The organism is Mycobacterium sp. RTGN6, from assembly GCF_033804605.1.
In the GTDB taxonomy this organism is placed as follows: Bacteria; Actinomycetota; Actinomycetes; order Mycobacteriales; family Mycobacteriaceae; genus Mycobacterium.
On record NZ_JAPZKZ010000012.1, the window covers coordinates 1 to 225,345 of the forward strand.

General features: G+C 65.1%; 239 protein-coding genes, 4 tRNA genes and 1 pseudogene (1 of these 244 only partly in view). 102 read left to right on the plus strand and 142 right to left on the minus strand.

The features are described 5' to 3' along the window. A partial coding sequence (locus SLQ33_RS26290; RefSeq protein ID WP_319456846.1) for a hypothetical protein occupies positions 1 to 209 on the plus strand: 209 nt, incomplete at its 5' end. 89 nt (positions 210 to 298) lie between these two features. Then, entirely contained in the window at positions 299 to 571 is a 273-nt protein-coding gene (locus tag SLQ33_RS26295) for a hypothetical protein (RefSeq protein ID WP_319456847.1), read from the plus strand. A 189-nt stretch (positions 572 to 760) separates the two neighbouring features. Here SLQ33_RS26295 and SLQ33_RS26300 read toward each other — a convergent pair whose 3' ends face one another. From SLQ33_RS26300 to SLQ33_RS26685, 78 genes are all read right to left on the minus strand, one after another. Beyond that, positions 761 to 1,321, minus strand: a complete 561-nt coding sequence (locus SLQ33_RS26300) for a hypothetical protein (protein WP_319456848.1) — start codon at positions 1,319 to 1,321, stop codon at positions 761 to 763. Positions 1,322 to 1,327: 6 nt separating this feature from the next. Then, on the minus strand, positions 1,328 to 1,975 hold the full coding sequence (locus SLQ33_RS26305; RefSeq protein WP_319456849.1) for a hypothetical protein: 648 nt from the start codon (positions 1,973 to 1,975) through the stop codon (positions 1,328 to 1,330). Beyond that, the gene (locus SLQ33_RS26310; protein ID WP_319456850.1) at positions 1,972 to 2,265 is read right to left on the minus strand and encodes a hypothetical protein; all 294 of its coding nucleotides are present in this window, start codon (positions 2,263 to 2,265) and stop codon (positions 1,972 to 1,974) included. The genes SLQ33_RS26305 and SLQ33_RS26310 overlap by 4 nt, the downstream gene beginning before the upstream one ends. A 1-nt stretch (position 2,266) precedes the next feature. After that, on the minus strand, positions 2,267 to 2,470 hold the full coding sequence (locus SLQ33_RS26315; protein ID WP_319456851.1) for a hypothetical protein: 204 nt from the start codon (positions 2,468 to 2,470) through the stop codon (positions 2,267 to 2,269). A 29-nt stretch (positions 2,471 to 2,499) separates the two neighbouring features. Further along, on the minus strand, positions 2,500 to 3,645 hold the full coding sequence (locus SLQ33_RS26320) for a cutinase (protein ID WP_319456852.1): 1,146 nt from the start codon (positions 3,643 to 3,645) through the stop codon (positions 2,500 to 2,502). Continuing rightward, complete coding sequence (locus tag SLQ33_RS26325; protein ID WP_319457095.1) at positions 3,642 to 4,469, minus strand: N-acetylmuramoyl-L-alanine amidase; 828 nt, start codon at positions 4,467 to 4,469, stop codon at positions 3,642 to 3,644. The genes SLQ33_RS26320 and SLQ33_RS26325 overlap by 4 nt, the downstream gene beginning before the upstream one ends. 646 nt (positions 4,470 to 5,115) lie before the next feature. Continuing rightward, on the minus strand, positions 5,116 to 5,475 hold the full coding sequence (locus tag SLQ33_RS26330; RefSeq protein WP_319456853.1) for a hypothetical protein: 360 nt from the start codon (positions 5,473 to 5,475) through the stop codon (positions 5,116 to 5,118). A gap of 2 nt (positions 5,476 to 5,477) precedes the next feature. Next, entirely contained in the window at positions 5,478 to 5,828 is a 351-nt protein-coding gene (locus SLQ33_RS26335; RefSeq protein ID WP_319456854.1) for a hypothetical protein, read from the minus strand. A gap of 59 nt (positions 5,829 to 5,887) precedes the next feature. Beyond that, the gene (locus SLQ33_RS26340) at positions 5,888 to 8,944 is read right to left on the minus strand and encodes a GH39 family glycosyl hydrolase (protein ID WP_319456855.1); all 3,057 of its coding nucleotides are present in this window, start codon (positions 8,942 to 8,944) and stop codon (positions 5,888 to 5,890) included. Beyond that, positions 8,941 to 10,080, minus strand: a complete 1,140-nt coding sequence (locus tag SLQ33_RS26345) for a hypothetical protein (protein ID WP_319456856.1) — start codon at positions 10,078 to 10,080, stop codon at positions 8,941 to 8,943. The genes SLQ33_RS26340 and SLQ33_RS26345 overlap by 4 nt, the downstream gene beginning before the upstream one ends. Positions 10,081 to 10,087: 7 nt before the next feature. Next, positions 10,088 to 11,224, minus strand: coding sequence for a hypothetical protein (locus tag SLQ33_RS26350; RefSeq protein ID WP_319456857.1), 1,137 nt, complete (start codon positions 11,222 to 11,224; stop codon positions 10,088 to 10,090). Further along, positions 11,221 to 11,787 (minus strand): hypothetical protein, encoded by a 567-nt coding sequence (locus SLQ33_RS26355; RefSeq protein ID WP_319456858.1) that lies wholly within the window; start codon positions 11,785 to 11,787, stop codon positions 11,221 to 11,223. Before SLQ33_RS26355 ends, SLQ33_RS26350 begins: the two co-directional genes overlap by 4 nt. Then, a complete protein-coding gene (locus SLQ33_RS26360; RefSeq protein WP_319456859.1) occupies positions 11,784 to 12,089 on the minus strand; it encodes a hypothetical protein in 306 nt (101 codons plus the stop codon). Before SLQ33_RS26360 ends, SLQ33_RS26355 begins: the two co-directional genes overlap by 4 nt. After that, positions 12,086 to 12,514 (minus strand): hypothetical protein, encoded by a 429-nt coding sequence (locus SLQ33_RS26365; RefSeq protein WP_319456860.1) that lies wholly within the window; start codon positions 12,512 to 12,514, stop codon positions 12,086 to 12,088. The genes SLQ33_RS26360 and SLQ33_RS26365 overlap by 4 nt, the downstream gene beginning before the upstream one ends. Further along, positions 12,514 to 14,256 (minus strand): hypothetical protein, encoded by a 1,743-nt coding sequence (locus SLQ33_RS26370; RefSeq protein WP_319456861.1) that lies wholly within the window; start codon positions 14,254 to 14,256, stop codon positions 12,514 to 12,516. Before SLQ33_RS26370 ends, SLQ33_RS26365 begins: the two co-directional genes overlap by 1 nt. Further along, a complete protein-coding gene (locus tag SLQ33_RS26375; RefSeq protein WP_319456862.1) occupies positions 14,253 to 15,359 on the minus strand; it encodes a hypothetical protein in 1,107 nt (368 codons plus the stop codon). The genes SLQ33_RS26370 and SLQ33_RS26375 overlap by 4 nt, the downstream gene beginning before the upstream one ends. After that, positions 15,356 to 19,357: a phage tail tape measure protein gene (locus tag SLQ33_RS26380; protein WP_319456863.1), complete on the minus strand. Its 4,002-nt coding sequence runs from the start codon at positions 19,355 to 19,357 to the stop codon at positions 15,356 to 15,358. The genes SLQ33_RS26375 and SLQ33_RS26380 overlap by 4 nt, the downstream gene beginning before the upstream one ends. 4 nt (positions 19,358 to 19,361) lie before the next feature. Beyond that, a complete protein-coding gene (locus tag SLQ33_RS26385) occupies positions 19,362 to 19,604 on the minus strand; it encodes a hypothetical protein (RefSeq protein WP_319456864.1) in 243 nt (80 codons plus the stop codon). Next, positions 19,592 to 19,927, minus strand: coding sequence for a hypothetical protein (locus SLQ33_RS26390; protein WP_319456865.1), 336 nt, complete (start codon positions 19,925 to 19,927; stop codon positions 19,592 to 19,594). The genes SLQ33_RS26385 and SLQ33_RS26390 overlap by 13 nt, the downstream gene beginning before the upstream one ends. After that, on the minus strand, positions 19,920 to 20,654 hold the full coding sequence (locus SLQ33_RS26395; protein WP_319456866.1) for a hypothetical protein: 735 nt from the start codon (positions 20,652 to 20,654) through the stop codon (positions 19,920 to 19,922). The genes SLQ33_RS26390 and SLQ33_RS26395 overlap by 8 nt, the downstream gene beginning before the upstream one ends. A gap of 5 nt (positions 20,655 to 20,659) precedes the next feature. Further along, positions 20,660 to 21,112 (minus strand): hypothetical protein, encoded by a 453-nt coding sequence (locus SLQ33_RS26400; RefSeq protein ID WP_319456867.1) that lies wholly within the window; start codon positions 21,110 to 21,112, stop codon positions 20,660 to 20,662. Positions 21,113 to 21,168: 56 nt separating this feature from the next. Beyond that, the gene (locus SLQ33_RS26405; protein ID WP_319456868.1) at positions 21,169 to 21,711 is read right to left on the minus strand and encodes a hypothetical protein; all 543 of its coding nucleotides are present in this window, start codon (positions 21,709 to 21,711) and stop codon (positions 21,169 to 21,171) included. A 16-nt stretch (positions 21,712 to 21,727) separates the two neighbouring features. Next, entirely contained in the window at positions 21,728 to 22,162 is a 435-nt protein-coding gene (locus SLQ33_RS26410) for a hypothetical protein (protein ID WP_319456869.1), read from the minus strand. After that, positions 22,147 to 22,395 (minus strand): hypothetical protein, encoded by a 249-nt coding sequence (locus SLQ33_RS26415; RefSeq protein WP_319456870.1) that lies wholly within the window; start codon positions 22,393 to 22,395, stop codon positions 22,147 to 22,149. Before SLQ33_RS26415 ends, SLQ33_RS26410 begins: the two co-directional genes overlap by 16 nt. Continuing rightward, complete coding sequence (locus tag SLQ33_RS26420) at positions 22,395 to 23,078, minus strand: hypothetical protein (protein WP_319456871.1); 684 nt, start codon at positions 23,076 to 23,078, stop codon at positions 22,395 to 22,397. The genes SLQ33_RS26415 and SLQ33_RS26420 overlap by 1 nt, the downstream gene beginning before the upstream one ends. A gap of 11 nt (positions 23,079 to 23,089) precedes the next feature. Next, the gene (locus tag SLQ33_RS26425) at positions 23,090 to 23,545 is read right to left on the minus strand and encodes a hypothetical protein (RefSeq protein ID WP_319456872.1); all 456 of its coding nucleotides are present in this window, start codon (positions 23,543 to 23,545) and stop codon (positions 23,090 to 23,092) included. A 31-nt stretch (positions 23,546 to 23,576) separates the two neighbouring features. Next, positions 23,577 to 24,149 (minus strand): hypothetical protein, encoded by a 573-nt coding sequence (locus SLQ33_RS26430; RefSeq protein ID WP_319456873.1) that lies wholly within the window; start codon positions 24,147 to 24,149, stop codon positions 23,577 to 23,579. Beyond that, positions 24,146 to 25,069: a hypothetical protein gene (locus tag SLQ33_RS26435; RefSeq protein WP_319456874.1), complete on the minus strand. Its 924-nt coding sequence runs from the start codon at positions 25,067 to 25,069 to the stop codon at positions 24,146 to 24,148. The genes SLQ33_RS26430 and SLQ33_RS26435 overlap by 4 nt, the downstream gene beginning before the upstream one ends. 49 nt (positions 25,070 to 25,118) lie before the next feature. Continuing rightward, a complete protein-coding gene (locus SLQ33_RS26440; RefSeq protein ID WP_319456875.1) occupies positions 25,119 to 25,574 on the minus strand; it encodes a hypothetical protein in 456 nt (151 codons plus the stop codon). Positions 25,575 to 25,612: 38 nt separating this feature from the next. Next, the gene (locus tag SLQ33_RS26445) at positions 25,613 to 26,851 is read right to left on the minus strand and encodes a head maturation protease, ClpP-related (protein ID WP_319456876.1); all 1,239 of its coding nucleotides are present in this window, start codon (positions 26,849 to 26,851) and stop codon (positions 25,613 to 25,615) included. After that, on the minus strand, positions 26,844 to 28,289 hold the full coding sequence (locus SLQ33_RS26450; RefSeq protein WP_319456877.1) for a hypothetical protein: 1,446 nt from the start codon (positions 28,287 to 28,289) through the stop codon (positions 26,844 to 26,846). The genes SLQ33_RS26445 and SLQ33_RS26450 overlap by 8 nt, the downstream gene beginning before the upstream one ends. A 6-nt stretch (positions 28,290 to 28,295) precedes the next feature. Beyond that, entirely contained in the window at positions 28,296 to 30,050 is a 1,755-nt protein-coding gene (locus tag SLQ33_RS26455) for a hypothetical protein (RefSeq protein WP_319456878.1), read from the minus strand. Further along, positions 30,047 to 30,217, minus strand: a complete 171-nt coding sequence (locus tag SLQ33_RS26460) for a hypothetical protein (protein ID WP_319456879.1) — start codon at positions 30,215 to 30,217, stop codon at positions 30,047 to 30,049. The genes SLQ33_RS26455 and SLQ33_RS26460 overlap by 4 nt, the downstream gene beginning before the upstream one ends. Then, positions 30,186 to 30,716: a hypothetical protein gene (locus tag SLQ33_RS26465; protein WP_319456880.1), complete on the minus strand. Its 531-nt coding sequence runs from the start codon at positions 30,714 to 30,716 to the stop codon at positions 30,186 to 30,188. The genes SLQ33_RS26460 and SLQ33_RS26465 overlap by 32 nt, the downstream gene beginning before the upstream one ends. 192 nt (positions 30,717 to 30,908) lie before the next feature. Beyond that, on the minus strand, positions 30,909 to 31,319 hold the full coding sequence (locus tag SLQ33_RS26470) for an HNH endonuclease signature motif containing protein (RefSeq protein WP_319456881.1): 411 nt from the start codon (positions 31,317 to 31,319) through the stop codon (positions 30,909 to 30,911). Beyond that, the gene (locus SLQ33_RS26475) at positions 31,304 to 31,585 is read right to left on the minus strand and encodes a hypothetical protein (protein ID WP_319456882.1); all 282 of its coding nucleotides are present in this window, start codon (positions 31,583 to 31,585) and stop codon (positions 31,304 to 31,306) included. The genes SLQ33_RS26470 and SLQ33_RS26475 overlap by 16 nt, the downstream gene beginning before the upstream one ends. Next, on the minus strand, positions 31,582 to 32,055 hold the full coding sequence (locus SLQ33_RS26480; protein ID WP_319456883.1) for an ASCH domain-containing protein: 474 nt from the start codon (positions 32,053 to 32,055) through the stop codon (positions 31,582 to 31,584). The genes SLQ33_RS26475 and SLQ33_RS26480 overlap by 4 nt, the downstream gene beginning before the upstream one ends. Then, entirely contained in the window at positions 32,052 to 32,486 is a 435-nt protein-coding gene (locus SLQ33_RS26485; RefSeq protein WP_319456884.1) for a hypothetical protein, read from the minus strand. The genes SLQ33_RS26480 and SLQ33_RS26485 overlap by 4 nt, the downstream gene beginning before the upstream one ends. Next, positions 32,483 to 32,761, minus strand: a complete 279-nt coding sequence (locus tag SLQ33_RS26490; RefSeq protein WP_319456885.1) for a hypothetical protein — start codon at positions 32,759 to 32,761, stop codon at positions 32,483 to 32,485. Before SLQ33_RS26490 ends, SLQ33_RS26485 begins: the two co-directional genes overlap by 4 nt. After that, positions 32,758 to 33,111, minus strand: a complete 354-nt coding sequence (locus SLQ33_RS26495; protein ID WP_319456886.1) for a hypothetical protein — start codon at positions 33,109 to 33,111, stop codon at positions 32,758 to 32,760. Before SLQ33_RS26495 ends, SLQ33_RS26490 begins: the two co-directional genes overlap by 4 nt. Further along, positions 33,108 to 33,368 carry a hypothetical protein gene (locus tag SLQ33_RS26500; protein ID WP_319456887.1) on the minus strand — a complete coding sequence of 87 codons (261 nt, stop codon included), beginning with the start codon at positions 33,366 to 33,368 and terminating at the stop codon, positions 33,108 to 33,110. The genes SLQ33_RS26495 and SLQ33_RS26500 overlap by 4 nt, the downstream gene beginning before the upstream one ends. Then, a complete protein-coding gene (locus SLQ33_RS26505) occupies positions 33,368 to 33,565 on the minus strand; it encodes a hypothetical protein (RefSeq protein ID WP_319456888.1) in 198 nt (65 codons plus the stop codon). The genes SLQ33_RS26500 and SLQ33_RS26505 overlap by 1 nt, the downstream gene beginning before the upstream one ends. After that, the gene (locus SLQ33_RS26510; protein WP_319456889.1) at positions 33,552 to 33,908 is read right to left on the minus strand and encodes a hypothetical protein; all 357 of its coding nucleotides are present in this window, start codon (positions 33,906 to 33,908) and stop codon (positions 33,552 to 33,554) included. The genes SLQ33_RS26505 and SLQ33_RS26510 overlap by 14 nt, the downstream gene beginning before the upstream one ends. Further along, on the minus strand, positions 33,905 to 34,072 hold the full coding sequence (locus SLQ33_RS26515; protein WP_319456890.1) for a hypothetical protein: 168 nt from the start codon (positions 34,070 to 34,072) through the stop codon (positions 33,905 to 33,907). Before SLQ33_RS26515 ends, SLQ33_RS26510 begins: the two co-directional genes overlap by 4 nt. A 183-nt stretch (positions 34,073 to 34,255) precedes the next feature. Then, complete coding sequence (locus SLQ33_RS26520; RefSeq protein ID WP_319456891.1) at positions 34,256 to 34,633, minus strand: hypothetical protein; 378 nt, start codon at positions 34,631 to 34,633, stop codon at positions 34,256 to 34,258. A gap of 187 nt (positions 34,634 to 34,820) precedes the next feature. Then, entirely contained in the window at positions 34,821 to 35,105 is a 285-nt protein-coding gene (locus SLQ33_RS26525; RefSeq protein ID WP_319456892.1) for a hypothetical protein, read from the minus strand. 39 nt (positions 35,106 to 35,144) lie between these two features. Next, a complete protein-coding gene (locus tag SLQ33_RS26530; protein WP_319456893.1) occupies positions 35,145 to 35,696 on the minus strand; it encodes a hypothetical protein in 552 nt (183 codons plus the stop codon). Next, positions 35,693 to 36,391: a molecular chaperone DnaJ gene (locus SLQ33_RS26535; RefSeq protein WP_319456894.1), complete on the minus strand. Its 699-nt coding sequence runs from the start codon at positions 36,389 to 36,391 to the stop codon at positions 35,693 to 35,695. The genes SLQ33_RS26530 and SLQ33_RS26535 overlap by 4 nt, the downstream gene beginning before the upstream one ends. Positions 36,392 to 36,394: 3 nt before the next feature. Then, complete coding sequence (locus SLQ33_RS26540) at positions 36,395 to 36,559, minus strand: hypothetical protein (RefSeq protein WP_319456895.1); 165 nt, start codon at positions 36,557 to 36,559, stop codon at positions 36,395 to 36,397. Beyond that, complete coding sequence (locus SLQ33_RS26545; RefSeq protein ID WP_319456896.1) at positions 36,559 to 37,695, minus strand: hypothetical protein; 1,137 nt, start codon at positions 37,693 to 37,695, stop codon at positions 36,559 to 36,561. The genes SLQ33_RS26540 and SLQ33_RS26545 overlap by 1 nt, the downstream gene beginning before the upstream one ends. Before the next feature lie 383 nt (positions 37,696 to 38,078). Next, positions 38,079 to 38,906, minus strand: coding sequence for a DNA polymerase beta superfamily protein (locus tag SLQ33_RS26550; protein ID WP_319456897.1), 828 nt, complete (start codon positions 38,904 to 38,906; stop codon positions 38,079 to 38,081). Further along, positions 38,903 to 39,457, minus strand: coding sequence for a hypothetical protein (locus SLQ33_RS26555; RefSeq protein WP_319456898.1), 555 nt, complete (start codon positions 39,455 to 39,457; stop codon positions 38,903 to 38,905). The genes SLQ33_RS26550 and SLQ33_RS26555 overlap by 4 nt, the downstream gene beginning before the upstream one ends. After that, a complete protein-coding gene (locus tag SLQ33_RS26560) occupies positions 39,454 to 39,756 on the minus strand; it encodes a hypothetical protein (RefSeq protein ID WP_319456899.1) in 303 nt (100 codons plus the stop codon). The genes SLQ33_RS26555 and SLQ33_RS26560 overlap by 4 nt, the downstream gene beginning before the upstream one ends. Further along, positions 39,749 to 40,147: a hypothetical protein gene (locus SLQ33_RS26565; protein WP_319456900.1), complete on the minus strand. Its 399-nt coding sequence runs from the start codon at positions 40,145 to 40,147 to the stop codon at positions 39,749 to 39,751. Before SLQ33_RS26565 ends, SLQ33_RS26560 begins: the two co-directional genes overlap by 8 nt. Positions 40,148 to 40,171: 24 nt before the next feature. Next, the gene (locus SLQ33_RS26570; protein ID WP_319456901.1) at positions 40,172 to 40,501 is read right to left on the minus strand and encodes a WhiB family transcriptional regulator; all 330 of its coding nucleotides are present in this window, start codon (positions 40,499 to 40,501) and stop codon (positions 40,172 to 40,174) included. Positions 40,502 to 40,566: 65 nt separating this feature from the next. Continuing rightward, positions 40,567 to 41,343: a hypothetical protein gene (locus SLQ33_RS26575; RefSeq protein WP_319456902.1), complete on the minus strand. Its 777-nt coding sequence runs from the start codon at positions 41,341 to 41,343 to the stop codon at positions 40,567 to 40,569. A gap of 53 nt (positions 41,344 to 41,396) precedes the next feature. Next, a complete protein-coding gene (locus tag SLQ33_RS26580; RefSeq protein WP_319456903.1) occupies positions 41,397 to 42,233 on the minus strand; it encodes a hypothetical protein in 837 nt (278 codons plus the stop codon). Next, positions 42,230 to 42,526, minus strand: a complete 297-nt coding sequence (locus tag SLQ33_RS26585) for a hypothetical protein (RefSeq protein WP_319456904.1) — start codon at positions 42,524 to 42,526, stop codon at positions 42,230 to 42,232. The genes SLQ33_RS26580 and SLQ33_RS26585 overlap by 4 nt, the downstream gene beginning before the upstream one ends. Then, positions 42,526 to 43,110 (minus strand): hypothetical protein, encoded by a 585-nt coding sequence (locus tag SLQ33_RS26590; RefSeq protein ID WP_319456905.1) that lies wholly within the window; start codon positions 43,108 to 43,110, stop codon positions 42,526 to 42,528. The genes SLQ33_RS26585 and SLQ33_RS26590 overlap by 1 nt, the downstream gene beginning before the upstream one ends. Continuing rightward, the gene (locus tag SLQ33_RS26595; RefSeq protein ID WP_319456906.1) at positions 43,107 to 43,328 is read right to left on the minus strand and encodes a hypothetical protein; all 222 of its coding nucleotides are present in this window, start codon (positions 43,326 to 43,328) and stop codon (positions 43,107 to 43,109) included. Before SLQ33_RS26595 ends, SLQ33_RS26590 begins: the two co-directional genes overlap by 4 nt. Before the next feature lie 469 nt (positions 43,329 to 43,797). Then, a complete protein-coding gene (locus SLQ33_RS26600; protein ID WP_319456907.1) occupies positions 43,798 to 44,154 on the minus strand; it encodes a hypothetical protein in 357 nt (118 codons plus the stop codon). Further along, on the minus strand, positions 44,151 to 44,414 hold the full coding sequence (locus SLQ33_RS26605) for a hypothetical protein (protein WP_319456908.1): 264 nt from the start codon (positions 44,412 to 44,414) through the stop codon (positions 44,151 to 44,153). Before SLQ33_RS26605 ends, SLQ33_RS26600 begins: the two co-directional genes overlap by 4 nt. After that, the gene (locus SLQ33_RS26610; protein ID WP_319456909.1) at positions 44,396 to 44,602 is read right to left on the minus strand and encodes a hypothetical protein; all 207 of its coding nucleotides are present in this window, start codon (positions 44,600 to 44,602) and stop codon (positions 44,396 to 44,398) included. The genes SLQ33_RS26605 and SLQ33_RS26610 overlap by 19 nt, the downstream gene beginning before the upstream one ends. A gap of 1 nt (position 44,603) precedes the next feature. Further along, the gene (locus SLQ33_RS26615) at positions 44,604 to 44,927 is read right to left on the minus strand and encodes a hypothetical protein (protein ID WP_319456910.1); all 324 of its coding nucleotides are present in this window, start codon (positions 44,925 to 44,927) and stop codon (positions 44,604 to 44,606) included. Continuing rightward, positions 44,924 to 45,187 (minus strand): hypothetical protein, encoded by a 264-nt coding sequence (locus tag SLQ33_RS26620; protein ID WP_319456911.1) that lies wholly within the window; start codon positions 45,185 to 45,187, stop codon positions 44,924 to 44,926. The genes SLQ33_RS26615 and SLQ33_RS26620 overlap by 4 nt, the downstream gene beginning before the upstream one ends. Then, the gene (locus tag SLQ33_RS26625) at positions 45,184 to 45,315 is read right to left on the minus strand and encodes a hypothetical protein (protein WP_319456912.1); all 132 of its coding nucleotides are present in this window, start codon (positions 45,313 to 45,315) and stop codon (positions 45,184 to 45,186) included. Before SLQ33_RS26625 ends, SLQ33_RS26620 begins: the two co-directional genes overlap by 4 nt. Continuing rightward, positions 45,312 to 46,070, minus strand: a complete 759-nt coding sequence (locus SLQ33_RS26630) for a hypothetical protein (protein WP_319456913.1) — start codon at positions 46,068 to 46,070, stop codon at positions 45,312 to 45,314. Before SLQ33_RS26630 ends, SLQ33_RS26625 begins: the two co-directional genes overlap by 4 nt. Positions 46,071 to 46,114: 44 nt before the next feature. Next, entirely contained in the window at positions 46,115 to 46,468 is a 354-nt protein-coding gene (locus SLQ33_RS26635) for a hypothetical protein (RefSeq protein WP_319456914.1), read from the minus strand. A 12-nt stretch (positions 46,469 to 46,480) separates the two neighbouring features. Further along, positions 46,481 to 46,666 carry a hypothetical protein gene (locus SLQ33_RS26640; RefSeq protein ID WP_319456915.1) on the minus strand — a complete coding sequence of 62 codons (186 nt, stop codon included), beginning with the start codon at positions 46,664 to 46,666 and terminating at the stop codon, positions 46,481 to 46,483. Continuing rightward, the gene (locus tag SLQ33_RS26645) at positions 46,659 to 47,768 is read right to left on the minus strand and encodes a recombinase RecT (protein WP_319456916.1); all 1,110 of its coding nucleotides are present in this window, start codon (positions 47,766 to 47,768) and stop codon (positions 46,659 to 46,661) included. The genes SLQ33_RS26640 and SLQ33_RS26645 overlap by 8 nt, the downstream gene beginning before the upstream one ends. Before the next feature lie 11 nt (positions 47,769 to 47,779). Beyond that, positions 47,780 to 48,748 (minus strand): YqaJ viral recombinase family protein, encoded by a 969-nt coding sequence (locus tag SLQ33_RS26650; protein WP_319456917.1) that lies wholly within the window; start codon positions 48,746 to 48,748, stop codon positions 47,780 to 47,782. Next, on the minus strand, positions 48,745 to 49,068 hold the full coding sequence (locus tag SLQ33_RS26655) for a hypothetical protein (protein ID WP_319456918.1): 324 nt from the start codon (positions 49,066 to 49,068) through the stop codon (positions 48,745 to 48,747). Before SLQ33_RS26655 ends, SLQ33_RS26650 begins: the two co-directional genes overlap by 4 nt. Continuing rightward, entirely contained in the window at positions 49,065 to 50,000 is a 936-nt protein-coding gene (locus SLQ33_RS26660; protein ID WP_319456919.1) for a hypothetical protein, read from the minus strand. Before SLQ33_RS26660 ends, SLQ33_RS26655 begins: the two co-directional genes overlap by 4 nt. Next, the gene (locus SLQ33_RS26665; protein WP_319456920.1) at positions 49,997 to 50,674 is read right to left on the minus strand and encodes a hypothetical protein; all 678 of its coding nucleotides are present in this window, start codon (positions 50,672 to 50,674) and stop codon (positions 49,997 to 49,999) included. The genes SLQ33_RS26660 and SLQ33_RS26665 overlap by 4 nt, the downstream gene beginning before the upstream one ends. Then, on the minus strand, positions 50,674 to 50,835 hold the full coding sequence (locus SLQ33_RS26670; RefSeq protein ID WP_319456921.1) for a hypothetical protein: 162 nt from the start codon (positions 50,833 to 50,835) through the stop codon (positions 50,674 to 50,676). The genes SLQ33_RS26665 and SLQ33_RS26670 overlap by 1 nt, the downstream gene beginning before the upstream one ends. A gap of 48 nt (positions 50,836 to 50,883) precedes the next feature. Further along, positions 50,884 to 51,162 (minus strand): hypothetical protein, encoded by a 279-nt coding sequence (locus SLQ33_RS26675; RefSeq protein ID WP_319456922.1) that lies wholly within the window; start codon positions 51,160 to 51,162, stop codon positions 50,884 to 50,886. 121 nt (positions 51,163 to 51,283) lie between these two features. Beyond that, positions 51,284 to 51,466: a helix-turn-helix domain-containing protein gene (locus SLQ33_RS26680; protein WP_319456923.1), complete on the minus strand. Its 183-nt coding sequence runs from the start codon at positions 51,464 to 51,466 to the stop codon at positions 51,284 to 51,286. Positions 51,467 to 51,839: 373 nt separating this feature from the next. Next, positions 51,840 to 51,912: transfer RNA gene (locus SLQ33_RS26685), tRNA-Lys, on the minus strand. Positions 51,913 to 52,103: 191 nt separating this feature from the next. Here SLQ33_RS26685 and SLQ33_RS26690 point away from each other — a divergent pair. From SLQ33_RS26690 to SLQ33_RS26715, 6 genes are all read left to right on the plus strand, one after another. Continuing rightward, a tRNA-Glu gene (locus tag SLQ33_RS26690) sits at positions 52,104 to 52,176 on the plus strand. A 33-nt stretch (positions 52,177 to 52,209) separates the two neighbouring features. After that, a tRNA-Asp gene (locus tag SLQ33_RS26695) sits at positions 52,210 to 52,286 on the plus strand. A gap of 29 nt (positions 52,287 to 52,315) precedes the next feature. Next, positions 52,316 to 52,389, plus strand: a tRNA-Phe gene (locus SLQ33_RS26700). Positions 52,390 to 52,495: 106 nt separating this feature from the next. Further along, a complete protein-coding gene (locus tag SLQ33_RS26705; protein ID WP_319456924.1) occupies positions 52,496 to 53,326 on the plus strand; it encodes a PaaX family transcriptional regulator C-terminal domain-containing protein in 831 nt (276 codons plus the stop codon). Between the two features lie 75 nt (positions 53,327 to 53,401). Next, the gene (locus tag SLQ33_RS26710; RefSeq protein ID WP_319456925.1) at positions 53,402 to 54,445 is read left to right on the plus strand and encodes a cupin domain-containing protein; all 1,044 of its coding nucleotides are present in this window, start codon (positions 53,402 to 53,404) and stop codon (positions 54,443 to 54,445) included. Between the two features lie 63 nt (positions 54,446 to 54,508). After that, the gene (locus SLQ33_RS26715; RefSeq protein WP_319456926.1) at positions 54,509 to 55,351 is read left to right on the plus strand and encodes a fumarylacetoacetate hydrolase family protein; all 843 of its coding nucleotides are present in this window, start codon (positions 54,509 to 54,511) and stop codon (positions 55,349 to 55,351) included. Positions 55,352 to 55,364: 13 nt separating this feature from the next. Here the strand turns inward: SLQ33_RS26715 and SLQ33_RS26720 are convergent, their stop codons facing one another. The 3 genes from SLQ33_RS26720 to SLQ33_RS26730 form a co-directional block, all read right to left on the minus strand. After that, a complete protein-coding gene (locus SLQ33_RS26720) occupies positions 55,365 to 57,005 on the minus strand; it encodes a (2,3-dihydroxybenzoyl)adenylate synthase (RefSeq protein WP_319456927.1) in 1,641 nt (546 codons plus the stop codon). A gap of 21 nt (positions 57,006 to 57,026) precedes the next feature. Next, positions 57,027 to 58,202 carry an FAD-dependent monooxygenase gene (locus SLQ33_RS26725; RefSeq protein ID WP_319456928.1) on the minus strand — a complete coding sequence of 392 codons (1,176 nt, stop codon included), beginning with the start codon at positions 58,200 to 58,202 and terminating at the stop codon, positions 57,027 to 57,029. Positions 58,203 to 58,362: 160 nt separating this feature from the next. Beyond that, the gene (locus SLQ33_RS26730) at positions 58,363 to 58,830 is read right to left on the minus strand and encodes a MarR family winged helix-turn-helix transcriptional regulator (RefSeq protein WP_319456929.1); all 468 of its coding nucleotides are present in this window, start codon (positions 58,828 to 58,830) and stop codon (positions 58,363 to 58,365) included. Between the two features lie 103 nt (positions 58,831 to 58,933). On the opposite strand from SLQ33_RS26730, the gene SLQ33_RS26735 reads away from it, so the two are divergent. Then, positions 58,934 to 59,911: a PDR/VanB family oxidoreductase gene (locus SLQ33_RS26735; protein WP_319456930.1), complete on the plus strand. Its 978-nt coding sequence runs from the start codon at positions 58,934 to 58,936 to the stop codon at positions 59,909 to 59,911. Between the two features lie 7 nt (positions 59,912 to 59,918). Here SLQ33_RS26735 and SLQ33_RS26740 read toward each other — a convergent pair whose 3' ends face one another. From SLQ33_RS26740 to SLQ33_RS26765, 6 genes are all read right to left on the minus strand, one after another. Beyond that, positions 59,919 to 60,824, minus strand: coding sequence for an ABC transporter substrate-binding protein (locus SLQ33_RS26740; RefSeq protein ID WP_319456931.1), 906 nt, complete (start codon positions 60,822 to 60,824; stop codon positions 59,919 to 59,921). An 80-nt stretch (positions 60,825 to 60,904) separates the two neighbouring features. Next, positions 60,905 to 61,951 (minus strand): aromatic ring-hydroxylating dioxygenase subunit alpha, encoded by a 1,047-nt coding sequence (locus SLQ33_RS26745; RefSeq protein WP_319456932.1) that lies wholly within the window; start codon positions 61,949 to 61,951, stop codon positions 60,905 to 60,907. After that, on the minus strand, positions 61,951 to 62,685 hold the full coding sequence (locus SLQ33_RS26750; RefSeq protein WP_319456933.1) for a DUF6081 family protein: 735 nt from the start codon (positions 62,683 to 62,685) through the stop codon (positions 61,951 to 61,953). The genes SLQ33_RS26745 and SLQ33_RS26750 overlap by 1 nt, the downstream gene beginning before the upstream one ends. Further along, positions 62,682 to 63,710, minus strand: coding sequence for a homogentisate 1,2-dioxygenase (locus SLQ33_RS26755; protein WP_319456934.1), 1,029 nt, complete (start codon positions 63,708 to 63,710; stop codon positions 62,682 to 62,684). The genes SLQ33_RS26750 and SLQ33_RS26755 overlap by 4 nt, the downstream gene beginning before the upstream one ends. A gap of 5 nt (positions 63,711 to 63,715) precedes the next feature. Beyond that, positions 63,716 to 64,732, minus strand: coding sequence for a 3-keto-5-aminohexanoate cleavage protein (locus SLQ33_RS26760; RefSeq protein WP_319456935.1), 1,017 nt, complete (start codon positions 64,730 to 64,732; stop codon positions 63,716 to 63,718). Positions 64,733 to 64,755: 23 nt separating this feature from the next. Continuing rightward, positions 64,756 to 65,688 (minus strand): LLM class flavin-dependent oxidoreductase, encoded by a 933-nt coding sequence (locus SLQ33_RS26765; protein WP_319456936.1) that lies wholly within the window; start codon positions 65,686 to 65,688, stop codon positions 64,756 to 64,758. A 111-nt stretch (positions 65,689 to 65,799) separates the two neighbouring features. Between SLQ33_RS26765 and SLQ33_RS26770 the strand changes: the two genes are divergently transcribed. The 13 genes from SLQ33_RS26770 to SLQ33_RS26830 all read left to right on the plus strand — a co-directional run bounded on the left by SLQ33_RS26770 (position 65,800) and on the right by SLQ33_RS26830 (position 79,959). Next, the gene (locus SLQ33_RS26770; RefSeq protein WP_319456937.1) at positions 65,800 to 66,534 is read left to right on the plus strand and encodes a FadR/GntR family transcriptional regulator; all 735 of its coding nucleotides are present in this window, start codon (positions 65,800 to 65,802) and stop codon (positions 66,532 to 66,534) included. A gap of 34 nt (positions 66,535 to 66,568) precedes the next feature. After that, positions 66,569 to 68,521, plus strand: coding sequence for an AMP-binding protein (locus tag SLQ33_RS26775; RefSeq protein ID WP_319456938.1), 1,953 nt, complete (start codon positions 66,569 to 66,571; stop codon positions 68,519 to 68,521). A gap of 421 nt (positions 68,522 to 68,942) precedes the next feature. Next, positions 68,943 to 69,653, plus strand: a complete 711-nt coding sequence (locus SLQ33_RS26780; protein WP_319457096.1) for an ABC transporter permease — start codon at positions 68,943 to 68,945, stop codon at positions 69,651 to 69,653. Positions 69,654 to 69,688: 35 nt separating this feature from the next. Further along, positions 69,689 to 70,504, plus strand: a complete 816-nt coding sequence (locus tag SLQ33_RS26785) for an ABC transporter permease (protein WP_319457097.1) — start codon at positions 69,689 to 69,691, stop codon at positions 70,502 to 70,504. A gap of 5 nt (positions 70,505 to 70,509) precedes the next feature. After that, positions 70,510 to 71,847, plus strand: coding sequence for an MCE family protein (locus SLQ33_RS26790; RefSeq protein WP_319456939.1), 1,338 nt, complete (start codon positions 70,510 to 70,512; stop codon positions 71,845 to 71,847). Positions 71,848 to 71,875: 28 nt separating this feature from the next. Further along, positions 71,876 to 72,904, plus strand: a complete 1,029-nt coding sequence (locus SLQ33_RS26795; protein WP_319456940.1) for an MCE family protein — start codon at positions 71,876 to 71,878, stop codon at positions 72,902 to 72,904. After that, positions 72,901 to 74,253, plus strand: coding sequence for an MCE family protein (locus tag SLQ33_RS26800; protein ID WP_319456941.1), 1,353 nt, complete (start codon positions 72,901 to 72,903; stop codon positions 74,251 to 74,253). Before SLQ33_RS26795 ends, SLQ33_RS26800 begins: the two co-directional genes overlap by 4 nt. Beyond that, a complete protein-coding gene (locus SLQ33_RS26805) occupies positions 74,250 to 75,590 on the plus strand; it encodes a virulence factor Mce family protein (RefSeq protein WP_319456942.1) in 1,341 nt (446 codons plus the stop codon). The genes SLQ33_RS26800 and SLQ33_RS26805 overlap by 4 nt, the downstream gene beginning before the upstream one ends. Continuing rightward, positions 75,587 to 76,729: an MCE family protein gene (locus tag SLQ33_RS26810; RefSeq protein WP_319456943.1), complete on the plus strand. Its 1,143-nt coding sequence runs from the start codon at positions 75,587 to 75,589 to the stop codon at positions 76,727 to 76,729. The genes SLQ33_RS26805 and SLQ33_RS26810 overlap by 4 nt, the downstream gene beginning before the upstream one ends. 1 nt (position 76,730) lies before the next feature. Continuing rightward, positions 76,731 to 78,173 carry an MlaD family protein gene (locus tag SLQ33_RS26815; RefSeq protein WP_319456944.1) on the plus strand — a complete coding sequence of 481 codons (1,443 nt, stop codon included), beginning with the start codon at positions 76,731 to 76,733 and terminating at the stop codon, positions 78,171 to 78,173. Further along, a complete protein-coding gene (locus SLQ33_RS26820; RefSeq protein ID WP_319456945.1) occupies positions 78,140 to 78,733 on the plus strand; it encodes a hypothetical protein in 594 nt (197 codons plus the stop codon). Before SLQ33_RS26815 ends, SLQ33_RS26820 begins: the two co-directional genes overlap by 34 nt. 111 nt (positions 78,734 to 78,844) lie before the next feature. Then, a complete protein-coding gene (locus SLQ33_RS26825; protein ID WP_413467743.1) occupies positions 78,845 to 79,426 on the plus strand; it encodes a hypothetical protein in 582 nt (193 codons plus the stop codon). Between the two features lie 74 nt (positions 79,427 to 79,500). Then, positions 79,501 to 79,959 carry a CAP domain-containing protein gene (locus SLQ33_RS26830; protein WP_413467741.1) on the plus strand — a complete coding sequence of 153 codons (459 nt, stop codon included), beginning with the start codon at positions 79,501 to 79,503 and terminating at the stop codon, positions 79,957 to 79,959. Between the two features lie 66 nt (positions 79,960 to 80,025). Here SLQ33_RS26830 and SLQ33_RS26835 read toward each other — a convergent pair whose 3' ends face one another. Beyond that, the gene (locus SLQ33_RS26835; RefSeq protein WP_319456947.1) at positions 80,026 to 81,258 is read right to left on the minus strand and encodes an acyl-CoA dehydrogenase family protein; all 1,233 of its coding nucleotides are present in this window, start codon (positions 81,256 to 81,258) and stop codon (positions 80,026 to 80,028) included. Between the two features lie 388 nt (positions 81,259 to 81,646). After that, the gene (locus tag SLQ33_RS26840; RefSeq protein WP_319456948.1) at positions 81,647 to 82,270 is read right to left on the minus strand and encodes a TetR/AcrR family transcriptional regulator; all 624 of its coding nucleotides are present in this window, start codon (positions 82,268 to 82,270) and stop codon (positions 81,647 to 81,649) included. A 251-nt stretch (positions 82,271 to 82,521) separates the two neighbouring features. Between SLQ33_RS26840 and SLQ33_RS26845 the strand changes: the two genes are divergently transcribed. From SLQ33_RS26845 to SLQ33_RS26895, 11 genes and pseudogenes are all read left to right on the plus strand, one after another. Next, the gene (locus SLQ33_RS26845) at positions 82,522 to 83,139 is read left to right on the plus strand and encodes a VOC family protein (RefSeq protein WP_319456949.1); all 618 of its coding nucleotides are present in this window, start codon (positions 82,522 to 82,524) and stop codon (positions 83,137 to 83,139) included. 33 nt (positions 83,140 to 83,172) lie between these two features. Next, positions 83,173 to 84,033: a fumarylacetoacetate hydrolase family protein gene (locus SLQ33_RS26850; RefSeq protein ID WP_319456950.1), complete on the plus strand. Its 861-nt coding sequence runs from the start codon at positions 83,173 to 83,175 to the stop codon at positions 84,031 to 84,033. Next, positions 84,030 to 86,000, plus strand: a complete 1,971-nt coding sequence (locus SLQ33_RS26855) for an acetoacetate--CoA ligase (protein WP_319456951.1) — start codon at positions 84,030 to 84,032, stop codon at positions 85,998 to 86,000. The genes SLQ33_RS26850 and SLQ33_RS26855 overlap by 4 nt, the downstream gene beginning before the upstream one ends. A 28-nt stretch (positions 86,001 to 86,028) precedes the next feature. Beyond that, positions 86,029 to 87,792: an FAD-dependent monooxygenase gene (locus tag SLQ33_RS26860; protein WP_319456952.1), complete on the plus strand. Its 1,764-nt coding sequence runs from the start codon at positions 86,029 to 86,031 to the stop codon at positions 87,790 to 87,792. 39 nt (positions 87,793 to 87,831) lie between these two features. Then, a complete protein-coding gene (locus tag SLQ33_RS26865) occupies positions 87,832 to 88,380 on the plus strand; it encodes a YybH family protein (RefSeq protein ID WP_319456953.1) in 549 nt (182 codons plus the stop codon). A 733-nt stretch (positions 88,381 to 89,113) separates the two neighbouring features. Then, positions 89,114 to 89,947, plus strand: coding sequence for a mycofactocin-coupled SDR family oxidoreductase (locus SLQ33_RS26870; RefSeq protein WP_319456954.1), 834 nt, complete (start codon positions 89,114 to 89,116; stop codon positions 89,945 to 89,947). Then, positions 89,944 to 90,381 carry an SRPBCC family protein gene (locus SLQ33_RS26875; RefSeq protein ID WP_319456955.1) on the plus strand — a complete coding sequence of 146 codons (438 nt, stop codon included), beginning with the start codon at positions 89,944 to 89,946 and terminating at the stop codon, positions 90,379 to 90,381. Before SLQ33_RS26870 ends, SLQ33_RS26875 begins: the two co-directional genes overlap by 4 nt. A 111-nt stretch (positions 90,382 to 90,492) precedes the next feature. Then, positions 90,493 to 90,792: an SDR family NAD(P)-dependent oxidoreductase gene (locus SLQ33_RS26880; RefSeq protein WP_319456956.1), complete on the plus strand. Its 300-nt coding sequence runs from the start codon at positions 90,493 to 90,495 to the stop codon at positions 90,790 to 90,792. Positions 90,793 to 90,898: 106 nt separating this feature from the next. Beyond that, positions 90,899 to 91,687, plus strand: coding sequence for an NAD(P)-dependent oxidoreductase (locus tag SLQ33_RS26885; RefSeq protein ID WP_319456957.1), 789 nt, complete (start codon positions 90,899 to 90,901; stop codon positions 91,685 to 91,687). Positions 91,688 to 91,793: 106 nt separating this feature from the next. Next, complete coding sequence (locus SLQ33_RS26890) at positions 91,794 to 92,684, plus strand: TetR/AcrR family transcriptional regulator (protein WP_319456958.1); 891 nt, start codon at positions 91,794 to 91,796, stop codon at positions 92,682 to 92,684. Between the two features lie 190 nt (positions 92,685 to 92,874). Continuing rightward, positions 92,875 to 92,982: pseudogene (locus SLQ33_RS26895) on the plus strand (CAP domain-containing protein); the annotation flags it as partial. 134 nt (positions 92,983 to 93,116) lie between these two features. Here SLQ33_RS26895 and SLQ33_RS26900 read toward each other — a convergent pair. Both SLQ33_RS26900 and SLQ33_RS26905 read right to left on the minus strand, forming a co-directional pair. Next, entirely contained in the window at positions 93,117 to 93,494 is a 378-nt protein-coding gene (locus SLQ33_RS26900) for a nuclear transport factor 2 family protein (RefSeq protein WP_319456959.1), read from the minus strand. Positions 93,495 to 93,534: 40 nt separating this feature from the next. Beyond that, entirely contained in the window at positions 93,535 to 94,284 is a 750-nt protein-coding gene (locus tag SLQ33_RS26905; protein WP_319456960.1) for an SDR family oxidoreductase, read from the minus strand. 125 nt (positions 94,285 to 94,409) lie between these two features. Here SLQ33_RS26905 and SLQ33_RS26910 point away from each other — a divergent pair, with 125 nt between their 5' ends. Together SLQ33_RS26910 and SLQ33_RS26915 are read left to right on the plus strand one after the other, a co-directional pair. Then, the gene (locus tag SLQ33_RS26910) at positions 94,410 to 94,988 is read left to right on the plus strand and encodes a TetR/AcrR family transcriptional regulator (RefSeq protein ID WP_319456961.1); all 579 of its coding nucleotides are present in this window, start codon (positions 94,410 to 94,412) and stop codon (positions 94,986 to 94,988) included. Positions 94,989 to 95,359: 371 nt separating this feature from the next. Next, positions 95,360 to 96,154 carry a TetR/AcrR family transcriptional regulator gene (locus SLQ33_RS26915; RefSeq protein WP_319456962.1) on the plus strand — a complete coding sequence of 265 codons (795 nt, stop codon included), beginning with the start codon at positions 95,360 to 95,362 and terminating at the stop codon, positions 96,152 to 96,154. Positions 96,155 to 96,215: 61 nt separating this feature from the next. Here the strand turns inward: SLQ33_RS26915 and mftG are convergent, their stop codons facing one another. From mftG to SLQ33_RS26985, 14 genes are all read right to left on the minus strand, one after another. Further along, on the minus strand, positions 96,216 to 97,817 hold the full coding sequence (gene mftG / locus SLQ33_RS26920) for a mycofactocin system GMC family oxidoreductase MftG (RefSeq protein ID WP_319456963.1): 1,602 nt from the start codon (positions 97,815 to 97,817) through the stop codon (positions 96,216 to 96,218). A 49-nt stretch (positions 97,818 to 97,866) separates the two neighbouring features. Further along, positions 97,867 to 98,331, minus strand: coding sequence for an ester cyclase (locus SLQ33_RS26925; RefSeq protein WP_319456964.1), 465 nt, complete (start codon positions 98,329 to 98,331; stop codon positions 97,867 to 97,869). 475 nt (positions 98,332 to 98,806) lie between these two features. Then, complete coding sequence (locus SLQ33_RS26930) at positions 98,807 to 99,964, minus strand: 12-oxophytodienoate reductase (RefSeq protein WP_319456965.1); 1,158 nt, start codon at positions 99,962 to 99,964, stop codon at positions 98,807 to 98,809. 127 nt (positions 99,965 to 100,091) lie between these two features. Then, entirely contained in the window at positions 100,092 to 100,343 is a 252-nt protein-coding gene (locus tag SLQ33_RS26935) for a hypothetical protein (protein ID WP_319456966.1), read from the minus strand. Positions 100,344 to 100,455: 112 nt separating this feature from the next. After that, positions 100,456 to 101,187 (minus strand): DUF3298 domain-containing protein, encoded by a 732-nt coding sequence (locus SLQ33_RS26940; RefSeq protein ID WP_319456967.1) that lies wholly within the window; start codon positions 101,185 to 101,187, stop codon positions 100,456 to 100,458. A 70-nt stretch (positions 101,188 to 101,257) separates the two neighbouring features. Continuing rightward, complete coding sequence (locus SLQ33_RS26945) at positions 101,258 to 101,998, minus strand: DUF3329 domain-containing protein (protein WP_319457098.1); 741 nt, start codon at positions 101,996 to 101,998, stop codon at positions 101,258 to 101,260. 17 nt (positions 101,999 to 102,015) lie between these two features. Continuing rightward, the gene (locus tag SLQ33_RS26950; protein ID WP_319456968.1) at positions 102,016 to 103,248 is read right to left on the minus strand and encodes an MlaD family protein; all 1,233 of its coding nucleotides are present in this window, start codon (positions 103,246 to 103,248) and stop codon (positions 102,016 to 102,018) included. Between the two features lie 44 nt (positions 103,249 to 103,292). Next, complete coding sequence (locus SLQ33_RS26955) at positions 103,293 to 104,420, minus strand: MCE family protein (protein WP_319456969.1); 1,128 nt, start codon at positions 104,418 to 104,420, stop codon at positions 103,293 to 103,295. Next, positions 104,420 to 105,541: an MCE family protein gene (locus tag SLQ33_RS26960; protein WP_319456970.1), complete on the minus strand. Its 1,122-nt coding sequence runs from the start codon at positions 105,539 to 105,541 to the stop codon at positions 104,420 to 104,422. Before SLQ33_RS26960 ends, SLQ33_RS26955 begins: the two co-directional genes overlap by 1 nt. Then, on the minus strand, positions 105,538 to 106,617 hold the full coding sequence (locus SLQ33_RS26965) for an MCE family protein (RefSeq protein ID WP_319456971.1): 1,080 nt from the start codon (positions 106,615 to 106,617) through the stop codon (positions 105,538 to 105,540). The genes SLQ33_RS26960 and SLQ33_RS26965 overlap by 4 nt, the downstream gene beginning before the upstream one ends. A gap of 4 nt (positions 106,618 to 106,621) precedes the next feature. Then, entirely contained in the window at positions 106,622 to 107,662 is a 1,041-nt protein-coding gene (locus SLQ33_RS26970; protein ID WP_319456972.1) for an MCE family protein, read from the minus strand. Beyond that, complete coding sequence (locus tag SLQ33_RS26975; RefSeq protein WP_319456973.1) at positions 107,659 to 109,176, minus strand: MlaD family protein; 1,518 nt, start codon at positions 109,174 to 109,176, stop codon at positions 107,659 to 107,661. Before SLQ33_RS26975 ends, SLQ33_RS26970 begins: the two co-directional genes overlap by 4 nt. Positions 109,177 to 109,179: 3 nt before the next feature. Next, complete coding sequence (locus SLQ33_RS26980; RefSeq protein ID WP_319456974.1) at positions 109,180 to 110,037, minus strand: ABC transporter permease; 858 nt, start codon at positions 110,035 to 110,037, stop codon at positions 109,180 to 109,182. A gap of 2 nt (positions 110,038 to 110,039) precedes the next feature. After that, positions 110,040 to 110,876: an ABC transporter permease gene (locus tag SLQ33_RS26985; RefSeq protein ID WP_319457099.1), complete on the minus strand. Its 837-nt coding sequence runs from the start codon at positions 110,874 to 110,876 to the stop codon at positions 110,040 to 110,042. A gap of 723 nt (positions 110,877 to 111,599) precedes the next feature. Between SLQ33_RS26985 and SLQ33_RS26990 the strand changes: the two genes are divergently transcribed. Then, positions 111,600 to 112,232: a TetR/AcrR family transcriptional regulator gene (locus tag SLQ33_RS26990; RefSeq protein ID WP_319456975.1), complete on the plus strand. Its 633-nt coding sequence runs from the start codon at positions 111,600 to 111,602 to the stop codon at positions 112,230 to 112,232. An 18-nt stretch (positions 112,233 to 112,250) separates the two neighbouring features. Here the strand turns inward: SLQ33_RS26990 and SLQ33_RS26995 are convergent, their stop codons facing one another. The 6 genes from SLQ33_RS26995 to SLQ33_RS27020 form a co-directional block, all read right to left on the minus strand. Next, on the minus strand, positions 112,251 to 113,180 hold the full coding sequence (locus SLQ33_RS26995; RefSeq protein WP_319456976.1) for a fumarylacetoacetate hydrolase family protein: 930 nt from the start codon (positions 113,178 to 113,180) through the stop codon (positions 112,251 to 112,253). A 20-nt stretch (positions 113,181 to 113,200) separates the two neighbouring features. After that, entirely contained in the window at positions 113,201 to 113,764 is a 564-nt protein-coding gene (locus SLQ33_RS27000) for a chromate resistance protein ChrB domain-containing protein (RefSeq protein ID WP_319457100.1), read from the minus strand. Positions 113,765 to 113,766: 2 nt separating this feature from the next. After that, entirely contained in the window at positions 113,767 to 114,978 is a 1,212-nt protein-coding gene (locus tag SLQ33_RS27005) for an acyl-CoA dehydrogenase family protein (protein ID WP_319456977.1), read from the minus strand. Positions 114,979 to 115,087: 109 nt separating this feature from the next. Further along, positions 115,088 to 116,299, minus strand: a complete 1,212-nt coding sequence (locus SLQ33_RS27010) for a cytochrome P450 (RefSeq protein WP_319456978.1) — start codon at positions 116,297 to 116,299, stop codon at positions 115,088 to 115,090. A gap of 25 nt (positions 116,300 to 116,324) precedes the next feature. Then, a complete protein-coding gene (locus SLQ33_RS27015) occupies positions 116,325 to 118,148 on the minus strand; it encodes an FAD-dependent monooxygenase (protein ID WP_319456979.1) in 1,824 nt (607 codons plus the stop codon). Next, entirely contained in the window at positions 118,145 to 118,948 is an 804-nt protein-coding gene (locus SLQ33_RS27020) for an alpha/beta hydrolase (protein ID WP_319456980.1), read from the minus strand. Before SLQ33_RS27020 ends, SLQ33_RS27015 begins: the two co-directional genes overlap by 4 nt. Before the next feature lie 226 nt (positions 118,949 to 119,174). On the opposite strand from SLQ33_RS27020, the gene SLQ33_RS27025 reads away from it, so the two are divergent. The 10 genes from SLQ33_RS27025 (at position 119,175) to SLQ33_RS27070 (ending at position 129,608) form a co-directional block, all read left to right on the plus strand. Then, positions 119,175 to 120,350 (plus strand): LLM class flavin-dependent oxidoreductase, encoded by a 1,176-nt coding sequence (locus SLQ33_RS27025; RefSeq protein ID WP_319456981.1) that lies wholly within the window; start codon positions 119,175 to 119,177, stop codon positions 120,348 to 120,350. 40 nt (positions 120,351 to 120,390) lie between these two features. Then, entirely contained in the window at positions 120,391 to 121,500 is a 1,110-nt protein-coding gene (locus SLQ33_RS27030; RefSeq protein WP_319456982.1) for an LLM class flavin-dependent oxidoreductase, read from the plus strand. A gap of 32 nt (positions 121,501 to 121,532) precedes the next feature. Beyond that, positions 121,533 to 122,738, plus strand: a complete 1,206-nt coding sequence (locus SLQ33_RS27035; RefSeq protein ID WP_319456983.1) for an acetyl-CoA C-acetyltransferase — start codon at positions 121,533 to 121,535, stop codon at positions 122,736 to 122,738. 39 nt (positions 122,739 to 122,777) lie between these two features. Continuing rightward, a complete protein-coding gene (locus tag SLQ33_RS27040; RefSeq protein WP_319456984.1) occupies positions 122,778 to 125,066 on the plus strand; it encodes a CoA transferase in 2,289 nt (762 codons plus the stop codon). 43 nt (positions 125,067 to 125,109) lie between these two features. Then, positions 125,110 to 126,192, plus strand: coding sequence for an amidohydrolase family protein (locus SLQ33_RS27045; protein ID WP_319456985.1), 1,083 nt, complete (start codon positions 125,110 to 125,112; stop codon positions 126,190 to 126,192). Beyond that, positions 126,189 to 126,635, plus strand: a complete 447-nt coding sequence (locus tag SLQ33_RS27050; RefSeq protein ID WP_319456986.1) for a metal-sulfur cluster assembly factor — start codon at positions 126,189 to 126,191, stop codon at positions 126,633 to 126,635. Before SLQ33_RS27045 ends, SLQ33_RS27050 begins: the two co-directional genes overlap by 4 nt. Before the next feature lie 105 nt (positions 126,636 to 126,740). After that, the gene (locus tag SLQ33_RS27055; RefSeq protein ID WP_319456987.1) at positions 126,741 to 127,457 is read left to right on the plus strand and encodes a Crp/Fnr family transcriptional regulator; all 717 of its coding nucleotides are present in this window, start codon (positions 126,741 to 126,743) and stop codon (positions 127,455 to 127,457) included. A gap of 133 nt (positions 127,458 to 127,590) precedes the next feature. Further along, positions 127,591 to 128,262, plus strand: coding sequence for a 3-oxoacid CoA-transferase subunit A (locus SLQ33_RS27060; protein ID WP_319456988.1), 672 nt, complete (start codon positions 127,591 to 127,593; stop codon positions 128,260 to 128,262). After that, positions 128,259 to 128,951 (plus strand): 3-oxoacid CoA-transferase subunit B, encoded by a 693-nt coding sequence (locus SLQ33_RS27065; RefSeq protein ID WP_319456989.1) that lies wholly within the window; start codon positions 128,259 to 128,261, stop codon positions 128,949 to 128,951. Before SLQ33_RS27060 ends, SLQ33_RS27065 begins: the two co-directional genes overlap by 4 nt. Positions 128,952 to 129,017: 66 nt before the next feature. Then, positions 129,018 to 129,608: a VOC family protein gene (locus SLQ33_RS27070; protein WP_319456990.1), complete on the plus strand. Its 591-nt coding sequence runs from the start codon at positions 129,018 to 129,020 to the stop codon at positions 129,606 to 129,608. 19 nt (positions 129,609 to 129,627) lie between these two features. On the opposite strand, the gene SLQ33_RS27075 is transcribed toward SLQ33_RS27070, so the two are convergent. Continuing rightward, entirely contained in the window at positions 129,628 to 130,101 is a 474-nt protein-coding gene (locus SLQ33_RS27075; protein ID WP_319456991.1) for an Lrp/AsnC family transcriptional regulator, read from the minus strand. A 185-nt stretch (positions 130,102 to 130,286) separates the two neighbouring features. On the opposite strand from SLQ33_RS27075, the gene SLQ33_RS27080 reads away from it, so the two are divergent. Together SLQ33_RS27080 and SLQ33_RS27085 are read left to right on the plus strand one after the other, a co-directional pair. After that, positions 130,287 to 132,650 carry a transketolase-like TK C-terminal-containing protein gene (locus SLQ33_RS27080; protein WP_319456992.1) on the plus strand — a complete coding sequence of 788 codons (2,364 nt, stop codon included), beginning with the start codon at positions 130,287 to 130,289 and terminating at the stop codon, positions 132,648 to 132,650. A gap of 3 nt (positions 132,651 to 132,653) precedes the next feature. Next, positions 132,654 to 133,808, plus strand: a complete 1,155-nt coding sequence (locus tag SLQ33_RS27085; RefSeq protein WP_319456993.1) for a 2-oxo acid dehydrogenase subunit E2 — start codon at positions 132,654 to 132,656, stop codon at positions 133,806 to 133,808. Here the strand turns inward: SLQ33_RS27085 and SLQ33_RS27090 are convergent. The 4 genes from SLQ33_RS27090 to SLQ33_RS27105 all read right to left on the minus strand — a co-directional run bounded on the left by SLQ33_RS27090 (position 133,789) and on the right by SLQ33_RS27105 (position 136,387). Continuing rightward, the gene (locus tag SLQ33_RS27090) at positions 133,789 to 134,265 is read right to left on the minus strand and encodes a nuclear transport factor 2 family protein (RefSeq protein WP_319456994.1); all 477 of its coding nucleotides are present in this window, start codon (positions 134,263 to 134,265) and stop codon (positions 133,789 to 133,791) included. The two genes, SLQ33_RS27085 and SLQ33_RS27090, sit on opposite strands and share 20 nt — an antisense overlap. Positions 134,266 to 134,377: 112 nt before the next feature. Continuing rightward, positions 134,378 to 134,770, minus strand: coding sequence for a nuclear transport factor 2 family protein (locus tag SLQ33_RS27095; protein WP_319456995.1), 393 nt, complete (start codon positions 134,768 to 134,770; stop codon positions 134,378 to 134,380). A 28-nt stretch (positions 134,771 to 134,798) separates the two neighbouring features. Beyond that, positions 134,799 to 135,965, minus strand: a complete 1,167-nt coding sequence (locus tag SLQ33_RS27100) for an acyl-CoA dehydrogenase family protein (RefSeq protein WP_319456996.1) — start codon at positions 135,963 to 135,965, stop codon at positions 134,799 to 134,801. A 65-nt stretch (positions 135,966 to 136,030) separates the two neighbouring features. Then, on the minus strand, positions 136,031 to 136,387 hold the full coding sequence (locus SLQ33_RS27105) for a DoxX family protein (protein ID WP_319456997.1): 357 nt from the start codon (positions 136,385 to 136,387) through the stop codon (positions 136,031 to 136,033). Between the two features lie 104 nt (positions 136,388 to 136,491). Here SLQ33_RS27105 and SLQ33_RS27110 point away from each other — a divergent pair, with 104 nt between their 5' ends. The 6 genes from SLQ33_RS27110 (at position 136,492) to SLQ33_RS27135 (ending at position 142,374) form a co-directional block, all read left to right on the plus strand. Further along, positions 136,492 to 137,019 (plus strand): chromate resistance protein ChrB domain-containing protein, encoded by a 528-nt coding sequence (locus SLQ33_RS27110; RefSeq protein WP_319456998.1) that lies wholly within the window; start codon positions 136,492 to 136,494, stop codon positions 137,017 to 137,019. A gap of 5 nt (positions 137,020 to 137,024) precedes the next feature. Next, positions 137,025 to 137,630 (plus strand): nuclear transport factor 2 family protein, encoded by a 606-nt coding sequence (locus SLQ33_RS27115; protein WP_319456999.1) that lies wholly within the window; start codon positions 137,025 to 137,027, stop codon positions 137,628 to 137,630. 150 nt (positions 137,631 to 137,780) lie between these two features. Beyond that, positions 137,781 to 138,638: an NAD(P)-dependent oxidoreductase gene (locus SLQ33_RS27120; protein ID WP_319457000.1), complete on the plus strand. Its 858-nt coding sequence runs from the start codon at positions 137,781 to 137,783 to the stop codon at positions 138,636 to 138,638. A gap of 130 nt (positions 138,639 to 138,768) precedes the next feature. Further along, a complete protein-coding gene (locus SLQ33_RS27125) occupies positions 138,769 to 139,041 on the plus strand; it encodes a hypothetical protein (RefSeq protein WP_319457001.1) in 273 nt (90 codons plus the stop codon). Between the two features lie 88 nt (positions 139,042 to 139,129). Then, positions 139,130 to 139,996, plus strand: coding sequence for a TetR/AcrR family transcriptional regulator (locus tag SLQ33_RS27130; protein WP_319457002.1), 867 nt, complete (start codon positions 139,130 to 139,132; stop codon positions 139,994 to 139,996). A 47-nt stretch (positions 139,997 to 140,043) separates the two neighbouring features. Then, complete coding sequence (locus SLQ33_RS27135; RefSeq protein ID WP_319457003.1) at positions 140,044 to 142,374, plus strand: helix-turn-helix transcriptional regulator; 2,331 nt, start codon at positions 140,044 to 140,046, stop codon at positions 142,372 to 142,374. A 13-nt stretch (positions 142,375 to 142,387) separates the two neighbouring features. Here the strand turns inward: SLQ33_RS27135 and SLQ33_RS27140 are convergent, their stop codons facing one another. Together SLQ33_RS27140 and SLQ33_RS27145 are read right to left on the minus strand one after the other, a co-directional pair. Beyond that, positions 142,388 to 142,951 carry an SRPBCC family protein gene (locus SLQ33_RS27140; protein WP_319457004.1) on the minus strand — a complete coding sequence of 188 codons (564 nt, stop codon included), beginning with the start codon at positions 142,949 to 142,951 and terminating at the stop codon, positions 142,388 to 142,390. Beyond that, the gene (locus tag SLQ33_RS27145; RefSeq protein ID WP_319457005.1) at positions 142,948 to 144,594 is read right to left on the minus strand and encodes an FAD-dependent oxidoreductase; all 1,647 of its coding nucleotides are present in this window, start codon (positions 144,592 to 144,594) and stop codon (positions 142,948 to 142,950) included. Before SLQ33_RS27145 ends, SLQ33_RS27140 begins: the two co-directional genes overlap by 4 nt. A gap of 299 nt (positions 144,595 to 144,893) precedes the next feature. Between SLQ33_RS27145 and SLQ33_RS27150 the strand changes: the two genes are divergently transcribed. The 3 genes from SLQ33_RS27150 (at position 144,894) to SLQ33_RS27160 (ending at position 147,692) form a co-directional block, all read left to right on the plus strand. Then, positions 144,894 to 145,757: an SDR family oxidoreductase gene (locus tag SLQ33_RS27150; RefSeq protein WP_319457006.1), complete on the plus strand. Its 864-nt coding sequence runs from the start codon at positions 144,894 to 144,896 to the stop codon at positions 145,755 to 145,757. A gap of 63 nt (positions 145,758 to 145,820) precedes the next feature. Continuing rightward, positions 145,821 to 146,735, plus strand: a complete 915-nt coding sequence (locus SLQ33_RS27155; protein WP_319457007.1) for an oxidoreductase — start codon at positions 145,821 to 145,823, stop codon at positions 146,733 to 146,735. A 69-nt stretch (positions 146,736 to 146,804) separates the two neighbouring features. After that, on the plus strand, positions 146,805 to 147,692 hold the full coding sequence (locus SLQ33_RS27160) for an SDR family oxidoreductase (RefSeq protein WP_319457008.1): 888 nt from the start codon (positions 146,805 to 146,807) through the stop codon (positions 147,690 to 147,692). Between the two features lie 27 nt (positions 147,693 to 147,719). Here SLQ33_RS27160 and SLQ33_RS27165 read toward each other — a convergent pair whose 3' ends face one another. Genes SLQ33_RS27165 through SLQ33_RS27180 form a run of 4 tightly spaced genes read right to left on the minus strand, consistent with a single transcriptional unit; the run spans position 147,720 to position 151,003 of the window. After that, the gene (locus SLQ33_RS27165; RefSeq protein WP_319457009.1) at positions 147,720 to 148,634 is read right to left on the minus strand and encodes a TIGR03564 family F420-dependent LLM class oxidoreductase; all 915 of its coding nucleotides are present in this window, start codon (positions 148,632 to 148,634) and stop codon (positions 147,720 to 147,722) included. Positions 148,635 to 148,665: 31 nt separating this feature from the next. Then, entirely contained in the window at positions 148,666 to 149,499 is an 834-nt protein-coding gene (locus SLQ33_RS27170) for a TauD/TfdA family dioxygenase (protein WP_319457010.1), read from the minus strand. Continuing rightward, entirely contained in the window at positions 149,496 to 149,717 is a 222-nt protein-coding gene (locus tag SLQ33_RS27175; RefSeq protein ID WP_319457011.1) for a ferredoxin, read from the minus strand. Before SLQ33_RS27175 ends, SLQ33_RS27170 begins: the two co-directional genes overlap by 4 nt. A gap of 11 nt (positions 149,718 to 149,728) precedes the next feature. Continuing rightward, positions 149,729 to 151,003 (minus strand): cytochrome P450, encoded by a 1,275-nt coding sequence (locus tag SLQ33_RS27180; protein WP_319457012.1) that lies wholly within the window; start codon positions 151,001 to 151,003, stop codon positions 149,729 to 149,731. Positions 151,004 to 151,181: 178 nt separating this feature from the next. On the opposite strand from SLQ33_RS27180, the gene SLQ33_RS27185 reads away from it, so the two are divergent. From SLQ33_RS27185 to SLQ33_RS27210, 6 genes are all read left to right on the plus strand, one after another. Next, entirely contained in the window at positions 151,182 to 151,796 is a 615-nt protein-coding gene (locus tag SLQ33_RS27185) for a TetR/AcrR family transcriptional regulator (RefSeq protein ID WP_319457013.1), read from the plus strand. Positions 151,797 to 151,886: 90 nt separating this feature from the next. Beyond that, positions 151,887 to 152,441 carry a nuclear transport factor 2 family protein gene (locus SLQ33_RS27190; RefSeq protein WP_319457014.1) on the plus strand — a complete coding sequence of 185 codons (555 nt, stop codon included), beginning with the start codon at positions 151,887 to 151,889 and terminating at the stop codon, positions 152,439 to 152,441. 84 nt (positions 152,442 to 152,525) lie between these two features. After that, positions 152,526 to 152,888, plus strand: a complete 363-nt coding sequence (locus SLQ33_RS27195; RefSeq protein ID WP_319457015.1) for an alpha/beta hydrolase — start codon at positions 152,526 to 152,528, stop codon at positions 152,886 to 152,888. A 176-nt stretch (positions 152,889 to 153,064) separates the two neighbouring features. After that, on the plus strand, positions 153,065 to 154,648 hold the full coding sequence (locus SLQ33_RS27200; protein WP_319457016.1) for an NAD(P)/FAD-dependent oxidoreductase: 1,584 nt from the start codon (positions 153,065 to 153,067) through the stop codon (positions 154,646 to 154,648). Between the two features lie 44 nt (positions 154,649 to 154,692). Then, a complete protein-coding gene (locus SLQ33_RS27205) occupies positions 154,693 to 155,088 on the plus strand; it encodes a nuclear transport factor 2 family protein (protein WP_319457017.1) in 396 nt (131 codons plus the stop codon). Between the two features lie 46 nt (positions 155,089 to 155,134). After that, the gene (locus SLQ33_RS27210) at positions 155,135 to 155,551 is read left to right on the plus strand and encodes an ester cyclase (RefSeq protein ID WP_319457018.1); all 417 of its coding nucleotides are present in this window, start codon (positions 155,135 to 155,137) and stop codon (positions 155,549 to 155,551) included. Between the two features lie 20 nt (positions 155,552 to 155,571). Here the strand turns inward: SLQ33_RS27210 and SLQ33_RS27215 are convergent, their stop codons facing one another. Genes SLQ33_RS27215 through SLQ33_RS27225 form a run of 3 tightly spaced genes read right to left on the minus strand, consistent with a single transcriptional unit; the run spans position 155,572 to position 159,423 of the window. After that, a complete protein-coding gene (locus SLQ33_RS27215) occupies positions 155,572 to 156,960 on the minus strand; it encodes an amidohydrolase family protein (protein ID WP_319457019.1) in 1,389 nt (462 codons plus the stop codon). Between the two features lie 31 nt (positions 156,961 to 156,991). Beyond that, on the minus strand, positions 156,992 to 158,281 hold the full coding sequence (locus SLQ33_RS27220; protein ID WP_319457020.1) for an alpha/beta hydrolase: 1,290 nt from the start codon (positions 158,279 to 158,281) through the stop codon (positions 156,992 to 156,994). Further along, positions 158,266 to 159,423, minus strand: coding sequence for a homogentisate 1,2-dioxygenase (locus SLQ33_RS27225; RefSeq protein ID WP_319457021.1), 1,158 nt, complete (start codon positions 159,421 to 159,423; stop codon positions 158,266 to 158,268). Before SLQ33_RS27225 ends, SLQ33_RS27220 begins: the two co-directional genes overlap by 16 nt. Positions 159,424 to 159,535: 112 nt before the next feature. Between SLQ33_RS27225 and SLQ33_RS27230 the strand changes: the two genes are divergently transcribed. The 10 genes from SLQ33_RS27230 (at position 159,536) to SLQ33_RS27275 (ending at position 170,852) form a co-directional block, all read left to right on the plus strand. Then, positions 159,536 to 160,318: an IclR family transcriptional regulator gene (locus tag SLQ33_RS27230; protein WP_319457022.1), complete on the plus strand. Its 783-nt coding sequence runs from the start codon at positions 159,536 to 159,538 to the stop codon at positions 160,316 to 160,318. A 131-nt stretch (positions 160,319 to 160,449) separates the two neighbouring features. Continuing rightward, positions 160,450 to 161,490, plus strand: coding sequence for an LLM class flavin-dependent oxidoreductase (locus SLQ33_RS27235; protein ID WP_319457023.1), 1,041 nt, complete (start codon positions 160,450 to 160,452; stop codon positions 161,488 to 161,490). Between the two features lie 21 nt (positions 161,491 to 161,511). Then, positions 161,512 to 162,465 (plus strand): SMP-30/gluconolactonase/LRE family protein, encoded by a 954-nt coding sequence (locus SLQ33_RS27240; protein WP_319457024.1) that lies wholly within the window; start codon positions 161,512 to 161,514, stop codon positions 162,463 to 162,465. Positions 162,466 to 162,510: 45 nt separating this feature from the next. Then, positions 162,511 to 163,488 carry an LLM class flavin-dependent oxidoreductase gene (locus SLQ33_RS27245; RefSeq protein WP_319457025.1) on the plus strand — a complete coding sequence of 326 codons (978 nt, stop codon included), beginning with the start codon at positions 162,511 to 162,513 and terminating at the stop codon, positions 163,486 to 163,488. 13 nt (positions 163,489 to 163,501) lie between these two features. Continuing rightward, a complete protein-coding gene (locus SLQ33_RS27250) occupies positions 163,502 to 165,139 on the plus strand; it encodes a fatty acid--CoA ligase (RefSeq protein WP_319457026.1) in 1,638 nt (545 codons plus the stop codon). Next, on the plus strand, positions 165,139 to 166,188 hold the full coding sequence (locus SLQ33_RS27255; protein WP_319457027.1) for a phosphotransferase family protein: 1,050 nt from the start codon (positions 165,139 to 165,141) through the stop codon (positions 166,186 to 166,188). The genes SLQ33_RS27250 and SLQ33_RS27255 overlap by 1 nt, the downstream gene beginning before the upstream one ends. Then, on the plus strand, positions 166,185 to 166,952 hold the full coding sequence (locus SLQ33_RS27260; protein ID WP_319457028.1) for an SDR family NAD(P)-dependent oxidoreductase: 768 nt from the start codon (positions 166,185 to 166,187) through the stop codon (positions 166,950 to 166,952). The genes SLQ33_RS27255 and SLQ33_RS27260 overlap by 4 nt, the downstream gene beginning before the upstream one ends. Before the next feature lie 30 nt (positions 166,953 to 166,982). Continuing rightward, positions 166,983 to 168,296, plus strand: a complete 1,314-nt coding sequence (locus SLQ33_RS27265) for an acyl-CoA dehydrogenase family protein (RefSeq protein ID WP_319457029.1) — start codon at positions 166,983 to 166,985, stop codon at positions 168,294 to 168,296. Between the two features lie 159 nt (positions 168,297 to 168,455). Next, positions 168,456 to 169,628: a cytochrome P450 gene (locus SLQ33_RS27270; protein WP_319457030.1), complete on the plus strand. Its 1,173-nt coding sequence runs from the start codon at positions 168,456 to 168,458 to the stop codon at positions 169,626 to 169,628. 45 nt (positions 169,629 to 169,673) lie between these two features. Then, positions 169,674 to 170,852: an acyl-CoA dehydrogenase family protein gene (locus tag SLQ33_RS27275; protein ID WP_319457031.1), complete on the plus strand. Its 1,179-nt coding sequence runs from the start codon at positions 169,674 to 169,676 to the stop codon at positions 170,850 to 170,852. Positions 170,853 to 170,979: 127 nt separating this feature from the next. Here SLQ33_RS27275 and SLQ33_RS27280 read toward each other — a convergent pair whose 3' ends face one another. Genes SLQ33_RS27280 through SLQ33_RS27290 form a run of 3 tightly spaced genes read right to left on the minus strand, consistent with a single transcriptional unit; the run spans position 170,980 to position 174,120 of the window. Continuing rightward, positions 170,980 to 172,215 carry an acyl-CoA dehydrogenase family protein gene (locus SLQ33_RS27280; RefSeq protein WP_319457032.1) on the minus strand — a complete coding sequence of 412 codons (1,236 nt, stop codon included), beginning with the start codon at positions 172,213 to 172,215 and terminating at the stop codon, positions 170,980 to 170,982. Between the two features lie 38 nt (positions 172,216 to 172,253). Further along, positions 172,254 to 172,811 (minus strand): aromatic-ring-hydroxylating dioxygenase subunit beta, encoded by a 558-nt coding sequence (locus tag SLQ33_RS27285; RefSeq protein ID WP_319457033.1) that lies wholly within the window; start codon positions 172,809 to 172,811, stop codon positions 172,254 to 172,256. Position 172,812: 1 nt separating this feature from the next. Continuing rightward, positions 172,813 to 174,120, minus strand: coding sequence for an aromatic ring-hydroxylating oxygenase subunit alpha (locus SLQ33_RS27290; protein WP_319457034.1), 1,308 nt, complete (start codon positions 174,118 to 174,120; stop codon positions 172,813 to 172,815). A gap of 623 nt (positions 174,121 to 174,743) precedes the next feature. On the opposite strand from SLQ33_RS27290, the gene SLQ33_RS27295 reads away from it, so the two are divergent. Next, a complete protein-coding gene (locus SLQ33_RS27295) occupies positions 174,744 to 175,901 on the plus strand; it encodes a hypothetical protein (protein ID WP_319457035.1) in 1,158 nt (385 codons plus the stop codon). A 264-nt stretch (positions 175,902 to 176,165) separates the two neighbouring features. On the opposite strand, the gene SLQ33_RS27300 is transcribed toward SLQ33_RS27295, so the two are convergent. Continuing rightward, positions 176,166 to 176,576, minus strand: a complete 411-nt coding sequence (locus tag SLQ33_RS27300; RefSeq protein WP_319457036.1) for an SRPBCC family protein — start codon at positions 176,574 to 176,576, stop codon at positions 176,166 to 176,168. Between the two features lie 436 nt (positions 176,577 to 177,012). Here SLQ33_RS27300 and SLQ33_RS27305 point away from each other — a divergent pair, with 436 nt between their 5' ends. Further along, positions 177,013 to 177,564 carry an aromatic-ring-hydroxylating dioxygenase subunit beta gene (locus SLQ33_RS27305; RefSeq protein ID WP_319457037.1) on the plus strand — a complete coding sequence of 184 codons (552 nt, stop codon included), beginning with the start codon at positions 177,013 to 177,015 and terminating at the stop codon, positions 177,562 to 177,564. 59 nt (positions 177,565 to 177,623) lie between these two features. After that, positions 177,624 to 178,892 (plus strand): aromatic ring-hydroxylating dioxygenase subunit alpha, encoded by a 1,269-nt coding sequence (locus tag SLQ33_RS27310; protein ID WP_319457038.1) that lies wholly within the window; start codon positions 177,624 to 177,626, stop codon positions 178,890 to 178,892. A 12-nt stretch (positions 178,893 to 178,904) separates the two neighbouring features. Here the strand turns inward: SLQ33_RS27310 and SLQ33_RS27315 are convergent, their stop codons facing one another. The 3 genes from SLQ33_RS27315 to SLQ33_RS27325 form a co-directional block, all read right to left on the minus strand. Next, positions 178,905 to 179,114 (minus strand): ferredoxin, encoded by a 210-nt coding sequence (locus SLQ33_RS27315; protein ID WP_319457039.1) that lies wholly within the window; start codon positions 179,112 to 179,114, stop codon positions 178,905 to 178,907. A 128-nt stretch (positions 179,115 to 179,242) separates the two neighbouring features. Next, the gene (locus SLQ33_RS27320) at positions 179,243 to 179,866 is read right to left on the minus strand and encodes an MBL fold metallo-hydrolase (RefSeq protein ID WP_319457040.1); all 624 of its coding nucleotides are present in this window, start codon (positions 179,864 to 179,866) and stop codon (positions 179,243 to 179,245) included. Beyond that, positions 179,866 to 180,951: an S-(hydroxymethyl)mycothiol dehydrogenase gene (locus SLQ33_RS27325; RefSeq protein ID WP_319457041.1), complete on the minus strand. Its 1,086-nt coding sequence runs from the start codon at positions 180,949 to 180,951 to the stop codon at positions 179,866 to 179,868. Before SLQ33_RS27325 ends, SLQ33_RS27320 begins: the two co-directional genes overlap by 1 nt. A 299-nt stretch (positions 180,952 to 181,250) precedes the next feature. Here SLQ33_RS27325 and SLQ33_RS27330 point away from each other — a divergent pair, with 299 nt between their 5' ends. The 11 genes from SLQ33_RS27330 (at position 181,251) to SLQ33_RS27380 (ending at position 192,648) form a co-directional block, all read left to right on the plus strand. Next, the gene (locus SLQ33_RS27330; RefSeq protein WP_319457042.1) at positions 181,251 to 181,712 is read left to right on the plus strand and encodes an acyl-CoA thioesterase; all 462 of its coding nucleotides are present in this window, start codon (positions 181,251 to 181,253) and stop codon (positions 181,710 to 181,712) included. A 101-nt stretch (positions 181,713 to 181,813) separates the two neighbouring features. Then, positions 181,814 to 183,028, plus strand: a complete 1,215-nt coding sequence (locus tag SLQ33_RS27335; protein ID WP_319457043.1) for an alpha/beta hydrolase — start codon at positions 181,814 to 181,816, stop codon at positions 183,026 to 183,028. Further along, positions 183,025 to 184,731, plus strand: coding sequence for a (2,3-dihydroxybenzoyl)adenylate synthase (locus tag SLQ33_RS27340; RefSeq protein ID WP_319457044.1), 1,707 nt, complete (start codon positions 183,025 to 183,027; stop codon positions 184,729 to 184,731). Before SLQ33_RS27335 ends, SLQ33_RS27340 begins: the two co-directional genes overlap by 4 nt. A 97-nt stretch (positions 184,732 to 184,828) precedes the next feature. Next, a complete protein-coding gene (locus SLQ33_RS27345; protein WP_319457045.1) occupies positions 184,829 to 185,806 on the plus strand; it encodes a VOC family protein in 978 nt (325 codons plus the stop codon). A 65-nt stretch (positions 185,807 to 185,871) separates the two neighbouring features. Further along, positions 185,872 to 186,861 (plus strand): fumarylacetoacetate hydrolase family protein, encoded by a 990-nt coding sequence (locus SLQ33_RS27350; RefSeq protein WP_319457046.1) that lies wholly within the window; start codon positions 185,872 to 185,874, stop codon positions 186,859 to 186,861. 89 nt (positions 186,862 to 186,950) lie between these two features. Then, positions 186,951 to 188,498: an FAD-dependent monooxygenase gene (locus SLQ33_RS27355; RefSeq protein ID WP_319457047.1), complete on the plus strand. Its 1,548-nt coding sequence runs from the start codon at positions 186,951 to 186,953 to the stop codon at positions 188,496 to 188,498. Positions 188,499 to 188,527: 29 nt separating this feature from the next. Beyond that, entirely contained in the window at positions 188,528 to 188,947 is a 420-nt protein-coding gene (locus tag SLQ33_RS27360) for a heme-binding protein (protein WP_319457048.1), read from the plus strand. Positions 188,948 to 189,053: 106 nt separating this feature from the next. Further along, positions 189,054 to 189,683 (plus strand): VOC family protein, encoded by a 630-nt coding sequence (locus tag SLQ33_RS27365; RefSeq protein ID WP_319457049.1) that lies wholly within the window; start codon positions 189,054 to 189,056, stop codon positions 189,681 to 189,683. After that, a complete protein-coding gene (locus SLQ33_RS27370; RefSeq protein WP_319457050.1) occupies positions 189,680 to 189,922 on the plus strand; it encodes a glyoxalase in 243 nt (80 codons plus the stop codon). Before SLQ33_RS27365 ends, SLQ33_RS27370 begins: the two co-directional genes overlap by 4 nt. A gap of 50 nt (positions 189,923 to 189,972) precedes the next feature. Beyond that, a complete protein-coding gene (locus SLQ33_RS27375) occupies positions 189,973 to 191,388 on the plus strand; it encodes an FAD-binding oxidoreductase (RefSeq protein ID WP_319457051.1) in 1,416 nt (471 codons plus the stop codon). A gap of 45 nt (positions 191,389 to 191,433) precedes the next feature. Then, the gene (locus SLQ33_RS27380; RefSeq protein WP_319457052.1) at positions 191,434 to 192,648 is read left to right on the plus strand and encodes a bifunctional 3,4-dihydroxy-2-butanone-4-phosphate synthase/GTP cyclohydrolase II; all 1,215 of its coding nucleotides are present in this window, start codon (positions 191,434 to 191,436) and stop codon (positions 192,646 to 192,648) included. Between the two features lie 17 nt (positions 192,649 to 192,665). Here SLQ33_RS27380 and SLQ33_RS27385 read toward each other — a convergent pair whose 3' ends face one another. After that, positions 192,666 to 194,054: an FAD-binding oxidoreductase gene (locus SLQ33_RS27385; protein ID WP_319457053.1), complete on the minus strand. Its 1,389-nt coding sequence runs from the start codon at positions 194,052 to 194,054 to the stop codon at positions 192,666 to 192,668. Positions 194,055 to 194,557: 503 nt separating this feature from the next. On the opposite strand from SLQ33_RS27385, the gene SLQ33_RS27390 reads away from it, so the two are divergent. From SLQ33_RS27390 to SLQ33_RS27400, 3 genes are all read left to right on the plus strand, one after another. After that, a complete protein-coding gene (locus tag SLQ33_RS27390) occupies positions 194,558 to 195,754 on the plus strand; it encodes an acyl-CoA dehydrogenase family protein (protein WP_319457054.1) in 1,197 nt (398 codons plus the stop codon). 117 nt (positions 195,755 to 195,871) lie between these two features. Next, positions 195,872 to 197,344, plus strand: a complete 1,473-nt coding sequence (locus tag SLQ33_RS27395; RefSeq protein ID WP_319457055.1) for an MmgE/PrpD family protein — start codon at positions 195,872 to 195,874, stop codon at positions 197,342 to 197,344. Positions 197,345 to 197,388: 44 nt separating this feature from the next. Next, positions 197,389 to 198,234: a sugar phosphate isomerase/epimerase family protein gene (locus SLQ33_RS27400; protein ID WP_319457056.1), complete on the plus strand. Its 846-nt coding sequence runs from the start codon at positions 197,389 to 197,391 to the stop codon at positions 198,232 to 198,234. Positions 198,235 to 198,242: 8 nt separating this feature from the next. Here SLQ33_RS27400 and car read toward each other — a convergent pair whose 3' ends face one another. Continuing rightward, positions 198,243 to 201,773 (minus strand): carboxylic acid reductase, encoded by a 3,531-nt coding sequence (car, locus tag SLQ33_RS27405; protein WP_319457101.1) that lies wholly within the window; start codon positions 201,771 to 201,773, stop codon positions 198,243 to 198,245. A gap of 109 nt (positions 201,774 to 201,882) precedes the next feature. Between car and SLQ33_RS27410 the strand changes: the two genes are divergently transcribed. After that, positions 201,883 to 202,509: a TetR/AcrR family transcriptional regulator gene (locus SLQ33_RS27410; RefSeq protein ID WP_319457057.1), complete on the plus strand. Its 627-nt coding sequence runs from the start codon at positions 201,883 to 201,885 to the stop codon at positions 202,507 to 202,509. 19 nt (positions 202,510 to 202,528) lie between these two features. Here SLQ33_RS27410 and SLQ33_RS27415 read toward each other — a convergent pair whose 3' ends face one another. After that, positions 202,529 to 204,079: an FAD-dependent monooxygenase gene (locus tag SLQ33_RS27415; RefSeq protein ID WP_319457058.1), complete on the minus strand. Its 1,551-nt coding sequence runs from the start codon at positions 204,077 to 204,079 to the stop codon at positions 202,529 to 202,531. 145 nt (positions 204,080 to 204,224) lie between these two features. Further along, positions 204,225 to 205,196 (minus strand): VOC family protein, encoded by a 972-nt coding sequence (locus SLQ33_RS27420; protein WP_319457059.1) that lies wholly within the window; start codon positions 205,194 to 205,196, stop codon positions 204,225 to 204,227. A 445-nt stretch (positions 205,197 to 205,641) separates the two neighbouring features. Here SLQ33_RS27420 and SLQ33_RS27425 point away from each other — a divergent pair, with 445 nt between their 5' ends. Genes SLQ33_RS27425 through SLQ33_RS27440 form a run of 4 tightly spaced genes read left to right on the plus strand, consistent with a single transcriptional unit; the run spans position 205,642 to position 209,803 of the window. Then, complete coding sequence (locus SLQ33_RS27425) at positions 205,642 to 206,934, plus strand: alpha/beta hydrolase (RefSeq protein ID WP_319457060.1); 1,293 nt, start codon at positions 205,642 to 205,644, stop codon at positions 206,932 to 206,934. 47 nt (positions 206,935 to 206,981) lie between these two features. Next, positions 206,982 to 208,622 (plus strand): AMP-binding protein, encoded by a 1,641-nt coding sequence (locus SLQ33_RS27430; protein ID WP_319457061.1) that lies wholly within the window; start codon positions 206,982 to 206,984, stop codon positions 208,620 to 208,622. Then, positions 208,619 to 209,173, plus strand: coding sequence for a VOC family protein (locus tag SLQ33_RS27435; RefSeq protein WP_319457062.1), 555 nt, complete (start codon positions 208,619 to 208,621; stop codon positions 209,171 to 209,173). The genes SLQ33_RS27430 and SLQ33_RS27435 overlap by 4 nt, the downstream gene beginning before the upstream one ends. Before the next feature lie 3 nt (positions 209,174 to 209,176). Then, positions 209,177 to 209,803 carry a CoA pyrophosphatase gene (locus tag SLQ33_RS27440; protein ID WP_319457063.1) on the plus strand — a complete coding sequence of 209 codons (627 nt, stop codon included), beginning with the start codon at positions 209,177 to 209,179 and terminating at the stop codon, positions 209,801 to 209,803. Between the two features lie 35 nt (positions 209,804 to 209,838). On the opposite strand, the gene SLQ33_RS27445 is transcribed toward SLQ33_RS27440, so the two are convergent. The 4 genes from SLQ33_RS27445 to SLQ33_RS27460 all read right to left on the minus strand — a co-directional run bounded on the left by SLQ33_RS27445 (position 209,839) and on the right by SLQ33_RS27460 (position 214,305). Continuing rightward, entirely contained in the window at positions 209,839 to 210,957 is a 1,119-nt protein-coding gene (locus SLQ33_RS27445; RefSeq protein WP_319457064.1) for an LLM class flavin-dependent oxidoreductase, read from the minus strand. A gap of 304 nt (positions 210,958 to 211,261) precedes the next feature. Continuing rightward, on the minus strand, positions 211,262 to 212,203 hold the full coding sequence (locus tag SLQ33_RS27450) for an SDR family oxidoreductase (RefSeq protein ID WP_319457065.1): 942 nt from the start codon (positions 212,201 to 212,203) through the stop codon (positions 211,262 to 211,264). Between the two features lie 170 nt (positions 212,204 to 212,373). Next, positions 212,374 to 213,075, minus strand: a complete 702-nt coding sequence (locus SLQ33_RS27455) for an alpha/beta hydrolase (protein ID WP_319457066.1) — start codon at positions 213,073 to 213,075, stop codon at positions 212,374 to 212,376. 114 nt (positions 213,076 to 213,189) lie between these two features. After that, entirely contained in the window at positions 213,190 to 214,305 is a 1,116-nt protein-coding gene (locus tag SLQ33_RS27460; RefSeq protein ID WP_319457067.1) for an LLM class flavin-dependent oxidoreductase, read from the minus strand. Between the two features lie 393 nt (positions 214,306 to 214,698). Between SLQ33_RS27460 and SLQ33_RS27465 the strand changes: the two genes are divergently transcribed. Further along, positions 214,699 to 214,992: a putative quinol monooxygenase gene (locus tag SLQ33_RS27465; RefSeq protein WP_319457068.1), complete on the plus strand. Its 294-nt coding sequence runs from the start codon at positions 214,699 to 214,701 to the stop codon at positions 214,990 to 214,992. A 34-nt stretch (positions 214,993 to 215,026) separates the two neighbouring features. Here SLQ33_RS27465 and SLQ33_RS27470 read toward each other — a convergent pair whose 3' ends face one another. Both SLQ33_RS27470 and SLQ33_RS27475 read right to left on the minus strand, forming a co-directional pair. Continuing rightward, on the minus strand, positions 215,027 to 215,956 hold the full coding sequence (locus SLQ33_RS27470; protein ID WP_319457069.1) for a hydroxymethylglutaryl-CoA lyase: 930 nt from the start codon (positions 215,954 to 215,956) through the stop codon (positions 215,027 to 215,029). 3 nt (positions 215,957 to 215,959) lie between these two features. After that, the gene (locus tag SLQ33_RS27475) at positions 215,960 to 217,171 is read right to left on the minus strand and encodes a CaiB/BaiF CoA-transferase family protein (RefSeq protein ID WP_319457070.1); all 1,212 of its coding nucleotides are present in this window, start codon (positions 217,169 to 217,171) and stop codon (positions 215,960 to 215,962) included. Positions 217,172 to 217,530: 359 nt separating this feature from the next. Here SLQ33_RS27475 and SLQ33_RS27480 point away from each other — a divergent pair, with 359 nt between their 5' ends. From SLQ33_RS27480 to SLQ33_RS27505, 6 genes are all read left to right on the plus strand, one after another. Further along, on the plus strand, positions 217,531 to 218,031 hold the full coding sequence (locus SLQ33_RS27480) for a flavin reductase family protein (RefSeq protein ID WP_319457071.1): 501 nt from the start codon (positions 217,531 to 217,533) through the stop codon (positions 218,029 to 218,031). A 358-nt stretch (positions 218,032 to 218,389) separates the two neighbouring features. After that, on the plus strand, positions 218,390 to 220,495 hold the full coding sequence (locus tag SLQ33_RS27485) for a hydantoinase/oxoprolinase family protein (protein ID WP_319457102.1): 2,106 nt from the start codon (positions 218,390 to 218,392) through the stop codon (positions 220,493 to 220,495). A gap of 14 nt (positions 220,496 to 220,509) precedes the next feature. Then, on the plus strand, positions 220,510 to 222,786 hold the full coding sequence (locus SLQ33_RS27490) for a hydantoinase B/oxoprolinase family protein (protein ID WP_319457072.1): 2,277 nt from the start codon (positions 220,510 to 220,512) through the stop codon (positions 222,784 to 222,786). A gap of 121 nt (positions 222,787 to 222,907) precedes the next feature. After that, on the plus strand, positions 222,908 to 223,666 hold the full coding sequence (locus tag SLQ33_RS27495; protein ID WP_319457073.1) for an SDR family oxidoreductase: 759 nt from the start codon (positions 222,908 to 222,910) through the stop codon (positions 223,664 to 223,666). A 179-nt stretch (positions 223,667 to 223,845) separates the two neighbouring features. After that, the gene (locus SLQ33_RS27500; protein ID WP_319457074.1) at positions 223,846 to 225,057 is read left to right on the plus strand and encodes an iron-containing alcohol dehydrogenase; all 1,212 of its coding nucleotides are present in this window, start codon (positions 223,846 to 223,848) and stop codon (positions 225,055 to 225,057) included. A 91-nt stretch (positions 225,058 to 225,148) separates the two neighbouring features. Continuing rightward, positions 225,149 to 225,345, plus strand: partial view of a thiolase family protein gene (locus tag SLQ33_RS27505; protein ID WP_319457075.1) — the start only. It continues 988 nt past the right edge of the window; only the first 197 of its 1,185 coding nucleotides appear in the window; it begins with the start codon at positions 225,149 to 225,151; its stop codon lies off the right edge, out of view.

A 225,345-nucleotide genomic window follows, 5' to 3' on the forward strand; every position in this document is an offset into this window, starting at 1 on the left:
CGGGCGAGTGGGTGCCGGGGCGTTGGTGGCGGGTCACCTATTCCGATGGTCGCCGCTACACCGATGGGCCCAACGCGGGCGAGCTGCAGGTGTGGTGTGAGACGTCCGACGAGGCCGAGGCGTTGGATGCGCTCGCGTCGTGCCCCGGCGGCGGGTCGCTGATGCGGCAGTACGAACGCCGTGAGGTGACCTGGCAGGCCGTGGGCTGATCGTTTGCCGGCTACGCGCGAGCGCCCGACCCTCGAAAGGGTGGGCGCTCGTTGTGATTTCAAGGGGTGCCGGGCCATACGCTCACGCCATGACCCGCCGTCTCGCCGCCGCGACGATCGTGGTGGCCGTTGCCCTAGCCGGTGCGGCGGCCGGCGAGGCGATGGCCGATCCCCCTCACCAGAACAGCTATTGCCGCGATCAGGCCTACCGCGAAGCGCACCCGGCGCTGTGCCCGCCCGAGAACTCCTCGCCCCCGCCGCCGCGGCCGGGCCAGGGGCCGGGCGGCGGCGGGGGTAGCGGCGGTGTGCTCGGTGATCTGTTGGACCGGCTCGGCTTGGGCGGCTTGGGCAGGTTGTTGTAGCCGCCGCTGAGCTCGCCTGTGGGCGATCGGGGCCTGGTTGGTGTCAGTGCGCCGCAGCGTCGGATACGGGCCTCTCTGGGCCAGCCACACGCACAACAGGATGATGGCGAGCACGCCGGCGGTCGACAGTGCCACGGTGCCGAGGACGAGGGTGGTGAGCTCGGCGCTCGACCACACCTCGCACACTGGTCACGCCGCCGGTACGAACCTGGAAACGGTGGTGAGGTCGACCTCGGGCGGTACCCAATCGGGGTCTTCGGGGTCGTAGTCGGCGACGACGGGCCCGAGGAAGTAGAACGGCGAGAACCGGTGGGATACGCCGAGGATCGTCATCGGCCCGAACTCGGCGCGCCACGCGATTCGGGTGGTGCCCAGTTCGAGGGTGTCGGCGACGTTGTTGGCGATCAGCGGCACACCTTCGGCGGTCTGCTGTTCCTCGATCTCGGTCGGTGTCGGTGGGGTGGTCTCGCCGGCCGGGGCGTTGAGGCGCGGCAACCGCAGCACGCCGGTCTCGATGCGCGCGATTGTCGGTAGCCAGAGCACTGTCACCGGCGGGTCGAGGTCGGTGAGTCGGAGCTCGGGGTCGCCGGCGATTACTTTGTTGTCGACGTTGACACGCCACGGGGTGAGCACCACTTCGGCCCATGGCCGGTATTGGTCGGGTCGTATGCCGACGTCGAGGGTGTCGGGGACGATGCCGCGGTAGTTGCCCTTGCACAGGAACCACGGGAGCTCGGCTAGGTCAGCCACGACGTCTCACTTTCCACATGTCGGGTCGGGGTACGGGTTGGCCGTACGGATCGCGTCGCGCTGGCGGGTCAGGTCGTCGCGCTGGCGGGTTACGTCGTCGCGCTGCTTGCGGACGTCCTCGATCGCGCCGAGGTACTGGCGGGTGATGGCGACGGCGAACCCCTCCCGCGCGGGATCACCGTCGGACAGGTCGGCGATTACGGGCGGCGGGTTCAGCAACGTGAACAGCCACTCACGGCTCGCGTCGCGATCACGCGCATCGAGAGCGCGCTCACGCGCATCGAGAGATGCGAGTGGGCCGTCGAATTTCGTCGCCTCGCTGCGGGCCTTGAGTGCGGCGTTGAACTGGCGCGAGCACTCGGCGGTGTCGCGGGTCAACGTCTGCACGTCGCGGATCACCTGGTCGGTGCGGTTGGCGGTGCGTTGCGTCTGCACCATCACCAGGGCCAGGACGAACGCCACGATCGCGCCGGCGACCCATACGCGGCTCAGGCTCCCGCTGCGGTGCCGGCGTCCCCCCGGCAGGGGCTCGATCAGGTCGAGCCGGTGAGCCCGCCAGTGCACCCACGCCCGCTGCGCGAGGAGCCCGGCAATGAAGCCGACCGCGGTCTGCCAGGAGAACAGGTTGACCACCAGGTCAGCGAGGGTGTTCACCGCTGTTCCTCCCGTTCGTCGTCGGGCTTGACGACCTTGGCCAGCTTGTCGGCCTTGGCCTCCGCTCGCGTCGCGGTCTGCTCGACCTCCTCGTCACGTTTGGCCTTGTCGCCGGCGACCGCGCCGAACCATATGCCGGCGCTGACGCCGAGCAGCTGGCTCAGCGACGGCGGCGCTTCGCCGACGATCTCCCACACCAACCAGGTGACGAAGATGGTCGCCAGGGCGAACGTCGCCTGATTGGTGTTGCTCGCCCATGACCGGTGTCGAGGCCCCCGCCATGGGGCCACGTCAGTCCAGCGTGCCGCTGCGGCGCTGCTGGGTCACTGCGACGCCAGCAGTGCCCGTGGCTCCGAGGCCGAGGATGGCGGCGGCCAACTGGAGCCACGCCCCGACCTGCTCGGGAGTGATCAGGCTGAGCAGTAGAAGTACGGGAATTGTGGCGACGACGATGCCGTAGATGTACTGGCGCACCTGCGCGTTGGGCAAATTCACGGAGTGTCCCTTTCGTTGGTTTCGTCGCGCTACTGCAACCGCAGCGCGACGTCGAACTGAAACCCTTGGTTCCACTGCGCCCACGAGCCGGGGAACAGCAGCAGCGTCGCCCCGTTCGGGCACTTCTCGCGGATCGTCTTCACCGCGTGGTCGACGGCGGTCATGCCGTCCCAGTTGGCCTCGGCGGGGTCCATGTACTTGCCGTGTGCCTGGGACATCGCGAACTTCAGCGCGTCGACGAGCAGGTCGATCAGGTCGGGCAGCATGGCCAGGATCGCGAACGGGTTGAGCAGCACCCCGATGACGTTGGTGGGGCCGTCGGTCATCACGCCGGCCAGCCCGGACAGGATGCCGGCGAGCGGATCGCTGGAATCGGCGACGCCGGCGAGTTTCTTGAATGGCAGCGTCGGCCACTGCGTGAATAGCCACGTCGCGAATTCGAGTGTGAGCTCGGCGCGGGAGATGATCTCGAACAGGTAGAACAACAGGTCGGCCGTGGCGCGGGGATACCAGTCACCCTCGATCGAGTAGCTGTAGAACCGATCGCGTATGTAGTCGGGGTGCGGCTGGCGCGAGATGCCCTGGCCGGGATCATCGCCTAGGAGGCTGCCATCGGCGGGCATCGACGGGTCGCCGAACTGGATCGACAGCTTCACCGAGTCGCGGAGCTCGGCGGGCAGCGCGACCTCGTAGTCGCGGGCACTCTTCGCACCCATCGAGTAGCCGATATCGATGACGGGGCCGCCGCCGAGCTCGCGCGTCAACCGCACACCCTCACGGGCGAACCCGGCGGTCGCCTTGTTGAAACACGGCGCGTCCGGGGGCATCAGGTACGCGTCGGAGCGGACCCCGCCGACGCCCTGAATCTTGTATCTCGAGCCCAGCCTCGGCGGAATGTAGGCCTTGATCCGCACGCGGGTGGCGTAGTCGGCGACGCCGTACCGCTCGCCGACCCCGAGCTTGGCGGCCTTCGGCTCGGTGCGGTTGAGGTAGTCCTGGATGTTGCGCACGGCCTGCTCAGTCGCCAGGTCGTAATTGCCCGACTCGGTCACGCCCAACTGGCGCGCCTTCGAGTTCTCCGGGTAGGCCCAGATCACGCGGCGTTGCACCTTCACCACGTCAGGGCCAGAGTCGCCGAGCCCGTAGCCGATGAACTTACCGGCGGCCCCGTTCACCGTGCACCGGCCATGAACTTCGCACCGGCCGCGAGCGTGCGGTTGATCTCGTCGACCGTGCCGCCGAGCTCGGCGAGGTAGTCGACGACCGTCTTGCCGTCGAGCTGATCCCAGCCCTTGAGCAGCGGGCCGCGCTGCTGGCGCAGAATCTCCTCCCACAGCTGGCGGTCGGTGAAACCGGCCAGCGGCGGCGCGGGCAGGATCGGCGGCGACGCCGGGGTGTCGACGACGACGGGCACGGTGACGACCCGATCGAACTCGCCGCGCATGTCTTTGGCGACCTCGGCGCGGAACCAATTCATGTCGAGGTTGGGGTCCCACTTGCCCTGCGCTGCGCCGGCGTATTCCTTGTGCCCGATGTTGTGGGAGGCGTCGACGCCGAGCTTGAGCGACAGGGCCGCGGCGACGTCGCGCATCGACACGATTTGCGCGTCGGGCCACGGTTGCGCCCGGTCGAACGAGCCGTCAGCCTTGATGTTCGGCCAAGCGCATTCGACGCCGATCATGTGCGAGTTCGCGTTGTTCGTCGGCAGCCACGGATAGGAGCCGACGCCGGCGTGCCAACAGACACCGACGGCGACGATCGTCACGACACCGTTCGGTGCGATGTGCAGATTCGCCAGCGGCCCGGCGAGGTCGGGGCGACCACGCGCGATGCTCTCCGCGGACTCACGGGAGTTACCGGTGTGATGCCACATGACGCCGCGGACGTCGCCGAAGTCACCATGACCGCGGTCGCGCCACCCGTCGAGGGTGCGCAGCCGGTCGCCGAGCGCCGGCTTGAGGACGTCTTCGAGGAACGTCGGGTCGCCTGTCCATGCCACGGGGGAGCCTCCTGCTTGGGCCGGTGCACCGGCGATCACTCGGTCGAGAACTTCACGCACATACGGCGCGTGACGCTGATAGCGGTCGGGGAACGCGGACCGCTGGACTAGCTGGGCGAGGTCGCCGTCGGTGCGGGGATCGCCGGGCCCGCGGTAGGCCACGCGGGTACCGGTGAGCTCGGCCAGGAACGAGCGGGTCGCCTCGGTCAGGTTCATCCGCCGGCGGGCCCCGTCGAGGTTGCCGAACTCGCCGCCGGTCTGCGGCCACCAGGAGCCCTTTCCGGGCGGGGATTGCTGCTGGTAGTAGCCCGAGGAATGCCCGTCGTTGCTTTGGCTGTCGTGGGCGAACTGCTCGGTCTGGGGGTCGGCGGCGTTGAACGGGCACCACCACTTGAGGTTGTTGGCCGGATCGCCCGAGTTGCTGCCGACCTCCTGGGCGATGGTGATCCCGCAGACCAAGGCGGCGCGCTGGCCGAGGCCGAGTTCGACGCAGACCGCCCACACTTCGGCCATGACCTGCTCGCGTGTGCGTAGCGGGCCCTCGGGGCGGGTGGATACGAAACTCATCGCGCTATCCCTGTGGGGCGTGTGGTGCTGATGGGGCTCACGTTAGGACCGGGGTCGCCGAGTTGCACGACGCGCCCGCTCATGTGACTTGGGCGGTCATCACTTCACCGTCGTAGAGGATCGGGGCGACGTGCTTGGGGCCGCCGCGGTGCTCGATCGGGTGATCGAATCCCGCCCGCATGACCGCCGGCCCGTCTGGGGACTGGAAGTAATGCAGGAACGGATAGACCCCCGGCGGGGTGAGTGGGTTGGCGTAGCCCACGACGTGGCCGGGCCGGTCGCGTTCTTCGGCCCAGGTGATCAGGCCGCGGTGCTCGGGTGCCACGATGGCCCCGTTGATCTGCGCGAACCCGCAGTACGCCGGGTAGGTGAACACCGACAACGTGCCCGTGCCGCTGCCGGTGTTCACCTCACCGGCGGTGTCTCCGATGCCTTCCACGCTTAGGTCTGCGTGTAGGTGGCGGTCACGGTGAGCGTCGCCTGACCGACGAACGTCGTCGACGCCAGCGCAAACTTGTCCTTCATCGAGTTGCCGGTGACGCCGCCGGCGAAGAATCCCCACGCGTAGGTGCCGGCGGGGACGTCGAAGATGCACGCGGTGAAGTTCTCCACACCGCCCGATCCGGCCGACGGGGTGGTGGCCTTGCGGGCGTAGGCGGGGGTGCCGCCGGCGACCTCGCTGGCCGGGGTGCTCGACGTGCCGGGGTCGGCTGTCGAGAGGCCCTCGTGGGTGATGTCCGAGCCGTATGCGTCGGCAAGTGCCTGGCGCTTGGCTGCTACTGCGATTGCCACTTTGTTTGCTCCGTTCCCTTTTCGGTTCTCGCCGGCGCGGGATTGCGCTGGCCAGAGGTCTAGTTGTCCCCGCCGTACCACGTGCTCTTGATGCCCGACGGGGTGTAGGTGATGCCGCCCGAAGTGATGCCCTGCAACGCGAACCCGCAGTAGTTGCCGGGTGTGTGCGCGGCCCCGCTGTCGGTCCACGAAATGCCCGTCGTGGTGCCGTTTTTGAACACGGTGTAGGTGTAGACACCGCCGGATTCGGTGACGACGATCCGCATCTTGTCGTTGGTCGTCCACGTCGTCGTGCCGCTCGCCCGCGAGGTGAGCGTGCCGCCGGCGAGGGTGAATATCTGCGTCGCGGTGGAGCCCGCCCACGAGCGGCCGGTGGCGAGCACGCACGCCGATCCGGCGGCGTTGCTGGCGACGGCGACACCGTTGCCGCGGTCGGTTGAGGAGCCGTCGCCCTGCCACTGCACCTCGGAGTAGTGCGTCGGGCCGATCATCGGGGTCTTGTAGATGCCGCCGGTGAAGAACACGCCGGCACCCGTCGACGGCCCGGCGCTGATGTTGGCGACGCCGCTGCTCACGCTGTAGTCGCCGCCGAACGACGAGGACGCGAACGTGGTGAACAGCGTCGTCGGCTTGGTCGATCCGGTGAACACGTAGGTCGCGGCGATCTTGAGCGCGGTCGCCACCGACCCGGCACCGGAGGCGGCTGCGGTCACGCCGGCCGCGACGGCGGCGGCCACCGACCCGGCGGCGGCTACTGCTGCGGTCACTCCAGCGGCGACCGTGGCCGCGGCGGTTCCGACGGCTGCTGCCGCGGCGGCGAGGCCCGCGCCGATGATCGCTGCGACCGCACCGGCACCAGCCGCCGCGGGTGTAGTGCGGGCTCCGACCGCGGCCGTGACCGCGCCCGCACCTGACGAGGCGGCGTCGCGGTCCGCCGAGTCCTCGCCGAGGTCGCCGAGCGCTGTGCCATCACCCGACGGTGAGCCGACGGTACTGCCGCCGATCTGCGCGGTCACCGAGCCCGAGCCGGTGGCACCGCCCGAGGTCGAAGTGCCTGGGATCACCGTCGCCGTCGCGGTGCCCGAGCCGGCGGCCGCTGCCGCCTTGTTGGTGCCGACGAGCGCCAGGACCGCGCCGACACCGCCCAGCACGGCGAACAGCTGCGGCATCGACACCGTTGGCCGCAGGTCCGATCCACGCCAGAACGAGATGGCCGGTGCGACGTAGTTGTTGCCGTAGGCCCGAATGTGCTGCCACCCGAACCCGGTGTAGAGGTTGTCCTCGCCGGGGAATTCGCCGGTGTCGTCGGTCCACGTGCACACGTCGGTCAGGACGCCGGTGTTGACCTTGAATATCGAGGCGGTGTACACGTTGCCGTCGGCCCGGATGCGGAGCTTGTCGTTGTCGCCGATCATCGTCGCGGTGGCCGAGGCCCGGATCGTCACCACACCGCCGATGAGGGTGATGATCTGGATCGAGTTCGCCCCGCCCCAGTGCGAGGCCACCGACACCCACTGTGTGCCGTCGGCATTGGATCGGATGACGGGCAGGATCGAGCGGTCGCCGCTGACCTGTTGGCCCGCGCCGACGCCGGCGGTGACCTCGGCGTAGTGGTTGGCCGACAGCTGCGGGGAGACGTAGATGCCGCCCGAGTAGTAATAGCCGTTCACCGAGGGCGTCGGATTGACGAGCAGCCCGAACGGCTGGTCGTAGCCCAGGCCGAAGGGGGTGAACAGGCTGGTCGGCTCGACCCCGGAGTGCGCCGTCGGGTCGTAGGTGTACGTCTTCTGCTGCGAGGCGACGGCGGTGGTGGTGCCCGAGCCGGTCGCAGCGCCCGCTCGTTCGACGATGGTCGAGGCGATCGCCGTCGCGGTACCCGAGCCAGTCGCGGCCGCGGCGCGGGCGGCTCCCGCGACCACGGTGGCCGTCGCGGTGCCGGTGCCCTCAGCGGAGCCGATGGGCCGGCCGAGCAGCTCGCCAGTGGCTTCGCCGCTGCCAGTGGCGGCGGCGACCAGGGCGACACCTGGGCGCACCGTGGCGGTCGCCGAACCCGATCCCGTCGTCTTGGCGGCCAGCCCGATCGCGCCTCGGGCGGTACCGGTGCCGGTGGCGGCTCCCACGCTGGCGTCCGGGCGCAGCGCGGCAACGTAGTCGTAAGTGGGCTGCTTGGGTGCCCACCCGTAGGTGACGATGCCGAACTGAAACGACTCGTTGCTTGTGTCAGCCCCGGAGTCGCGGAAGTTGTAGATGTAGAACCGCTCGACGTGCGGCTTGGCGTTGAACAGGGTGACCGTGCGGGCCAGCCAGTCGGCGCGCTGCGTCTCGGTCATCTTCAGCGGCGCGGCGAAGCCTATCTCGGTCCACTGGATGAACTTGTCGCCGTCACCTTGGGCGACCATCTCAACGCGCAATGCGTCGTCGACCTTCTGAAACGTCTGCGTCGCCGAAGGCATCTCCTCGCGGAACCCGTAGTCGATCGCGTACGGGTGGTTGCCGACCGCGGTGAAAAAGTCCTTACCGCCGGCCCGGTAGATGCCTTGCAGGAACGGCAGCGGGTCGAGTGCGACCTTGCCGAGAGTGCCAATCGGCATGAAGCCGCCGATGATGATCCCCGCGTCGGGGTGCACCTGGCGGATGCCGGTTGCCGAGGTCTTGAGGTACTCGGTGTAGGCCGTGGGGTCGACGTCGCCGGCCCCCCAGAATTGGCCCTGATTCTCCTCGTTCCATATCTCGAACTCGTCGACCAGGCCCATGCCTGCGGGGCCGTAGCGTTGCGCGACCGCGCGGGCCATGTTGCCGAAGTCGGTCGCGTTGACCCACCCTGGCGTTTGGAAGATGCCGAACAGCGACGACGCGCCGGGCCGGTGCACGCCGAGGATCAGCAGCGGCTTGAGCCCGTACTCGTGGGCCAGGATCAGCGCGCGGTCGAGGTCGGTCCAGTTGTAGATGCCCTTGGACGTTTCGAGGTAGGACCAGATCGCCTCGATACGGATGCGCCGGCAGCCGAGGTCGCGGATGCCCTGGTAGATGCGCCGCGTCGTCGTGGCCTTGGAGTAGTCGGTGACGCCGGGGTCCGACAGCATCATCTCGATTTGGTTGATCCCGTAATCGATCACGCTGCCTCCCCAGTGGAGACGTCGGCGAACGTGAAGTCGGTGATCCCGAATCCTGGTGCCCAGAACAGGTTGTCGGCGTTGGAGACGACGCCGACCTTCCGCTTCGTCGGTCCGTGGGTGACGATGTTGTCCTCGTCCTCCCACGACAAGCCGGGCACCAGCACCCCGTTGCGCTTGACGTGAAAGGCGTTGTCGGGCGGGTCGTAGAACGTCGAGAACGTCTCCTCGTTGCGCAGCCCCCATTGCAGGTAGTCGACCTGTTTGCGGGCGACGACGAGGTTCGGGCCGTACCCGGTCACCAGCCGCGCGTAGTCGGCCCCGTATCCGCTCGATCGCACCTCGACCGCCGCGTAGTTGGTCATCGCGGCGTCGGAGCAGATCACCGCGCGGCACGCGCCGGCGAGCTTGTTCGTCAGCCGGAACGTCGCCATGTGCCGGTCGGTGGCAGGGCCGCGCGGCTCGGCGACGGTGCCGATGATGCCGGCGGCGACGTTGAACGTGCGTACGAACGCGCGGTCGACGATGGCGAGCTCGCCGAGGACGTTGGTCCAGCCGGTGATGGTTTCGCGGTTGAAGTTGTCGGACTGCAACGGCTGCCCGGTCTGCGTTTGCACGGCGTCGACGCGGCCCTCGACGATGGCCAGGCGGCTGCCGAGTTGATCGTTGAGTTGCGCCAGGGTGATGCCGATGTTTTGCAGGTAGGTCATCGGGTTCAGCAGCGCCAACGCGATGGCGACGGCGTCGTTGCCGACGCTCAGGCCGCCGTTGAGGCCGGACACGACCGCGTCGACGACCGGCTGCACGGCCCCGACGATCGCCCCCAGTACCGCGCCAGGTGCGCTCAAGTCGAGGCCGGTGAGCGCATCTTGCAGGGTCGTCAGGAACGCGTCGATCGGGCCCACACCGATCACGCCCGACAGGCCGGCGAGCAGCGCCCCGAATGAGGACAGGTCAATGCCAGTCGCGCCAAAGATGAAATTGACGACGTCCTCGATCTTGCTGAGGATGCCCTCGCCGGCCTGGCCAGCAGTGTCGGCGAGCGCGCTCTGATAGTCCTGCTGCGAACGCGTCGGACTGTAGAGCGACGTTGATCCGGCCCCGCGCTGCTCGGGGTGTAAGTCGATCGCTCTGGGCATCGGCGGCCTAGCTCACCGGGTAGAGCTTGCACGACAGGTGCGAACCCGGCGTCGCGTACACCACCGAGCCGAAGCCGCCGATCCGCACCAGCAGCACGTAGTAGACCATCGGCTGACCGGCTGCGATGCGGCCGACTGCGCTCTCCGGGTTCACCGCGCGGGTCGGGTCGCTGGTGTCCGACCAGTTCTCGTGAACGTGGGCGATCGTCTCGGCGTCCAGCGTCGACGGGTCGTAGAGCGCCTTGGCGCACAACGTGCCGGTCTCGGGGGCGTCGGTGGAGCCCTGCGGCAAAGCCCGCACCTGGACCTCCACCTGCGCGCTGTTGAACAGCCCCGAGCGCTTCCAACGAAGGTGGCCGTCGAAACTCGGGTAGTAGGCCTGGTCCTGGCCGGGGATGATGATCGTCCCGATCAGGTTGTTCGTCGAGCCGAACGTCCCCGCCGGCCCGAACGAGCCCTCGGGGATCGAGAACATCTTCGCCGCCCACGGCGAGTTGTCCGACGGCCGAAAGCCGGGGTTGCCGATGCCGCCGGCGGTCGCCGAGAACGCGACTCCCTGGCCCTCCTGGAATGGGCCGTAGACGTCGGGGGCCCCGAGCATCGACGTCGAAGGCCCCTGCGGCCCCTCGATGAGCGGCACGTCGACGGTGAACACCGGGGCGAGCGTCGTACCGCTTGGCGCTACGTTCAGGGTCAGCGGATAGGTGATCGGCAACACCGGCTCGACACCGCGGAACACGAACGACACGTCGGGCGTGGGCCCAGGCGGGCCGGGGATCGCGCCGAGCAGCGTGCGGTAGCCGGTGCCGGTCCAGATGTGCCAGTAGCCGTCGATGTACCAGGCGCGGCCGGCGTCGGCCGGGGTGAGGTGACCGGGCCCCGTGCTCGGGGGGAGGTCGCCGACCTCGGTGATCGTCGAGTTCCACTCGGGCCGCCAGAACGGGGCCGGGTCGCCCTTGTCGCCCTTGTCGCCCTTGATGGCGTCGAGCACGATGTTGTCCTCGCCGGGCATCAGCGTGAACGTGCCGACGATGGTCTGCGGATCACCAGGGTTGCGCGGCGCGACGTAGAACAGCACGCGGATGAACCGCTCGCCGACGAACAGCGGCTCGGTGGGGATGATGCTCAAGGTTGGGGCCGTCACTCTGGGCTCCTCTCTCGGTCGAGCTTCTCGGCCCACGGTTCGGGGTCGACGGCTGGCTTGTTCTCTCCCTCGGCCCATTCGGTGCCAGCGACGAACATCTCGGCCATAGCGTCGCGCACCTCGGGGTCGACTCCGCGCATAGCGTTTTCCTGCATCGCCTTCACCCGCGCCCGCGCCTCGGTCTGGGCGTCACGCTCGCGGTCGCCGGGCTTGTCGTGCTTGGTGAGCTTCCACTTGATCGAGTCGTTGTAGAGCCCATCGGGATTGCGCTCCGGGCGGATGAACGCGCCCTGTCCGGTCGCCTCGTCGAACGCCGGATATCTCGGATCGGCGTCCACGCCGGCGAGCGCCTGATGCAAGGTGAGCTGCTGCAAGTGGTCCTCGGTGATGCCGATGCCCCAGCCCTGCGGGCCGACTGCATCGCGGACCGTTTCCTTGAGCCGATCCCACCGCGCGAACAGCGCGTCGAGCTCGGCCTGAGTGAACTCGCGCTCGTATGGGAAGCCCGGAAAGACGAGCTTTCCCTTGGCCTTTTTGCGCCGTAGCCGCGCCGCTTTGCTCATGCTGGCACCCACCGACCGTCGCGGATGAAGCCGTGCAGACCGCAGTCGTCGCAGCCACACGACGGCGATACGTCGAGCGGATCGAGCGAGTGCACGGTGTGTCCGTCGGGCTCGCCGAGCACCAGGCGCGGCGCGACGATGATCGTCTGGCCGTCGCGCGGCCGGGTGCACGTGTGGCGCAAGCCGATCGAGCCGTCGGGGTAGAACGCGGCGGCAATGCTGCTGTCGTCGAACAGGCCGCCCTCGGTGAGGGCAACGAGGCTGTTGTAGCCGGTGGCTAGGTCGGCGAGTATCTCGCTCACGGGTTGACCTCCCCGCGGAACGACGTGCGTCGGTCGAGCTCGGTGCCGACCTCGCGGACGAGGTACGGATCGTTGCCAGGGCCGTGGCTCGGCGCATAGGGCCGCTCACCGCCGATCTGGAAGAACTCCATGACCTCGTGGGTCTCGACGTCGACGAACCGATCGAACAACCAGCGCTGCCACGAGCGCCGGTCATACGTCGCCGGCGGCACCGGGAAATAGTGGTTCACCGGCCGCACGTCCTCCGGGTGATAGCTGTCGACGCAGTACGTGGTGACGACGAACGTCAGCCCGTGCTCGCGCCCGGCGTCGTCTCGGTCCATGTCCCGCAGCTGCACGCGCCAGTGCGGCTTGTACGCCAGGGCCTCGACGAGCTCGGCGAGGACCACCGGGTAGGGCGCGGTCTGAGTCATGTTGTCGGCCATCAGAAGAGGTCTCCACTTCCTGCTAGGAGCGCGGCGAAGTTGGCGATGTTGCTCATCGTTCGGAACCCGCGCGCTACCGGGTCCTCCTCGCGGGAGTCGTCGCCGAACGAGATGACGGGGCGGCCGACCTGAGTGCGCGATCCCTCGGCTCGAATCGACATGACCTGGTCGGTGTACTGGACGCCGCGAATCTCCGCGGCGACGCGATCGCCGAGCCAGTAGTCCTCGCCCAGCACATAGGGTTGCCCGTCGCCGACGTCGAACTTGACCGACCGGTAGGCCTTCATCGCGGCGTCGCCGGCGGCGATGTCCTGGACCGCGTTCACGGTGTAGGCCGAGCCGTGACCCTGGTGGAAGTATTCGCGGAATGCGTAACTTCCGGCCCTGCTCGAACGTAATGGGTTTACGAATCTCTGAAATGCAATGAATACGTCGTCGAGCTGCCCTTGATAAAGGTTATCGAGGCCTTCTACGCCCGGAGCTTCCTGCCCCATAATGACCTGGGCCAGCTGCGATATCCCATATCTAATCGCGAATGTAATGGCTTGATTTACCCATTGAGGCGATTTGCCACCGACAATTATGTCAGTGGCTTGTGATTTGTGAATAACGAATTTGTATTTGCGGACGTTGCCATATCCCACGTCGCGGTGGACGAACGGTGTGGGCTTCGGCGCGACCAGCAGCAGCTTGCGGAAGAACGGATCGGTCTCGGTGTCGTGATCGGTGTCGAGCGGGATCAGCGTCTCGGTGATCAGGTCGTCGAGAGTGGCGGCGAACAGGTTCAGCGCGCCGTCGAGCATGGTGCCCGTCGGACCAGAGACACCGCTCTTGTCCTCGAACGACAGGATCACGCACGCGCGGGTCGGCTTGAGCAGCTCGGCGAGCTCGGGGCCGAACATCGTGTAGGGGGCGGGGTCGCCGGGCAGCCACGTGTAGGCCCGGCAGATCACGCCGGCGTCCTTCATCACCGGCGACAGGACGGTGTGCGCGTCCTTCCAGCGGGCCCCGATGGTGCACCAACGAGACTGGTCGAATAGACCGGCAGTCGGCATCACCTGGACGGGCCAATTCAATGGCGAGATATTCTGTAGCCACGTCTCGGGCGCGAATATGTTCCGCGGGATCGGGTAGAACCCGTTCAGCGTGAATAGGCGGAAACAATTGATCCAAGTCGCGGTTGCGCATGTGGTGACAGTTGGGCCGCCCCAGAGGAACATCTTCGGCAGCTGTACCTCGGCCGGGAAAATCGGATTCGCAGCGAGATAGATGCCCTTTAAATGGCGTCTATTCGATATGCAATTCAGCGTGGTAATCGACGCTTCGCCGGGGTTGTCCTCGCCCTCGATGGTGGCGACCTTGCCGCCCCAGCGCGATCGCCAGTCGTGCGGCTTGTCCGGGTCCGGGTCGATCGTGAGGTGAATGTCCTCGTCGTCGCCGATCTGGTAGGTCAGGATTTCGCGGAGCCAGTCCATGTCGCGGCCCGAGAACGTGATGTGAGCTTCGCCGTCGTCGGTGGCGAGCTCCTCCCAGTCCCACCGATCGAGGTTCTCGACGCGGGCGATGAACCGCATTTCCTTGTCCCAGAGGCGGATCAGCGGGGCCCTGGTGCGCCGATTCATGTAGGCGTAGCGGCGCTCCAACAGGTGCATTCGGAGCTCGGGGGAGAACTCGCCGGCCACGGTGCGCGGGTCCAGCGCCCCGCCGATGGCCGACACGACGTCTTCGAGGACGTTGCTCATGCTGCGAGCGCGCTCTCGAACCGCTGCGGCAGCTGGCACCAAATCTTGCCGCCGGGATGCTCGTGGATGACGGGCAACGTCGCGACGCTGCGCGGCGGGATCGGCACCGAGAACCCCTGGCCGCGGAACCGTTGCAGCAGCGGCAAACCGGTCGAGCCGTACTCGCCGAGAATCCAGTCGAGCAGCTCGCTCTTGCGGATGAATTTCTTCAGCAGGTTGTCGACCGGATCGATCGCGCTGATCGCGATGCGGTGCGTCGGGTCGGTGTCGATGATCGCGTGCTCGCCGTCGACGAGCTCGGGGACCTCGATCATGTTCGCGTCGCGGGTGCGGGTGAACGTGCCGAGCACCTCGTCGACGAACGGGATACCGAACAGCTTCCCGATGCGCGGCCAGTCGTCGAGCGGGTTGCGCTCCCCGGAGGTGAACGCGTTCGGGCCGTCGGGCAGCCACACCTTGCCGGGCGCGGAGACGAAGAAAATCGGCCAGGCCGGTTCGGTGCCGCGGTTGGCGACGCGGATCGTGCCGACGTTCGGGCCGCCCGAGGGCCGGATGAACGGCGGCGGGCACGCGTCTGGTCGCCGCCACCTGGGCTCGCCGTCGGCCGCGAGGATGATCTCGTGCAGTGCCACCTTCTGGTAGGCCGGATCGTCGGGTAGCGCGCACTTGGGGGCCTCAAGCAGCTGCATCGGAATCCACAGCTGCCCGTGGCGGCGGGTGGTCACCGAGAAGAACCCGGTGGCGTCCTTTTTGCAGCCCGCCCAGAACCGCGTCTCGGTGTCGTACCACCCCAGGCGGGTGTTCGACATGAGGCCGAGGGTGAAGCTGATCTCGCGGCGGCCGTCGACGGTCCGCTCGAACCGCGGCGGACCGTACGCGGGCGTGGTCCACACGCCCTCGAACGGGACGTGGACCATGCCGTCGATCGGGCCGGTGATGAATGCGCCCTCAGTGCCGGCCATCGTCCCCGTGAGCGGCCAGTAGCGGCCGTCCGAACCGATCCACGCGCAGGAGACGAACTCGGCCCGCGCAGCGGGCGACAGCTGCGACCACGGCACGACGCGCCGCGCGCCGCCGAGTGGAACGTCGAGGCCGCTGGTCACGAGCCCATCACTCCGGGGTTCTGCTGGTAGGTGCCCAGGCGCGGCGTCTTGATCAGGGTGCGGCGGATCAGGTTGGCGTTGCTCTCCTCGGTCATCTGCGGGTTTTGGATCGTCAGGTGAGTGGACTGGTCGACCGGCCCCGGTGGCGCACCGCCGGTGTCGCCGTGCGCCGACGTCGGCACCGACAGGTTCGGCAGCACCGAGGAGATGCCGGGGATCATCCCCAGCGGCAGCTGGCCACCGCCGCCGCTCGCGGCGTCGACGAGCCCGCCGAACGGGTTGACCGGGGTCCCCGACCACGGGGTGCCGTCACCGTTGGCGTAGCCGCTCTGCCACGGGAAACCCTTGCCCTGCGGGGTGTACTTGATGCCCATCAGCGCCGACGCGAGCTTGACGATCCCCAGCTGACTCGGATCGGGCAGCAGGTCACCGAACCCGAACGTGTCCGACAGGAACTGCTTGCCGATCGAGCCGAGCTCCCCGAGCTGCGAGTCGCCGCCCTCGCCGGCCGCGCCGGCCTCGCCCTCTTTGAACTTGGTGAACTTGCCGCGGCGGACCTCGTCGAGGTCGGCCTTGGCCTCGTCGCGCAGCCGTTCGGCGCGCAGCTTCTCGCTCTCGCTGGCGTCCGCTTTCGCCTCGACCTCGCGGACCCTGGCCTCCCGCTCGGCGAGCAAGGCCTCTTTCTCGGCGATCTTCGACTGGTCGGGGGTGTAGTAACCGGACTCGCCACGCTCGTTGGTTCCCGCCGTCGACCCGGTCGGGACCGTGTTGTTCATCGACCCCGACAGACCCGAGGCCGTGCTGCCCATCGCCGACGCCAAACCCGCCGCGGGAACCGAACCCGCGGGCATCTCGTCGGTGAAGATGTGCACGTGGTCCATGTGGTTCGCCGTCGGCGAACCACGATCAGGGACCGGCTCGACCTGCCCGCCGGGACGAATCAACGACTGCTGCCACATCACCCGATTCACGCCGGGAATGGACAGCGCCCACTGCACGATCTGATTGCCCAGCGCGACACCGTCCGGGCTCTGCCAGTTGGGAACCATCACGTCGAGCGCCCGACCGCTTGAGTGCTCGTTGTAACCGTCAGGTCCTCGGTAACCGCCGATATCAGTGACCTGCGGGAACGCTTGCAGAACCGCCGCGCGCAACTGCTGAGTGAAGGGCAGCAGCCCGCCCGCGTCGCCGAGCTGGCCGCCACCAGCGAAGCCGGGAAGCATCGAGTGCAACAAGGCTGCGCTCGGCACCCACCCGGCGTTGAGCGCGGCCACCATCGGAGCGCCGCCCTTGCTCATCGCGTTCGCAGTGACCACGCCCTCGCCGGCGCTCACCAGCGCCGTCGGCCGACCCTTGGTGTCGACGCCGAGGATCGAGTCGCTCGTCCCGGTGCCTGGCCCGAACAGCCGACCCGACTTGGTGCGCCCCGCGGTACCGCCGTCGCGCAGCCCGGCGAGGGTGCTGCCGAGGTCGCGGGCCATCTGCGCGCCCGGTATCTCGATCGGGCCGATCTTGAGCGGAACCTTTTGTAGGATGCCGCCGAGCCACCGCAGCGGGCCCTTGACCGCGCCCATCACGCCGTCAAATGCGCTCTTGACCACGCCTGCGAGGCCCGACCACGCGCCGCTAACAAAGTCGGCGACCCCCTTGAACGCGCCCTTGATCATCTCGAAAATCGGGGAGATTGCGCCCCACCCGGCAGAGAACGCGGTCTTAACGCCCTCCCACACGGGCACGATCGCGCCCTGCCAGAACGCCGTAGCCGCCGAGGCGACGGTGTCCCACGCTGAGCCGAGGAAACCGAAGACCGGTTGTATGAGTGACCACGCGCCCGACGCGGCCGTTTGCAGGTTGTGCCACATCGGCACGAGCACGGTGTCGAACACGTAGCGGCCGGCTTCGCCGAGCGCGGAGAACCCCGAGCCGATGGCGGCGAACACCGGCGATATCGCCGACCACGCCGCCGAGATGGCCCCCTTGAGCAGGTCCCACGCGCCCACGAACACGTCGCGGATGACGCCGGCAACCTCCATGACGATCGACACGCCGCTTTTGATGCCCGCGTAGACGGCCTGGGCGACCGAGATGACGCCGGTCAACCCCTTGATGGCGATCGGCAACGCAACGCTGAGTGTCTTGACCGCGTTGAGCAGTCCCACGCCGATGACGCCGGCGACGACCTTGATGATCGGCCACGCCTCTTTGAACGTGGCAATCCATTGGGTGCCGTACTCGATCAGCGGGCCCTTGATGTTCTGCCACAGCTCGGTCAGCGCGGGCAGGAGGTACTGTTTCGCGGCGTCACCGACCTGCATGAACGTGTCGCCGATGCTCTTGAGCCACGTCGGACCGTCCCCGTTGAGCGTGTTGAGGAACCAATTGCCGATCGCAATGAGCGGCCCGTCGAGGACGTCGAACAGCTTGAGCTTGAATCCCTCCCACACGTTGGAGAGCGACTCGACGACGCCGGGCAACCCCTGCATCTGTGCGGCGGCCATGTCGGCGGCCGCACCTTGTCGGTTGACCGCCGTCGCGGCCTCGTCCCACGCCTTGGCCCCACCTTGGGCGGCGACCATCGAGGCGCGCATCGCGTCGGAGCCGAACAGCACATTGGTCGCCGCCTGAAACTGCTCCTCGCTCATCCGAGTCGAGGCCTCCGAGACCTGCTTCATCATCGACTCGACGCCGACGAACTTGCCGGTCGCGTCGTAGAGCGAGAGCCCGAGCTCGTCGATCGCCCCTTGTGCCGGCTTGCCCTGATCGGTGATCGACTGAAGCGACGTTTTGAGCATCGTGCCGGCGTCGGAGCCGTTGATACCCATCCGCGAGAACATCGTCAGCGCCGTCAGTGTGTCCTCGATCGAGACACCGAACCCGGCGGCCACCGAGCCGCCCTGTTGCAGCGCCATCCCGAGGTCGGACACGTCGGCCGAGCTCGCGTTCGCCGCGGCGGCCAGCAGGTCGGCGACGTGCATGGCGTCGGTGGCCTTCAGCGAGAACGTGTTGATCGCAGCGCTCTGATACTTGGCGGCCTCGGCGGCGTCGATCTGCCCGGCGGTGGCCAGCTGCAACGTGCCACGCGCGGCGTCCATCGACTGCTGCGCCGTCATGCCGCCCTTGGCGAGCTCCAGCATCGCGCGGCCGGCGTCGCTGGCCGAGACGCCAGCCAGCTTGGTATCGGTGCCCAGCGCGCGGGCCGCCTGGCGCATCTTCTCCATGCCCGCGGCGTCGGAGTCGGTGACCCCCGAGAACGCGTTGACGGTCCGCTCGAAATCGATGCCGGTGTCCAGTGCGCTCTTGAACAGTGCCGCGACCGCGGCGACGCTCACGACCGCGCCGAGTGCCCCCATGAACGCGCCGCCGACCTTGCCGCCGATCCCGCCGGCCAGCGACGACATGCCGCCGCTGGACCCCTGCATTCCACGCTCGGCGTTGGCCAGCGGGTTGATCATCGAGCCCGGTGCGGAGCCGGCTCGGCGGGCTCGGTTGAGTTCGTCCTCGGCACGCTTGGCGTCGCGGGTGGTCGCCGCTTCGCGCCGTCGGGTCGCCTCGACGCGCTGCTCGATCGCCACTGTCTGAGAGCCGGCGTTGCGGGCCTGCTCGCGGGCCACTCGGACGCTGCGCTCGGCGGATTCGAGTTGCTTGGCGGTGGCCTTGTTGCCGTCGCGGAGTTCCTTCAGCCGGCGCTCGGCGGTGCCGACGGCTGAGGCCTTCGACGCGGCGTTGCTGCGGGCGGTCGCCAGCTTGGCCTCTTCGGCGCGGAGCTTGCCGGTGGCGTCCTTCACCTTGTCGAGCGCGTCGGTGTGCGTCTTGGCTGCGCTCGCGGTCGCGCTCGCGGTGGCCTTGAGGCCCTGGCCGATGCCCTGGCCTAGGTCGATGCCGAGTTTCTTGCCGAACCCTCCGAACGACTTCCGCATCCCGGCGTTGACCTGGCGGTCCATGCCGTCGAATGAGGGGATGACGGGGAGCGCGTAGTAGCCGATCGATTCGAGCGACACGGAGCTACCTCGCCCTGGCGGCGTATATCAGGCGGCGTGGTGCGCGGGCGAGCCACCGCAGCAGCCGCTCGGGTCGAGCTGGCTCGGTGTGGACGAGACGCCAGTCGTCGGTCCAGTAGCGCACGATCGGCCCGTGGCGGCGGCCGAGGGCGGCGCGGACTCGGCCGCGTCGCGTGGTGGGGAACGGGCCCGCGCTCGGCGGATCGAGCGCGGCGAGGGCCCGTTCGAGGACGGTTACGGTACGCACTCGTTCTGGATTTTCGCGCCGGCGTAGTCGGCGAACTCGTTGAGGTCGTCGACGAACGGGCAGAGCGCCTTGAGTTGCGTCCACGCCTCTTCGCCGATGAGAACGCGCAGCGCCTTGAGGTTTTTGTCGTCCTCGAATGCCTCGGCGGCGTCGGTGGGCCAGCGGCCTCGGCGCTTGGGCATCGTGAACGTCTTCCCGAGCCATTCGAGGGTCAGGACGGCGGCGTTCGGGTCCTCGACCGCTTCGGCGTCGGGGGTGAGGTCGCTGCTGTCGTCGACGTCGGGGTCTGGTACGGCCGCTACGGCGGCGTTGGTCTTAGCCATTGGGGTCGGTGTCTCCTAGTTCTCGTTGGCGGTTCTCGATCGCCTCTTGCATCGCCTGCGGCAAGCCGGGCACGGGAGCCGGTTGCTGCGTGTACGCGGCTTGGCGCGATTTCAACTTATCGACGTGTTCCGCTTTTGCCCGCATAGCTTCGATGGCCTTTGCTAGCTCCTCGGGCTTGAGCGGCCTGCCGGGATATAGTTCGCCGGTGAGCGCCTGGTAGACGCTTGCGCCGATGAAGTCGGGCTCGGTCCACACGTGTTTGCCGCCGTTGTCGGCGATGGCGATCGCCGACGTCGACGGCGAGCGTCGAATGTAGGTCCACACCTGGCGCAGGGTGAGCTCGCCGCGCCACCGGCCGAGGTAGTCGACGCCGAGGCGTTTGAGGTCGAGCTCGACGTCGGCCTCGTGGTCGTCGAGCAGCCGCAGCAGCGTCGGGATGCTGCCGAACCATTGGTCGGGCGTCGCCGGTGTCTCGGGCAACCTGGCCACCCCGACCGCCTCGGCCATCGCCTCGGAGAGCTCCCGGTAGTCGTCGAGCACCGGGCGGGCGATGCCGTGCGGCTGGCCAGCCAAGAGCTCGTTGATCGCGCGCACCCACCGCACCGTGCGGATCAACTTCAGCGGCCATCGTTCGAGCGCCAGCGGCACCACGAGCTCGCGGCCGCGGAACGCGACCGTCGCCTCGGTAGCGCCGATCGCCTCCAACCGAGCGGCGTCGCTCGGCACCGCGGTTAGCCGAGGCCGAGCTTGTCGACGAGCTCGGCCTTGCTCAGCGATTCGAGCTCGGCCTCGCTGTACACGTTGCCGCTCTCGTCGGCGAGGCCCAGGCGTGCGGCGTACGCCACGAGGTCGGCCTTGTTCGAGGCCTTGCTGACCTCGGCGGGAACGTGCCCCGTGTGGGTGTCACCGTTGCCGTCGACGACTGCGCCGGCCTCGCCCTGCTCGCCTTCGGCGGGCTCTCCGACCACCTGCTCGGGGTAGTCGGCTGCGGCGACCTGAGTCACCGCGGCCCCCGACAGTCGCGTCTTCGCGCGGACGAACACGCCACCCGCCTCGGGAGCGTCGTCGTCGACGAACTCGACGTTTCCGCGTTCCTTGTGCACCTTCGCCGAGTTCTCGTCGAGCTGAAACACCGAGCCCTCTTGGCGGCCGGGCATGGCCTTGACTGCCTTGACTGTCTGCACCGTCGTCTCCTGTCTGTGTCCGGTTGAGGTATTACGCGATTCGCGTAATACGCTGGTCAGGCGGCCTTTTGGGCGGCGTAGAGTTCCTTGGACGAGTTCGGGAACACGCGCACGTCGATCTCCCGCGGGGACGCGTTGCCCTCGTTGTCGGTGATCGTTTCGCACCAGAACCGGCCGGGCATCTTGGAGATGAGCCGGTTCACGCCGCCGGCGGCGGTGCGCTTCTCCAACGCGAACCACGCGTGGAGAGCGTGCGGCACGACGATCGACGTGTCGGTCGATCCGGGCCACAGAATCTCCTGGACGGCCGGGTTGTCTTCCAGCGCCGACACCTTCGTCGAGTGGCTGAAGTCCTTATCGGCCACGATGATCGTGCCGTAGCCCCAGGCGGGAATGTCGGTGCTGTCCCACTGGCGGCTCTGCTCGATCCCGGCGTCGCCGACGAGCAGGCCGAGGAACTGCCACTTGCCCGTCGTGGTGACGAACGGGTCGTCGACCGCCTCGGGAATGTCGGTGCTCGGCAGGGTCGCGGCGGTGTAGATCAGGACGTCGGCCTCGGCCCAAAGGCGGGAGGCCACATTTGCGGGGTTGCCGGCCATCGGCGTTGCTCCTCAGCTAGTAATCGGTCATCGGGACAACTGTCGGCAAGGTGAACGAGGCCAGGTCAGCACCCGTGTCCGAGTCCCGTGTAGCCACGAACGCCGCGCCACCGCGCCGGATAGTTGCCATTCCATCGGGTAGGTGCGAGCGAAGATAGCCATCCGCGAGGGCGGCGACTTTCTTTGCCTGGCGGGAGCCACGTGCCCGCACGAGAATCCGAATGGTTGGGTCGCGTTTGATGGGATATTGCACGGGTCCCCCGTCGTCGCTCACGGTGACGAGGGGTGGGTCGGTTCGTAGGGACCAATCGGTGGGGATGCCGTCCTCGGCATCCTCGACCCGGCACGCGCCACCGAGGTCGGTGATGGTGGACGGGAGCATGTAGAACGTCCGCAACGAGGCGATCGTCGCGGGTACCGGGTCGGCGTGCACCCTCATCGGATCGGCCACCCGAGCTCGCCGGCGGCCTTCGTGGCGACACCGTCTTTCGCCTGGTCCTCAGCGCCTACGACGACAGCCGACACAACGCGGTCGGTGGTGTAGTCCTCGACGTGCCCGCCAGCGCGCTCAGCGCCCGCCGCGGCGGTGTCGTGGATGACCTTCTTGAGACCGGGGTCTCTCCTCGCGATGCGGCCGATCGCCTTACGGTCGGCGACGAATCCCTCTTTGCGGCGGCGGGCCATCAGGCTCGCCCGCCGGCCCGGTAGTGCGCGGCCACGACGAGTTGGCGGCGCTCGGCCCACTGCGACTCTTGGCGGCCGACCGAGATGACGGTCTCGCGGCCGCGGACGATCAGCCAGTCGCCGTCGTTGACCGGCGCGTCGAGGTCGAAGACCACGGTGTAGTCGGCGTCCGCCGACAGCCCAGGCGTGCTCGCGCCGAGTCGGGTCCGCGCGTCGCCGACGATCACCGCGCGGGCGATCAGCGGGACCGGGTCACCGTCGGGGTCCACGATGCCGTCATGGCGGCGGCCCGCCGGCACCAGGGTTACGGCCTCCCCGAGGCTCACGTCGGCGGCGTATCGCCCGTAGACGCGGACGTGGCTGGCTCGGCCGAACCCGTCGTACATCACGACGCCGGGCGTGCTCAGCTCGAACAGGCGGCCAGCGTGACGCACCGCAGCGGTCGACGTGAGTGCCTGCGTTTCGGAGTCGACCGGGAGCGCGCCCTTGGCTTCGAGGGTCGCGACGACCGTGCCGCCGAGCTCCTCGGTGCCGCCGGTGACTTGCCACGAGCATTCGCCTCTGGTGACGGTGCGCTCGGTCATCGCCGGTCGGCCCCACGCGTCCACTGCCGCCGGGACCGCGGGCTCGCGGATGACGAGCTCGATCGTGTCGTCGCCGAGCGTGGTAAGCAGTTGAGCCACGGTGAGCACGGTTACCACCGCCTCGGGCCGGGGTCGGTGAACGCGTAGGCGAACGAGTCGGGGCCGCCGTAGGTGCCGGTGTCGTCGGTGCCGTAGAACGCCTGCGGCTCGGCCGTCGTCGACAGCCCGAGCGCTACCAGGTAGCGGTCATCGAATACGAGGAGCTTCGCCGCGTCGGCGTAGGTGATCGACGTCGTGCGGCCATCGGTCTGCGTCATCAGCTGACGCACGCGCGGGTCGAGGTTCTGCGGCGACAGGACCGACGCCACCAGGTCGTAGGTGACGAGCTTCGCCTGCGTCGCGAGCGGGTCGGTCGTCAACAGGCCGGGCAGCCGGGACGGGGCGCGAATCCAGTCCGCCGCGGCCTGAACGAGGAGCTCGACGAGTGCACGTTCACCGGCTGTGAGAGTCCGCGGCGCGATCAGCGCCGCGAACTGGTCAGCCGTGAGAAACGGTTGGGTGTCCACTCGTCGAGCTCCTCGTCATCGAGTCGTTGCGCTAGCCGGCGGCGGCCTTGCGGGCGACCGCCTCCTGAAGCAGTGCCTTGGTCATGTCGCCGGCCTCGTCGGGCTTGACGGCCTCGACGCTGACCGCATAGTCGCGCCACACCTCGACCGTCGCGCTCTTGGCCGGCTGACCGTTCTCGCCGGTCGGGGCCACCGGTTCGGCACCGGTGTCGCCGAGCTGCTCCGGGGTCGGAACCGCCACGCCGGCACCGGTGACGGGCGGCGTGGTGACCTCGCTCTTGACCTGGGCCTCGGTCAACCCGTCCCCGCTCGGCGTGTTCAGGCCGTTGTTGGCGTCGGCGACGAGTTGATTGGCCTGCGAGGTGGTGTTGACCTCGATCGGCGGCGCGTTGCGCAGGTCGTCGCCTGGCACCACGTCGCCGGCCTTGACGAACGACGGCGGCGCGAGCCGGGTCGGCACCGCGAGCCGCGCCGCCTCGGCCTTGGACAGCTCCACGTTGTCGCCGCGCTTGTACCGCCGGCGCACCGCCTCGTCACCCTCACCCTCGACCCGGTAGAACGACGCCGCAGCGAGCACGTAGGTGCCGGCCTTGGGCGCGCTCACGGAGTCACCAGGCCCGTCAGCCAGATACCGGCCTTGGGCTGGTCGAGGGCCATGGCACGCTTGTGGGTCATGTCCGAGCGGAACGTCTCGGTCGGCCCACCGTTGGGTCCGTTGCCCTCGGGGTACACACCCGTGAATTCGAGCGGGCGGGTGTCGGAGTAGAACCCGATCGTCCCCCGCTCGCAGATCAGGATGCGGTCCTCGGGGAACGACAACGACCCGATGATCGAGCGGCCGAAGATCGAGCCCGGCAGCTGCCCGGTCAGCAACAGGGAGTCCCCGGCGACGTTGCCGTTGTACACCTTGTTGAACTTCTCGTTCGCCATCAGCACCGGCAGTAGGCCGGGGTTGAGCACGATCGTGTCGGGCTGGAAACCCGCCCACTCCTCGTCGGACACGACGTTGCCGGTCGGGTCGGCAAACGTGATTTCCTTGATCCCCAGCGCCAGGTCCAGGCGCGGATCGCCGAGGGTGGTGTCCCAGGCGTTCGCCACGGGCAGCGTCGGCACCGCGTTCGACAGCAGCATCGCCCGCACCGCGCGGTCGTCGGCCCGCTTGAACGTGTTGCGCAGCTGCGTCATCTGCTTGTTGACCGCGCCGATCCGGTTCTCGTCGCGCATTTCGCGCGAGATTCGGACGCCCAGGCCCCGCTTGTTGGCGATCGCCACACGCGGGATGCCCATCTCCCCGTAGGTCACGGGGATCGCGGCAAACTCGGCGACGTCCTCGGGATCGCCGACGAGGAACGTCGGGTCGCCCTCGGTGTAGCCGACCAGGCCGGCCGGGTTGCCGCCGGCGTTGCGCAGGATGCTCTCGCTGATGAACACATTCGTCATCAGCTCCTTCATCTTGGTCGGCACCATCATCGGGGCCCCGATGAGGTCCCCGACGGTGGTGCTGGGCCCGTCGCTGATACTCACGACTCCAGTAGTTGCCACTGGTCTATCTCCTGTTTCTCGGCGCTCGCCGCTAGATGGCCAGGCGGGCGAGCCCGCGCGGGTTGGTGGCGAACACGACGCCGCCAGGCTGCGTGCAGCGGCCCACGATCAGCCGCGGGTCGACGTCGGCCGTGACCGGGGTGACCGCGCCCGCCGCGCCCGCCACGAGCAGCTGCCCTTGGGTGGCGTTGGCGGTGTAGAACACGGGCACCTCGTCGCCGCCGTACGCGACGGCCACGGTGGTGGGCTTGATGACCGTGTTGAGGATCGGGCGGCCCCACGCGTCGGTGCCGGCGGTGCCCCCGACGTCCTCGGGGGCGATCGCGTCGGTGAGGGCGACACCGGCGAACAACACGTCGCCGGCCCCTGCCTCCTGAATGCGGCCGCCGGCGGCGAACTTGCACAGTCGGCCGCCTCGCACCGTCTGACCCGACAGCGGCGAGTACGTCCGCGGCCCGTGCTTGGTGACCTGAATAGTCGCGCTCATTGCTCTATGTCCTCCTCAGTGATCTCGTCGGCAGCCGATTACTCGACCGACCACGCCTTGTATGCCGGGGCCTCGGTGACGTCGCCGCCCTGGCCGCCGGCGTAGGCCTGCGGTTCGAGCGAGTGGCCGAGCTCGGTGAGCGGCACCGCAGTCTCGGCCGGAATGTCGGCGAGGAGCTTGGTGGTGCCGACCTCATCGGCGCGCATCAGCGCGACGAAGTGTTCCTTGCGGGCGGCCGGAATCTTGCCGAGGCTGATCGCGGCGTTGACGGCACCGGTGATCCGGGTCGTCTCCATCTCCGCGTGGGCCTTGGCACCGAGCGAGCTATTGCGCTGCATCTCGGCCAGCGTGCCGGGGTCGATCACGGTGAGCCCGTGCTTGGCGGCCGCCGCGGCGAGCTCGGTGATCTCGCCCGCGTCGACCTTGTCGTCGGGCGTGTCGTCGGTCTTCTCATCCGGCTTGTCGCCGGCCTGCTCGGCGATCTTGGCGATCACGTCGTCGTCGCTCGCGTCCTCGGGGAGTCCGAGGGCGTCGAGGATTGCCTTGCTGGTTGCCACGGGGGCCTCCTCTGGTTTTGGGCCCTCGGGCCCGTCCTCTACCTGCGCGGTTGGCGCGGGTGCGGCTTGTCGGCCGGGGTACTTGAACGTGGCCGCGGCCTTGGTGATCGAGGCCAGCGCGGCGGCCTCGATGTCTTCACGCTTGCCCGACTCGTCGATCTCGGTCGCCAGACCGGCGTCCTTCGCCTCGTCGGCCGAGTACCAGGTCTCGCGCTTCATCGCGCGAGCCCATTCGTCCGTGGTGCCGCCGGCGCGGTCGGCGTAGAACGCCGCGATCGAGGCGTTGAGCTTCGCGCCCACCTTCGCTGCTTCGGCGAGCTCCTCGACGGTCACCCACATGGCGCTAAAACGGGCGTTGTGCAGCATCATCTGGCCGTACTTGGAGATGACCACGTTGTCGCCCGCCATCGCGACGACGGAGGCGGCGCTGGCGGCGAGGCCGACGACGTTGGTCGTCGTCTTGCCGGGGTGCCGCATGATCGCGTTGGCGAGGGCCAGGCCGTCCCAGGCGGCCCCGCCGGGGGAGTTGATTCGGACGTCGAGCTCGGCGTCGTCGTCGAGTTCCTCGATCGTGGTCACGAGCTCGTTGACGTCGACGCCGCCGAAGAACGGATCAGCGCCGATGGTGTCGTAGATGTGCAGCGTCGTGCGCTTCGGGCCCTTGTCACCGTCGGCCTTGGCGGCGGCGAACTTGAACCATTCGCGCTTGGTGTCAGGCACCGGCGTCCTCCTGGCTGGGCCCGCTGACCTGCGTGGGGCCGTTGACGACCGCGGGCTTGTTGCCGGCGGGCGGCTCGGCGTCGGGATCGTCGGCGTCGGGCTTGGCCGGCATGTCCAGCAGCTGACGCAACGCCCGCTCGATCCGCAGGTCGGGAGACAACAGACCGGCCTCGACGAGCATCTTCAGCGACGCCGCCGAAGCGTCCTGCTGGGAGCCGATCGGGGAGAACACCAGCCGCGGACACCGCACGTCGACACCGAAATTGACGTCGATCAGGTCCTCGATGATGTGCGCCTGGGCGATCTCGCAGTAGTACAGCGCGGCCGTGTTCACGGCCTGGATGAACGGGCGCTCTTGCACCGCGGCCAGCGCGTAGGAGCCGCCGCGGTCGAGGTTGAGGTAGTGGGCGAGCCCCGACAACGCGATGGCCTTGTCGTGGTACTCGATCGCGGCCCGAATGTCGGGGAGGTTGCCCTGGACGCCGAGCAGGCTGAGCGTCTGGCCGTACGCCAGGCCGACCCCGGAGTGCAGACCGCCGCGGAACCCGGACGCGATCCGCTGCATCGCCTTGACCTCGGCGGGATCATTCGGCTTGCTCGCGGTACCGACGGGCACGCCCATACCGTTGCGGCGGGCCACCGCCACCTCGATCTTGAGCAGCTCATTCTTGATCAGCCAGTGCTTGTAACTCGACCGCAGCACCGAACGGCCCTGCCAGTGACCTGGGCGTTTGTTGCGGGAGTAGACGACGAGCCGGTTGATCGCAATGTCGAGGGGGTTGATCCCGAACATCTGCCGCGACGTCGACGCCGGCGCGAGCTGCGTGATCGAGTCGAGGCCACCATCGAGGGCGGTGTTGAACTTCTGAATCGTCCACTGCGGCCGCGGCCCCAGCTTGCGCAGCACGAACCGCGGAGTGCCGTCGGGATGGTCCCCGTCGCGGCGATAGACCTGCTCGAACACTGCGTGACCGAACTGCGGGACCGGGCTGGCGACGTCGCGCAGGTGCGCCAGGAACGAGAACGCCCCCTTGCTGCGCCCGCCGTCGTCGACGAAGTCCTCGCCGAGCACCGGCACCCGAAGGTTGCGGCAGACCAGTTGCACCGCCGCGGGGGGCGCACCGTTGGGGTCGATCCGAAACTTCGCCGACAGGATCGGCAGGCTCATCGATTCGAGCAGCGACGTCACCCGTGAGTCGTCGTTGTCCATGTCGAGGAACACCCCGACGCTCTCCGGGTACTGAAGCTGCGGCACTTTCTCGAACGGGTCCCACGCCAACCACGCGTTGCTGTTGCCGCCGCCGTTGACGTAGCCGCGCTCACCGACAGGCATCGCCGTCTCGACGCGGGCCGTCGCCGAGGGCCGGCGCAGGCCGAGCGACCGACCAGCGGCGATACGCGGCGGCCGGGAAGTTACAGCGGTGTCGTTTGCACCCATCGGTGCCTACGTTGACAGGTCCCAATCTGCAAAGTGGCTACTTGTCGTGCCGAATTCTCCGAGGTCGTCGACGGCACCCACGTCGTCGCCGCCGACGGGCAGCGCTGCGGGGGAGTCCTCCTCAGCAAATTCGAGGACACCCCACAGCGCCATCACGAACGCGATGACCTGCGCGATCGAGCCCTCGCGGTTGTCGAAAACTCGGCCTCCGCGTGGTAGTTCACGCATCGCCGCCTGTTCGAGGCCCTCTCGGATGATCGGCTGATCGGTGTGGCACAGGTCGCCCGACGTCGCGCTTGAGATGAACAGCGACGACGCGATCGCGAACTCGTTGGCCGTGGTCAGGCGTATGTCGACGCCGAGCTTGCGCATCACCGGCACCAGGTCGACGCCGGGGTCGTGGCCCTCCATCACGACCTCGGGTGGATCGTGCAGCTGGATCAGCTGCACGAGGTAGCGGGCGGCCTGGCCTAGGTTCATCTTCTCGTACTTGCCCAGTTCGAGGGCAACACGTCCGTCTGTGGTGCGCTGGCCGGCGGCGAACGCCCACCAGAGTTTGTCTTGGGTCCGCGACACCGTGATCACGATCTGCCCGACGAGGCCGGGCGCATGGTCGACCAACTTGAGCCACACCTCCTCGATCGGGATCACGGGCTCGCGGGTCGCCTCGGTCATGGGCCATTCGCCCCAACCGAGGTAGTCCGCCTCCCACAGTGCGATGCCCGTGGCGTTGATGCACAGCGTCTTGCGGATCGCGTCGATATCGCGGTCCTTCGAGATGACCCCATGCGACGGCGACGCCAGCCGCCAGAGCTCGCGATCGAGGCGGGCCTCGGCGCGGGCCCGCTCATCCTTCGGGGGATCAGGCGCGCAGAACTCCGAATACCAGAGCTCGGGGTCAGCCTGGTCGGGGTTTCGGTGGCCCACCATGCCGCGGTCACGGATGCCCGCCAAGATGTGACAGAACGTGTGCACCGACGCGACCGGGGCCGTCGAGGTGTAGATCGTCTGGGCGTTCGGGCTCGCGATCTGCGTACCGGCCAGCGCGGCGACCTCGGCCTCGGTCAGGTTGTAGGCCTCATCGAAAACCACCAGATCGATGCGGTCCAGGCCACGGCCAAGGTCGGTCGAGCGGACACCGCACCGGAGATGCGCGAGCGTGCCGTCGTTGGCGCGCACAACGATGTCGCCGCGGCCCTGCGAGCCGCCCGTCTTCGAGACCAGCTTCTCGAACAGCGCCGGGCGTTTCTCGATGATCGCGGCGATACGCGCGAACACCGCGTCGGCGGTCTTTCCGGCCTGCGCCGAGTAGACGCACGTCTCGCCGAGGTAGAACAGGCCGAACAGGATGCGCCAGACCATGACCTCGGTCTTGCCCTGCTGCCGGGTGTCGATGAGACACACGTCGCGGTGCAACCACAGGCCATCGTCGCGGCGCAGCGTGATCCCGCGGAGCTCATCCCACTGCCACGGCAGGCACCGCGACCGGGTGACTCGTGACGCGAACTTGGCCGCCCGGATCGAGTCCGACTCATCGGCCTCGGCGATAAGCGGATTGGCCGAGTGATAGCGCGGCTCCTGCGGCCCGTCGAGGCGCGGCCAGTGCCCCACCCACGGCGGCGGACCGCTCTGGTCGTCACGGTTGGCCGGCGCTGCCCGACCTGCGGTTTTACTATTCCTACCGGGCCGCGGCGTGGCCTTGCGGTCGCCGACCTGCGCTTTCTTCCGCGGTCGGCGTGGGCCGGCGTCGGTCGCGGTCATAGGTAACACTCGCGCGGCGACACCGTTCTCGGCACGACGTACACCGTCGCCGACGGGTTCGTGATCGGCACGCACAGGTCGTCACGGCCCAGCAGACGCCGCCGATACAGCCAATCGAGCAGCCGCTCGGCGTCCTCAGAAGTCGAGATCGCCCTGTTGTTGCTCACCGTTGTTCGATCCGTTGTCGGGCGGGGCAGGTGGAAGCGCGGCGCGCTGGCGCGCAATGTCCGACAGCAGCGAACCGAACAGTTTCGCCTGCTGACGCTCCTCGGACACGGCGGCGTCCACCTTCAGCGAGAGCTCGACGTAGAACGCCTTGCGATCACCAGGCGGTGTCGCCTCGGCCAGAATCCGGCCCAGATCGAGGCTCATCATCGCGCCGGCGTCACCGCGCAGCGTCCGGTCCAGCGTTTCGAGTCGATCGGCCACTCGACAGGCCTGCTCGACGAGCAGCTTGATCCCGCCGGGGTCCTCGCCGCGCCACATTGAGGCCTTGAGCAGGGCCCCCGCAGCCGGTCGCCATCTCTTCGCCGCCGGTTTGCGCCGTTGCGCGGCCGAAACACGCCCTCCCGCAACCGCTTTCGGGCCCGATTTGGCCCCCGATTTCGCTTGTGCGGCAACGGTTTTCGCGGCTGGTGGACTACTTTTGCTCGCTTTGGCCGGCATCTGATCCACCCCCGCCCCGCGCGCGATCCGATGCGCTGTATAAAAAGCTGCCTACCGCGTCCGGAGTCAGCCGTGGGGGGGGCCTCAGGAAAGATCGGGGTGGGGGGTATGCGCAGGTCAGAGCATGTATTGCCATCGTACAGCACACACCACTCTGACCTGTGTCGTTGCGGTCCACGCTCTGCGCCCGCGTCACTTGGGCCTGACCCGTTCGGTCGGAGTGATGCCGCCGCGGTCGTCGAGCAGCACCCACTCGGCCGCACCAGTCCACCTCGACCATCGCAACGCGGCGACGTCGCACGGCTCGAACGTGCCACCCACCGAGTAGCCATGCGCACGTGCCCACGATGGGTTGGTGGTGATGCGACCATGACAGCCCGTTGTACCTGAGCCACACACCAGCATCAGGTTGCCCAGTGTGGGCCGACCACCTTGGGATGCGTTGACTCGGTGGTGTGCGTTGGTTGCACCGTGCACACCGCATACCTCGCAGCAGCCGAGTGCCCTCTCGCGTAGTGCACGCCTGGTAGCGGGTGATACTCGGGTGGTGCTGCGCCTACTACTGCCCCGTCGGGGTGCGGGGAGGGTCATAGCTCGCAGCATTCATCGCAGAAGCATTCGGGGTCGTGCGTGCCCTCGTCCTCTATCCGCTCGGTGAGGGTGGCCTGACGGTATGGGCCGAAGAGATGCAGGGTGAGCCCGTGCCACTTCCATCGGCACTCGTCTTCCTGCCAGTATTGCCAGCCCTGTCCGCCTGTTCGGTGTCCGCCCTCGTCGTGCCAGCGCCACAGGGTGCCTTGCTGGTCGATCCATTGGTGCTCACGCTGGTCGACGTTGGTGAAGTCGAGTTCGTCGACGGTGCTGTTCACGCGGTCTCCTGCCGCATGATGGCGAGGAGGACGTCATGCGGGGGCGTCCAGAGGCCCAGCGCACCGGAGCACGGTATGGGCTCGGCGAGTGGGCGTGGGTTCTCAAGCACCAGGTGGGTGATGCGGCGGCGCTCGCGTCCTCCGTGCTCGACGTAGAACGTCTCGCCCCAAGGTTGACAGCAGCCTGCGTCGGGGTGCACGTCGACGAGGTCAACGGTGCCGAGGATGACGCCCATCGGGAACGGCCAGCGCGGCAGCCGTCCGCCCATGGTGGCGGCGTCGAACTGCGGCAGATGGCGGCGTAGCTCGGTGCGGATCAGCGGCGAGTGGTCTCCTCGCTCCGACCATCGCGCGCCCGCGTGGATGGCCAGCGGGCCACGGTAGCTCCATGCCTGAGTGCGGTTCTCGACGGTCTTCCCGTAGCGCAGGATCGCCGTAGCCCATGGCTGTTGGACGGTGAGCGCCTTCACGCGTCGTCGTCCAGTCGCACCACTGCGAACGCTCCGCGTGTTCGTTCGAGGCCGTCGCGTGACGGGTGTGGGTCATGGACGACCTCGCCGGTGATCGCGTCGCCGACAACGACGTGGGCGACGCCTCGGGGCGAGTACCCGTCGATCAGGATGAACGGGAACGCGCTGCGCTGTAGCCGGCATTCGGCGCGCACCGCGTCCGGTTGGTCGTAGTAGACGATCGTGACGCCGTGGTGCTCTGTGAGCCAGCGTTGGGTCTCGTCGAACCACCGGGCCGTGGTGTCGCCCTCTTGATTGGGGTAGTCGCGGACGAAGTGAGGGACGTCGACGATCGGGCATCCGAGGACGCTGGCGATGCCGGCGCGCCAGCAGTCGCCGATCGTGCCCGTGGCGGGGTCGTGAAGGTGCTCTTGGTCGACGAAGGTGGTCATGCGTCGTCGTCCTGGTCTTGGACGTCGAGGTTGACGACGGCGAGGCGGTCGTAGAGCCGCTTGATCGACCGCTCATCGCCTCCCATGGCGGGGTAGGTGATGGGGCCGTAGAGGCGGGCTTGGTTCGCGCGGGCCAGTTCTGCGCCTTGGTGGCGTGCGTGGGCACTGATCACCGCTTCGAGGCCGTCGCCGTCGTCGGGGTACTTGTCGACGAGCAGGTAGACCTCGGGGCCTGGCCCTCGCAGCCATCCGATGACGCGCCGGATCAGGGTCATTGCAGCACTCCCGGTAGCTGTGTGGGGCAGGTCTTGGTGTGGCCGCCGGTGTAGAGCCGACAGAAGTCGCACACCTCGACGCGAGTGCCGGCGCACTCGGGGCAGATATCGGCCCCACGCTCACGGAGGCGGGTCCAGCCGAGCTCGTCGAGGTAGGCGGTGAGCAGACGGTCGCAGGTGTCGGCGTTGAGGGCGCTGTTGCTGAGCAGCTTGAGCCGCAGCGTGGACACGTGGCACGCCTCGCACGTGATGGTGACGGGGCGGGAGAACTCCGCGAGCAGCACCAGGCCCTTGCCGCTGGTGTAGGTCGAGGGCTCCTCGGCGGGAACGAACCGGGGCAACGTGCTCACGGCCACGCCACCTCCGAGTTGTCGGGCGGGGTGATGTCCGGTATCTCTACGTCGGCGTCGACGTGCTCGGCGAGCATGATGAGCTCGACTATGGGGAACCCGCCGCGCTCGATCGTGACCGTGACGTCGCCCCACAACGCGAACGGAAACTCAGCCACCTCACCGGAGACGTCGACGAAACGGGGGTGCGCCGGGGGCGCGCCGAGGAGTACCTCACACACCTCGTTGTTGACCCGCTTGAGCGGAAACGTCGGCATCAGACGGTGGCCTTCCGGTAGGTGCAGCGGGCGAAGTGAATTCGGGACAGAACGCGGCCTTGGGTGCGGCTGTTCTCGGCGACGCCGACGCACCACTTGCCCGGTTCGGCCTTGCAGTCCGGGCAGGTGCGGCTCAGCGCGTCGCGGACGGCCGGATCGGAGCGGCTTGCGAGCCGGCGGCCGTCACCGCGTGCCATCAGCCGAGTGCCTAGTCGCGCCCGTGAGGTAGGACGGCAGCGTGAGTATCTGGCCGTTGTCGGTGAACAGAATCGCGGGCTCACCGAGCCGGATTACCTCCACGAACTCGAACGAGAGCGGGTCGCCGTCGTAGGTTCCCGACGTGATCGAGCGAGCGTTGACATCGAGGGCGGACGCGGCGGTGACATGCCAGAACGTGCGGCCTGAGGGGACGTAGTACCACCTGCCGCTGTCGTCGCCAGACCACGCGTAGAACGCCCGCCAGGCCGGTCCGCGGCATTCCCATATCGCGTTGCGCTCGGCCTCGCCGAGGTTGTGCACGTGGCGGCGGCCGCCCATCACGTGTCGACCCTGCTGGCGTGGTCGACGCGGAATTCGAGGATCGCCTCAGCGGCCTGGGCGGTGATCCGGGCTGCGGTGGTGAACCCGTAGCGGTCGAGGACCTTGACGGCCTCGACGACGGCTGTGGCCTCGGTCAGGCGTGTCTTGACGTCGGGCGAGCTCACCGGAAAAGCTCAATCGCCGCAATGATCGCCCACACGGCGACGGTGCCCACGACGATCGCCAACGATACGAGCGAGGCGACGGCGAGCGGACCGACCCATCGCGGCTCGCGTGGCTGCCCGCGGCGACGCCACTCGGAGGCGGCCTCTTCTAGCCGGCGAGCCCGTCGGCGATCAGCGAGGTCATCAGGCGGGCCAGGCGAAGTAGTAGAGGTCTCCGAGGAGCTCTCGGCTGGTGTCGAGCTCGGTGAGGAGCTCGGGGTTGAGTGCTGGTCGCTGGTCGTCACGTGAACCGTCTCCTCGTTGCTTGTTGCAGGTGTCGTGCATCAGCCGGTCGGCTTGGTTGCCGGCGGTGCCGTAGATCGAGCGGCTCTTGGAGTGCTCGGCGTGCAGCGGTTTGCCGTCCCAGTTGCGGGAGGGTTCGCGGTACATGGGGCGGCCGTCCCACCAGCAGGGCGTGCCGTCGACGTGCCTCAGTAGCAGGCGGTCGCGGTGCACCTGGTGGTCGTATCCGAGGCCCTTTTGCGTGGTGCTCTTCGGTGGCCTCGGGGTGGTGTTGGGCACGTGATGAGTGTGTGGACCCGAGCAGACAAACCGCGGCTGTGCGCTCGTCAGCCGGGCCACTATCGTCATGGCTAAGGCGGGGCTTGGGGTAACGCGAGGGCTGGTGAAGGTGCACCGAGTAGCCAGTGACCGAGCCCGCGGGCTGAGGGGCCCGAAGCAGCGGGTTGGACTCCCGCAGCCCTGCCGATCAGTCGGGCCATAGACCGCGGCACCGGCGGGCTGGGACGTCGAGACTCGTGCCGTCACACCACTCGTCGGTGAGTCGCCACACCCACGTCCCGTTGGTGGCGGCGAGCCTGACGTAGCCGGGTGGGAACGTCCACGGCCCCAGCAGATCGTTGCCCAGGAACGGCTCGCCGAACCACACCTCATGCGAAGCCTCATCGCAGCGCCAGCCGTCGTCGGTGAGCGCCAGGCGAACGCCGGGGTGCATGTCCACTAGCTGGGCGATCAGGACGTTCGTCGTCGTCATAATCCCCAGCAGCCGAGTTGCCGGATCGCGTTGCATCGGTTAGCCCGACGAGATGATCGGGATGAGAGTGCCGTCCGGTCGCTCGACCATGCCGACCTTGACGCCTGGGGGCAGTACGAACGCCCCGGCGTTGCGGTGCTCGGTCAAGCGGAGCACCACCATGTCGGGCGGGCGGCCGGGGACCATCACCTCGTGGACGATCAGGTCGACGATCGTGTCGTCGAGGGCTGCCCTGATGACCCGCTGCTGAGGCTTGGTCGCGGCGATCGGCTGAGGCGCGAGGGCCGCCGGGAACGGGACGAGGATGTTGCGGCAGTGGTAGCAGCGGTATGCGCCGCCCTCATCGAGACCCATCTGGTGGCGGGGCCAGAGGTTGTCGCAGCCTTGGCACCAGTCCAGGACGTCGACGAGCTCAGCGACGGCGTCGGGGTGCCGCCACCGCCAATCCCGATATTCATCGTGGTAGACGCTGAGCGCGGCCAGTGCAACGGCGCACAACGCCACGGTGTTGAGCGTCCGGTGCCCGTCGGCGACGAGCCAATTGACACACGCGACGATCAGCAGCACCGTCCACCACAGGACGGACTTCACACGGCCCGCGCTTCGCGGAGGTTGAGCACCTTCGCGGCCTGCTCGACCTGCTCCCACATGGTGCGGTCACCGCCGTGCCGATCAGGGTGCGCGTTGCCCTTGGCCTTGCGTAGGACGGTGGCGGCCACGACGTTGCTCGTCGTCATCTGGTCGACCCACGCGCCCCGTCGTTCCGGGGAGTCGTCGGGGTAGGCGATGCCGACGAGGACGCTACGAGCCGCGCCGATCACGCTCGACGAGGGTGCGGCTTCGATCGCGAGCCAACCCCGGTACTGCTGCCCGGTCTGTGTGATGCCGTACCGGTCGAGCTTGCGGAGCGCCTCCAGCCCGAGCGTGACGGCGCGGACGTTGTCACGCCAGTCGTCGAACGTGTCGCACGGGTAGGACAGATCGCCGTGCTTCGACTCGATGTTGAGGATGATCCCCGGATGGGCCACTTTCGCGTCCGCGCGGGGCATCCCGTCGACGCGAATGTCACGGTCCCGCAACGCGAGTTGCAGCACGGTCACCGGGTAGGCGTCGCGCTGGTACCAGCTTCGCGGGCCGCCGTTGCCGAGCGCGTGCAGCTCCTGACGTAGGTCGCCCAGTGTGCTGTTGAACGTCGCCCGGAACGGCGAGTTTCGGCGGCCGCGGGTGAAGTCCCGCGGCCAGCCGTCCAGTGGTCGGAACGTCATATTGGGCGGGTAGTCGCTCACGGTTCAGCCCTCCTGTGGCCATGAGTCGAGGAGCTCGCCAGCGAGGATCGCTTGGTGCGCGCCGTCGTGGTCGGTGTCGAGGCTGCACATGTAGGGCTTGAGGTCGGGGGCCGGTCGGGGCCCGATCTCGGCGCAGACGCCGCCAGAACGGATATCAGGGTCGTGCATCAGGACCCCTCGGGTGCGGCGTGCCGGCCGGGCTCCTCGGCCGCTGGCGGCGGGGTGACGGTCCAGGCGTAGCCGCCGCCAGTCATCGGAATGCGGCGTAGCGACTCGACGGGGACGCCGAGTTCGGCGGCCAGGGCCTCGGGCATGACGTCGGCGTGGTGCACGACGCCGCCGATCTCGTCGGGCGTCTTGCCGAGCTCGGCGGCGACCTCGGTGCGGGTCTGGCCGGGGAGCATCTCGGCGAGCTCGTCGCGGGTGAACTCGCGGTCGGGTATCGGTCCGCCGGCCCACGGGGGTACCTGGCCGGCGCGTTCGCTGTCGGTGAGGCCGTCCTCGCCGACGGTCTCGGGGCCGCGGCGGCGCGGTCCGAGTTCGAACTCGTCCATCGAGATTGGCGGCCCGTTGGGGATCGTGGCCTTGCCGTTGGGCGGGGGGAGCATGAAGCCGGGCCCGTTGTAGTCGATCGGGTTGTCGGGTGTGGGCTCGTATGCGCAGCCGGCGGCGTGCGGGCCAGTGATCGGTGTGCCGCAGCACCAAACCCGCGCTTGCTTGCGCTGGGCCTCGGCGTCGCGTTGTGCGGCCATGAGACGGTCGCGGGCATCGCTGTGTGCCTTGCCGACTCCTCTCATGCTGGCCTGTGCGCGCTCGACCTTGCCGACCTGCTGGCCGATGTGCGGGACACCGTCGACGGTGACTCGTGCCGGTGGGCCGGCGATGCGGCGCTCCTCGACGTGCGGCTCGGCCGGGGTGAGGGTGATCCGGGCGTGCTCGCCGAACGCGCCCCGGACCTGGCGCAGCACCTCGACGAGGTAGGGAAGCTGGTCGTCGTCGGCCTTCAGCGTGGTTTGCGATCCGAGCTTCTGACCGAGGGGCTCACCGTCGAGCGGGATCACGATCTGGGCGACGTAGAAGCGGCCAGGGCGGTTGAGAAAGTCGGCCCACTGGTCGGCGTGGGAGATACCGGGGGTGTCGAGCGTGCCGAGGTCGACCTGCGGGGCGAACATCTCCCGGTACGCGTAAGTGCCTGCGCCGCGCTCGGCTGCTTGGGCGGCTTCGCGGCGGCGGGCGCGTTCGAGTATCTGTTCGGCCTCGGCGACGCTCACTGGCGGACGCTTCCGCTTGTCGGGCTTTGCCACGGGTTCTCCTGTCGTCGGGTCGATTATCGGGTGGTGGACAGACCACCAGCGGCTCGGCGACGTCGGGGGTTGCGGTGGGCGCAGGAACGAGCTCCTCGCGACCCGCGGATCATGGCCCGCCCTTGCCGATCGAGAACAAACACCGAGGTAACCGTGGTTGTGAACCGGTTTGACGCCCACCGCGCCACTCAACGTAGGGACCGGTTCAGGCGTTGGATAGCTGCGCGGCCGCGAACGCGGTGCACGCGCATCGCTGCATCGCGTGAGGTCGGGCACCGGGTGCGCACAGCGTGCACGCCAGGCAGCCAGCCGCCGGCGTCCAAAGCGAGTGCTGCTCGCGCACATGACCGCATCGACACCGTTGGCCCGTCACCGCTTGCCGGTCATTGACCCGTCTCTTCCCACCACGTGCGGTAGGTCTGAGCACACCACGCCGAGACAGCCGGCCAATCAGCCGCCTCGGGTAGCCGGCTCGCCGTGACCGCCGCTTCGAGGTCGGCGTGCACCGAGTCGAGGCGACGGTCGACGTCCTCGCGCGAGAATTCGCCGCGGCGCACCCGCAGGAGGTACTGGCGGTGCGGTTCGAGCATCGGGAGGTTGATCTCGCCGGTCGTCATTAGTTCGATGCCCTGCAACCCGAGGCGCAGCGCATGGTAGGCGAATTTCGAGTCGTAGCCGTACTTTTCGACGAGCTCAGGCCGGTTGGTGCGCTGGCTCAGCGATCCGCGGAACCGTTCGCGTTGCCGTTCGAGGTAGCCGAGGAAACGCGCGCCGGCGGCCCGCGAGATGAACATGTCGCGGCGCTCCCGCAGGTCGATGCCGGGCCACCTGATGCGGACGACCTCGCTGCGTGGGGCGAAGAGGAGCATCAGGACCATCGGGTTGCCGGCGGCGAGCAGCTTCGTGAACTTGCTCAGCCCGTACACGTTGAGGTCCAGGTCGCCGGGGCCCGAGCGGACATGCTGGGCTTGGGAGCGGAACTCGTAGAGGTCGAAGCGGTCGTGACCGAGCATCACCTCGGGCGGCTCGATGCACACACCCATCTCGTCGCGGTCGTCCTGGTCGGGGGTGTGCACGCCGTGCAACCCGCTGCCGACCTGCGTGAGCAGCACCGTGTTCGCCTGGGCGATCTGGTGATGCCACGGCGTCGAGTGCGGACTCTGAAAGACCTCTCCGAGCGGCAACATGGTGGCGGTGTCGTAGGTGGTCATCCGTGGGCCATCCCGCTCGCCTGGCCGGTACCCATGCAGGCGGTGCACGGGATCGGAACGTTGCCGGCGGGTGATCCGGTGACGCCGGTCGTGCCCGAGCCGCTGCACGTCGGGCAGGGTCGCGCGTCGAGCAGCTCGCCTGTTGCCGGGTCGACGCCGGCGAGCTTGAGAATCTCCTCGTCGGAGCGTTGCGCGACGCGGAACCACTCGACGAGGGTGACGCACTCGATCGTCCACATGCCGACCAGTTCGTCGCGGTGCGCGGCGACGGGGAGCCAGAGCAGTTCGTCGGTGCGGGCGATCTTGAGGGCGACCTTGCCGACCTGGCGGGCCAACGCCTCGACGGACAGCTTGCCGGGGTGGTCGTCGTTCTCCCCGATCAGGGCGAGGCCGTTGGGGATGGTCTGATCGCCGGGGGTGCCGTTGCGGTTGACTCGGAACGTCACCGGCCGGCGGATCGCCTGGTGGGCAATGGTGTAGCCAACCTCGGCCCAATTGCCGTTGTTGAGCACCCGGACGAGCACCAGGCGCAGATCGTCGTCGGTGCTCACAGGTAGCTCCCCTTCGGGTTGACGGTGGACGGCGCGGTGAGGGCCTCGTCGCACCTTTCGCAGTAGATGCCGCCGAAGTCCTCGGTTACCGGCTTGTGGCCCTCACGCTCGCACGTCGCGCGTGCTGTGCACTCGGGGCACAGGTCGCGATCGCCGTCACGGGTCCAGTCGAAGTAGCGGGTCGCGTCGTTGCGGGCCTCGTCGGCGTCGCTGAAATGCAGGTCGCCCTCGTCGCCAGGGTTGAGCGTCTGGTGGCACTCGTCGCAGGTGAGGGTGTGGCAGGTCAGGGTCTCAATCATCGGCTGGCCCGTCGTCGATGATCGTGAACTTGCCGACCGCCGCCGTGAATTGCGGGGCGATCACTGGCCCGTCGCCGACGTACTCGAACAGCGGTGACGAGGGTTGGGTGAATGCCTTGACGAACTCGGCCTCTAGTACCGCCTCGACCTGGCCGTTGACGACGCGCATCCGACCGACCCATAGGCGGCGGCCGTGGCCGTCATCGAGGGTGGCCAGGGTGCCCCAACCACCCGCCTGGTCGCGCGAGCACAGGTACGCGTACAGCGACGGTTGGCCGGGTATTTCGGGCGACGACCAGAGGAACTCTTGAGTGTCGGCGTCCCACAACCGCAACGTGTAGTCGTCGGGGAACGGATGAGACCAGTTGACGGGTGGCATTGGGTGGGTCATGGGTCGATCCTCTCGGGTTGACGGTTATCGTTCATCACGTTTTCGGCCGCGCTCTCGGGCGGTCAGCCCGCCCCATATGCCGTTGTAGTCGCCGAGGGTGTCGGCGAAGTCGAGGCACTCGCCGGTGCCGACGTCCCCAGGCCGGGGCGCGAAGCTGGCCGCGCGGACCGGGCACCGTCGACAGACGCTCTTGGCCTCGGCGACGATGATCCGCCGGCGACGCTCCGACTGTGAGCGTTTGATATCGGCGTCGGCCCGCGCCGGCGGCGGGTAGAAGATATCGGGGCGGGGATGGCCCCGGCACGCTGCACGCAGCTTCCACACAGGGTCGAGTTCGCCCAACAGGAGCCGCACCAGTCTTGCGCGTGCACCTCCACCTGCGGCCAACGATGGCGGACGCAGGTGCGCAGATTGGGCCACTAGGCGACGTCCCGCTCACGGGCGATGTCCTCTAGATGGCGGCGTTTCATGGCGGCGAGGCTGTGCTCGTCGATCCCGAGCCGATGCGCGATCGCGTCGTCGGTCAGGCCGCAGTGATCGCGCAGCTCGACGTACTGCTCGGCGAAAGTCAGCGGCCGCTCGGGCGTTTCGTCGTCGGTCTCGGGTTCGACGGTAAACCTGTCGAGCTCGTCGTCGTCCCACTCGATCGGCAGGAGCCATCCCTTGCGCCGACCCTCGTTCGTGGAGCGGACGCTCGGCCCGCGGGTGGCTTGGAGCTCACCGAACAGCGCCTCGACCTTACGCGCCGTGTCGGCGTTGACCTGGCGGCGCGAGACGTCGAGCAGCGCGCCGATATTGTGCACCGTCCAGCCGATGCGCTCGGCCAGATACGTTCGGGTGTAACCGAACGCGACGAGCGCCTGTAGCCGGCGAATTGTGCCGATCGCGTCGACCCGCGTGCCGCCCGCCACGACCTGATGCACGACACCAGGGACCGGCACCGCCGCGATGGCATCGGCCGTCTTGCGGGCGATCCGCCGCGAGGGTGGCGTTCCGCGGTCTAGCCGCCCGTTCATCAAGACTTGGATGGCCTTGCGGTCGACGCGGGCCAACAGCGCGATACGCCGCACGCCCACGCCGGCCGCGACCAGATCGCGTACGTGCGCACGCGTCGGCTCAGCATCGACGTAGAGCGACTCGAACGATCCGTAGGCGCGGCGGCGGGTCCACCAGGTCTGATAGCAGCGGTGACACATACCGCGGCGCGTCGGCCGTGTCGGTTGGTCCCCGCATTTCACGCACACCGCGATCAAATGGTCACCGCCGGCCACTTGACGAGGACCGCGTTCCCGACGTGTCGGCTGCCCACTCGCCAGGGCACCGGGTGCGCGGACAACAGCATCGACTGCGTCCAGGTCACCCCCATCACACCCATCTCGGCCAACCCGAGGGCGTCGGCTTCGTCGTGGTTGGCGATGAACCGGGCCGGGTCGGGGATCACGTCGAGGGTGCGGGTGGTGTTCCACCGGGCGCGGGTCTGGTCGAGCACCAGTTTCTTACCCGCCGGCCCCGATGGCGGTTTGACGCCGCAGATGAACTTGGCGCGGTGATCGGGGGTGACGACGGCGATCGGGATGCCGCGGGCCCGCAACGCTGCGTAGACCGCCCAGGACAGGCCTGCCCGGTCGTAGTAGGACGGCATCGCCGAGTTGCCGTAGCTGGGGCCCTCGACCGCGGCGACGCGTATGTCCGCGCCGGCGCGGCGGGCGGCGTCGACGATCCCGATGATCGCCTTCGTCTGCCGCACCAGCCGGTCGCACCGTTCGTCCCACGTCGCCTCTTGCGAACCCGACTCCCCGACGTGGGTCAGCAGCGTCGGCCAGAACGTCTCACGCTTCGGGTCGAGCGAACAGACCGCGATGCCGGCGCGGGTCAGCGACGTATCCAAACCGAGCACCGAGGGGCGTAGGGCGTCGTGGCGGTCGCGGGCGTGCCAGCGGGCCCACTGCTTCAGGTCGGTCTCGGGGCCGTCGTTCCACTCGCCGCACATCTCGCACTTCGCCGACGACGCCCCGGTGAGCAGGACGCCACCGGCCTCGGCGAACGCGGCTGCGCCGGGGGCGATCGGGTCGACAGTTCGGATCACTGGTCGGCCGCGATCCGGCGGGCGAGCTCACGTTCGAGGATGAACAACCGCTCGACGGCGTAGGCCAGCACCGCGTTGCATCGCTCCTGTGACAGCGCCTCAGGCCCGCCGGGGATCAACCCCATGTGCCGGAACACGAGGATCGCCTGACCGCACGGCGATGGGTCCCCGCCATGCACCTCGTCGGCGTGCTCCCGGTACACCTTCAGCGCGGCGTCGAGGACGTCGCGGTTGCGGGCGTCCATCTGGTCGGTGAGCGCCCGCAGGAACGGCGGCAACGGAAGCTCGGGCATCAGAGACCCCCCCCATTGACGAGGGTGATACCGAGCCGCTCACGGGCCGCCTTGATGAACTCGGACTTGGTCATCAGCCCGGCGTCGGCACGGGCGAGCACGTCGTCAACCTGATCGAGCAGATTCGGCGGCGGGTCCACCGACTCTCGGGTCAGCGCGCGGCCGGCGGGATGGTTCCCGATCGGCCGGATATCACCGCGTTCGATCCGATCGACCCGCCTGAGCAGGTAGTCGACACCGGACATAGAGCAGCCGACCCCAGCGGCCTCCTCCTGCGTCCACGCGCGAAACACCACACGGCCGCGCGGGCTCACCACCTGCCACGGGCCAGCCATCGCGACAGTGAGGGCATAGATACCGTCCCGGCAGATACGCCAGGGCATCTGCCGCGCGTGGAACCGGTCGCACTCGCACCGCTCACACCCCATCGCTTGGGCGAACGGGAACACCGCACCCGTGCCGACCTCCTGGCGGTGCGCGTCGAGCGAGTGCCGGCACCGGCAGCGGATCAGCCGGCGATCGAACTCCGGTGCGGTGTCGGCGAGCTGCACGTCGGCCTGGGCGCGGTCCTCGGTCGTTCTCATAGCTGCTGGGGTCCTTTCGTTGAGTCGGTCTCCCGCACCGGATGACACGGGAGGTTCAGAAGTTCGGGCCGTCCGGGCTCGTCGGGCTTCACGCACGCCTCGCCGATCGCGGCTTGGCAGTAGCGGCATTCGACGGTCAGGGCTCGGCGGTGCAGCTGGACGAGCTCGGGGTCGTTGCGCCAGTTGCGGGGGCGTCGGGTGTAGTCGCCGCGGCTCATCGCGCACCTCGGCAAAGTCGCGTTTGTCGATGCTCCGGTGGCTGAGCGCGGGCGGACAGAGTTGGCCCTGTCACGGGCCAACGAGAGACGTCCGTACGGCTTTCACGCATGGTGTGTCCGTCATCGGCGGGCCCGGTCAGGGCCCCACGATCGGGATATTTCATCGAGTCGTTGTCAAGGGCGCGCCCGGATATGCCTTTACCGCGCCGACTCGATGAATCGGGGAAGCAATCCCGCTCTAACCGGGGACGACCACGCTCGTTGGTGCTATTCCGCGTGTCCCCCGAGGCCGTTAGAGTCGTGGGTAGCTCTGTTGCTCGTTCGCCTTGAGAAGCCGGTATCGGAGCGTTGAGGCCCCCGCGCTGGCAGGCGCGGGGGCCTCTGTCGTAGGTATAGGGACCCGAACAGACGAACTCGGGGGTCCCGTGCGTCATGCCGCGGACGTAAACCTCTTGACCTGCAACGACGTTCACGCGGCGGCCCACACGATCGCGCGGCGGCCGCTGGGGAGCTTGACCCGGTCACCGGTGTCGACGACCTGGCCGGCCTCGACGAGCTCGTGGCGGCGCGACCGGATGCCCGAGGGTGATTGGCGCGGTTGCGCGCCGGTGGCGACGAGCATGTCGTAGACGTCGACGAGGGTGCGGTCGTCGAGCGGCCCGTGGTGTCGCAGCACGGCGAGCACGGCCGTCTGGGAGGTGCGGAGCCGGTCGCCGACGATGCCGGCGGCGGCTTCACGTGAGGTGTGCGGGTCGGTATGGCGAGCGAGCGCCGTCGGCTCTCCGTCGGGCCCGAACAGGGCGAACTCGTCGTCGGTGGCGATCACTGCGGTCTCACGTCGTCGGGGATGCGCTCACGTGTTTCGGGTACCGGTGTGTCCGGGTCGGCACCGCCGTAGTAGCGGAGGTTCTCCCCCGGCGGGGCCATCTCGACGACCTCGGCGTCGACGTAGGTGTGGCCGTCGATCTTGTCGAACCACACGTCGGTGACCTGGCGGTAGAACCCGTCATGGCCGGGGCCCATCACCTCGCCGACGCGGATCGAGGCCACCTTGTCGCCCTTGAACCTCACATCGAGGCCGACCACGTGACCGTCTCGTCGAACTGCAACGCGACGTGGTGATGGTCTTCGCCGTCGACACGGATCACCAGCCGCGGCGGCGCATCTCCGCGGTCCTCGCAGGTGAGCTTGACCTCGACGATCTTGCCGGTCGGGAGCATGATCCCGACGTGGGTCTCGTCGCCGGGGTCGAGGAACAACGTCTTGTGCGGCATGTCAGCCGTCCTTGATCGGGCGTAGCAGGAGCTCGGGGCCGTGCTCGGCCTCCTGGGCGGCGAGCCACGCGAGGACCGTCGTGTCGGGGGCGTTGAGCGCCGGCGCGGCTACCGCGGCGAGGTCGGGGTGCCAGCGGTGCACGTAGCCGCGGCACTGCTCGATCGCTGCGGCCATGTCGTCGGCGAGCGGCACGTCGTCGAGGAGGTAGCCGAGGACGTCGAGGAGCTCGCCGTAGGTGCAAAACACTTGCTGCGCTTCGGCGTCCGCGCAGGCGATGGTGAGCACCTGGCCGAGCTTGAACAGCCGGCCCGTCGGGGCGGTCATCGGATCTGCTCGGTTCGGGTCTTCCCGTCGCGGTAGGTCGTGACGAGGATGATCGGCTCGGCCTCGGTGAAGTCGGGTGAGACGCCGACGACGCGGGACCAGACCGGCAGCGACGCGAGCAGCCGGTAGGCGATCCGCTCGGCGTCCTCGACGTTCTCGTAGCCCTGGTTTGAGTTGAGCAGCGGCTCTTTGTTGTCGCCGTCGCTGACGTAGATGTCGAACTTGTTGTCGGAGCGGGGCTTGACCTCGACCTTTATCACGGTGTCTCCTCGGTGCTGGTGGGCCCGGTGCGGGCCCGGAACAGGTGGGTGAGTGCGGTCGCCGCGAGCCCGATGAGCGCGGCCACGACGAACACCAGCGGGGCTGCGGCGACCGTCTCGGGGGTCATGCCGCGCCCTTGGTGTGTCGAGAGGCCTTGTTGCGCTTGACGCGTGCGCGCCGGTTCGCGCGGCGGGAACGGTTGGCGTCGCGGTTGCGCAGGCGTCGGCGTTCGATCTCGTCGGGGTGCACGGTGCCCTGGTAGACCGTCTTGTGTTGCAGGCCGGCGGCGATCGCGTGGGCGAACTCGGTGTCGTAGGGGTTGGCGCGCGGCGGCGTGGCCGGCTCTGCGGCCGGGGCTGGGCAGGCCGTGCAGATGCCGGTGTTGTCGTCGTACTTGGTGTGCCACCCGCACGGGCCGGCCGCGGTGTCACACGCTGCGCTGTCGGTGCAGCCGCACGTGCGGCAGACCCGGTCGGGTTGACCCATGCCGGCGGTGAGGTCCTCAGCGAGGTGGTCGTCGGCCGCGAGGTCCTCGAACGCCTCGTCGAGGACCGGCTCGCCCGCATACCAGTCGGGTGGCGTGGCTTTGCCGCGTCCGCCGGCGCAGCGGATCGCCTTGGTGGCGTGATGCTGAAACTCGTTGAGGTCAGAGGACCACTCGATCGCCGCGTCGCACACCTCGCACGGGAGGCCCTCGAATGCGCCGGCCTCGTCGAGCTCGACGGCGGCGTTGAGGTCCAGGCCATGCAGATGCGCGTGTACCTTCACCTCGGCGCGGGGCTGCTCGGCTTGGCGGTTGCGCTGGTATTCGGTCATGCGGGTCGGCTGGCGGTGGCCGAACCGCGCCGCTCGGCGTTGCCGGCGGGCGGGGCTATTGCTCATGGAAGGACTCCTCAGATTCGTGTCGGAAACCGGAAACGGCGCAGCTAGTCGCTGGTGTTGTCGGTGGTGTCGATGAGTTCGCCGCCGGCCTCGCCCGTCGCGTCGCCGTCTCCGGTGGCTTCGGCGGTCACGTTGCCGTCGTGGTCGACGAGGGTGCCCTGGTTGGCGTGGTCCGGGCGCTTGGAACCCTTGGGCCACACCGCCTCCGCGGTCACCGTGTAGGTCAGGCGCGTCTCGCCGTCGTCGCGGATCGTTTCGTGAATGCCGGTGACGGTGCCGTAGACGGTGTACTCGACCTGCTCGCCGAGCTTGGGTTCGTCGGCGTCGCGTTGGCCGTGGTTGCCGCTGATGCCGACGTAGAAGTCGGCGGGGCTGGTCTGCTTTTTCTTGTTGGCCACGGGTGGGTGCTCCTATCGGTTGTGGCTGTCCGCCGCAGGTCGCGGCGTGACGATCTCGGGGGCGCGTGGGTCGGTGATTTCGAGGACCACCTCGACGCGGGCCGTCGGCCCATAGCCGAGGTCTCGGGCGTTGTCGATGACGTCGGCCAGCTGCAAGAGGGTGACGCGGCCGAGGCTGAACCGCCCGGTCCTAGCCATCGGTGGCCTCCGATTGACGGGACAGCCACCTGTTGAACACGTCGTCGAGCGCGTCGACGAACGGGCGGTCGCTGGCTTCGAGGGCGTGCAGTGCCTCGACGACCGCGGCGAGGGTCTCGTCGGTAATCTCGCCCGCCGCGGTGGGTGCGGCGTCCAGGCCGCCGAGCTCGGCGACGATCACCGCGACGTCGGCGAACTTCTCGACCTTCCCCTTGGTCAGAATCTTGTCGAGCTCGATCACCATTTGCTCTCGCGGCGTGAGCTCCTCGAATCCCGCTCGTTGCGCGCGTTGGGCGTTGCGGGCCGCGCCGGCGGCCTTGCGTGGTGCCGCCTTCGTTGCAGCCACCGGTTCACCGGCGTCGATCACCTCGCCGTCGATCACCTCGTGCGCCTGCGCGGCGTCCTCCAACACCAGCCCCGAGTAGTCGGCCGGGAACGCCTTGCGCCACGCCAACGCCTCGGAGCACTTCGCGGTCTGGTTGGCCGGCATCTTCGCCCACATCGAGTTGGGGACCCACTGGCCGTCGCGCTGAACGAGCTGCACGTACTCGGCGTAGGAACAGGTCGCCGAGACGCTCACACCGTCGAACTCGACGGTGTACTTGCACGCCACCGGCAGGCCGTCGTCTTTGTCCCAAAAGTCCTGCCAGCCGGTGCCCTTGCCGCGCCACAGCGTGTCGGCGTGGCTGACGCGGACACCCTCGCGGCGCGCGGCGCGGGTGCCGATGACGCGCCACCCGTCGATGCCGACCTGGACGGTGAACTTGTCGACGTCGCGGTCCTCGACCCGCTCGTTGCCGGTGTCGGGGTTGGTGACGCGGACCTTGACCTTCGTCTTGCGCGACACCATGTAGACCTGCTTGGTGAACGGGTCTAGGCCGGTGCGCGCGGCGTAGTGGTAGAGCAGCGACAGGTCGGCCTCGGTGGCGTGTTCGAGCCCGAGTGAGCGCAGTTGCACCCGTTGGGCCTCGGTCCAGTCCTGTTGTCCGCTGTGCAGCGCGAGCTTGCTCGATGCGCGTGTTGCGGGGACCTGGGCGCGGTCCGGGTCGGGGCCGATCGTGGGGCCGGCGGTGCGGTCCTCGGCCTTCGTTTCGCTGCTCATGGTGTGCTCTCTCAGATGGCCGGGATATCGGCGGCGGTGATCTTCGCGGGGTAGAACGAGACGGTCTTGCCGTTGGGGCGGCGCTCGGCGATGCGGATCGACTGGCCGTCTAGGTCCTTCGCGCCGTCGACGACGGCGTAGTGCGAGCGCTCCATCCGCTTGAGGACGTGGTTCTTGTGCAGCGCGAACTCGTCTTTGGCGGCGTCGAGGGTGCGGGTCGCGTCGAGGAACGCCACCGCTTCGTCCTCGGGGATCAGCGCCTCGGTGCCGCGGTCGATCTCGGGATGCAGCGCACGCAGGCACTCGTAGGTGGCGGTGGTGTTGTCGAGCTCAGGCGGGGTGTCGCCGGCCAGGGATGCCCAGAACCGCTGGCATTTCGCGATCATCCACGAGGCGAACCGCGGGTCGTATTCGCGCGTGTAGATGCGGTGCTCGAGATATGGGCCGATGACGAGGAGCTCGCCGGGTATGTCGATCCACCCGGTGAACAGCATCAGCGCAGCGAGCTGCGCGTCGTAGTCGTCGGGCAGATCGCCCTTGAGGTCGTCGCCCCACACCACCAGGTCGTTGAGGTTGCGCGCCATCTTGAACTCGACGACGCGCCGGCTCGACCCCTTGACGCCGCGGCGGTCGAGCGTGGCGATCGCGGGGAACCCGAACTTGTCGGGGTCGACGTGGGCTTGCACCTCGCCGGGGGACAGCAGCCAGTCCTCGCGGTCGCGGCGGTAGCGAGCCGCGGCCAGGAGCTCGACGTCGTGGCCAAGGTCGAACGCGTCCTTTGGCTCCTCCGGGTCGACGAGGCCCTTCATCCGGTGCCACAGCCGGAACGGTGACTCGTAGCGCGACACCGGATCGTCGGGTTCGCCGAGGATCGCCGCCACCTTCGACGGCGTGATGACGCGACGCCACTCGTCGGTGCCGGGTTGCACCCACTCGGGGTCACGGCGGGTGTAGAACTTCACGCCGGCGGGCCGCCTCACGACTGCGCCCCGAGGCCGGCGGCGTCGACAGCTGCGGCCGCTTCCATCACGGCGGTGACCATCTGCACCCGCTGCTCCCACGACATGAGCGACGGCAGCGTGACCGAGGACGGCAGCGCTGCGGCGATCAGCGTGATCCGCTGCTGAGATGCCTTGTCGGCCAGCGCCTTCGCCGCCTCCCCGTGGACGGTGCGCATGAACTGGATGAACTGCGCCCACTCGGCGTCGGTGAACTTGGCGCGCGGCTTGGTCAACTGCGCGCGGATGACGCCGTACGGTTCGCCGAGGTCGACGGTCTCGCAGTACCGGCCGCGGCTCACGACGCGATCCCCTGGCGTCGCTGCCAATGGGTGCGCACACCCGACCTGCTCGGTACTCGAAGCGCGTAGCGGGCACCGTAGAGCGGCGGGCGGGCGATGTGCGTGCCGTCGCCGCGGCGACGCTCACTGATGCCGGCGCGGTGCAGCCGCTTGGCCAGCGTGTTCGTCGAGACGCCGAGCGCGGCGGCGATCTCCTCGTCGTAGCGGCCGAGGTCGCGGTGATCGGCGACGATCTCGGCGAAGTCAGCAGGAACGCCACGCGTCGCCGTCGGCGGCAACCCGACCGGTATCGCGGTCGGGTCGTCGATCGAGCCGGCCTCGTCGTCGTCGTCGACCGCCCAGGCCAGCGGTGCCGCGAAGCGGTGTCGGCGGCCGAACTCGCGGGTCTCTTCGCACGGGCCCGGAGTGACGTGCCACCGCTCGAACAGGTCGGCCACCAGATCAGCGAGCTCGGCGTCGATGACCTCGGGCTCACCGAGCGCGAGCTCCCGCAGCAGCGTGTCGTCGTAGCCGAGGACACCGGCCAAGACGGCGAACGGGTAGCCGATCCGCACCAAGGCGCGCAGCCGGCGCACCGGGCCCGTCGCGCGGGTGAACATCGACTCGGGGACGGGGACCGCGAGGATCGGCTCGGCGATCCGCCGATACATGTGGTGCTTGTGCCGGTCGCTGTCGAGGCGCTTGGTGCCGCGCTCGGTGAACTGTCCCAGCAGGACCGTTATCCGGCGGGTCTCGACGCCGGCGAGTTGGGCGACCAACGCCGGCGTGAGACCGGCGGCGATCAGCGTCTCGACGTGCGCGCGTACCGGCGCGGCGGGGACTTGAGTGTCGCGCTTGCTATCTTGCGTGGTGGTGAGCACAGGGGTTGAGTTCCTCTCGTCGTTCGTCATCAGCGCCGGCCCGGCGAGCACCGGGCCGGCGCTCTCGTTCACTGAGTGGGGTTGTCCGCCGGCGGGAGCGGATCGCCGCCGGCGGCCCCGTCCTCGGGCTCGTCCTGACCGTCGGACGTCTGAAGGGCGGGGGCGGATGCACGGACGTCGTCACCGGGTGCGGATGGGTGGCCGCCCCCCGCGGTCGGCTTAGGGCCACCGCTCCGTGCATCCGCCCCCTGTTGGGGGGGATTGAGTGCCGCCTGCAACGCGGCGTCGATCGCGGCCTCGGCGAGGTCCTCGAAACTGATGGTGTTGTAACCGCGCAGGAGCCACGGGTCGACGCCGCGCAGTGCGGCGGCGGCAGCCTCGACGGCGCGACCGAGGTCGGTCGGTGCGGCGTCGGCCAAGCGCGCGAGACCGTCCTCGGTCGTGGCTGGCGCGCTGGCGTAGATCGGTCGGACGTCGAGGATCGCCCCGTTCTCACCGGTCAGCAGCGACCCCTCAGGTAGGCGCGCCCGTATCCGGTCGGCGATCTCCATCGGTGTGTTGGATGCCAACGTGACGAGCAGCGGGCCCGCGGGCCGCGGCGCGGCGATCGCGTCGCGGACGTCCTCGATCAGACCGAGGAGCTTGCGCTCGAACGGCGTGACCGGCTTGCGCTCAGCAGCATCGATCGCCTCGGCCTGCGCCTTTTCGGCGGCGGCCTCCTCGATCGGGTTCGGTCCCCAGCCCATCAGTGACCGGGCCCTTGCTCGGCGATCGTCCGCAGCGACTCGGCAATGTCGATCAGCGCGAGCGCCTGCGCGTGCGCCACGTCGGCGACGTGCGGGACCGAGTCGGGTTTTCCCACGGTCGAAAGCAGGTTCCTGGCCTCGGCCAGATTGTCGGGCAGCATTCTCGGTCTCCTGTCGGGTCGGGTCGGGTCGGGTCGGGTCGGGTCGGGTTATCGAGAGAACGGCGGCACGTAACCGCCCTTGCGGTAGGTGTTCTGAGTGCCGCCGAGGATCGGGCGGGGACACGTCGGGTTGAGCAGGTGCACCTGCATCCGCCACGGACCCCACCGCAGCGAAGGCTTTGCGCCGGTGACGAATCCGCAGCCGCGCGGGCACTCGATCACCGCGGGCTCCTCGCACGGGTGGGGGCGAGGAGCGGCGGCGCGGAGGATGGCGACCTGGCCTATGACCGCCGCGGCCTTGGCGAAGTTGGCAACCGGGTCAGTCATCGCGCTTGGGTCCCGAGCGCGGGGCGGGCCACGTGCCCGCCGGCGGTGCTCCACACCAGCTGCGGGTGGGGCTTCGGCGTGTAGTGCTTCGGCCAGACGGCTGGCCGGAACGTCCGCGCGGTCACGCGCTGGCCTCGATCGCAGCCTCGGCGTCCTCGGGGCGGATGCGGTACTGGCCGCCGGGGAGCTTGATGGATTTGACCCGCCCCTCGGCGAGGTATCGGTGCACCGTGCGGAGCGATATCTGCCACTTGTCGGCGAGCTGCGCGGGTGTCAGAAAGCCATCAGTATGCGATTCCGCCATAGCGCAGACCGTAAGGCGGTTCGCCATATTGTGTCAAGTACGCCACACCATATGGCGTAACTGACGCTCCATGGCGTAACGTGCGATCCATGACCAGTGCGATCGAGGTGGCCGATCCGGCCAAGCGCAGCAACGTTCTGATCGGTGCCGAGGTGCACCGACTCATGTGGGTCGGCCGGCGCACGCAAGCTCAGCTTGCGGAGATGCTCGGTGTCGACCAGGGCTCGGTGTCCAAGCGGCTACGCGGCAAGACGGAGTGGGCCGCGTGGGAGGTTGCCGTGACCGCGGCTTGGCTCGGTGTCGAGCCGGCTGATCTGATTCCGCCGATCGACCTACACCCCGACGACGGCGGCGACGACGATGGTGGGTCGAGTGCCCCCACCAGGGCTCGAACCTGGGACCTGCGGATTAAAAGTCCGTAGCTCTACCAACTGAGCTATAGGGGCGCGGGTGATCAGGATACTTGGGCGGTGTTCCTCGAGGCGGCCGGGGCGGCGCGCTGGAGGGCCGTTGAAGTGCACTGGTCGAGGGTCGAAACCCCGTCGATACCGGTTTGGCCGATGGGCCGTCGGTACCCTAAGCTATGCAACGCTCCCAACGCGCAAGCGTTGCGAGTACCCCGAAGAGATTCGGCTCGGCCCCCATCGTTTAGTGGCCTAGGACGCCGCCCTTTCACGGCGGTAGCACGGGTTCGAATCCCGTTGGGGGTACACGCGGCGCCCGCGAGGGAGTTGCAAAAGCAAGGCCCTGTGGCGCAGTTGGTTAGCGCGCCGCCCTGTCACGGCGGAGGTCGCGGGTTCGAGTCCCGTCAGGGTCGCCAAACGGCGAGGCGAGTAGCCTTGCCGCCTTGGCCAGGTAGCTCAGTCGGTACGAGCGTCCGCCTGAAAAGCGGAAGGTCGCCGGTTCGATCCCGGCCCTGGCCACATCAGAGGTTCGTCGGTTGCGCTCCGCGACACCGCCACCGAGCATCCCTAGAGTGACAGCCACAAAGGCCCGTCACGGCCTGGCCTCAAGTGCCGGGAGACCACGATGAATCACCGGTCGCTGATCTTCGACCTGTTCGGTGGCTACATTCGGTATGCCGGGGGAAGGATCTCCCTGCGCTCGCTTGCCGCCGTCGTCGAACCATTCGGTGTCTCGACGGACGCCCTGCGGGTAGTCATGTCACGTCTGCGGCGTGAGGGCTGGCAAGAGGTCACCCGCACGGCTAGCGGGGCTGAGTACCGTGCGACGGCCGAGATGTGGGAAGTGCTCGATGAGGGCTACGACCGGATCTTCCGGCCCGCGGAGCCGGCCTGGGACGGGCAGTGGCGCATGGTGATCTACGAGGTACCCGAGACTGAGCGCGCCCTTCGTGACCAGTTACGCAAGCAGCTCGCTTGGCTTGGGTTCGGTCAACTCGTGAGTTCGACGTGGCTGAGTTGCCACGATCGGCTGGACGCTGTCGGAGCCTGGGTCGCCGAGCACCCGGTGGCGCGCATCGAAACACTTGTTGCGCGCTCGCAAAGCGAGGAGCAGGACCGTCGCTTCGCGCACCGGTGCTGGGATCTGGACACCGTCGCCGCCGACTATGCCGCCTTCGTGCGCCAGTTCGGTTCGACGGCCAACCGGCATTCCTGGGAGCACGCCCAAGGGGTAGACGCCCTGGTCGCGCGGGTACGACTCGTGCACGAGTACCGCCTCTTTGCATTCCGGGATCCTCGTTTGCCTGGTCATCTGCTCCCAGACGCTTGGCCGGGTCCGTCGGCGGACCGCTTGTTCGCACAGGCCTACAACCATCTGGAAACCGAGGCGGTCGCCGCCTTTGAGGCCCTCACCGGCGCGGCGGTCGTAATTCCAGACCGCGAAACATATCGTTGACGTTCAACGGATTTGTGTTTCATAATGGCGTTCTAACGCGCGTGCCCACGCTCGACGCGGATCAAGGAGAGCTAGTTGGCCGCAACCCGTCCGCCCATCACCGACGACGCGGCCTACGCGCTCGTCGACGAGCTGTCAGCGGCACCGCTGTGGCGTCACTACGGCAACCTCTTCCCGAGGGAACCGACGAATCGGGCGACGGCGAAGCTCTGGCCCTATGCCCCCCTTCGGGAGCTGGCATTGCACTTCTGCGAGACGCTGTCGCTGGAGGAGGCGGAGCGGCGCGTGTTGATGCTGGTGAATCCGAGCCTGACCGACCCGCCGGCGACGGTTAACACGCTGTTCGCGGGAATTCAGATCATCCTGCCCGGCGAGACGGCGCAGGCACACCGCCACGCGGCCAATGCGTTCCGCTTCATCATCGAGGGCTCCGGTGCTTACACCACGGTCAACGGCGAGCGTGTGCACATGAATGCCGGCGACCTGCTGCTCACCCCAGGATGGCACTGGCACGACCACACCCATGTCGCCGACGGTCCGATGATGTGGCTCGACGGCCTCGACTATCCGCTGACCAACGCCTTGGACGCGGGGTTCTTCGAGCTGTACACACAACGGTTGCAGCCTGTCATCAACGCTGACGACATATCGACGCGCCAATTCCTGCACGGCAGGCTGAACCCAGCGTGGCAAGCGCAGGGTGGTCCCGCCTCACCGATCGGCAACTACCCGTGGGTGGAGACCGAGCGGGCGTTCGCAGCGATCGCCGACGACGCGAAAGGCAGTGCCAGCGAAGGCATTCTGCTCGAATACACCAACCCATGGGACGGCGGAGCTGTCTTGCCCACCATCGCATGCCGCATCGCGCGGCTGCCCGCCGCCTTCAGTGGCCAGGTCCGTCGCCACACGGCGAGCACGATCTATCACGTCGTGTCCGGCTCGGGGCGCACCGAGATCGGTACGCAGACTTTCGAATGGTCCGAGAAGGACACGTTCTGCATTCCGGGCTGGATGCCGTACCGACATCAGAGTCCCGCGGGCAGCGACGCGTTTCTCTTCTCCTTCAGCGACGAACCGGTGCTGAAGAAGTTGGGCTACTACCGAGAGCAGTGGCTTTAGCACGCTCAATGGGTTTCGGCTTCGACAGGCAGCAAGACCCACACAACGAATCGGGATGATCAAGTGCGACTCGCGACGACCGAAGATGGCCGACTCGGGCTGGTGGAAGGTGACGAGCTCATCGAGCTCATCACTGAGCAGCCGGATGATCGAGGCGCGCTACACCGCCTCATCGAAAGTGGTGCCGACGCGTCGGCGCTGCCACGCGGTCGGCGCCACGCACTGCGGAGCGTCACGCTGCAAACGCCATTGCCGATGCCCGGCAAGATCTTGGGCGCCCCAGTGAACTACGTCGACCATCAGCTCGAGATGCACGAGCCCACCACGGTGGCCGAGCTCGGCGTATTTCTGAAGGCTCCGACGTCGGTGCTTGCCCCCGGTGGCACGGTCGAATTGCCCTACACCGACAAACGGACAGACCAAGAGGCCGAACTCGCCGTCGTCATCGGGCGACGAGCCCGGCATGTGCGCGTCGAGGAGGCGCTCGACTACGTATTCGGCTACATGTGCGCCCTCGACATCTCGGTGCGTTCGACCGAAGACCGCTCCACTCGTAAGTCGTTCGACACCTTCACCCCGTTGGGCCCCTGGATCACCACTGCCGACGAGGTCGGTGACCCAACGTCGTTGCGGATGCGCGGATTAGTCGGCGACACGGTGCGCCAGGATGTACTGACCTCCGACATGATCTTCTCGGTCACCGACCTCATCAGTTACGCAAGTTCGGTGATGACGCTGTTGCCTGGCGATGTGATCGTCACCGGAACGCCCGCGGGGGTTGGTCCACTGGTAGATGGCGATCACGTCGTCGTCGACATCGACCGTGTGGGACGACTTGAAGTAAACGTCAGCGGCGCCAATGCCGTGCCTTACGCCAATCGCCCGGGGCGGCGGATCCGGGTGTGAGCCCGCGGTTCGCCTAGCGCGCGTCCCGGGTGTCCAACTCGCGACGTAGGCGAATCTTGTCGACCTTCCCCACGGGGGTTAGGGGTAGTTCGCCGATCACTTCGAGCCGTTCGGGCAGTTTGTATGACGCCACCCCGGCCTCGCGCATCGCTTGTTGCACTGTCCCAAGCGTGATTCCAGGAGAGGACTGGTCCAGAACGACGAACAGGCACACCGCCTCGGTACTCTGTGCGCTCGGTGCGGCCAGCGCGGCCGCGTGAACGACACCTCGCATCCGCACGACGAGGCGCTCGATCTCGGCGGCGCTGACCTTCTCGCCGGCACGCACGATGACGTCCTTTGTGCGACCGTCCACGACGACATTGCCGCCGGAGTCCACATGGACTAGGTCTCCCGAGCGATACCAGCCGCCGTCCGTGAACGCCTCGTCAGAGCCAACCTCGCCGAAGTAGCCGCGAATCGTGTAGGGCCCCTTGGTAATCAGACTGCCAGTGTGTCCGGCTTCAACTGGACGCTCTTGCTCGTCGACGACGAGAATCTGGTCGTCCGGGCAGATCGGTCGACCCGCGGTCCACTGGACGATTTCGGGTGGATCATCGAGCCGGGTGAAGGTAAGCAGCCCCTCAGCCATGCCGAAGGTCTGTTGCAGGATCGCCGGAAAGGCTTGGCTCAGCGCCACGGCCAGCTCGGCGGGCATCGACTCGCCCCCAACCTGTAGTACCGCAAGGCTCGTCAGGTCGCACGCCGTACCCGACGCTGCGGTTACCCATCGACGCGCAATCGTGGGGACGACGGACGTGACGGTGACCCGCTCGGCCTCGATCAGCCGGAAGCACTCGTCTGGTCGGGTCGTCGGGCTCAGCACCACCCGGCCCCCCGCCACCAGCGTGCCGAACGCGCCTGGGCAGGCAAATCCGAAGTTGTGCGCGGCAGGCAGGACGGCAAGATACGTCGAGGCGGCGGACACGGCAGCCAATTCGGCGCAGCGCCGCATGTTGTAGCCGTAGTCGTTGTGGGTGCGAGGAATGATCTTTGGGGTGCCGGTGGTACCACCCGAAGTGAGCAGTACCGCGACGTCGTCGCCGCGCGGCGGCTCGTGTTCGATGTGCGTGACACCCGCAATGCCGCGCGCCAGCGCGCGCAGGTCGAGGCTGTCTGCGGTTGGCCTGCCGACGACGAGCACGCGGCGCAGCGTGGGCAGGCCATCGACTAGCTCGTGCGCGAGCTGCTGGTGGTCGAATCCGCGATGGGTATCTGGCACCGCGATCGCGACCGCATCGCTGTGCCGGGCCAGGCTGGACAACTCGGCCGCGCGGAGCCCCGGTATGACCAGGAGCGGAACTGCCCCCAACCGCAGGCAGGCCAGCACGAGCACGACGAACTCCACGCAGTTGGGCAGCTGAACCAAGACGACGTCGCCCGCATCCAGGCCGTCAGCGTGGAGGGCCGCCGCCAGGTGCTCTGCGTCGTCGACCAGTTCGCCGTAGGTCGTGCGCCGCGAACCGTCAATCAGGGCTATCGCGGACGGGTTGCATCGCGCGTGTGCCCACACGGGTTCGGCGAGCCACTGGTCCTGCCAGTAACCGGCTTGGCGGAACCGGTCGGCGTCGTCAGGTGGCCAGTGAACGACCGGTCGGGTGTGCTTGCCTGTCATCGATTTCACGCGACCGCGGCGTCACCGGTAACCGTGTAGCCAATCGGACTCGGAGTAGTCGCCGCTATTACGGCTCCGCAGAAGGTAATTGCGAACTCGAGCACCGGCACCGTCAAGGTGTAGGAACTCCCCGAAATTGCGTGCGCTGCGCTGCACGCGCGCTGTTCGCGGCACCCGCTCTTTTTCGTAGGCTTCGAGCGCACCTTCCACGGTTTGGGATTCGGCGAGCGACTTCCCGAGGTAGACGGCGTCCTCCAACGCCTGGCAGGCGCCTTGTGCGACGTACTGCAGCATCGGGTGAGCGGCGTCTCCGAGGAGCGCCAAGCGGCCGCGGGTCCAACAATCGACCGGCTCCCGATCGGCCATCTTCCAATGCCGTTCGCGGTCGATGAGAGCGACACCGGCCCGCACGTCGGGACAGGCGTCGACGTAGTGACCGTCGATCTCGTCCGGTGTACCCCAGTCGTCGGAATCGGGACGATGGCGGTCGCTGTGGAAACAGACGACCTGGTTGTAGAGATCGCCGCGCCGTATCGGGTACTGCACGAGATGCATTTGCGGCCCAATCCAGCACAGGACGTCTTCACCGCCGGCAACGTCGGCGAGTTGGTCGAAGGGCAAGGTTCCACGGTAGGAGACGTAGCCCGAGAGCACGGGTTCGCCACCGGGGACGATCTTTTCGCGGAGAACCGAACGCAGCCCGTCGGCACCGACCACGAGGTCGCCTTGGTAGTGGCCGCCCTCGGCGGTGTCGACCGTCGCGGTCCGGCCGTCAGTCGCAGCGTCGACGACGGTGGCCGCGGGACACAGCTCGATGTCCGCGCGTTCCTTGGCGGCGCTCAGCAGCAACTGCAATAGATCACCGCGATGCATCACCGTGTACCGCTGTCGGTATCGAGCTTGAAATGGATCACCGAGATCCAATGCGGTGATCAACTCACCGCTCAGCGCGTCCATCAGGACCAGCCGACCAGGATAGAAGGCATATTGGCTGATGGCCGCCTCGTCTATCCCGAGCTGCTCCAGGGCGTACAGGGCGTTGGGCGCTAGTTGCAAGCCCGCTCCGATCTCACCGAACTCATCGGACCTTTCGAGTATCCGGATGCGTTCGGCGGTCCCCGAGAGGGACAAACTCAACGCGGTCGCGAGCCCACCGATACCGCCCCCCACAACGACGACTTCTTCTGCAAACGCCATGCCGGCTCCTTGTCGGGTCGTGTCAGGTAGCCGCAGCGCGGGCGCAGCGCACACCTCTTCCCGATATATGATCAGTACACTGACTATATCTCGTGCACCGTTTCCGTCGCATCGAAATCACGTCTTGAGGTGGTCCGAATTACCCTGCCCTGCCGCAGGATCACGGCGCTGGGAGGTCGCTCAACCTGTGCTCGTGCGCGTCCACCAGGAGGTTGAGGATTCGGATGAATTCGCGGCGGTCTCGTTCGCTGAGGGGTTCGACGAGTTGCTTACTCACCAAGGCTGCGTGAGGCAAGGTTCGGCGCAGGAACTCGGTTCCGTCCGGACTCAGCTGTAACAGGTTCCGCCTGCCATCGGCAACGTCCTTGACCCGCAGCAGGAGCCCGCGCGATACGAGCCGGCTTGCGATCTGGCCGGTGGTCGTACGGTCCATCCCCAGAAGATCCCCGAGACTCCGCTGGTCGATCCCCGGATGCTCCCGAACGATGTTCAACACGGCGAATTGGGGCGAAGTCAGCTCACCTGGAACGCAATCGCCCCACAGCGCCTTGTGCGCCTGCTGGAGACGTCGGACCAGATGGCCGGGTTGTGCTCGCAGATCAAGGGGACCGCCCTGCTTGTTCGCCATTCCGGTAAATATATGGGCCGCCGAGCGCAGATACTCAGTATACTGAGCATCTGCGGATGGGACGGCATCGCCGTGCCGCCACGCCGGTCAGAGGAGTAGCCCGGTGCATAGCACCCACGATGAGGTCGACCTGCGGCTTCAGGTTGCACGCCGCGCGGCTGGCGCCGACGACGTCGCCGTGCTGACGCTGCGGGATCCGACTGGTGGGCAGTTGCCCGCGTGGTCGCCTGGAGCGCACGTCGACCTGAAACTGCCGGGCGGGGTAGTGCGGCAGTACTCCCTGTGCAGCGATCCGTACGACCGCTCGGTCTGGAAGATCGGCGTTCTCCACGAGCCCGCGGGTCGCGGAGGATCGAAGTACGTCCACGAGCACATGCACGAAGGGACCGACCTCGACGTTCGTGGTCCGCGCAACAACTTTCCATTGATGCCGTCACCGCACTATGTGTTCATCGCAGGCGGTATCGGCATCACCCCGATCCTGCCCATGGTCGTCGCCGCCCAGCAGGACGGCGCCACCTGGGAGCTCCACTATGGTGGCCGCTCGCGGTCGTCCATGACCTTCCTCGACGTGCTCGACGGATTGGACGCCATCAGCTCGCCAGGCCGGCGGGTCACTTTGTATCCGCAAGACGCCGTGGGGCTCATCGACCTCGACCGGATCCTCAGCACGCCGCGGCCCGAGACCTTGGTCTACTGCTGTGGCCCCGAGCAGCTGATAGTCGAAGTCGAAAAGCGCTGTGCGCAGTGGCCATCGGAGACGCTGCACGTCGAACGGTTCTCGCCGAAGGAACAAGGTGAGCGGGCGATGCCCGGCGACTTCGAGGTGGAACTCAACGAGTCAGGGATCACCCTCACCGTCCCTCCCGACAAGTCAATCCTTCAAGTGATCGAGGAAGCAGGGGTCGCGGTTCAGTCGTCGTGCACCGAAGGGACATGCGGCACGTGTGAGACCGTCGTGCTGGCGGGCGAGGTTGACCACCGGGACTCACTACTGACCGACGCCGAACAGGCGGCCAACGACGTCATGTTCATCTGCGTCTCGCGGGCGGCGTGTCCAAAGCTGGTGCTCAAGCTTTGAGGCGAACTCACACGACGTAGCGCTCGAGTGTTTCCGCGGCGAAGATTTCTGCAGGCTGGTAGAGCTTCGCGGCCAGCCCTTGTTCATGGGAATATCGAAGGAACGTTCCCAACGTTGTTTCGTTCGCGGCAACCCCATACGCCCACCAGTCCGGACCGAGCAGCTGGCGTACTTCGTCATCGTGCTCCGGGGACCACGGAAGCATGCAACTGAGCGCGGCGGTCTCTTGGAAACGGCCCATCGCCTGGTTCTTGCTCGCCGTGCAGGCCGTCAACAACTCCTGGGCGATCCACGGCGCTTCTTCATACACCTCGCGCCTCACGACGAGGGTGTGCATGATGGGGAAGATCCCCGTTTGCTTTGCGTAGGCGCGTTCAACCTCGCTCGAATTGGTGAATAGTCGTCGGATGCCTCCGTGGCCAGAAGTGTTGTACGGGCCGGGATTTCGGGCGCTGTAAACCGCGTCCAGCTGACCGGCGAGCAACATCGTGGATAGCGTTTGATCCGGTGGGATCGGAGCGACATCCACTTCTGGGGGCAGGTCCAGCGCGACCTTTTCAATGCGGCCTGGTTCATCAAGGCCGCCAGTGCGGTACTTGACCGATTCGACGTCGAGGCCGTAGTGGTCTTGAAGTATTCCCCTGATCCATACCGCGGCGGTGAGTTGATACTCGGGCACCCCCACGGTGAGTCCGGATAACTCAGCTGGATCGGTGAGCGGGGAATCGGCTCGAACGTAGATCGCGCTGTGCCGAAAGGCCCGGGAGGGAAAGACGGGGATCGCAACGAATGGTCCGTCTGGCAGTGTCAAGACATAACTCGAGAGGGACAGCTCTGCCGCGTCGAACTCGCGGAACCGCAACATCCGATAGAACGTCTCCTCGACGGGCAGCGAAAGGAAATTGATGTCCACGCCGCGAACCGCCGTGGTTCCGTCCCGCAGGCCTTGCATTCGGTCATAGGGTTGGCACGCCAGAGTCAGCTGACGTCGGCTCATCCTGTGTTCCGGGTACCGTCGACTGCGCCCCGTTCCTCCGCAATCAGGGTCTCCATTATTTTGCGGCACCGCAGTGGGCCACCATCTACGGCAATGTTGAGTTCGACGGGATGATCCGGCGCGTACCGGAGGATGTTCTTCTCGATGGCCTCGACCGCATCGATGTCCTGCCGAAAGACATGAGGGATAGCCTCAACCCACAACCGGCTGACTTCATCCGAGTCGATCCGATAATCGCGCGTGATGGCCCAGAAGTAGTGCGTGGTTCTGTTGGTCTCCGGCGTAATCATGTGGACGGCCTTGTGAACGTACTTCGGGCCGCCAGTGACAGACCGTGTACTCAAGTGCGTGATATGGAACCCAGGGGCGAACCACTCGGCATGCTGCTCACGCTCCACCAATCCTTCGATGTCCATGAGCTTGCTGTGGAACGGAGGGATCGTCGCGCTCGGTATATGCCTTTCGACGCGGACCCAGGCATCGGTGAACTCAACGGGGTCGGTGGGAGTGTCGGCAACCTCCTCGGTGCCGATCGTCTCGGGATGGAGGAACGTCACGTGGGAGAGGTCCAGTAGGTTCTCATTCACCAGTTGTGCGCGAGCGTCTACGTAAACCTTCCCGCCGACCGTTGCCCAGCCGGGATCGGTAAACCAATGGTGATCAGGAACGAGGGATTCGTCGGCCAGCTCGGGCTGTCCCGGCCATATCCACACCATTCCCCACTTTTCGAAAAGCGGGTAGGTGCGTACGCGGCAGGTGGACGGTACCCGCGACTGCCCCGGTATGCGCACGCCGCGGCCTTCGCTGTCGAAGACGATGCCGTGATACCCACACTGAATGGAGTCCCCGGTTCGTCGCCCCATGGACAACGGCATTTGACGATGAAGACACTGGTCGATCATTGCCACCGGCGCACCTTGTTCCGTGCGGTACATGCAAATGGGATCACCCAGTATGGTGCGCGAAATCAGGTCGACGCCGAGTTCAGCCGACTGGGCTGCGACATACCATTGGTTCCGTGGAAAATCCTCGGGGTAGTGCACTACAGCTCCTTACCTTGACTGCCAACGGGTGGCGTGCGGAGTCGGCGCCACCGTGCATTTATGCCCTGGCCGAGTAGCGATGCACTGTTTCCATTCTGGAATGGGAGCAACGTCATGAGCCCGAAACCGATTTGAATCGAATCGGGTACGTCTATATCCCCGGCTTCGAATACGAGGGCTTGGTCCACTAGCCAGGTCACGCGTCTTTCGCTCCGATTGAAGACGATCGCGTATTCGTGGAAGTCGGTGAAGTCGCAGGTATCGGTAATGGGGCACTCCACGAGCCATTGGAACGGATCCGCGGATTCGCCGACGCCGGGAATCGAGAGTTGTTCGCGTACCGCGCGGCTTTCTCGGTCGGTCACCAGATGATCGAATATGGCGCCGGTACTCAGGTCGATGACGTTGAAGGCCGCGAACCCCCGGCGAAAGCTATAGTCCTGCCCGCCAAGGATTTCAGCCGTCATCTCGACGGAAATGGTGCAGGCCCCGTCCGGGAGCGGAAAGCTCTGCGTGGAGACGACGAGATGCTTGGCGTTGTCGAAATTGGGCACGAAATCGTTCTTGTTTTCGAACTTCTCTACGCAGATTTCTAGCGTTCCTGCCCCGACCATCGTCTTGGCGCTGTCCTCTTGGGCTACGACGAGGCTGCCATCGGGGTCGAGGAATTGGGCCTGCACCCAGCGCTGCTCGTCGAGGCCCGGACCGGTGAACGGGTCGTATTCGGCGGTCACCGGCGCGAACCTGCGACGCTGGGATGCACTTCCCAGTTGGTCGTTTCCATGACTTCGCTGATCTTCAGCGCCGCAGTCGTTGGTCGAAGCCGCGCGCGGCTTTCGAACAGCCAGGCGCGGTAGCCCGCGACGACGTTCTCCGGGGGTCCTTCGTGGACGATTCCCTTCGGCGTCCACGTCACGAACCCGGGGGTATCGAGGCTGCCGTAGTGGCCGGGTCCGCGGGTGTAGACAACGACTTCGTCGTAGTCCGCGTTGTGATGGATGGGCGGGTCGTCGACCTTTCGGGAACCGAGGTAGAAGAAGAGGTTCCGGGTGCTGCTGTCGTTGATCAAACGTGGCGGCGGCACTGAGCCCTGCTCAACCGAAATGCCTTGGACGTTCGTCAGGTTGAACCGCTGCACGACCGGGGCGCCCCCGGTCGCCGCAATCGGGATCGGGTCGCGGTCGTAGAAGAACGAGGTACATCCATCACCGTGCAAGACCAGCACCTCGTACTCACCCTCGCCCGCAACGGGATCGTCGTAGGGGCGCGGGGTGTCGACGTGCAGGTCCGGGTTCAGCACCGCGGCATGCTCGGGGTCGATACGCCACGTGGTCGCGTCATCGGCGCTGACGACCAGGGCGTCAAACTGATCGACCTCGACGAGCCGGTACGTCACCGCGCGCGGCAGCAGAACGAAGTCCTCGGGGACCAAGTCGAGAACGCCGAAGTCGGTCTCCAGACGCGCCGTTCCCGACACGACGAAGAGCAGTTCGTCGCCAACGACGTTGCGGATCGCAAACGGCGTTGACTGCCGCAGTCGCCACGAGCTGACCTTCACGTCACCGCTGTCCAGCAGCGGAATGGGTAGCGGGCGTGGGGAGAACAGCCCGACGTCGAGGCGGCCGGTGTCGATCCGCCGCGGCGCATAGATGCCCTCAACCCGTGTGTAGTCGGGCGAGTGCTGCGTGCGGATCAGCGTCGACGCCGGACCAACGAAACCGTTTCGGGTGTAGAGATCGAAGTAAGGCTCGGGGGGCAAGTCAATCACTCCTTGTTGGCTGTCGCTGCCGGCACGGGCCGACGAGCCGTCAGCCCGATCATCGCTCGAAATTCATCGGCGGTGGCAAGGCGCCGGCCCAACAGTTCGGCCGTCTGCCGGGCGGATACCACCGTCTCAACACTGTCAGTGATCAGGTCGTCCTTGTGCGGAAACTTGAATGCGGTGTCCTCCGTACCGACCCGAACGTGAAGTCCCAGCAGCATCGCCGTGGTCGAGAGGTAGTGACTCGCTCGGCCAGCAGCGCACACCTGGATGAACGCATCGGGATCGAGCTCCTTGATGCGCTCGACGATCTGGATGAGCTCCTGCATCATCGCCCTCGGGTGTTTCAGATAGGTGGCGAGGCGAGTGGTGCGGTCATCGTAGGGATAACCGATGAGAATGCTCCAGTACGGCCGGTGCGTCAGAATGCCCTTCGAGAGAATGAGCCGCTCGGCCAGGTCCACCTCAGCGGTCGAATGGATCGCAAAGTGCATCCGGACATCGTGGTCGTCGATGACCTTGGCGGCCGACTCCATCCAGTCCACAGGAAAGTTCGGTGCCGAGGGCGCCGTTTCGGCGATGCCCGACGTCACGGGGAACATGTTCTCCGCGAAGCTGTCTCCGCCGAGCACGTTCGCATCCCGCACCCAGTCCTTGCTCGTGCCCGCATCGATATCCCGATACACCTTCTCGTAGATCTCGGGAACCGACAGACCGGATTGCATGATGTCTGCAATGCCGTGGAAGTCGAGGTGGATCCCGCAGGCGCCGGCTTCGATGGCACCGATTGCGGCCTGGACATAACTGTCGAAGTCGAGCCCGTAGTGCCGGACGACGTCTCGGTCGAGGTCGCGAGCGATGCGTCCCGACACTGCGGCAGTCAGCACCAGTGTGTCCGGAATGTCCCATGGCGGTTGCACTTCGGGCAGTGGCAGGGCTTCCATGTCGGCACTGCCGCGAATTGCCTGTGCCGTAAGCCGTGATGGAAGGTTGGCCCAATCCTCTTTCAGGTCATACATAGCGGCACTGTGCTCCGATCTATCTACGTGGGTGGGGTCGGTAATGCGGGTAGTACTTCTTCGGCTAGCAGCTGTACGTCGGCGATCAACTCCGTGGTGAATAGCGCGACAACGACTTTCGTTGCGCCGGCCTGTTGGTAGTCGGCGATTCGTTGGCACCAATCCGACGGCGTGCCCCATAGGCAGGCCTCGGAGAGAACTTCTAGGGGGGCGCCGAACATGGCTGTCATCGCCGGTTGCAGCTTCGCGGCCGCGCGTTCCCGGTTCTGATCGATCGCGCCAAAGAGATAGATCCCCGCGGGCACCTGTTCGGGGGAGCGGTCGTGTTCGCGCGCACATTCGGCCAGTCTTTCGACTGATTGGCGGTAGTTTTCCGGACCCTGTTGCGCGCCCAGCCACCCATCGCCGATTCGTGCTGCGCGCTTGATCGCGGCGTCTGACCCGCCCCCGATCCAGATCGGAATTGGCCGGGTCGGACGAACGGGTATTGCAGCGCCCCGCAACGAGATTCGGGCATCGTCGAAATCGACCGCGTCGTCGCGCCACAGCCGGCGCAACAGGCCGACGTACTCATCGGTCAGCCCGGCACGCTCCCGAACATCCACCCCGACGGCTTGGTGCTCGCGCGGGTCGAGGCCACCGAGACCGACGCCGGCGATCAGGCGGCCGCCAGTGGTCAAGTCGGCGCTGGCCAACGCGTGTGCGACGTGCAGGGGGTGGCGCCGGGACGGGACGACAACGGCCGTCCCCACGGTAAGCCGGCGGGTGATCGCAGCCACTGAACCGAGTTGTGTCCACAGCTCGGGCCACGGCCCGATTCCCGCCAACGTGCGGTCAGGCACCCACACCGAATCGAACCCGGTTGCGTCCATGACTCCCAGCGCTTCGCGCAAGACGTCAAAACTGGAAACCGGCGGCAGCAGCAAGCCCAGCACCGACGCTGAAGGCGTATGCACCTGCCAACCTCCTGTGTCCTCTGCCGGGCCGAGCGATGTGACCGACGCTACACATCAACCTTCAAAGGTTCAATGTTTGTATGTTTGCGTTCGCGGCGATAGGGTGCACTCGTGTCTAAGACGTTCTCGCGCGTCGTGCCGGCTCGGCCGAGCGATCAGGTTGCACGGCAACTGCGCGCCGCCGTGGTCAGCGGCGAGTACCCGGTGGGCGCCGCGTTGCCGACGGAACGCGAGCTCAGTGAGCAGTTCGGCGTGAGCCGCTCGGCCGTTCGCCAGGCCCTGAGTTCCCTTCAGCTACAGGGTCTTCTCGAGATTCGGCCGGGGTCGGGCGGCGGCCCGTTCGTCGTCGATCGACGGATGGAGCCTGCCGTCAATGCCTTTGAGAATCTGTTCGCCTTGGCGGACGTGACCCAGGAGCAGTTCCTCGCCGTCAAGACCGTTCTTGAGCCGGCCGTCGCTGCCTGGGCGGCAATGAACGCCGACGAAACCGACCTGGATCGGCTGCGCAACAACGTCGACGAGTGCGACCGCGAGTTGAAGGCGGGGCGGTCGGTCACTCAACTCGTGCTCGACTTTCACGTGATGCTGGCCGAAGCGACGAAGAACCCGATCCTCGCGCTCATGGTGAGTGCGCTCGAGCGCATCGTCGAGCGCCTCCGCGCCTCCCCCGAGTATCAGGGCGGCGAGAACTGGCAGCTTCTCGTGGACGAGCACCGCGAACTGCTGGCGGCCGTCACCGAGGCGGCACCGGAGCGCGCACACCGGTTGGCGGAACAGCATTCTCAGACGGTCTGGGGTGACCGCGCGATGCAGCAGCCGGCTTCCGGGAGTTCGACGGAATTGTGATCGGTCACCCGACCTAGTGATAGGAGCCATCGCAATGGCGGACTACGTCTGGAATCCGACAGCTGACTACATAGAAGGCGCCAACGTCACGCGGCTGATGCGCGCACACGGCGTGGACTCGCTGGCCGAATTGCGCAAGCGGTCAGTCGCCGATATCGGCTGGTACTGGGACGCGGCCATTCGGGATCTCGCCCTGCCGTTTCGCACTCCCTACACCCAGCTCGTCGACCTCTCACGCGGCATCGAGCACCCCGATTGGTTCTGCGGTGGTGAGCTCAACATCGTTGATGCCTGCGTGCACCGGTGGGCGGCCGATGGATCGGACGCGGAACGGCTGGCCGTAGTTCATGAAGACGAAGGCGGCACCGTTCGATCGCTGACCTTCCGAGAACTCGACCAGCAGGTGAAACAGCTTGCCGCCGGGCTACGCCGGCTTGGGGTCGAACGCGGCGATGCCGTGGCACTGCTGTTACCCATGGTGCCCGAGGCGGTGGTGGCGTGCTACGCCGTCGCCCGGCTAGGTGCGATCCTGGTGCCGCTGTTCTCCGGCTTCGCGCCGGCCGCGATCGCGTCGCGACTCCAGGACGCGGACGCGAAGGTCGTGATCGTGGCCGATGCCACCCGGCGCCGCGGCAAGACGGTGCTGCTGAAGCGGGCGCTCGACCAGGCCATCGAATCGTGTCCGACCGTGGAACAGGTCATCGTCGTGCGCAACGTCGACCCGAACGCGCGCGAAGCGACCGTGCGCCCCCGGGAGGTGGATTGGAACGACGTGCAAGGTGACGTAAGCGATGCCGGGCCGACGGCAATGATGGCATCGGCCGAGCCGCTCCTGCTCGCCTACACGTCCGGAACCACCGGGCGCCCCAAGGGAGCCGTACATACCCACGCCGGGTTCTTGGTCAAGACGGCGAGTGAGTTGGCCTATTCATTCGACGTGAAACGTGGCGGTGTCTTCTGCTGGATCACCGACATGGGGTGGATCATGGGCGCCCTGTCGATCATCGGGACTCATGCCAACGGTGCGACACTGCTGCTCTACGAGGGAGCGCTGGACGTGCCGGACTCCAACCGACTGTGGGAGCTCGCGCAGCGGCACCACGTCGACACGCTCGGGGTTTCCCCGACGTTGATCCGCACGATTCGCGCTGCCGCAGAATTCAGGCCCGGCGCGTTCGATATGTCATCAGTACACACGCTCGGCTCCACGGGCGAAACGTGGGACCCCGAGTCCTACACGTGGCTGGCACGAGACGTTTTCGGCGGTCGGGTTCCCATTATCAACTTCTCCGGCGGCACCGAAGTGGGAGGTTCATTTCTTGCTCCGTACCCCGTGGAACCAATCCGTTCGTGCTCGGTAGGCGGGCCCTCGCTCGGCATGGACGTCACCGTGGTCGACGTAAGCGGCACCCCTGTGCGGGGACAAGCCGGGGAACTGGTCTGCAGGCAGCCGTGGCCATCCATGACCCGCGGCATCTGGAAAGACGATGCGCGCTACCTCGAGTCGTATTGGTCGACCTTCCCCGGGATGTGGCGCCATGGCGACCTCGCACGTATCGACGAGGACGGCCAGTGGTTCATCCTCGGCCGGTCAGATGACGTAATGAACGTAGCCGGCAAACGGCTCGCGTCCGCTGAGGTCGAATCCATCGTCGCCCGACACCCGATGGTCGCCGAAGTGGCCGTCGTCGGGGTGCCGGATCCGAGGAAGGGCGAAACGGTATGGGCGTTCTGGGTCCCCACTCCCGACACCACCGAGGACGTATCAGGTGCGCTGGCCCAAATGATCGTCGATGAGCTGGGCAAACCATTCGCACCCGCCGCCGTCCACAAGATCGCGGCACTACCGAAGACCCGATCAGGCAAGATCCTTCGGCGCGCAATCCGTGTCGCCATCCTCGATCAAGAACTCGGAGAATTCTCGAGCGCAGAGAACTTCGATGTCTTGAGCGACATTGGCGCACTTACTATTCCGAGTTTGCGATGACCCGTACAGACGTCCATGCATCACCGAACTTAGGCCCGGATGGGCAGCCCCTTTCCTTCGTCACGGAGCGGGTGGTTGGTAGTGGGCGACGGGCTTGCGAAGCCGCCAGGGTCCATGCGGGCACGGTTCGTTGGCCGCCGGGTAATCGGCTCGCCACGACGCCCCGACATCCGCCGAATCCATGTGTTGGGATGCGTAGCGACAGGCGCTTGACTAAAGCGTAGAAAATTCGCTAGATTCGTCGAACATTGTGGCGTAGCCCACACAAGAGTCGGCATCAGTCGACACGGATTTGGTCTGCTGGACTGCACGAAGGGATAGGGCGGACAATGAGGCTTTGCTGCACTCAGCAGGGCGGACGGCGTTGATTTCCTCGGCCGCCGCCACCAAGTCCATCCGCGCCGTAGGCGACTTCTATGCGATGGCGCTGGACACGTTCGTGCTCATGTTCAAGCCGCCGTTCGCCTGGCGGGAGCTGCTTCTACAGAGCTGGTTCGTCGCACGCGTCGCACTCGTCCCGACGTTGATGCTGGCCATTCCGTTCACGGTGCTCACCGTGTTCCTGATCAACGTCTTGTTGCTCGAGTTCGGTGCGGCGGACTTCTCCGGTTCCGGCGCCGCGCAGGCAGCGGTAACCCAGATCGGCCCGATCGTCACGGTCTTGGTGATCTCGGGCGCCGCCGCGACCGCGATGTGTGCCGATCTGGGCTCACGTACCATCCGGGAAGAGCTTGATGCGCTGCGGGTGTTGGGCATCAATCCGATTCAGTCGCTGGTGGTCCCGCGTGTTCTTGCCACCACCCTGATTGCCCTCTTGCTCAATTCACTCGTGTCGGTCATCGGCCTTGGCGGCGGGTTCTTGTTCTCCGTCTTCGTCCAGCACGTCACACCGGGCGCCTTCGCCGCTGGCTTGACGTTGCTCACCGGGTTGTCCGACGTGATTGTCTCCTTGTGCAAGGCTGCACTCTTCGGATTGGCGGCCGGCCTGATCGCTTGCTACAAGGGCATTTCCGTCGGTGGTGGCCCTGCCGGCGTCGGTAACGCGGTCAACGAGACGGTCGTCTACTCGTTCATGGCGTTGTTCGTCATCAATGTGATCGTCACGACGGTCGGCGTGGAGGTGGCGAAGTGAGCAGCAAGGTGGTGGTGCGGCAACGGTTTCCTCGGATGACCCGCACGGTGAGCGGATGGGCGGACGGCTGGAACCGAGTCGGTCTGCAAATGGCCTTCTATACCAAGTCGCTCGCCGAGATGCGAAACGCGTTGGTGTACTACCGGATCGAGATACTGCGGCTGATCGCCCAGATGAGTCTGGGCAGCGGCGCTCTGGCGGTGATCGGCGGAACCATCGTGATCGTAGGTTTCTTGACCTTGTCGGCTGGAGCGACCGTCGCCGTTCAGGGTTACAACTCGCTATCGGGCATCGGGGTCGAGGCGTTAACCGGCTTCACGTCCGCATACGTCAACGTGCGGCTGGTGGCCCCGGCCGTGGCCGGCATCGGTCTGGCGGCGACCATCGGGGCTGGCGCCACGGCTCAGCTCGGCGCGATGCGGATCAATGAGGAGATCGACGCGTTGGAGGTCATGGGCGTCCGATCGATCGCCTATCTGGTGTCCAGCCGGGTGATGGCGGGCGTGATCGTCGTCATTCCGCTCTACTGCGTCGCGTTGTTGATGGCATTCATTGCGGCGCGAGCGAGTACCACCTTCGGCTATGGCCAGTCGACTGGCGTCTATGACCACTACTTCAACACCTTCCTGCGTTCCACCGACGTGATCTGGTCATTTCTCGAAGTGGTCGCGATGGGCGCCGCGATAATGCTGGTGCACACCTACTACGGCTACACCGCGACCGGCGGACCAGCGGGAGTCGGCGAGGCCGTGGGCCGCGCGGTGCGCACCTCATTGGTCGTCTCGGCGTTTGTGATCGTGTCCATCGCACTGGCCGTTTACGGCCAGTCCGGCAACTTCAACCTCGCGTGACGACGATGGCCGACGCACGCGAGCAGAGGTTGCACCCGGCTTGGTGGACGGCGATCTTCCTTGCCGTGGTCGTCGTCTGGTCCTTGACTGCTACGGCGTTGTTCGAGGGCACATTTCGAAAGTTCGTACCGGTGACCCTGACGTCTGAGCGGGCGGGCCTGGTGATGGAGTCCGGCGGCAAAGTAAGGATGCGCGGGGTCGACGTCGGCCGGGTGGCCACGGTCAGCAGCGGCCCCGATTCCGTCAGCTTGCAGCTGGAAATCTTCCCCGACAAGATCCGCTACATTCCGGCCAACGTCGACGCGCAGATCAGAGCCACCACCGCCTTTGGCGCCAAGTACGTCGACCTGATCCCACCCGAGCATGCGAGCGCAGCCCGACTGTCCTCCGGGGCGGTCCTGCAGTCCCGCAACGTCAGCGTCGAAGTCAACACGGTCTTCCAGAACCTAGTGAACGTGATCAAGAAGATCGATCCCGCCAAGCTGAACGCGACGTTGACCGCGTTGGCCGAGGGTGTGCGGGGACAAGGCCAAGCCATCGGTACTGCGACCACCGACGCGAATCAGGTTCTGTTGGCCCTCAATCCGCGAATGGACACGGTTGCGCAGGACACCAAGGCGTTCATCGGGTTCAGTGACACCTACAGTGCAGCTGCGCAGAACATTCTGGCCTTCATCGACGCCGCCAGCACCACCAGTACGACGCTTACCGGCCACGCATCGTCGCTGGACTCCCTGCTGCTCAACCTGACCGGGCTGGCGCGCAGCGGCATCGATTTGTTGGGGCCGGCAAAAGACAACCTGGTCCACGCCGTCAACGTCCTGCAACCCACTACCGACCTGCTGTACAAGTACAACCCCGAATACACCTGCTTGCTGTTGGGCGCTAAATGGTGGCTCGACAACGGTGCCTATGCCGCCCTCGGTGGCAACGGCAAGTCGTCGATCCTGGACGCCGGCATCCTGCTGGGTGACGACCCCTACCACTACCCCGAAAATCTGCCGATCATCGCCGCCAAGGGCGGACCAGGGGGTAAGCCGGGATGTGGTTCGCTGCCCGATGCGACCAAGAACTTCCCAGTGCGCCAATTGATTACGAACACCGGGTGGGGAACCGGACTCGACGTCCGACCCAATCCGGGAATCGGATTCCCCGGCTGGGCCAACTACCTGCCGGTCACCCGCGGAATCCCCGAACCCCCGAGCATCCGCTACCCAGGGGGGCCCGCCCCTGGTCCGGCGCCGGCATATCCCGGTGCGCCGGCCTACGGAGCGCCGGAGTACGGGCCGGACGGGACACCGCTGTATCCACCGCCGCCCGGCGCACCACCTGCGGGCCCATGAGCCACCGAGTAACGAGAGGAGTGCGGCTGTGAGAGACAACCTGGGTGGTGCCATAGTGCGCCTGGCGATCTTCGTGACCGTCTGTGCCATGGGCCTATTCGCCATCCTCGCGATCTTCGCCCAGTTCCGCTTCCAGAAGGACCTCGTCTACAACGCCGAGTTCGTCAACGTCAGCGGATTGAAGAGCGGTGACTTCGTTCGCATCGCAGGGGTGGAAGTCGGCAAGGTAAAGGACATCTCGATCAGGCCGGACACCATTGTGGCGGTGCAGTTCAGCACTGACCCTACGGTCTTGTTGACCACGGGGTCGAAGGCAATAGTCCGCTGGGACAACCTGATCGGCGATCGTTATCTGGAATTGCAAGAAGGTGCGGGTGAGCCGCGGCGGCTCGCTGCGGGTGCGACGATCCCGACGGACAGGACCGCGCCCGCGGTTGACCTGGATGCGCTGATCGGGGGATTTAGGCCGCTGTTCCGTGCGCTGGACCCCGAGCAGGTCAACGCGCTCACCGGCCAACTCATCCAGGCGTTCCAGGGTCAGGGAGCCACGATCAGTTCGTTTCTGGCGCAGACCGCTACTTTCACCAGCACGCTTGCCGACCATGACGAGTTGGTCCGCCAGGTCATCGACAACCTCAACACCGTTCTTGGCTCACTAGCCGGCCAAAGTAAGCAGTTCGGTACGGCCATCGATTCGCTGTCGCAACTCGTGGAGGGTCTCGCTGCGCGAAAGACAGACATCGCCAACGGTTTGGCGAACGCCAACGCGGCAGCGGCAGGAATTAGCGATTTGCTGGCGCAAGCGCGCCCACCGTTCCACAACACTGTTGTGCAATCCGATCGGGTGAGCTCGCTAGTGGTGGCTGACCACGAATACGTGGAGCACCTTCTCGACGGGCTGCCCGACAAGTATCAGATCCTGGCGCGTCAGGGTCTCTACGGGGACTTCTTCAGCTTCTACATATGCGACATCGCGTTGAAGGTGAACGGCAAGGGCGGCCAGCCGGTGTACATCAAGGTGGCCGGCCAAGACTCCGGACGGTGCACTCCCAAATGAAATTCTTTTCCGAACGCAACCCCGTAGTCATCGGGGTGGTCGGCGTCGGCGTCACCGCCGCCTTGGTAGTGGGCGCGCTGAATTACAAGAGCCTGCCGTTCCTCGGGGTCGGCAAGGAGTACTCGGCGTACTTCGCCGAGACCGGGGGGCTGATGACGGGCGCGCCGGTACAGGTGTCGGGCTTGAAAGTCGGCGAGGTGGCCGACGTCGAACTCGACGGGCCCCGTGTGCTGGTCACGTTCAACGTGGACACCGACCTTCCGCTCGGTGACCGGACCGAGGCTGCGATCAAGACCAAGAGCGTGCTTGGCGCCAAGTTGCTTGACGTAACGCCTCGTGGGGAAGGGCAGTTGTCGGGCCCGATCCCGCTCGAACGCACCACGTCGCCGTATCAACTCCCTGACGCACTCGGCGATCTGGCGACAACAGTCGACGCCTTGAACACCGATCAGCTTTCCGAGTCGCTGTCGATGCTTTCGCAGACATTCCAGGACACGCCACCGGATTTGAAGGCGGCGGTGCAGGGAGTGGCGCGGTTCTCGGAAAGCCTCAACGCACGCGATGAGCAACTGCGCCACCTGCTGTCCGATGCCAACAACGTCACCGGCGTGCTCGCCGAACGCACCGACAAGGTGGTCGGGCTGATCGGGAACTCGAACGCACTGCTGGCTGAGCTGAACTCGCAAAGCGCCGCGCTGGATCAGATCTCCAACAACATTTCGGCGCTGGCCCACCAGGTTTCGGGATTCGTCGCGGACAACCGCGATCAGATGCGCCCAGCGCTGGACAAGCTCAATGGCGTGCTGACGATCGTTGACGACCGCAAGGCCAAAGTGCAGAAGTCCATCAAGCTGCTCAACGCCTACGCGATGTCATTTGGCGAATCACTGGCCTCCGGTCCGTTCTTCAAGGCCTACATCTCGAACCTGTTGCCTGGCCAGTTCATTCAGCCATTCGTCGACGCTGCGTTCTCCGACTTGGGCCTGGATCCGAATGTCCTGGCGCCCTCAGAGCTCAACGACCCGCAGACGGGTCAGCCGGGCACCCCGCCGCTGCCCGTGCCGTACCCGAGAACGGGTCAGGGCGGTGACCCGCATATGACGCTGCCCGATGCCATCACCGGAAATCCGGGCGATCAGGGGTGCGGCCCGCCCGGCTTGGCGTTGCCTGGCCCTACTGGTTGCTACCCCTACCGGGAGCCGTTGCCCGCTCCACCGCCGGGTGGCCCGCCGCCAGGTCCGCCCGCACTGGCCCCTGGGGAGACGGCTCCGCCGCCGCCCCCTGGACCAACACCGGTATACGAACCGGCGCCAAATGAAGTGGTAACACCAACGGAGGCAGGCCGATGACGAAACGTACGGGTGTCCGCATCGGACTCGCGGCCGTGCTCGCGCTCGTGCTCGTCGCCGGCGTTGCGGTGACGTGGCATACCTGGCGCGCGATCAGTAGAACCACCGTCGTCGCGTATTTCGCGAACAGCAACGGCATCTTCCCCGGCGACGACGTCCGCATCCTGGGCGTGCCCGTCGGCAAGATCGACACCATCGAGCCGCAACCAGAGCGGGTCAAGGTGACGTTCTGGTTCGACCACAAATACCAGGTGCCCGCCGACGCCAAGGCGCTCATCCTGGCGCCGTCCCTGGTGACCGCGCGCGCCATCCAATTGGTGCCTGCCTACACCGGCGGACCCGCGCTGAAGACCGACACGGTAATCCCGCAGGACCGCACAGCGGTTCCGGTCGAGTGGGACGACCTACGAGTGCAGTTGCAGAAGCTGACCGAGACACTGCAGCCCACTCAGCCGGGCGGGGTGAGCACATTGGGCGGATTCATCAACACCGCCGCCGAAAACCTGCGCGGCGAAGGCGCCAACATCCGGGAAACCATCATCAAACTGTCGCAAGCGATCTCGGCGCTCGGCGACCATAGCAACGACATCTTCGGCACCATCAAGAACCTGTCGACCTTGGTGTCTGCACTGCAGTCCAGCACCGACCTAATGGGCCAGCTCAACCGGAACCTGGCCGCGGTCACCGCGTTGTTGGCCGATGACCCCGATCAGGTGGGCCGGGCGGTGGCCGACCTCAACACCGCTGTCGGTGATGTACACAGCTTCGTGGCGGACAACCGTGAGGCGTTGGGCACCACCTCGGACAAGTTGTCCTCGCTCTCCACGGCCGTGATGGAAAGTCTCGACGACATCAAGCAGACGCTGCACGTCCTGCCGAATACGGTGCAGAACTTCAACAACATCTATCAGCCCGCCCAGGGGTCGCTGTCCGGCATCCTGGCGGCCTCGAACTTCTCGAATCCACTCATGTTCTTGTGCGGGGCGATCCAGGCCGCATCGCGGCTGGGCGGTGAACAGGCGGCCAAGCTGTGCGTGCAATACCTCGCGCCGATCCTCAAGAACAGGCAGTACAACTTCCCGCCGCTCGGGATGAACCCGTTTGTCGGCACTCAGGCACGGCCTAACGAGATCACCTACAGCGAGGACTGGATGCGCCCAGACTTCCGACCGGCTCCGCCACCCGACACTGCGCCGGCTGCCGTGCCAGGCCCTCCCGCCGACAGCTCCCCGCTGGCGGCAGAGGCCCCAGCACCACCGAGCGGGGGAGAGCCTCTGCCGACCAACCCCGCCGACGGGTTGACTGGGATGATGGTGCCGCCCGGAGCCGGATCATGACCGCCCGCGTCTGGCGCGGTTGTCTCTGGGCCGCGCTGGTAGCCCTTGCGGCGGTGACGATTTCGGGTTGCGCGAGCTGGCGGGGCGTCAACTCCATGTCGTTGCCGGGCACCGAGGGTAATGGCCCCGGGTCATACGAGGTCCAGGCGCAGCTACCCGATGTGACCAATATTCAGCAGAACTCGCGGGTTCGGGTCGGCGATGTCACGGTCGGACACATCACCAAGATCGAGCGGCAGGACTGGCACGCGCTGGTGACGATGCAGCTCAACGGTGATGTGGTACTGCCCGCCAATGCGACGGCCAAGATCGGTCAAACCAGCCTCTTGGGCACACTGCATGTGGAGCTGGCCCCGCCCACCGATGTTGCCCCCAAGGGCCGACTGACCCAAGGGTCGCTGATCCCGCTGGCCTCGGCAGGCGCCTATCCGAACACCGAGCAGACGCTGGGTGCACTGTCCGTGCTGCTCAACGGCGGCGGCCTCGGTCAAGTCCAAGACATCACAAGAGAATTCACTACCGCCTTCTCAGGCCGGGAAAACGACGTGCGCAGCTTTCTCGAGCAGCTCAACGTATTCATCGGCCACCTCGACGCTCAAAAGAACGACCTCGTCACCGCCACCGAAAGCCTCAACAACCTCGCCGGCCAGTTTGCCGCGCAGGACCCTGTGGTCGACAAGGCGCTACGCACCATCCCCGATGCACTGACCGTACTCAAGGACCGGCGCGACGACCTGACCGAAACGGTCGACCAGTTGGGCAAGTTCGGCAACCTAGCCGCCGACTCGGCAAATCAGACGAAGCAGGCGCTGGTTGCGGAACTCAAAGACATTGCGCCCGTACTGGACTCGTTGGCCAACGCCGGACCCAGCCTTACCCGCTCGCTCTCCAGCCTGGCTACGTTGCCGTGGCCGAACGAGACACTGGATAAGTGGTTCCGCGGTGACTACGGGAATTCGACCTTGGTCCTCGACCTCACCTTGAGCCGTATCGACCGCGGCCTGTTCACCGGGACACGTTGGGAAGGCGATCTCACCGAACTGGAGATGCAATGGGGCCGCACGATCGGCCAGCTGCCCAGCCCCTATACAGCGGGCAACCCATTGGTGGCGCCGTACCGATTCGATCAGGGGTCGTGACATGCGCCTAGACAGACGCAACAAGATCCAACTGTTGGTGTTCGCGGTCGTGACGCTGATCGCCGGTGCGTCCATGGCATTCGGCTACGCCCGAATTCCCGAGCTGTTCGGTGTCGGGCGCTACACCGTCACGATGCAATTGCCCCAGTCTGGGGGTCTGTACGCCACCGGAAACGTCACCTACCGCGGCGTGGAGGTGGGACGCGTAGATAAGGTCGATTTGACCGACACCGGTGTCGTGGCGGAACTCTCGCTGAAGTCCGGAGTCGACATCCCCTCCGATGTCAAGGCTGAGGTACACAGCCAAAGTGCGGTCGGTGAGCAGTTCGTTGCCTTGTTGCCGCGCAGCGGCGACGGGCCACCGTTGAAGAACGGTGACGTGATCCCACTGAGCGACACGTCGGTGCCACCGGACATCAATACGCTGCTGGGCGCCGCAAACACCGGGCTGGAGGCCATCCCGCAGGACAACCTCAAGGTGGCGGTCGACGAGAGCTACACCGCGGTCGGCGGTCTCGGCCCGGAGCTGTCTCGATTGGTCAAGGGCTCGACGACACTCTCGATCGACGCCCGCGCCAACCTTGACTCGCTCACCGCCCTGATCGACCAGTCCAAGCCAGTGCTGGACTCGCAGACGGAAACGTCGGACTCGATCGACGCCTGGGCGGCGCACCTGGCTGCGATCAGCGATCAACTACGCGACCATGACGACTCCGTCGCCGGCCTCATCGACAACGGCGGCCCGGCGGCGGCCGAAGCGAAGCAGCTTTTCGATCGTCTGAAGCCATCTCTGCCGATCTTGCTGGCAAACCTCGCCGGCATCGGCGACGTGGCCGTCACCTACCAGCCCGCGCTGGAACAAATCCTGGTCCTGATGCCCCAGACCATCGCGGCCCTTCAGGGTGGAGTGCTCGCCGATGCCCATACCAAGCCGGACTACCGCGGCGCCTATCTGGACTTCAATCTCAACCTCAACGCGCCGCCACCGTGCAAAACCGGCTATCTGCCACCCCAGCAATTGCGTTCGCCTGCGCTGGTCGACGCGCCGGATCGACCCGCTGGTGACCTGTATTGCCGAGTGCCACAGGACTCTCAGATCGCGGTGCGCGGGGCGCGCAACCTGCCCTGCTTGACCAGACCGGGCAAGCGTGCGCCAACGGTCAAGATGTGCGAGAGCGACGAGCAGTATGTACCGCTCAACGACGGCTATTACTGGAAGGGCGACCCGAACGCAACGCTTTCGGGCCAGGGCGTTCCGCAGCAGCCGTCAGCGCCCGAGGGCGCACCCGCGCCAGCGCCGCCGCCCATCGCGATCGCCCAATATGACCCGAACACCGGCTCCTACGTGGGACCAGACGGGCAGGTGTACACCCAAGCCAACCTGGCCCAGGGCGCGAAGGAGGAGCAGACATGGCAGACGATGCTGATTCCGCCGGGCAGCTGAGCGAAGCTGACCACTCGGTGAGCGAAGCCGACGACGCGGTCAGCGAAGCCGACGACGATGCCGTTGTCCGACAAGGCCGTTCGGGTGTTCGGTTAGCGCTGGTGTTCGGACTGGTCGCTGTGCTGGCGCTAACGGGTTTGGTGGGCTGGCTGGGTCACCGAGCCAGGGAAGCGCAGCAGGCTCAAGAGCTTCGCGCCATGTTTCTGCAGGCCGGCCGGCAAGGTGCGCTCAACCTGACCACGATCAGCAACACCGAGGTCGATGCAGACGTACAGCGGATCCTGGATTCGTCGACGGGCGAGTTCTACGACGATTTCGAGAAGCGATCAAAGCCGTTCGTCGATGTCGTCAAGCAGGTGCAGTCGAAGTCGGAGGGCACCATCACGGCGGCTGGCCTGGAATCGCAGAATGGCGATCAGGCGCAGGTACTCGTTGCCGTTTCGGTGAAGACGAGCAGTGTCGGTGCGCCCGAGCAGGAACCGCGGTTGTGGCGTATGCGGGTCATCGTGCAGAAGGTCGGTGACGGGGGCAAGGTGTCCAACGTCGAGTTCGTTCCATGACACCCCAACGGCAACCCCCGCACGACCACCGGATTGGAGTTCAGCGTGGCCGTTGACAATAGCGTCCTCACCGAAGGATCGTCGGTCGAATCAGGGGTAGCGCAGGAACCGATGGACGTGAGTTCCGAAGCCGCCGTCGAATACCCCGAAGAGGCCGAAGAGGCCGAACGCACCGAAGCTGCCGAGGCCCCTGGCGGCCGGCTCGGCCGGTTCTCCTGGAAACGGATGCTGGCCTACGGCGTGCTACCCGTACTGGCGTTGATCCTCGCACTGGGTGCGGGTTATCTGAAGTGGCAAGACGATTCGGCCCGCGATGCGCAGACGACCGCCGCGCAGTCGGTTCAGGCCGCCACCGACAGTGCAATCGCGATGCTGTCGTACCGTCCGGACACCGTGGAAAAGGACCTCACCGCCGCGCGGGACCGCCTGACCGGACAGTTCAAGGACGACTACACCGGGCTGATCAACGACGTTGTCATCCCCGGCGCCAAGCAGAAGCAGATTTCGGTGGTGGCCACCGTACCGGCTGCCGCGTCGGTCTCCGCGACCGAGAACCATGCGGTGGTACTCGTTTTCGTCAACCAAACCACCATCATGGGGCAGGGCGCACCCACCAGCACCGCATCGAGCGTCCGCGTCTCCCTCGACAACGTCCAAGGCCGATGGCTGATCTCGCAATTCGACCCCGTATGAGTCGACGCCGTGACGCAGACAGAGAACGGAGGCGCCCCATGATCCAATCGTTGTGTCGCGCAACGCAGGCGCTGATGGTTGTTGTCACACTGACCGTCGCCGCGGCGCTGGCGATGCCCACCGCGCACGCCGACAACAGGCGGCTCAACCAGAGCGTCGTCGCGAACGTCTACACCATGCAGCACCAAGCTGGCTGCTCCACAGATATCAAGGTCAACCCTGCGCTACGACAGGCGGCCCAATGGCACACCAACGATGTGCTCAACAACCGCAACCTCGACGGTGACATCGGCTCGGACGGGTCCACCCCACAAGACCGCGCCAACGCCGCAGGCTTCCACGGCAAGGTCGCCGAAACCGTCGCCATCAATCCCGCCCTGGCCATCAGTGGCATCGAGATCCTCAACCAGTGGTATTACAACCCCGCCTATTTCGCGATCATGTCCGACTGCGCCAACACCGCGATCGGCGTGTGGTCGGAGAGCGTTCTTGATCGCACGGTGGTCGTAGCGGTGTACGGGCAGCCCCAGTAGACCACGCGCGTCACCTCCCGGAATCGGTCGAACCGACTCCGGGAGGGTGCGGGAACTGCAGTCGATCTAGATCATGTCCGGCGGGACGACACCGTCTTCGATGCCCAGGACACGACGTCCAACCTGTTCGAAGCTGATCTGCGAGTTGAAGATGACGTGGCGAGACGCGATGTTGTAGTCACGCCAAAAGCGCTGTGCGTTTGCCGAAGTCGAGAATCCTGAAGAACCACCCAGGTCCATCAATCGGTTGACGGCGCTCTGCAGCAGTTGGATCGCCAAGGCTCCTTCACCCCGAGTCTCGATCCGCTCGTCCGTCGTAAGCAGCCGCCCCTCGCGTGCCGCGGCGTCGATGCGTTCGCACGAACCTTCGACGATCCGCCGAGCGGCCTGGACCTGCGTCGCCGCTTCGCCGATGGAGGCGTGGTAGGCCGCCGAATCGCTCTTGTGCGCGTAGATGCTGTAGATGATGGGTCCCTCGCTTCGCGAAACGATGATATCGAGGATGCCCTCTGCGCATCCGACCAAGACGCCAAGGGCTTTGGCGCGCAGGATGGGGTAGTTCGGCCAGAAGTCACTGGCCTCACGATCTTCGACGTCGATCGTGGCCGGCGGCGCGACAAGGATGTCGGAGAACAGTGCGACCTTGTCGGTGTCGACCTTGACGTCGCTAGCGACGACGGTGTCCGATCCGGTCCCCTTCATGCCGGCGACGTGCCACGTGTACTCCAATTCCACTGCCGTCATTGGCAGTGCGACGAGGGCCGGTTGCTGATCGGGTGACATAGCCGGAATCAGGGTCCACTGCGAGTGGTGAGAACCCGTCGCGTAGTTCCAGCGGCCGGAGAGGCGGTACCCGTCGGCATCGGCCACGAGTTGGCCCATACCGTTCTGCGGTGAGCAGATGCGGGGGAGACCGTCGGCGAAGACCTGATCCTGTATGTGCTTGGGAAGTTTGGACGCGAGCCACAGGCAGGAGTTGTAGATGGTGTACACCCATGCCGTCGACGGACAACCCTTGGCCAATTCGGCCGCCACCTTCGCCATCGTCTGGCTCGATTGCGCCAGCCCCCCGATGCGTTGTGGGCCGGCGAGGGCGAACAGTTCGAGTTCGGTCAGCCTTTCGACGACTTCGTGGCTGAGGCCGTTCGTTTCTTCGTGCTCGGCGGCCTTGCTCGCCAGCAGTGGCTGGACGGATCGCGCTCGTTCAATTAGGTCGCTCGTCAGATCATCTCGGAAGCCGTACGGCAAACCCGCGGCACTTGCCGATTCCGTTGGATGCACGTCGTGAACGATGGACATTTTGCGAATCCCTTTCTGATTGTTGACATTCGAGATTGCCTAGTGGGTGGCGATGCTCACCAGCGGCCACCATGGCATCGCAGATGCATTGGGGCGCCGGAATATTCGGCACTCCACTTGCCGGTCAGCGCGCCGTACGGCAGCGGTCTCGAGTTCGGCGGTTGCCATGGTGCCTCCCAGCCGGGGACGAGTAGGCATGTCCAGGCATGTGCTGGACAAACGGGCGGGAGCCCGACACCTGAGTGAGGTAGTGCAGATGAGCGTAACCCAATTTGACTGTAAGTCAATGACTCATAGTCGACGAAGTTTCCAGCCTTGAAGTCGCTGCGCGAAGCTCACCGGTGGGCGACCTGGCGCTACGCCGCGGGTCGCGCGCCCAGGCTCGCTTCTATGCGTGACTGTTCTGGTGGCCATCCGCCGCGCTAGGAGGAACTGCCTGCAACTGCTTGATCGCTCGGTCAACCGACGGAGCGAGAGTGGTGTCGAGCTTTGCCGCGCCGCGCAATGCGGCGATGAGTTGCTCGAAGAGGCGGTCGGTGAGTTCGGTGACGTCGAACGTCTGGCCGTTCTGGTGCCAGAAAGCCAGCACGGCGTCCGCGGCACCGGTCGCGGCGGCCAGCATCATCCGCATGGCGGGGTTGTGCGAGTCTAGGCCCACGTCGGCGCAGCCTCGGTCGATCTCGCGCCACCGGAGTTCGTCGAAGAAGGCCCAGGCCTCCGGATCGGCGCCTTTCCCGCCCATTACCAGTCGCGTGCCAAGGCCGGGGTGTCTGGCCAGGTAGGCGAATTCGTTGTAGTACCTCTGGCGTATCTGTTCGCCGGGCGGCAGCGTGGTATCGACCTGATGGGCTTCCTCGAATTCGCGAGCCGCCTCCTGCATGGCCGCGAGGTACAGGCCCCGCTTGTTTTTGAAGTAGTGGAACAGCAATCCGTGTGCCACACCGGCCGCGGCAGCGATCTCCCCGACGGCGACTTCGTCGTAATGGCTCGTCGAGAAGGCGTCGACCGCCACCTCGAGTATCCGTCGGCGCGTCTCCTCGGCCTGCGCCTTTCGGGGCGGAAGTTCTGTCCTGGTGTCCACGCGCGGCCCTTCCTGGTCGCGAGCGATTCGGACCACGGCCAATTATGGTCCATGGACGCCTCGACTTCCCGATCGCAAGTCATTGACTTCAAATCAACAGGGTCGTAGTGTGAGGCTCCGCACGTCGATGCGAGTCGCGCCTGCGCCGCCTGACCACAACAGCCGCCGTATCAGCCGACCTCATGGACGTCGTGTACTCAGATGCCGAGCCCTACCTCTTGGAGAAGACGATGGACACTCGCCCCCGCCTTGCACACGTCGTGCTTCAGACCCCGCAGCTGCCCGCCATGCGGGACTGGTATGCAAAAGTTCTCGGCGCCCACGTCGTCTACGAAGAGTCCATGATGTGCTTCCTTACCTTCGACGAAGAGCATCACCGCGTGGCTTTGATCGGCCTGCCGCCGGAGCTGCTCGTCGAGCGAACCCCGGTCACCATCGGAATGGCGCACTCCGCGTTCACGTTTCCTACGCTCGGTGACCTCGTCGACAAGTACCTGGAACTCAAGGCGGACGGCATCGAACCCCGCGTGCCCGTGCAGCACGGGGTGACCACCTCGATGTACTACCGCGACCCCGACGGCAACATGGTCGAGTTGCAGATCGACAACTTCGCTTCGGCTGACGAGGCCACCGACTACATGCGCGGCAGTGAGTACGCCGCAGATCCAATTGGTCCCAGCTTCGACCCCGACGAACTGGCCGAGGCCTACCGGGCCGGCACGCCGGGGTCCGGGCTGATCAGCCGAGCCTGGGCTCAGCAGTCGCCCCAGCTCAACGTACTCGAGCTGATGACGACCTAGCACGACCCCCAAGAGGCGACAGAGAGGTATGTCATGCGGTTGCTCAATCTCGACGGGCGGATAGCCCTCGAGAGGGACGGTCTGGCCGTCGACGTGGAACGTGCGAGTGACGGCGCGTTCTCGCCGAAATTTCAAGATGCCTTCGACCGTTGGGACGACTTCCGCCGATGGGCAGACGTTTTGAACGGTGTCGAGGGTGTGGCGTTCGACCCTGCCGACTTGACTGCGCCAGTCGGGGATCCGCGTCAGATCTTCGCCATCGGGCTGAACTACCGCGGCCACGCGGAGGAAGCCGGCGTCGAAATCCCGGACACTCCAATGGTATTCACAAAGTTTGCCTCCTCGATTACCGGTCCCTATGGCGCCATCACGATGCCTCAGGGATCGGTGGATTGGGAGGCCGAGCTCGTTGCGGTTATCGGCCGTACCGCCAAAGGCGTTGCAGTGGAACAGGCGTGGGACTACGTCGCGGGACTCACCGCGGGCCAGGACCTCTCGGAGCGAGACCTTCAGATCAAGCCACCGGCACCGCAGCAGTTCAGCCTTGCGAAGTCCTATCCAGGTTTCGCCCCGATCGGGCCTGCGTTGGTGACTCTCGACGAGTTCATCGACCCAGGCGATCTCGAGATATGGTGCTCGGTCGGCGACGAACGAGTCCAGGCTGCACGGACCCGGGACATGATCTTCTCCGTTCCCGCTGTGGTCTCCTACTTGTCTCAGATCGTGACGCTCCTACCCGGTGACCTGATCTTCACTGGCACGCCAGAGGGTGTCGGATTCACGCGAACACCGCAGCGCTACTTGCGATCACACGATGAACTCACCACGTTCATCGAGGGAATCGGAACGATGCGCCATCGCATGTGTGGCCCGCAGGAGCAATACTCATCATGAATTCAACCTTTGCCATCGACGGCGAAGTGCTCTGGGAGCCGACGGCGCAGCGCGACGTCCGGATGGCGCGCTACGTGCAATGGCTGGCCGATACCCACGGCCATGCCTTCGCCGACTACGACGAACTCTGGGAATGGTCGACCAGCGACCTGTCCGGGTTCTGGAGGTCCGTCTGGGACTACTTCGACGTCGTGGCCGAAGGAGACCCGACGCGAGTGCTCATCGATGAACACATGCCCGGAGCCGAGTGGTTCCCGGACGTGCGATTGAACTATGCCGAGAATCAATTGCGCGGTGACGACCACGAGACCGTCGTGACCGCACTGTCGCAGACCCGCGACCCGATCACGTTGACGCGAGGGCAACTGCGTGAGCAGGTGGCGCGGGCTGCCGCCGGCCTTCGCGAAATCGGCGTGCGGCCAGGAGACCACGTCGTCGGTTACCTGCCCAACGTCCCAGAAGCCCTAGTCGCCATGCTCGCTACCACCAGCATCGGTGCGATCTGGGCGGTGTGCGCACCGGAACTCGGGGTCCGCAGCGTGCTCGATCGCCTTGAGCAGCTTCATCCCAAGGTGCTCATCGCGGTGGACGGATACCGCTACGGAGTCAAGCCCATCGATCGCGCCGAGGAAGTTGCGGCGATCGAGGCGGGGTTGCCGACTCTTTCGGCCACGGTTCGGGTGCCCTATCTCAAGGCGGCTTCCGCGGCGGGATTGACGTGGGACGACTTGATCGCCACACCAGCGGCGCCTCGATACGAACGCGTGCCGTTCGCGCATCCGCTGTGGGTGTTGTTCTCGTCGGGCACCACGGGTCTGCCCAAAGCGATCGTGCATTCCCACGGTGGCATCGTGGTCGAGCTGCAAAAGACGCTAGGGCTGCATTCGGACCTCGGACCGGACGACTGCTACTTCGTGTACTGCACCACGACGTGGGTGATGTGGAACATCCAGGTGTCGGCATTGCTTTTGGGTTCATCAATCGTCATGTTCGACGGTGACCCCACTCATCCCGGTGCCGATCTATTGTGGCGGGTCGTCGCCGACTATGAAGTGACGGTCTTCGGTGCCGGCGCGGCGTTTCTCATGGGGTGCCGCAAGGCTGGACTCGAACCCAAGGACGACTTCGATCTACACGCGCTCCGCGGCATCACTTCGACGGGATCACCATTGCCCGCAGAGGGTTTTCGCTGGATCTACCACGCCGTGAAACCAACGCTCTATCTGCAGTCCACCAGCGGTGGTACCGACGTGTGCACCTCGTTCGTTGGCGGCACCCCGTTGCTGCCCGTACGTGCGGGAGAGATCACCGCCCCGGCCCTGGGTGTGCTGGCCCGAGCGTTCGACGCGGAGGGCAACGCGGTGATCGATCAACTGGGGGAGCTAGTCATCTCCAAGCCCATGCCCTCGATGCCAGTGCGCTTTTGGAACGATGGCGACGGCAGCAAGTACCGCGCCGCCTACTTCGACCAGTATCCGGGTCATTGGCGTCAAGGTGACTGGGTCGTCTTCAACTCCCGCGGCGCCTGCGCCATAACTGGGCGCTCGGACGGCACCCTCAATCGTGGTGGAGTCCGGTTGGGTACCAGCGAGTTCTACTCGGCACTGAGCGACATTCCGGAGCTCGAGGACAGCCTGGTCGTCCACCTCAACGATCCATCCGGAGGGATGGGATCGCTGCTGCTCTTCACTCAGATGCGCGAAGGCGCGCGACTCGACGATGAACTGCGCGATCGCGTCGTTCGCCAACTGCGCGAGCGACTTTCGCCGAGACACGTCCCAGACGACATCATCGAGGTGCCCGCGATCCCGTACAACCTCACCGGCAAGAAGCTGGAAGTGCCAGTCAAGCGCCTACTTCTCGGAGCGCCGCGCCACTCCGTCATTTCAGAAGGCGCCGTGAGAGACGCGCGCGCGCTGGACGTCTTTGAGCAGTTATCAGTCCGTTTCGCGCCGGCACGGTCCTGAATCCCCGGCCTCGAATGAGGAGAAACCATTGCTAGACATCAAGATTCCAGTTCTGATTGTTGGCGGCGGCGCGTCCGGGCTGATGACTTCGATCATGCTGTCGCACTACGGAATTGACAGCGTGTTGATCGAACGCCACGAAGGCACGTCCATCCTGCCCAAGGCCCACTACCTCAACGTGCGGGCAATGGAGATGTTCCGGCAGTTCGGGATCGCCGATGACGTCTGTGCCGTTGGTGCGAAGGTTGCCAACATGGCGTCGGTCAGCTGGCAAACGAGTTTGGCCGGTGATGGGCCGCTGCAACAAAAGACATTCCACAAGATGGACTGCTTTGGTGGCGGCGAACTGGCCGAACGATACGAGCGAAGCAGTGCGTGCCGCTCGACGAACCTTCCGCAGCTACGTCTTGAGCCGATCATGCGGCGTCACGCCGATGTCAGGGCACCGGGCAAGATCCTGTTCAACCACGAGCTCGTCGAGATGACCTCGACCTCCGATGCGGTCGAAGCGACCATCGTCTCGCGCGACACTGGCGAGCAGTTCACGGTGACCGCCGACTACCTCGTCGGGGCCGACGGCGGCAGGACGGTTGGTCCCATGATCGGGGCATCGATGGTCGGTGCCGACGACATCCTCGACATCGTCACCACCCACCTCAAAGCCGATTTCTCGCAGTGGTGGCAGGACGACCTCCTCATCGCCCACCTCCTGAATCCCGAGGCGGGGGCCTACCCGTCGGGCGGTCTGCTGGTACAGATGGGCCCCACGTGGGGCAAGCATTCCGAGGAGTGGGCGTTTCATTTCGCGTTCCTGCCGACGGACGACGCTGACCTCACCGAAGGCGAGTTACTGGCGAAGATTCGCCAACTCCTCGGTGTGGGTGACATTCCGATCGAGATCCTTCAGATCAGCCATTGGTCGGTCCAGGGTTCCGTGTCGGACAAGTACTCCGACGGGCGCGTGTTCTTGGTCGGAGACTCCGTCCACCGGCATCCGCCGACGACCGGGCTGGGCATGAACACGTGCATTCAGGACGCGCAGAACCTCGCCTGGAAGCTCGCCGCGGTCCTAAAGGGACAGGCTGCGCCGACGCTCTTGGACACCTATGCCGTCGAACGCCAGCCAATCGGCGTACGAATCGTCGACTGGGCGATGTTCACCATGCAGAACCATTTCGTCGTCGACGCCGGCATCGGGCTGTTGCCGATGCCGGTACCGCCGGAGGTGCACCGGGCGACCTTCGAGGCGTTCTTCTCCGATACCCCGATGGGTGCCGCCCGGCGCGCACGCTTCGCGGAAGTCATCGAGACGCAGCGCACGGAGTTCCAGGCCCATGATCTGGAGATCGGATACTCCTATCCCGCAGGGGCACTCGTACCGGACGGATCGCCAATGGCGCCGGTGGACCCCATGGGTTCGAACTACCATCCAACGACGCGACCGGGCCATCGACTACCCCACGCATGGCTGGAGGCCGGTGGTTCGCGAGTCTCGACCCACGACTTGGTCGGCAACGACGGAAGATTCGTCCTCATCACCGGCGCTCAGGGCCAGGCCTGGGCCAGGGCGGCCAAGATGGCAGCGGAGAAGTTCGGTGTCGACATCGCCGTCGCCGTCATCGGCGCCGACTATCGCGATGTCGACGGCCAGTGGGCCAACGTGCGCGAAATAGCCGACGACGGAGCGCTACTCATCCGTCCCGACAACCATGTGGCCTGGCGCAGCACGGCGTCCGCGGTTGACGCCAACGACATCCTCATCAACGCCATCGGCACCGTACTTCAGCGTTGACCCGTATCACCCATCACCCACACAAGGAAGAGAAGAAACATGGGCTCAGACAAGAGCAAGGCCGACTTCATCGAACCCATCGCGCTCTTCGGCAGCGATCCGCAGGCGGTCAAGGAGATCGCCGACATGGAGAAAGCCGTCGAGGCGAACTACAACAGCGAGTTCCTCAACGACCCAGATGCACCGCTCAAGTACTACATCGAGCACCCCGATGTCAGCTTCGTCGACATCCTTGCTCCCGGTCACTACTACGGGTTGGACGTCCGCAATTGGTTCAACTACATCGGGCCGCAATTCGTCGGTGAACTTGGCTTGATCAACATGCGCATCTTTGCCAAGAACGACGTCGGATTCTGCTACATGCACCAAACCTACGAAGGCACGCTCGACGACGGCAAGAACTTCTTCTGGAAGATGCGTCAAACCGACGCCGTGGAGAAGATCGACGGGGAATGGAAGATCCTGCACACCCACCTATCGTTCGCTGCCATGCCCCAGGCGAAGCATCCCGACACCTGGGTAGTCGACTTTGAGATGCCGCGGCTGCCGCTGCCGTGGGACGTCGCGCCGAAGTTGGCCGGAGGCTAATCGACGGGGTCGCTGGGGTCTAGGTCAGCCAGCCGTCATGCAGGTGCATCGAGCGCCGTACTCGGAGAAGGAAACCCACCGTTGGCGGCGTTCATCGCTGCGGGAAAGGTCGGCTTGGTCGGGTTCAACATGCCGGCAGAGCACACCGCGGTGAACCTGTAGAAGAAACGTGGTCGCAATGAAGGAACCGGGAATGGTGGTGGTCTCACGGCGCCTTGATGATGTCCGAGTTCGACCACACCCCTGCTGCGAGAAGGGAACTGAGCCGCTTGATGATCCAGCCGCACTATCGGTGCGGCAGCGTGCATCGCTAGGGGCTTGCTGTTTCGCCAACCCGAAACTAGTCGTTGACATGAAATCAACGAACTGCTTAGAGTGTGACCTGTGATCGGAGTCACCGGCGCTTTTGGCCACTAAGGAAGTTGCTCATGCCCAAGCTCGCTGTCGCTGGGATAGATGTTCGCTCCGCCCGGGGTACGTCGGGTCACGATGAAGAGTTGCCAAATCAGGGCGCCCGTGAGGTTTTCGTCGGTGAAAGAAGCGCGCCGACGTCTGCTGCCAGGCCGTAGTACCGATCGGAGGTTGGCGTCCTGACTGCGACTGGCTTTCAGATTCGTCGTTGCTCGCATCAAGGTTGGACCGAGCGATGAGTAGGAGCCGGTCGGTGCCGACGGTGCAGTGCAGCAACTAGATCTGACATCTCAACCAATCACTTTTCGACGAAGGACGAACTATGACCGGAAGAGTTGCCGGCAAAGTCGCGCTGATCACGGGCGCTGCCCGAGGTCAGGGACGCAGCCACGCAGTGTGCCTCGCCGAGGAGGGCGCCGACATCATCGCGGTGGACATCGGGGCGCAGGTCGACTCGGCGCCCTACAAAACAGCCACGCCATCGGACCTCGATGAGACGGCCCGTCAGGTCGAAGCCGCGGGCGGGCGCATCGTCACCCGCCAAGCCGACGTCCGCGACGGCGACGCGTTGACCGCGGCGGTCAACGAGGGCGTTGCGGAGTTGGGTCGACTCGACATCGTCTGTGCCAACGCCGGAATCCTGTCCATCGGGGCGTCGCACGAGCTGACCGAGCAGGAATGGTCGGAGATGATCGACATCAACCTCAGCGGCGTCTGGCGCACCACGAAGGCTGCCATTCCACACATGGTCGGCGCAGGCAACGGCGGATCGATCGTCATCACCAACAGCGCGGCCGGCCTCATCGCACTGCCGGGATTGGCGCACTACGTCTCTGCCAAGCACGGTCTCGTCGGCCTGATGAAGACACTGGCCCTCGAACTCGCGCCGGTGGGCATCCGGGTCAACAGTATCCACCCGACCACCGTGAACACCGACATGACCCAAAACGAGCCCACATACCGAGTGTTCCTCCCGGACGATCCGGAGCCGACCCGGGAAAAGTTCGCCGTACCCGCTGCCGAGATGAATGCCCTGCCGATCCCGTGGATCGAGTCCATCGACGTCACGAACGCGTTGCTGTTCCTGGCCTCCGACGAAGCTCGGTACATCACGGGAGCGGCGCTGCCCGTCGACGCCGGAGCGGTGATCAAGTGAACCTCGCATACGTAAGCGCAATCCTGGACGCTCCCGCCGCGAAGGTCTGGTCGGTGATCGGCGACTTCCATGGCATGGCGGAGTGGGTCGCGATGATCACCACATCGGTGCCCGAGAGTGACGTGGGAGTCGGTTCGATCCGCCGTGTGACGGTCGACGACGGCCGCGTCGTGCGCGAGCGGCTGGTCGCATACGACGATCCCGGGCGCCGCTACTCCTACGAGTTCGCGGACGAGCCGGCCCCCTTCCCAGTGCGGTCGTATCTGGGCACCCTGCATCTCCTGCCGATAACCGAGAGCGATCAGACCTTCCTCGAGTGGTACGGCGAGTTCGACTGCGAGGCAGAGCTGGTCGAGGAAAACCGTGCGATGTTCACCGGTATCTACACGGTGTTCATCGGTGACCTGCGAGGGCATCTGAAGGCACTTCCGTAAGCCGTTTTCACTCCGGAGGCCTTCGGCCGCCTGCACGCGAACAAGGAGATGCAGTAGTGGGCGAGGCAACCGGAACGTTGACAGGCAGGCGGGCGTTGGTGACCGGCGGCGGTGAGCAAGGCCGGCATGGTCATGATGACCCGCACCCTTGCCCTGGAGTGGGCTCGAGAAGGTGTCCGCGTGGTCGGCATCGCCCCCGGCAAGATCGACACCGATCTGGTCGCGCCCGTCGTCACGTGGACGGAACGGAACCAGTTGGACCTAAATCCACAGCGCCGGATCGGGACGGGTTCGGAGGTCGCCGACCTGGTCGTGTACCTGACCTCTGACGCTGCTGCATACATCACGGGTTTCACGGTTCCGATCGACGGCGGTGAATTGCTCACGACCGGTGCCGAACCGGGGCGCTAACGTGAATCACCCCGGTTCCGGCTGGTCAGTGCGATCGATACACGAGTCACGAACCGATCGGCTAACGCTATTGTCAAATAGTTGCCATCACCGTAAGCTAGTTGATGTGAGCTCCCGCACAATTGGTTTCATCGGCATCGGCCGACTGGGATTGCCGCTTGCGAAGCGGGTGATCGACGCAGGGTTCGCGGTGATCACCACGAAGCGCGGTCGCAGCGACGAACTCGTACGCCTAGGCGGCTGCATACCCGGCAACGGATCGCCACGCGCGGTCGCCGAGAACTCCCACGCCGTCGTCACGTGCATGCCGTCGGTGTCAGCCTTCGAGGACGTCCTCTATGGCGCCGAGGGCATTCTGAGTGCCGTCTCCGTGCCGCCGCTCATCGAGGTAAGCACCCTGCCGTTGGAAGTCAAACTCGCTGCTCGCCGAAGACTGCTATTTGCCCGTGCCGGGATGATCGACGCTCCGATCAGCGGTTCTCCAGCGATGGTGGAACACAACCTGGCAATGATCTATGCGAGCGGCGACCGTGATCTGTACCTGGAGTTCGAGTCCGTCCTGCATGCCATGTCACCTGACACGACGTACGTCGGTTCATCAGTGAACGGATCGAAGTACAAGGTCGTCGCCCAAACGCTGTCCACCAACAACGCCACAGCGGCGGTGGATGCAGTGGCCTTTGCGCAGCGGGCCGGGCTCGACCTGGCTGAGGTCGCCGAACTCATCGCCGACAGCCCTGGTGCCGCTTCGGAAGAGTTCCGACTCCGCGCCCAGCTGATCGCCGCGAGCAGGCTCGAGGGATGGCCCGGCATCGGCTCGCCGGCGGACATGCTGACCGTCGCTGCGGAGCACTACCACCGGTCCTCGAGGACGGCCGCCGCGGTTCCGAGATAGCCGAACGTGTCGAGGAATATTCGCTATCCCGAGCAAAACTCGGTTCCGTTGGGCAACACCTAGGCCGATCCGAGCTGTTGCAAATCGCCATCGACTACGTCAACTATTGGGCACGGATGTAAACTGCTCGCGTATGGCCATGGTAGCTGTACCACGGCCTCGCTTGGCACGAGGAGATGGGGAGACGGTGGACGCGGCGAAACCCTTCGGCACGGCCGATCGGCCGGTCAACGCCAAACGGGGCAGAAAGCAGAATTCGGTAGCGGGAACCGGTACCTCAAGCGTTCGCAAGGAGCTCGTCGAGAATCAGATGTATGAGACCGCGGCCAAGCTGTTCGCGCACCGTGGCTTTGCCGGCACTAGCCTGCAAGACATCGCCGACGAGATGGGTATCACCCGCCCCGCCCTCTACTACTACGTGAAGAGCAAGGACGACCTGCTTGCCAAGCTGATTACCGAAATCACCGAAGGCAGTACGAGTCAAATACTCGCCGTGGCCAGCGACTCCAAATTGGATGCCGCCCAGAAGCTTTCCGGAATCGCCTACGTCATGGCGCACAACCGCGCCATGCAACCGACACGATTTCTATTGCTGTCACGATCGGAGGCGGAACTCTCCGACGCGCTGGCCGACGTCCACGAGAAGACCAAGCGGGCGATGCTGCGCAGCCTCATCGGCGTGATCGACCAGGGCGTTGAGGCCGGACAGTTCCGCCCAATCAATCCCCGTTCGGCGGCACTGGCCGTCATCGGGATGTGCAATTGGGTCGCGTCGTGGTTTCACGAGAAGGACGCCGCTGGTGCCGACCAGGTCGCGCGCGACATTGCCGATTTGGCTCTCGCAAGCGTCGCGCAGTCCCCCGACAGGGTCACCGCGGCGACGGGACCGCGTGCTGCGGCGGCTCTACTGCGTCAGGACCTCGCCTTTCTCGAACGGCTGCTCGACGACTCAGATCGCGCCGAGCAGCCGAACCAGGACATCGACGCCTCGGGCTAGGCGAGCTGACATACGCCCCGACTAACAGTATTGTCAAATAGTCGGCTTCACCGTAAACTTCCTTGCATCGCGGGTTGATCGGATCGTCCCCAAGGTGCGGAGCCGATTCGCCGGGCAGCCTGCGACGAACAAGGTGCGTATGTTGCGCTTCTGCGTTCCGCCACCCAGCGATTGGAGCGTGATCACAGTGGATCCCAATCCCGACTACGACATCAGCGACGAGCTCGAGTACGGCGTCAACTGGTTCGCCTGGATCCTACGAGGCGTGTACCCGCCGCCTGCCTATCCGCCGGTTTAGGCCAAACGTCCGAACTTCCCCGAAGTTCGTCCCCCGGGGCCTCAGCTCGACCGCCAGAGTCATAGACAGCGATCCGTGCAGGACGCAACGCGACGTCGGTTTGGCCTACGGGCTCGGCTGACGGGCCTACCGTGTCAACGGATGTGGATGACGCGCCTCGAAATGCGCCAGCCGTCAGCGGTGCGCCGCAGTTCGTCCTCGTAGACGGCGCTGACGACGCTCCCGCCGTCCATGATGCCCAGCCCCTTGGACCGGACACGAACCTCATCTCCAGGACCCTCCGACACGACGATGTTCGTCGTGTGATGAGCTCGCGCGTGCCCGTCGGCACTCAACACAGACGCAATCGCATCCACTCCAACGACGGGATCGAAGCCGAACACGCTACCGTCCCAGATCGCGTCTTCTGTTAGGCATTCGCGGAGGCCTTCGGTGTCGTGATCGTCCATGATGTGGCCCAATAGCGCTAGTGCCCTTGTAATTTCGACTGTGTCGTCGTTCGTGGGTTTCATGTTGCGCCTTCAGCGCGGCTGGCCGGATGAGGTCGCCGGATCACGCTCCGCGGCCGCTCAGCATGGCGAGCACCTCGTCGTATTTGCCGTTGGCCTCTGCGAAGCGCACGAACTTGGCGCGCTCGACGACGAGCTCCTTGGCGTCGGGCTGGGTGCGCAGCTGAGTCAGGGTTTCGGAGAGGAAGTCCTCCACGGGCATGGACGACTCGTCGTCCTGCTGGCCCAGCAGGGTCGTCCGCACACCCGGGGGGGCCACTTCGATGACCTGGACGGAGCTGTCGGCGAGTTGCACGCGCAGGCTCTCGCTGAAGGAGTGCAGCGCGGCCTTGGTCGCGTTGTACGTCGGGGTGATCGGCAGCGGCACGAACGCCAACGCGGAGGTGACGTTCATGATGACGGCGTCGTCATTCTTGATCAGCAGCGGCAAGAAGGCGTATGTCATCCGAATCGTGCCGAGCAAGTTGATCGTGACGTGATCCTCGGCGATCGGCAGGGACTCGGGGTCGAGGAGGTTTTCGGGCAGCATGATCCCGGCGTTGTTGACCAGGACATTGAGTTCCGGATGGCTGGCCGCCACGGTTTCGCTGGCGAGGGCGATCGACTGGGGGTCGGCGACGTCGAGGACGATCGCCTCGATGCCTGGGTGATCAATCACGATCTGGTCGAGCAGTTCCTTGCGCCGGCCGGCGACGATCACCTTGTTACCGGCCTCGTGCAGCTTCACCGCCAACCCGAGCCCGATGCCCGAGGTGCCGCCGGTGATCAGGATGGTGTTGCCGGTGATCTTCATGGTGTTCTCGCCTTCACTGCGGGGGTAAGGTAGGTCGTAAGCGGACAATTGTCCGACCGCCAACGTAACGGACAATTGTCCGTTACGCAAGGTCGATCCGGCCGGGGTTCGGTAGAGGAGAGCGAGTGCAGCACACGACGCAGGCACCCGCGCGCTCGGATGCGCTACAGAATCGTGAGCGCATCCTGGAAGTGGCACTGACGGAGTTGATGCGTTCGGCGGAGGTGCCGCTGAGCACGATCGCAAAGAAGGCTGGTGTCGGGCAGGCCACCTTCTACCGCAACTTCCCCAATCGGGAAGCACTCATCCTCGAGGTGTACGACCACGAGGTCCAACAGGTTTCCGACACCGCGGCAAAACTGCTCATGTCTCGGGCACCCGATCGCGCGTTGCGCGAATGGATGGGTCGCCTCGCCCAGTTCGCCATGGCCAAGGCCGGCCTAGCTGACGCGATGCGCCAGGCCACCTGTAGCCCCGCGACACCGGGACGCGCCGCAGTCACCGCCGCGGCTGAACTCCTACTCCACGCCAACGAGCAAGCCGGCAGCATCCGTCCGGGAGTGAGCACCGAAGACTTCTTCCTCGCCATTGCCGGAATTTGGCAGATCGACCCCGACGAGGACTGGAAACCGCGCCTCACCCGGCTGCTGGACCTCGTCATGGACGGTCTGCGCGCGGGCGCGCCAGCAACCGCTGACGGCTAGCCGCCACGGCCCGAGCGTCGACGTGTCGCGGCCAAACCTCGGTTGACGCGCCAACCATAACCAGCCTGACTTCGGTGGCATTGGTTGCGCCAGGCGAGCTTTCGCGGACTCTTTCCCCAACGACACGGCTCGGATCAGCGTGCCCTCGCACATCGCCAGCCGAGCCCATTGACATGCGGGCGACACCAAGGTAGAGAATTGGACGAATACGCAAGTACGGCCGCTGCAGTGCAGGTCGCGGTCGGCACGGACCCAATAACACCGTGAGGCCCGCTCCCATCCGCTAAGGCGCGACCGTCAACCAGCAATCGTGAACGTAAATCGCCACGCGGATGTCCGGTTCTCACGGCTGCTGGACTTAGCATGATGGGGTGGCGAAGACGGTGAACAATGCGCGATCATCCGATGCAGCCAAGTCGGCCAAACGCGCCAGCAAGCGAGCGCCCGCGGCGCCGAGCGCATCCAACGTGCGTAAGGAACTCGTCGAGAACCAGATGTACGAGACGGCGGTCAAGCTGTTTGCGCAGCGCGGGTTCGCAGGCACGAGTCTTCAGGACATTGCAGACGAGATGGGGATCACCCGGCCCGCGCTCTACTACTACGTAGAGAGCAAGGACGACCTACTGGCCAAGCTCGTCACGGAGATCACCGAGAGCAACACCGCCGAGATCCTCCATCTGGCGACCGACTCCAATCTCGACCCCGTAATGAGGCTTTCCCGAATCGCCTACGTAATGGCGCACAACCGCGCCGTACAGCCCATGCGGTTTCTGTTGTTGGAGCGTTCCGAAGGCGACCTTTCCGATCACCTGTCCAAGATCCACGAGGGAAACAAGCGCACGATGCTGCGCAGCGTCATCGAGCTCATCAAGCAGGGCATCGAGAGCGGGGTGTTCCGTCCGGTCAATCCCCGCTCGGCGGCTCTGGCGGTGATCGGTATGTGCAACTGGGTGGCGTGGTGGTTTCACGAGGACGACCCGTCCACCGCGAAGCAGGTCGCCACCGAAATTGCCGACATGGCGGTCGCCAGCCTCATGCAGCCGTCCGACCGGGTCAACGGCCTGACGGGACCGGGTGCGGCGGTGGCTCTGCTACGTCAGGATCTGGCATATCTGGACCGGCTCCTCGACGAATCCGAGCAGCAGCCCAAGCGGGGACGCAGATAGTTCGCGACCTTGCCCGATGAGGGAATCACACTGCGCCGCAACGCGTTTGGTCAAGCGGCGATCAGGGGATCAGCTCCGCCAATCGTTCGCCGACCATCACGGCAGTCGCGTTCGTGCCGCGAGCGATGATCGTCGGGAATATCGACGTATCGGCGATCCGCAGTCCGGATACGCCCCGGACCAAGCCGTCCTGGTCGACCACGGCAAGCGCATCGGTTTCCGGCCCCATCTTGCAGGTAGAGGTCCCGTGCCCGGGCCCCCACGTGGACAGATGGGAAAGGATCCAGGCGTCGAGTGCGGCGTCGGTGTCGAGATCGTGTGAATCAAGGCCCAGTGCCCTACCGCCGATATCGCGCATCGCATCCGATTCGAAAATCGACGCCGCGACCCTGACCACCTCCCGGTACTGGCCCATGTCACGCGGGTCTGTGAGGAAATTCCAGGAAAGGCCGGGACCGTCGTGTGGGTCGGCCGAGCGCAGGAAGACGCGTCCGCGGCTGTGCTGTTGCATCAGCCGCATGAAGATGAACGGGTTGTGCATCGGGTCATCGTTTCGTGCCCCGGGCGGCGGAGTTTCGTCGATCCCCATCGCCTCGGCCAGAGTCATCACATAGGGCAGGATCTCGACAGAGCCGTCGCTTGCAGGCTCGTGTGACCAGGCCTTCCAGTGCAGTGCCGATGTCATTGCGCCGCGCCCCTTGATTCGGCGGACACGAGGGTCGATACCGTAGCTCAGCACGACGTCGGGGTGGTCAACTAGCTCGGCCCCTACGCCCGGCGAGTCGCAGACGACGGGGATGTCGTGTTCGGAAAGCTGGGCGGCAGGTCCGATTCCGGACAGCATGAGCAGCTGTGGCGTGCGCAGCGCCCCGGCCGCGAGGATGACTTCGCCGGCGTTGACCCGCTGCCGCACGCCGTCGAGCTCGAATTCGACGGCGCAGGCACGACCGCGATCGAACAACACGCGGCCGACCAACGCATCACCGCAGACATCGAGATTGGGTCGCTCCAGATTCGGCAACAGGTAGGCGATCGCGGGGCTGAAGCGCAGGCCGTCGCCGATGTTGTGCGGCACCGGTCCCACCCCTTCGGGTTCATCGCCGTTCTTGTCGAGTTCCTCGGGGTAGCCGAGGCCGACGCAGGCGGCCGTGAAGGCGGCCGTGAACTCCGGCGCTCGGTCTTTGTCCTCCCGCCTGACTGGTATCGGTCCGCCAACGCCGTGCAATTCACCGGTGAAGTCGGCGTCGTGTTCCAGCTTTCGGAAGTAGGGCAGCGTCCGGGCATAGGACCACTTGTCGTTACCCAGCTCTTCCCAGCGATCGAAGTCGGAGCGCCGCCCGCGAATGAAGTAGGCACCGTTGATGGATCCTGACCCACCGATGATTCGCCCGCGGGGGGCGCTCACCTCGACGCCGGGGCGTGATTCGCCGGGAAACGACCAGTTGACAGGGTGCCCGGGGGCCATCGCTGTGTAGTCGCTCGGGTCGAGCACGGTTTGTGGAAAATCCTCCAACGAGCGGGGCGCCGAGCCAGCTTCAAGGACGAGGATGCTGCGGTTCTGCCGTCCGCTGAGTCGGCCGGCCAGAGTTGCACCGGTCGAACCGGCGCCGATGACCACGAGGTCGTAGTTCTTCTTCACTGGATACGTTCGAGTGCGTTCCATCGAACCGAATACCTTTCGTTGAGTGACATCTACTGGCCTACTTGGTTTTTCACGGCGGGGGCGCCAGTTGCTGCAGGAATCCGGCGAAGTCGACGTCGAGCCAGTGCTCTGCGATCTTGCCGTCGCTGACACGGTCAACTGCCGTTCCCGCCATCACCGCCGTGCGTCCGCTCGAGGGGACGCCGAAGAATTCCGCGCGCTGAGTGCACTTCATCATCCAGCGCGTCGCGACCTTGTCGTCCTCAGCGATCTGGTCGAGGATCGTCATGGAGAAATCGGCGAACGCGCCAAACAGTGAGCTATCGGTCTCCAGCCAGCCCGCCCTGTCAAAGGCACCGCCCATGGCGTGGTTCTGCGCGTCCGCCGCGACGTATCGCTCGAAGCTGGCGTGCAGATTCTGCTCGTTGTAGCTGTCGTAGAACTTCCTCGTCACATCCTTCGGGTCGTCCGAAAGTGCCATTGGCTTTCCTCCTCGGGTGCGAAGCGAGTCGTCAAACGCGGCGAACCCGCTCATGAGACGGCGTTTTGGTTCAGGAAGAGACGTTGGTGGGATCGAGCTGACATGCGGGAAAGCCGCTGGCGGCCAACGAGATACCGAGGCCGAGGCCCCGTGAGCACTCGGGGTATGTCCCAGCGCGGGTGCGCGCGATTCTGAGCACGCCGATTACCTCCCATTCCGCGGCGGGCGTCGCCCGCGCGGCTTCCAGAAGCTGTTAGTAACCCCGGTCACACTACGATCGCGCCGACGCTATTGTCAAATACTTTTCCCACTCGTAAGTGAGTCGTCGTCGCTCGCGACAGGTCTGGGCCGTCGGCGATGCCGACCCTCGGGACAGGTGGTGGGTGGCCATCTCGGCCGTGTTGCCCTTCAGCCTGCGGCGCGGATCGTCCCATGGAGGACGCGCTTCACTGACGGGTGTGTGAGCTGCACCGACGCATGCTTCACCGAAGCCGCGTCATCGCCTCCGGCCGGGCGCTGGCCGGGGCGGTCAAGCCCCTACGGTATGCGCCGAAATCTCGTGCGACGAAACAGAGCTTCGAATAAAGGGCTTCAACTCGGCCATGCGTCCCTCGCGAACCTTGTTGGGCCACTCCGGGTCTCCGAGAAGTGCTCGGCCCAGCGCGAGGAGATCGAACTCCCCGCGGTCAAACGCTTCTGCAAGAACATCGAGATTCCCTATCTCAGTGCGCACGTCCGGCAGCATCGTCTCCACGAAATTCTTGTCGAGCCCGACCGATCCGCCGCAGATGACCGGGGCGCCCGTGACCTTCTTCACCCAGCCGGCAAATCCCATGGGCGAGTCGTCGGGGAACGCTGGATACCAGAAGCGCCAGCTTGAAACATTGAACACATCCACGCCCGCTTGCAGAATGGGTGTGATGGCGGCCTCCAGCTCCTGCGGGGTCGGCCATGGCGAAGCGATGAAATCATCGCGCTTGTATTGCGAGACGCGGAACGATATGAGGAAATCGGGCCCCGTTGCCCGGCGGATCGCTTCGACGACCTCCACCGCGAAACGCGACCGCCGTTCAATATCGCCGCCATAGCGGTCGTCCCGTAAATTTCTTTCGGACCAAAGGAATTGATCGATCAGATACCCATGTGCGCCCGCGATGTCGACACCGCTGAAGCCGATCGATTGCGCGTTCACCGCGCTTCGGACGAAAGCCTCGATCACGGCGTCTATTTCGGCCTGGGTGGCCGGCTCGCCAATCTTTTCATCCGCCGGACCCATGCCGGATGGCGATATGTTGGGGACGTCCGGATGCGTGCTCTGCGGCTGTTCGCGCCAGGCGCCCGCGTGCCAAAGCTGCGGAAGGAAGGGAACGCCGGTCGGGATGACCTGCTTCACCACGGCGCCCCAGCCGGCCATGGATTCTTCGCCATACATCGGCGTCAGGCCGGACGGAATGTCCCCCGCCGTCGGATGGTCCACCAGCACCGCGCCCGCCATGAGCAGCCCCACCCCGCCCTCGGCCCGTTTCCTGTAGTGGGCGCCGACGGCGGCGACCTGTTCCTCGTCCCACTGTCCGTGGATTGACATGGGAGACATGACGATACGGTTTCGTAACGTCAGCGCACCAACCTTGTAGGGCGTGAAAAGCGGCGCCAGCTTTTGCGCCAGGTTGTCTGAATTCGAAGTCACGATCCATTACCTCCGGGAGAGTTCTTCATTGCCAGCGGAAGCCGGCGCGCGCACCGAATGTCAGCGGCGCTCCGGAGACCACGAAGTCCATTGAGCGCCTCGATGCGCTCGATGTTTGTTCAGGGCGTCACGCGCGCGCGCCCGTGATCGGGAAGGCGCCCATGACGCCGGTGTCTACCGTGCCCGAGAAGGTATCGCCTTCGACGGCGACGTCGAATTTGAACGTCACCGCCATGGGCACCTTCACCGACGATTTCCAGGTTGCCCGATCACCCTCGATCGAGCCGTCCACCGATGCGGTGCCCATCGGTGTCTTGAGCTTGCCGCTCAGCTTGTCGTTCTCGACCGTGAGTTCGGCAGTCCCCTTCTGCGCGCCCATCGACGAGTTAATTTCGAACTTCCAGGTTCCGGCTATGGTCATTCCGCTCCTTCCACATCTGCCGCGTCGGCAGACCAACGATGATGCAACCGCGGGATCGCGGCGCACGTTCTCACATGCCTCTACCTACGATTGGGACAAACTCCGGGGCGATCAAGTCTTCAATGTTGGCCCAGGGCACCGTGATCACCTTTATCCCCCGGCCGAATTGGTAATCAGGAAAGTGCAGTTCGATGCCCTGCGCAGTGGGAATCCAGTACTTGAAATTGATGTCAACGGGGGCGAGTTGGCCATAGCGCTTCCACTCATCGGGGTGCACAGGCGTATACACGGTCGGCAGAATCGCCGCGGTCTGTTCGGACAGTCGAGCCAGGCCGGCACCCTTGTCGCGGAATAGGTTGTCCCAGGTAATGGGAGTTCCGGTGCGGCCGTCGAACACCGCTGATGTCACGGTATCTCGTCGAACGTTCCGCTCGTCGGCGTCGTATCCACCCACAAAGAGCTCTGAGATCGTCCCCGCGTAAAAGTGCACCGTCCCGGTTGCGTCGAACGTCCATTGGTGCTTCTTTGAGCCCTCCCACGTGTTTTGCCGTACTTGTCGATTCGCCTCTGCGTCAATGCCATCGTTGACGGCGGCGGCGACGTCCGGATTGCCGCCATCGACCCGCTCGTAGTGAACAGTCCAGGTACCCAAGCTATCTGGACTGTTGCCGGTGATCATCGCGGGCACGGCTACATAGGTCTGCTCGTTGGCAGCCGGTTCGGCCCAGGCTGAGTTGACGGACGATAGAGCGATCGGGACCATCGCTGCCGTCATCAGCATCACGCAACGAATGATCTTCATTGCGGCCCTTCCTTCGCGTCGTTGGTGGAGTGCTTCGCTTTGAAAGCTCGGCAGGCAGGGTAACTTCAAGCTATTTGATGTCGACTTTGCTTGCGAGCCAACGGTTGTCGACAAGCTCCATCGTGATCGCAACTCTGCTGCGGTCGATCCGGGGCTCCGGATTGACGGAGTTGATGATCGACTGGTCAATGAAGAGCAGAATTTCTACCTTCGTCTTGCTGCCAGATTTTATGGCCGAATCGACTACCGTGCCCTTGCTCGTGGCTTTGTTGTCGATGAGCAATTGGCGAAGTTGAGCGGCCGACTCGCTGTACATGTCCTTGAATTCGCCCGTGGCGCCATTGAGCACGTCTGTGAAATTCTTGTCGATGCCGTTGGGGTCGATGCTTGTCAAGGTGACGGCGTAGCTTTGCGCCACCGCTAGCGCGGCGTGACCGGCGGCGGCTACGTCGTGTTGTTGTTTGACCTGCCAGCCCAGGAACCCCGACAATCCCAATGCCGCAACGAAAACGAGTCCGACGACCGCTGCGAGGACGCGGCGCAGCCAGCGCCGCACACGCGACGGCTTAGCGGACTCCTCCTCCTCTGGGCCTGGCGACTCGGATGGCTCATCGGTGTCGACTTCTGGTGTGCCGTCTTCCCCGTCGTTCTGGGCAGCGGTCTCGTCTTCTGCCTCGGGCTCCGACTCCACAGCAGCGTCGGTTTCCTCAGTAGCTCGATCCTCGACAGTGTCGGGCTTCTCGTCGCCCGTCTCTTGCTCGTGCAGCTTGTCGAAGACGTCTTCGGAATTCGTTCGTCTCATTATCTTCATGGGCACCTTGATCACTCCTATTCGGGCGGCAGTTTCAGCGGCATCTGAGGCCCACCGTATGGCGTGGGGATTGTGTTGGGGCCCACTGGTGTTGGGTTGGTGACTGCGAGGGGGTCGGCGCCTGGCGGTGGGCCCGAAAGGTCGAACTCATCATTAGGCGGTCGTGGTGCATTGCGGGCGCCGCGGACGAGCACCGACGGGTCCGGGTTGGTGCAGTAGGTATAGAGGTAAGGCTCCGAATAATCAGGCACGCTGGGTGGCCGCCGTGGCAGGTTGTAGTCGCACATGTAGCGCGGGTAGGCGTCAAGGATGGCCCAGCCGGCACCGTCGTGGAATGCGGTTCCGAGGGCTTCAAAACTTGAGCCGCCTGGAAAGGTGAAGAACGCATCGAGCGCCGGAACACGCGAGTACAGCATTTTTGCGGTGGACGGGAGCACACCCAGTAGTTGGGACGTGGCGTCCCTATTGTCGGCGATGACGTTGTCCATGAGCGTCAGCGGCGTTGGCCCGCGCTCGAGCAGCGTCCGAAAACCGCCGTCCATGGCGTTGATGCCCCCGAAGGTGCTGTGCAGGTCCTGCGAGGTGTCTTTTAGACCGGGTGTGACGTCGGCCAGCGTGGTCAACATCACCCGGCTAGTACGGATCGCGCTGACAGTCTCGGGGAGCACCGAGTCGAGAGTCGTGATCAGGAAGGCACCGCCGTCGAGAAGCGCGGCCAGCTTTTCCGGGCCGTCGCGGCTTACTCGCAGCTCATCGGACATCGCGGCAAGCTTTCGCGGATCCATCTGAGCGAGTAGCCCGTCGGCATCACCGAGAAGTCGCGCCAAGGTCACCGGGATCGCCGTCTGTTTCTCGCCGACAATGCTCCCGTTGGTCAAGACGGGACCGCGGTCGTCCACCGGTCGGAAATCCAAATACTGTTCACCTGCGGCCGACAGCGACGAGACGCGGACAGCACTGTTCTGCGGCACTGGCACGTCGGCGTCGATCGCAGCGACCGCTTCCACGCCCGTCGGGGTGAAGCCCAACGATTTGACTCGGCCAATCTGCACTCCGCGCAATGTGACGTCCTGGTTCGGCAAGAGCCCCCCGGACTCTTGCAGAAGCACGCGGACGTCGATCGTGGAGCGTGCGGGGTTGATGCCCAGTGACCCGACCACGATGTAGGTCGTCGCCGCGAGCAGGGCCACCACGAGCCCGCCCACGGATACCGCGACGCGGCGACGCCGCAGCGCGTGGACAGAATCCACGATGAATCGTGCTGCCATTTCTAGCGGGCTAGTCGACATAGTCATCACCGTGGTTGATGCTCCGGTCCGTATATCCGGCTGAGCAAGAGGTTCCATTGATATCTGAAGGAGCCGACGAGGGCATGCCAGTCAGTTCCGTCGGGTCCATGGAACATGGGATCGCCCGGATAGTTCTTGTCGGGCAATGCGCCAAGCGCGATTCGGTTGAGATCCGCGGTGGCGTGGAGATTCGGCCCCCCTGAGAGTTTGATGATGTAGCCCAAGGCCAGATTCCACGCGTTCAGAGTGATGTGGGGGTCGACGCTGATGTCGTTCATCATTGCCGCGGTTCGGTTGAGATCCGCGACCATGCTCCTGGTGTCGGTGCCCTGCAAAGATGGGAACCGGTTGACTTGGCGGGTGATACGAGCGACGGCATCTGTGACGTCGGCGAGCTGCGCAGCGTCGTCCCGGAGGACGCTCGTCGCCGGGGCGAGCGCGGTGAGGGCCTCGTTGAGCGTGTCCTGGCGTGCTGAAAGGTCGGCAGCCAGCTCGGAGGTGCTCCGCAGTGCGCCATCGATCTGAGCCGACCGCGCGTTGAGTCGCGTCAACAGGGTTCTGGAGTGCGCCAGGAGCGTGGCGACTTTCTCGCCCCGTCCGCCGACCGCAGCTCCGGCGCCGTTGACTATCTGCACCAGGCGACGCACGGCACCGCCATTGACCAGCAGCGCCGCCGAGGTGAGCACCTCTTCGATGGTCGGGGCGGCGGAGGTGGAGTCCAGTGGAATCGTGTCGCCGTCACGCAGCAGTGGTGCATCGGGAGTCGGGTTGGGGCCGGGCCGGACCGCAACGAAGATGTCACCGAGCGGTGTGGCCGAACGCAGCTCCGCGGTAGCACCGACATGCAACGCGACATCGGTGCTGATCTTCATGGTGACCAGCGCGGTGAAGTTCTGCGCCCGGATCGATTCGACCTCACCGACGTTGGCGCCGTTGAGTTTCACCTTGGCCTGGGACGGCAGATTCAACGCATTCGAGAAGGCGGCAGTCAACGAGATACTGTCGCCCTTCTGGCTCGGCGCCGGCAGCGGCATACTCTGCAACCCGGTTGCGCATCCGGCGAGAAGCGCGCTCAACCCCACGGCCACCACACCGCGCCAGCCGCGACGGACATGGCTTGCGCCGCACCGCATCACGGGACGCCCGCCATCGTCTTGAGCATGCCTGTCACGCCTTCGAGCCAGAACGTCGCGCCGAAGTCCGGTGAGTAGTCGGAAATGGTGCCGGTTGCACATCCCAAGTCCTTGATTCCTGCGAGATTGCACACTTCCTTCGTCAACTGCGAATCCAAGAGCACCTTGGCCGGATCTATGTGCGCACGGATAGCGCCGGCGTTCTGATCGGCGACGTTGTAGATGTTGGAGGCCAGCATTGGGAGAAGGTCGAGTGTTTCTGCTATGTCGCGGCGATGGTCGTTGGCGGCAGTGGCGAGCGTCGTGACGTCGGTGAGGGTGCTCTTCAACCCGTCGCGGTTCTTCTCGAGCAGCGACACCGCTTGATCGAGTATCTGGTTGACTTTCGCCCCGGTCGTGCCGGCGCCCAGATTCTCGTCGGCCAAGATATCGCTGAGCTGGCGGACGTGCGAACCGAATTCGCGTATCGTCGCGTCGTTGTCAGCGGCCGCTTGCGTCAACTCCGCGAGATTGGCCGCGACCGCCTGGATGGTCTTCTTGGTGTCGGCGCCGTTGTCAGCGCCAAGACGTAGCGCTTGAGACAGTTCGTCCAGCGTCGCTTTGATGTCCGGCCCACTGCCGGAAGCGATCTGGTCGCCAATGTTGACGAGATCGGCTAGCGGGCCCTGCCCGTGGCCATCACCACCCAGGGAGTTGGCCAGTTTGTCCACCATCGCCAGTGTGCGGTCGAACTCGACCGGTGTGCGAGTTCGCGTCAAACCCAAGACATCCCCGTTCTGCAACTTCGGTCCGTCGCGGTAAACCGGGGTCAGTTCGATGTGTCGGTCGGTCAGAATCGAGGTCGACACGGTTACGGCTTGAACATCGGCGGGTACGTCGACGCCCTTGTCGAGCTCAATTTTCACTTCGACATAGCTGGCCTTGGGGACGATGCTGGTCACCTTGCCCACTGGCATGCCCAATACCGATACGGCGTTGCCTTCATAGAGTCCGATGCTGTCCTCGAACTGCGCAGTGATGGCGAGCTTCTGGTCGTCGCCGCGTGGAATCAGGGCGAAGGCCGCGACGCACAGTCCTGCAAAGAGCAACGCCACGATGGTTAGTACAAGCTTGCGGCTCATGGCGTTCCCCGTCCATCTGGCGGCGGCCACCCAGGAAATGGATCCGCAGCTGGTTGGCAGTCCGTGAAGTACGGCTGCAGATTGAACTGCTTGGCACGAGCGCTGAGCGCACACATCCACGAGTCGATCAGCGGCCCCGACGGGACATTGGCGTCGAGCGCTGTACCGGAGCCACTTGCATTGGCAAACGCCCGCATGTCGATCGCCATGACCTGCATCGTCTGGCGCACCAACTCGTCATGTTCGGCGATCATGCGAGAGAAATCCCTTGAGCTAGCGATCATTTCGTTGATGGCCGGCTCGTCGTCGAGGACGCTCTTGATCCTGTTGACCAACGCAGTGGCGTTGGTCAAGAGTCCCTGCACCGCGGCGCGCCGGGTGGTGATCTCCGCCAGCAGGGCACGACCCTGCTGCACGAGGGAGCCGAGATTGGCCTTCTGGTTGCGGATCATCGTCGTGATGGTGTCGACACTGCTGAGCAGGGAGCCGATTTGATCGCGCCGACCCGAAATGATGGCGGCGAGCGATTTGATGTTGTCCAAAGCCTCCGGTAGAGCTTCGGGTACGCCGGTTAGTCCGCCGGCCAATGTGGTCAGTGAATCGGCAATGCGATCGCCATCAACCTGCTCGAACGTGGTGGTGGCGTCGGCAACGGCCTTCTGCAAATCGTAGGGAACCGACGTGTTCGCCATGCCGATCGTGTTGTGGTCCAGGTCGCCGTCGCCGGCCGGGGACAACTCGAGATAACGAGATCCCAGTAGGGTCGTCAGCTTGATCGCGGCCTGCGTGTCACGGCCAAGGCGAACGTCGTCGCTCACCTTGAAACTGACGACGACATGGTCACCGGCTAACTCGACACCTTTGACAGCACCCACGGAGATTCCGGCGACAGTGACTTGGTCGCCCGGGCGGATCTGGGCAGCCTGGGCGAATTCGCCCCGAAAACCCGTCTGACCCAACGAAAGTCGACCGATCCCGACGACGACCGCCACCACCGCCACGATGACACCCACCGAGATGGCGCCGAGCACTATCTTGTTGTATCCCTCTAGCGGGCGTTTTGCGCGGATGGGCATCGTCTTACCTGCAAATCGCTGAGTGTTGGAGGACATTGCCTGGCGACGCCATTCGAACGATCGCGGGAATCATCCGCGAGAGGAACGCGAAGATCGAAACGTCGGCGTCGCATGCATAGCCATTGACGTAGGCCCCAGACTGGGTAGCTCGGGCGACGCCTTTGAGGGAGAGGAGCAAGTTCGCCCCCATGTACGAGAAGCGCTCCCGCGCAGGACCAGTAACCCACGCAGCGAATCCGGGTTGGCGGTTGATCAATTGTTCCAAATCGGGATAGATGTTGTTGGTGATGGTCGCCAACCGTCCCACCGCGGCACTCGCGGAACCCGCTGACGCGACCAATTGGTCACGCCGGTCCCCAAGGATGACCATCGCATCGCGGGTCTGACTGATCACGGCCTGCAGGTTGGTGTTCTGCTCGGCGAGGTTGGTCGCCACCTTGTTGAGGTTCGTGATGACCTCACCGAGGATCTCATCGGGTCCGGCGAATTGTTCGGCAAGCGCCGAGGTTTGGGTGATGACTGCCAGGACCGACCCGGAATCCCCCTGCAGCGCTTGGATTATTCCGTTCGTCAGGTTGTCCATCTGCTGCGGATCCAGCACCGTGAACAGCGGCTCGAACCCGTTGAACAGATAGGCGATGTCAAATGACGGTCTGGTGTGGTCCACGGAGATCTGGCCACCGCTGGCCAGCATTGTGCGCTCGCGAGACGTCCCCGGTGACAGGCCGAGGTATCGCTGTCCGATGATGTTCTGGTACGTCACCGATGCGATGGTGTCGTTGTAGACGTCTTGTCCTCGCTGCACCCGGAACGTGACTTTGGCCAGGGTGCCCTCGAGGGCGACGCCATCGACGCGTCCTACGCGAACTCCGGCAACCCGAACATCATCGCCGGCGTGCAATCCGGAGACGTCGGTGAACACCGCCGAATAGGTGTTCGTCGGACCCCCAACCTCACGGCGAAGCGTGACCAACACCATCCACGTTGTCACGATCGCGACCACGAGGAACAGGCTTAGGCCGATCACCGATTTGCGGTATTTCACGGAGTACCCCCTGGGTCCGGCCCGAGAACCACCGTCGTTCCGCGCGCCAGCGGCCCTAACAGCAACTCAGTGGCCGAGTTCGCTTGCCCGCCAACGAGAACGCCGAGCTGGTCCTTCTCCTGAGGGCTACCGACGGGGCCGACGTTACCGCCGATGATCGCCGATTGCGGTTGAACGGGCAGTTGCGCAGCCGGTTGAGGCGGCGTTTCGGACTGGTCGGGTAGCGGGAGTTCGGCCGGAAGTAGCGGTGGTGGCGGCACTTCGGGCGCTGGCGGCGCTTCGGGCGGTGGCGGCGGGCCAGAATCGGCCTGCGGTGGCAATACCGAACCGCGCGGAGGCGCCAAGTTGGGACGATTTTCCGAAACGCCCGGGGGCATCGGGAGCCCTCGAGACTCCAACGCCGACGAAAGGCTTGGAGCGACGGGCACCTCGGGCGCCGTCTTGCAACTTGGACTCTCCAATGCACCGTAGCGTGCGCAATCCGCGCGCACGTAGGTCCGCGTGGGGGTCAACGAGATAGTCCCCTTGAGGAAGAACATGTTGATGTCGTCGTGCCAGACGTTCCTCAAGGCGTCATATGCGAAGCTCTCGAACCGACCAGCGGTCGTATGAAACTGATCGGCGCGGTCGGCGACGACACCGAGGAACGGCGTCATCTGGGTGGTGATGTTGATCAGCCGGTCAGTCTGTTTGTCGAAGCCATCGCCGAGCGTTGCGAGGGTCCTCTGCCCGGCCGACAAGAAGTCGGTCAACTCGGCTCGCTTCTCGGCGAGCGTCCGCATCGGCTTCACCGCGCTGTTGAGTGCGTCGAAAAGCTCGGGGTCGGCCTCGCGCAGTCCGTTCGCCGCGTCGGCGAGAGCCGAAATGGTGGATGGGCCCGTATCGGTACCCACGACGGAATTCAACTGCACGACAATCTTATTCAGATCCCGTCCGGCGTCCTCAAGTCGATCTCCGCGACCCTCGGTGGCTTCACCCAGTGCCGTCACCCATCCGATGTTGTCGACCGACGGCTCACGACCGAACGCGGCTAGCACCGCGCGGAGTTTGGTCAACAAGGTCTGGTACAGGACCGTGGGCAGTTTCTGGTCCTCGGGGATGACCGCGCCGGCTTGCAGTGGCGCCGAACCGTTCCCGTTGTCCACCAGCTGCACAGACGACACCGCGAAGACATTGGACGGGACCACCCGCGCGGTCACGTTGTTCGGGATACCCGAGGCGTATGCGGGCTTGAGGTCGATATGGACAACACTGGGTTGCTCTGCCTGGCCCGCTACGACATCGGAGACCGACCCGACCAATACCCCTCGAAACTTGACGTCCGACTTGGCCGGCAGACCATCACCCACGTCAACCATTTCGGCGCTCACCCGCACGAATGGGTCGAGCTTGCCCTGGTATTTCGCGATCAACACCATCGCGATGGCAGATGCTATTAGCAGGAATGACACGCCGGCGATGAGGAGCCGGCCATCTGACGGACCTCGGGTCTCGTAGTCGAAGGAGTTCGGCATCGACTATCCGCCAAACCTAGCGCCGGCGTCGACGCCCCACATTGCCATCGTCAGCAACGCGTTCAAGATGATGACGGCGGTGATGCTCGCGCGCATCGCATGCCCGGCCGCTACCCCAACGCCCTCGGGCCCGCCGGATGCGAAAAATCCGTAATAGCACTGAACCGCCGCAGCTGCGAAAACGAAAACGATGGCTTTTATCGTCGCGTAGCCAACGTCTCTGGCGCTGCTGAATAAGGCGAAATAATGTATGTACGTGCCCGGAGACGTATCTCCGATAATGCCGATCACGACCCACGCCGACATATATGCCACCGCCAAGCACAACAGAAGCAGGGGAATGGCCGCAGTGACTGATGCCAGCACACGTGTCGTCACGAGATAGGGAATGGGCTTGATGGCCATCGCCTCGATCGCGTCAATCTCCTCGGAGATGCGCATTGCGCCTAACTGCGCGGTGAAGCGACACCCAGCCTGCGTGATGAACGCGAGGGCGACCATGATCGGCACCAGTTCACGTGTCGATCCCCACGAAGACAGCATTCCCACCGCCGGACCCATACCCAGCAGATTCAGGGTGTTGTAGCCCTCTACGGCCAGCAGCGCTCCGGCGCTGATACCCAACACCAATGCGACACCTATCGTGCCGCCACCGACCACGATCGATCCGTTACCCCATGCAATGTCCGAAAGAGTGCGGAAGAATTCCCGGCGGTAGCGGCTGAGCATGGTTGGGATCGATGCCAGTAGTCGGCCGAAGAAATAAAGGATATGGCCGGCCTTGGCCACCGTTAATCCGCCGGTACGTGCCCCTCGAACGAACGGGCCGGTGCCGGGAACGCGGTACTGGGTAGCAGTCATGGCTAGAAACTCGTTTTCGGGAAGACGATTATGTAGAGCTGACTCATGACGACGTTGACGACCATCAGCAGCAGGATCGCTTCGACCACCGCGGCATTCACCGAATTCGCCACCCCAGCGGGACCGCCCCGGGTAGCCAGGCCCTTTTGGCAGGCGACAGTGGCCACGATCGCGCCGAAGACGATCGCCTTGGTCAAAGCAAGTACGAGATCGCCGACGTTGGCGAATGAGGCGAAGGTGGCCAGAAATGAGCCGGGCGTACCGTTCTGCATGTACACGTTGAATAGGTAGCCCACGACGAAGCCGGCCCAGGTCGCCAATCCCGTCAACGCGACCCCCACTACGATCACCGCTGCGAACCGGGGAACCACGAGGCGTCTTATCGCCGAAACGCCCATTACTTCCATCGCGTCGATTTCCTCGCGCATCGTCCGCGAGCCCAAATCAGCGCTGACGGCCGAGCCAACGGCCGCCGCGAGCAGAATGGCCGCCACCAAGGGAGCGCCCTGGCGGATCACCACCAGTCCATTCGCAGCGCCGGCCAACGACTCCGCGCCGACTTGCCCGGCAAGCACAGCGAACTGGATGGACAAAACGACGCACACGGGAATTGTCACCAAGAGGGTGGGAACGACCGCGGTCCCGGCCATGAACGCCGCCTGCTTGACGAACTCCCGCATCTGGAATCGGCCGGTGAAGACGTCGATGAAGAAGTACTGAATGGTGCGCACGCCCAAGACGACTTGACCACCCACCGTGCTGAGCGACAGCAACGGATGCGACTGGACGTACCGCTGGCCCCACTGGCCAATCTCTTGGATCGCCGAACGCTCTTCGATCGCCGAACGCTCGTAGTCTTCGGACTGCGCCGGCCGGGTGGAAGTGGTGGTCAACGATCCCTCCTAGCAACGAGATCGAGGGCACCGACTAGCGGTCCCGCGCTCAGTACTTCGGCGTACGACTTGGCGGTCATGGCAAACGGATCCTCAATGTCGACTTCCCGGCATGTCACCGCATCGGACGAGGATGCGCTGTAACAAAAGTGTTAGGACGCGCCCGTTCAACCTGATACAGAACCCGGGCTGAAGCCGCTGCCGTACTGGCTTACGGGACTGGTTGTCGTAGCACGCGGGGCGATGCGGGCAGTGTTGGATGTGGCGCAGCTCCAGGTCGGTGACACCACGCCACTCCAGATCAGGATCAGCTCGTTCTTGGTCTGGCTGCTGCGCGACGTGTCTGACAAGAACCGCTGTGCCATAACCGATGCCCTCTCTGTAGGTTCCCAGTGCGCGAAGAAATGTTCTCCCAGGAGAGACTGAATGTCAAGAGGCACTGAGTGTATGAATGGAGAGACCGAACGCGTGCGACCAGGGAGGGTTGGGCGAAGCCGCGTGGGGGTCGGGACGTAGGTGCCGGATGCGGCGACTCCACGGAGGGGGCCGTATCGCGCAACCCAAGCGGGAGATTCCATCCAGCCGGCAGCAGGCGGCGGCGACTCTAGCGCCTATGCCGCAGCCGCCCGTGCCAATTGCCACTGGAGGTCAACTGATACTGTATTCCATGTGGGACTGTTAGAGCGCAAGCGGGAACAGATGCGTGCCAGCATCATCCAAGCGGCAACCGAGCTCTTCACCGAGCAGGGCTACGAGTCGACGACAATCGATGACATCGTTGACCGAGCGAACTACTCGCGGAGCACGTTCTTCCGCCACTTCGGCGCAAAAGAGGACGTGCTATTCGGCGACCTTCCCGAACATCTCGTGGCGATGATCGAGGGCTTGCGCGAGCTCGAAGACACGGGAGATTTCATAGGTTCAGTCCGTGAGACGTACCGCCACGCACTCGAGGCGGTACTGGTAACGCCAGAGCTTGCCACCGAAGTTGTTGCGCTGTGGTTCAGCGTGCCCGCTCTTCAACGGCGTTACGCCGAATCCGTGCTACAGGCCGAACGGCTGCTAACCGACATATTCGCCGAACGCATGGGCCAAGATCCGGACACATGCATCGAAGCCCAAGTCATCGCGGTAGCCATTATCGGGGTTGCGCGGGCGGCGCTGATGGCTCGGCTATCGGAGAGCCACAGCGTCGTCGAGGTGTTGGACCGCGGCTTCGATCTCATCGAGTCTGGGACACGTGGATCGTCGTTGCTCACGTCGACGGAGCACAAACATCGACAGCAGAACCGCGCCGATTGATCCACCGTAGCCAGGTGATCAAACCCCGTTGGCCTCGGTTGTCGCTTGGTCTCCAGGCTCGGCCACCACGGTGTTCTCCAGGTGTCCGAGGCCATCGACCGCGACGCGGACGACGTCCCCGATCCCCAGGTAACGCTCCGAGGCAGCGCCGACCCCGGCGGGCGTGCCCGTCGCGATGACGTCCCCTGGCAGCAGAGTGCACACTTCCGAGCACATCGAGACGATCTCGCATGCGCCGTGCAGCTGGTCGGCGAAGCGGCCGTCCTGACGCAGCTCGCCGTTGACCCACGTGCGGATGCGAAGTCCGTCCTCGTCGACCTCGTCGGCGGACGTGACCCACGGTCCAAGCGGGCCGTGGGTTTCGAAGCTCTTGCCGAGCCAGATCTGAGCTGTCTCGAACTGCCACTCCCGTACCGAGACGTCGTTCGCGACGACGTAGCCGGCGATCGCCTCGCGCGCCTGACTGCGGGACGCGCGCCGAAGCCGGCGGCCGATGACCAGCGCCACCTCCCCCTCGTAGTCGAGCGTGGTGGCATCGGCGGGCTTCCAGATCGGGCCATAGGGCTCCTGCACACAGGTGGTCTGCTTGTTGAACAGTTGTGGCCAGCGCGGGTCCGGATAGGCCTCGTGAAGGAGCCGGTTGGTGGCCATGCGCGCCGCGCGAGCCGGTGAGATCGGTTCGGTAGCGGCCTCGGCGACGTGCGCCGCCGAATTGAAGCCCACCGCAAGGTATTTCGACGGATGAGGAAGCGGTGCGAGCACGCGGACCTCGGTGAGGGGGATCGTCGCCGTCGCCCTCCGCGCGGCGCGACGGGCGGCTTCCGTGGCGTCGGGATCGCCGGCGATGATCGCGACGATGTCGTCTGGACCGTCGATCGGGGCGATGACGTCGCCGAGCACCACTCCGGCCGCGGGACGCCCGTCAGTGCGATATCGGAGAAGGCGCACGGAGGATCCTCTCGGGGCGATCAGTTGCGTTCATGTCGGGTGTCCGGGATCGGTCGGACGTCGGGCAGTGCGTCGCGCAGGTACGCGACGCGGTCCGGGAGTGCTTTGGGCATGTCCGCCTTCAGCGAGGGGCTCAGGTCGGCCAGACTGCACAAGACGTATACGGCCTCGTACAACGCCATCCCGTGCTCGAGGTGCTCCTCGTCGCGGTAGGCCACGCCGTAGCCGGCCCCCAGCTGATTGAGGGCGTTGGCGAGCGCCACCTCGTCGTCGGTGAGCCCGGCCGGCAGGCTGCGCCCCATCGCGATGGCGACGCCAGCGGCGACGAGGCGCTCCATCCTGAGCAGCGACGGGCTGTCGAGATCGAAGCGGCGCATGACGGCGGCGAACGTCGTGCCGCCATGCTGCGGACTCAGCGCGACGTCTGGCATTCCGAAGGGGATGGTCTCGTCGTCCTCCTCGACGTGCGTACCCCAGTCGACGAAGTCGAAGGTCGCCGAAGGATCGACGAAGCGCCGGATCAGCCACGGCGTGGCCACCCGGTCTAGGTGCAGATGTGCCCGAGTCACCCATCGCGCGGGCATCGTCACACCAGCGATGGTTCGACCAGGGCGCGGCCAAGCCACACCTTGCCGTCGGCCAGTCCGAGCAGCTCGCGCCCGCACGTCACCGAGACCGCCGGCGCGACGATGCCGTGCTGGGTGGCTGCGTGCATGTCGCGGAAGCACCGTTGGACGACGCCGGACCGCAGCCCGGTGCCGCCTGCCGCGAAGTACGCCCAGCGCACCACGTCCGCGGCCGTCCAGGTGACCCGAGCGACCATGGTGCGCAGCATTGTGGCCTGGCGGGTCGATAGCCGGTCGCCCTGGTCGAGGGTGCGCTGGGCGTCGCGCAGGGTGTCGTAGGCGAAGCCGCGGGCCATCCGCAGATTCCCGTCGGCCTCGGCGAACCGCTCGTGGAACCTCTCGCTGACCGCGTCCTGTGCAAATCGTCCGTGGCCTTCACGGACCAGCGCCGCGAGTTCGTCCACCATGCGTCGCGCATTGCCCAGGGCCCAGGCGGTGTGCACGACGGTGGCCAGGCTCATGATGCCGATGAGGTAGATGGACCCGCCACGCACCGGCGTCGAGATGTCAAGGGGGTGACCGAAGTCCTCCGACACGAACAGGTCGCGGCCGGTGTAGTCGACACTTCCCGTGGCGCACAGTCCCATCACGTCCCAGTTGTCCTCCAGGACGACGTCCTCGCGGGGTACGTAGCAGATCCGGGCGTCGGGGGCCCCGCTGGGCAGGAAGCGCGCAGTCCCGTCGGCGTTGTGGACGAACGACGTGGCCAGCACCCAGCGGGCCTGCTTGATCCCGGAACCGTAACTCCACGTCGTGCCGACGAGGTACCCACCGTCGCACGCGACGGCTTTGCCGCGGGGCAGCCCCTGGCCGGCGATGCCCGGGATGCCGTCCCGGAATATCTCGCCTACTGCCGCATCGTTCAAGAACGCTCCCGCTGCCGCCTGCGCGACCACCTGCGCGGCGCCGACCCAGCCGAAGGAGCCGTTGATGCGGCTCAGCTCTTCCACGACGGTATGGCCGGCGTCGAGCGGGAGTTCCGAACCACCGAGGTCGCGGGGCACCCACAGTGCCGTCAAACCGGAGTCGCGCATCCGCTCGCCCACCTCGTCGGAGAGCGAACCCGCTTGATCCGAGGCCTGCGCCTCTGCCTCCACGACCGGTGCCAGCGTGCGGGCCCCGGCGAGCAGGTCCTCCATCGTCGGGACGCCTGCGTCCACTGTCATCGACATCGTGCCTCGCTATCCGGAGTGTTGATCGGCGTCTTTGCGACACGGTAGGTCGCAGGAAGCAGGCGGAACTATCACTTTTGTCGCAGCCGAGCTAGCCCGCGCTCGCGTGTCAGGTGCCGGTCGACGGTGTGAAGCGTGCGCGGAGGTCACGCATCGCAACGCGGGTACCGGCGGCCTCGAAGTCGTATCGGATCGCATCGGGATCGACGAGCTCGATGTCGGGCAGTCGCCGGAGCAACTCCGCAAGCGTGACGCTCAGCTCCATGCGAGCCATTGGCGCGCCCGGGCAGGCGTGGATGCCGAAGCCGAAGGTGAGAATCCGCGCGGCCTTGCGGTCGATGTCGAAGCGGTCCGGCTCAGGGAAGGCCTCTGGGTCGAGGTTCGCAGCTGCCCAGCAGAGGAATACCGACTCCCCGGCCTCCAGCGAGACACCCGATACCTCGGTATCGGTCGCGACCTGCCGGAAGAACCCGAAGAACGGGGGAGACAGCCGAAGGCTCTCCTCGACCGCGAGCGGGATCAGTGTCGGGTCCGCGGTTACCCGGTCGCGTAGCTTCTGATCTGCGAGCACGTCGCGGATCACCTGCCCGAGTCCGGCGACCGTGCTGGAGTGGCCTGCCGACAGGAAGCTGACCATGAACTGGCCGATCTGCTCGACGGTGAGCGGCTCGTCGTCGATCCTCATTTCGCTCAGGGCGGTGAGCATGTCGTCGCGCGGCTCGTCGCGTCGCCGCGCTACCTCGGCGGCGCCGAATTCGGCGAACCTGGCGAACGCGGCCGCGACACGTGCCTCGTCGCCATAGCTGGTGTTCAGCTCCACGGTCATCTGCCGCACCTGCTGGGCCTTGTCCCGGTTGAGCCCGAGCACATGGCACAGTGCCCGCAGCGGGAGTGGCTCGGCCAGTTCCTCGATCAGCTCGCAGTGCCCGCGGGCCGCGAACCGGTCGATCAACTCGCGAGCATCCGCTTGCACCAACGGCTCGATACGGCGAGCGGTCGCGGGATTGGCAGCCTGATGGAAGATCTTGCGCCACGCAGTGTGCTCGGGCGGGTCGAACTCGATCGGCGGCGCCTTGGGTCGGTTGGGCACGGGCCGCATGATCGACGGCGAGGACTGGAACGTCCTCCAGTCTTGTGCCGCCTTCTTCACGTCCGCGTAGCGAAGCGGTGTGTAGAACTCCGGGCCCTGCGAGTTGTGCGCAACGGGGCATTGCGCGCGGGCCTCACGTAGGGACGCCCGCGCCTTCTCCGGGGTGGTGTCCAACGTGCTGAACGGAGCAGGTGGCTTGCGCGCTGCGGGCGCGGCTTCGTTCTGCGTCATTCTCGACTCCTGTCGCTTGACATTCTTATCGGGCGAAGCTCAGCGGGACCGATTTCGCCAGTACGGTCGCGAGAGCGGAGGTGAGCTCCCGCTCGGGTTCATCGGGCAGGTTCGCGGACCTGTAGGCGACGTGTCCGTCGGGACGGATCAGGACCGCGCCCGCTTCGCCATGTCCGCGCAGCTGCCGCCAGTCGCCCCGAACATCGCGGAGGGCCGATGCATCGTCGTCGGTCGCCTGCGGGCCAAGGACCTGCCAGCTGTTGAGCTCGACACCGGCTGTCCGCTCGACGGCCTCGGCCGCGTCGAGCCACGGTCGGCCGTCGGCGCCGGCGAGCAGCACGAACGCACCCGGGTGCGTGAGCAGATGATGGGTCGAGATCGCCTCGCCACCGCGGACGAGACTGGCGTGCGGCACCCGATGACCTGGACGCGCGACTTGGATGTATGACACCCCGAGGGGGTCGCGGGCCGGGGCCGGAGTCCCGTCCGCGACGACGGCGCCCCCGTCGGCATAGTGGTAACCCAGCTCGATGTCACGAGCTTGGTACTCGGCGCGCTGGGTCTGCAAGAACTCGCGCAGCAGGGCCCGTCGGCTCGCCCCGTCCGAGGTGTCGGCGAACAGTCTGCGCCAGTTGTCCGCATTGTGACCGGGCGGAGCCTCGGGCACTACCCCCCAGGCGCCCCGGGTGGCGAAGCCGTTGAAGTAGGTCATCATGGCCCACTCGACGTTGCGGGCGGTCACCGGTCGCCGTTCTCGTTCGTATGAGTCGAGCAGGCGGTCCCCAGCGGCGCCGCGCAGCACACTCGCCAATTTCCACGCCAGGTTGTGCGCGTCTTGGACGGCCGAGTTCAAGCCGAGGCCGGTGGTCGGCGGGTGGCGGTGCGCGGCATCTCCGCCCAGCAGGACACGTCCAACCCGGAAGTGGTCGGCAACCACGCCTTCGACGAACCAGTTGCTGATTTCGATGATCTTCGGTTGCAGCTCGGGCAGTTTGAGCACCCTGCGGAGGTGCTCGACCGCGGAGGCCTCGTCGTGCACGGGGGACTTGGCTCCGATGGGAACGATCGGTGTGACGTGCCATTCCTCGGAGAAGCGGTCCCACCGAGTCGGGCCCATCGTTACCAGGCCCGACTGCAGGAGCGTGCCTTCGTCGGTCAGCCGGACGATGCGACGGATGAGCGCGTCGTCCTCCCGCAAGTACGCGGACAGATCGGCGGCGAAGTGGATGCCGACCACCCGGACGAAGGGTTCGGTGCCCTTCATCGAGACCTTCAGCGCGGGGCCGACCGTGCGGCCGCCATCGGCACCTACGAGGTAGGACGCCCTGACGGTGGTGGTTTCGCCAGTCGAACGCGTCACGACCGTCGCGGTGACTCCGTCGTCGTCCTGAGCGAACGACGTCATCAGGTGGCCGAACCAGATCCGTCCCGGGTTACGCGTCTCGGCGTGTTCGCGCAGGATCGGCTCGAGTTGCTTCTGCGGCAGGTTGCAGCTCGCGAAGGCGCTCGACTGGGCATAGGCCTCCGCGAGGGAGTTGCCGCCGAAGGCGTCGATGGCGAATATCTGCGTACTGTCGGTCGGCCCGTCACCGCCGAGGCTCGTGTACCACGCGGTTTGGTTGCGCTCGAGCGACATCCCGTCGCGGTAGACCCGCTCGGCGATCCCGAGCTGACCAAAGATCTCCATCGTCCGGGAGTTCAGGTAGTGCGCCTTTGGCAGCCGCGAGGTTTCGGCATGCTTCTCGACCACCACGTGCGAAACGCCGAGGTCGCTCAACAGGCCCGACGCCGTCAGTCCGCAAGCACCTCCTCCCACGATGAGCACGTCGACGTCCAGCCCGCCCGTCATCGGCGGTCTCCAGTTCGCGCGCTTGCCGTGCCGAGGAAACCAAGGACCACGTCGGCGAACTCGTCGGGCCGCTCGTAGTACAGGGCGTGGCCACACCGTGGCACCGTGACGAGTTCGGCTCCACCGATGCCGGCGGCATAGGCGTCGGCGATCGCGGCCGGCACCACCGCATCGTTCGCCGCGCGTACGACGCAACAACGGGAGGTGATCCGCTCCAGACGGTGACGAAGGCTCGGATCGCAGAGAAGTGGGGACTGGCAGAACCTCGCGGTGGCGGCCCGTTGCCGGGCGGCGAGCGCGGTATCGGGCGGCTCGCCCGCTGGTGCTGGCGGGCGGGGACCGTCGAACAATGCCGCGCCGACTTCGGCCGGAGACAGGGCGAAGATGTCGAGGTAGTCGGCTCCGGGCACCTCCAGGCCCGGTGCGCCAAGGAGTGCCAGCGCGGTGACGGAAGCTGGGTCGCGGCACGCGAGTTCGGCGGCCAGCCAGCCGCCGAGCGACGCGCCGACCAGCGCCGGCCGGTGCAGACCGAGCTGCGGCACCAGCCACTGATAGTGATCGGCAAGGGCTGACATGCCTGCGAGGTCCGGGAAGTCGCTCGACTCGCCGAAGCCGGGGTGCTCAGGCACCACCAGCTCGTGGAATCGGGCGAGGCGCTCGTGAAATCCGTTCCACGGCAGCGCGCCCGCCGCCGGGTGCAGGAACAGCACCGGCGGTCCTTCGCCCGAACGTAGGACGCGGATCCGGCCGTTCGCGTGCTCGATCCACTCGACGCGCACATCCACTGCGCTGTGCGTCATGCCATCTGCCACTACCGGCGCTCCCGTCGCACGTCGTGCCACGACGACGACGCCGCGGCACCGGCAGACTACGAACGGCGGCATCCCACGCGCGATGACTTTTGTCGCAGGTCAGAAGCACTGGGGCGGGACGCCGTTGGATGGGTGAGCATGTAACAAAAGTGATAGAGCCAGGTAGATCTGCTTCGTACGTTGTGAGCTCAATCACCCCCCAGAAAGGGGAGCCATGCGATTCGGCCTCGCGCTATTTCCGCATCACACCGACATCGGCGAAGACCCCACGCTGCAGCTGGAGCGTGACCTCGAGCTGGCCGTCCAGGCGGACCGGCTTGGCTATGACGAGGTCTGGTTCGGTGAGCACCACTCCAGCGGCGTCGAAATCATCCCCGCGCCTGAACTGATGATCGTGGCCGCAGCCGAGCGCACCAAGCGGATTCGCCTCGGCACCGCGGTGACGTCGCTGTCCTATCACCACCCGCTGATGATCACCGACCGGATGGTGATGCTCGATCACCTGACTCGAGGTCGCTTGATGTGGGGGATGGGGCCCGGGTCGCACGCGCTGGACGCCCTGATGATGGGCATCGATCCGCTCTGCACCAGGACGATGATGCAGGAGTCGATGGAGGCGATTCATGCGCTCCTCGCCTTCGACGGGCCCGTCACCCGCACTACCGACTGGTTCCGGCTCGTCGATGCCGAGCTGCAGCTACGCCCCTACAACGACGCGATGGACATCTACGTGGCCTCGCTCGCCTCCCCGTCCGGCCCGCGGCTGGCCGGAAAGTACGGCACCGGTGTCCTGTCGCTGGGCGCCACGGTCAAAGAGGGCTATAACTTTCTCCAACACACTTGGGACATCGTGGAAACGGAGTCGCTGAGCGCAGGGACGACGGTGTCGAAGGACCGATGGGGACTCGTGGTTCCGATGCACATCGCCGAGACAGAGGCGCAGGCTCGCGCGGAAGTCCATCGCGGACTTCGCGACTGGTCGCAGTACGCGCCACTGACCTTGAAGGGCCCGTTCGAGCCGGCCCGGACCGACGGCGAGGTCGAGGCCCTCATCGACCAGTTCAACGAGGGCTTTGCGGTGGTCGGGACACCCGAGATGGCGATCTCGATGATCGACGACCTGGTCGCGCAGTCCGGAGGCGCCGGACGGGTGCTGCTGTTCGCGCTGGACTGGGCCGACACCGGCGCCGCGATGCGCTCCTACGAACTGTTTGCCCGCCGGGTGATACCGCACTTCCGTGGCCAGCTCGAACCACGGGCCGCATCGCTTGCCCGGCTGCGGCAGCTCGCCGAAGCCGGCACCAGCTCGGCCGATTACATGGCCGCGGCCCAAGAGCGGGCTCGCGAGCAATACGAGCGCGACGCGGGGCTGCTGGCCCAGCAGTTGTGACCTCAGACCAACGACACCCAACCAAGAGGACGGACGATCGATGGAACTCGGGTATTTCGCGATGCCGCTGCACCCGCCGGGTACCCCTGCCGCAGACTGGCTCGAACACGACCTTCTGCAACTGGAGTACCTGGATCAGCTGGGCTACACCGAAGCATGGATCGGCGAGCACTTCACGCTGCCGTGGGAGCCGCTTGCCGCTCCTGACTTGTTCATCGCCGCGGCGCTGCAGCGCACCACGAGCATCCGGCTCGGTACCGGCGTGGCTTGCCTGCCGTCGCACCATCCCGCGCAGCTCGCGGCCCGCATCGCCCTGCTGGATCACCTCGCGCGGGGCCGGCTGAACTTCGGCATCGGGGTGAGCGGATACAACGAATCGGAGCTCTGGGGGCTGGATTGGTCGACAGACGAGCACCGCGACAAGTTCCACGCCGTCATCGACGCCGTCATCCAGTTGTGGACGGATCCGAAGCCGGGCCTGTACGAGTCCCCGTTCTTCCGCTTCCGGGTCCCGGAGCCGCAAGCGCCTTACCGGATCGAGTTCCATCACCGCCCTTTCCAGAACCCGTATCCGCCCATCGCCGTCGCGGCGATGACGCCGAAATCCTCGTCGCTGGTGCTGGCCGGGCAGCGGGGGTGGATCCCAATGAGCTTCACCATCGCCTCCGTTCCCGTACTTCAGGGAAGCTGGCAGACCTACGCGGACGCGGCACTGGCGGCCGGCAGGACGCCGGAGCGCGCTACGTGGCGCATCGCGCGTGAGGTGTTCGTCGGCCGGACCTCGGCTGCGGCCCGCGAGGAGGCGCTGCACGGCTCGCTGGCCGAGGGCTGGCGCCACCACATCCTCACGGCGCTGCCCACGCTGAAGGTGCCGATGGCCGCACTTCTCGGCCCGGACGCTGACGTCGATCCGGATGACGTCGATGCCGTTCTCGAGTACTTGTGCGACAACCTGTGGATCGTCGGCGATGCCGACGAGGTGACCGAGAAGATCAACAACCTCTACGACGACGTTGGCGGTTTCGGGACGTTGCTGACCATGGCGCACGAGTGGGACGACGCCGGAGCCTGGCGGGAGTCGGTCCGGCTGATGGCCCAAGAGGTGCAGCCCCACCTGCGCGAGCTGGCCTCGACGGGTATCGCGGTCTGAGTGCAATCGAGCGATACAGGGAGTCCGAGCCCATGAGAAGAGCCGCAATCGTCGCGCCCGTTCGCACCCCCATCGGTGCCTTCGGCGGCGCGCTACGGCCGGTAGCCGTCGAGGACCTGGGTGCGGCGGCCGCCGTCGAGGTAGTGCGCCGTACCGGCATCGATCCAGCCGTGCTCGACGACGTCGTCTTCGCCCAGTCCTACGCAAATAGCGAGACGCCGTGTGTCGGCCGCTGGATCGCGCTTCGGGCCGGTTTCCCGGTCGAGGTGCCCGGGATGCATCTCGACCGGCGCTGCGGTGGTGGGCTTCAGGCGATCGCCACCGCCGCGATGATGGTCTCCAGTGGCGCCGCCGACGTCGTCATGGCAGGCGGGGTGGAGTCGATGAGCAATATCGAGTTCTACTCGACGGACATGCGCTGGGGTGCAAGAGCCGGTTCGAAGACGTTCCACGACCGCCTGGATCGCGGCCGGGAGCGGGCGCAACCCGTCGACCGGTTCGGCCATATTTCGGGCATGATCGAGACGGCGGAGAACCTCGCCGCGAAGTACTCGATTTCCAGGGAAGCGGCTGATGGCTATGCCGTCCGCAGCCAGCGACGGGCGGCTGCGGCATGGGACAGCGGGATGTTCGACGACGAGGTCGTCCCCGTCACCGTCGCGCAGCGGCGTGGGGACCCGGTCACCGTCACGCGAGACGAAGGCATCCGTGGAGAGCTCGACATCGACGACCTCGCCCGGCTGCGCCCCGTCGTTCCCGGCGGCATCGTCACGGCCGGCAACGCCTGCCAGCAGAACGACGCCGCCGCGGCGTGCCTGGTCGTGGCCGAGGACAAGCTCGACGCACTAGGGGTCGAGCCGTTGGCGTTCCTTCATGGCTGGGCGGCAGCTGGCTGCGAGCCCGCCGAAATGGGCATCGGACCGGTCCCTGCGGTGCGAAAGCTGCTCGGCCGCCTTGGCATGAAGCTCGACGAGATGGACCTCATCGAGCTGAACGAGGCGTTCGCCTGTCAGGTGCTGGCGGTGCTCGCGGGTTGGGGCGTGTCCGACGACGAAATCGGGGACCGGCTCAACGTGTATGGCTCCGGCATATCGCTCGGACATCCGGTGGGCGCCACCGGTGTTCGGATGATGACGACCCTGCTGCACGCGATGCGGCGGCGCGGCGCCCGCTACGGCCTGGAAACGATGTGCATCGGTGGTGGACAGGGGATGGCGGCGGTCTTCGAAGCGGCCTGACGCGCGGTTTCACCCGAACGAGACAACACAGGAGAACGCATGGTTGGGTCACAGCGCGCACTCGACGGCCTGCGGGTCATCGACTTCGGCCAGTACATAGCCGGCCCGCTGGCGGCGATGATGCTCGCCGACAACGGTGCAGAGGTGATCCGCGTGGACCCGCCCGGCGGGCCCCGTTGGCGGCACCCAGCCAACGCCGTGCTTCAGCGCGGGAAGAGCAGCATCGTGCTCGATCTGAAGAACGGGTCCGATCAGCAGGTCGCCAAGGATCTCGTCGCCTCCGCCGACGTGCTGATCGAAGGCTTCCGGCCGGGTGTGATGGAGCGGCTTGGCGTCGGCGCCGCCGCGATGTGTCAGGCCAACCCGAGACTGCTCTACTGCTCGCTTCCCGGCTTCGCCGCTGACGACCCGCGGGCGGACTTGCCAGCCTGGGAAGGCATCCTCGGCGCGGCGACCGGGCACTACACGCCAGGCGTCGCCCTGTCCTGGGCGAGCAGCGGGCCGACTGACCCTAGCTACTCGGCGTTGCCGCTGGCCTCCAGCTTCGGGGCCGTGGTCGCGGTCAACAGCATTCTCGCCGGGCTGATTGCGCGCGAGCGCTCCGGGCTCGGGCAGGAAATCGAGGTCCCGCTGTTTGGCGCGATGTTCGAAGGGATCGGCAACGCCGCGCAGAAGCTGCCGATGCCGCAGACGCCGTTCGGGCACGCCGCCTGCGCCATCGAGGCGCAGGCGGCCGACGGGCGGTGGTGCTACCTCGTCATGGCGACCCGCAGGCAGTTCCGCAAGTTCGCCGCCGCGGTCTTTCCGCAGGAGTGGCGCGACGCCGGACTCGGTGACCCGATCCGCTTGGAACAGGACGAGGCGCTGGCCGCCGAGGCTCGCAAGCGGATCATCGGGCTGCTGGCAGAGCGGCCATCCGACGAGTGGGATCGCCTGATCAACGCGGCCGGTGTGCCGTTCTCCGTCTGCCAGACCTCACGCGAGTGGCTGGCAGACCCGCACGCCAGGGCCGCGCGGGTGGTCATCGACGTCGACGACCCCGAGCTGGGTCCGACTGCGCAGTTCGGTTACGCCGTCAGCCTGGATCGGACGCCGCCACGCGCGAACGGTCCGCGGCGACCGCTCGACTCCGACCGCGACCGCATCCTGGTCGACCTCGCCGACCGGCGATCCCGACCTACCCCGGCACCGCCGACACCGTCGGTGCAACTGACCCGCGCGCTCGAGGGGATGCGGGTCGTCGACACCACGCTCGTCCTGGCTGGCCCCTCCGTGGGCCGGGTCCTCGCCGAGTTCGGCGCCGACGTGATCAAGATCAACGAGCCGGCGTACTGGGTCGTCGGCCACCTGCACACCAACAGCGGCAAGCGCACCGCGTTGGTCGACGCGACCTCTTCGGGGGGCAAGGACGTGCTCACCGGCCTGCTCGAACGCGCCGACGTGTTCGTCCAGAACTGCAGTCAGGGAATCGCCGAGCGGATTGGATTGGGGGAGCGCGACGTTCGGGCGCATCGACCCGACATCGTCTACTGCTCGGTCAGCACCTACAACTATGACGGGCCGCGAGGTGGCTATCGGGGCTACGAGCCGCTCGGGCAGGCGCCGACGGGGATGATGCTGCGCTGGGGCGGCGGCCAGCCACGCCTGTACCGGTTCACGATCTGCGACTACGGCACTGGGCATCTGGCGGCGACGGCCGTGCTCCTGGCGCTGTATCACCGGTCGGTGCGGGGCGAAGGCCAGCACGTGCAGTCGTCGCTCGTCCAGGCCGGGTCGCACCACCAGCTGCCCTTCCTGGTGGGGTTTGACGGGCGGGAATGGGATGAGCCGCAAGGCCCCGAGGCCAAAGGCAACGGTCCCTTGGACCGGCTCTACCAGACGGCCGACGGCTGGTTCTATCTCGCCGCGGTCGCCGACGGCGATGACATCCGGCTCATCGAGGTGACCGGGCTGAGCGGGCTCGACGCCGACAGCCTTGCGGCGTGCTTTGCCGAAGGCACGGTGGAGAAGTGGGTTGATCGGCTGCGGGAGGCGGGCATCGCCGCCCACGCCCTCGTCGACATCGACGACCTGATGGACGACGACTACGTCCGGGCCACCGGGCTGAGCGTCGTCCGGCACCACGACGGTGTCGGTCCGGTCCGCATGGTCGGCCCGGCCCCCCGGCTGTCGCGTACGCCGGTCCTGATCACTCACCCCGTGCCGCCGCCGGGCGCCGATACCCGCGACGTCGTGACCGAGGCCGGGCTCGCCCACCGCTATGAGGAGCTCCGCTCCTCGGGCGCCGTGGCCGATTCACTCCCACCCGGCGAGATCGTCGTCTACTGACTCACCCGAACATCTCGAACACGACCTCAGCGAGGAGGAAATCATGATCGAGGATGCGTTCGTCATCGACGCTGTGGCACACGCTTTCGATCTGCGGCCGGAGACCTACCGCGATCCGATGGCTGAGCAGGCGGCGGACGTGATCTATTACGGCCTCCATCAAGGGTTCCAGGCTCGCGGAGCCGCGAAGTGGACGCTCGACCGCGAGCGCTTTCTCGCGGCGGCGACCGATCCCGGCTTGGTCGGGCACGCCCTGTTCGCCGAAAGCCCGACCGACATGTGCATCTATCACGCGATCAACGTGCACGGCCTGTACGCGAACGGCTTGTCGCCGCTGAGCGCGGGCCTCGCCCTGCGCGAGCGGTATCCGGGCCGGGTGCTGATCTTCGGCGGACTCAGTCCGTGGCAGGAGAACGCGCTCGACGAGATCGACCGGCTCGCCGAGGTCGGAGCAGTTGGACTGAAGATCTACCCGCACGACATCGTGGACGGCAAGATCCTGGAGTTCCGCCTCGACGACCCGGAGGCTGCCTACCCGCTCATCGAACGCGCCAGGGCCCACGGCATCCGGACCATCGCCCTGCAGAAGTCCCAGCCCATCGGACCCGTGCCGCTGGCGCCCTACAGTCCTGCCGACGTCGAGGGGGCGGCCATGGCCTTCCCCGACATGACGTTCGAGCTGGTCCACGGTGGCTGGGCGTTCCTGGAGGAGACCGCCTCCCAGCTGGCCCGGTTCCCGAATGTGACCATCAATCTCGAGATCACCACGGCGTACCTGCTCAAGGCTCCACGCCGGTTCGCCGAGATCCTCGGGACCCTGCTTGCCTCCGGTGGCCGTGATCGACTGGTCTGGGCCACGGGCGCGATGCTGTTTCACCCTCGGCCGCTGGTCGAGGCTTTCTGGAACTTCGAGATGCCGCGAGACTTGGTCGAGGGCTACGGTTTTCCCGAGCTCACGCGGGAGGACAAGATCGCCATCCTCGGTCGCAACCAGGCACGCATACTTGGTCTGGACATCGCCAAGCTGCAGACAGCATTCGCGGGTGACCCGGCAGGGGGAGACCAGGGGACGGCGGAGCCGTGGACGGGTGGGCGACCAGTCGCCGAACTGGAGGCGGTGCGGTGAGCGAAACGGTGACCGAGGCGCTGATCCGCGCCACCCTCGACACGGTCATCGACCCTTGCAGCGTCGCCGCGGGCGCGCGCGCAGGCATCGCGGAGCTGGGGTTGGTCCGGTCCCTACAGGTGAAACAGGAGCCTGACGGGGCCGTCGTCCGCGTGACGATTGGGACGACGGACCCTGGTTGTCTGATGATCTACCCTTTCGCCGCGGAGTCGCGGCGAAAGCTGGAGGCTCTGCCCGGCGTCGCGCGAGCGGAGGTCGACCTCGACGTCAGCGCGGACTGGCTGCCGACGGACATGTCACCTAGCTACCGCGCTCGGCTCGCGGCCAGACGATCGGCGCGGAGGTCGCAAACAGGTGATCGGATCGGTCTGGCGCCCGACGGAACCTCGCACGAATCCGTATTGCTGCCGGTGCGGATACCGTTGCGCGGATCCGATGCTTGACTTCGGAATGCCCGGGTGGGAACGTCCGACCACTGTGTTTAGCCCCGCTGGCCATGTGCCGTCCAGCCGGGTGATGCACCTCCCCGGAGGCTGACTATGACGTCGATGGAAACTGATCGCGGAGTGCGGGGCAGCGCTGCCGCCTTGGCCCGCCGCTCGAGGCTCACCGCCGCCTGGCAGGCCAGTCGCCTCGCCGAGACGCCCGACAGCTTCCGCGACGCACTTCTCGACCACGCCTCCGAGAGCTCGGTCGGGGCCGGCGAGATCATCCGGTGGGACGGCCCGCTCCTGGTCGTCGTGATGTCCGGACAGGCGTGTGTTCACCTGACTTCGGTGGACCGCCGCGCAGCGATGCGATATTTGCGACGGGGCGAGATGGTCGGCCTTGTCACCGTCTTCCTCCCCGCGCTGGCACCCACCCGGATACCAATGGTGATTAGGGCGCTGACGGCATGCACCATCATGAAGCTCCCACCAAAACTGTTCGCGACCCTGGCCCAGCGTGACGGCAAGCTGGCTTGGAGGGTCGGTCAGTGGATCGCGGACGACATGGTCACCGGACATGCGGTGCTCGCCGACGACATCTTCCTCTCCGTTCGTCAGCTGCTGGCCCGACATCTGCTCGATCTCGCGGTGGCGGAGAACGGCCGGCTGATCGTGTACGCGACCCAGCAGGACCTGGCTGACGCGATCGGCTCGGTGCGCGCCGTCGTTGGCCGTTCGATCTCCGAGCTGCGGTCCGAAGGGCTCTTGGTCCGCGACGGCCGCGCCATGCGGCTGACGGACCCGGTACGACTCGGCAAGATCGCCTCCGCGGAATAGCCCCGCCACGCGCCACCGAGTCTGTGACAAAGGTAGTCGCCGCGGCCGGAATCTGTTCGTAGCCTGCCAACGTGGTCCCGGAACCCCCGGGTGCCGCTGACGCGATACCGACGAGGACGAGCATGGTGTCACTGTGATCGACAAGCGCTGCGCGGACGTTGACGAGGCGCTGGCAGGTGTCGGGCATGGAACGGTGTTGATGATCGGCGGTTTCGGCGAGGTCGGCGTGCCCGACAGGCTGATTGACGGGCTCCTCGACCGGCACGTCCGGGAGCTGACGGTGATCGCCAACAACGCGGGCGCAGGCGAGCACGGTCTTGCCGCGCTCATCCGGGAAGGCGCGGTGGCGCGCATCATCTGCTCCTACCCACGCTCGCCCGGCTCGATCTGGTTCGAGCGGGCGTATGCGGCGGGCACCATCGAACTCGAACTCGTTCCGCAGGGCACGCTCACCGAACGAATCCGGGCCGGGGGTGCCGGCATACCGGCTTTCTACACGGCTGTCGGGGTCGGTACCGACATTGCCCGCGGCCGCGAGACGGCGGTCTTCGACGGGCGGGAGTACCTGCTCGAGCGCGCCCTCACCGCCGACGTAGCGCTGCTGCGTGCCAGGAGCGCCGATCGTTGGGGCAACCTCTGCTATCACGCGACGGCGCGGAACTTCGCCCCGACCATGGCCGCCGCGGCGACGCTCACCGTGGTGCAGGCCGAGGAGATCGTCGAACTCGGCAAGCTCGATCCCGAGGAGATCGTGACCCCGGGCGTGTACGTGGACCGGGTACTCGGCCCTGGTGACGGCGCATGACGGCGGCAGTGAGGCGGAGCAGGAACGAGATCGCCGCCCGAGTCGCACGCGATCTGCCCGACGGCGCGTGCGTGAACCTCGGCATCGGGATACCGACGCTCATCGCGGACCATCTACCCGACGACCGAGAACTGTTGCTGCACAGCGAGAACGGGATGATCGGGATCGGCCCTACCCCCGCGCCAGAGCTGGTCGACCCGGAGCTGATCAACGCGGGCAAGCTGCCGGTGACCATGCGGCCCGGCGGTTCGTTCTTCAGCCACGCCGAGGCGTTCGTGATGATCCGTGGCGGTCACGTCGACGTGGCAGTCATGGGCGCCTATGAGGTCTCCGCGAGCGGGGATCTCGCCAACTGGTCGACAGGCGACGATGGCGTACCCGCCATCGGCGGCGCGATGGATCTCGCCGTGGGTGCGCGACAGGTCTTCGTCGTGATGTCCCACCAGACCTCCTCGGGGCGAAGCAAACTCGTCACGACGTGTTCCTATCCGCTCACCGCCGCCGGCGTGGTGAAGCGGGTGTACACCGACATCGCCGTCCTCGAGGTGCGCGACGGTGCGTTCGTCGCGCTTGAAATCGTCGAGGGCCTCGATTTGGACGACGTGCGGGCCGTGACCGATGCGCCGATCCTCGCGCCCGACCAGCCGGCTGTGACAAAGGTGACTGATACCCACCCGAAAGGCCCCTAACGTCCTGCTATGAAGGTCGGTCGCACGACCGCGGACTGCCCGAGCAAATACGAGCGGAGACATCCCATGGCGATCAAATCTGACGCACCGACGTCCCCGAAATTGCCACGGCTACACCACATCACCCTGCAGACGGCCCGGCTCGACGCGATGATCGATTGGTACGTGGCAGTACTTGGAATGCGAGCCACCCATCGCGCCGACTTCGGCGCCTGGCTTACCAACGACGAGGCGAACCACCGCGTAGCGATCGTGACATTTCCGGAGGTCTCCGAACGGCGCGACCCGCGGACCCACACCGGATTGCGGCACGTGGCATTCGAGTTCGAGTTGGTCGACGACCTGATGGCGACGTACGAGCGCGTGCGGAACGCGGGCATCGAGCCCGACTACTGCATCGACCACGGCCCGACGATCTCGTTCTACTATGCCGATCCCGACGGCAACTACGTCGAACTGCAGGTGGACACCTTCCAAAACTGGTCGGATTCGGCCGCGTTCATGGCGAAGGACCCGGCATTCCACGCCGATCCGCGCGGTAAGGATTTCGATCCGGTGGCGCTCCATCACGCCTGGGCGCAGGGGGCGACGCTGGACGAGCTGCACGGCATGGCATATGCGGGTGGCTTCGCCCCGACGGTCGCCAAATCCGACTGATCAGCTGGCAGCGCCGCATCTACTCGTCGTCCGGGATGAGCGGGGTGACGCGGTAGTCGACCAAGGTACGCATCACCAGAGACGTCGTGGTCCGGTCGATTCCATCGATCTCCAGTATTTGACCGGCGATCCGGTAGAGGTCGTCGGCATCACGCGCAACGGCCTGGATCAGTAGATCCGTTGCGCCGCTGAGCCCCTGCACCTCCAGGACTTCGGGTATCGCATTGAGATCGGCGGCAATTGCGGAAAGTCGGCGTTGCGTCACGTTCGCGAACAGGAATGCCCGTAGTGGAAAACCGAGAGTCGCTGGGTCGATGCACCGTTCAAACGAGTCCAGTGCGTCGCGCTCATCCAGTCGGTTCAGTCGCGCCTGAACCGTGTTCCGCGACAAACCCGTTCGGTCAGCGAGCGCGACTGCGCTCGCACGGGGTTCGGCGATGAGTGCCCGAAAGATGCGGGCATCGATCGGATCTGCGCGAAAGGCCTTAGCCATGCCACCAACCTCCACTTGTCACCTGTGGTCGGATTGCTTGTCGATTCGACAAGCAAGGGCCCCAACACTCCATGGGCTCGTTGGCATTATGCACACAATGGGAAGGCATGGTTGCGCGAATGATGGGTATCTAGCCACACTTGATGGGCGATCTGTATACGGTCGCGCAGACAAGGAGCACACTGATGACGACGGTCACCGAGCCCGAGTACAGCCTCGGCGGGTCTTCCGATCTCGAAGCGTTGGCGGAGCTCGAACGTCGCACGCTGTGGCTGTCGACGGCCATGATCCACCACGCGAACCGAGTGCGTCCCAACACTTCCGGGCTCAAGGTCGGGGGACATCAGGCGTCGTGTGCATCGTCGGTATCGATCATGACCTCGCTGTGGTTCGCGGCGCTGCGTTCCGAGGACCGTGTTTCGGTCAAGCCGCACGCCTCACCGGTGTTGCACGCGATCAACTATCTGCTCGGCGAGCTGGACGAGTCCTATCTGACTACGCTGCGCCAGTTCGGTGGCTTGCAGTCCTATCCAAGCCGGTCCAAGGATCCCGATCCGGTCGACTACTCCACGGGATCGGTCGGGATTGGTGCCACGGCACCAATCTGGGGAACGATGGCCCGTCGTTACGTCAACAGCACGCTCGACGCCGACGCGGGTACCGGCCGGCAGTACTCACTGGTGGGTGACGCCGAACTGGACGAGGGCGCGGTGTGGGAGGCGATCGTGGATCCCGGCATCGTCGATCTTGGCGAGGTGGTGTGGATCGTCGACCTCAACCGGCAGTCGCTGGACCGGGTGGTGCCGAACATCGCCGCGGGTCGGCTGGAGTCGATGTTCGAGGCGGCCGGTTGGCAGGTGATCACCGTCAAGTTCGGCAGGCTGCTCGAGTCGCTGTTCGCCCGACCCGGCGGCGACGTGCTGCGAACCCGGATCCTCGAGATGCCGAACCCCGAGTATCAGCGACTGCTGCGCTGCGACGCGGACGAGTTACGCGTCCGGTTGCCCGGAACCGGCCCTGACAGCGCGCAGCTCGCGGAACTGATTGCCGGTCTGGATGATTCGACACTGCTGGCCGCGATTCGCAATCTCGGCGGCCATGACCTGGAGGCTCTCATCGATGCCTACGGGCGCATCGACGACACCCGGCCGACCGTGATCATCGCCTACACGATCAAGGGCTACGGGCTGCCCTCGGCGGGGCATCCGCAGAACCATTCGTCGTTGCTGTCGGTCGAGCAGTACGAGTCGCTCGCCTCGGCGCTGGGTATGGATCCGAACAAGCCGTGGGGCCGGTTCGACGAGGGGACCCCGGCCGCGCAGTTGTGCTCCGACGTGGCGCGGCGGCTGCACCGGCAGCCGGTTCCCGTCTCTGTGATACCCACCGTCCCAACGGATTTTGGCCGAACTCCCAAGGGCACGGCCACCACGCAGGCGGCACTGGGCCGGCTATTGCTGGACCTGACCCGGGCAGCCCCGGAGGCGGCGCGTCGAATCGTCACCGTGAGCCCCGACGTCAGCTCCACTACGAATCTGGCGGGTTGGATCAACAAGGTCGGCGTGTGGTCGACCGCCGAACGCCACGACTGGTTCGCCGATGACGCCGAGACCCTCATGCACTGGCGAGAGCGGACCACCGGGCAGCACATCGAACTGGGCATCGCGGAAACCAACCTCGTCGGCCTGCTCGGCGAGTTGGGCGCCACCTGGAGCCGCTGGGGTGAGCCGCTGTTCCCGATCGGCGTGCTCTACGACCCCTTCGTCGAGCGCGCGTTGGAACCCTGGACCTACGGCATGTACGCGGGCGGGCAGTCGATCCTGATCGGGACGCCGTCGGGGGTGACGCTGGCTGCCGAAGGTGGTGCCCATCAATCGATTACGACACCGTCGGTGGGGATCGAAACGCCAGGATTGATCTCGTATGAGCCTGCGTTCGCCCTCGACGTGGAATGGACGCTGCTGGCCAGCGTGGCCCGGCTGGGCCGGCCCGACGGCACCTCCGCTTACCTGCGGCTGTCCACCCGGCCGGTCGATCAGCAGCTCGCCGAGGTGCCCGAGGACCCGGCTGCGCGCGAACGCCGCCGCAAGCAGGTCGTGGCCGGCGGATATCCGATCGTTCGCCGGGATGGCGCAGTGGTGACCATCGTCGCGATGGGCGCGGTCATGACCGAGGCGCTGGCGGCCGCCGAGCGGCTCGGCTCAGCCGGTGTGGTCGCGGACGTCGTCTGCGTCACCAGCCCCGGGCTGCTGTTCGAGGCGATGCAGGCTCGGCAGGGTCGTGGCACCGCGGAGAGCTGGATCCTCGATCAGCTGTTCCCCGCCAACCGAGCGACCCCGATCGTCACCGTGCTCGACGGCCATCCCCACACGCTGGCGTTCCTGGCCGGCGTCAATCGCGTGCACCACGTCGCCCTCGGCGTAAGCCGGTACGGACAGGTGGGATCACTCGACGAGGTGTACCGCTACCACGGTCTGGACGCTGACAGCATCGTCGCCGCCGCGCTCGACACCCTCGGCGCCGCGGGTGTAACCCCAACGATGCGAGGCTGATTCATGACCACGATAAGTCCGGCCGAGACCAGCGTGCCGCTGCCCGACCTCGGCGAAAGCGTCACTTCGGCCACCGTGACCCGCTGGTTGAAGCAAACCGGTGACGAGGTCGCCCTCGATGAGCCGATCCTCGAGGTGTCCACCGACAAAGTGGACACCGAGATCGTCTCACCCGCAGCAGGAACATTGCTGCGCATCCTCGCCGACGAAGACAGCGTCGTCGCCGTCGGCGAACCCCTGGCTGTCATCGGAGCAGCCAACCCCGCCGCTCCGCTGGCAGCGTCTGTTCCCGCCGAGGAGGCGACACCCGATCGGCGGGAACAGGCGGCCCAGGTGACCGCGGCAGACACGGTCGAGCCCGACCCCGAACCCGCTGCGGCGGCAGCGATATCCACGGCAGGCAGCACGACCGCCACGACTGTGGCGGCGGAGCCGGCCCGATCCGCCGACTCGACCACCGAGAAATTGCCACGAATCCGGCAGACCATCGCGCGCCGCATGATGGAGTCGCTGCACACCTCGGCTCAGTTGACCACCGTGGTGGAAGCCGACGTCACCGCGGTCGCGGCCGTGCGCGGCCGACACAAGGACGACTTCCTGCGGCAGACGGGGATCAAGCTGTCGTTCCTGCCATTCTTCGTGAAGGCCGCCGTGGATGCGCTCGCCGAACATCGCGTCATCAACGCCTCCTTGAATCCCGACGCCACGGAGGCGAGCTACCACCATGCGTGTCATCTCGGGATGGCCGTCGACAGTCCGAAGGGGCTGATGGTACCGGTGATCCAGCACGCCGAAAACCTCAGTGTCAGTGGGCTTGCCAGGGCCATCGCCGATCTCGCCGGCCGGGTACGCGACGGCACGATCGGCGCCGACGAGCTTTCCGGCGGCACCTTCACCATCACCAACACCGGCAGCCGTGGTGCACTATTCGACACCCCGATCATCAACCAGCCGCAGTCAGCGATCCTCGGCATTGGTTCAGTCGTAGAGCGGGTGGTGCCGATGCGCATCGACGGCAGCCTCCAGCTCAGTGTGCGATCGATGGCGTATCTGTCCCTCAGCTACGACCACCGACTGGTCGACGGCGCAGATGCCGCTGGGTATCTGGGTGCCGTAAAGACCCGCCTCGCAACCGGGTTCAACGCATCAGATATGTGAGGGCTCGTCCCATCGCTCGACGCTGGTTTGGCTCTCGGTGTTGATGAGGTATTGGCGCCTTGCGCGTCAGGGCGTCGACATCGCTGTCGCCGAAGATGGTCTCGCTTTCGATCAGACCGTCGGCGAACCGGAACACTGCGAAGCTGCACTTCTTCCGTGTCTGTCCATCGCCGTCATCGACATTCCACTCGAAGACGACGATGACCGACTCATCGACGACCCAATGGCGGACTGTCCAAGACGCGGCAGCATCGCCAAACTCTGCGGCGGCCGTCATGCGCTTCCATTGCTCGAGGACGGCGTCGCGACCGTTAACCCGCAGGCCCAGCGGATAGTGCAAGTAGTAGGGAGCTGCCGACATCGTCGCCATGCACCCATCCCAGTCTTCGCGGACCTCGCAGTCCGTATGGCGGATGACCAAGTCGACCATTTCCTTCGCCCCGAAGTTGGTAGTCATGGGTACCTCCCAGAGCTCTGGTAGACGCTGGTGAGCCGAGGGTCAGGCACGCCGAAATGTGAGCTGTCCGAGCCTATTTCGACACCGTCGTCGATGCATGCGGCGCCGACGGTCAGCTGAACAGGATGTCGACGACTCTCTTGGTGTCCATGTACTCGCGCACACGCGAGATCAGGTCGCCCTCGAACTCGAAGACGAGGTGGTACTTGTTGCTGTAGTGCTTGCCATTCTTCAGGTCGGCAGCGGACTCGGTTTCGACCGAGACCCGGTCGCCCTCCGCGATGAAGCCGACCGGAGTGAACTTGATCGGGGGGACGACCATCGCAGCCTGTCCGGCGATCATCTGCTCGATCGCTGCCCTGTCATGATCGCCAGAGATGGGCAGATCGCCTGCCACCCACCACGTTGCGTCGTCAGTCAGCCGCGCCAGGACGGCGTTGACATCCCCGTCCTCGAGTGCATTCAAGAGCTCGGCGACTACGACCTTGTTCCGTGTAGGGCTCATCGGTGGATTCCTTTCCTGTGCCGTGGACTCAGTACAGATCCGTGCCGGGCTCAAGTCCGCAGAGCACGCGACCATAGAGTTCCGCGCTCGTCGCGTGGATGAGGAAGGCGTGCACCGACAAGGCCCCGATGTCGCGGACGATGCGTTGCATCGGATCCTTGAGGTGGATGCCGCTCGCACCGGATGCGCGCCGCGCGATGTCGATGACCTCGCGGCAGAGATCGATCACCCAGGCCACGTCGGCACGGATTCGAACCCGCTCCTCCAACTCGAGCGGTCCGTCGACGAGCTTCATCGCCGTGTCGCGGGCCCGCTTGGCGTGGAAGCCGGCCTGATCGAACTTCATCGAGGCTTCGGCGAGCTGGAACTGCGTGACCGCAGCGTCAGCGGCACGCGTATAGCTGGTGTAGGTAATGCCCTTCTTGTGGATGCGTTCGCGGAGCAATGTGAGGGCTTGGCCGGCGAGCCCGAGCGGAGCGCCGACACTACCTGCGACGAAGAACGGGATGGTCGGGATCTGATAGAACGGATCGGCAAAGTCAGTCGATGGATTCGGCGAGCTCGGCCGCGCAACTCGATGAGCGGGAACGAACTTGTCGGTCACGGTGATCGAATTCGAGCCAGTCCCGGCCAGGCCGGAGACCTGCCAGTCGTCGGCGACGGTGCAGTCTTCCTTCGGCACTAGGAACGTCGCCACCTCGGGAGGGTTGTCACCGTCGATGATGAAGGACAGGAAAATCGCCCACTGCGCATGATGCTGGCCGGAGCAGAACCGCCAGGTTCCGGAAAGCTGGAAGCCCCCGTCGACGGGAGTCGCCTGTCCGGTGGGGGTGAATGACTGAGCGACCTTGGGGTATTCGTGTGCGTACACCTCAGCGTTCGCCTCATCGGAGAACGCTGTCAGCATGTACATGTTGCCGATGTAGATGCTGGCCACCCAGGCCGTTGAACCGCAGGCCTTCGCGAGCTCTTCCGCCACGTCGCTGAAGGTGTCGATCGATGCCTGGTAGCCGCCCCGAGCGCGCGGCGCGAGCACTTTGAGGAGGCCGGCCTCGTCCAGTAGCCGGACGGTTTCATCGGGAAGGCGCCCAAGCCGCTCCGCCTCCGCGGCCAGGCCGCGAATCTCCTGGGCTACGTCGGCTGCTTTCTTGACCACCGACTCGTGGTTGGTGTGCGGGCTCAATGTCTCGGTCATGTCGTCGGCCCCTCTTGTTGGCTCACGGGTTCACCTGGCACCGTATTCCTTATTGGACAACGCTGTCAAAGATTCATCGGTACTGACAGAACGGCGGCGACTAGCGTGAACGCGCCTAGTAGAGCTGGCGCGGCGGTGCCGGCCGCTTTGTCCTTGGCGCTCATGTGGTAGCCGACGGCGATCGCCATCATGATCGTCAATCCGATTGCCGCCGCGATACGCAATGGAAGCCACCAGATACCCAGCACAAGTCCTGCGGCAGCGGCAATCTCGAGAAGTGCCGCTATCACGTGCAGGCGGCGTGAGATGCCCAGCTTTCGAGCGCTCTCTTCGATCGCCTCGACTCCGACCAGCTTGGCAGCTGCGGACAGGAGGAAGCCGACTGCCAAGACGATCGACAGTATGTTGGTGAATGACTGCATGGGTTGGTCCTTCAATGTCGGGAATGCGGAGTGCCGGAAGCATAACGGCGATTCGGACTATTATGAAGAATTCTTGACGTTCTAGTAAGGAGAGTTGAACGCCGATGCGTTGGGTGACTAGAGAGAACGTGCATCTGGACAGGGTGGCATCGCCGTGGCTCATCCGGAGGAGCATCGATCCGGACGCGGAGTTCGTGTTCATTGACCCGGACAAGCCGTGGCCCGCCGATGCGATTCCCTTCGCTCTACCCGGGGCTGAGCTCGGGATGCATGACGAGAACGGTTCCACGTTCGACAAGTTGCTGCGGCACTACCAACTCGACGATCCCGTCTTGCACGACATCGCAGACGTGGTGCGTGCGGGCATCCGACACCTGTTCGGTGAGGACCAGCAAGGTGCCACAACGGAGACCCTCGCGTTGGGTGTGGCGCTGTTGGCCTTGTCCGAGGGCCTGATGCTGCGGTGGCCGGCCGATCACGACAACATTCAGGCCTCCGGAGAGCTCTACGACGGGCTGTACGCCTACTTTTGGGCACGGCGCATGGATCCCCGGTTCGGCCCCGAGACCTTTTGGGAACGGATGGCCAGCCTCCGCGCTGCATGGCGAGCGCAAGCCGATGCAACGACATGAGCGGCATGCCGACCCTCCTGCGGCATGAGCTGGAGATCCTGAGACTGATCGACGGTTGGGCGATGTGGCGAGACTCATTCGACTGGGAACGCCTCCGGTCGGTCTGGCACGACGACGGACGGATGGTGACGATGTGGTGGCAGGGGCCCCGTGACGAATTCATTCGCCTGTGCCGCGAGGGAGCCGAACGGGGCGCGAAAGTCAGCCACTTCCTCGGCGGTTCGGTCGTCGACGTGCTTGGCCACCGGGCCGTCGCGCAGACCAAGGCGAGGATAGGCCAGCGTGCACTCGTCGACGGCGTGCTGTGCGACGTCGAGGCCACGGCCCGCTTCTACGACTTCTTCGAGTGTCGAGATGGCGAGTGGGGCTTGGTCCTTCGTCAACCGATCTACGAACACGATCGCCTCAGCCCAGTGAATCCCGCGGAGACCGTTGGACTCGATAGGGCGTTGCTGGATACGTTTCCGGAGGAATACCGCCATCTCGCATACGTTCAAGCGAGGATGGGATTTCACATCGACCTGAACATGCCAGGCCCGACCGGCAGTCGGGCCGACGCCCTATACGCCAGTGGTGCGCGGTGGTTACGAGGCGCACCACTCGATCGTTGAGATCCGTTGAACAACAGTCGCTAACGGGTTCAGGGTCGTGGGCTCAACTTACAGTTGCTTACTCAGGCGACGATAGATTAACGTATGTGTCGAGGAACACAGTTGCTTCACGGTTGTGTAGCTGGTCCAGTCGGCAAGGAGATAAGGGCGATGACGACAGTCGGTTTCGTTGGAGTGGGCCGTCTCGGGTTGCCCCTGGCCTGTTCGTTGCTCGATGCGGGATTCACGGTGGTTTGCACTAATCGCGGCAACGCCGAACTCCTCGTCGCGCGCGGGGCGACGGTGCCGGGTGACGGGTCGGTATCGGCTGTCGCCGAGGCCGCGGACATCATCGCTAGTTGCCTGCCGTCCGTAGCCTCCTTCGACGCGGTCACAGCCGAGCTGCTCACGGTCGATGACGTGCCGCCGCTGATCGAGATGAGCACGCTGCCGGTATCGGAGAAGGAGCGGGTTCGCAAGCAATTCATCGAGCGTGGCTCGGAATTGTTCGATGCACCGGTCAGCGGCACGCCGCCGATGGCGCAAGCCAAGATCGCGATGATTTACGCCAGCGGAGACCGCGCGATACACGACCGGTTCAAGGACGTCTTCGCGGCGATGTCGCCGAACTACTGCTTCGTCGGCGAGTTTGGCACCGGCACCAAAATGAAGCTGGTCGCCCAATTTCTCGGCCTCGTCCACGTGACGGCCGCGGCGCAGGCAATGGCATACGCGCACTTGGCCGGACTCGACCTGCATCAGGTTGCCGAGCTCATCTCAGCGAGCCCCGGCGCAATGTCTGGCCAATTCAAGATTCGCGCCCCGCTCATCGCGTCCGGTGAGTTCGAAGGGCGGCTCGTTACCGTCGACCTGAGCTTGAAGGACGTCGACGAAGTCATTGCCTATGGACAGGCGATCAATGCCCCCGTTGACCTGATCAGCATCGTCGGCGAACACTTCCACAAGCTCGCCGACGACGGCTACGGAGCATCGGACCCCGCCTCGCTTTTCCAGGCTTTCATCCGCTGATCAAGCATGTGGTGCCCGCCTTCGTCCACCGTGATGGCGGCGGCGAGGCGGTACCGACGGTCAAAGTTCAGTAGTGAACTCAGTAGTCCTGACCAGGTGCAGTTCGGTCATGTGATGCGATGGTGTGACGATGACCACACTGGCAGCGCCGCCTCGGGAACACGTGACATCTCTGCTCCAGACCGGATTGAACCCCAATGATCGAGTAGTCGGGCCGCGGCCTGATGCGGCCGTGTTGCAGCAGTTGATCTCCGAAACCATGTGGCAGCTGCGGAAGGCCACCCAGAGCCGGGATGCGCTCGCCGCTCGGCGCGCCAAGCGACGGATGAATGAACTGCTGGACGAACTCGCGGACTCCGTGATCGGCGAATGCGCGTCGACGTCCGCACCCGCCGTGTTGTGACCGACTCGCGTCCGCCTTCTGGCCCTCGGCGCTGAACAGCGCCGCCGCCCAACGGTCGTTGATTTTACTTAGCCGTTAAGATTTGGGCGTGACAGCTACTAAGAGGACCTCGAAGGCGACTCCGAAGGCCACCTCGAAGGCGACCCCGAAAAAGGCCACCGCGAAGGCGACCCCGACGCGGCGGGCACCGCGTGCGAACGCTGCGGCCCGCACCGACGACGCACCGCGCAGCACGTCGCGCCGAGGTCTAGTCGAGGACCAGATCTTCACGGAGGCGGCGCGCCTGTTCGCCGAGCGTGGTTTCGCCGGGACGAGTCTGCAGGATGTAGCCGATGCGATGGGCATGACTCGTCCTGCCTTGTACTACTACGTCAAGAGCAAGGACGAGCTGCTTGCCCGGCTGGTCACCGAGACGACTGAAGCTCCGGCGGCCGAAATCAAGCGCCTAGCCACTCACCCAGGGAGCGAGCCAGCCGCCCGATTGCGCGGCGTTGCCCATGCCATCGCCCTGCGTCGAGCGAACGATCCCGGTCGGTTCCAGATGTTGGTCCGCTCTGAAGCGGAACTGCCCGACGAGCTCGCCCGGTCGCAGCGCGCGGCGCAGCGGGCGACGTTGCGGGAACTCATCCTGCTCATCGAGGAGGGGATCGAGGCTGGTCAATTCCGGCCGGTCGATCCGCGGACTACCGCGCTCGCGGTGATCGGCATGTGCAACTGGATCGCCTGGTGGCAGCAATCTCTGGGCGAGCACACCCCGGCCGAGGTGGCCGAGCAGATTGCCGATCTTGCCCTGGGCATGGTTCGTTCGCCAGACGGGCATCTACCTGGCGCGATTGGTCCACGTGCGGCCATTGCGCAGCTTCGTTCGGATTTGGACTACCTCGAGCGGACACTTGACCAGCAAAAGCAACCGAAGACTACGGAGAAGCCGCGAGCTCGTCGGCGCTCGGGTTGATGTCCGCGTTGTAACGACCGCCATCGCCTGGATGTACCGTCGGGTTCATGCGCGTGCGGTCGCTGGGCAAGCTCCCCGCCGAAGTCACGAACTTCGTCGGTCGTGAGCGTGAGTTGGCTCAGGTGCGGCGTGCGCTTACCGCTAGTCGGTTGCTTACCCTGACCGGGCCCGGCGGAGTCGGAAAGACCAGGCTTGCGCGTCGGGTTGCCAGCGACCTGCACCCGGCGTTTCCGGACGGTGTGTGGCTGGTGGAACTCGCCGAGTTGGGGCAGGGCGACCTGCTCGCGCTCCATACGGCCGTGACGCTCGGGCTCACGGACACGTCGGGCGACCCGGCCCAGAGCCTGGCGGACTATCTGTGCGACAAGACCCTGCTGCTCGTCATCGACAATTGCGAACACCTGATCCAGCCGGTGGCAAACCTGGTGAGCAGGCTGTTGGCAGCGGCGCCCGAACTGCGCGTTCTGGCGACCAGTCGTCACGTACTTGGCAGCGATGGGGAATATCTGTTCGAAGTGCCACCGCTGTCAATTCCGAAGTCAGCTGCGTCGGACCGGATCGAACCCTCACGTGTCCATTCCGAAGCGGTAGATCTGTTCCTCGATCGCGCCGCGGCGGTGCTTCCTGCACTCCCGGCTGGGCCGGAATTCCGGCGGTCGGTCATTGAGATTTGCCGACGACTCGACGGTATCCCACTGGCGATCGAACTGGCCGTCGCGCGATTGCGGGCCTACCCGGTGGGGGAGATCCTGGCGCGCCTCGAACGTTCGTTGGATGTGCTGACCACAGGACCACGGTCGGCGCCTCCTCGGCATCAGACCTTGAAAGCCACCATCGACTGGAGTTTCGAGCTGTGTTCGTCGGCGGAACAGCTCTTGTGGGCCCGGTTGTCGGTCTTCGCCGGCGGATTCGACCTCGACGCAGCAGAGTCCGTATGCGCCGACGATCGTTTGCCGCAGGACGACGTCTTCGATCTAGTGGCCGGCCTCGTCGACAAGTCCATCCTGCGGAGGCAGGCCGCGGTTTCGGGGCGCGGTGCCCGCTTCTCGATGCTGGAAACGATGCGTGAATACGGCAAAGAACGCCTCGTGACGGTGGGCGAGGCCAAGGAGGTCCGCGTTCGCCACCTTTGTCACTTCGCGGCGCTAGCGCAGCGCGGCCACGATGACTTCTTCACCGAACGGGAGATCGTGTGGTTCCAGGATATTCGTGCCAACCACGCGAATATCCGCCTGGCCTTGCAGGAATGCATCTCCGGCGTGGGTGAGCCCAACGTGGCGATGTCCATCGCCTCGGTGCTGCGCATGTTCTGGGCATCGCCGGGTTTGGTTGTGGAAGGCTGCCAATGGTTGCGAAAAGCTCTCGCGGCCGACACTGAACCGTCAGCGGCCCGGGCAGAGGCTCTGTGGGTTCTTGCCTACGTAGAAGTGCTGCTGGCAGAAGTAGATTCGGCAGTGAGAAGCATGGCCGAGTGCAGGAAACTCGCCGGTGACTTCTCACTGGATCGCATCAGCGCAGCGCTCACCCTCTGTCCGATAATGGCCGACTTCATGCTCGGTGATACGACGGCGGCGCTGGCCGACGCGGAGGGCGCGGTCGCCGCGGGGCTTGCGGTCGGTGATCCGGCCATAACCGGGGAGGCGATGTTCTTCGCTTCGGCGATGGCCTTCGTAACAGGGGATTCGCGCGCCGACAAGCTGGCCATCGACGCGCTGAGTTTCATGCAGGCGCACGGCGCTCAACTTTGGCGTGGATCGGCACTGTGGATCAACGGGTTGATGCACTGCCGTAGGGACCGCCGCGAGGTCGCCGTCGACTGCTTCCGCGAGGCGTTGGTGATCTTCAGACAGATGAACCACGATCTTGGGACGGCAATGTGCCTGGATGGAATGGCTTGGGCGGTAGCACTTTCCGGTGAGTACGTGCGCGCCGCTCGACTACAGGGTGCGGCAGACGTGATATGGCAGGCGGGGCCGCTCCGGATGCCGTACCAGTTCGACCGGCACGAGATAAGAGAGAAGGTCGAAGCCCTGATTCGCGAAGGCATCGGACATACCGCGTTCGACCAAGCGTTCGCGGATGGAATGTCACTGCCACTCGACTCCGTCATCGGGCGGAATAGCGGCTCGGACGTTCGCGAGGAGTCAGGTGCGGATGATTCCGTCATCGCCGATCAACTCGAGTCACTCACCCAGCGGGAACGCAAGGTGGCCGAGCTGCTGGCGAAGGGGATGCGCAACCGTGAGATTGCGGCGGAGTTGGTGGTCTCGCCCAGGACGGTGGAGTCGCATGTCCAGAACATCCTCACCAAACTGGGCTTCCATTCGCGCACCCAGATCGCGGCGTGGGTCAGTCGGACACAGCTCAGCAACAGATAGGTTGCTGGGCAGACTAGGCAACCGGCTTCTTACTGCGGCTGCGGTCACGGAACCGTTGCCAAACGCCTCGGAGCCGTTGCCAGATGCTGGTCGCGGCGTTGCTCCGAGGATCGACGACAGGAGCGTCGTTTCCCTTTGCGATGGCCTCGATGCTGTCCTTCAACTTCTCGGCGAAGCCCTTTGCCAGTTTCGGCAGCAGCGGCGTTGCCATCGCCTCCCAGGCGGGCGCCATTGGACCCTGGCCGTTGATCGTGACCTTGAGCGCGATCTCCGTGCCTCCATCGGCTAGCGCGCGGGCCTTGTACGTCCCGACGCCCTCCACGGGGTCGTTGTCCAGTCGATAGGTGAACTCGACCAGATCGGGCCCCTCCCAGCGATCGATCCGCACCAGGACGTTGACCGTGCGGACCATCGCCGCGACGCCGACCTTCAACGTCCAGCGCGAGTTCATCTCGTCGATCACTTCGAACTCGCGATAGCCCGGCATGGCCGCCGCCCAGTTGGACATGTCGCCGACGTAGCCCCAGACCTGGTCGGTGGTCGCGTCGATCCCCGTGGTGAGCGAATGATCGATCATGCCAACTCCTCCGATGGCTTCCCGGCCGCGTGACGGGCAGACAGCCAGCCTTGTGTCATGCCCCGGGTGTTGGAGAAGCCACTTTGGGAGCCCGCGCCCTGATCGAGCCGCGCGGACGAACCGCCGACCGCATAGACGCCGGGGATGGGGCGCTCGTCATAGTCGATCACTCGGCAATGCTCGTCGATCAGAAGGCCAGTCGACGAGATGCCACCACCGCTGACCCGCTCCAGCCGGATCGCGTAGAACGGCGCCTGTGCGACGGGGCCGAGGTTGGGGTTGGGCTTGTTGTTGACATCACCGCACATGTATTTCGCCCACGGCTTCTCGCCTCGGTGGAAATCGGGATCGACGCCTGCCTCGCAATAGCCATTGAAGCGATCGACCTCGGCCACCAGCCCCTCCGGGTCGATCCCGGTGCGTGTCGCCAGCTCCGCCAGCGTGTCGGCCTTGACCGCCAGGCCCTCGGGCAGGTCCTGACCGGGCATGATCGAGCCGAACGGATATTTGGCCCGCGATTGCGCGTCCTGAATGATCCAGCAGGGGAAGTTCGGTTGACTCTGGTTGCTCCCGTCGAAGTAATCGACGGCGAAAGCCAATGTGCGGTAGAAGGATTCGTCGCCGAACCGGCGGCCCGCGCGGTTCACGACCAGCGCATGAGGAAGCCCCATCTCCGTCAGCGTGTTGCGCCAGAGCGGGCGGCCGTCCTCGATCTCCTCGCCGGGTATCGAATAGCCAAGCATGGAGACGTCGGGCACGCGCGCGACCTGCGCGCCCAGGCGCCCCGCCAGGCGGAGGTGCGCGCCATCGATCTCGGGGCCCAGCATGGAGTGGACGTCGACGTGCTGGCTCAAGCGCTTCTCGAAGCCTTGATTGCCGTCATAACCGCTCGTCGCGATCACCACGCCGCGCCGGGCGCGGACGAAGTAGTCCTGCCCGTCACGCTTGCTGGCCACGCCCACTACCCGGCCCTCGTCATCCTGTATCAGCCCGACGACGTCGGTGTCCGTGAGCAGCGGAATGCCGCGATCCAGCGCCGCCTTGACGAAATACGCGGCCAGCCCCGGGCCGAGGCAACGCTCGTCCTGCACCAGTCTGCCGGCCATTACTCCGAAATCCCAGTTGACGAAGTTCGCGATGCCGCCGGCACCGAACATGTCCTTGTGGGACATCCCGTAGGGCACGTGCGGCGAGACGCGTACTCGGCTCTGCCACTCGCCGAGACTGGCGGCGGGGAAGGGCTCGACCTCAATGAAGCGTCCCTCCGGCACCCCGTCGGCACACTGTGGCCAGAGGTAATCGGAGAAGTCACGGATGAGTGACCAGCGCACGCCAGCGTTCTCCTCGAAGAACTTGAGCGCGATCGGGCCGTGCACCGCCTGCGAGTGGATCAAGCGCTCGTCGCCGAAACCCGCCGAGAGCCAGCGCATGTAGCCGAGCCCGGCCTCGGCCGAGTCGCTCAGCCCGGCTGCTTCCGCAAGATGATTCCCCGCGACCCAGAGCTCGCCGAAGGAATACGCGGTAACGCCGCCCAAGAGCTCCGAACGCTCGAGCACGACCGCCTCGATGCCATATTCGTTGGCTGTGATTGCCGCGCTCAGGCCGCCGATCCCAGATCCGATCGCCACCAGATCGGTCTCCACGTCCCAACGGTCTGGTACCGGAAACTTCAGTGTTCCCACGCTATTTCACCTCGTTGTCGTTGCCGAGCAGTTCGATCCTGCGCCCATCGCGGGCGAAGTTCGTAGGGTAGACTCAGGCCCGATGTTGACACATTAGTTGAAAAACCGTCAAATGTGTAGAGCCGCCTCGTGCCGCGTGAAAGTGCCCGCTCGAACCGTGCACTGCCTCATCTGCAGGTGGGCACAGGCTACGCCCACACGGTCGAGCGCGAGGCGTTGGATGCGCCTGGATCGGCAGTGTATTGAAGGGAGCTTGACCGATGAGCGAAATCGTCATCGCCGGTGCGGCGGGCTGGGCAGGAATCGAATTGGTCCGGGCGCTGGCCGCCGTTGATGCGGACTTCAGCGTCATCAGCCACAGCGACGCCGGGGCAGAACGGCTGCACGCTGCCGGAGCGCGCGACGTGGTGCGGGCCGACCTGGCCGAACAGTCCACTCTGACGTCGGCGTTTACTGGGGCGCGTTCGGTGTATGCGATCCCGCCGGCGCTGCATCCGCGTGAAGACGAACTCATCATCAACGCAGTGCGGGTGGCCGAGGCCTGCGGCGTCGAGCGATTCACCTATCACTCGGTGATGCATCCCAATACGCCCTTTTTGCGCAACCACCTTCGGAAGGCCCGAGCCGAGTCGATTCTGCAGTCAAGTCGGCTGAAGTGGACGATTCTTCAGCCGTCCATGTATGCGCAGGTGGTAATGGCAATGTTCGGTGGACAGCCCGCCGGCGTGGTGAAGGTCCCGTTCAATGTCGACGCCGAAATCGCAATGCTCGATCTCGTCGAAAGCGCCGAGATCGGCGCCAAGATCTTGACGCAGCCCGGCGTTCACGACTACGCCACCTACGAACTGGCCGGCCCACTCACGACGATGCGCCGCGCCGTCACTGCCGTGGCACGCGCCCGGGGGATCGACCTGCAGCCCGAAACGGTTCGCGTCGATCAAGGTCCGCTGCCGCCGGCCGCTCAAGAAAACTCCGAGGCGGCCGCCGACATGATTTCCACCTTTGCCCACTACGACCGTCACGGCTTCTGTGGAAACCCGTTCGTCCTGACCCAGCTGTTGGGCCGCGCACCAGCCGCCTTCGACGACGTTGCGGCGCGTCAGTTTGCCAGCGCCACACCGTAACCGGATGGAACCGGCCGGGGCCGTCCATCACAGCATGTTTCGACGACCGAGGAGCGAACGCCGATGAGCAAGGGATGGACCGCCTCCGATGTCCCCGACCAGACGGGGCGCGTTGCGGTCGTCACTGGAGCCAACACCGGCCTTGGGTTTGAAGCCGCACTCGTGTTGGCCGCCCGCGGCGCCCAAGTCGTATTGGCGGTCCGCAGTCCCGACCGCGGCGAGGAGGCGGCGGCACGGATCATCGCCGCGCATCCGGGCGCCGACGTCGCGGTGCAGCAGCTGGATCTCGCTTCGCTAGATTCGGTGCGCACCGCTGCCGACGAACTGCGTTCAGCGCATCCGAGAATCGATCTGCTGATCAACAACGCCGGCGTGATGTACCCCCCGAGATCCACCACAAAAGACGGCTTCGAGCTACAGCTGGGGACCAACCACCTCGGTCACTTCGCACTGACCGGTCTGTTGCTCGATCGGCTGCTGCCGGTAGCGGGTTCGCGGGTGCTGACTGTCAGCAGCCTGGCGCACAAGGTCAGCGCCCGAATCCACTTCGAGGACCTGCAGTTGGAGCGCCACTACAGCCCCGAAGCCGCATATGGACAGTCGAAGCTCGCCAATGTGATGTTCACCTATGAACTACAACGACGCTTGTCGGGCAAGGGAACGACGGTCGCGGTCGCCGCGCATCCTGGCCTCTCCGATACCGACCTCATCCGTGACCCGCCGCTGTACTTCCGGGTGTTCTACACATTGACGCGACCATTCATCACGCAAAGCGCTGCCATGGGTGCCCTGCCGATATTGCGCGGCGCGACCGACCCCTCCGTGTGCGGTGGAGACTTTCTCGCGCCTTCCAAGCTCGCCCAAACCCGTGGCGCCCCACGCGTTGTGAAGGCAGGCCGCCGTGCTCATGACGAAGCAGCGCAGCGGCGACTTTGGGCCATCTCCGAGGAACTCACCGGCGTCACGTTTCCGGTTTGAGCCGGGACGCCGTCGAGCTGACCAAACCAATCCCCGGATACCCACGACTCGTCAGTCGAGAGGACGAAGATGATTCTGGTCACGGCCGCCTTTGGACACCAAGGAAAGCTTCTGCTGCCGAAGCTCGCCGCCGCAGGCCTGAAGATTCGCGCCGCGCGGGGCACTTCGGGTCGCGAAGATGAACTGTTGAAGCTGGGTGCCAGTGAAGTCTTCGTCGGGGACATCAGCGACCCCGACGTCTATTGCCAGGCGCTAGAGGGATGCGACGCGGTTTATCACATCAGCCCAGGCGCACACCCGAATGAAGAGCAGATCGGCTTCGCGATGGTCGAAGCGGCCAAACGCGTCGGGGTGCGCCACGTCGTGTTCAGTTCCGTGATGCACACGATCATCGACATCATCCAGCACCGCTACAAGCGGGACCATGAAGAAGCGCTGATCGAATCCGGCGTGAACTTCACCATTCTCAAGCCGTGCGACTACATGATGTGGGACGTGCATGTCGCGCCCGTGATGCAGCTGGGCGCCCTGCCCTGTTTCTGGACCGATCTCTCGCGCAAGCACTCCTATATCGCCGTCGAAGACCTCACCGACGTGGCACTGAAAGTGGTGACGGAGGGAAGCGCCCACTACTTCGCCTCCTATGAACTAGCGGGGCCGGACAAGCTCGACCATCCCGAAATCGCGCGAATCCTGTCACGCGTCATAGACAAGGACATCCAAGTCATGGCCAAGACGCCGGAGGATCTCTTGGAAGTGCTCTGGGGCACAAGGGATCCCAGCGGGGAACTCCAGCATCAGGCCGATATTCTGCGCTCGATCATGCGGTGGTACTCGAAGTGCGATTTCGTCGGCAACTCCAACACGCTGGAATGGCTGCTCGGTCGCAAGCCGACCACGTTCGAGCAATTCGCGGCGAAGGCCTATGCCGATCTGTCGGCCGGTAAGGCCTTGTAGGGAGCGCGCATTCGCCCGCCCCGAGCACTATTGAATGAGGCTGCGAAGCAAGTCCCTCGTCCGCCTGATCGAACTGCGGCGGTCCGCTCCCACCGGAACAGTCGCCGCCCAGATGTCGGTGGCGCCCGCGTCGAGCAGCGCCTGCAGCTGAGCGCTCACCGATTTCTCGTCGCCCACGATCGCCGCATCGGCCGCGCCACCGAGCCCTCCGGCGTCGAGTATCCGTTTGTAGTTCGGCAGCGTCGAGTACACGCTGGCAGCAACACCAGCGGCTGCGCGCGCCTCGTCGACGTCGTCGTGTACGGCAACTGGCAATCCCGCGACGATGCGGGGCGCCGGCCGCCCGGCTTCCCCAGCCGCTGCCGTGATCGCCGGAGTGACCCGCGTTTCGATCACCTTCGCCGACGCCATCCAGCACACCGTGCCGTCGGTATACCTACCCGCGACGCGCAGCATCCGCGGGGACATGGCCGAAAGTAGCACCGGCATAGGATATTCCGCGGTAGCAACTGGTTCGATGGTGTGCACACTCCAGTCGGCGCCCGAGATGTCAGCTTCTCGCTCCCGCAGCAACGTGGTCAAGATCTGTACGTACTCTTCGGTGTTTCGTCCCGGGTGATCGTAGGACATGCCGTAGACGTCGCTGACGAGTGCTTGATGTGACGGTCCGATGCCAAGTGTGAATCCCGCCCGCCCCATGCCGTTGGCAGCTGCTGCTACTCGATTTGCCTGCAGCAGAGGATGACAGGGATACGTCTGCAGTACTGCGGTGCCGAGCTCGATGCGTGTCGTGGCGCGGCCTGCCAGTGCGATGGCAACCAGCGGATCGCCACCGACATTGCTTGCGTACCAAAGCGAGCTGAACCCGTCGGCTTCAGCCTGCTCCGCTTGCCTGATCATGGCGTCCACCGTTGGCGCCCCGGCGGTCAGTCCGATGCGCACTCGGGATGCCGCTCTCGGGTGTCCTGGGCGCTCATCGCACCGCTTCTTCGCCTCGCAGCGTGGTGCGATACATCAGTCGGCGCGAGGTGGGTTCGTACGGCAGGGCGCGATGCAGCATCCCGGTGTTGTCCCAGACCACTAGGTCCCCAACGTGCCAGTGGTGGCGCAGCACGAACTCAGGTCTCGTCGCCCACTCCAGCACGTCGTCGAGCAAGGCGCGGCTTTCGCCGGCCTCCATACCAATCACGTGACCCGTGGTCGCGCCGACGAGAAGTGAGCTTCGCCCATCCTCGTGTCGCCATACCAGGGGGTGTTCGTGGGACGGCATGGTGTCCCACTTGGCGGTCTGCTCGGGTGTCGGGTCCGGGTACATCAGCAGCTGTGTCGCGGCCATGCTGTGCAGGACGCGGTACGACGACAGCTCCTTCTTGCGAGCCTCGGGAAGGGTGTCGAAGGCCGCATAGGTATTCGCGAATTCGGTGTCCCCACCGTCGTCGGCCACGTCCTTTGCCGTCAGTAGAGTCGCCTTCTGTGGCACATCGTCGGTGAGGCCGTCGACGTGCCAGAAGATGGTGCTCCGCCGTAACCGGGCAAGCTTGCTCTTCGCGGGATCCAATGTCACCGGCGAGATCTCGGGGAAGTCCGGGAGCGAGCCCACTCCTGCCGGGACGACCTCGCCCAGCATGCGGCTGAAGGTCACCAACTCCGTGTCTGAGATGTGCGCCTCGCGGTAGACGACTACGCCGTAGCGACCGAGGAGTTCCAGGCATTGTCCGGCGGCGGCCGGGCTCCTGAAGTGGTCTTCCGGAAAGCTTGAGAGCTCAACGCCTATCGCGTCGGACAACGGAGTTACAGAAACTGTCACTGTGCGTCCCCTTCGAGATGGTCGGCACCCTCGGTGGATGCATGGATGGCTTGTCGAGGACATGCGGCGACCGCGGCCCGCACGTCAAGCAGAAGTGAACCGTTGGGATGCGGATCGCAGACGGCGATGTCTTCGTCGTTGATGTCGAACACCGACGGCGCCAACTCAAGACATAGCCCGTGCCCTTCGCACAGCGAAGTGTCGATGCGAACCGTCAACCGCGACAATGTCATTTCCCGACGACGTCGAATTCGAGCTGCAACTCGGAGAGGCCCCGGTTGATGTAGATGGGATCGAACGCGAAACGCCGGTCGTTCTTGGGACCGTGATGCTCCTCGGAGATTCTGATGTTCTCAAGTCGGTCGAGGATGCGTTCCACCGTCACCCGTCCCTCCGCGCGGGCCAAGCCGCCGCCGGGGCAGGCGTGCACCCCGCGGCCAAACGCGAGGTGTTCCCGGAGGTTCTCCCGTTCGATGCTCAACTCGTGCGGATTGGGGAAACGTCGGGGATCACGGTTAGCCGCGCCCGGGTGAACCATCATCGTGGTGCCCGCCTTGACCTCGACGCCACCCACCGTGGTCGACTTTTGCGCCATCCGGAAGTCGCTCATCGTCGGGCTCTCCAACCGCAGGACTTCCTCGAAGAAATCGGGTATGCGATCCCGATCGCCACGCAAAAGGTCTTGCAGATCCCGATCTTCGGCGAGAAACCAAAGCGCCGCGACCATGGCCTTCGAAGAGGTGTCCTGACCGGCGCCGAAGAGGAATAGCGCAAGTCGCACCACGTCGTCGACGGGAGGCAACGTTCCGTCCGGGTAGGTTGCGCTTGCCAGCGAGGTCAGCACGTCTTCGAGCGGTTCACGACGGCGCTGTTCGACATATCCGGTAAAGGTGCCGAACATGAAGTCGAGTGGGTTGACCGGTAGTGGCGAGTCGGCGCCAACCTCGGCGACTTGTTGGCCCGCGAATATCTGTGCGAAGCCGGGCCGGTCGGATTCGGGGATTCCGAGCAGGTCGGCGATGACCATGGTGGTGAACGGCTTGGAGTAGTCCGCCGAGGCCTCGAAGCGACCGCGGGAGATGAACGTGTCGATCGCGTCGTCTGCCATCCCTGCCATCGACGCCTCGTTCTCAGCGAGTCGCCGCGGAGTCATCAAGCGGCGCAACAGGCTTCGTTCCGCTTCGTGGGCGGCGCCGTCTTTAGTCAGCATGAATTCGTTGAACACCCAGTGCGTGCGGTTCTGCTGCACCGCCTCGGTGATGTCGTCACAGCCCTCTTCGACCGGGAATGGCGGGAATGGGCCCGCCATCGCGTTGCAGGACGAAAACGACGCTGCATCGCGGTAGATCTCGACGGCCTCGTCGTACCCGGTCACCGCCAGCACGCCGGGTTGCGGGATGGGTTGGACCGGGCATCGCGACCGCAGCGCATCGAAGTACGGATACGGGTCGTTGATCACCGCGGTATCCGTGAAGAAATTGGCCTGCTCGATCGGAGTTACCACAGATCTCTTCCCTCAGTCGTGCAGCGGTCGGAGCGGAGCACGTCGCCGCATCCCAAACGTTTAGGCGATCGCCTAAGATTCGGACAAGCGCCATGTTTAGCAGGCCGATGTTTGCGCGTCAAGGGATCATCGTGGTGACTGAAACGAACACGCGGCGAAGATGGGGTTGAGATTCACAATGGCGAAGCGACGCGATGACGACGGCTCCGAAACCCGCACCAGACTGATGGACGCCACGGGCGAAGTCATGTTGAAGGAGGGGTACGCGGCCGCGACGTCGCGGCGGGTGGCCGCCGAGGCTGGGGTTCAGCGGGCCCTGGTCCATTACTACTTTCCAACGATGGACGACCTATACCTAGCAGTGCTGCAAAGGGGTACCGAGGCCGCTCTCGAAGCACAGAAGCGAGCTCTGAGGTCGGAAAAGCCGCTCAGGGCGCTGTGGGATATGACCATCGACCAGCGCGGTACGCAGCTGGCCATGGAATTCATGGCCCTCGGAAATCATCGAAAGGAAATCCGCGCAGAATTGGCCGCCGGCGCCGTGCGATTCCGCGAGGCCCAGATCGCTGCGCTGACGTACATGCTGCGGGAAAGGCAGATGGACGGAGAACCGACGTCGCCCGATGTGGTTTCGATCCTCATCGCAGGCCTGGGTCGCCTCATCGTGCTCGAGACAGGGCTGGGCATCGATGTCGGCCACCCCGCACTCCTGGCGATGGTGGACAGGTATCTGGACGAACTCGATCGGCGACCCGGTGAGCGGCCAGTAGACGACGTCGCCCCATCGGGTTAGGCGATCGCCCACATCGTAAGGCGGGCCGTGGCTATGATCTGTGTCGACTAGCCCCGACGATCGGGCCCCAAGAGAGGGGAACGCGACCACATGGACGAGCCGACACACATCGATGAACTTCGGCGGGAAGTCCGCGAGCTACGGGATCGTCAAGCCATCCTTGACTGCATCGTCCGGGAAGCGCGGGGCAGGGATCGGCACGACAGCGCCCTCATCGCTGGTGCATTCTGGCCCGACGGTAGCGACGAACACGGCTCGTCGGTGACGCCCGCCAGCGAGTACGCCGACTGGGCAAACGCAGGGCATGCGGCCTTCTTCAGCGCGACGAGCCACAATCTCACGAACCACAGCTGCGAGCTCGTTGGCGACGCCGCCTACTGCGAGACCTATGTAATCGGCGGCCTGCTCTCGAAGGACGGCAAGCGATGTCAGCTTGTCCCCAGTCGTTACATCGATCAACTCGAGCGGCGTGACGGGGAGTGGCGAATCCTCACTCGGCGCACCGTCATCGACATGGCGGCCGAAGGCGACGCATCGTGGCTTGAGTCGCGCGCGCTCCGGGGAATGCTGAAGGGACTATGGAACCAGGACGACCCGTCCTATCAGAGGCCGGTCGTCGCGGGAAGTCCTGCTGAGCGCTGGTAGCCCGACTCCAGCACCGGTGGGTTCACCACGGCGGCCGAAGTGGCATCGGAACGCACACCGATATCACGAACGTGGAGATACGAAATGCGTGCAAAGCCGTACGTGGGACGGGCCGCCACCAAGGATTTGAGCTATTTCGGGCGAGTTTGGGCCGACGAGATGAGCACCACGGACCCATTGGCCAGCCCCCTCTACGGATCATTCGAGGGGCTTCCGCCGACAGCGGTGTACATCGGATCGATGGACATGCTCCATCCGGATCAGCTTCTGCTGCGTGACAGAGCTATTGAGGCGAATGCCCCGTTCACCTTCGTGCTATGCAACGCAGTACACGGTTGGCCTGCTAGCCCGTTCATGCCCGAGGCCTGGGCCGTCCGACAAGAGCTCTACCGACAGCTCGTGGGAACCGACGAATCGGCAGAACCCATCTCGTCGATCCCGGGTTGAGTGTTGTCCTAAACGTCAAAGCATTGACGTCATCGTCAACGCGCGGCTACGTTTGTGATGTGACTCACGGTTCGACCCGCCCCTCAGGCCCCTCGGCTAGCGCAACGATCATCGGATTGCCCGGCCGGTTCGCGACGGCCGCTGAAGCCGCGAGTACGAGAGGCCACGATGTCATCGTGATCGGCGCTGGCCACAACGGCCTCGTCGCAGCCAACTACCTTCAAGACTCCGGGTTGAATGTGCTTGTCGTTGAGGCGGATACGCAGATTGGGGGGATGACGTCTTCGCGGTATTCGATACCGGGCGCTCCCGCTCACCTGGTCAACCATTGTGCGGTCGATCCCATCCTGTGGAGCGAGAATCCACCGGCCAAGGAACTCGCTCTGGAGGACTACGGACTTCGGATGGTGGACGTCGACCCGCCATTCGCCTACCTGGGGCCGGACGGGGAGTCCATTGCGTTCTGGCGCGATGCGCGCAAGACGGCTCGCGAGATCGAGAAGTTCTCGCGGGAGGACGCCGCGGCCTACCTGGAGTTCGCTCGGTTTCTCGATGACTTCTTCGACGTCTTCGACGTCATAGCCGCGGCCGATCCCGTCCGTCCGGGAATCGTCGCGACGCGCATCGCGCGCGCCGCGTTCGCACAACGGAAGCAGCTAGGTGCTTTTGCGGCGTTCGCCCTGGCCTCGGGCAAGGAAGTGATCAACGAGCGGTTTCGCCACCCCGTGGTCCGTGCGGCAATGCACGTCGCATCTGGCGCGACGATGTCGAGTTCACACCCGGGCTCAGCGATACAGTTCCTCCTGCTCGCCGCAGTGCACCGCAACCGGTGCTGGCGCCCCATCGGAGGCACACAGGCGATCCCAGACGCGTTGGCGCGACGACTGCAGGCCCGCGGCGGGTCGATCATCGTGAACGCTCCGGTAGCCGAGCTCACCCTGTCTGGTGGCCGGGCCGACGGCGTCGTGCTGAGCGACGGCACAGTGCTGACGGCCAGGCGAGGTGTCGTCGCCAGCTGCGACCCGTCGCAGGCGCTGGGTCAGTTCTTGCCTCCCGGAAGTCTGCCTGCCGAACTCGAGAGGCGGGTTAGCGCGTTGCCTACCAACGGGTTCGGGTGGGGTCAGATGAAGATCGACGTCGCATGCGTCGGCCGACTTGACCTGTCGCGGCACGAGAAGCACCGCGACGACGATCTTGACCTGCGCATTCCATCGCACTGGATCGGCACCGAGAAGGGAATCGAGCGCGCCTACGGCGCCTCGACGGCTGGCCTGATGCCAAACGCCGAAGACCTCGTGTTCTACAACGCGATCCCGACCGGGCCCGACCCGTCGCAAGCACCCGACGGACTGGACACCCTGTATTCGCTCTCGGTCGCGGTGCCCTCCGAACCCGCCGAAGGCTGGGACGAGCTCAAGGACAAGGCCGCAGCGGTCACGATGGGCATGCTGAACGAGTTCTACGGCAACCTCCTCGATGTCGAGCTTGGCAAGACCGTCGAAACCCACGAAGACATCGCGGTGGTCCGTCATGTCACCGGCGGGTGCCACCCTCACGTCGACCAGGTGCTAAGCCGCACGGGGCCGCTCCGGCCCGCGCTGGGATTGGGTGGCTACCGGACCCCGATCGACGGGCTGTTCCTCGCGGGCGCCGGATCCCATCCCGGCGGGGCGGTGACCGGGCTACCCGGATATCTCGGCGCTCGTGCAGCCATCCGCGACCTCAAGAAGTCATCCCGCCGCGGACGCAAAAGGACATGACATGAGGATGCCAATGGATATGAAATTCAGCGAGGAGATATGCGATGGACAACGAACAACTCGTACGCCAGTTTGTCGAGCTGCTGAGCTCTGAAGACAATGACGCGCTTCGTGCTCTGCTGGACGACGACGTCGTCGTTCATTATGGATCCGAAGCCCCGGTTTCAGGTTCGGCTGAATTCTTGAGTCTACTAAGGGATGGGGGACGCACGATACTTCATCGGCTCCCTGGTTTGTTCGTGACGGTGGAGGCCATCGTGGCAGAGCGCGACCGAGTCGGCTTTCGTTACCTCGTGCGTAGGCGATCGCAGGACAGTCCCGAGAATATTGCTGCGGGAGGAGCCGCGATCTGTCAGATCACTGGCGACAGAATCAAACAACTTTGGGTCGTGACGGACCGATCGGCACTGGAGCGCCAGGTGGCAGCGCTCAACGCGTAGACATGATCGCCCTCATGCGGCAGTCGACATATTGAAAGGAATCGTGATGGTTGCACAAGACGTGACGGATAACGCTGCATTGGTGAGACGCTGGGTTGAGTTGACCAATGAGCGACAATTCGAAGAATTGCGCGAACTTTGGGCGGATGATCTCGTGCTTCATCAGGGCGACGATCTGGAGGACATCCGCGGATTCGACGCATTCGCACAATTGCTAGGCGCCTTCTACGCAGGTTTTCCTGACCTTCGCATCGCCGTTGAAGACGTAATTGCTTCAGATGACCTCGTGCTCATGCGATCGACTTCCCGAGGTACGCATACGGGAGAATTCATGGGGATACCGCCGACCGGCCGATCGGTGGAATTTCCGGGCATCGGAACGTACCGTATCGCGGAAGGCAAGATCGTTGAAGAATGGTTCAATGATGACCTTCATGGGCTCATGCGAGTGATCGCTACCTGACGTCTCGACGCCTAGTGCAGCTAGCTCGGCGGCATCGACGGCAGCCACCCGGGTCCAATCCCGCACCGCTGCAGTAGTTCCGCGGCAGCTTGGGTCGCTTCGGCGTGCAGTCGTGCGACATCCGCGCCGACCAGCTGTCCGTTCTTCTTGACGTGCCGGCCTGCAATGAAGACGTCGGACACCACGGTGCGGCTGGCGCTGTGGACGACGCTTGCGACCGGATCGATCACCGGCGTCATCGACGGATGGGCAGTGTTGATGGTGACCAAGTCGGCCTGCTTGCCTACTGCGATGCTGCCGATCCTGTTCTCCTGACCGAGCGCCCGCGCGCCTTCAATGGTCGCCATCCTGAGCGCATCTCGGGTAGTCAACACCACTTCCCACGGGTTCTCGCCAGAGGCGAGTGCGTCTTGGTTGCGCTGTGCGCGGGGTATCGCCAAGGCGAATCGCATCGCCGTGAACTGGTCGCCGCCAACGGCCAGACAGGTATCGATACCGATATTGGGCCACACGCCACCGGCGATCAGGCGCCCGATCGGCGGCCAGCCGTGGCCCATGTTGCATTCGTCCTCAGGGGTGACGGTGGCGGTAACACCGTGGTCGGCCATCATCGCGATCTCGTCGTCGGTCAGATAGTTGCAATGCCCAAACGTCAGATCGCTGCCCAACAGCCCGGCATCGTTGAGTGCCGCCACCGCCGGCCGGCCAGGAAACACCGCCTGGCCGAGGTGCATGTTCAGCCGTATGCCCAACTCACGTGCCAGCGCCCAGTCTTCCTTGACCGCGTCCATGGTGCTCAATTCCGGCCCCCGGGCGGCGAACCCAATCGTCAGCAAGCCCGTGTCGGAAGGGTACTGATTGCGCAGTCTCCGAACCTCTTTGGCGTTGGTTGACGCAGTGCTGAGGAACGGTGGTGCCAGGCATTCAAGTAGATCCGCCAGATTGGCACCACTGCCGAACGCGGCGCGGATCGACGTGGATTCCAGCCCGGCGATCAACGCATCCGTGTGGTCGGGAGTCAGTTGGTTTTGCGACCAGTCGAAAACCGCGGTGACCCCCGAGTCGATGGCATCCAACGCTCCCAAGCGGTTCGCAATGAACAGGTCCGCTGGGGTGAACCGCGGGCCAATGGTGCCGATGATCGCAATGAGGTATTGCATCAGCGACCAATTCGAGCCCAGCCCGCGCAGCAGCGCCTGATAGACATGCCGGTGGGTGTCGATGAAGCCCGGAATCACGATGCGATCGGTCGCATCGACGATTCGAGCGGAGCCTTGGGCCACTGCGAGATCCGGTCCGATGGCAGCGATCTGATCGCCCTCGAGCAGAATGTCCGCCAACCCGTCGATGGCACCCGGCTCCATCGTGATGACGGTGCCGCCGCGAATCAGCGTCCGCTGCTTTGACACGATGTTCTCCGTCTCCGATGGTCCAGCGTCGTCAGTTCTTGAATCGCGCCGTGATCCAATCGACGATCGCACGGGTGCCTTCGGTGGTTTGTGTACCGATGCTGCCGTCGGGGTTGATGACGCGGCCGTAGTGATCGGCGTGCCGGACCACCACCAACTCCTTATCGGTTGCGGCCGAACCCTTTACGATCGCCTCCGCCTCACTCATGCGTAGGCCTTCGTCTCCGGCGTAGTGCACGAATAGCAGCGGGTCGTGGATCTGCTGCAGGCACGCGATGGTGTTGGCGCGGCTGGACAGTCCACTCCAGGTGCTCAGCCACCCTCGCGGTGTGATGTAGCGGGCGAATCCGGGTCCACCGTAGTTCTCCAGGTCGGGTCGCTTGCTCAGGTAGGAGCCAACGACCCGGTCGTCTGGTTCGATGCCGAGGTCGGTGGCGGCGGGATCGGCTGCGGTCCGGTAGATCACCATGTGTACAGCGCCAACGGCCAAGCGCCGCAACCTCATAGCGGCCTCTGGTGAGTCTCGTTCGAGAATGTCTGCCGCCGTACCGCCCGCCTTCTGCTGTGCCACCAGGCTGCGCGCGAGCACATCGATGCGACGGACTCGCTCACGCTGCGCCCGCCGGTAGCGCTCGAGAAAGTCATCCGGGTAGTGGCTTGACTCGGGTGGTGTGCGAAAGCCATTGGCGGGGTGGTACATGTCCAACTCGGGGTCGGCGGCCACTGGATCGGACTCGTCGACGACCGAGGGGTCGATGTACTTCAGCAGCACCTCACCCTCGCCGCGGTGCCCGGCGATGATCGCGATGCCGTCCGCAGGCGGAAGATCGACCGCGTTGAGGTCCAGCGGGTCACCCGCTGCAGTGCGGGTGAGGCGACCCGGCGGATCAGTGCGCGCCTGCCATTGGTACATCGATGCCAACGTGCCGCCGCCGCTGTTGCCTACCAGGACGACTTGTTCGCAACCCACCTCGTCGCGCAGAAAACGGACGCCCGCTGCCATGTCGAGCATCAGCGTCTCGTGCACGGTGTCGACGTCGTTGTTCACCCAACGGCCTGCCCTGCCCAGAACGGCATATCCGGCCTGGGCCAGCGCGACGATGTTGTAGTTCTGCGACTGGTCGGTGCGTGGGTGCATCAGATGGATACCGACCCGCGGAGTCACCCCTTCCCGCCAATACAGCACCGCTCTGCTGGGGGCGTCGTCGTCGGCGACGAGCACGACGGCGCGATGCCGGACCTCGGTAGGAAGGTCCTGGACGCGGAAGTTGGCCCCGTGCAGGCGAAGTGGGTTCAGCGGCCGGCTCACTGTGGCAGCCACTGGCGGTAGTAGGAGTCGTCCTCGACTCCGACGGCATCGTTGGTCAGTTTCAATGGCGCGAAGGTGTCGACCATGAAGGCGGTCAGATCCGTTTCCTCGATGCCGATGGAGGCCTCATACGCGCCGGCCTTCGGCCCGTGGGTGATACCACGTGGGTGGAACGTCAGATGCCCGGAGTGCCCGGAGGTGCGGCCCGGAACCAGACCACTGACGGTGAACATCACCTCGTCGCTATCGATGTTGTTATGGCTCGGTGGCGACGGGATGGCCAGCGGGTGATAGTCCAACTTGTGTGGAGGGACGACGCAGATCACCGACCCGGCTGCACCGAGAATCTGATAGACGTCGGGCATCTGGTGCAGGCTGCCGGTGATCGGTTCGACATCTGAGAGGTTCAGTGCGTATGGGTAGAGGTACCCGTCCCACCCAACGACGTCGAAGGGATGCTGATCGAGGATGACCTCGGTGCGGCTAGTTCCGTGTTTGACGTGCACCGGGTAGGAGCCCTTGCCGACCGTGGGCGCGGTCAACTCGGGTACGCGCAGATCGCGTTCGCAGTACAACGACTTTTCCAGCAGCTGGCCGTACTCGTTGCGTAGCTTTTCGGGCACCTCGATCGGGTCGTTCGACTCCATGGCCAACATCCGCGCCGACGCACTGTCGAGCTGCCACTGCACGGTGGTACCACGTGGAATGATCACCAGGTCCTCGGGGCCGAACCGCAGCTGGCCAAACGGCGAAAGCAGTGCGCCCGAGCCCTCCTGTATCAGGACGATCTCGTCCGCCACGCTGTTGCGGGCGAAGTGGTCCATCGAATGATCGGGCGTCGCAAACGAGATCACCACGGAGTCGTTGAACAGCAACGGAATCCGCGAGGAGATCGCGTCGCCCGAGGTGCGCAGCGCGGACGTATCGAATGCGCGCGGCCGCAACGCCTCCGGCGGCTGCTCCTTGAGTTCGACGGGTGCCAGTGCCCGGAACCCGCTGGCCTGCACCGGCGGTGCGACGTGGTAGAGCAGCGACGAGATGCCGGAGAACCCCACCGTGCTGAACAGCTCTTCGTGGTAGAGCGACCCGTCTGGCTGGCGGAATTGCGAGTGGCGTTTCGCCGGGAGGGAGCCGGCGCGACTGTAGAAAGGCATCAGAGCACCCCACTGTTTCGGTATTGATGTGCGATAATCGCATCGATATAGCGATTACCGCATCCAGTGTGCTCACGCTGGGCCGCGCATGTCAACCCTTAAGGTTTGGTAGATGCAGGACGCACCGCAGGACCGCGCGATCGCGGTCGAAGATGGCCGGGTCGGCCCGAAGCGATCGATGCTGCAGTCGGTGGAACGGGCCTTCGCCGTGCTTCAGGAAGTGTCTGCCCGCGCCACGCCGGCGTCGGCGGCCGAGTTGGCGGCCGCCCTCGGCCTGGACAAGACGATCGTGCACCGCATCCTGCGGACGCTCCAAGCCGAGGAAATGGTCGAGCAGGTACAGGGCCGGTATGTCATCGGCCCGCGGGCGTTGTTGTTCGGCAACGCGTATCACGAGAGCCTCGCGCTGCGCTCCGCCGCCCTGCCGTACATGATCGATTTCCTGAAGTCACTGCCTGGCCGCCAGGTGATGGTTTCCCTCGCCGTGATCGTTCATGGACAGACTGCGCTGGTAGAGCGGATCTGGAATCCCGAGATGAGCTTGGATCTGATCTTCGGCCTGGGTTCCAGCTTTCCGATCGATCAGTCGGCCTCGGGGCGCGCGCTGTTGGCCTACCTCGAGCCGGCCAAGGTGGTCTCCATCGTCGGCGACCCGCGGGCGGCCCAACTCGAAGACACGTTCGCCCGCATCCGCGAGAGCGGCGGGATCGAGTTCCAGCACAGCCCCGTTCAGGAGAGTCATTGTGCGATTGCGGCGGTGATCTTCCCGCGCACGAGCGCATCGCGCAGCACGTTGATCCTGTCGGGGCTCGGATTGGAAGACGACCTGACCCCGACCTCGCCATTGGTCAACAGGCTGCGACGCTACGCCGACCGTGTCGGCGAACTGCTCTGATTGCTGCCGGACACCGGTCCCATCCCTGATACGCGCTTTCCGTCCGGGTATTGACAAGCTGCACGGACTCGGGTGATAGTCAGTTCGCAATACGCATCGCGAATGCGAATATCGCACTATCAGAGGTGTCGATGGAAACGATCTTTCTCAGTCTGGGTGACAACGTCCGTGATCCGGTCGACGGCGAAACGCTGACCGATGCGCAGAAGCATCAGCGACTGATCGAGCAGGCGGTGGCCGTCGAGCACGCCGGGTTCGACGTCATACAACTCGGTGAGCACCACTTCAACCACTTCGTGTTCGCGGCGCCAGAGGTGGTGTTGGCCGCCATCGCGCAACACACCACCCGGCTCCGGCTGGGTACTGGAGTCACGACGATCACCACATTGGATCCGGTGCTTGTCGCGGAGGGTTTCGCCACGCTCGATGTGATGTCAGGCGGACGCGCAGAAATCGCACTTGGACGCGGCGCCTACGAGCAGACGTTCCAGGCGATGGGGCGGCCTCAGGAACACGCGACGCTCATTTTCGAGGAGTTCGTCGAGTTGCTATGGCAACTCTTCAACGAAGAGGAAATCACCTGGAAGGGCGATTGGCGCGCCGCACTCGACGGCATCACCGTCCGACCGCGGCCGGTGCAGGAGTCGATCCCAATGTGGAACTCCTCGACCAGCTCGGTTGCCTTGTCGGCGCGGCTCGGGTTGGGCGCCGAATGGGTCGCGGCGTTGGCACCCTTCGACTCGCTCAAGCCCTACGCCGACGAATTCCGCGAGGCCTGGGCACGGGCCGGGAGGGCCCCGGCATCGTGGCGGCTCCGGCTCGGCGTGCACTTCCATGTCGCGAAGACCTCGCAGCAGGCCCGCACCGATTTCGAGCCCTACCACTCAAACTATTTGCGGGAGAACGCCAAACTTCGCATTTCGGCCTATCAACGCCGTTGGCTCAAGCCCGACGAAGAAGTCGACCGGGAGCACATCATGATCAAACCCGAGGGCGACATCATTCCCTTCTGCGGTAGTCCGGCCGAGCTCGTGGACAAGATCGGGCGGGCGCGAGAAGTGCTGGGCATCAGCGGCGTGGCGATGGCCATCGACATGGGCGGGATGCCCCAGCACAAGGTGCTCAACCAAATCGACCTAGTTGGAAGCGAAGTCATACCCGCACTGAACTGACCGCCAGTCAAAGGAGACAGCATGCTCGCCCCGATCTCAATCGATGAGCTCAAAGTCATCGGTGAGGGAGTCAACCGCCCGGAAACCGTCCTCGTCACTGGCGACAACCGTGTCATCGTCTCCGATTCCTCCGATGCCGCGCTCACCGAGATCCGATCCGATGGATCGTTGCGTCGGCTCGGCCACAAGCCCGGGGAAAGCAACGGCTTGTCGATGCTCGATGCCAACACGGTGGTGTTCACCGTGTTCGACACCGGAGAGGTGTGCACCCTTGATCTCGCGACGGAGCGGGTGACGGTGCTCGCCGACACCGTCGACGGCCACAAGCTGGCGTGCCCCAATTTCCCGTTGGCTGGGCCGGATGGCACCGTCTGGGTCAGCCTCACCACCGCGAGCGGCGACCCGTTCGCCTCGATCGGGCACCTTCTTGCCGACGGCTCCATCGTGCGGATCGATCCCGACGGATCGTGCACCACCGTGGCTACTGGGATACCGTTCGCGAACTGCATGGCCTTCGACCCGCAGTTGGAGAACCTCTACGTGGTCCGTTCCACGGCAAGTGACGTCGCCCGCTACGAACTACGTCCCGACGGCGGGCTGCGCGAATGCGGCCGCTACGGACCAGTTCTCGGGCAACGAAGTCCTGACGAAGTCGGCCCGGACTACGCTGCGAAAAGCTTCGAGCCGGCCATCGGGCGCCGGTGGGCACTGAGCGATGGCTGTGCCTTCGATGCCGAAGGAAACCTCTGGGTCACCCTGATGTCGGCCAACAAGATCGTCGCCATCACCCCTTCCGGTGAGGTCGTCACGATCCTCGACGATCCCGACGGCGACCGGATGATCACGCCCACCTCGGTTGCCTGGGGCGGGCCCGACATGCGGGATCTCTATATCGGTTCCCTGTTTACCCCCCACGTCTTGACCGCACGCAGCCCCGTGGCCGGGGCGCCCCTGTGGCACCAGCTTCGCAACTGAACAAGCCGTCGACTCGAGACAACCACCAACGGAGGTAGTGAGACCGTGAAGTTATCGGCAATCTTGGCCCCGGGCCCACGGACCCTGGAATACGCACTGCACGCCGAAGCACTTGGCTACGAACGGGTCTGGCTCTACGATTCGCCGGCACTGTACTGGGACTGCTGGCCCACCTTGGGCCAGCTCGCCTCGGCTACCCGCACCGTTGGCCTCGGCGTTGCGACCCTGGTGCCTGGCATGCGGCACGTGGTCAGCACCGTCGGCGCCGCGCTGGCCGTCGACCAGCTCGCCCCAGGCCGGCTCGCGCTCAGTGTCGGAACCGGTTTTACCGGTAGGCGCGCGCTGGGTCAACGACCACACACCTGGAATGCCGTGGCGGAGTACACCACAGCGCTGCGTTCGCTGCTGGCCGGCGACGAGGCCGAGGTCGACGGCATCCCCGTGCGATGCCTACACGCCGACGGGACCACCCGCCTTGGCCATGCGGCGATTCCGGTGTTGGTCGCGGCGAACGGTCCGAAAGGCATTGCCATTGCCCGCGAAACCGGGGACGGGGTCATCTCCATCGCCGCACCGCTTGGTGGGTTCGCGTGGAGCGCCTACGCGGTGCAGGGCACCGTCCTCGACCCCGGTGAAGCGCTCACCGACCCGGCGGTCAGCGATCGGCTCGCGGCCGCCATCGCGCTGCAGTACCACATTGCCTATGAACTAGGTGGTCCCGATGTCGTCGACCAGCTGCCCGGCGGCACGAGGTGGCGGGCAGCGATCGAGTTGATCCCGGCGGAGCGCCGCCACCAAGCCATTCACGAGGGCCATGTGACCGAGCCGCCCGAACGAGAGAAACCGTTGCTGCACCCCGCCATAGCGGCGCTGACCTTCACCGGTACTTCCGAGGAGTTGGCCGAGAAGGTCGCCGGGTTCGAGGAATCCGGCGCAACCGAGTTGATCTTCACACCGTTGGGTTCCGACATTCATCGCGAACTACGTGCGATGGCCAATGCGCTTGGCGTCACGACAATCTGAGAGCGGGACACGCATGGACAGCACGATGGGTGATTCGCCGTTGACCGTCACCGCAATACTGCGGCATGGGACGGGAGTCTTCGCCGACTGCACGGTGACGACGGCTACCTCCGACGGTTCCCGCCAGCTCACCTACGGCGAGCTTGGCGAACGGGTGGCTCAGCTGGCGCACGGGCTGCGCGCCATCGGCGTGACCGGCGACCAGCGGGTGGCTACGCTGATGTGGAACAACCAGGAACACCTGCAGGCTTACTTCGCGGTGCCGGCGATGGGCGCGGTGCTGCACACCCTGAACATCAGGCTGACAGGCGAACAGCTCGCCTACATCGCCAACCAAGCCGAAGACCAGGTGGTGCTGGTGGACGCCTCGCTGACGTCGGTGCTGGCCACTGCCTTGCCCGACATGTCGACCGTGCACACGGTCATCGTCGTGGGCGGTGGGAACATCGAGCCACTGGCGAGTGCGGGCAAGAACGTCATCGACTTCGATGACGTGGTCGCCGGGCAGCCGACCGCGTTCGATTGGCCAGAACTCGACGAAAGATCTGCCGCCGCAATGTGTTACACCAGCGGCACCACTGGAAATCCGAAGGGTGTTGTCTATAGCCACCGGTCGACGTACCTGCATTCGATGGCCGTCTGCTCCACCAATGGACTGACCGTCACGGCCGGTGACCGCATCTTGCCAATCGTACCGATGTTCCACGCCAACGCCTGGGGCCTGCCGTACGCGGCGCTGATGGCCGGCGCGGACCTCGTGCTCCCAGACCGTTACCTGCAGGCAGACCGGTTGATCGACATGATCGAGACACACGAGCCCACCATTGCCGGTGCGGTGCCGACGATTTGGAACGACGTCCTGCAGTCCCTCGAGCGAGCTCCGGATCGCGACATCTCGTCGCTGCGGGTAGTGCCGTGCGGTGGCTCTGCGGTGCCCATGGCCTTGATGAAGCAATTCTCCGACCAGTACGGCGTCACGATCCGACAGGCGTGGGGGATGACGGAGACCTCCCCTCTGGCCGCGGTGGCCTGGCCGTCGGAGAACGCGCCAGAGGAGCTGCGCTGGGCCCAGCGGGCCACCCAGGGGCGGCCGATATGTGGCGTCGAGGCCCGCATCGTCGACGACGGCGGCACTGTGTTGCCCAACGACGGAGCAGCCGTTGGCGAGCTCGAGGTCCGCGGTCCGTGGGTCACCACGTCGTACTACCGCGACGACGACACGTCCAAGTTCGAAGCCGGCTGGCTGCGCACCGGCGACGTCGGCCGCATCGACCGCCACGGCTTCATCACGCTGACCGACCGCGCCAAGGACGTGATCAAGTCTGGCGGTGAGTGGATCTCCTCGGTCGAGCTGGAGCACCACATCATGGAGCACCCCGACGTCGTCGAGGCCGCTGTCGTTGCGGTGCCCGACGACCGGTGGCAGGAGCGTCCGCTGGCCGCGGTCGTGCTCAAGGACGGCGCTGCCGTCACCGCGACACAGCTGCGCGGTCACCTCTCCGACAGAGTGGTCCGATGGTGGCTGCCGGAACGCTGGACGTTCATCGATCAAGTGCCTCGAACCGGCGTCGGCAAGTTCGACAAGAAACTGATCCGGTCGCATTATGCCGATGGTGTCTACGACGTCGTCGACTGTCGGACCGAGGATTGATGACCGCGGCGCTCACCGTTGAAGACGCGGTCGATTTGACCCGGCTTTCGGCGTGGATACGGGCGAGCGGGCTCGGCGACGGAGTGATCGACGCACCGGTCGTGCTCACCGGAGGCACGCAGAACATTCTGCTCAGATTCCGAACTGGCGGGCGCGATGTCGTGCTGCGCCGACCGCCTGCCCATCCGCGGCCGAACAACAACCAGCTACTCCTGCGTGAGGCCAGGGTGCTGCAGGCGTTGGGCTCCACCGCGATCCCTCACGCCAGACTTCTTGGCATCTGCGACGATCCGAGCGTCATCGGGTCAACGGTCTTCTTCCTCATGGAGGCCGTGGAAGGATTCAATCCCGCCGTCGAGCTGCCCGAGCACCTCAGTGATCAGAGCGGGCGTGATCGTCTGGCATTGGCGGCCACGGATGCGCTCGCGCAGCTCGGCTCCGTCGACCATGAAGCCATCGGCCTCGCCGATCTTGGTCGTCCCGCCGGGTTCCTGCAGAGACAGGTCACGCGCTGGGTGGCCGAACGGGAAAAGTACCTCGCGCTTGACGGCTACGACGGCGTTGCGCTACCGGGGTTCGAAGCCGTCCGCGATTACCTTGCCGACGCCGTGCTGCCGACGTTCCGGCCCGGCCTCATCCACGGCGACTATCACTTCGGCAACCTCATCTTCGACGCGAGCTCGGCGAAGTTGGCCGCCGTGTTGGACTGGGAGATGAGCACGATCGGCGACCCGCTGCTTGATCTCGGCCGCTTCCTGGCGATGTGGCCGGACGAGCACGAAGTCATCATGACGTCCGGCGGTATTTGGACGGCCGGACCACTGCCGCCGCCCGACACGATCGCCGCCCGGTATGCCGAGCGATCGGGCCGCTCGCTCGAGCATCTGGCGTGGTACGTCGTGATGGGTTGTTTCAAGCTCGGCATCATCCTCGAGGGGACGTACGCGCGGGCCTGTGCCGGGCAGGCGCCACTGGAAGTTGGGCTGGCGTTGCACGATACGGCCGTGCGGCTGTTCGAACGGGCCACCCGGCTGGTGGGACGCACATGACCGACCTGTTCGACTTGAGCGACAAGACGGCGCTCATCACCGGTGGATCGAGGGGTCTTGGCCTGGCGATGGCCCACGGCTTTGCCGCGGCAGGAGCCGACATCATCATCGTCAGCCGCAAAGAGCGCGCGTGCACTGACGCCGCAGCGGCAATCGCCGAGGAGCATGGCGTCAAGACGTGGGCGTTCGGCTGCAACGTCAGTTCCTGGGACCAGTGCACGGAACTGGCTGCGTTGGCCGAAGCCGCTTCCGGCGGAGTGGATGTCTTGGTCAACAATGCCGGAGTCTCACCGCTGTACCCCAGCCTGTCAGAGCTCAGCGAATCCTTGTACGACAAGGTTTTCGGTGTCAACAGCAAGGGTCCCTTCCGGTTGAGCACGTTGATCGGGGAACAGATGGTCGAGCGAGGCCATGGTTCGATCATCAACATTTCGTCGATAGAGAGCATCTACCCGACTGCGGCGGCGCTTCCCTACGCGGCGGCCAAAGCGGCGCTCAACGCCGTGACGCAGGGGCTTGCCGCGGCGTTCGGGCCCAATGTGCGGGTGAATGCCATCCTGGCTGGGGCCTTCTTGACCGACATTGCCGCGGCATGGGAGATGGAGGAATTCAACACCCGTGCGCGTCGCAGCATCGTCATGGGACGTGCCGGACAGCCGGACGAAATCGTTGGGGCCGCCGTATATTTCGCGTCCGATGCCAGCAGGTACACCACCGGCACCTTGTTGCGTGTCGACGGTGGCGTCATCGGCGGCATCACCTAGACATGACACATCGACTACGAGGAGCTGCCTGTGGCATGGGACTTTGACACCGACCCCGAGTTCGCGGAAGAACTGGAATGGATCGACGCCTTCGTCCGAGACGAGGTTGAGCCCGTCGAGCTGTTCGTCACCGACCCGTGGAACGTGAACGACTCGTTGCGCAACGATCTCATCGTGCCGCTGCAGCGGCAGGTCAAGCAACGCAACCTCTGGGCATGCCACTTGGGGCCGGACCTTGGCGGCCCCGGCTATGGGCAGGTCAAACTAGGACTGATCAATGAAAGATTGGGACGGTCGTCGGCAGCTCCAATCGTATTCGGTTGCCAGGCACCGGATTCAGGCAATGCCGAGATCCTCGCCCGCTACGGCACCCCCGAACAGCGGGACAGGTGGCTTGCGCCGCTGATCGACGGCCGAATCATGTCCTGCTTTGCCATGACCGAGCCGCATGGCGGTGCGGACCCGAGAGTGCTGACCACATCGGCGCGCCTCGATGGCGACTCATGGGTGATCAACGGCGAGAAATGGTTCTCCTCCAATGCGCACGTCGCTTCCTTCTTCATCGTCATGGCGGTGTCGGAGCCGGATGCGGCTGACTACAAACGACATTCGATGTTCGTCGTTCCTGCCGAAACACCGGGAATAGAACTCATCCGCAATGTGGCAGGCCACCACGGCTACGTGCGATACGTCGATGTCCGGGTGCCAGCCGATCACATTCTGGGCGGCCGTGGCGGCGGGTTCGTCGTTGCCCAGACCCGCCTTGGGGGTGGCCGTATTCACCACGCAATGCGCACGGTGGGGCTGGTGCGCCACAACCTCGACCTGATGTGCCGGCGCGCCCTCTCGCGCCGCACTGCCGGTGAGCACCTGGCCGACAAGCAACTCGTGCAGGCCGCGATCGCCGATTCCTGGTGCGAGTTGGAGGCTTTTCGGCTCTTGGTGCTGCAGACGGCATGGAAGATCGACAAGTACCAGGACTATCAACGGGTTCGTGGAGACATCTCCGCCGTCAAGGCGATGATGCCCCGGGTGCTCAACAACGTCGCCTCACGGGCACTGCAAATACACGGCTCGATCGGCATCAGCGATGAAATGCCGTTCATGGACTCCGTGCGTGAGTCGTTCACGATGGCATTGGCCGACGGTCCTACGGAGGTTCACCAGACAAGTCTCGCGAAGACCGTGTTGCGGGGCTATCAACCCGACGCCGACGTCTTCCCGGAGTACCACACGCTCCGCCGACGGGAACGCGCAGAGGCCAAGTACGCCAACGTACTTGCTCGCCATGGGGTGGTGTCCTCGGCGATGGACGACGCTGCCGCCACGATCCGCAATCGGTGATCGCTCGATGGTTCGTCGCAAACGACGAATTATTGACACAAAAGTTCAGAAGGGGGCATGATGCTAGTCACAGAATGCACTTCTTTCCTGCGGTCAGCCAGGCCGCAGCTGAAGCGATCGCCGCACGTATTTGGAGTAGAAATGACAGCCACAGGATCGATGCGTCCCGTCGCCAACTACAGCACGTTGGACAACACGCCCGAAGAGGCGCGAACCATCCTGGAGGAGGCGCGCAGCCGGTGCCCCGTTGCCCACAGCGACAGGCAGGATGGCTTCCACATCCTGCTCGGCTATGACGATGTCAAGACGGCGACCGCCGATCACGAGACGTTCTCGAGCCAACCCAGCACGTTGCGCCCACTGGCCGACCGGCCACCGGCCCCCCCGATCGACTTCGATCCGCCGGCCCACTCGATGTGGCGCCCGATCTTCAACCTGGCCTTCAACCCGCGCGCATCGGCCCGCGTGGAAAGTCTCGTCAAGGCCGACGCGGAGCGCGCTGCCGAAGAGTTTGCCCAAGCCGGCACAGGTGACTTGGTCGCCGACTACTGCGAGAAGCTCCCTGCCCTGGCGGTGTGTCACGTCATCGGTTTCGATGTGGACAGTCGCGGCGAGTCACGGAAACGAGTGAGCGAACTCCTCTCCTCCCTTGGCGAGCCGGAGAAGGCTCATCGGGCGTTTGTCGATTTCAACCGGTACTGCATCGAACAGGCCTCCGATCGCAAGACGAACCCGCGCGATGACTACTTGACTGAACTGGTCAACGCCGAAATCGACGGAAGACCGATAAGCGACCTCGAGCTGTCGAGCGTCATCGCTGCCATCCTGATCGCCGGCATAGAAACGACCATTTCCGGTTTGGGCAGCTTGCTGTACGAAGTGCTCGCGGATCCATCGACTCAGCAGCGTCTGCGCGAGAACCCGCAACTGATTCCCGGCGCTGTCGAAGAGGCATTGCGCTTGCATCCTCCCGTCTGGGGGCTCTATCGGCGCGCCACCTGCCCGGTCACCATGCACGGCGTCGACATCAAGCAGGACGACACCGTCATGGTCAACTGGGCGGCGGCGAACTGGGATCCGGCCACATTCGAAGACCCGAGTGCTTTTCGCGTCGACAGGAAACCAAATCCACACCTGACGTTCGGCCGGGGTATCCACACGTGTCCAGGCGCGCACACCGCGCGCATGGAAATGCGAGTGGGCCTGACTGTGTTGCTCAACCGCTTCAGCGACATGAGACTTCCCGATGGCTTCAAGCCGACCTACCTATTCGGCGGCGCTGAGTCTGCGTCAATGGTGAGTTTGCCCGCCATCTTCACTCCGGCCGGCTAGCAACCGCGCCGTGCCCTGTGAGCCCAGCTAGAGAGAGGCGACGACGTGGTCGCGAGCACTGAGGACACGAAGGTCTCGGCCGAGCTACTGCTCGAGCGAGCGAAGGGACTGTTTCCGCTAATCTCCGAGCGCGCGGCCGCGGCCGAGGCGGCCGGCCAGCTGACCGAAGACGTGGTCGACGCCATGCACGATGCCGGGCTCTACGGGATGTGGGTGCCGGCAGTCCTCGGCGGCGCCGAACTCGACCTGGCGTCGGGGGCCGAGATCATCGAGCAGCTCGCATACGGCGATCCCTCTACCGGCTGGGCCTTCATGGCCTCGGCCATCGCCATCGGCGTCTCCGGCGCCTACTTCGGTGACGAGGCGGTCGACGCCATGTACGGCGGCGACCGGATGCCGGTGCTGGCCGGGCACGGCACGCGCCCGGGCATCGCCATCCCGCAGGACGGCGGCTACGTGTGCTCGGGCAGCTACAGCTTCGGCTCGGGAATCAAGCACGCCGGACGGACCTACAATCTCGCCCTCGTCGAGGGGACTGGCGAGGCGCGGATCTACTCGACGCGGATCGAGGACGCCGAACTCGAGTGGAACAGCTGGGACACTCTTGGGCTTCGCGCCACCGGCAGCGTCGACTATTCGATCGACGCCGTATTCGTGCCAAAGGCGTACACGCACATAGTCGACACCGAAGCGCCGCTTCGGGGTGGGCAGATCTACACCCTTGGCGTATCGGGCTTCATCTGTTGCGCGCACGCGGCTTGGGCGGTCGGGCTGGGTCGCCGAATGCTCGACGAGCTCAAGGTGCTGGTCGCGGCCAAGGCCGGCCGCGCAGGCGCACAGGCCGACAGCACCGCGTTCCTCGCGCAGTACGAGGCGGCCGAGGCCAAGCTGCGCTCCGCTCGGGCGCTGATCTATGAGACGTGGCACTCCATCGGCGAGACGCTGCACCTCGGCGACCCGCTGACCCAGGAGCAGCACAGTCTCTATCGGCTCGCCCTGACCAACGCCACGTGGTCGGTCCACGAGGTAGCGGTCTTCGTCTACACGTCGGGAGGAACCACGGCAGCCCGACCGGGCGTGATCCAGCGCAACTTCCGCGACATGGAGACTGGGCTCCAGCACATCACTTCGTCGCCGCCCGTACGCCACAACGTTGCCCGCGCGCTCGCCGGGCTGTCGGCGGGGAAGCACTGGATGTTCCTCGATCTGGTCGAGAACACCTAGGCGCGAGCCGGCTCGTCGACGCTGGGTGGAAGTCCTTGTCTGGACGCGTTATTCGAGTGTCTCACTGTCATCACGGTGCATCCGCGTCACCGGCCGCAAACCCATCCAACCCTGCAGCCGGCCTCCGCTAGAGGATCATCGGCATCGCGGGTTGCCCACAAAGAAGTGCGCCGTAAACTTCCATGTTGCTGCTCGCAAGGAGGCGTGAGTGCAGGGCGATCGCCTGAATATCCCGAGCGATTCGTTGTAGCGGATTGTCCCGGCGTATGGCGCTTGCGCCGCTGGCCTTTTGGGCAATGGTTACCACTTCGCGACAAAGGTCGAACGCGCGTGACACGTCGGCTTGGCGCTGGATACTGCTGGTCAAATCGCCCAATCCGACGTCAGTACTCACTCCTGCCATTGCCCGGTCGGCGTGGAAACACGCCTCGTCGAACAGCATCGTGGCTTCGGCGACCTGAAGGTGGGTAATTGGTGCCTCTGCCTGAACGCTATATGGCATGTATGTGATGCCGCGCTTGTGGATTCGTTCCGTCAACAGGTCGAGCGCACTTCGTGCCAACCCGATCGGCGTAGCGGCAGCGGCCGCCAAGAACGCCCCTATCGGAGCTTGATAGTAGGGGTCGCTCGGAACCACTTCACCCATCAGCAACGAACTCAGCAGCACCGAATGTTCGGTTGGTACGAACACGTCCTCGGCGACCACCGAGTTCGATCCCGTCGCACACATGCCGCTCACCTTCCAGTCATCGGCGACCTGGAAGCTGGATTTCGGCAGAAGGAAGAAGCCGATGTCCTCGTCGCCGTCTTCGCGGATCGTCGTTGCAAACATGCAACCCCAGCCGGCATGATGTTGCCCCGAGCCGAAGGCCGCGGTCCCATCGAGTCGGTAGCCGCCGTCGACGTGGCGCGCACTACCTTTGGCGCTGAACACCACGAAGGTCTTCTTGTTGTCGCTGGTGTACACCGCCTCCTGGGCCGGATCGGGCAATAGACTCAAGAAGGCCGGTGCGGTGGTGTAAACGCTCGCGACCCACGCGGTCGATCCACATCCTTTGGCGAGTTCGGTCAGGGCCGCGACGATGGTTGCCAGGGACGCCTGCTCACCGCCATGGGCACGCGGGGTCATCAGCGAGAGCAGCCCCGCCGCCTCAAGCGCGTCGACAGTCTCGTCGGGAAGTCGCTCGAGTTCCTCACCCTTCTCTGCCGAGGCGCGCAACTGCGGCACCAGCGCGGCCGCCTCCTGCACCCACTTTTCGTCGACCGGCCCAGCGAAGGTGCGGACGTCGATGTTGTTCTCCATCGGTTCCTTCCGTGTTTTGCCCGCCAACCTGCCAGCGGTTTTGTTCAGGTCTTTGACCATCGATCGTGATCGGGTTGGGTGGTTGTCTGTTGGTCGCGTTAGAGGAACATGTTCAGGTAACGAGCCCACAGGGCTGTTTGGTCGCTGAAGATCTCTCGTCGTGCAAGCCTTAGTCCGTCACTAGTTCGGCGGATGACGTCCTCCCGCTTCGCGGTCAGGATGTCTTGCTCCTCCAAATCGGCGCGGTTGCGGTGGGCGGCAATGTAACTGGTCACGGCGTACTCGTTGGGGTCCGCCGTGGCGTACACGATCACGTTCGTGATCTGACGTCTGACCCGCGGTGCTGGATCCCGGTCGTAGGCGCTCTTTATTCCGACGTTTCGCATGGCACGCAGAGAAATACTCATCGCGTCGTCGTTGAATTTGCCGATCCGAGAGTCGAATCCCTTGCCATCGCTTCTATGCACCGTCTCCCGGACGGGCATGAGATAGACGAGATCTTCGGCGAGCAGTTCGACCCACTCGGTGTGGCGATCGTCGTCGAGCAGTAGCGCCTCGTCATACAAGAAGTCCAAGATCTCGCCATACAGCGCACTGCCGGCGCTGATCCGTTCGGCCCGGGTGCTGACGGGACTGACCTCGGTTGTCGCGGCCATATCAGATGTCCAAACTTCCCGGCTTGGCCATGGCGTCAAGCCAGCGGAGCCAGAAATGCCAGTTCGCGTTGTCTTTGAGGAATCCCGAATAGACCCTTCCGGGACCTTCCCAGCCATCGGGCCGGCGCGGCTCAGCCATCGTGTTGTACTTGATCGTCTCGCGTCGACCGACCGCACCTCGTGACCCGCGCTGGATCCACTCCCAAGCGTCGATGTCGTCCGGTTGGCTCATCGCCAAGCTCACGTGGGTCGACTCGCTGATCTCGGCAACTTCTTCGTCGGACATCGAGGCATCGACGAGCGCGAGCGTCCACACCTCGAAGGTGTCAACGTCTTTGGGGATGAACTGGTTTACCGCGATGAGCGAGTTGAGCCCACCCTCGAAGTTCGGATGAGGACTGATGATCGTGAAGTTGCCAGGGAACATCATCGCCGACATGATCCAGCCAGGTCCGAGTCGCTGCTGCTCCTCGGGCGGCAGTGACACCCCGGCGAAGCGTTCCCGGTAGTCGTCGAAGACGAAGACATGGTCTTCATTGGTGATGACGCCGGTAGCGAGCAGGCCCCACCCCTTGGCGTCGCTCGGCGGGGTCGACATGAAGCCAAGTTCGGACAGCGCCACGTGCTGCGTGGGCACGTGATAGGCATCGCCGTTGGACTGCTCGCCGAAGATCTTCCAGTTCGCTCGTACCGGTAGACGCAGCGGGGGGCCAAGCGTGCGAAGTTCCTTGTTGCCGAACATGCTGTCGTAATACCAGCGACCCTCATCGCCGAGGTATTGCTCGAAGGACACCGCATCGGCGGCGAACGTCGCGAAGATGAGGCCCTGATAGATCGCCACCCGAGCACTGCGCATCCCAAAAGCCGACTTGTCCCAGTCCGCGCCATACATGTCTCGCTCGTACGGCGCCGCTCGCAATCGGCCGTGGTCGTCATAGAGCCAGCCGTGAAAGCGGCACTTGAACTGGGTTGCGGCGCCCTTGTCCGCAAAGCACAGCGCCATGCCGCGGTGCGCGCACGCATTCAGCAGAACGTTGACCTGGCCATCGGAGGACCGGTTGACAATGACCTGGTCCTGCCCGAGGTAGCGGAGCACATAGTCCCCGGGGTTGGCGAGCTCACTTTCATGAGCAAGGAAGACCCACGATCGAGCGAACACCCTGTCGAGTTCTAGTCGAAATATCTCTGGGTCGGAATAGACGCGCCGGGACACCTCCCGACGCTCCAGATCAACCAGATCGACCACAGCCGTTCCATCACTGAGCACCGGTCCGACGGCACCTCGTAGCAACTGTTCGGTGAGTGCCATTGAGCTCCACCTATCTATCCAGCATTTGACTTATATGACCATCGTTTGACTGTGATGTCAATCACCTTCACATCCCGTCGGCACAATCACGCGCCGGCGTTCACCGACTTGAACCCCTCCGAACCGCCAGCGGGTAGGCGACTATCGGATATCCCACTGTAATATGTTGGTATACAGGATGATTCGTCTGTGAACTCGAACCCACACCCGCAGGCTTGTGATCGACACAATGGGTTCGCCGAGCACCTGAGCGCACCAAACGCTGCACCGCCGAAACGTGCATATAGCGCTCGACCCCCGGTGTCGGTCAGCGGATCGGTCGGATACTGCTGCGGCAATCGAGCGCTAGCCCACGGCAGCGACAAATCTGTTGCGCCGTCGTGCCCTGTTGCCCCGCGTATCACGAAGTGCCGCTCGGGCATTCCGCGAGCCCCGAGCGCGAAGGCAAGAGGGCGTCGTTCTTCAGCCTTGTGCACGCGGAGGTAAATGTTTTAACGTTGCCGTCGGAGTGAGGTGAGTCACACAGGCGCCCCCACGCCAACGAGTTGTCCGCGCCCGGCCTGAGATTTGCACACGCGGTTCGGAAATCAGAGTGAATGTTCGGCAGACCAATGGAGGCGAGCATGTCCAACAGCATCGATGTCGCAGCGCAGGGCAGCAGCCTGCCGCCGTACACGATCACGGAGTTTCCTCTTCCGACATGCCTACAGTGCACCGCTGAGGGCGGGCATGCTTGCGTCGGGCCTGCCGGCCTTACGTTCGGGCCGGACGGAAATCTCTGGTTCGGGATGCAAATTGGGCCAGATGGGAACGGCGGCATAGCGCGCATGGCGCCGGATGGGACCGGTTACACGGTCTATACGGAAGGGTTGGAAAAAGGCAGCTCGGTCATCGATCTCGCGCTGGGCGCCGATGGCAATCTGTGGTTCGCTGATTTCGGCCGGCGCGCCATCGGCCGCATGACGTTCGATGGTGTGATTACGCGGTTCGAGGAACTGACGCCTGGCAAAACCATGCTCCCGCCGGGGCACCTAGCCAACAGCCTGTCTGCTGAGACGATCTCCTTTCCGTACGAGATCGTTTCCGCATCCGGCGATCTTTGGTACACGGTTCAGGACGTCTACGCCGGCACCTTCCCGAATCTGCTGACAGGCTATGTCGGGCGCTTCTCACCCAGCGATCCGACGGGATCGTTGCAGACATATCCCTTGGAGGGCATGCCATCCGGCATTGTCGAAAGCCCTGAGGGCGGAGTGTGGGTCATCCACTTTCATCGCTGGACCGACAAGAAGGGCGGCGGCATCACCCGGATCACGGCCTCCGGCGAGGTCACCACCTATCCGCTGCCGAATCCAGAGCGCGACGATCCGCTCATGGCCGATTACGGTTACGCGTTGACGACCGCGGAACTGACCTTGGGCCCCGACGGCAATATCTGGTTCACGCAGGAATGGTGTCCCCTCATCGGCCGCTTCTCGCCAGACAGCGGCGCTTTCGACTACTTTCCACTTGGCGACTCCTCGTTTCCTACGCATCCGACGATGTTGGTGACTGCACGCGACGGGTACATCTACGTCAATGACGATGGGCCGGCTGCGTTGGCGCCCCTCGAGGGGGCGGTGTACAGGCTCTGGCGCATCGCGACAGACGGAACCGCAACTTTCATTGACGGTCCCGCGGCTAGAGGCGGGCTATGGCCCTTGACCGAAGCGCCAAACGGGGATCTTTGGTTCGCGCACCGCTTCGGCGACGTCATCGGCCGGCTGACGATCCCGGACTAACGTCCCCGACGAAACTCGCCGCTCGCTTCAGTATTTCCTTGGCGTGCTTGAGTTCTCGGTACTCCTGATTGAGGTTCTTGATGCGCCGACACCCGGCGGTGGACACGTCCTTGTGGATATAGTGCCTGCGCTATTTGGTTCAGCTCGCAGTGCCGCTGCGGCCAATCGTATTGTACCACTGCAGGATACGCTCCCGAACCCACCGAAGCGCTGATCGCCGCTCTGGAAGCACCAGCTATCCGTGTCTGTTCCGGGTCCCAGTCGTCAGGCTTCGAGGAGGCTCTTGAGCTGTTCCAGGCTGGCCTGACCCTGGCTCTTGAAGACGGGTTTCATCATCGCGCCAAGCGGGCCCGGGTTCAACGTCATCACCACACTCGTAGTGTCACCGCCGCCGGTGAGTTCGAGCAGCGTCTCGAGCTTCACCCCGCCACCAGTCGCAACGGTCTTGAGTTTGTTGACGGGCTCAACCTCGACGACCTCCACCGTCGTGGTCACCTCGCGCCCGGCGGCCGAAACCACTTGGGTGTACGTCGAACCCACGCCGCCGTCACCAGAAACGTCGCTGATCGAGGTAACGCTCGTCATCCACTGCTGGATGTTGGCCGGCGTCTTCAAGTACTCGAAGACATCTGCCGGCGCTCGCGCAATGTCCACGGCCGTCTTGATACCAATCACTTCGTGTACCTTCCGTCGTTCGCTATGTCGCCACCACGCCGCTCACACAGCGAGGGCAACGACGGTGTGGCGTAAGCGTTGGCTCGGGGAGCCGTCGGCTGTTAACCCACGTCATTGGATTCTAAGGCCAGCGCGAAATTCCAACGGCAAAGTCGAACATTTACTGAAGAGTCGATAAATCAACGAGTCGGCCAGTACGTTTCAACCACTCGGTACTCCGCAGCGCCTGGCAACACGGTCGGTCGGTCGGCCGCACGCGGATCGTGCTTGGACTCGTTGGCCCACAATATGTTTCGCTGAAGACGGGTGATCATGAGCCTATGGAGACGCGGGCGCCATGGCAAAAGGTGATTGACATCACTGTCGAACAGTGATGATACTAGTAAACCCATGGACGATAGCCCTTTGGAAGCTGGAAAGGGGCGGACAGACAATCGTGACGACCACAAGCGCGCCAGTGGGCACGGCCAATGCACTTCGTCGGATCATCACCGAACCCGCCTATCTCGAGGTGGTCGCCTTCCTGGTTGACGAGGCCGAGTTGCTCAATGACGACCAGCAACTCGATTGGCTGCAACTGCTGACCGAAGACTTCACCTACCAAATGCCGTCTCGGTCGACGGTGTTCAGCCGTGACGGCGCTGGCTTTGATGACCGGACAAGCCACTACAACGACGATCGCATGACACTTGAGCTCAGGGTCCAGCGCAACGTCGCGATTCAGTTCGCTTACGACCGGGACCCACCGCCGCGCACGCGTCGCATCGTGGGCAACGTCGTCGTGTTCGAGCGCGAGCCCGATGTCTACGACGTCACAAGCGGAATCCTGCTCGTCTGGAATCGATTCGATACCTCGACGAGCGATGTGTTGTCGGCGCGGCGGGAAGATGTGATCCGACGCACCGACGCTGGGCTTCGGCTGGCGAGTCGGAGAGTGCTCATTGACCAGTCCAGGCTCGACACCAAGTACACCAACATCTTTCTTTAGGCGTATAGCTCCAGCACGAAGCTCCCTAGGAATTCCTCAACCACATCGGAGACGAAGCCATGGCGATAGAAGCGGATCTTGAACGCCGGTTGGGCCCGATGCTGTCTGATGGCACCACCATTCGGGATCTGTTCGACCTCGATGAACGGTCGGTCTCATTGCGGGTCCTCTCCGATCCCGAGATCTACCAGTTGGAACTGAAGAAACTGTTCGCGCGATCGTGGGTGGTGGTCGGCCACGCGAGCGAGCTCCCGGAACCGGGTGACTTCATTGTGCGGGCCGTCGGCGACGACAAGGTCCTCATCCGCCGGACCAAATCGGGTGCCGTTGCCATCACGCTGAACGTGTGCTCCCACCGTGGCGCCGAGTTGTGCTGGGCTGACAAAGGTAACGCACCACTCCTCAAGTGCCGCTACCACGGCTGGACCTTCGACGCCGAGGGGTCGATGGTCGGCATGCCCTTCGAGAAGGAGGTCTATGGCGACGTGGACAAGTCACGCCTCGGCTTGACGAAGGTGGCGACTGCGGTTCGCCACGGCGTCATCTTTGCCAACCTCGATCCCGACCCGGTGCCCTTCGACGACTACCTCGGCGAGGAGATGGGCTGGTACTTCGATTTCCTCTATGGCACCGCTGAACAGGAGGTAGTCGGACCTCCGATACGCCACGTGATCAAGGCCAACTGGAAGGCGATCGTCGACCAGTTCGCCGGTGACGCCTACCATTTCGCGACGACACACCGAGCGATGGGTGAGCTTGGCATCATCACTGCGCCTGCCAACGACGCCAAGGGCTGGTCCCTCGAAGCGTGCTGGGTGCGCATGCCCGGCGCGGGAATGGCGTGCACGGATGCCCTGGGACCGTTGTTCGCCGATGACGGGATCGAGCGCAAGCACCCACTTGCCGGTTGGCTGATGATCGGCCTCATGTTCCCAGCATCCGCGATCTCGAGCTTTCCCTTGCCCGATCCGGAGCACATTTACCCGACCATCGGCGGGTTTGTCCCTCTTGGCCCCAATCTCACGGAGATGTGGATTACGCAGCTGCTCCCCAAGGACGCCTCCGAAGAGACTAGGGAGATCCTCGACTCCATAACCCTGGTGAACAACGTCGTTCTACCCGACGACATGGAGAACTGGATGGCGATGGGTCGCGGTGCGGCCGGGACCAGATCGGCGCACGGAAAAATTCGGTACAACACGCCACCCCGTCCCGCGAACAACCCCGACTTCTGGCCAGGGCCGGGATCGGTGTACAGCGGCATCCACAGCGATGACAGTCAATGGGCGTACTGGCTGCAGTGGTTGGACCAGATGACGGCCGACTGAGTCGGCCGACGACTAATCCAACGGTTCCTCGGAGGTGGTGATCGCGCCCTCGGGGCAGGCCTGCGCGCCCTCGATGGCCTTCTCCTCCAGATCCGGACGGACAGGCGATTCGTCTACGAAGGCAAAGCCCGAATCGTCGAGTTTGTAGACCTCCGGACATACGTCGGCACAGGCCGTGTAGCCGCAGCACTTGTATTCATCGACTTTGACGTAAAGCGGCATAGCCGTGCTCAGCCCCAATCAATCAATCAACTCCACGGTAGTCGGCTCATGCAGTGATGGTCAACGACGTCCAATCATTGACTCATTCGTCGACAAGACCGTTCGGCCGTGAAGGTGACGCGAGGGTTTTAGTGTCCGCGGGTGACCCATTGGTCGTAGTTCACGAGTTCGTCGCCGATGGCGGTGGTGTCGCCGTGGCCGGTGTAGACGACGGTCTCGTCGGGGAGCATGCCCAACCGCTGCGAGATCGACGCCAGGATGGTGGGGAAGTCGGAGTAGGACCGTCCGGTGGCGCCTGGTCCGCCCTGGAACAGGGTGTCGCCGCTGATGACCGCGTTCAGGTCGGGGACGTACCAGCACACTGAGCCGGGGGAGTGGCCCGGCGTGTGCAGTGCCTGCAGTTCGACACCGCCGACGGTGAGCGTGGCGCCGTCTTCGAACGAGCGGAAGTCCTTGTCCGGATGAGTCATTCGCCACAACACGTCGTCGGCGGGATGCAACAGCACTGGCGCGTCGAGGGTCTCGCCGAGTTCGGGTGCCACCGTGACGTGGTCGTTGTGTCCGTGGGTACAGACCACGGCGACGACGTTGCGGCCGCGGACGGCGTCGACGATCGGGGCGGCGGTGTGTGCGGCGTCGAACACGATGACGTCGGTGTCGTCGCCGATGAGCCAGATGTTGTTGTCGACGTCCCAGCTGCCGCCGTCGAGTTCGAACTTGCCGCTGGTGACGAGGCGCTCAATGGCGACCACTAGAGCATCACCACCGAGCGCAGGACCTCGCCGGCGTGCATCTTGTGGAAGGCGTCCTCGATGCCGTCCAGCCCGATGCGTTCGGAGACGAATCGTTCCAACGGGAGTCGACCCTGGCGGTACAGGCTGATCAGGGTGGGGAAGTCGCGTTCGGGCAGGCAGTCGCCGTACCACGACGACTTCAGGGTTCCGCCGCGGGAGAAGAAGTCGACCAGCGGTATCTCCAGTGTCATGTCGGGGGTGGGCACGCCGACGAGCACCACGGTGCCGGCCAGGTCGCGGGCGTAGAAGGCCTGCTTCCACGTCTCGGGCCGACCGACCGCGTCGATGACGACGTCGGCGCCGTTGCCGTCGGTGAGGTCCTGGATCGTCTCGACGACGTCGAACTCCTTGGCGTTGATGGTGTGCGTGGCGCCGAAGTCGCGGGCCCAGTTGAGCTTCTGGTCGTCCATGTCGACCGCGATGATCTTCTTGGCGCCCACCAGCGCGGCGCCCGCGATGGCCGCATCACCCACGCCGCCGCAGCCGATCACGGCGACGGTGTCGTTGCGGCCCACGTTGCCGGTGTTGATGGCGGCGCCGATGCCCGCCATCACGCCGCACCCCAACAGGCCGGCCACCGCGGGGTCGGCCTCGGGATCGACCTTCGTACACTGGCCCGCTGCGACGAGCGTCTTGTCGGCGAACGCGCCGATGCCCAGCGCCGGGGTCAGTTCGGTGCCGTCGGTCAGCGTCATCTTCTGCTCGGCGTTGAACGTGTCGAAGCAATACCACGGGCGGCCACGCTTGCAGGCCCGGCACTGCCCACATACCGCGCGCCAGTTCAGGATCACGAAGTCACCCGGTGCCACCGCCGTCACGCCGGGCCCAACGGACTCCACGGTGCCCGCGGCCTCGTGGCCGAGCAGGAACGGGTACTCGTCGTTGATGCCGCCCTCGCGGTAGGTCAGATCGGTATGACACACCCCGCAGGCGATCACGTCGACCACCACCTCGCCAGGCCCCGGATCCGGGATCATGATGTCGACCAACTCGACGGGTTGCTTCTTGCTCCTGGAGATCACGCCACGCACGGTCTGACTCATAGCCCACAGCCAAGTGTCGAGCTCATGCTGGCGTCGTAGTTGGGGTTTGGATCCATCGGTGCTCTCTCCAATCGCTGAGGTGGCAGCTCGCGCGAGTGCCGTTTCAGATACTCGGGTTTACGTCTATGACGAGGTATCGACGTAGTAGTCAATCGCCTTCGTCGGAAAGGTTTCCGGATCGCCTTTCCCCGAGATGCGCCGGAATATACGATAAGGACGAATTATTTACAACGTTGTAGAGTGCTGTCACGGCGGGGCCCGCGAGCGGCAGGTCTGTGGCTCGACAAGGAGGCGACGCGATGTCCGTCAACGGATCGGACAGACAGGGCATCGTCTTGGCGCGCGAACAGTTCCGTGTCGTCATGGGAGACACCGATGCCGCGCGCGTCATCTACTTCGGTGCTCCGCTGGGTTGGGCCGAGCGGTTGATGACCACATGGCTTGCCGATGCCGGGTTGCCGACCTCAGTCACGCTCGACAGCGGCCGCGGTTACCCCGCCGTGCGCGCGGAGGTCTCATACCACTCGGCTTTGCGGTTGGACGACCGCGTGTTCGCCACCTTGTTGACGGGCGCGATCACCAATCGTTCGGTGACCTTCCACGCCCAATTCGCAACGGGTTTCGCAACGGCGCCCGCGGTCGAGGTGTGGCTCACCAAGGTCCATGTGCGATTCGGCGCGGACGGATCGGACGCGATTCCGCTGGACCCTTCGTTGCTGGCCGCATTCGACCGCGGATTCGTAGCGCCCCAAACCCAGTAATCGAACGTTACGCAGAAAGGAAAGCCATGTCAGACGCCGCAGCTTCAGCGCTTCCGCGCAGTACCGAGCGGACGCCTTCCGGTCGTGGACGAGCAGCACTCATGATCGACTGGTGGCCGCACGAGCTAGCGGGGGACGTGACCACCGACCAGCGGACCGTGATCGCCTCCGACGGTGAGGTTTCCCGCGGCAGCCTGTATCGCCCAGCGCGCAGCGACGGTCGCACGGTCTTCTGCCTCATGCATCCCCGCCAGGATCTGCGTCAGCATCCCTTCATCCCAGGGCTGCTGGAGGCGGGACATGCCGTGTGGGCGCAGGTCAGCCGCAATGTTGGCAACGACATGCCGTTGGTCCACGAGGGCGCGATTCTCGATGTGGCCGCCGGTATGGAGTGGCTGCGCGAGCTCGGCTTCGAACACATCGTGCTGGTCGGACATTCCGGCGGCAGTGGGCTGTACTCGTTCTACACAGAGCAGGCACTGACCGAACCCTCCGCCCGGATCGCGCGGACCCCGGGTGGCACGCCGACCAAGCTGGTTGAGGCTCCGATGCCGGCACCCGACGGCCTGGTGCTGGTGGCGCCCCACCCCGGGCAGGGCAGGCTGCTGTTGAACGCGATCGACCCTTCGGTTGCCGACGAGAACGATCCGTTCTCGGTCGTCGAAGAGCTGGATCCGTTCAGTCCTGCCAACGGGTTTGGTGATGCGCCGGAAGGGTCGCACTATTCGCCCGAATTCGTGGACAGGTACCGGCAAGCTCAGCGTGATCGGGTCGCCCGGATCGACGAGCATGCGCGGCAACTGATCGCCGACCAGCTTGCCGCTCGTAAGAAGGTGAAGTCCGGCGCGGGTACCGAAGCGGACCGTCGGCGCAGCATCCTGACGCCGGTGATCACCTCCTACCGCACCGACGCGGACCTGCGCTGCACCGACCTGAGCCTAGATCCCTCGGACCGGCACTACGGCTCGGTGATCAGTGCACGTCCTGCCGTATCCAACTACGGCGTCAACGGATTCGGTCGGCTCACTACGCCGGAAGCCTGGCTGTCGACCTGGTCGGGGCTGTCATCCAACGCGTCGGTGGAGCGGTCGCTGGCCGGCGTCACGGTGCCAACCTTGGTCATCGAGTTCACCGGCGACGTATCGGTCTTCCCAAGCGACATCGCGACCGCACTGCAGGCATCGGCGGCGACCGATGTCGGGCACGTGCGTATCCGTGCAGACCACTTCGGGCGAGCCCTCGCCTCGGGAGAACCGGCCGGTGTCGGTTCGGCGATCAGCGAAATCGTCACATGGACCCAGGAGCGTGCAAATTGACCGACTCGACCTTCACCGAGGATGACATCGTCGTCTACCCGCGGGAATTCATCGATCGGTACCGCGTCGCCGGAGCGTGGCGCGACCTCACCATCGCACAGGAATTCCGCGCGGTCGCCGATCGCTTCCCCGATCGCCCGGCCGTCGTCGGACCCGATCTGGAGCTCAGCTACGCCGAACTCGACCGTCGTGCCGACCGGGTAGCGGTCGGCCTGCAAAAGCTGGGTGTCCGCCCCGGCGACCCGGTGCTGCTGCAGCTGACGAACCAGACCGCGACCGTGCTCATCTGGTACGGGCTGCTCAAGGCGGGTGCGATTCCGGTGGCCACGCTCGCCCTGCACCGTCGGCACGAGATCACGGCAATCGCACGTCAATGTGCACCGGTCGTACACGTCATCGACCCCACCTTTGCGGGACATCAGCTGCGGGAACTCGCTGCCGAGGTGCGCGCGGAGCAGCCGTCAGTGCGACTGCTCGTCACCGTCGGCGGCGGTGCACCCGAGGCCGGCGAAACCTCCCTCGACTCACTGCTGGCCGCCGACATCGACCCCGCGGTAGCACGCAACATCGTCGACGAGATCCAGGCGGGCATCTCGGCCGAGAGCGTCGGCGTGCTGCAGCTCTCCGGTGGCACGACGAGCATTCCCAAATTGATTCCCCGGTTGCACACCGAGTATTGGTACAACTCACGTGAGTGGGCCGAGGCCGTGTGCATCGACAGCGCCAGTTGCACAGCGCACTTGCTACCCATCGTGCACAACGCGGGGGTGGTCTGTGCCATGCATGCGGCGCACGCCGTCGGTGCCTGCGTGGCGACGTGTATGCCGGACGCCGAGCAGTTCAAGGCTTTGGCGAAATCGCATCCGATCACGCACATGTTGGCGACACGGCCGATCGTGGGGCTGATCGACTCCGATCCGGAGTTGCGGGCGGCCCTCGACACCTTGCGCGTCGTCGTCTGGTCGGATCGCGCGGTGCCGCCCGCGGTGGTCGACGAATTCGAAACCGAATCCTGCCGAGTCACGCAGATGTTCGGCATGGGGGAGGGGCTGTGCTTGGTCACCTCGGTCGAGCTCTCCACCGAGCTTCGGCACCACACCCAGGGCACCCCGATCGCGCAGTGCGACGAGGTGCGCGTGCTCAAACCCGGCACCGAGGACCCGGTCCCCGCAGGCGAGCTGGGCGAACTGTGCGCGCGTGGTCCGTACACCATCCGTGGCTATTTCCGTGCCCCGGGGCGCAATGCCGCGGCGTTCACCTCCGACGGCTTCTACCGCACCGGCGACATCGTCGTCGAAAGGCGCGATGGGGGTCGGTCCTACTACCGCCTCGAAGACCGGATCAAGGACCTGATCAATCGCGGCGGCGAGAAGATCAACGCCGAAGAAGTGGAGACGGTGCTGATCGACCATCCCGCGGTGGAACGGGTGGCCGTGGTGGCGATGCCCGACGAGCGGCTGGGCGAACGCAGCTGTGCGTTCCTGGTAGTGCGCGAAGGTGCGCCGGCGCCCGATCTCGCCGCTGTCAAGCGGTACTTCGAGGCGCGAGGCGTGGCGAAGTACAAGTGGCCGGAGCGTATCGAACACCGGAAAGTCCTGCCGCTCACCAACATTCACAAGGTAAACAAGGCGACCCTGCGGCAGGAAATCGCCGAAATTCTGGAGGCGGAGGGAGACGCGAGCAACGCCGTGCCATCAAGTTGACGACATATGCGTAGAGAGTTTAACGTATGTGTAGAAACTATCTCACCGCGACGGGCGATGCGCGCATTCGGCCCGTCGTTCAGCCAGGAGGTCGAAGATGTCCCCAATCGGCATTGAACGAGTGAACTACATTGCGCTCAACGCCAAGGATCCCGAGGCAGCGGCGAAGTTCGCCGCCGAGCGGCTCGGTTTCACGCTTGAGCACGCATCCCCGGACGGCACGCATTACCTGAGTGCGCACGGCGTCGACAGGTACTCGCTGGTGTACAAACCCGGCGATTCGCACGGCCTGCACCACGTGAGCTATCTGGTCGGCGACGGAGCCGTGCTCGAGGCAGCCGAGACGCGACTGACCACCGCAGGAGTCGACGTCTCGCGCCACGAGGACGGCGAGTGGGAAGCCAATCCGGCCATCCGGTTCAGCACACCCGGCGGACACCTCATCGAGTTCACGACCGGAGTTCACACCGACATCCCGGTCTCACACCTCGTGGAGGCGCCCAAGTCCGGTGGCGCGGTTCCGGTCGTGCCCGATCACGTCGGAATCGGCACTCCCGACTTCGACACCGAGGACAAGTTCCTCGGCGATGTCCTCGGTCAGCTGCACTCCAGCCGCATTTTCGCGGGCGGGGAGCAGATCATGACGTTCCTGCGCTCGCCCGGCCGATTCCTCTACCACGACGTCGTGCTGGTCCGTACGCCGGTGACCGCGCTTCACCACATCCAGTTCAGTCTCAAGACCGTCGACCAGTTCTACCAAACGGCAACGGCGCTGGAGGCCAGCGGCGTGCAGATCGAGTGGGGTCCATTGCGGCACGGGCCTGGCCACAACATCGCCATGTACTTCCGCGATGCCGAAGGCTATTGGTTCGAGTACTCCGTCGAGGAAGAGATCATCCTGTACGACCCGACGTACGTGCCGCGATCCTGGTCTGTCGACGACCCGCACGCCGTGGACGAATGGGACACCGGCGCACCGCCGGCCGAGCTGATGGGCGGTCCGCCGCCAACCGACGCCCTGCTGGGCACTGACCTCGACGAGACGTTCAGCGCCACTCCCGCAAACCAGAGTTGACCGCGCCGTAAGCAAGGAGGCCCAGTAATGGCCGGCACCACAATCGGATTCGTCGGGCCCTTCGCATGAGGCTGGTTCGGGTTGCCGGGTCCGGTACCGGGATCGTCATCGACGTCGGCGGCGTTGCGTACGTCGCCGACGTCGCGACGGGAGCCGCCGCGCTCTCCGCCGAGCGGAGCGCGGTGGCGGATGGATTGTCCGCGCTGTTGAGCGATCCCGCGCAGAGCTGGCGTCCGTTGATCGACGACTGGGAATCGGCGCGCGGGGCATTGCTCGAACTGTCCGAGGTGGCGCTCGACGAGCTCGCCCTTGGCCGAGACCGCTTGGGTGTGCGCGCGATGGCCGAGCTGGACCTCGACCCGCCCCTGCCGGACCCCACCTCCCGAATCTTTGCCGCCGGCGGCAACTTTCCCATGCACGCCTCGAAAATGGTGACCAACACGGTGAAGTCGAGCTCGATCGGCGGCCAGACCGAGACGGTACCGTGGGGGTTCTACGTGATACCCGGCACCGTCGTCGGCGACAAGGCGACGGTTACCCCGCCCGAGAGCACGCAAAAGCTCGACTATGAGGCTGAAGTCGGCGTGGTGCTCGGCGGCGGAGAGCACCACCCGGGCAGCGACGAGATCTCGGTATGGGGCTATACGGCGTGGAACGACTTCAGTATCCGCGACGGCGCGCTCGGGCTGACCCGGGTCGACCACGGTCCTCTGACGTGGTCGCTGACGAAGAACTTCCGCACCGGACATAGCTGCGGTCCCTGGATGGTGGTCGGGAGCGACGTCGACACCGAAGCGCTGAGCATCTCCTGCCGTGTCAACGGCGAGACCAGGCAGGACGGGACCACGGCGGACATGCAGTTCTCGTTCGGCCGGATGGCGGCGCACATCGCCGAGTACGCACCCATCGGCGGTGGCGACATGATCCTGTCCGGGACTCCTGCGGGCGTCGCAATGGAACAGGGGATCGACGGGCCGTATCTGAAGGACGGCGACCGCGTGGAAGTGCTCGTGCAGGGCGTCGGCGTCCTCCGCAACCAGATCAAGATGGCCTAAATAGCCGGCCGAAAGGCCTGATGTCGAGGGTGACAGCAGGTTTCGCGTTGGATGCTGGCCATTGCGGCCTAGACAAGGGAATGGACACCATGACTCGACGCGTGGACATCATCGGTGGCGGGCCGGGCGGCGCGCTTGCCGCTCGATTGCTCGCATTGCGGCACCCCGACTGGCGGGTCCGGCTGTTCGAACGGCTACCACCGGATGACACGTTCGGCTTCGGTGTCGGACTGACTCACGGTCTGGTCAGCTCGTTGGGCGCCGCGGATCCCGAAGTGCTCGAGCGCGTGACAGCGGAAGTGTTCTCGTTCCAGGGCGCGTCGTTCGACTTACCGCAGGGGCCGGTGCAGTTCGGGCAATTCCACAGCGGCGCGCTGCGGCGGTCCAAGCTGCTGCGGATCCTGCTCGACAGCGCTGTCGAAGCCGGAGCCGAGGTCGTGATCGGCCGGTCCGTTTCGGTCGACGAGCTAGTCGACGATGCCGACTTGGTGATCGCCGCGGACGGGCTGTCCAGCGCCACCCGTACGAGATTCGCCGACGCGCTGGAACCCCACACCCATGTTGGTCGTGGCGCCTTCATCTGGTGCGGTGGCGAGGTCGAGCTGGACGGAACGGTCTTCATGCCGGTTGAGACACCGGCCGGCACCTTCGTGGCGCACGCATACTCCTACGATCGTGGCCTCGCTGCGCTCGTCATCGAAGCCAGCCAGGAGACGCTCGAGCGCGCAGGGTTCACCGACCGGACATGGACCTCCGAAGGCGAATCTGACGTCGAGGCACTCGAGTACCTGTCTGATGCGTTCGCCCCGCTACTCAAGGGCGGCAAGCTGTTCGGAAACCGTTCGCGCTGGGGACATTTCACGACTCTGAAGTGCGCTCGCTGGTACCACGACAACGTCGTGCTGCTCGGTGACGCCGTCGCGACCGCGCATCCTTCGCTGGGTTCGGGCACAAAGCTTGCGCTGGAGAGCGCGATCGCGCTCGCGGACGCCATCGATGCCGGCGGTGATGAACCACTTGTCCAGGCGCTGCCACGGTACGAGGCCGCTCGACGGCCGAAGATCGAACGGCTGCAAGAGGCCGCTATGCGCAGCCAGCTGTGGTGGGAGTCATTCACCATCCGAAGTGACCTGTCGCCGTCGCGGCTGGCAGTGGCGTATCTGAGTCGGGCCGGAGTGGTCTCGCTCGCCGACCTCACCACAATGGCGCCTGAGCTTGCGCGCCAGGCTGCGGCCGAGTTCGCCGGGGTAGATTTCGACGTCGTCGCGCTCGACGAGCTGGTGAGCTGGGTGTTGGCCAAGCCGCTCCACACTGATCACACGCAATTCCCGAGCCGGATCGTCTCCAATTCCGTTGGCACCGTGGCCACAGTCGACATCCGCAGCGGCGATGCGTGGAGCGCAGAGGCCGCTCAATATCTGCAGTTGGCCCACGGGAAGGTCGGCAGCGGGGCCGACGTACTCCGTCTCGTCGGCGGCCATACTCGGCCGGAAGTGCTTGACCGCCTTGCCGTGGCGGAGCGCATGCGTCACGAACTGGCGGTTCCGATCGGTGTCGAGGTCCCGGATCGGGATTTCGATCTCGCCGCGGCCGGGCTCATCGCTGGCCGTATCGACCTCGTGTGGATCGCAAGTTGACATCGATTTCGTTTGGAAAGGAAGACGTCATGTCGGATATCACCCTAAGGGCACGGATTGCGGAGCAATCGGTGATGAAGATGCTGAAAGCCGCTGTCCTGGAAGCTCGGCGGCTGGAGGCACCCGCGGGCATCGCCATCGTAGACCCCAGCGGCCTGCTGCGGGCCTGGGTTCTGATGGACGATGCAGTGCCGCTGGCAGCCGACATCGTTCCGAAGAAGGCGCGCACCGCGGTCTTCACCGGCATGCCGACTGGTGACATGCCGGCCGACCTCAGCGCCAAACTCGTTGCTGCGACCGCCGACTTCGTCGACCTGCCGGGTGGCCTTCCGATCGTGGTCGATGGACAAGTGGTTGGCGGAATTGCTGCCGGTGCCCATTCGTCCGAGGCAGACCTCGCGATCGCGCGGGCAGGGCTGGCTGCGCTCGAGCCGGCCGCCGAAGTGTGATTCAACGTACTAGGCCAATATTTTACGTAGATGTTGACCCCGTGTCGGTGGGTCGATATCCTGGCAATAGGAACAAAAAGCAGTGCTCGATGAGAGGAGGGCTCAGATGACTGAGCAGCCTGGCCACCTCGCGCGGGGAGTCGACCACGCCGCATTTCCGACGTTCGATCCCGCCGGTACGGTGCGCTTCTACCACGACATACTGGGTTTTCCGATCGTGCATTCGGTTTGCGCGGTGGGCTGGGGCCCGGCCGATCATCCCGATTTCGTCCATTTCTTCTTCGACATCGGGAAGGGCGATCGGTTGGCGTTCTTCTACTACTTCGGCGTCGAACCGTTCAGTGCTCCCGGTCAGGATGCCTACGCGACACATGGCCCCGAGATTCCGGGTTTCTTCAAGGATTCCCGTCATCTGGCGATTCACGTCGACTCCGTCGAAGCGCTCGACGAGTATCGGCGCCGACTCGAGAGCAACGACTGGGTCGTCGAGATGCAGGTCAAGCACGAGATGATCGAGTCGATCTACACCCATGACCCGAACGGTTTCATGGTCGAGTTCACCTACCCGCTGCGGGAGACGACGAAGGTGGACGACAACGACGCCGAGCTCACCGTTCGTGCGCTCATCGACGTGATCGACGAGGGCGCACCGACGATGGCGAAGATGTGGGCACGCAAGGCCGAACTGATCGTCGCGAACGTTGCCGACGAATTGGAAGGCGCGCGGAGTCGGTGATTGAACTCTACGTGCTCGACGTTCCGGAGTTCCGTGAGGTGATCGACGAGGTCAAGCAGTATGCCGACGAGGTCGATCCAGTTGGCGACTATGTGCGGTTTCGCAACGTGAAGACTTTGGTTGTAGATCGCCGTAAAGCCGGTGTGCGGCAGTCTATCTGGTACAGCAGCATCGGCGCGCTGCGTGGCGGGAAGGTCGTGCAGTTCGATCGCGACGCACTCGTGATCGAACCGGACTAGCTTGCGTTTTTTCGGATCAGAGTAGATCTCACATTGTTAGGAGTCAGTAAATGGCGGCACCAACGCGGGTCTTGTTCGATGATTTCCCCACCACATTCCGCGGTGAGTTGTTTCGGCCCGGCGACCCCGGCTATGCCGACGCGCGCACGATCTTCAACATGCGCCTCGGCCATTGGGAGCCAGGGCTAATCGCACGTGCGGCCGACGTCGACGATGTGGTCACAGTGGTCCGCTATGCGGCCGACGCCGGGACACCACTGGCGGTGCGGGCGGGCGGGCATGGCGTCGACGGTACGGCGACTCCCGACGGTGCGCTCGTGGTCGATCTGACCAACCTCAAAGAGATTTCGGTTGATACAGAGACTGGGCGCGTGCGACTGGGCGCGGGTGTGTTGCTCGGGGAGATGGACCCGGCACTGGCCGCTCATGGGCTCGTGGTTCCCGCGGGCACGGTCAGCACGACTGGTGTCGCGGGTCTGGCCCTGGGTGGCGGAGTTGGCTATCTCATGCGCCGCTATGGCGCCACTGTCGATCAGATGCTCGCGTGTGACGTGGTGACGGCAGACGGACGCAAGGTGCGCGCGAGCGCGGACGAGAATCCGGACCTGTTCTGGGCCCTGCGCGGTGGCGGTGGCAACTTCGGCGTGGTCACCCACTTCGAGTTCCAGGGGCAGCCGATTCCCGAGATCGTGTCTTCGGGGTTCATTCCGTTCACCATTGATCAGGCGCCGAAGGTGCTGGCGGGTTTGCGGTCGTACATGACGACGGCACCGCGCGAATTGGGCGTCATCGGAGCGTTGACACAGTGTCCGCCGCTGCCGCCTGTGCCGGCGGAGCTGCACGGCGAGCCGTGTTTGATGCTGATCGTCGTCTATTCGGGTCCGCAGGAGAAGGCCGACGCGGTGATCGCGGACATGGCCGCGCTCGGTGATCCTGCGTCCATCGCGGTTGCGCCGACGCCGTGGCCGATCGCGAACAAGATGCTCGACGTCATCGCCCCGTCAGGCCGGCGCTCCTACACGAAGGGCGCGTACCTGGCCGAGCTGACCGATGAGCACATCGCCATTGGCGTGAAGTACGCGAAGCTGGCGCCTCCGCGGACCAACCCTCCGATGCCGAGTTCGGTACAGAACTTCTGGGTGTTCGGTGGTGCGATCAGCGAGGACTTCGAGGAATCGTCCACGGCGTTCTCCAGGGACGCCGAATGGTTCTGGGAGGTGGCCATCCAGTGCGATGTCGCCGCCGACGACGAGCGATTCATGACGTGGGCCGACAACTTGCACGCGGAGCTCAAGCCGACCGTGCTCTCAAACGTCTACATCAATCTCAGCACGGACATGGGCCCCGAATGGCGCAGGGGCGCTTGGGGTGCAGAGGGAAAGTACGAGAAGCTGGTCGACGCCAAGACCAAGTGGGATCCGACCAACATGTTCCGATTCAACAAGAACATCGAGCCTCGGACCTGACCGGCGTCGGCAAGGGAAGCTCCAGAAGACGAGGATCGGACGGCCATGTCGACGATCGAGGAGGCGGTAGCGGCGATCGCGTCTGGTCGCCCAATAGTGGTCCTCGATGACGAGGACCGTGAAAACGAAGCCGATCTCATCATGGCCGCGGAGCACGCCACCCCCGCCGACGTCGCGTTCTTCCTGCAGCACACCTCCGGATTCCTCTGCGTGGCGTTGTCGCCGGAACGCGCCGCGACGCTGCACCTTGACCCGATGACCGCCGACAACTCCGAAGCGCAGGGCACCGCCTTTCTCGTCAGCGTGGACGTCCGGGCCGGCACGACGACGGGCATTAGCGCCTCCGACCGGGCGGCGACCAGTCGGGCGCTGGCCGATCCAGGTACCCGTCCCGAGGACCTCGCTCGCCCGGGACACGTGCTGCCGCTGCGAGCGCGGCCCGGCGGCGTGCTCAAACGGGCCGGACACACCGAGGCGGGTATCGACCTGTGCCAGCTGGCCGGAACCGGCCCGGCAGCCCTGCTGTGCGAGCTGGTCACCCCAGACCGGTTGGGCATGATGCGCGGCCCGGACGCGATCGAATTCGCTCGCCGACACGAGCTGCCGATCATCACCATCGCGGACCTCGTGCGGCATCGGCGGTCGATGACCGCCTTGGCCGAACGCTCGGGGGAGGCGACCGTCGCGACGCCCGAAGCGGAATTTCGGGTCGTCGCCTACCGGTCCGTACTGGAGGACGTCGAGCACTTGGCCCTCGTGCTGGGCGACGTATCGGGCGACGAGCCGGTGTTGGTGCGGGTGCACAGCGAGTGTCTGACCGGCGACCTGTTTGATTCGTTGCGCTGCGACTGCGGCCCCCAGTTGCAACTCGCGCGCCGGCGAATCGTGGCAGAAGGCCGCGGTGTCGTGGTCTATCTGCGGGGCCAAGAGGGTCGCGGGATCGGCATCGGCCACAAGCTGCGCGCCTATCAGCTGCAGGAGCAGGGACTCGACACCGTCGACGCCAACACCGCATTGGGGCTGCCCGTCGACACGCGCGAATACGGTGTCGGGGCGGCCATCCTTGCCGACCTAGGCGTCCGCAAGATCAGGGTGATGACGAACAACCCGCACAAGTACCGCGGGCTGGAAGGCCACGGTGTGGAGGTCGTCGACCGGGTGCCGTTGCAGACCGTCCCAACGCAGCACAACATCCGCTATCTGGTGACCAAGCGTGACCGGATGGGTCATCTGCTGGACTTCAAGGACATCACCGCATGAGCGGCGCGCCATCGCCATCAACTATGCGATTCCAAGACGGCGCCGGGGTTGAGGATGCGCTCGGGATCGAGCGCGTTCTTCACTGAGCGCTGCACCGCTAGCGAAACCTCGTCGTGCTCAACGGTTAGCCAGCGGGATTTGAGCCGGCCCACGCCGTGTTCGCCAGTGATGGTTCCCCCGAGGTCCAGGGCGCGTTGGGTGATCGCATTGAATGCACCGAGGGCGGCCGCGCGGCTGGCTGGATTGGATTCGTCGTAGATCACCGTGGGGTGCAGATTGCCATCACCGGCGTGACCGAAGACGCCGATCGTTAGATCGAACTGAACGGCAATGGATTCGATCGATGACATCAACTCCGTAACTCGTGAGCGCGGTACCGCGACATCGTCCAGCAGCCAGTTGCCTAGGCGCTCGAGCGCGGGAAGGGCCAGCCGTCTCGCCGCCAAGAGCATCGCCGACTCGGCTGGGTCGGAGCTGACCGCGACGTCAGCGGACCCGTGCCGACTGCAAATGCGCTCGACCGCTGCGAGCGTGTTTTCGGCATCGGAGTCGTCGGCTTGCATCAGCATCAGGACTGCGACGTCTCGGCCAAGCCCCATCTTGGCGAGGTCATCGACTGCCTGGACGGTGGTGCGGTCGAGGATCTCCAGCATCGACGGCGTAATACCGGATGATGCGATATCGCTCATCGCGCCGCCAGCTTCGTCAAGGCTCGCGAACGCGGCGACGAGAGTGTGCGGATCGCGTGGGGCAGGAAGGAGCTTCAGGGTTATCTCAGTGATGACGGCGAGGGTCCCTTCTGATCCCACCAGCAAATGGGTCAGGTCGTATCCGGCGACGCCCTTGGCAGTGCGGCGGCCAGTTCGCAGGATGCGTCCGTCAGCGAGCACCGCTTCTAGCGCGATGACGAAATCGCCTGTGACGCCGTATTTCAAGCAACACATGCCGCCGGCGTTGGTGGCCACGTTGCCGCCGATTGTGCTGAAGTCGACGCTACCGGGATCCGGGGGATAGAACAGTCCGGCTGCGGCTGCACGGTCGCGTAGCTCTGAGGTGATGACACCTGGTTGCGTGACCGCGATGCGGTTTACCTCATCGACCTCCACGATCGCGTTCATTCGATGCAGGCTTAAGACGATGGATCCAACGGTGGCGTTGGCGGCACCGCTGAGCCCACTACCGGCGCCGCGTGGAATCACGGGCACACCGTGGCGATGCGCTAGCCGCAGGCACTCCGCGACCTCTGCGGTCGATCGCGGCACCAATACGGCGTCGGCAATCGCGCTCTCGGTAAACAGCGAGTGATCACGGCTGTACGTAGCGACGACATCGGGATCGAGGAGCACTAGTTCGTCGGGCAGGGCTGCGATGACGGCGCTTACGGCAGCACTCGGTCGCGTGTTCATCAATGCCTCTCAGTTGCGACGTAGTGATTGCGCGTGGCGTGCCGCGTCTTCGAGGAGCGACGGAGCTCGGGGACGCAGCGACGGCACTCCGCGTGCGCTCGGCGACCTTGCTGCCGCGGCGGCGTCTCATCCATACCCTGAACTCCCATTGGAGATGCCAGCACGTGAACACGATGAGCCATCGCTCGCCGGTGCGTCCGGCACGTCGTCGACGCCTCACGTTTGCTCCTTCTTGGCGGCCGCCGTCGCCAACTGTCTACGAGTGTGACAACTTTTCGACTCGAAAGTCAACGCGCCGATTGGCGACTCGTGCGAGCCAAGGGGCCGCCGTCTTCTTCTCGGCAACCGTTTGCCGATCGAGTCGGCTATCCGAACCGCTTTCTAGCGAGTCAAATTTTCATCACACCTGTTGACGCCGTGTGGGGTATGTCATAGCCTGGAGTGCGCCGTCAAGGCGGTGTCAACGAAGAACGTGCCTGGTGGATGAGATGGATGGAGTGGCGATGTCGACGAACGCATTGGCGGGTTCGAGCGCAAACGAGGTGGCATCAACGTCGGCGGACGCCGTTGAAAAAGCGGCGGCCCTACTGCCTCACCTGCGTGACCGGACCGAAGAGGCCGAGCGGTTGCGACGCATGCCGGACGAAACGATCGAGGCGATCGAGGACGCCGGCTTGTTGATGATGGCCGCGCCCAAGCACTACGGCGGCCAAGAGGCGCCGCTAACCGATGTACTCGCCGTCTCCGAGATGTTCGGACGCGCGTCCGGTTCAGCGTCGTGGTCGATCGCGCTCTACACCGCGTCTCCCTACTTGCTCGCCAAGTTCGACGACGAAGCCCAAGACGAGGTCTACGCCAGCGGTCACCCGTTCATGTGTGGCGTCGTGACGCCATCGGCGCAGCTTGTCCCGGCGGACGGCGGCTACCGGTTGACCGGCCACTGGCGGTTCGCAACCGGCAATCGCCACGCCAAGTGGGGGCAAATGGCCGCGATGGTGATGGGGCCAGATGGCCCGCAGGGGGTCGCCTGGGTGATGGTGCCGCGAAGCGATTGGACTGCTCACGACGACTGGTTCGTCACCGGGCTCGTCGCCACGGGGTCGAGTTCGGTCAGTGTCGACGATGCCTTCGTTCCGGCCCACCGCATCCTCCACTCGGCGGACTTCGATCGCGGTATCTCGCGACGCTTCGGCGACGATCCCTACTTCGCCATCCCGATGGCGCCGTTCTTCATCGCGTGCACGTCCGCGACCCCGGTGGGCATGGCGGCCGGTGCTCTCGAACTCTTCGAAGAGCGCATCCAGAAACGGGCGATCACCTACCTGGACTATCCGACGGCGGCCGAGGCGACCGTCACCCATATGCAGGTGGACGAGGCTGTGATGAAGCTCGACCAGGCCCGGTTCCACATGGGGCACGCGGTGACGATGGCCGAATCCCTGCGCGACGCACCCGGCGACATACCAACGCGTGCGCGCCTGAAGGGAGATGTCGGTTGGTGTAGCCGGCTGGGCCGCGACGTTGTGGACATCGTGCAGAAGGGGTCAGGCGCAAGTTCGCTCAGCATCAAGGACCCCCTGCAGCGGCTGGTCCGCGATGCTCAGGCGATGTCGCTGCACGGTGTGTTGGCCAGCAACACCAATGCCGAAGTGCACGGTCGTGTGCGGTGCGGGCTTCCGCCCAACACCACCGTCATCTGATCATTTCGGCCGCGCGCCGAGTGTTCCCTGCCCGATGCCGCCGGGTGCCGCGGTGGCCAGCCCGTCGGCCGGCCGGACTGTCGTCCGCCGCGGCCCCGTCGAGAATTGAGTTCTACTGTGAGCACTGATTTGGAGCCCACGCTGGCCGAGCGGCTCGGTGTCTTCGTCGCTGAGTTCGACCTTGGCCGCAGTCCACGCCGTTCGGTCCTGATGCAGCGGGCACGCTGGCAGATCCTCGACATGCTCGGTGCCGCCTACATCGGCTGGACCAGCGAGGATCATCACGCGGCCAAGCTCATCGCCAGCCACGCAGCCGACATCGGGGTGGGCCCATGCACCGTGGTCGGCGTGCCCGGCGGCACGTCGGCACCGGTGGCAGCCTTCCTCAACGGAAGCCTGGCCCACAGCTTCGAGTTCGACGACATCCACCTAGCCACGATGATCCATTGCGAATCGTTTGCCACCGCTGCGACTTTGGCCGTCGCCGAGGAGCGTCACGCCAGCGGTTCGGCCCTGGCCGAGGCATGGATCGTCGCCGCCGAGATCGCGCTGCGACTCGCCTCCGGCATCCACAAGCTGGACGGGCTTGGCCTGTACGAGCCCGAAGGATTCCATTCGACGTCGGTATTCGGCGCTTTCGGGTCCGCCGCTGGCGCGGCCAAACTCATGGGACTGAACGCCGAGCAGACCGCCAACGCGCTAGCGCTCGTCGTCAGCTTCACTTCCGGAACCGTCGAAGGGTGGGCCACCGGCGGGGCGCGCAACAAACCGATACAGCCCGGCTGGGCCGCCCACGCAGGGGTGACCGCCGCACGCCTCGCGGCGGCGGACTACACCTGCAGCCTGGCCACCATCGACGGTCCCCAAGGCTTCTACCACTCGCACGCCTGGGGACACGAATGGAGCGCCGACCGAGTGCTTGACGGGCTTGGCGACAGTTGGCTGGCCGAACAGGTCGCCGTGAAGCTGTTTCCCTGCGGTGCCATGTGTCAGAACACCGTCGAAGGCGTCGAGGAGATCATGGACCGCCACGGCATCGGTGCAGACGACGTCGAGCGTGGCGAAATCGTGCTGCCCGCATATCTTTCGGCGGCGCTAAAGAACATGGGCGCCAGCCTGTATCGGCCACCCACCGGCACCGATGCGCTTGGCTCCGCGCCGTGCCTGGCCGCCAGGGTGCTGCTCGACGGCTACCTCGGCGTGGAACACATGACCACTGCCGCCATGGGAGACGCGCGCATGCTTGCGCTGGCCGACCGACTGGCGGTAACAGTCGACGAAGACCCGAGCCACACCAGCCTGCCCGTGGCCCAACAACCCACCACCGTCACGTTGACGACGAGCAAGGGTGAATTCTCCGCTCAGCACGGCCTGGCGGCAGGACATCCTGATCGACTCACTCAAGATGGCATCGAGCGCAAGTTCAGAGCGAACATGCGCCGTGTCAGTGACGCCGCCACCACGGAGGCGATCATGGGCCAGTGCGGCGCGCTCGAGGATGTCGAGGATGTCGCGGCGATTACCGCACTCCTTCGCGCGCCCGCGATCAGCTCTGAAGAGACCGACGCAAGGATGGCAAAATGCGATTAGCGGCCGGTGGAGAGTCGTTACCGCTTCTCCCGCAGCGAATCAGCATGCAACTCTTCGCTGACCTCGGGTTCGAGGGGTATGACCTGATCCTGCGCGGCGGCAACAGCCTGGGTGTGAAGCTCGAAGACGTCCGCGCCGACATCCCTGGTTGGGCAGGCAGATTCGATGAGCGAGTTGGCGGTGCGGGTCTCGAACTCGCTGACATCTTCTGTGTTCCCGGCAACGCGCTGCAGACGCTGGCGGTCAACCATCCCGATGCCGGCGAACGCGAACAATCGTGGGAATTGTTCGACGATGTCCTTGATCTCGCGGTTCGGCTACAAGCACCGGGAATGACCTTGCTGCCTGGAATCGATTGGGACGGAGAGGGCCACGAGCAATCGCTGGACCGTGCAGCAGACGAATTGCAACGGCGCGCTGAAGCAGCCGTCGCGCGCGGCATCCGGCTGTCCATCGAGCCCCACATCGGCTCGGTGTGCTCGACTCCCAAGGAAGCGCTCGAGCTGTGTCAACGGGCACCGGCACTGGAGTTGGCCTTGAACTACACGCATTTCACCGTGCAGGGCTTCAGCGACGATGACATCGAGCCGCTACTGAAGCATGCGCGACATTACAAGGCCCGCGGCGCTCGCCCAGGCCGACTGCAGTGCCCTCTCAAAGAGAACACCATCGACTTCGAGCGCGTCGTCGACGCGATGCAGACCCACGACTACGACGGTTACATCGCGATGGATTACGTCTGGATCGACACGGCCGGACTCAACGACATCGACGTCATATCGGAGACCTTGCTGCTGCGCGACCGGCTGCGCGCCAAGTTCGAAAACCAACCGTGGCAGTACCCGCAGCTGGCCGACATGGACTTCGGGGCGCCAGCTGCAGACGACTGAGCATCGCCCTACAGCAGGCCGAGCAGCTGCAGGTCGGTGATGTACTTGACGATGATCGCGGCGCTCACGTGCGGAATGTCCTTGTTAGGACCGATTTTCGCATCCTGAACTGCCGACCGGAACCGCTCGGTCGGAAAGATCGACCCTTGAACGGGCGGCTCCGGCCGCTGGTAGTTGTGGATCAGTGGGAGCAGCGACGCTTGGCGCTGCCGCTCGGGCAGCGCGCGGAGCGTCGTTTCGAACCGCGGCAGCCAGGCGGCGAAATCGCCAACACGTGAAATCGGATATCCCGCGTCGATGAGCCAATCGACGTACTCGTCGAGCCCGATGCCGTCGTCATACGGGTTCATCACGTGATACGTGTCGAAGCCGGCCTTGGAGTCTCGATCCGCCCGCTCGCCCAGTGTGGAGATCGCCTCGGCGATGAATTCGACCGGCAGCCCCTGGTAGTGGGCCCGCTGCCGATTGCCATCGGCGTCGAGTTCGTAGAACGAGTCGGGCGCGATCCCCGTGGCGACCAGGCTCAGCAGCAACCGGGTGAACATGTCCGGCACGTTGAGCTGGCCCGCGTAGGTGGTGTCGGCCAGGATCATGTCGCAGCGGAACACCGAGACTGGCAGACCACACAGGTCGTGCGCCTCGCGCAGCAGCACCTCGCCGGCCCACTTGCTGTTCGAGTAGCCGTTGGCATAGCTCTCGTCGAGCTGGCGCGTCGCGCTGGTGACCCGAATGTCGCCGTGCTCGGTGAACGGGCCGGGCTCCATGCCGAAGCCGACACCCATCGTCGAGACGTAGACGAATGGCTTCTGCTTGGTGGTGAGCGCGATGCGGATCAGCTCCGCGGTGCCGAGCGCGTTCGGGCCGAACAGCTGGCTGTAGGGCAGGACGTGGTTGACCAGCGCCGCGGGGTCGACGATGAGGTCGACCGTATCGGCCAGCCGCTGCCAGGTCTGCGGATCCAATCCGAGGTCGGCCTCGCCCTTGTCGCCGGCGAGCACCTCGAGCCGGTCGGCGGCCAATTCCCGGTAGTGGGCAAGGAGGTTCGTGTCTCCGCTGTCGAACGTCTTGTCCAGGCGCTCGCGGGCCGCGGCGTCGTCCTTGGCGCGGACCAGGCAGATGACCTTGCCGTCGACCAGGTCCATCCGCTCCAGCCACTCCAGGGCCAGGTATCGGCCGAGGAAGCCGGTCGCGCCGGTCAGCAGCACCGTGCGGACCTCGGCACTCGGACGAGCGAGCGACGGAGCCGCGTCAAGGGTCGTCGCATCGATGAACTTGTCCAGCGTCAGCTCGCTCGCGTGCACTTCGGTGGCCTCGCGGCCGTGCACCGCCGCGAACGTGGGCCGCTTTGTGCCGCCGGACCTTTCGGCCTCGACGTAGGCGGCCAGGGCCGCCAGATCGGTGGCCGGGCTGACGATGACGCCGACGGGCACGTCGATGTCGAAGATCTCCTGCAACAGATTGGCGAATGTCAACGCGGACAGGGAATCCCCGCCGAGCTCGGTGAACTCCGCGTCGGGCTGCAGATCAGCTGCCGCCGCACCGAGGAGTGCGCCCGCGGCCCGGCTGATGGTCTCCAGCACCGGCTGGTCGGCGCCGTGCAGGCGCAGCTCGCGGAGCTCCGTGGTCTGGCTGTCGGCCAGGTCGGTGTAGAGCTGTTCGAGCCGCTCGCCGTAGTACGCCTTGAGCTTGGGTCGCGCGAGCTTGCGGATGCCGGTGAGTAGACCGTTCTCGAGCGTGAAAGGCCTTGTCTCGATGATGAAGTCGCGGGGGATCTCGTAGGACTGCAGCCCCGCAGCTTTGGCGACATCCTGCAGCGACTCGGCGATCAGCGGCTTCAACTCGGCTGGAGGCCAGCGCAGCAGCGCCTCTTGGGTAGGCACCACGACGGCAAGCACGTAGGAGCGAGTGCTGTTGCCGTACACGAAGGTCTGCTGAACCAGCGGGCTATCACCGAACACCGCTTCCAACTTGGCGACGGCGACGAACTCGCCCTGGGAGAGCTTGAGCACGTTGTTGCGGCGGTCCAGATACACCAGCTGGTCCGGACCCAGCTCTGCCACGACGTCGCCGGTGCGGTAGTAGCCGTCGGGGTCGAACACGGCTGCGGTGACCTCGGGCCGCTTGTAATAGCCGGGGAACAGCGTCACGGACTTGACCAGCAGCTCACCCCGCGGATGGGGCCGGTCGGTGCTGAAGTACCCGAGGTCGGGAACATCGACCAGCTTGTAGTCGATCACCGGCGGGCGTGTCACCCGGCCGTCGACGAATACGGCGCCGGCCTCGGTCGAGCCATAACCGTCGACCAGGTGCACACCGAGGTAGGCGTCGAAGAATCGGCGCATGTCACTCGTCAACGGTGCAGAGGCCGTCTGTGCGGCAAGCAGGCGTGCGCCGAGCACGCGCTCTCGGCGCTCTGCCATCAGCTCGTGCTCAACGGCCACGCGCTCGACGCCTTCGCCGCTCAGCCGGTCGAGCTCACGCTGAAAGTCCTCGAACAACACGTCCAAGACACGCGGAACGAATCCCATCTGCGTCGGGCGCACCAGCGCCAGGTCTTCCAAGAACGTCGAAAGATCGCTTCGACCAATGAAATACGCCGTCCCGCCGGTGCTGAGAGTTCCGTAGAGCAGCCCGCGGCCCATGCCGTGGCTCATCGGCATGAAGTTCAGCGTGATGGCCGGCAGCGCACTTTCTTGGCCGAATCCTGCCCGGCCCGCCTGACGCCACAGATTCGTCACCAGCCGCTCGGTGTACATCGCACCCTTTGGGCTGCCGGTACTGCCCGACGTGTAGATCAGCAAAACCGACGGGTCCGCTTCTGGCGAGCTGAAGGGTTTGGCCGCAGGCAGTTTCGCCCCCCGATCGATGACCTCGGCCAGCGTCTCCACCATGACTTTGCCGCCCAACCGGTCTTTGGCGGCCGCAAACACATCGCGGTGGTCGTCGACCTCGCCGTGGAAGTCGAACACCACCAACCGCGGCGGGGCAAACCCGGCCAGGATCAAGTCAACGGCGTCGGCGAGATAGTCGACGGTCGAGGCGATCATGCTGGGTTCCGTCTCGGCGACGATGGGACGTAGTTGTTCGACTGGCGCGCTGCTCTGCAGCGGCACCGAGACGACACCCATGCTGGTCAGCGCCAGGTCGAGGACGGCGTAGTCGACACTGGTGGAGCCCAGGGTGGCCACCCGATCCCCGGGTTGGACGGCTCCTACGGGGCCCGCCGCCAAGCCGGCGGCGATGGCTCTTGCCCGATCCCAGCACTCGGCGTACGTGGTGGTCTCGAATCGTGGCAGCAGCTTGAGCGACGTACGGCCGGTCTGCGGGTCGGTCACCAACTCCGTGGCGCGCTGCCCCACGGCGGGCCGGTCGGCGTAGCCCTCCATGACCGTTTGCACGATGTGCGGTAGGCGCATCCCCGGCGCCTCGATCGCCGCGCCAACCGCCGCACTGGGTCGCGCTGCGGCGAACTGCTGATCATTGTCGTACAACTCGTCGATGCGCCGCTTCAGCTGTGCCTGGTACGTGTCGGAGTCCATCAGAGGTGTTCCCTTCATCGTCGACTCGTCGCTGGCGAAACAACCCGACCCGCAGCAACATAAGATACAAAGTTGTTCACTATTGCTGAGGCTAGCATAGGTTTCACTGATGAGAGCTCAAGATGGGCGAACCGGTCACGACCCTCGTTCGCCGCAACCCGTCGTACGGCGCCGTGGCGCCGAGCTTTGTGGGGCGATCTACCTCGCGACCTTGGAAGAGTTGGCGGACAACGGCTTTGAGCAGCTGAGCTTCGATCGGATTGCCGCGCGCGCCGGTGCGGGAAAGGCGTCGTTGTATCGCCGCTGGCGAAGCCCAGCCGAGTTGGTCCTCGACGCTCTCACCGACCCGCTTGCCGGTTTTGGCGAGCCAGTCGTCCCCGACACGGGATCCCTTCGATTGGACCTGATCGCCGTGTTGACGAATCTTGCCGACGTGCTCAACGAGCCGCGCGGGCGGGCGCTGCGACCGTTGCTGACGCAGCGGCCCCGCCATCCCCAGCTGTTCGACGAGGTTTTCCGACGGGTGGCACAACCGCTTTTCGCCTTGCTGCTACACGTGCTCCAGCGGGCGGCCGATCGTCACGGGGCCGATCCTCGCGCTGTGACTGAACGCATCGCTGCCGTCGGCGCGCAGTTGGTGATCATGGCGCACATGCAGTCGGCGCCACTGCCGCTCAGCGAGATCGAGGCGATCGTCGACGAGGTGGTCATACCATTGGCGGGAAGTCTGCGATAGGCGCAGCCGCACTCCGCGTCTAGGCGTCGGAATCGAGCTGTACGAGATCAGCCCGGCCGGCGAGGATACCGTCGGCGACCAGATCGTCATGGTCGGCGGACGCCCGAATTGCAACCACGCCATGGGTTTCCAGCTTCACCCGCTCGGCGACTGCGAGCCGATCCATTATCGCGCCGCGGTCATTGCCGCCCGTCAGCGTGACAACGTGTGTTCCGTTTTGAAGTTGATTTCTGACTTGGCGCACGTAGTCATCGCCGTCGGGTCCCCACGCATCGCCCGAGGTGACTTCGATGGGTGTGGCGCCGTCGACGCCGCTCGCGAGCACTCTGGTCGGTAGCGTCAGCTCGGTCGTGTCGAACGGTTGGCGCAGCACCCACGGGGTCAGGTCCCGGCTCGGTACCGCTGTCGGCGCCGCACCGGAGAAGTCCGCTGCAGCCTGTGCGACGAGCGCGGGATCCGTTGCGGCCAGCCGGTCAAGGGAGACCACCCCTGCGCGGCTGAGATACGCAAAGGCCAGCCGTGGCGCCGACATCTCTTTGCGGTTCGTGAAGGATTCCCACCACAACTGGCTGCGCTGAGCTCTGTCCTGCAGCCGTTGCACCTGGCGCCGGCGACTGCGGGTGTACTCCAGGAGCACCTTGTGGGGTGTTTCCGAGCCCACCGCTTTGAGCTGGTCCACCAGCGCGATCGCGCTTTCCATCGCCACTTTCGTGCCGGACCCTAGTGACGGGTGGACCGTGGCGACTGCATCGCCGATCAGTACGACGTTCTGATAGGACCAGTTTCGACATTGCAGCGTAGTGAAATGCGACCATCTGGACCTGTTGCCGAAGAATCGTGCGCCCATGAGCACCTTGGCGAACGCCTCACTGAGATAGTCCAGCGCTTCGTCGTCGGAGGCACCGTCAGATGTCCAGTCTCGGTCAGTGAACCCGGCGCGCTCGATCGTCTCAAGAGATGCCTCGATGACGAAGGTGGACAGCCCCTTGGAGTAGGGGTAGGCGTGCATGACGAACGTTCCCGCCGGCGTATCCACCGGCTGGAAGACGGTGCCCTCCAGTTCGATGTCGGCTGCGCACCAGATGAACACGCCGCGACCAAGCGTGGTGGTGACACCGAATTGGGGTTCAAACCGAGTGCGGGTGCTGCTCGACAGGCCGTCCGCACCGACGACGATATCGGCACCCTCACGCACGTCGTCGACGTGGACGACGCTGCCGATGTTGACTTCGGCGCCGGCATCGGCCGCCCCTTCGAGCAGGATGCGCAACAGTTCGGACCGTCTGATCGCTCCGCTGTGGAACTGCAGGAAGTTGGTTGTGCCTGCGTCAACCCGAAACTCGGCCGACGAAAACTTCAGCGTCGCCGCCAACAAGCGCTGATGAATCGCGGGGTCGGCTTTGTGCACAGCCTCGAGCAATGCGTGCGTCAATCCGACACCGAATCCGAACGTATCGTCGGGCGCCAAGCGCTCGAACAGTCGGACTTCCCAGTCCGGGTATCGCAGCGCCGCCAGACGAGCGGTGAACGCTCCGGCGGGTCCGCCTCCGATGATGTCCAAGCGTGTCATGGTGTGTGCCTCCGTTGTCGCGGTTGGTCAACATGCGGAGAAACATCCCGTCTCGCCCGGTTTTCGTCGCACCCAAATCCGATGAAATCGACTGTCTGCAAACCCATTACCACTCCCTGTTCCCGACTAGAGCCGTGCGTATCGATTAGGAGTCGTTGACCGCGAAGGTCACGTCGAGATCGGCTCCCAAGAGTGCGTCCGCCGGTGGCGGGCCCAGGAGGGCAGCGGGCGGCGAGTCGTTGGGGTCCCATTCGTTCACGACGTGTGGGTCCTCGATGGTCCACGACCGCGGCACATACGTCGGGTCGTGCAGGATGATCTCTTCCTCAACGGAGTATTCGAACCAATAACCCTCCGCGTCACGGAAGTACATCGCGATGTTGTGACCGGGCCCGTGCCGCAGCGGGCCCCACTCGATCTTCACGTCGTTGTCTTGTAGTGCTGCGGCCGTGGAGTAGAACGAATCCACGTTCTTGAGGCTGAACTGGATGTGGTGCAACGCCGTCTGCGGTGTTTGGACCAGCACGACGTCGTGGTAAAGGTAGCGGCCGGGAGCGCGCAAGAACCCCATCACTTGCACACCGTCCGGGCCGTAGGTGCGGGCCGAGCACAGCTGGCCCAGCGTGTTGAGCATGAACTCTTCTTCGGCTTGGAAGTCCGCGGCACCCAATCCAAGGTGATCCGCCACGACGGGTTCTGGTCCGCCGGATTCGGGCGCTTCGACAAGATGCGCCACCGGAATTTCCGTGCTGGTGCCGGTGGTGAACTCCAGCAGGTGCCCGGCCGGGGTGTGAAACCGGATGGCCGGTGCCCCTTCCCATTCCGCCTGGTCGTGTTTGGATACGGCAACGCCGGCCACCTCGAGCCTGCGCGCCGCTGCATCAAGTGCCTGTCCATCGTGGACCAGGTAACTGACGTGGTGCAGCCCATGCTGGTCGCCGGGCTTGTAGACCAGGGAGTAGCGGTCCACGCCATGGGCGCTGAGATAGTGGCTGCCGTCTGCGTCCGCCTGGACCAGGTTGAATCCCAACCGTTCCGTGGCGAACTTGGCGGCGGCTTCGGGATCCCGCGCGTTCAGAGCAATGTAATTCACGCGTTCGATGCCGATGGATGACACGTTGCCTCCTTGCAAGTAGCCGATTCTCCGCCCGTGCCCTAGTCCCCACCTTCCCGCCTGCCGCCGAATGCGGTGCGAGCCCTGCGTCATTCACGGTGCGCACCCGGACGACGCAGGACGTGGGGGACCAAGGCCGCTCGGGTTGTTGCTATCTTACGACTGCGGCAACTATTTGACAATACCGTTAGGACGGTCGTAATGTGGCCGGGGTTACAGCGTCTGCATGGCCACGCCGGCGACGCCCGTGGTGGGACTGGAGGTATTCGGTGTCTGCAGGGCCCGGCACTCCCCGCCACGGCGCATCCACACACGGAGCACCTGGTGTGGCGGCGGACCGCAGCTCGCCACGTCCACTCCCCACCCATCGATTCTGGGTGACGACGCGCGATGCCGACAGCGCAGCCGTCTCACGTCGGATACAACTCGCAACAAGGGATTAGGAGCAATGGTTCACGATATCGACGAACGACAATTGCTTGCTCAGGTCCAGCGTGAGCCGTCGGGGCGCGGACGCGCCGTTCTGGCGAACGACTATTGGCCTAGACCGTTGCCCGAGGGCGTGCACATCAGCTCGCACACCCTCATCACCTACGACGGCGAGGTGACGCGAGGCACCCTTTACCGGCCCGTCAACGCCAGCGGCACGGTGTTCTGCCTCATGCATCCCCGTCAGGATCTGCGCCAGCATCCCATCATTCCCGACATCCTTGCCGCCGGCGACTCGGTGTGGGCGCAGGCCGGTCGCGAGGTGGGCAACGATCTGCGCCTGGTCCACGAAAATGCGCTGCTCGACGTCGCCGCGGGCCTGGAGTGGCTGCAGCACACCTACTCTCACGTGGTGCTGATCGGGCATTCAGGAGGGGCCGGGCTCTACTCCTTCTACACGGAGCAGGCTCAGACCGAACCTGGCGCGCGGATCGCCAATACCCCCGGCGGTGCCCCGACCAAACTGCGGGAGGCGCCGATGCCGGTTCCGGACGCGTTGAGCCTGATCGCCCCGCACCCGGGGCAGGGAAAGCTGCTGCTGGCCGCCATCGATCCGTCGGTCACCGACGAGAGCGACCCGTTGTCCGTGGACCCCGAGTTGGATCCGTTCGATCCGCGCAACGGATTTGGCACCGCCGAGGATGGCGGCTCGCACTACGCGGAGGGCTTTGTCACCGCCTATCGTGCCGCGCAGGCGCAACGTGTCGCCCGGATCGACGAACGAGCCCGCGAACTGATCGATCGACAGATGTCGGCGCGCAAGAAAGTCAAGTCGGGAACCGGAACCCGAGAAGACGGGCGCCAAAGCATCCTGACGCCGATCATCACCACCTACCGCACTGATGCCGACCTGCGATGCACGGATCTGCAGTTGGACCCGTCCGAACGTCCGTACGGGTCGGTGATCAGTGCCAAGCCGTCGGTCTCCAACTACGGCGTCACCGGGTTCGGCCGGCTGGCGACCCCGGAGGCATGGCTTTCCACGTGGTCCGGGCTGTCATCGAACGCGTCGCTCAACCGTTCACTGGCCGGCATCACCGTACCGACACTGATCATCGAGTACACCGGGGATGCCTCGGTGTTTCATGCCGACGTCGCCGCAGCGGTGAAAGTCGCGGCCTCCGACGACGTGACACACCACCACATCCGGGCCGATCACTTCGGCAGACCGCTGGCGCGCGGCGACGAACCCGGGACGTCCTTGGCAGCACACACAATCACCGAATGGTCGAAGGAGCGGATCAAGCCATGACGACAGCCAGTGACCTCGCCGCCGGCGTAGTGCCGTATCCAGAGTCCTTGGTCCGCGACTACCGCGCTGACGGGCTCTGGGGCACACGCAGTATCGCCGACGAGCTGCAGGTGATCATCGACAACTACGGCAGCAATCTCGCGGTGGTCGACTCCGACGTCGAAATCACTTTTGAAGAACTGGGCGCGATCACCGATCGGATCGCAGCAGGACTCGTTCGGTTGGGTCTCACGCCCGGCGAGCGCGTGCTGTTCCAAGTGACCAACCACGCCTGGTCGGTGCTGGCGTGGTACGGGGTGCTCAAGGCCGGGCTGGTGCCGGTGGCAACGCTGGCCCAACACGGCTCCTATGAAATCAATGCCATCGCAAAGCAGTGTCGGCCCGCCGCGCACCTGTTCGAGCCCTCCTTTGGCCGCCACGATCTGCGCGCGTTGGCCAACCAGGTCGCCGAGGAGCAGCCGAGCCTGCGGGTCAAGCTCACGGTCGGTACCGGGGAGTCAGCCGACGGTGAGGTGTCGATCGAGGCGCTGGCAGACGAGCAACACGCGACCGGCAACCCACGCCAGCTCGTCGCCGAGATTCAGCGCAGTCTGGCCACGGATGGCGTTGCCGTGCTGCAGCTGTCGGGCGGAACCACCAGTGTCCCCAAGCTGATTCCGCGACTTCACGCCGAGTACTGGTACAACGCGCGGGCATGGGCCGAGGTGGGGACCATGACCTCTGATAGCGCCGTTGCGCATCTGCTGCCGCTGATCCACAACGCGGGGATCGTGTGCGCGCTACACGCAGCGCACTCCGTCGGCGCGTGCTTCGTCACCTCGGCGGTGAACACGGAGGCGTTCGTGCGCGCCGCTGAGCGCACGCCGCTCACCCACATTCTTATGACGCGTCCCATTCTGCGACTCATCGAAACCGAACCGCGGCTGCGCGATTTGCTCGCCGGCCTACGTACGCTCGCGTGGGGTGACCGGGCCGTACCTCCGTCGGTGGTGGACGAGTTCGAAACAGACACCTGCAAGGTGATTCAGTTGTTCGGCATGGGGGAGGGGTTGACGATGCTCTCTTCCCGCGATGCGCCCGCGGCGATCCGCCACGGCACCCAAGGCACACCGGTGTCCCTGCGTGACGAGGTGCGTGTCTATGAGCCAGGCACGGAGAATCAGTTGCCGGAGGGCCACGCTGGTGAACTGTGTGCGCGCGGTCCCTACACCATCCGCGGGTACTACGAGGCGCCCGAGCGCAACGCTGTCGCCTTCACCGCCGACGGGTTTTACCGTAGCGGCGACATCGTCACCGAATTTCGACACGAAGGCCGCTCCTACTACCGGCTCGAAGACCGGATCAAGGATCTGATCAATCGCGGTGGAGAGAAGATCAACGCCGAGGAAGTCGAGCAATTGCTGCTCGAACTGCCCGGCGTGGAGCGCGCTGCCGTCGTTGCCATGCCCGACGACCGGCTCGGCGAAAAGGCCTGCGCCTTCTTCTCTTTGCGGACCGGCGCGGACACCATCGACCTCGATGCGGTCCGGGTGCATCTGCAGACGCGCGGCGTCGCCAAGTTCAAGTGGCCCGAGCGTGTCGAGATCCGCTCCGAACTCCCGCTGACCAACATCCACAAAGTGAACAAGGTGATGCTGCGACAGGAGATTGCCGACCTCCTCAGTGCCGGCGACCGCGCCGCCACATGACCTCCCCAGCGACCAGTAGGCCCGTCTCACGACCGATCCACCACATCGGCTACACCGTCGACGACATCGCAGTCGCGGTGGACCGCTGGGTAACCACCTTCGGTGCTGGGCCGTTCTTCTGGTTCGCCAGGAACACCGCCATTACCGAGGCCCGCTACTACGGAAAACCGTGCGTACTGGAACAATCCGTAGTCGTGGCGAAGTGGAACGATATCTTCGTCGAACTCGTCGAGCTCCATGAAGTCTCGCCACCCGGACTTCGCCAGGCCTTGGTCGGCAACACCACGTCCGCCAACCACATCAACCACATCTGCTACGTGGCAGAGGACCCCGAAGCCGAGGTGCAGCGGCTGGAAGCTGCGGGCATGCCACGCTTTTGGCACGCACCCCTTGGCGCGTTCGACGTGTCCTACTGCGATGCATGGGCCTCGCTGGGCCATGCGATCGAAGTCCACCAGCCGACACCAGATTTCGTCGCCATCTTCGAAGCGATCGCGACGGCATCAACAGACTGGGACGGAACCGATCCACTTCGTGAGCTGCCGGTGTGACCAATGAGTGGCGCAACACAGTCACGTTCATCCGACGCTGACGGCGAGAAGACGACGCGCTCAGGGATCGCCCGGCGGCTGCGGGGGTTCGCGCCGCTAGTCGCGCCGGCCGACGGTTTGCGCGCAGCGACCGTCGTCATCGCGGTGACCGAGCAGAACGGCCAGTACGGCATCTGGCTCACCAAACGGTCGGCCCAAATGCGCGAGCACCCTGGCCAATACGTGCTGCCCGGAGGGCGGGCGGAGCCGGGCGAAGACTACGTCACGGCCGGCCTGCGCGAACTGGTCGAGGAACTCGGCCTCAGCCTGACGCGCGACCACGTGCTCGGCCGACTCGATGATTACGTGACCAAATCGGGATACGTCATCGCCCCAATCGTGTGTTGGGCGGCCAACGGGGTAGACACTCAGCGCAATCCCGATGAAGTCGCCAGCGTGCACTTCGTGTCCTTCGCCGAGCTGCTCGCCACCCCCCGTTTCGAGGCGATTCAGGAAACCGACCGGCGAGTCATTCAGTTTCCGCTGCTGGGCATTCTGATCAACGCACCGACAGGTGCGGTGCTCTATCAGTTCGCCGAGGTCGTGCTGAGGGGGCGACCTACCCGCGTCAGCGGTCTCGAGGAACCATGATCGACCGCACCCGGTCGCCCATGCGCTGCACGGGATCAGGCAGTGGTCCCGTAGCGGAAGCCGTCTGTCCGGAACGCCGGGTCCGTATCCAATGCGGGGATGATGTACTTGCCGAATACCTCTATTGTCTCCAACGCGTGGTCGCGACCGAACATCCCGACGCCGAACCCGACGCCGTTGACGCCGAGTTCGGCGTACTTCTTCAGGGTTTCGATCACCTGGTCCGGCGTCCCGATCAGCGACCCGGCCCGCTGCATGGCCAGCGCTTCCTCCTTCGTCGTTGGAGGGGCGAGTTCGGGCCAGCGCGGTATGCCCTCGGGGCGCGGGAAGGTGTCGTGATAGCGGTAGAGCAGGCTGCGCTGGTGGGCCACTTCCTCGCTCATCACCCAGTCGAATAGCTTCCCCTCGTCCTCGGAGACGAAGGGGTGGAACACCGCCGACAGGTAGTCGTTGACGAAGGCGCCGATGGGCTCGGCATTGGCAATACCCTTGCGGTAGGCCTCATTAGCCTTCTCCGCGACTTCCAGGTTGGTGATCGAGTTGCCGATGAGGCCCATCCCCTTGCGCCCGGCGTTCTCCCAGCTGGGCGTATTTCCTGCGGCGTACCACATCGGCGGGTGGCCCTTGCCGTACGGCTTGGGCACGATCTTGCGCGGAGGCAGCGACCAGTACTTGGAGCTGTATCCCTCGTAGGTGTCCTGCATCCACATCTTCGGGATCTCCGAGATCACGTCTTCCCATACTTCTTTCGTATGACTGATCTCGGTGCCCTCGGGAAAGAAGGCGAGAATCTCGTGGCTGCCTGCGCCGCGTCCCGACCCGAATTCGAAACGGCCGCCGGAGATGTGGTCCAGATATGCGCCCGCCTCGGCGACGGTGGCGGGGTGTCGAATCTGCGGAAGCGGGTTCATGATGCCCGAGAGCAGGTGGATGCGCTTGGTCGCGTGGGCGAGGTAGCCGAGCACCGGGGCGTTGCCCGAGATGTGTGAGTACTCGTCGAGGAAGTGATGCTCGGGGACGATCACATACTTAAAGCCCGCCTCCTCGGCGGCGATCATGTACTCCAGATCGGCCTGGATGACCTTGTGCTCGGCGTCTGGATCGTCGCGCAGGTGGTTGGGGAGCGTGTTGAAGAAGCTGAGCATGAATTCCATTGAGGTGTTCCTCCCAGACTCGCGTGCCACCTGCATGTGAAGTGCACCGGCTTACGGCGGTGTTTAATTTTCTACCGTGATGTGCCTAACATTGTCAACCCTCCGCGCGCCACCGCAAGCGGCATCTACGGAGGGCGCGTTTCATGCGTACGGGGAGTCCCTGAAACCAGCTTGCCGTCGTTGCGGTGAGCCGTTGACACTCAGATGTGGCTCGTCCGAACGTCATCCGCCTGTGCTGCGGTCGCGTGGTGGCGGAGGCCGCTGCCCACACCGAGGCTTCGGCCATGCTGTTGCCGTTGGCCGGTTAACCCACTTCGGGTTGTGCGCTCGCCGCCTCAGCTGAGTGAACCTGCCGGTAGAGGCGACGCAGGTACTCCTCAAGGGAGGTCGGCTGGCGACCGAGCAGCCAGGTCAGGACATTGGGGTTGCCCACGTAGTCGTGAGCGCTGTACCAATCCGCTATCGCAACAAGGACTTGTCGCGCGTAATCGCGGCCGGCCGGATCCTCCAGGCCGTGCGCCGAACCAATGGGCGGGCCTTCCTCTCTTGCCCAGATCCGCATGTACTCCGGGCCTGAAACCGGCTGCACCGCAACGCTGCGGCCACCGACCTTGCTCACGGTTTCAGCAAGCACGTCCGCGTCAAAGGCCTGCGGGAGACCGCAGAGTTCGTAGCGCGCCCAGTAATGCGGCTTGCCCTCGATCAGAACCTTGCATGCCACCTCGGCCACATCCATCAGATCCACCGCGCTGTGCTTGCGTCCGAGGCCATAGGCGACAGGCAGCACCCCGGTATCGAACGTCGACGGCGGCACCAACGTTTGCATGTAGTCGGCAGGCTGAAGAATCGTCCAATTCACCGGCGAGGAGACGAGGCGCTCCTCGACATCTCGCTTGGTCCGATGCTGAAGCAATGCGGTGATGATCGGGTGCATCAGCGTGCTCATCACGACGTGCTCGACACCTTCGGCGATCGCGGCGTCGATGATCGAGTAGCCAATCTCAGTCTCCCAGTAGGCCAATCCGCCAGGGCACACATGGAAGACGCTCTGCACGCCATTCATGGCCGAGCGGATGGTTGCAGGATCGCGGATGTCACCTATCACGATCTCGCTGACACCCAAGTCGACGAGAGCCCTTTCATCACCGCTGCTGGCCCGCAACCCACGCACCTTTAGGCCGGCGCCCGCAAGCCTCGGGATCACTTGGCGCGCAACGTTACCGTTGGCGGCTGTTACAAGAATCATCCTGTTTCCTCACTGCGAGTGCGTCGATTCGCCGGGTCTCGCGACGACGGTTGCCGACGCCGTCGGCCGATCCAACAAAGTGCTCTGCTGCGATCAGCGCACCGAGCGAGGAACCATGATCACCGGCACCGAGGGGCCAGCGCAGTCGATGGGCGGCAGCTCACTTCGCGCTAGTCGGCATTGCCCAAGAGAAACTGACCCAACAATTGCTTGTATTCTTGTGGGCAAGTGCGGTGGACCATATGTCCGGCCCCCTCAATCGTCGCGAACTGACCATTGGGAATACGACCTGCAGCCTCAGCTAATCCGTCCTGAGGCGTGTAGCTGATTGATCCTCCGCCGATAATGAGCGTCGGGGCGGTGATCTTAGGCAAATCGTTCCACCAGGAGGGATCGGGGTTGTGAATCTGCTCAACGAGCGAGATGAGTGCGGAATAGTCGAAGGGTGCCCCTCCCGGCACTTCTTCGGCAGACTCTGGAAAGTCGACGTCGATGGGAGCAGTATCTTCGAAGACCATCCGCTCAATGCGTTCCGGCCATTTCTCCGCGAAGATGGTCCCGATCCGTGCGCCCATTGAGTGCCCGATCAAGGTAAAGCGGTCCAGGGCAAGTGCATCGGCGAACGCCTCGAGATCGTCACACATCAATTCAAATGAATAGACGTCTGACCTGGCACTGTCACCGTGCCCGCGCTGCGTGAGGGCGAAGACGTGATAGTGACCGGCCAGGAAGAGCGCGATCTCGTCCCAATCCCGTGCGTCGTACATGAGCCCGTGCAGGAGAATGAGCGGCGGTGCACTTGGACTGCCCGCCTCACGATAGTGAAAACTCAGTTGTGAAAGCTCGATCGTCTTGTCGGCGATAATGGACAAGGACTTACCTTTCCCGCTCAGCAGCAAGAGAGACCCAGCTCCAACTTCGGGGTTTTCATTGCTGACGTGTCAACATTAATTGTGACATTCAACGTGCCCATATCGCTGCACGGATCAGGCCGTCCCGTAGCGGAATCCGTCGGTCCGGAACGCCGGGTCCGTATCCAATGCAGGGATGATGTACTTGCCGAATACCTCTAATGTCTCCAACGCGTGCTCGCGACCGAACATTCCGACGCCAAGCGAGCATCCGTTGATACCGAGTTCGGCGTACTTCTTCAGGGTTTCGATTACCTGGTCCGGCGTCCCGATCAGCGACCCGGACTGCTGCATGGCCAGCGCTTCCTTGTGCGTGGTTGGCGGGGCGAGCTCTGGCCAGAGCGGTACGCCCTCAGCGCGCGGGAAGGTGTCGTGGTAGCGGTAGAGCAGGCTCCGCTGGTGGGCGACTTCTTCGCTCATCACCCAGCCGAATGCCTTCCCTTCGTCCTCGGACACGAACGGGTGGAACACCGCGGACAGGTAGTCGTTGACGAAGGCGCCGATGGGCTCGGCATTGGCAATACCCTTGCGGTAGGCCTCAACCGCCTTCTCCGCGGTCGCCAGGGTGGTGATCGAGTTGCCGATGATGCCCATGCCCTTGCGTCCGGCGTTCTCCCAGCTGGACATGTTCCCCGCGGCGTACCACAGCGGGGGGTGGCCCTTGCCGTAGGGCTTGGGCACGACCTTGCGCGGCGGTAGCGACCAGTACTCGGAGCTGTACCCCTCGTAGGTCTCCTGCATCCACATCTTCGGGATCTCCGAGATCACGTCTTCCCAGACGTCCTTGGTGTGGTTGAGCTCGGTGCCCTCGGGGAAGAACCCGAGAATCTCGTGGCTACCTGCGCCACGTCCCGACCCGAATTCGAAACGGCCGCCGGAGATGTGGTCCAGGTACGCGCACGCCTCGGCGACGGTGGCGGGGTGTCGAATCTGCGGAAGGGGGTTCATGATGCCCGAGAGCAGGTGGATGCGCTTGGTCGCGTGGGCGAGGTAGCCGAGCACGGGGGCGTTGCCCGAGATGTGCGAGTACTCGTCCAAGAAGTGATGCTCGGGCACGACCACGTACTTAAAGCCCGCCTCTTCGGCGGCGATCATGTACTCCAGATCGGTCATGATGACCTTGTGCTCGGCGTCTGGATCGTCGCGCATGTGGTTGGGAACCGTGTTGAAGAAGCTGATCATGAATTCCATTGAGGTGTTCCTCCCTGACTCACTTGCCCTGCGGTGACGCGGGTTCGGTCGAGTGCGGCATGGGGTTCTGCTATGTCCGTGCGTGGCGCGACCTGCATGTGAAGTGCTCTTGCTTACGATGGTGTTTAATTTTCTACCGTGACGTGACTAACATTGTCAAGCCCTGTGCGCGCCGTCTCATACGGCGTCCATAGCGGGAACCTCCGAACGAGGTCACCATCGATGACGGTTACGTAGACGAAGAATATTTGACAAGAAGGTTGGCCAGACCTACGGTAGTTGGGCTGAAGAATCGCCCTGACGGCATCGCCCCGACCGCACATGGGGAGCAGGGGAGCCCGAAAACTGCATGGGGATCGCAGCATCAATATCGACACACAAGGAGAACGATCGATGACGATTGCTCGCCACTACATCATTTGCGCCGCTGAGGGAAAGACCGACGAGTTGGAGTCGGCGTTGCGCAACCTCGCTGACGCGGTGCGGGCCGTCGTCGGCTGCCATGGCGTTGATGTGATGCGGGACCTCGACGATGAACGGCGCTACGTCTTCATCGAAAAATGGGAGTCGGTCGAGGTGTACAAGGCCTCCATGGAGAAGTTGCCGAAGGACGTCGTGGCCCCCATGATGGCCGCTCTTGACGGCCCGCCGCAGGCGGCATATCTGGACGTTCTCGTCACCTCGTGAGCGCGGGTGGGCCACCCGCGCGGCGGTAACGACGTCAGACCGCGACGGGGGCGCGCTCGAGCTGGCGCACCCGCGACGGTGCCTTGTCGCCCCGCGAGAGTGCTGAGTCCAGAGGGTGGCCGACCAAGCCTTGCAGCGTCCGCCGGGCAGTGGCGAGCGCGTCTGGATCGATGCCAGTGTCGATGCCTTCGCGGTGTAGAAAGTGGACGAGGTCATCGGCGCCGATGTTGCCGGCCGCGCCGGGGGCGAACGGGCAGCCACCCAAGCCTCCAAGCGCCGCGTCGAATCGGCGAATCCCCAACGCCAGGCCTTCCCAGACGCTGGCCGAGGCCATGCCGTAGGTGTTGTGCAGATGAAGGCCCAACGTCAGCTCGGGGAATTCTGCCTGCACCGCACTGACGGTTCGCCGAATGTCGCCCGGGGTGGCGGCACCGATGGTGTCGGCCAGGTGCAGCACTTCGATGCCGGTGCGCTGCAGTCGATCTGCGGTAGAGATGACCCGCGAAATCGGGGTATCGCCATCGAACGGGCACACGAACGCGGTCGCGATGGTGGCTTCGGTGCGCACACCGCGCTCGCCAAGCCATTCGGCGGCCTCTTCCACTCGGGTGAGCGCGGCGTCGGTGGGCACCCCGGCATTGGCGCTGCTATGCCCATCGCTGGCGGACACCACGAATCGCACGTGCTGGTTGCCACTGGCTACGGCACGCTGTGCGCCTTTGAGATTGAACACCAGCGCGTGCAGGGCCGCGGTGGAGTCAGCGAGCTGACGCATGACGTCGTCGGAATCTGCCATGGTCGGCACCTTCGCGGGATTGACGAACGCCCCGATCTCCAGCTGGCTGAACCCAGCCGCGATCAGCTGCCCCGCCAGCGCGACCTTGTCAGCGGTGGGCACGATCACCGGTTCGATCTGCAGTCCGTCGCGCAGCGAGACCTCTGTGATGATGACGGTATCGGACATGGTTTAGAGAACCCCTTTCTGGCGCAACAGCTTCTGTGCGTCCTGATCGATCCCGAGTTCGAGTAGTACCTCTTCGGTGTGCTGGCCCAGTTCGGGTCCCAGCCAACGCGTTTGGCCGGGGTTGTTCTGCATCACGGGAACCACGCCGGGGAACGCCACCGCCGCCGGAGCGGCGCCGCCGACGTCGGCCTTGTGTACCTGGAGCATGTTGCGATCGGCGAAATGGGGATCGGTCAGAATGTCGGAGGCTTCATAGATGGCGCCGGAGGGCACATCGGCCGAATCCAGCAGGTGCAGGACTTCGTTCGAGTCCAGCGAGGCGGTCCAGCTACCGATTGCAGACTCCAGTTCGTCGTTACGCGCGACGCGGCCGGCGTTGTCGGCCAACTCGGGGTCGTTACCGAGATCTGTGCGACCGATGGCGGTCATGAAGCGTTTGAAGATCGCGTCGCCGTTGCCGCTGATCACGACGTACTTGCCGTCCGCGCAGCGGAATGTGTTCGACGGCGAGATGCCGGGCAGTCCCGCCCCCTCTGGTTTGCGGTTGACGCCAAATGCATCGTGGTCGGGGACGAGCGACTCCATCAACGAGAACACCGCTTCGTAGAGCGCGACGTCGACCACTTCGCCGCCCGGGCGCTTGGTTCGTTGCAGAAGACCCATCAATGCGCCGATGACGGCATAGAGGCCGGCCACGGTGTCGGCGAGGCTGATGCCGACCCGGACCGGGGGGCGATCGGGGTAGCCGACGACGTGGCGTAGCCCTCCGATCGCTTCCGCCACTCCACCGAAGCCCGGCCGGTCCCGGTAGGGCCCGGTTTGGCCGTATCCGGATATGCGCACCAACACCGCATCCGGGTTGACGCGGGTTATTTCGGCGGGACCGAGTCCCCACTTCTCGAGTGTGCCCGGCCGGAAATTCTCCAGAATCACATCCGATCGCTCGATCAACGACAACGCGATCGCCCGACCCTCAGGCTCCTTCACATTCAGGGTGATGCTGCGTTTGTTGCGACCGAGGGTGCGAAACAGCAACGACGTCGAGCCGCCGTGTAACCGCCAGCTGCGCAGCTCGTCACCGGCACCGGGCCGTTCCACCTTGATGACGTCGGCGCCAAAGTCGGCCAGCAGCCGACCCGCGGTAGGGGCGGCGATGAAGTTGCCCAATTCGAGGACCCGCACCCCCTCGAGGGGTCCCGTCGTTGCTTCACTCACGCTCGCTCCTGATCTGTTGTGTCTGGCTAGTTGAGCGATCAGGTGCGCTGCCCGCACGACGCTGGGCTGTGTGTGCGGAAAGAACACCCCATCGGCACTACTCCTCCACCCGGTCGATCCGCAGAGTGCGTCGTCGGCGCCGGGCCCGATGTTGCACTGCCTCGAGCGGTCCGTGGCCGACGGTAGGTTGGTCACGCCGCGCCTACGGGGGCCCCGCGTGTAGCTGCGGAGGCCCCTCACCCAAAGGTAGGTACGATCTACGTCTAAGTCAATAGTTTGACGTCTACGGTGCCGGTGAGGATACTCACAAGAATGCTGAGTCCCTTTCTAGCTTTTCCTGCTGAGCCACCGGCCTAACGATGCAGCTAAACAACGCATCGCTGCGGGAGGCATACGGTCACTTCCCATCTGGCGTGATTGCCGTCGCCGCCGAGATCGACGGAATTCCGGTGGGATTGGCCGCCAGTACCTTCGTCCCGGTCTCACTCGATCCGCCTCTGGTGTCATTCTGCGTGCAGAACAGCTCGACAACGTGGCCGAAGCTGAGCGACCGTCCCACGCTGGGCATCAGCTTGCTCGGTGAATCGCATGACCAGGCCGCACGAACCCTCGCAGCCAAGACCGGCGACCGGTTCGCAGGCCTGCAGACGGTGTCAACGAGCGGCGGCGCGGTCTTCATCGCCGGGACATGTGTCTGGCTGGAGGGCGTCATCGATCAGCTTGTCGACGCAGGGGACCACGTCATCGTGGTGCTTCGCGTGACGGAGCTGAACGTACATTCCGACGTGTCACCGATCGTGTTTCATCGCAGCGCTTTTCGCCGGCTTGAGGTGGAGTCTGCGAGCAGCACCGCGTTCTAGCGGCCCGCAGTGCGGCCAAGGGTGGTCCGCAGGCGTCCACGCGCACGCGCGTGGACGGACGCTTGCCGACGTGGGCTGCAGCAGGCCACGCGTCGTAGCCCCGCCTGTCGAATAGCTTGGGCGATGACCTCCGCGGGTGGGGGGCCTCGCCGAGCGGCTCCGGACGGTCTGCTCCGAAAGTGCTGAAGGTGCCTCAACGCATGGACAACGGCGCATTTTCGCGCCCGGCGGAGGCGCCGCAGCTTACGAGCGCGACAAACTATTGACATATACGTTGACGATCTCGTACGTTACGAATCTCACACAGATTCGTGCGTTGCCACCACGCGAGCCGTGGATCAAACAGATAAGGAAGCACATGAAGTACGTGATCGGCGTCGATGTCGGCGGGACCTTCACTGACGCAGTCGCCGCAGCGCAGGACGGGACGGTAATCGGCGCCAAGGCAGCCTCCACGCCAGCCGACTACGCAGTCGGCGTGATGGACGCGATCGTGGACCTCGCGGATCAAGTGGGGTTGACCCGCGAAGAACTCCTGGCCTCGACCGACTACATCGCGCACGGCACCACCTCGAGCATCAACGCGTTGATCACCGGCAATGTCGAGCCCGTCGGGCTCATCGCCACCAAGGGCCACGGCGACTCATTGCTCATCATGAACGTCGAGGGCCGCTACCTCGGTTTGTCTGCACATGACGCTCAAGATGTTCTGGGCACCTCCAAGCCGACCTCGCTGATACCGAAGTCGTCAATCGCCGAGGTCACCGAACGTATCGACCAGAGTGGCGCGGTAGTGGTGCCGCTCGACGAAGACGAGGTGCGTGCTGCGGTCACGGGCTTGTTGGACAAAGGCGTGCGGGCGATCGCGGTGGCTCTGCTGTGGTCTTTCCAGAATCCTGCTCACGAACGACGCGTCCGCGAGCTCATCGCCGAGATCGCTCCCGACGTCTTCGTCGCTCTGTCGTCCGAAGTCTCGCCTCGGATCCGGGAGTTCGCGCGCACCGCAACGACGGTGATGAGCACGCAGCTCGGTCCGCCGCTGCGCCGCTACCTGGAGCCGCTCAGCGCCAACCTGCGCAATCTCGGCATGACCGGGCCGCTGTTGGTCATGCAGAGCTCCGGGGGAACCATCACGTCGGAGGAAGCTCCGGCTACCGCGATCTCGACCGTGGGTTCAGTGCTCAGCGGCGGAGTCGTCGGAGCCACGCGCTTGGCGGAACAGCTCGGCCACAAGAACGTGGTCACCGCCGATATCGGCGGCACCACCTTCCTGGTGGGAATGGTGGTCGACGGTCAGCCGGTCCGCGCGTCCACGACCGTCATCAATCAGCATCCGATCAACGTCCCGACGATCAAGGTGGATGCCATCGGATCCGGTGGCGGAGCGATCGCCTGGCTGGACCCGGGCGGCAACTTGCGCGTTGGGCCACGCAGTGCCGCCGCGGCGCCCGGTCCTGCCGCGTACGACGCAGGGGGCCTCGAGCCCACCGTCACCGACGCCGATCTGGTGCTGGGAATCATCAACCCGGACAACTTCCTTGGTGGGCGTCGCAAACTGCGACGAGACCTTTCTGAAACGGCGCTGTCGGAGAAGATCGGCAAGCCGTTGGGGTTGACCGCCGAAGAAGCGGCCGCCGCCGTGTTCGAGGTGCAGAATGCGCAGACCGCCGACCTGATCCGCAAGGTTGTCGTGGAGTCCGGCAACGATCCGCGTGGCTTCGTCGTCTACGCCTTCGGCGGCGCCGGTCCCATTCACGCGTCGGCATTCTCGACAGAGCTGGGAGTGCCCGAGCTGGTCGTCCCGCTCGGCGCGGCAGCATCGGGGTTCTCCGCCTACGGGCTGGCCGCGTCCGATGTGATGGTCAGCGCCGAGTTGTCCGACCCGGCGCCCTTCCCGGTCGATCACGCACGGATCCGCGCCAACTTCGCCCGCCTCGAAGAACAGGTTCACAGTGCGTTGGCCCGGCAAGGAATCAAGTTCTCCTCCATCGAGTTGGTTCGTGAGTTCGATGCCCGCTACACGGCGCAGATGTTCGAAGTGACCACCACGGTGCCGGATGGCGAAATCGACGACGAGGCCTCGGTCTTGTCGATGGCTGAGGCGTTCGAGCGTCGCTATGCGGAGTTGTTCGGTGAGGGATCCGGATTCTCCGCCGCGGGTTTCCAATTCATCAGCTACCGCGTCCGGGGCATCGGCCGGCTGCCGTACCGCCCAACACTGCCCGAGCGACCGGCCAGCGGGAGCTCGGATGCCCGCGAGGCGATCTCGGGCCATCGGCCTGTATTACTCGACATCGCACGGGGATTCGCCGAAACGACCATCTACGACTACTCGTTGCTACGCGCAGGCCACGTACTTCCAGGCCCAGCGGTGATCGAGGTGCCCACCACCACTGTCGCCATTCCCGCCGGCGTCGACGCACGCATCGACGAACTCGGCAACGTCCGCATGTTGCTTAACTGAAAAGGAAACCGGCCATGGAACAGCAACCAGTCATGCCCGTACCCGGCTCCGAGGTTTTCAGCAGCAGGCTGATCCCTTTCGACGAGCTCAAAGCCAATATTTCACCCACGCTCAAACTGCACGAGGTCACCGATGCAGACATCGACGGCATCGACCCGCTGACCTACGAGGTGGTCCGTCACCGAATCTGGTCGATCACCGACGAGATGGGCGAAACGCTCAAACGCATGTCCGGATCGATCTCCGTTACCGAGGCCAACGACTTCGACTTCGCCGTGTGTGACGAGCTCGGCCAAGCCGCTCAGGTCGGGCTCTACAACACCATGCTCGTCGCGTCGATGGATCTCGCCGTCTACTGGACCCTGCAGCACCGCAGCGGCAACCCAGGAATCGAACCCGGCGACATGTTCCTCACCAACGATCCTTGGGTCGGCGGCGGGCTGCATCAGAACGACACCGCAATCATGGCCCCGCTGTTCCACGACGGAGAGCTCTTCGGGTGGACCAGCGCGGTATGTCATATGGCCGACGTCGGTGGTGCCAAGCCAGGTTCCTCTGACCTCGCTGCCAGCGACGCGTTCAGCGAAGGTGCACCGACGCCGCCCATCAAGATCGTCCGCGGAGGGGTCCTCCAGGATGACGTGGTCGACGCCTTCATCCGCCGCTCCCGCATGCCCCTGTTGGTGAATCTGGACGTGCGTGCGGAGATCGGAGCCAACCAGGCCGGCCACGCCCGATTGCACCGGCTCATCGATCGGTACGGACCAACCGTCGTCAAGGCCGTGATGAAGCGGATGATGAATGACTCGGAGCAGCGGCTCCGGACCCGCCTGCGCGACATTCCCGACGGTTCCTGGAAGTCGGTCGGTTACCTCGAGCAGTCGGCGGTCGGGGATCGCGGCATGCACAAGATCGCGCTCGAGATGACCAAGACCGGGGACCATCTGACGTTCGACTTCCGGGGTACCGATCCCCAGGCAGGCATGGTCAATTGCCCGTGGTCGGGAATGCGTGCCGGCATCTCCGTCGCGCTGATGCCCATTCTCGCTGGCGATATCCCTTGGTCGGCAGGCGGTTTGGTGCGTTGCTTCGACATCATCAGTGATGAGGGCACCATCAACAACGCCACCTTCCCGGCATCGGTCGGATGGGCACCGCTTACCGCGGCATGGGCGACGTCGAACCTCGTGGCCGATTGTTTTGCGAAGATGCTCGACGCCGCGCCGCAAGAGCAGTCGCGTGTCCAATGCGGATGCACGGGGTCATTCGAAATGGTGACCATGGCCGGCATCGATCAGCGTGGCGCGCCGACCGTGATGATGCTGCTCGACATGATGGCGGGCGGCTACGGCGCCAGGCCGGACGCCGACGGCCAGGACACCGCTGGCATCCTGCCCATTCCCATGGGTCGTGCACCCGACGCCGAGATGCAGGAGTTCATCTATCCGTTGTTGTTCCTGTGGCGTCGCGAGGAAATCGACTCCGGCGGGGCAGGAACGGCCCGCGGCGGGCTGTCCATCTCAATCTGCGTCGTTCCCCATGGCACCCCTGCACCTCTTGGCGCGGCGTTCTCGGGCAACGGCAAAGCGCGCCCGGAGGCAACCGGACAAGCCGGTGGCTACCCCGGAGGCACTGCGTTCGACCTGATCGTCCGCGGGTCCAACGTCCAAGAACTGTTCTCTGCCGGCAAGATTCCCGGTTCGCTCGAGGAGCTCGGTGACCGGCGAGAGGTGGTAGGTAACCGCAAGGAGACGCTCATCGGGCTCGAGGACGCGGTATTCGTTCACCCCTCCGGCGGTGGCGGGTACGGCGACCCCTTGTTGCGGTCACCAGACAAGGTCGCCAAGGATGTCAGCGACGGAAAGGTCTCCGCCGCTGCGGCGCGCACGCTGTACGGGGTTGCGCTCGACACGGACAACCGGGCCGATCCCGTCGCGACCGCCAGCCTGCGGGCTGAGGAACGTCGACGACGCATCGGAGGCGACGTTTCCGCAGAGGTGACTGAAAGTCACTCCAACGGCAGCGATTTGGATGTCAACCTCGCCATTCAAACCACCGATTCCGGGAATGTGGTGGTGTGTAAGCACTGTGGCCACGAGATCCGGAAGGCAAGCGCGGGGTCGCTGGAGGGCTTGACGCTGCGAGAAGGACCCGTCACCGAGGCAGGCCCCGGCGTGCTGGGGCAATCGGCGGACTACGTGGACCAGGCGTTGATATTCCACCAGCTGTCCTGTCCCGGCTGTGCGACGGCGATGCACACGTCGGTCGTTGTGTCGGGATCGGCGGGATAGGCCCAGATCTGCCGACCTCGGCCGGGGCGTGAGAAACGACGTAGCAGCAGAATCCACTTGATCTCGATCGGCACTCCCCAAAGACGGGTCAGCGCCGGTCCGCTAGCAGTATCGGAGGAACATGTCAGAGAACGCTTCCAGGCCGCTGGAAGGAAAAGTCGTCGCCATCACCGGTGCGTCGTCGGGTATCGGCGAGGCCACCGCGCTGGCCTGTGCGCAAGCGGGCGCCTCGGTGGCACTTGCCGCGCGTCGGGCCGAACGTCTCACCGCGCTCGTCAAGAAGATCGAAGACGATGGTGGTCAGGCGATCGCGATACCGACCGACATCACCGATGAAGCTCAAGCGAGAAACTTCATCACCCAAACACATTCCAGTTTGGGCCAAGTCGATGTTCTGATCAACAACGCCGGCGTCATGCTGCTCGGACCGATCGTGGGACCGCCAATCGAAGACTGGCAGCGCATGGTCGACCTCAACATCCTCGGTCTGCTGTACACCACCCACGCCGCGTTGCCACTGATGATCGAGTCCGGCGGTGGCCACATCATCAACGTGAGCTCGGTCGCCGGCAAGGCTGTTGCACCGGGCGGCGGGGTGTACAGCATGACGAAGTTCGCGGTAGCTGCCTTCTCCGAAGGCCTGCGCCAAGAACTGATGAATGACGGCGTCCGCGTCACGCTCATCGAGCCCGGGCGTGTTGAAACCGAGCTCATCGACCACGTCGATCCCGAGCTCCGTAAGGTGATCGACGCACGATGGGTCGGGGTAACGCCGCTCAACGCCGGAGACATCGCGACGGCGATCTTGTACGCGTTGACACAGCCCGAGCACGTTATCGTCAACCAGATCGCCCTGCGCTCCACGATCAGCCCCATCTAGGGCGACGCTCGCGATGGGTGGACGCGCACTCCCGTCCACGTTCGTTTCATGGGCGCTGCTTGAGCCTGGTGACCACCACATCGGCGATATCGCAGGCGATTTGGCGGTGCAGTTCTGGGCTCTGGCGAGCCCAGCCAATCAACCCAGTCCATAGCGAACGACCCGAAGGAGCTGCGGCGATGAGTACAAGAATTGCCTTGCCCCGCTACGCCAGATTCGGCGCGGGCGCACTGAATGACGTCGGTGAACTCGTCAAACGTCTCGGTAGTAGCCGGCCCGCGGTCATCACCGACGCCTTCTTGGCTGGAAACGGGCGGGCCGAGCGAGTCATGGAACTGCTGCGGGCTGTGGACACACAGCCAGTGCTGTTCTCCGAGACGGTGCCGGATCCGACGACCGATTCCCTCGATGCTGCGCTGCAGGTCATTCGCGAGCACCGCGCCGACGCAGTCATCGGGTTTGGTGGGGGCAGCCCGATGGACACAGCGAAGGCGTTGGCGGTGCTGGCCAGCAATGGCGGGCAGATGCGTGACTACAGGGCGCCGCGGAGCTACGAGGGCCCGGTGTTGCCGATCATTGCGATCCCGACCACAGCCGGTTCCGGTTCGGAGACTACGCAGTTCACCATCATCACCGACACGGCCGCGGACGAGAAGATGCTCTGCCCGGGGTTGTCCTTCCTGCCGGTGGCCGCCATCGTCGACTTCGAACTCACGCTGTCAATGCCTCCGCGGCTCACCGCCGACACCGGTATCGATGCGTTGACGCATGCGGTCGAGGCGTATGTCAGCCGCAAGGCCAACCCGATCTCAGATGCGTTGGCCCTAGCGGCGATCAAGACGATCAGCGCGAACCTGCGGCGGGCATATCACGACGGCGCGGACCGCGACGCCAGGGAAGCGATGATGATGGCAGCGACCCAAGCTGGCATTGCCTTTTCAAACTCCAGTGTCGCGCTCGTCCATGGCATGAGCCGTCCGATCGGGGCGCATTTCCATGTGGCCCATGGACTTTCCAACGCCATGCTGTTTCCTGCCGTCACCGCCTTCTCCCTGCACGCTGCGCCGCGGCGCTACGCCGAGTGCGCCCGCGCGTACGGGATCAGCGCCGTGGGTAGCGACTTGGCGGTCGCGAGGCGGTTCGTCGACAAGATCGCATCCTTGTGCGAAGAACTACACGTGCCAACCCCACGCGCGTACGGAATCGACAAGACCGTATGGGAGGACAAGATTCCCATCATGGCCCAGCAGGCTCTGGATTCGGGTTCGCCGGCCAACAACCCCGCCGTCCCGACGAATATCGAGATCCAGGAAATCTACGCCGATGTCTACGATGACCGATTGGTGGCGGCGTGCCGTCCACACGATCAACTCACGTGGCCGGCGTGGTAAGGCATCAGATGGAGTCGCCTTGGCGCCGCCCGTTGGGACGCAATCGGTTTCGTCGACGCTCGGGTGGCCAATCGAGATATAGGAGCAAGTCATGGTGAGCAGTACCGGTCGCGACGCGGTTGTGGTGGGCGCGGTGCGCACACCGATTGGCAAAGGCAAGGCCAGCGGGGCGTTGCGCGATGTCGCGCCGGCCGACTTGTTGGCTCATAGTCTCGTCGAGTTGGTCAGGCGCACCGGCATTGATCCGGCCCAGCTCGATGACGTCATCGCCGGCGCCGTCACGCAGGC

What these genes read in the sequence shown, in the direction of transcription:
- SLQ33_RS27210 (WP_319457018.1), top strand. Translation starts at nt 155,135, where the DNA reads ATGGTTGCACAAGACGTGACGGATAACGCTGCATTGGTGAGACGCTGG.
- SLQ33_RS26625 (WP_319456912.1), bottom strand. Translation starts at nt 45,315, where the DNA reads ATGACCCCCGAGACGGTCGCCGCAGCCCCGCTGGTGTTCGTCGTGGCC.
- SLQ33_RS27065 (WP_319456989.1), top strand. Translation starts at nt 128,259, where the DNA reads ATGACGGCGGCAGTGAGGCGGAGCAGGAACGAGATCGCCGCCCGAGTC.
- SLQ33_RS26485 (WP_319456884.1), bottom strand. Translation starts at nt 32,486, where the DNA reads ATGACCACCTTCGTCGACCAAGAGCACCTTCACGACCCCGCCACGGGC.
- SLQ33_RS27120 (WP_319457000.1), top strand. Translation starts at nt 137,781, where the DNA reads ATGACGACAGTCGGTTTCGTTGGAGTGGGCCGTCTCGGGTTGCCCCTG.
- SLQ33_RS26905 (WP_319456960.1), bottom strand. Translation starts at nt 94,284, where the DNA reads ATGAAGATCACCGGCAACACCATCCTGATCACCGGCGGCACCTCGGGC.
- SLQ33_RS27440 (WP_319457063.1), top strand. Translation starts at nt 209,177, where the DNA reads ATGAGTGGCGCAACACAGTCACGTTCATCCGACGCTGACGGCGAGAAG.
- SLQ33_RS26540 (WP_319456895.1), bottom strand. Translation starts at nt 36,559, where the DNA reads ATGCACGACCCTGATATCCGTTCTGGCGGCGTCTGCGCCGAGATCGGG.
- SLQ33_RS26815 (WP_319456944.1), top strand. Translation starts at nt 76,731, where the DNA reads ATGCGCCTAGACAGACGCAACAAGATCCAACTGTTGGTGTTCGCGGTC.
- SLQ33_RS27085 (WP_319456993.1), top strand. Translation starts at nt 132,654, where the DNA reads ATGACCACGATAAGTCCGGCCGAGACCAGCGTGCCGCTGCCCGACCTC.
- SLQ33_RS26805 (WP_319456942.1), top strand. Translation starts at nt 74,250, where the DNA reads ATGACGAAACGTACGGGTGTCCGCATCGGACTCGCGGCCGTGCTCGCG.
- SLQ33_RS27150 (WP_319457006.1), top strand. Translation starts at nt 144,894, where the DNA reads ATGAGCGAAATCGTCATCGCCGGTGCGGCGGGCTGGGCAGGAATCGAA.
- SLQ33_RS26925 (WP_319456964.1), bottom strand. Translation starts at nt 98,331, where the DNA reads ATGAGCGGGTTCGCCGCGTTTGACGACTCGCTTCGCACCCGAGGAGGA.
- SLQ33_RS27325 (WP_319457041.1), bottom strand. Translation starts at nt 180,951, where the DNA reads ATGAGTCAGACCGTGCGTGGCGTGATCTCCAGGAGCAAGAAGCAACCC.
- SLQ33_RS27045 (WP_319456985.1), top strand. Translation starts at nt 125,110, where the DNA reads ATGATCGAGGATGCGTTCGTCATCGACGCTGTGGCACACGCTTTCGAT.
- SLQ33_RS27105 (WP_319456997.1), bottom strand. Translation starts at nt 136,387, where the DNA reads ATGCAGTCATTCACCAACATACTGTCGATCGTCTTGGCAGTCGGCTTC.
- SLQ33_RS26785 (WP_319457097.1), top strand. Translation starts at nt 69,689, where the DNA reads ATGACCCGCACGGTGAGCGGATGGGCGGACGGCTGGAACCGAGTCGGT.
- SLQ33_RS27140 (WP_319457004.1), bottom strand. Translation starts at nt 142,951, where the DNA reads ATGATCGATCATTCGCTCACCACGGGGATCGACGCGACCACCGACCAG.
- SLQ33_RS27485 (WP_319457102.1), top strand. Translation starts at nt 218,390, where the DNA reads ATGAAGTACGTGATCGGCGTCGATGTCGGCGGGACCTTCACTGACGCA.
- SLQ33_RS26720 (WP_319456927.1), bottom strand. Translation starts at nt 57,005, where the DNA reads ATGACAGGCAAGCACACCCGACCGGTCGTTCACTGGCCACCTGACGAC.
- SLQ33_RS26955 (WP_319456969.1), bottom strand. Translation starts at nt 104,420, where the DNA reads ATGCGGTGCGGCGCAAGCCATGTCCGTCGCGGCTGGCGCGGTGTGGTG.
- SLQ33_RS26405 (WP_319456868.1), bottom strand. Translation starts at nt 21,711, where the DNA reads ATGGCCGGCAACCCCGCAAATGTGGCCTCCCGCCTTTGGGCCGAGGCC.
- SLQ33_RS27390 (WP_319457054.1), top strand. Translation starts at nt 194,558, where the DNA reads ATGTCGACGAACGCATTGGCGGGTTCGAGCGCAAACGAGGTGGCATCA.
- SLQ33_RS27385 (WP_319457053.1), bottom strand. Translation starts at nt 194,054, where the DNA reads ATGAACACGCGACCGAGTGCTGCCGTAAGCGCCGTCATCGCAGCCCTG.
- SLQ33_RS26365 (WP_319456860.1), bottom strand. Translation starts at nt 12,514, where the DNA reads ATGGCCGACAACATGACTCAGACCGCGCCCTACCCGGTGGTCCTCGCC.
- SLQ33_RS26775 (WP_319456938.1), top strand. Translation starts at nt 66,569, where the DNA reads ATGGCGGACTACGTCTGGAATCCGACAGCTGACTACATAGAAGGCGCC.
- SLQ33_RS26630 (WP_319456913.1), bottom strand. Translation starts at nt 46,070, where the DNA reads ATGAGCAATAGCCCCGCCCGCCGGCAACGCCGAGCGGCGCGGTTCGGC.
- SLQ33_RS27235 (WP_319457023.1), top strand. Translation starts at nt 160,450, where the DNA reads ATGGAAACGATCTTTCTCAGTCTGGGTGACAACGTCCGTGATCCGGTC.
- SLQ33_RS26455 (WP_319456878.1), bottom strand. Translation starts at nt 30,050, where the DNA reads ATGACCGCGACCGACGCCGGCCCACGCCGACCGCGGAAGAAAGCGCAG.
- SLQ33_RS27375 (WP_319457051.1), top strand. Translation starts at nt 189,973, where the DNA reads ATGGCGGCACCAACGCGGGTCTTGTTCGATGATTTCCCCACCACATTC.
- SLQ33_RS27350 (WP_319457046.1), top strand. Translation starts at nt 185,872, where the DNA reads ATGAGGCTGGTTCGGGTTGCCGGGTCCGGTACCGGGATCGTCATCGAC.
- SLQ33_RS26870 (WP_319456954.1), top strand. Translation starts at nt 89,114, where the DNA reads ATGACCGGAAGAGTTGCCGGCAAAGTCGCGCTGATCACGGGCGCTGCC.
- SLQ33_RS27225 (WP_319457021.1), bottom strand. Translation starts at nt 159,423, where the DNA reads ATGCCTTTCTACAGTCGCGCCGGCTCCCTCCCGGCGAAACGCCACTCG.
- SLQ33_RS27090 (WP_319456994.1), bottom strand. Translation starts at nt 134,265, where the DNA reads ATGACTACCAACTTCGGGGCGAAGGAAATGGTCGACTTGGTCATCCGC.
- SLQ33_RS26295 (WP_319456847.1), top strand. Translation starts at nt 299, where the DNA reads ATGACCCGCCGTCTCGCCGCCGCGACGATCGTGGTGGCCGTTGCCCTA.
- SLQ33_RS26810 (WP_319456943.1), top strand. Translation starts at nt 75,587, where the DNA reads ATGACCGCCCGCGTCTGGCGCGGTTGTCTCTGGGCCGCGCTGGTAGCC.
- SLQ33_RS27195 (WP_319457015.1), top strand. Translation starts at nt 152,526, where the DNA reads ATGCGTGCAAAGCCGTACGTGGGACGGGCCGCCACCAAGGATTTGAGC.
- SLQ33_RS26590 (WP_319456905.1), bottom strand. Translation starts at nt 43,110, where the DNA reads ATGAGAACGACCGAGGACCGCGCCCAGGCCGACGTGCAGCTCGCCGAC.
- SLQ33_RS27490 (WP_319457072.1), top strand. Translation starts at nt 220,510, where the DNA reads ATGGAACAGCAACCAGTCATGCCCGTACCCGGCTCCGAGGTTTTCAGC.
- SLQ33_RS27310 (WP_319457038.1), top strand. Translation starts at nt 177,624, where the DNA reads ATGGCGATAGAAGCGGATCTTGAACGCCGGTTGGGCCCGATGCTGTCT.
- SLQ33_RS27040 (WP_319456984.1), top strand. Translation starts at nt 122,778, where the DNA reads ATGGTTGGGTCACAGCGCGCACTCGACGGCCTGCGGGTCATCGACTTC.
- SLQ33_RS27290 (WP_319457034.1), bottom strand. Translation starts at nt 174,120, where the DNA reads ATGGCACTCACCGAACAGTTGCTACGAGGTGCCGTCGGACCGGTGCTC.
- SLQ33_RS27380 (WP_319457052.1), top strand. Translation starts at nt 191,434, where the DNA reads ATGTCGACGATCGAGGAGGCGGTAGCGGCGATCGCGTCTGGTCGCCCA.
- SLQ33_RS27495 (WP_319457073.1), top strand. Translation starts at nt 222,908, where the DNA reads ATGTCAGAGAACGCTTCCAGGCCGCTGGAAGGAAAAGTCGTCGCCATC.
- SLQ33_RS27460 (WP_319457067.1), bottom strand. Translation starts at nt 214,305, where the DNA reads ATGGAATTCATGATCAGCTTCTTCAACACGGTTCCCAACCACATGCGC.
- SLQ33_RS26640 (WP_319456915.1), bottom strand. Translation starts at nt 46,666, where the DNA reads ATGGCTAGGACCGGGCGGTTCAGCCTCGGCCGCGTCACCCTCTTGCAG.
- SLQ33_RS27100 (WP_319456996.1), bottom strand. Translation starts at nt 135,965, where the DNA reads ATGACCGAGACATTGAGCCCGCACACCAACCACGAGTCGGTGGTCAAG.
- SLQ33_RS26825 (WP_413467743.1), top strand. Translation starts at nt 78,845, where the DNA reads ATGGACGTGAGTTCCGAAGCCGCCGTCGAATACCCCGAAGAGGCCGAA.
- SLQ33_RS26830 (WP_413467741.1), top strand. Translation starts at nt 79,501, where the DNA reads ATGGTTGTTGTCACACTGACCGTCGCCGCGGCGCTGGCGATGCCCACC.
- SLQ33_RS26440 (WP_319456875.1), bottom strand. Translation starts at nt 25,574, where the DNA reads ATGAGCGCGACTATTCAGGTCACCAAGCACGGGCCGCGGACGTACTCG.
- SLQ33_RS26790 (WP_319456939.1), top strand. Translation starts at nt 70,510, where the DNA reads ATGGCCGACGCACGCGAGCAGAGGTTGCACCCGGCTTGGTGGACGGCG.
- SLQ33_RS27445 (WP_319457064.1), bottom strand. Translation starts at nt 210,957, where the DNA reads ATGGAATTCATGCTCAGCTTCTTCAACACGCTCCCCAACCACCTGCGC.
- SLQ33_RS27500 (WP_319457074.1), top strand. Translation starts at nt 223,846, where the DNA reads ATGAGTACAAGAATTGCCTTGCCCCGCTACGCCAGATTCGGCGCGGGC.
- SLQ33_RS27135 (WP_319457003.1), top strand. Translation starts at nt 140,044, where the DNA reads ATGCGCGTGCGGTCGCTGGGCAAGCTCCCCGCCGAAGTCACGAACTTC.
- SLQ33_RS26370 (WP_319456861.1), bottom strand. Translation starts at nt 14,256, where the DNA reads ATGAGCAACGTCCTCGAAGACGTCGTGTCGGCCATCGGCGGGGCGCTG.
- SLQ33_RS26855 (WP_319456951.1), top strand. Translation starts at nt 84,030, where the DNA reads ATGAATTCAACCTTTGCCATCGACGGCGAAGTGCTCTGGGAGCCGACG.
- SLQ33_RS27125 (WP_319457001.1), top strand. Translation starts at nt 138,769, where the DNA reads ATGACCACACTGGCAGCGCCGCCTCGGGAACACGTGACATCTCTGCTC.
- SLQ33_RS27250 (WP_319457026.1), top strand. Translation starts at nt 163,502, where the DNA reads ATGGACAGCACGATGGGTGATTCGCCGTTGACCGTCACCGCAATACTG.
- SLQ33_RS27095 (WP_319456995.1), bottom strand. Translation starts at nt 134,770, where the DNA reads ATGAGCCCTACACGGAACAAGGTCGTAGTCGCCGAGCTCTTGAATGCA.
- SLQ33_RS26900 (WP_319456959.1), bottom strand. Translation starts at nt 93,494, where the DNA reads ATGAAACCCACGAACGACGACACAGTCGAAATTACAAGGGCACTAGCG.
- SLQ33_RS26980 (WP_319456974.1), bottom strand. Translation starts at nt 110,037, where the DNA reads ATGACTGCTACCCAGTACCGCGTTCCCGGCACCGGCCCGTTCGTTCGA.
- SLQ33_RS26390 (WP_319456865.1), bottom strand. Translation starts at nt 19,927, where the DNA reads ATGGCTAAGACCAACGCCGCCGTAGCGGCCGTACCAGACCCCGACGTC.
- SLQ33_RS27015 (WP_319456979.1), bottom strand. Translation starts at nt 118,148, where the DNA reads ATGACGGGCGGGCTGGACGTCGACGTGCTCATCGTGGGAGGAGGTGCT.
- SLQ33_RS26470 (WP_319456881.1), bottom strand. Translation starts at nt 31,319, where the DNA reads ATGCTGCGAGCTATGACCCTCCCCGCACCCCGACGGGGCAGTAGTAGG.
- SLQ33_RS27260 (WP_319457028.1), top strand. Translation starts at nt 166,185, where the DNA reads ATGACCGACCTGTTCGACTTGAGCGACAAGACGGCGCTCATCACCGGT.
- SLQ33_RS27075 (WP_319456991.1), bottom strand. Translation starts at nt 130,101, where the DNA reads ATGGCTAAGGCCTTTCGCGCAGATCCGATCGATGCCCGCATCTTTCGG.
- SLQ33_RS27255 (WP_319457027.1), top strand. Translation starts at nt 165,139, where the DNA reads ATGACCGCGGCGCTCACCGTTGAAGACGCGGTCGATTTGACCCGGCTT.
- SLQ33_RS26490 (WP_319456885.1), bottom strand. Translation starts at nt 32,761, where the DNA reads ATGACCCTGATCCGGCGCGTCATCGGATGGCTGCGAGGGCCAGGCCCC.
- SLQ33_RS26820 (WP_319456945.1), top strand. Translation starts at nt 78,140, where the DNA reads ATGGCAGACGATGCTGATTCCGCCGGGCAGCTGAGCGAAGCTGACCAC.
- SLQ33_RS26575 (WP_319456902.1), bottom strand. Translation starts at nt 41,343, where the DNA reads ATGTGTCACCGCTGCTATCAGACCTGGTGGACCCGCCGCCGCGCCTAC.
- SLQ33_RS27005 (WP_319456977.1), bottom strand. Translation starts at nt 114,978, where the DNA reads ATGTCGATGACAGTGGACGCAGGCGTCCCGACGATGGAGGACCTGCTC.
- SLQ33_RS26780 (WP_319457096.1), top strand. Translation starts at nt 68,943, where the DNA reads ATGGCGCTGGACACGTTCGTGCTCATGTTCAAGCCGCCGTTCGCCTGG.
- SLQ33_RS27465 (WP_319457068.1), top strand. Translation starts at nt 214,699, where the DNA reads ATGACGATTGCTCGCCACTACATCATTTGCGCCGCTGAGGGAAAGACC.
- SLQ33_RS27345 (WP_319457045.1), top strand. Translation starts at nt 184,829, where the DNA reads ATGTCCCCAATCGGCATTGAACGAGTGAACTACATTGCGCTCAACGCC.
- SLQ33_RS27115 (WP_319456999.1), top strand. Translation starts at nt 137,025, where the DNA reads ATGCCGACCCTCCTGCGGCATGAGCTGGAGATCCTGAGACTGATCGAC.
- SLQ33_RS27055 (WP_319456987.1), top strand. Translation starts at nt 126,741, where the DNA reads ATGGAAACTGATCGCGGAGTGCGGGGCAGCGCTGCCGCCTTGGCCCGC.
- SLQ33_RS27450 (WP_319457065.1), bottom strand. Translation starts at nt 212,203, where the DNA reads ATGATTCTTGTAACAGCCGCCAACGGTAACGTTGCGCGCCAAGTGATC.
- SLQ33_RS27410 (WP_319457057.1), top strand. Translation starts at nt 201,883, where the DNA reads ATGAGAGCTCAAGATGGGCGAACCGGTCACGACCCTCGTTCGCCGCAA.
- SLQ33_RS27205 (WP_319457017.1), top strand. Translation starts at nt 154,693, where the DNA reads ATGGACAACGAACAACTCGTACGCCAGTTTGTCGAGCTGCTGAGCTCT.
- SLQ33_RS26585 (WP_319456904.1), bottom strand. Translation starts at nt 42,526, where the DNA reads ATGCCCGAGCTTCCGTTGCCGCCGTTCCTGCGGGCGCTCACCGACCAG.
- SLQ33_RS26645 (WP_319456916.1), bottom strand. Translation starts at nt 47,768, where the DNA reads ATGAGCAGCGAAACGAAGGCCGAGGACCGCACCGCCGGCCCCACGATC.
- SLQ33_RS27425 (WP_319457060.1), top strand. Translation starts at nt 205,642, where the DNA reads ATGGTTCACGATATCGACGAACGACAATTGCTTGCTCAGGTCCAGCGT.
- SLQ33_RS26450 (WP_319456877.1), bottom strand. Translation starts at nt 28,289, where the DNA reads ATGGGTGCAAACGACACCGCTGTAACTTCCCGGCCGCCGCGTATCGCC.
- SLQ33_RS26845 (WP_319456949.1), top strand. Translation starts at nt 82,522, where the DNA reads ATGGACGTCGTGTACTCAGATGCCGAGCCCTACCTCTTGGAGAAGACG.
- SLQ33_RS26680 (WP_319456923.1), bottom strand. Translation starts at nt 51,466, where the DNA reads ATGGCGGAATCGCATACTGATGGCTTTCTGACACCCGCGCAGCTCGCC.
- SLQ33_RS26610 (WP_319456909.1), bottom strand. Translation starts at nt 44,602, where the DNA reads ATGCCGCACAAGACGTTGTTCCTCGACCCCGGCGACGAGACCCACGTC.
- SLQ33_RS27020 (WP_319456980.1), bottom strand. Translation starts at nt 118,948, where the DNA reads ATGACGCACAGCGCAGTGGATGTGCGCGTCGAGTGGATCGAGCACGCG.
- SLQ33_RS26505 (WP_319456888.1), bottom strand. Translation starts at nt 33,565, where the DNA reads ATGGCACGCGGTGACGGCCGCCGGCTCGCAAGCCGCTCCGATCCGGCC.
- SLQ33_RS27355 (WP_319457047.1), top strand. Translation starts at nt 186,951, where the DNA reads ATGACTCGACGCGTGGACATCATCGGTGGCGGGCCGGGCGGCGCGCTT.
- SLQ33_RS27190 (WP_319457014.1), top strand. Translation starts at nt 151,887, where the DNA reads ATGGACGAGCCGACACACATCGATGAACTTCGGCGGGAAGTCCGCGAG.
- SLQ33_RS26965 (WP_319456971.1), bottom strand. Translation starts at nt 106,617, where the DNA reads ATGCCCATCCGCGCAAAACGCCCGCTAGAGGGATACAACAAGATAGTG.
- SLQ33_RS26760 (WP_319456935.1), bottom strand. Translation starts at nt 64,732, where the DNA reads ATGTATGACCTGAAAGAGGATTGGGCCAACCTTCCATCACGGCTTACG.
- SLQ33_RS27400 (WP_319457056.1), top strand. Translation starts at nt 197,389, where the DNA reads ATGCAACTCTTCGCTGACCTCGGGTTCGAGGGGTATGACCTGATCCTG.
- SLQ33_RS27070 (WP_319456990.1), top strand. Translation starts at nt 129,018, where the DNA reads ATGGCGATCAAATCTGACGCACCGACGTCCCCGAAATTGCCACGGCTA.
- SLQ33_RS26675 (WP_319456922.1), bottom strand. Translation starts at nt 51,162, where the DNA reads ATGACTGACCCGGTTGCCAACTTCGCCAAGGCCGCGGCGGTCATAGGC.
- SLQ33_RS26800 (WP_319456941.1), top strand. Translation starts at nt 72,901, where the DNA reads ATGAAATTCTTTTCCGAACGCAACCCCGTAGTCATCGGGGTGGTCGGC.
- SLQ33_RS26730 (WP_319456929.1), bottom strand. Translation starts at nt 58,830, where the DNA reads ATGGCGAACAAGCAGGGCGGTCCCCTTGATCTGCGAGCACAACCCGGC.
- SLQ33_RS27035 (WP_319456983.1), top strand. Translation starts at nt 121,533, where the DNA reads ATGAGAAGAGCCGCAATCGTCGCGCCCGTTCGCACCCCCATCGGTGCC.
- SLQ33_RS27030 (WP_319456982.1), top strand. Translation starts at nt 120,391, where the DNA reads ATGGAACTCGGGTATTTCGCGATGCCGCTGCACCCGCCGGGTACCCCT.
- SLQ33_RS27415 (WP_319457058.1), bottom strand. Translation starts at nt 204,079, where the DNA reads ATGACACGCTTGGACATCATCGGAGGCGGACCCGCCGGAGCGTTCACC.
- SLQ33_RS26615 (WP_319456910.1), bottom strand. Translation starts at nt 44,927, where the DNA reads ATGACCGCCCCGACGGGCCGGCTGTTCAAGCTCGGCCAGGTGCTCACC.
- SLQ33_RS26565 (WP_319456900.1), bottom strand. Translation starts at nt 40,147, where the DNA reads ATGACCCACCCAATGCCACCCGTCAACTGGTCTCATCCGTTCCCCGAC.
- SLQ33_RS27000 (WP_319457100.1), bottom strand. Translation starts at nt 113,764, where the DNA reads ATGCCCGCGCGATGGGTGACTCGGGCACATCTGCACCTAGACCGGGTG.
- SLQ33_RS26465 (WP_319456880.1), bottom strand. Translation starts at nt 30,716, where the DNA reads ATGCCGGCCAAAGCGAGCAAAAGTAGTCCACCAGCCGCGAAAACCGTT.
- SLQ33_RS26725 (WP_319456928.1), bottom strand. Translation starts at nt 58,202, where the DNA reads ATGGCGTTTGCAGAAGAAGTCGTCGTTGTGGGGGGCGGTATCGGTGGG.
- SLQ33_RS27330 (WP_319457042.1), top strand. Translation starts at nt 181,251, where the DNA reads ATGTCCGTCAACGGATCGGACAGACAGGGCATCGTCTTGGCGCGCGAA.
- SLQ33_RS27185 (WP_319457013.1), top strand. Translation starts at nt 151,182, where the DNA reads ATGGCGAAGCGACGCGATGACGACGGCTCCGAAACCCGCACCAGACTG.
- SLQ33_RS27470 (WP_319457069.1), bottom strand. Translation starts at nt 215,956, where the DNA reads ATGTCCGATACCGTCATCATCACAGAGGTCTCGCTGCGCGACGGACTG.
- SLQ33_RS27335 (WP_319457043.1), top strand. Translation starts at nt 181,814, where the DNA reads ATGATCGACTGGTGGCCGCACGAGCTAGCGGGGGACGTGACCACCGAC.
- SLQ33_RS26935 (WP_319456966.1), bottom strand. Translation starts at nt 100,343, where the DNA reads ATGGGCGCGCAGAAGGGGACTGCCGAACTCACGGTCGAGAACGACAAG.
- SLQ33_RS27315 (WP_319457039.1), bottom strand. Translation starts at nt 179,114, where the DNA reads ATGCCGCTTTACGTCAAAGTCGATGAATACAAGTGCTGCGGCTACACG.
- SLQ33_RS27155 (WP_319457007.1), top strand. Translation starts at nt 145,821, where the DNA reads ATGAGCAAGGGATGGACCGCCTCCGATGTCCCCGACCAGACGGGGCGC.
- SLQ33_RS26835 (WP_319456947.1), bottom strand. Translation starts at nt 81,258, where the DNA reads ATGTCCATCGTTCACGACGTGCATCCAACGGAATCGGCAAGTGCCGCG.
- SLQ33_RS26940 (WP_319456967.1), bottom strand. Translation starts at nt 101,187, where the DNA reads ATGAAGATCATTCGTTGCGTGATGCTGATGACGGCAGCGATGGTCCCG.
- SLQ33_RS26525 (WP_319456892.1), bottom strand. Translation starts at nt 35,105, where the DNA reads ATGACGACGACGAACGTCCTGATCGCCCAGCTAGTGGACATGCACCCC.
- SLQ33_RS26865 (WP_319456953.1), top strand. Translation starts at nt 87,832, where the DNA reads ATGGGCTCAGACAAGAGCAAGGCCGACTTCATCGAACCCATCGCGCTC.
- SLQ33_RS26595 (WP_319456906.1), bottom strand. Translation starts at nt 43,328, where the DNA reads ATGAGCCGCGGCGACTACACCCGACGCCCCCGCAACTGGCGCAACGAC.
- SLQ33_RS27110 (WP_319456998.1), top strand. Translation starts at nt 136,492, where the DNA reads ATGCGTTGGGTGACTAGAGAGAACGTGCATCTGGACAGGGTGGCATCG.
- SLQ33_RS27435 (WP_319457062.1), top strand. Translation starts at nt 208,619, where the DNA reads ATGACCTCCCCAGCGACCAGTAGGCCCGTCTCACGACCGATCCACCAC.
- SLQ33_RS26975 (WP_319456973.1), bottom strand. Translation starts at nt 109,176, where the DNA reads ATGCCGAACTCCTTCGACTACGAGACCCGAGGTCCGTCAGATGGCCGG.
- SLQ33_RS27480 (WP_319457071.1), top strand. Translation starts at nt 217,531, where the DNA reads ATGCAGCTAAACAACGCATCGCTGCGGGAGGCATACGGTCACTTCCCA.
- SLQ33_RS26345 (WP_319456856.1), bottom strand. Translation starts at nt 10,080, where the DNA reads ATGCCCAGAGCGATCGACTTACACCCCGAGCAGCGCGGGGCCGGATCA.
- SLQ33_RS27010 (WP_319456978.1), bottom strand. Translation starts at nt 116,299, where the DNA reads ATGACGCAGAACGAAGCCGCGCCCGCAGCGCGCAAGCCACCTGCTCCG.
- SLQ33_RS26355 (WP_319456858.1), bottom strand. Translation starts at nt 11,787, where the DNA reads ATGAGCAAAGCGGCGCGGCTACGGCGCAAAAAGGCCAAGGGAAAGCTC.
- car (WP_319457101.1), bottom strand. Translation starts at nt 201,773, where the DNA reads ATGGACTCCGACACGTACCAGGCACAGCTGAAGCGGCGCATCGACGAG.
- SLQ33_RS26670 (WP_319456921.1), bottom strand. Translation starts at nt 50,835, where the DNA reads ATGCTGCCCGACAATCTGGCCGAGGCCAGGAACCTGCTTTCGACCGTG.
- SLQ33_RS27295 (WP_319457035.1), top strand. Translation starts at nt 174,744, where the DNA reads ATGTCCAACAGCATCGATGTCGCAGCGCAGGGCAGCAGCCTGCCGCCG.
- SLQ33_RS27280 (WP_319457032.1), bottom strand. Translation starts at nt 172,215, where the DNA reads ATGGTCAAAGACCTGAACAAAACCGCTGGCAGGTTGGCGGGCAAAACA.
- mftG (WP_319456963.1), bottom strand. Translation starts at nt 97,817, where the DNA reads ATGGAACGCACTCGAACGTATCCAGTGAAGAAGAACTACGACCTCGTG.
- SLQ33_RS27025 (WP_319456981.1), top strand. Translation starts at nt 119,175, where the DNA reads ATGCGATTCGGCCTCGCGCTATTTCCGCATCACACCGACATCGGCGAA.
- SLQ33_RS26705 (WP_319456924.1), top strand. Translation starts at nt 52,496, where the DNA reads ATGAATCACCGGTCGCTGATCTTCGACCTGTTCGGTGGCTACATTCGG.
- SLQ33_RS26550 (WP_319456897.1), bottom strand. Translation starts at nt 38,906, where the DNA reads ATGACCACCTACGACACCGCCACCATGTTGCCGCTCGGAGAGGTCTTT.
- SLQ33_RS26560 (WP_319456899.1), bottom strand. Translation starts at nt 39,756, where the DNA reads ATGATTGAGACCCTGACCTGCCACACCCTCACCTGCGACGAGTGCCAC.
- SLQ33_RS27365 (WP_319457049.1), top strand. Translation starts at nt 189,054, where the DNA reads ATGACTGAGCAGCCTGGCCACCTCGCGCGGGGAGTCGACCACGCCGCA.
- SLQ33_RS26500 (WP_319456887.1), bottom strand. Translation starts at nt 33,368, where the DNA reads ATGCCGACGTTTCCGCTCAAGCGGGTCAACAACGAGGTGTGTGAGGTA.
- SLQ33_RS27230 (WP_319457022.1), top strand. Translation starts at nt 159,536, where the DNA reads ATGCAGGACGCACCGCAGGACCGCGCGATCGCGGTCGAAGATGGCCGG.
- SLQ33_RS27360 (WP_319457048.1), top strand. Translation starts at nt 188,528, where the DNA reads ATGTCGGATATCACCCTAAGGGCACGGATTGCGGAGCAATCGGTGATG.
- SLQ33_RS26945 (WP_319457098.1), bottom strand. Translation starts at nt 101,998, where the DNA reads ATGAAGATAATGAGACGAACGAATTCCGAAGACGTCTTCGACAAGCTG.
- SLQ33_RS27240 (WP_319457024.1), top strand. Translation starts at nt 161,512, where the DNA reads ATGCTCGCCCCGATCTCAATCGATGAGCTCAAAGTCATCGGTGAGGGA.
- SLQ33_RS26960 (WP_319456970.1), bottom strand. Translation starts at nt 105,541, where the DNA reads ATGAGCCGCAAGCTTGTACTAACCATCGTGGCGTTGCTCTTTGCAGGA.
- SLQ33_RS26850 (WP_319456950.1), top strand. Translation starts at nt 83,173, where the DNA reads ATGCGGTTGCTCAATCTCGACGGGCGGATAGCCCTCGAGAGGGACGGT.
- SLQ33_RS27160 (WP_319457008.1), top strand. Translation starts at nt 146,805, where the DNA reads ATGATTCTGGTCACGGCCGCCTTTGGACACCAAGGAAAGCTTCTGCTG.
- SLQ33_RS27285 (WP_319457033.1), bottom strand. Translation starts at nt 172,811, where the DNA reads ATGGCCGCGACAACCGAGGTCAGTCCCGTCAGCACCCGGGCCGAACGG.
- SLQ33_RS27270 (WP_319457030.1), top strand. Translation starts at nt 168,456, where the DNA reads ATGCGTCCCGTCGCCAACTACAGCACGTTGGACAACACGCCCGAAGAG.
- SLQ33_RS26665 (WP_319456920.1), bottom strand. Translation starts at nt 50,674, where the DNA reads ATGGGCTGGGGACCGAACCCGATCGAGGAGGCCGCCGCCGAAAAGGCG.
- SLQ33_RS26415 (WP_319456870.1), bottom strand. Translation starts at nt 22,395, where the DNA reads ATGGCCCGCCGCCGCAAAGAGGGATTCGTCGCCGACCGTAAGGCGATC.
- SLQ33_RS27080 (WP_319456992.1), top strand. Translation starts at nt 130,287, where the DNA reads ATGACGACGGTCACCGAGCCCGAGTACAGCCTCGGCGGGTCTTCCGAT.